General features: G+C 54.6%; 204 protein-coding genes, 7 tRNA genes, 1 pseudogene and 1 riboswitch (1 of these 213 cut by a window edge). Of the genes and pseudogenes, 70 read left to right on the top strand and 142 right to left on the bottom strand.

The window, feature by feature from the left end:
* Positions 1-2,443, top strand: the 3' portion of a protein-coding gene (locus A6U95_RS01055; RefSeq protein ID WP_065683107.1) for a glycoside hydrolase family 94 protein. Its footprint begins 6,206 nt before the window's first position; the window shows 2,443 of its 8,649 coding nt (coding positions 6,207-8,649); the start codon falls outside the window, past its left edge; the stop codon is at positions 2,441-2,443.
* A 204-nt stretch (positions 2,444-2,647) separates the two neighbouring features.
* Here the strand turns inward: A6U95_RS01055 and elaB are convergent, their stop codons facing one another.
* From elaB to A6U95_RS01035, 4 genes are all read right to left on the bottom strand, one after another.
* Positions 2,648-2,959: a stress response protein ElaB gene (elaB, locus tag A6U95_RS01050; RefSeq protein ID WP_065683106.1), complete on the bottom strand. Its 312-nt coding sequence runs from the start codon at positions 2,957-2,959 to the stop codon at positions 2,648-2,650.
* A gap of 143 nt (positions 2,960-3,102) precedes the next feature.
* Entirely contained in the window at positions 3,103-3,597 is a 495-nt protein-coding gene (locus A6U95_RS01045) for a DUF1097 domain-containing protein (protein ID WP_065683105.1), read from the bottom strand.
* A gap of 229 nt (positions 3,598-3,826) precedes the next feature.
* Positions 3,827-5,080 (bottom strand): MFS transporter, encoded by a 1,254-nt coding sequence (locus A6U95_RS01040; RefSeq protein WP_065683104.1) that lies wholly within the window; start codon positions 5,078-5,080, stop codon positions 3,827-3,829.
* A 139-nt stretch (positions 5,081-5,219) separates the two neighbouring features.
* Positions 5,220-6,083, bottom strand: a complete 864-nt coding sequence (locus A6U95_RS01035; protein WP_065683103.1) for a DMT family transporter — start codon at positions 6,081-6,083, stop codon at positions 5,220-5,222.
* A gap of 247 nt (positions 6,084-6,330) precedes the next feature.
* On the opposite strand from A6U95_RS01035, the gene A6U95_RS01030 reads away from it, so the two are divergent.
* Positions 6,331-7,197: a LysR family transcriptional regulator gene (locus A6U95_RS01030; RefSeq protein ID WP_065683102.1), complete on the top strand. Its 867-nt coding sequence runs from the start codon at positions 6,331-6,333 to the stop codon at positions 7,195-7,197.
* 56 nt (positions 7,198-7,253) lie between these two features.
* On the opposite strand, the gene nuoN is transcribed toward A6U95_RS01030, so the two are convergent.
* From nuoN to lrhA, 14 genes are all read right to left on the bottom strand, one after another.
* Positions 7,254-8,711 carry an NADH-quinone oxidoreductase subunit NuoN gene (gene nuoN / locus A6U95_RS01025; protein WP_021805986.1) on the bottom strand — a complete coding sequence of 486 codons (1,458 nt, stop codon included), beginning with the start codon at positions 8,709-8,711 and terminating at the stop codon, positions 7,254-7,256.
* Positions 8,712-8,717: 6 nt separating this feature from the next.
* Positions 8,718-10,247: an NADH-quinone oxidoreductase subunit M gene (nuoM, locus tag A6U95_RS01020; RefSeq protein WP_024485132.1), complete on the bottom strand. Its 1,530-nt coding sequence runs from the start codon at positions 10,245-10,247 to the stop codon at positions 8,718-8,720.
* Between the two features lie 98 nt (positions 10,248-10,345).
* The gene (nuoL, locus tag A6U95_RS01015) at positions 10,346-12,193 is read right to left on the bottom strand and encodes an NADH-quinone oxidoreductase subunit L (RefSeq protein WP_065683101.1); all 1,848 of its coding nucleotides are present in this window, start codon (positions 12,191-12,193) and stop codon (positions 10,346-10,348) included.
* On the bottom strand, positions 12,190-12,492 hold the full coding sequence (gene nuoK / locus A6U95_RS01010; RefSeq protein ID WP_021178516.1) for an NADH-quinone oxidoreductase subunit NuoK: 303 nt from the start codon (positions 12,490-12,492) through the stop codon (positions 12,190-12,192). Before nuoK ends, nuoL begins: the two co-directional genes overlap by 4 nt.
* Positions 12,489-13,049, bottom strand: coding sequence for an NADH-quinone oxidoreductase subunit J (gene nuoJ, locus A6U95_RS01005; RefSeq protein WP_065683100.1), 561 nt, complete (start codon positions 13,047-13,049; stop codon positions 12,489-12,491). The genes nuoK and nuoJ overlap by 4 nt, the downstream gene beginning before the upstream one ends.
* Before the next feature lie 13 nt (positions 13,050-13,062).
* A complete protein-coding gene (nuoI, locus tag A6U95_RS01000; RefSeq protein ID WP_021178518.1) occupies positions 13,063-13,605 on the bottom strand; it encodes an NADH-quinone oxidoreductase subunit NuoI in 543 nt (180 codons plus the stop codon).
* 14 nt (positions 13,606-13,619) lie between these two features.
* Positions 13,620-14,597, bottom strand: coding sequence for an NADH-quinone oxidoreductase subunit NuoH (nuoH, locus tag A6U95_RS00995; protein ID WP_021805990.1), 978 nt, complete (start codon positions 14,595-14,597; stop codon positions 13,620-13,622).
* On the bottom strand, positions 14,594-17,329 hold the full coding sequence (gene nuoG, locus A6U95_RS00990) for an NADH-quinone oxidoreductase subunit NuoG (protein WP_139102302.1): 2,736 nt from the start codon (positions 17,327-17,329) through the stop codon (positions 14,594-14,596). Before nuoG ends, nuoH begins: the two co-directional genes overlap by 4 nt.
* A gap of 99 nt (positions 17,330-17,428) precedes the next feature.
* Positions 17,429-18,781 carry an NADH-quinone oxidoreductase subunit NuoF gene (gene nuoF / locus A6U95_RS00985; RefSeq protein WP_021805992.1) on the bottom strand — a complete coding sequence of 451 codons (1,353 nt, stop codon included), beginning with the start codon at positions 18,779-18,781 and terminating at the stop codon, positions 17,429-17,431.
* Positions 18,778-19,329, bottom strand: coding sequence for an NADH-quinone oxidoreductase subunit NuoE (nuoE, locus tag A6U95_RS00980; RefSeq protein WP_021178523.1), 552 nt, complete (start codon positions 19,327-19,329; stop codon positions 18,778-18,780). The genes nuoF and nuoE overlap by 4 nt, the downstream gene beginning before the upstream one ends.
* Before the next feature lie 2 nt (positions 19,330-19,331).
* Positions 19,332-21,140 carry an NADH-quinone oxidoreductase subunit C/D gene (gene nuoC, locus A6U95_RS00975; protein WP_178380880.1) on the bottom strand — a complete coding sequence of 603 codons (1,809 nt, stop codon included), beginning with the start codon at positions 21,138-21,140 and terminating at the stop codon, positions 19,332-19,334.
* 84 nt (positions 21,141-21,224) lie between these two features.
* Positions 21,225-21,899, bottom strand: a complete 675-nt coding sequence (locus A6U95_RS00970; RefSeq protein ID WP_024529592.1) for an NADH-quinone oxidoreductase subunit B — start codon at positions 21,897-21,899, stop codon at positions 21,225-21,227.
* Positions 21,900-21,914: 15 nt separating this feature from the next.
* A complete protein-coding gene (locus A6U95_RS00965; protein ID WP_065683098.1) occupies positions 21,915-22,355 on the bottom strand; it encodes an NADH-quinone oxidoreductase subunit A in 441 nt (146 codons plus the stop codon).
* A gap of 703 nt (positions 22,356-23,058) precedes the next feature.
* Complete coding sequence (gene lrhA, locus A6U95_RS00960) at positions 23,059-23,997, bottom strand: transcriptional regulator LrhA (RefSeq protein WP_065683097.1); 939 nt, start codon at positions 23,995-23,997, stop codon at positions 23,059-23,061.
* Positions 23,998-24,834: 837 nt separating this feature from the next.
* On the opposite strand from lrhA, the gene A6U95_RS00955 reads away from it, so the two are divergent.
* Positions 24,835-26,049: a pyridoxal phosphate-dependent aminotransferase gene (locus A6U95_RS00955; RefSeq protein WP_021805995.1), complete on the top strand. Its 1,215-nt coding sequence runs from the start codon at positions 24,835-24,837 to the stop codon at positions 26,047-26,049.
* Between the two features lie 98 nt (positions 26,050-26,147).
* Positions 26,148-26,747 carry a 5'-deoxynucleotidase gene (gene yfbR, locus A6U95_RS00950; RefSeq protein WP_025122801.1) on the top strand — a complete coding sequence of 200 codons (600 nt, stop codon included), beginning with the start codon at positions 26,148-26,150 and terminating at the stop codon, positions 26,745-26,747.
* A 441-nt stretch (positions 26,748-27,188) separates the two neighbouring features.
* Here the strand turns inward: yfbR and A6U95_RS00945 are convergent, their stop codons facing one another.
* From A6U95_RS00945 to yfbV, 4 genes are all read right to left on the bottom strand, one after another.
* Positions 27,189-29,021, bottom strand: a complete 1,833-nt coding sequence (locus A6U95_RS00945; RefSeq protein WP_065683370.1) for an SLC13 family permease — start codon at positions 29,019-29,021, stop codon at positions 27,189-27,191.
* A gap of 96 nt (positions 29,022-29,117) precedes the next feature.
* Entirely contained in the window at positions 29,118-29,774 is a 657-nt protein-coding gene (locus A6U95_RS00940; RefSeq protein WP_065683096.1) for a sugar phosphatase, read from the bottom strand.
* Between the two features lie 21 nt (positions 29,775-29,795).
* Entirely contained in the window at positions 29,796-30,290 is a 495-nt protein-coding gene (locus tag A6U95_RS00935; protein ID WP_021178532.1) for a YfbU family protein, read from the bottom strand.
* Between the two features lie 189 nt (positions 30,291-30,479).
* Positions 30,480-30,935, bottom strand: coding sequence for a terminus macrodomain insulation protein YfbV (gene yfbV, locus A6U95_RS00930; protein WP_024485138.1), 456 nt, complete (start codon positions 30,933-30,935; stop codon positions 30,480-30,482).
* A 403-nt stretch (positions 30,936-31,338) separates the two neighbouring features.
* Here yfbV and ackA point away from each other — a divergent pair, with 403 nt between their 5' ends.
* A complete protein-coding gene (gene ackA / locus A6U95_RS00925) occupies positions 31,339-32,541 on the top strand; it encodes an acetate kinase (protein WP_065683095.1) in 1,203 nt (400 codons plus the stop codon).
* Between the two features lie 101 nt (positions 32,542-32,642).
* Positions 32,643-34,802 carry a phosphate acetyltransferase gene (gene pta / locus A6U95_RS00920; RefSeq protein ID WP_024529584.1) on the top strand — a complete coding sequence of 720 codons (2,160 nt, stop codon included), beginning with the start codon at positions 32,643-32,645 and terminating at the stop codon, positions 34,800-34,802.
* Positions 34,803-35,029: 227 nt separating this feature from the next.
* On the opposite strand, the gene A6U95_RS00915 is transcribed toward pta, so the two are convergent.
* From A6U95_RS00915 to A6U95_RS00895, 5 genes are all read right to left on the bottom strand, one after another.
* The gene (locus A6U95_RS00915; RefSeq protein ID WP_065683094.1) at positions 35,030-36,034 is read right to left on the bottom strand and encodes a transketolase family protein; all 1,005 of its coding nucleotides are present in this window, start codon (positions 36,032-36,034) and stop codon (positions 35,030-35,032) included.
* Entirely contained in the window at positions 36,027-36,863 is an 837-nt protein-coding gene (locus A6U95_RS00910; protein WP_065683093.1) for a transketolase, read from the bottom strand. The genes A6U95_RS00915 and A6U95_RS00910 overlap by 8 nt, the downstream gene beginning before the upstream one ends.
* Positions 36,860-38,242 (bottom strand): PTS ascorbate transporter subunit IIC, encoded by a 1,383-nt coding sequence (locus tag A6U95_RS00905; protein WP_065683092.1) that lies wholly within the window; start codon positions 38,240-38,242, stop codon positions 36,860-36,862. Before A6U95_RS00905 ends, A6U95_RS00910 begins: the two co-directional genes overlap by 4 nt.
* Before the next feature lie 23 nt (positions 38,243-38,265).
* Complete coding sequence (locus A6U95_RS00900; protein ID WP_024530682.1) at positions 38,266-38,547, bottom strand: PTS sugar transporter subunit IIB; 282 nt, start codon at positions 38,545-38,547, stop codon at positions 38,266-38,268.
* 97 nt (positions 38,548-38,644) lie between these two features.
* The gene (locus tag A6U95_RS00895) at positions 38,645-39,088 is read right to left on the bottom strand and encodes a PTS sugar transporter subunit IIA (protein ID WP_065683091.1); all 444 of its coding nucleotides are present in this window, start codon (positions 39,086-39,088) and stop codon (positions 38,645-38,647) included.
* 374 nt (positions 39,089-39,462) lie between these two features.
* Between A6U95_RS00895 and A6U95_RS00890 the strand changes: the two genes are divergently transcribed.
* Positions 39,463-40,482, top strand: a complete 1,020-nt coding sequence (locus A6U95_RS00890) for a LacI family DNA-binding transcriptional regulator (protein WP_065683090.1) — start codon at positions 39,463-39,465, stop codon at positions 40,480-40,482.
* A 57-nt stretch (positions 40,483-40,539) separates the two neighbouring features.
* Here A6U95_RS00890 and A6U95_RS00885 read toward each other — a convergent pair whose 3' ends face one another.
* The 11 genes from A6U95_RS00885 to A6U95_RS00835 form a co-directional block, all read right to left on the bottom strand.
* Complete coding sequence (locus tag A6U95_RS00885) at positions 40,540-41,232, bottom strand: oligogalacturonate-specific porin KdgM family protein (protein ID WP_065683089.1); 693 nt, start codon at positions 41,230-41,232, stop codon at positions 40,540-40,542.
* A 338-nt stretch (positions 41,233-41,570) separates the two neighbouring features.
* On the bottom strand, positions 41,571-42,860 hold the full coding sequence (locus tag A6U95_RS00880; RefSeq protein ID WP_065683088.1) for an ABC transporter substrate-binding protein: 1,290 nt from the start codon (positions 42,858-42,860) through the stop codon (positions 41,571-41,573).
* A 15-nt stretch (positions 42,861-42,875) separates the two neighbouring features.
* A complete protein-coding gene (locus A6U95_RS00875; RefSeq protein WP_024530677.1) occupies positions 42,876-44,003 on the bottom strand; it encodes an ABC transporter ATP-binding protein in 1,128 nt (375 codons plus the stop codon).
* Positions 44,004-44,016: 13 nt separating this feature from the next.
* Positions 44,017-44,931 (bottom strand): carbohydrate ABC transporter permease, encoded by a 915-nt coding sequence (locus tag A6U95_RS00870; protein WP_024485192.1) that lies wholly within the window; start codon positions 44,929-44,931, stop codon positions 44,017-44,019.
* A complete protein-coding gene (locus A6U95_RS00865) occupies positions 44,924-45,814 on the bottom strand; it encodes a sugar ABC transporter permease (protein ID WP_024530676.1) in 891 nt (296 codons plus the stop codon). The genes A6U95_RS00870 and A6U95_RS00865 overlap by 8 nt, the downstream gene beginning before the upstream one ends.
* A 677-nt stretch (positions 45,815-46,491) precedes the next feature.
* Positions 46,492-47,067 carry an NUDIX hydrolase YfcD gene (gene yfcD, locus A6U95_RS00860; RefSeq protein WP_065683087.1) on the bottom strand — a complete coding sequence of 192 codons (576 nt, stop codon included), beginning with the start codon at positions 47,065-47,067 and terminating at the stop codon, positions 46,492-46,494.
* A gap of 131 nt (positions 47,068-47,198) precedes the next feature.
* Positions 47,199-47,750, bottom strand: a complete 552-nt coding sequence (gene yfcE, locus A6U95_RS00855; RefSeq protein ID WP_065683086.1) for a phosphodiesterase — start codon at positions 47,748-47,750, stop codon at positions 47,199-47,201.
* Between the two features lie 103 nt (positions 47,751-47,853).
* A complete protein-coding gene (locus A6U95_RS00850) occupies positions 47,854-48,498 on the bottom strand; it encodes an RpiB/LacA/LacB family sugar-phosphate isomerase (protein ID WP_021178550.1) in 645 nt (214 codons plus the stop codon).
* 45 nt (positions 48,499-48,543) lie between these two features.
* Positions 48,544-49,305 (bottom strand): 2-dehydro-3-deoxy-D-gluconate 5-dehydrogenase KduD, encoded by a 762-nt coding sequence (gene kduD, locus A6U95_RS00845; protein WP_065683085.1) that lies wholly within the window; start codon positions 49,303-49,305, stop codon positions 48,544-48,546.
* Between the two features lie 284 nt (positions 49,306-49,589).
* The gene (locus A6U95_RS00840; RefSeq protein WP_083196282.1) at positions 49,590-51,653 is read right to left on the bottom strand and encodes a right-handed parallel beta-helix repeat-containing protein; all 2,064 of its coding nucleotides are present in this window, start codon (positions 51,651-51,653) and stop codon (positions 49,590-49,592) included.
* Between the two features lie 88 nt (positions 51,654-51,741).
* Positions 51,742-53,307, bottom strand: coding sequence for an MFS transporter (locus A6U95_RS00835; protein ID WP_065683084.1), 1,566 nt, complete (start codon positions 53,305-53,307; stop codon positions 51,742-51,744).
* A 431-nt stretch (positions 53,308-53,738) separates the two neighbouring features.
* Here A6U95_RS00835 and A6U95_RS00830 point away from each other — a divergent pair, with 431 nt between their 5' ends.
* From A6U95_RS00830 to A6U95_RS00820, 3 genes are all read left to right on the top strand, one after another.
* Positions 53,739-54,905, top strand: a complete 1,167-nt coding sequence (locus A6U95_RS00830; RefSeq protein ID WP_065683083.1) for an oligogalacturonate lyase family protein — start codon at positions 53,739-53,741, stop codon at positions 54,903-54,905.
* Between the two features lie 26 nt (positions 54,906-54,931).
* Entirely contained in the window at positions 54,932-55,255 is a 324-nt protein-coding gene (locus A6U95_RS00825; RefSeq protein WP_021806015.1) for a cupin domain-containing protein, read from the top strand.
* Positions 55,256-55,884: 629 nt separating this feature from the next.
* A complete protein-coding gene (locus A6U95_RS00820) occupies positions 55,885-56,496 on the top strand; it encodes a LuxR C-terminal-related transcriptional regulator (protein WP_065683082.1) in 612 nt (203 codons plus the stop codon).
* Between the two features lie 52 nt (positions 56,497-56,548).
* On the opposite strand, the gene A6U95_RS00815 is transcribed toward A6U95_RS00820, so the two are convergent.
* The 5 genes from A6U95_RS00815 to A6U95_RS30960 all read right to left on the bottom strand — a co-directional run bounded on the left by A6U95_RS00815 (position 56,549) and on the right by A6U95_RS30960 (position 61,774).
* On the bottom strand, positions 56,549-56,839 hold the full coding sequence (locus A6U95_RS00815) for a chorismate mutase (RefSeq protein WP_065683081.1): 291 nt from the start codon (positions 56,837-56,839) through the stop codon (positions 56,549-56,551).
* Between the two features lie 107 nt (positions 56,840-56,946).
* Positions 56,947-58,563 (bottom strand): Ig-like domain-containing protein, encoded by a 1,617-nt coding sequence (locus tag A6U95_RS00810; RefSeq protein ID WP_065683080.1) that lies wholly within the window; start codon positions 58,561-58,563, stop codon positions 56,947-56,949.
* A gap of 76 nt (positions 58,564-58,639) precedes the next feature.
* Complete coding sequence (locus A6U95_RS00805; RefSeq protein ID WP_226906485.1) at positions 58,640-59,338, bottom strand: ZirU family protein; 699 nt, start codon at positions 59,336-59,338, stop codon at positions 58,640-58,642.
* Positions 59,339-59,420: 82 nt separating this feature from the next.
* Positions 59,421-60,212 carry a ZirU family protein gene (locus A6U95_RS30965; RefSeq protein ID WP_241810608.1) on the bottom strand — a complete coding sequence of 264 codons (792 nt, stop codon included), beginning with the start codon at positions 60,210-60,212 and terminating at the stop codon, positions 59,421-59,423.
* A 143-nt stretch (positions 60,213-60,355) separates the two neighbouring features.
* Positions 60,356-61,774, bottom strand: coding sequence for an inverse autotransporter beta domain-containing protein (locus A6U95_RS30960; protein WP_241810602.1), 1,419 nt, complete (start codon positions 61,772-61,774; stop codon positions 60,356-60,358).
* A gap of 706 nt (positions 61,775-62,480) precedes the next feature.
* Here A6U95_RS30960 and yfcG point away from each other — a divergent pair.
* From yfcG to A6U95_RS00785, 3 genes are all read left to right on the top strand, one after another.
* The gene (yfcG, locus tag A6U95_RS00795; protein ID WP_065683079.1) at positions 62,481-63,110 is read left to right on the top strand and encodes a GSH-dependent disulfide bond oxidoreductase; all 630 of its coding nucleotides are present in this window, start codon (positions 62,481-62,483) and stop codon (positions 63,108-63,110) included.
* 157 nt (positions 63,111-63,267) lie between these two features.
* Complete coding sequence (gene folX / locus A6U95_RS00790; RefSeq protein ID WP_021178565.1) at positions 63,268-63,645, top strand: dihydroneopterin triphosphate 2'-epimerase; 378 nt, start codon at positions 63,268-63,270, stop codon at positions 63,643-63,645.
* 27 nt (positions 63,646-63,672) lie between these two features.
* Positions 63,673-64,578 (top strand): TIGR01777 family oxidoreductase, encoded by a 906-nt coding sequence (locus A6U95_RS00785; RefSeq protein ID WP_024485206.1) that lies wholly within the window; start codon positions 63,673-63,675, stop codon positions 64,576-64,578.
* Positions 64,579-64,711: 133 nt separating this feature from the next.
* On the opposite strand, the gene A6U95_RS00780 is transcribed toward A6U95_RS00785, so the two are convergent.
* The 15 genes from A6U95_RS00780 to pdxB all read right to left on the bottom strand — a co-directional run bounded on the left by A6U95_RS00780 (position 64,712) and on the right by pdxB (position 80,714).
* Entirely contained in the window at positions 64,712-65,872 is a 1,161-nt protein-coding gene (locus tag A6U95_RS00780) for a fimbrial protein (RefSeq protein ID WP_241810601.1), read from the bottom strand.
* A 1,039-nt stretch (positions 65,873-66,911) separates the two neighbouring features.
* A complete protein-coding gene (hisP, locus tag A6U95_RS00775) occupies positions 66,912-67,685 on the bottom strand; it encodes a histidine ABC transporter ATP-binding protein HisP (protein WP_065683078.1) in 774 nt (257 codons plus the stop codon).
* 16 nt (positions 67,686-67,701) lie between these two features.
* The gene (locus A6U95_RS00770; RefSeq protein ID WP_024485209.1) at positions 67,702-68,409 is read right to left on the bottom strand and encodes an ABC transporter permease; all 708 of its coding nucleotides are present in this window, start codon (positions 68,407-68,409) and stop codon (positions 67,702-67,704) included.
* Positions 68,406-69,092, bottom strand: a complete 687-nt coding sequence (locus A6U95_RS00765) for a histidine ABC transporter permease HisQ (RefSeq protein ID WP_024530663.1) — start codon at positions 69,090-69,092, stop codon at positions 68,406-68,408. The genes A6U95_RS00770 and A6U95_RS00765 overlap by 4 nt, the downstream gene beginning before the upstream one ends.
* 96 nt (positions 69,093-69,188) lie before the next feature.
* On the bottom strand, positions 69,189-69,971 hold the full coding sequence (gene hisJ, locus A6U95_RS00760) for a histidine ABC transporter substrate-binding protein HisJ (protein WP_024485210.1): 783 nt from the start codon (positions 69,969-69,971) through the stop codon (positions 69,189-69,191).
* Between the two features lie 297 nt (positions 69,972-70,268).
* Positions 70,269-70,841: a UbiX family flavin prenyltransferase gene (locus A6U95_RS00755; RefSeq protein WP_024530661.1), complete on the bottom strand. Its 573-nt coding sequence runs from the start codon at positions 70,839-70,841 to the stop codon at positions 70,269-70,271.
* 148 nt (positions 70,842-70,989) lie between these two features.
* Positions 70,990-72,507, bottom strand: a complete 1,518-nt coding sequence (purF, locus tag A6U95_RS00750) for an amidophosphoribosyltransferase (protein WP_021178572.1) — start codon at positions 72,505-72,507, stop codon at positions 70,990-70,992.
* A gap of 21 nt (positions 72,508-72,528) precedes the next feature.
* Positions 72,529-73,029, bottom strand: a complete 501-nt coding sequence (gene cvpA / locus A6U95_RS00745; protein WP_024485212.1) for a colicin V production protein — start codon at positions 73,027-73,029, stop codon at positions 72,529-72,531.
* A 580-nt stretch (positions 73,030-73,609) separates the two neighbouring features.
* Entirely contained in the window at positions 73,610-74,353 is a 744-nt protein-coding gene (gene dedD / locus A6U95_RS00740; RefSeq protein ID WP_065683077.1) for a cell division protein DedD, read from the bottom strand.
* Positions 74,354-75,619, bottom strand: a complete 1,266-nt coding sequence (folC, locus tag A6U95_RS00735; protein WP_065683076.1) for a bifunctional tetrahydrofolate synthase/dihydrofolate synthase — start codon at positions 75,617-75,619, stop codon at positions 74,354-74,356. It lies immediately after the preceding gene.
* A gap of 155 nt (positions 75,620-75,774) precedes the next feature.
* Positions 75,775-76,683 carry an acetyl-CoA carboxylase, carboxyltransferase subunit beta gene (gene accD / locus A6U95_RS00730; protein ID WP_021178576.1) on the bottom strand — a complete coding sequence of 303 codons (909 nt, stop codon included), beginning with the start codon at positions 76,681-76,683 and terminating at the stop codon, positions 75,775-75,777.
* 231 nt (positions 76,684-76,914) lie between these two features.
* On the bottom strand, positions 76,915-77,577 hold the full coding sequence (locus tag A6U95_RS00725; RefSeq protein ID WP_024485601.1) for a DedA family protein: 663 nt from the start codon (positions 77,575-77,577) through the stop codon (positions 76,915-76,917).
* Between the two features lie 80 nt (positions 77,578-77,657).
* Entirely contained in the window at positions 77,658-78,479 is an 822-nt protein-coding gene (gene truA, locus A6U95_RS00720) for a tRNA pseudouridine(38-40) synthase TruA (RefSeq protein ID WP_065683075.1), read from the bottom strand.
* Positions 78,479-79,489, bottom strand: coding sequence for an aspartate-semialdehyde dehydrogenase (locus A6U95_RS00715; protein ID WP_065683074.1), 1,011 nt, complete (start codon positions 79,487-79,489; stop codon positions 78,479-78,481). Before A6U95_RS00715 ends, truA begins: the two co-directional genes overlap by 1 nt.
* A 103-nt stretch (positions 79,490-79,592) precedes the next feature.
* Positions 79,593-80,714 carry a 4-phosphoerythronate dehydrogenase PdxB gene (pdxB, locus tag A6U95_RS00710; RefSeq protein WP_065683073.1) on the bottom strand — a complete coding sequence of 374 codons (1,122 nt, stop codon included), beginning with the start codon at positions 80,712-80,714 and terminating at the stop codon, positions 79,593-79,595.
* A gap of 214 nt (positions 80,715-80,928) precedes the next feature.
* On the opposite strand from pdxB, the gene A6U95_RS00705 reads away from it, so the two are divergent.
* Positions 80,929-81,510 carry a common pilus major fimbrillin subunit EcpA gene (locus tag A6U95_RS00705; protein WP_065683072.1) on the top strand — a complete coding sequence of 194 codons (582 nt, stop codon included), beginning with the start codon at positions 80,929-80,931 and terminating at the stop codon, positions 81,508-81,510.
* A gap of 16 nt (positions 81,511-81,526) precedes the next feature.
* On the opposite strand, the gene A6U95_RS00700 is transcribed toward A6U95_RS00705, so the two are convergent.
* Positions 81,527-82,300 carry a helix-turn-helix transcriptional regulator gene (locus A6U95_RS00700; RefSeq protein ID WP_024485605.1) on the bottom strand — a complete coding sequence of 258 codons (774 nt, stop codon included), beginning with the start codon at positions 82,298-82,300 and terminating at the stop codon, positions 81,527-81,529.
* 108 nt (positions 82,301-82,408) lie between these two features.
* On the opposite strand from A6U95_RS00700, the gene A6U95_RS00695 reads away from it, so the two are divergent.
* Positions 82,409-83,302: a DMT family transporter gene (locus tag A6U95_RS00695; RefSeq protein ID WP_065683071.1), complete on the top strand. Its 894-nt coding sequence runs from the start codon at positions 82,409-82,411 to the stop codon at positions 83,300-83,302.
* Between the two features lie 213 nt (positions 83,303-83,515).
* Here the strand turns inward: A6U95_RS00695 and A6U95_RS00690 are convergent, their stop codons facing one another.
* Together A6U95_RS00690 and tctD are read right to left on the bottom strand one after the other, a co-directional pair.
* On the bottom strand, positions 83,516-84,928 hold the full coding sequence (locus A6U95_RS00690) for a sensor histidine kinase (protein WP_024530653.1): 1,413 nt from the start codon (positions 84,926-84,928) through the stop codon (positions 83,516-83,518).
* Positions 84,915-85,589, bottom strand: coding sequence for a transcriptional regulator TctD (gene tctD, locus A6U95_RS00685; RefSeq protein ID WP_024530652.1), 675 nt, complete (start codon positions 85,587-85,589; stop codon positions 84,915-84,917). Before tctD ends, A6U95_RS00690 begins: the two co-directional genes overlap by 14 nt.
* Before the next feature lie 123 nt (positions 85,590-85,712).
* Here tctD and A6U95_RS00680 point away from each other — a divergent pair, with 123 nt between their 5' ends.
* The 3 genes from A6U95_RS00680 to A6U95_RS00670 are packed head-to-tail and all read left to right on the top strand — an operon-like array spanning position 85,713 to position 88,671.
* Complete coding sequence (locus tag A6U95_RS00680) at positions 85,713-86,693, top strand: tripartite tricarboxylate transporter substrate binding protein (RefSeq protein WP_021178586.1); 981 nt, start codon at positions 85,713-85,715, stop codon at positions 86,691-86,693.
* A 14-nt stretch (positions 86,694-86,707) separates the two neighbouring features.
* The gene (locus A6U95_RS00675) at positions 86,708-87,139 is read left to right on the top strand and encodes a tripartite tricarboxylate transporter TctB family protein (RefSeq protein WP_065683070.1); all 432 of its coding nucleotides are present in this window, start codon (positions 86,708-86,710) and stop codon (positions 87,137-87,139) included.
* A gap of 11 nt (positions 87,140-87,150) precedes the next feature.
* On the top strand, positions 87,151-88,671 hold the full coding sequence (locus A6U95_RS00670) for a tripartite tricarboxylate transporter permease (RefSeq protein ID WP_065683069.1): 1,521 nt from the start codon (positions 87,151-87,153) through the stop codon (positions 88,669-88,671).
* Positions 88,672-88,750: 79 nt separating this feature from the next.
* On the opposite strand, the gene A6U95_RS00665 is transcribed toward A6U95_RS00670, so the two are convergent.
* Complete coding sequence (locus A6U95_RS00665) at positions 88,751-89,380, bottom strand: CatB-related O-acetyltransferase (protein WP_065683068.1); 630 nt, start codon at positions 89,378-89,380, stop codon at positions 88,751-88,753.
* Between the two features lie 184 nt (positions 89,381-89,564).
* Complete coding sequence (locus A6U95_RS00660) at positions 89,565-90,551, bottom strand: DMT family transporter (RefSeq protein ID WP_065683067.1); 987 nt, start codon at positions 90,549-90,551, stop codon at positions 89,565-89,567.
* Positions 90,552-90,719: 168 nt separating this feature from the next.
* On the opposite strand from A6U95_RS00660, the gene A6U95_RS00655 reads away from it, so the two are divergent.
* A complete protein-coding gene (locus A6U95_RS00655) occupies positions 90,720-92,174 on the top strand; it encodes a PLP-dependent aminotransferase family protein (RefSeq protein ID WP_065683066.1) in 1,455 nt (484 codons plus the stop codon).
* Here the strand turns inward: A6U95_RS00655 and A6U95_RS00650 are convergent.
* Genes A6U95_RS00650 through A6U95_RS00635 form a run of 4 tightly spaced genes read right to left on the bottom strand, consistent with a single transcriptional unit; the run spans position 92,171 to position 95,831 of the window.
* On the bottom strand, positions 92,171-92,671 hold the full coding sequence (locus A6U95_RS00650) for a protein disulfide oxidoreductase (protein WP_065683065.1): 501 nt from the start codon (positions 92,669-92,671) through the stop codon (positions 92,171-92,173). The genes A6U95_RS00655 and A6U95_RS00650 overlap by 4 nt on opposite strands.
* The gene (locus tag A6U95_RS00645) at positions 92,664-93,380 is read right to left on the bottom strand and encodes a DsbA family protein (protein WP_065683064.1); all 717 of its coding nucleotides are present in this window, start codon (positions 93,378-93,380) and stop codon (positions 92,664-92,666) included. The genes A6U95_RS00650 and A6U95_RS00645 overlap by 8 nt, the downstream gene beginning before the upstream one ends.
* On the bottom strand, positions 93,380-95,413 hold the full coding sequence (locus A6U95_RS00640) for a protein-disulfide reductase DsbD domain-containing protein (protein ID WP_065683063.1): 2,034 nt from the start codon (positions 95,411-95,413) through the stop codon (positions 93,380-93,382). Before A6U95_RS00640 ends, A6U95_RS00645 begins: the two co-directional genes overlap by 1 nt.
* Before the next feature lie 49 nt (positions 95,414-95,462).
* Positions 95,463-95,831, bottom strand: a complete 369-nt coding sequence (locus tag A6U95_RS00635; RefSeq protein WP_065683062.1) for a copper resistance protein — start codon at positions 95,829-95,831, stop codon at positions 95,463-95,465.
* Between the two features lie 180 nt (positions 95,832-96,011).
* Here A6U95_RS00635 and flk point away from each other — a divergent pair, with 180 nt between their 5' ends.
* Positions 96,012-97,037, top strand: coding sequence for a flagella biosynthesis regulator Flk (gene flk / locus A6U95_RS00630; RefSeq protein WP_065683061.1), 1,026 nt, complete (start codon positions 96,012-96,014; stop codon positions 97,035-97,037).
* On the opposite strand, the gene A6U95_RS00625 is transcribed toward flk, so the two are convergent.
* Positions 97,034-97,486, bottom strand: coding sequence for a rhodanese-like domain-containing protein (locus A6U95_RS00625; RefSeq protein WP_065683060.1), 453 nt, complete (start codon positions 97,484-97,486; stop codon positions 97,034-97,036). The genes flk and A6U95_RS00625 overlap by 4 nt on opposite strands.
* A gap of 26 nt (positions 97,487-97,512) precedes the next feature.
* On the opposite strand from A6U95_RS00625, the gene A6U95_RS00620 reads away from it, so the two are divergent.
* On the top strand, positions 97,513-99,030 hold the full coding sequence (locus A6U95_RS00620) for a PLP-dependent aminotransferase family protein (protein ID WP_065683059.1): 1,518 nt from the start codon (positions 97,513-97,515) through the stop codon (positions 99,028-99,030).
* On the opposite strand, the gene A6U95_RS00615 is transcribed toward A6U95_RS00620, so the two are convergent.
* Positions 98,999-100,114 (bottom strand): SLC13 family permease, encoded by a 1,116-nt coding sequence (locus tag A6U95_RS00615; RefSeq protein WP_065683058.1) that lies wholly within the window; start codon positions 100,112-100,114, stop codon positions 98,999-99,001. The genes A6U95_RS00620 and A6U95_RS00615 overlap by 32 nt on opposite strands.
* Positions 100,115-100,259: 145 nt before the next feature.
* Between A6U95_RS00615 and apbE the strand changes: the two genes are divergently transcribed.
* The gene (apbE, locus tag A6U95_RS00610) at positions 100,260-101,291 is read left to right on the top strand and encodes an FAD:protein FMN transferase ApbE (RefSeq protein ID WP_065683057.1); all 1,032 of its coding nucleotides are present in this window, start codon (positions 100,260-100,262) and stop codon (positions 101,289-101,291) included.
* 210 nt (positions 101,292-101,501) lie between these two features.
* Here apbE and A6U95_RS00605 read toward each other — a convergent pair whose 3' ends face one another.
* From A6U95_RS00605 to fabB, 7 genes are all read right to left on the bottom strand, one after another.
* The gene (locus tag A6U95_RS00605) at positions 101,502-104,645 is read right to left on the bottom strand and encodes an efflux RND transporter permease subunit (protein ID WP_065683056.1); all 3,144 of its coding nucleotides are present in this window, start codon (positions 104,643-104,645) and stop codon (positions 101,502-101,504) included.
* Entirely contained in the window at positions 104,642-106,084 is a 1,443-nt protein-coding gene (locus tag A6U95_RS00600) for an efflux RND transporter periplasmic adaptor subunit (protein ID WP_065683055.1), read from the bottom strand. Before A6U95_RS00600 ends, A6U95_RS00605 begins: the two co-directional genes overlap by 4 nt.
* Positions 106,081-107,340: a TolC family protein gene (locus tag A6U95_RS00595; protein WP_065683054.1), complete on the bottom strand. Its 1,260-nt coding sequence runs from the start codon at positions 107,338-107,340 to the stop codon at positions 106,081-106,083. The genes A6U95_RS00600 and A6U95_RS00595 overlap by 4 nt, the downstream gene beginning before the upstream one ends.
* A 10-nt stretch (positions 107,341-107,350) precedes the next feature.
* Entirely contained in the window at positions 107,351-107,671 is a 321-nt protein-coding gene (locus A6U95_RS00590) for a copper-binding protein (RefSeq protein WP_065683053.1), read from the bottom strand.
* A 70-nt stretch (positions 107,672-107,741) separates the two neighbouring features.
* The gene (locus A6U95_RS00585) at positions 107,742-108,170 is read right to left on the bottom strand and encodes a hypothetical protein (RefSeq protein WP_065683052.1); all 429 of its coding nucleotides are present in this window, start codon (positions 108,168-108,170) and stop codon (positions 107,742-107,744) included.
* 191 nt (positions 108,171-108,361) lie between these two features.
* Entirely contained in the window at positions 108,362-109,372 is a 1,011-nt protein-coding gene (locus A6U95_RS00580) for a magnesium transporter (protein WP_065683051.1), read from the bottom strand.
* 59 nt (positions 109,373-109,431) lie between these two features.
* Positions 109,432-109,602: riboswitch (M-box (ykoK) riboswitch) on the bottom strand.
* Between the two features lie 289 nt (positions 109,603-109,891).
* Positions 109,892-111,106 carry a beta-ketoacyl-ACP synthase I gene (fabB, locus tag A6U95_RS00575; RefSeq protein ID WP_065683050.1) on the bottom strand — a complete coding sequence of 405 codons (1,215 nt, stop codon included), beginning with the start codon at positions 111,104-111,106 and terminating at the stop codon, positions 109,892-109,894.
* A gap of 170 nt (positions 111,107-111,276) precedes the next feature.
* On the opposite strand from fabB, the gene mnmC reads away from it, so the two are divergent.
* Entirely contained in the window at positions 111,277-113,298 is a 2,022-nt protein-coding gene (gene mnmC, locus A6U95_RS00570) for a bifunctional tRNA (5-methylaminomethyl-2-thiouridine)(34)-methyltransferase MnmD/FAD-dependent 5-carboxymethylaminomethyl-2-thiouridine(34) oxidoreductase MnmC (protein ID WP_065683049.1), read from the top strand.
* Between the two features lie 42 nt (positions 113,299-113,340).
* On the opposite strand, the gene A6U95_RS00565 is transcribed toward mnmC, so the two are convergent.
* From A6U95_RS00565 to prmB, 6 genes are all read right to left on the bottom strand, one after another.
* Complete coding sequence (locus tag A6U95_RS00565; protein WP_065683048.1) at positions 113,341-113,622, bottom strand: YfcL family protein; 282 nt, start codon at positions 113,620-113,622, stop codon at positions 113,341-113,343.
* A 32-nt stretch (positions 113,623-113,654) separates the two neighbouring features.
* Positions 113,655-114,200, bottom strand: coding sequence for an elongation factor P hydroxylase (locus A6U95_RS00560; protein ID WP_024529154.1), 546 nt, complete (start codon positions 114,198-114,200; stop codon positions 113,655-113,657).
* 75 nt (positions 114,201-114,275) lie between these two features.
* Entirely contained in the window at positions 114,276-115,076 is an 801-nt protein-coding gene (locus tag A6U95_RS00555) for a sulfite exporter TauE/SafE family protein (RefSeq protein WP_065683047.1), read from the bottom strand.
* Between the two features lie 103 nt (positions 115,077-115,179).
* The gene (gene mepA, locus A6U95_RS00550; RefSeq protein ID WP_021806056.1) at positions 115,180-116,007 is read right to left on the bottom strand and encodes a penicillin-insensitive murein endopeptidase; all 828 of its coding nucleotides are present in this window, start codon (positions 116,005-116,007) and stop codon (positions 115,180-115,182) included.
* A gap of 9 nt (positions 116,008-116,016) precedes the next feature.
* Positions 116,017-117,102 (bottom strand): chorismate synthase, encoded by a 1,086-nt coding sequence (aroC, locus tag A6U95_RS00545; RefSeq protein ID WP_021806057.1) that lies wholly within the window; start codon positions 117,100-117,102, stop codon positions 116,017-116,019.
* A gap of 84 nt (positions 117,103-117,186) precedes the next feature.
* Positions 117,187-118,119 carry a 50S ribosomal protein L3 N(5)-glutamine methyltransferase gene (prmB, locus tag A6U95_RS00540; RefSeq protein ID WP_024529156.1) on the bottom strand — a complete coding sequence of 311 codons (933 nt, stop codon included), beginning with the start codon at positions 118,117-118,119 and terminating at the stop codon, positions 117,187-117,189.
* Positions 118,120-118,301: 182 nt separating this feature from the next.
* Between prmB and smrB the strand changes: the two genes are divergently transcribed.
* The 3 genes from smrB to A6U95_RS00525 all read left to right on the top strand — a co-directional run bounded on the left by smrB (position 118,302) and on the right by A6U95_RS00525 (position 123,220).
* Positions 118,302-118,832, top strand: a complete 531-nt coding sequence (gene smrB, locus A6U95_RS00535) for an endonuclease SmrB (RefSeq protein WP_021806058.1) — start codon at positions 118,302-118,304, stop codon at positions 118,830-118,832.
* Between the two features lie 452 nt (positions 118,833-119,284).
* Positions 119,285-121,387, top strand: coding sequence for a filamentous hemagglutinin N-terminal domain-containing protein (locus A6U95_RS00530; protein ID WP_083196280.1), 2,103 nt, complete (start codon positions 119,285-119,287; stop codon positions 121,385-121,387).
* 171 nt (positions 121,388-121,558) lie between these two features.
* Positions 121,559-123,220, top strand: coding sequence for a ShlB/FhaC/HecB family hemolysin secretion/activation protein (locus A6U95_RS00525; protein ID WP_065683045.1), 1,662 nt, complete (start codon positions 121,559-121,561; stop codon positions 123,218-123,220).
* A 56-nt stretch (positions 123,221-123,276) separates the two neighbouring features.
* On the opposite strand, the gene sixA is transcribed toward A6U95_RS00525, so the two are convergent.
* From sixA to A6U95_RS00505, 4 genes are all read right to left on the bottom strand, one after another.
* A complete protein-coding gene (sixA, locus tag A6U95_RS00520) occupies positions 123,277-123,759 on the bottom strand; it encodes a phosphohistidine phosphatase SixA (protein WP_065683044.1) in 483 nt (160 codons plus the stop codon).
* Positions 123,760-124,164: 405 nt separating this feature from the next.
* The gene (gene fadJ / locus A6U95_RS00515) at positions 124,165-126,333 is read right to left on the bottom strand and encodes a fatty acid oxidation complex subunit alpha FadJ (RefSeq protein ID WP_065683043.1); all 2,169 of its coding nucleotides are present in this window, start codon (positions 126,331-126,333) and stop codon (positions 124,165-124,167) included.
* Positions 126,330-127,643: an acetyl-CoA C-acyltransferase FadI gene (gene fadI, locus A6U95_RS00510; protein WP_065683042.1), complete on the bottom strand. Its 1,314-nt coding sequence runs from the start codon at positions 127,641-127,643 to the stop codon at positions 126,330-126,332. The genes fadJ and fadI overlap by 4 nt, the downstream gene beginning before the upstream one ends.
* A gap of 198 nt (positions 127,644-127,841) precedes the next feature.
* Positions 127,842-128,138, bottom strand: coding sequence for a YfcZ/YiiS family protein (locus tag A6U95_RS00505; RefSeq protein WP_021806065.1), 297 nt, complete (start codon positions 128,136-128,138; stop codon positions 127,842-127,844).
* A gap of 407 nt (positions 128,139-128,545) precedes the next feature.
* Here A6U95_RS00505 and fadL point away from each other — a divergent pair, with 407 nt between their 5' ends.
* Complete coding sequence (fadL, locus tag A6U95_RS00500; protein ID WP_065683041.1) at positions 128,546-129,868, top strand: long-chain fatty acid transporter FadL; 1,323 nt, start codon at positions 128,546-128,548, stop codon at positions 129,866-129,868.
* An 80-nt stretch (positions 129,869-129,948) separates the two neighbouring features.
* Here fadL and A6U95_RS00495 read toward each other — a convergent pair whose 3' ends face one another.
* The 12 genes from A6U95_RS00495 to ccmA form a co-directional block, all read right to left on the bottom strand.
* Positions 129,949-131,736, bottom strand: coding sequence for a flotillin family protein (locus A6U95_RS00495; RefSeq protein WP_083196279.1), 1,788 nt, complete (start codon positions 131,734-131,736; stop codon positions 129,949-129,951).
* Positions 131,737-131,787: 51 nt separating this feature from the next.
* A complete protein-coding gene (locus A6U95_RS00490) occupies positions 131,788-132,414 on the bottom strand; it encodes an OB-fold-containig protein (protein ID WP_065683040.1) in 627 nt (208 codons plus the stop codon).
* Positions 132,415-132,744: 330 nt separating this feature from the next.
* Positions 132,745-133,506, bottom strand: coding sequence for a phospholipid-binding lipoprotein MlaA (gene mlaA / locus A6U95_RS00485; RefSeq protein WP_065683039.1), 762 nt, complete (start codon positions 133,504-133,506; stop codon positions 132,745-132,747).
* A 34-nt stretch (positions 133,507-133,540) separates the two neighbouring features.
* Positions 133,541-134,755 carry a c-type cytochrome biogenesis protein CcmI gene (ccmI, locus tag A6U95_RS00480; RefSeq protein WP_065683038.1) on the bottom strand — a complete coding sequence of 405 codons (1,215 nt, stop codon included), beginning with the start codon at positions 134,753-134,755 and terminating at the stop codon, positions 133,541-133,543.
* Positions 134,755-135,222, bottom strand: a complete 468-nt coding sequence (locus tag A6U95_RS00475; protein ID WP_065683037.1) for a cytochrome c-type biogenesis protein — start codon at positions 135,220-135,222, stop codon at positions 134,755-134,757. Before A6U95_RS00475 ends, ccmI begins: the two co-directional genes overlap by 1 nt.
* Positions 135,219-135,770, bottom strand: coding sequence for a DsbE family thiol:disulfide interchange protein (locus A6U95_RS00470; protein ID WP_065683036.1), 552 nt, complete (start codon positions 135,768-135,770; stop codon positions 135,219-135,221). The genes A6U95_RS00475 and A6U95_RS00470 overlap by 4 nt, the downstream gene beginning before the upstream one ends.
* Positions 135,767-137,737 (bottom strand): heme lyase CcmF/NrfE family subunit, encoded by a 1,971-nt coding sequence (locus A6U95_RS00465; protein ID WP_065683035.1) that lies wholly within the window; start codon positions 137,735-137,737, stop codon positions 135,767-135,769. Before A6U95_RS00465 ends, A6U95_RS00470 begins: the two co-directional genes overlap by 4 nt.
* The gene (ccmE, locus tag A6U95_RS00460) at positions 137,734-138,228 is read right to left on the bottom strand and encodes a cytochrome c maturation protein CcmE (RefSeq protein WP_024529171.1); all 495 of its coding nucleotides are present in this window, start codon (positions 138,226-138,228) and stop codon (positions 137,734-137,736) included. The genes A6U95_RS00465 and ccmE overlap by 4 nt, the downstream gene beginning before the upstream one ends.
* A complete protein-coding gene (gene ccmD / locus A6U95_RS00455; protein ID WP_065683034.1) occupies positions 138,225-138,476 on the bottom strand; it encodes a heme exporter protein CcmD in 252 nt (83 codons plus the stop codon). Before ccmD ends, ccmE begins: the two co-directional genes overlap by 4 nt.
* Positions 138,473-139,210: a heme ABC transporter permease gene (locus tag A6U95_RS00450; protein WP_021178631.1), complete on the bottom strand. Its 738-nt coding sequence runs from the start codon at positions 139,208-139,210 to the stop codon at positions 138,473-138,475. The genes ccmD and A6U95_RS00450 overlap by 4 nt, the downstream gene beginning before the upstream one ends.
* Before the next feature lie 116 nt (positions 139,211-139,326).
* A complete protein-coding gene (gene ccmB, locus A6U95_RS00445) occupies positions 139,327-139,986 on the bottom strand; it encodes a heme exporter protein CcmB (RefSeq protein WP_021806074.1) in 660 nt (219 codons plus the stop codon).
* Entirely contained in the window at positions 139,986-140,618 is a 633-nt protein-coding gene (gene ccmA, locus A6U95_RS00440) for a cytochrome c biogenesis heme-transporting ATPase CcmA (protein ID WP_065683366.1), read from the bottom strand. The genes ccmB and ccmA overlap by 1 nt, the downstream gene beginning before the upstream one ends.
* A 236-nt stretch (positions 140,619-140,854) precedes the next feature.
* On the opposite strand from ccmA, the gene A6U95_RS00435 reads away from it, so the two are divergent.
* From A6U95_RS00435 to A6U95_RS00415, 5 genes are all read left to right on the top strand, one after another.
* Positions 140,855-141,805: a formate/nitrite transporter family protein gene (locus tag A6U95_RS00435; RefSeq protein WP_065683033.1), complete on the top strand. Its 951-nt coding sequence runs from the start codon at positions 140,855-140,857 to the stop codon at positions 141,803-141,805.
* 145 nt (positions 141,806-141,950) lie between these two features.
* Positions 141,951-142,025: transfer RNA gene (locus A6U95_RS00430), tRNA-Arg, on the top strand.
* Between the two features lie 262 nt (positions 142,026-142,287).
* A complete protein-coding gene (locus tag A6U95_RS00425; RefSeq protein WP_065683032.1) occupies positions 142,288-142,548 on the top strand; it encodes a type II toxin-antitoxin system RelE/ParE family toxin in 261 nt (86 codons plus the stop codon).
* Between the two features lie 61 nt (positions 142,549-142,609).
* Complete coding sequence (locus tag A6U95_RS00420) at positions 142,610-142,969, top strand: helix-turn-helix transcriptional regulator (protein WP_065683031.1); 360 nt, start codon at positions 142,610-142,612, stop codon at positions 142,967-142,969.
* A gap of 208 nt (positions 142,970-143,177) precedes the next feature.
* Entirely contained in the window at positions 143,178-143,717 is a 540-nt protein-coding gene (locus A6U95_RS00415) for a DUF2058 domain-containing protein (RefSeq protein WP_065683030.1), read from the top strand.
* A 158-nt stretch (positions 143,718-143,875) separates the two neighbouring features.
* On the opposite strand, the gene A6U95_RS00410 is transcribed toward A6U95_RS00415, so the two are convergent.
* The 7 genes from A6U95_RS00410 to A6U95_RS00380 form a co-directional block, all read right to left on the bottom strand.
* Positions 143,876-144,085, bottom strand: coding sequence for a hypothetical protein (locus tag A6U95_RS00410; RefSeq protein WP_021178640.1), 210 nt, complete (start codon positions 144,083-144,085; stop codon positions 143,876-143,878).
* Between the two features lie 159 nt (positions 144,086-144,244).
* The gene (locus A6U95_RS00405; RefSeq protein WP_083196278.1) at positions 144,245-145,045 is read right to left on the bottom strand and encodes a fimbria/pilus periplasmic chaperone; all 801 of its coding nucleotides are present in this window, start codon (positions 145,043-145,045) and stop codon (positions 144,245-144,247) included.
* A 7-nt stretch (positions 145,046-145,052) separates the two neighbouring features.
* On the bottom strand, positions 145,053-146,186 hold the full coding sequence (locus A6U95_RS00400; protein WP_065683029.1) for a fimbrial protein: 1,134 nt from the start codon (positions 146,184-146,186) through the stop codon (positions 145,053-145,055).
* Complete coding sequence (locus A6U95_RS00395; RefSeq protein ID WP_065683028.1) at positions 146,177-148,729, bottom strand: fimbria/pilus outer membrane usher protein; 2,553 nt, start codon at positions 148,727-148,729, stop codon at positions 146,177-146,179. The genes A6U95_RS00400 and A6U95_RS00395 overlap by 10 nt, the downstream gene beginning before the upstream one ends.
* Positions 148,695-149,465 (bottom strand): fimbria/pilus periplasmic chaperone, encoded by a 771-nt coding sequence (locus tag A6U95_RS00390; RefSeq protein ID WP_065683027.1) that lies wholly within the window; start codon positions 149,463-149,465, stop codon positions 148,695-148,697. The genes A6U95_RS00395 and A6U95_RS00390 overlap by 35 nt, the downstream gene beginning before the upstream one ends.
* A 52-nt stretch (positions 149,466-149,517) precedes the next feature.
* Complete coding sequence (locus tag A6U95_RS00385; RefSeq protein ID WP_024529237.1) at positions 149,518-150,063, bottom strand: fimbrial protein; 546 nt, start codon at positions 150,061-150,063, stop codon at positions 149,518-149,520.
* A 463-nt stretch (positions 150,064-150,526) separates the two neighbouring features.
* Complete coding sequence (locus tag A6U95_RS00380) at positions 150,527-151,429, bottom strand: winged helix-turn-helix domain-containing protein (RefSeq protein WP_065683364.1); 903 nt, start codon at positions 151,427-151,429, stop codon at positions 150,527-150,529.
* A gap of 213 nt (positions 151,430-151,642) precedes the next feature.
* On the opposite strand from A6U95_RS00380, the gene A6U95_RS00375 reads away from it, so the two are divergent.
* The gene (locus A6U95_RS00375) at positions 151,643-152,089 is read left to right on the top strand and encodes an antitoxin HicB (RefSeq protein ID WP_065683026.1); all 447 of its coding nucleotides are present in this window, start codon (positions 151,643-151,645) and stop codon (positions 152,087-152,089) included.
* Positions 152,090-152,614: 525 nt separating this feature from the next.
* On the top strand, positions 152,615-152,689 hold the full coding sequence (gene ypdK, locus A6U95_RS30470) for a membrane protein YpdK (protein ID WP_099782600.1): 75 nt from the start codon (positions 152,615-152,617) through the stop codon (positions 152,687-152,689).
* Between the two features lie 68 nt (positions 152,690-152,757).
* On the opposite strand, the gene A6U95_RS00370 is transcribed toward ypdK, so the two are convergent.
* The 3 genes from A6U95_RS00370 to A6U95_RS00360 all read right to left on the bottom strand — a co-directional run bounded on the left by A6U95_RS00370 (position 152,758) and on the right by A6U95_RS00360 (position 155,571).
* Complete coding sequence (locus A6U95_RS00370; protein ID WP_065683025.1) at positions 152,758-153,282, bottom strand: cytochrome b; 525 nt, start codon at positions 153,280-153,282, stop codon at positions 152,758-152,760.
* 412 nt (positions 153,283-153,694) lie between these two features.
* On the bottom strand, positions 153,695-154,909 hold the full coding sequence (gene alaC / locus A6U95_RS00365) for an alanine transaminase (protein WP_065683024.1): 1,215 nt from the start codon (positions 154,907-154,909) through the stop codon (positions 153,695-153,697).
* 119 nt (positions 154,910-155,028) lie between these two features.
* Positions 155,029-155,571: a GNAT family protein gene (locus A6U95_RS00360; RefSeq protein WP_024531238.1), complete on the bottom strand. Its 543-nt coding sequence runs from the start codon at positions 155,569-155,571 to the stop codon at positions 155,029-155,031.
* A gap of 169 nt (positions 155,572-155,740) precedes the next feature.
* Between A6U95_RS00360 and A6U95_RS00355 the strand changes: the two genes are divergently transcribed.
* From A6U95_RS00355 to A6U95_RS00345, 3 genes are all read left to right on the top strand, one after another.
* Complete coding sequence (locus A6U95_RS00355; RefSeq protein ID WP_065683023.1) at positions 155,741-156,985, top strand: DUF1479 domain-containing protein; 1,245 nt, start codon at positions 155,741-155,743, stop codon at positions 156,983-156,985.
* Between the two features lie 108 nt (positions 156,986-157,093).
* Complete coding sequence (locus A6U95_RS00350) at positions 157,094-158,785, top strand: sensor histidine kinase (protein WP_065683022.1); 1,692 nt, start codon at positions 157,094-157,096, stop codon at positions 158,783-158,785.
* Positions 158,782-159,516 (top strand): LytTR family DNA-binding domain-containing protein, encoded by a 735-nt coding sequence (locus tag A6U95_RS00345; protein ID WP_024486106.1) that lies wholly within the window; start codon positions 158,782-158,784, stop codon positions 159,514-159,516. Before A6U95_RS00350 ends, A6U95_RS00345 begins: the two co-directional genes overlap by 4 nt.
* Here the strand turns inward: A6U95_RS00345 and A6U95_RS00340 are convergent, their stop codons facing one another.
* Positions 159,517-159,873 (bottom strand): DUF2502 domain-containing protein, encoded by a 357-nt coding sequence (locus A6U95_RS00340; RefSeq protein WP_065683021.1) that lies wholly within the window; start codon positions 159,871-159,873, stop codon positions 159,517-159,519.
* 384 nt (positions 159,874-160,257) lie between these two features.
* Between A6U95_RS00340 and A6U95_RS00335 the strand changes: the two genes are divergently transcribed.
* Positions 160,258-161,484 carry an OFA family MFS transporter gene (locus A6U95_RS00335; RefSeq protein ID WP_024486104.1) on the top strand — a complete coding sequence of 409 codons (1,227 nt, stop codon included), beginning with the start codon at positions 160,258-160,260 and terminating at the stop codon, positions 161,482-161,484.
* Between the two features lie 72 nt (positions 161,485-161,556).
* Here A6U95_RS00335 and glk read toward each other — a convergent pair whose 3' ends face one another.
* A complete protein-coding gene (gene glk / locus A6U95_RS00330; RefSeq protein WP_065683020.1) occupies positions 161,557-162,519 on the bottom strand; it encodes a glucokinase in 963 nt (320 codons plus the stop codon).
* Positions 162,520-162,851: 332 nt separating this feature from the next.
* Here glk and A6U95_RS00320 point away from each other — a divergent pair, with 332 nt between their 5' ends.
* Positions 162,852-164,099 (top strand): ion channel protein, encoded by a 1,248-nt coding sequence (locus tag A6U95_RS00320; protein WP_065683019.1) that lies wholly within the window; start codon positions 162,852-162,854, stop codon positions 164,097-164,099.
* Here A6U95_RS00320 and A6U95_RS00315 read toward each other — a convergent pair.
* Positions 164,096-164,788, bottom strand: a complete 693-nt coding sequence (locus tag A6U95_RS00315) for an aspartate/glutamate racemase family protein (protein ID WP_065683018.1) — start codon at positions 164,786-164,788, stop codon at positions 164,096-164,098. The two genes, A6U95_RS00320 and A6U95_RS00315, sit on opposite strands and share 4 nt — an antisense overlap.
* Before the next feature lie 69 nt (positions 164,789-164,857).
* Entirely contained in the window at positions 164,858-165,316 is a 459-nt protein-coding gene (locus A6U95_RS00310) for a multidrug/biocide efflux PACE transporter (RefSeq protein WP_065683017.1), read from the bottom strand.
* Between the two features lie 99 nt (positions 165,317-165,415).
* Here A6U95_RS00310 and A6U95_RS00305 point away from each other — a divergent pair, with 99 nt between their 5' ends.
* Positions 165,416-166,306, top strand: coding sequence for a LysR family transcriptional regulator (locus A6U95_RS00305; protein WP_024531247.1), 891 nt, complete (start codon positions 165,416-165,418; stop codon positions 166,304-166,306).
* On the opposite strand, the gene A6U95_RS00300 is transcribed toward A6U95_RS00305, so the two are convergent.
* Positions 166,282-167,943, bottom strand: a complete 1,662-nt coding sequence (locus A6U95_RS00300; protein ID WP_065683016.1) for a thiamine pyrophosphate-binding protein — start codon at positions 167,941-167,943, stop codon at positions 166,282-166,284. The two genes, A6U95_RS00305 and A6U95_RS00300, sit on opposite strands and share 25 nt — an antisense overlap.
* A 244-nt stretch (positions 167,944-168,187) precedes the next feature.
* Here A6U95_RS00300 and mgrA point away from each other — a divergent pair, with 244 nt between their 5' ends.
* On the top strand, positions 168,188-169,177 hold the full coding sequence (mgrA, locus tag A6U95_RS00295; RefSeq protein ID WP_065683015.1) for an L-glyceraldehyde 3-phosphate reductase: 990 nt from the start codon (positions 168,188-168,190) through the stop codon (positions 169,175-169,177).
* A 257-nt stretch (positions 169,178-169,434) separates the two neighbouring features.
* Positions 169,435-169,821, top strand: coding sequence for a DUF2502 domain-containing protein (locus A6U95_RS00290; RefSeq protein ID WP_065683014.1), 387 nt, complete (start codon positions 169,435-169,437; stop codon positions 169,819-169,821).
* A 122-nt stretch (positions 169,822-169,943) separates the two neighbouring features.
* Here the strand turns inward: A6U95_RS00290 and A6U95_RS00285 are convergent, their stop codons facing one another.
* Positions 169,944-171,179, bottom strand: coding sequence for an Nramp family divalent metal transporter (locus A6U95_RS00285; protein WP_065683013.1), 1,236 nt, complete (start codon positions 171,177-171,179; stop codon positions 169,944-169,946).
* Between the two features lie 378 nt (positions 171,180-171,557).
* Between A6U95_RS00285 and A6U95_RS00280 the strand changes: the two genes are divergently transcribed.
* The 5 genes from A6U95_RS00280 (at position 171,558) to A6U95_RS00260 (ending at position 177,812) form a co-directional block, all read left to right on the top strand.
* On the top strand, positions 171,558-172,745 hold the full coding sequence (locus A6U95_RS00280; RefSeq protein ID WP_021178662.1) for a NupC/NupG family nucleoside CNT transporter: 1,188 nt from the start codon (positions 171,558-171,560) through the stop codon (positions 172,743-172,745).
* Between the two features lie 187 nt (positions 172,746-172,932).
* The gene (locus A6U95_RS00275) at positions 172,933-173,700 is read left to right on the top strand and encodes an IclR family transcriptional regulator (protein WP_065683012.1); all 768 of its coding nucleotides are present in this window, start codon (positions 172,933-172,935) and stop codon (positions 173,698-173,700) included.
* A gap of 237 nt (positions 173,701-173,937) precedes the next feature.
* Positions 173,938-174,837 carry a dihydrodipicolinate synthase family protein gene (locus A6U95_RS00270; protein ID WP_065683011.1) on the top strand — a complete coding sequence of 300 codons (900 nt, stop codon included), beginning with the start codon at positions 173,938-173,940 and terminating at the stop codon, positions 174,835-174,837.
* A gap of 18 nt (positions 174,838-174,855) precedes the next feature.
* Positions 174,856-176,166: an MFS transporter gene (locus A6U95_RS00265; protein ID WP_065683010.1), complete on the top strand. Its 1,311-nt coding sequence runs from the start codon at positions 174,856-174,858 to the stop codon at positions 176,164-176,166.
* Positions 176,167-176,216: 50 nt separating this feature from the next.
* The gene (locus tag A6U95_RS00260; RefSeq protein WP_065683009.1) at positions 176,217-177,812 is read left to right on the top strand and encodes an altronate dehydratase family protein; all 1,596 of its coding nucleotides are present in this window, start codon (positions 176,217-176,219) and stop codon (positions 177,810-177,812) included.
* A 53-nt stretch (positions 177,813-177,865) separates the two neighbouring features.
* Here the strand turns inward: A6U95_RS00260 and A6U95_RS00255 are convergent.
* The 3 genes from A6U95_RS00255 to gltX all read right to left on the bottom strand — a co-directional run bounded on the left by A6U95_RS00255 (position 177,866) and on the right by gltX (position 179,715).
* Positions 177,866-177,941, bottom strand: a tRNA-Ala gene (locus A6U95_RS00255).
* 62 nt (positions 177,942-178,003) lie between these two features.
* Positions 178,004-178,079: transfer RNA gene (locus A6U95_RS00250), tRNA-Ala, on the bottom strand.
* 220 nt (positions 178,080-178,299) lie between these two features.
* Positions 178,300-179,715, bottom strand: coding sequence for a glutamate--tRNA ligase (gene gltX, locus A6U95_RS00245; protein ID WP_024527144.1), 1,416 nt, complete (start codon positions 179,713-179,715; stop codon positions 178,300-178,302).
* Between the two features lie 283 nt (positions 179,716-179,998).
* On the opposite strand from gltX, the gene A6U95_RS00240 reads away from it, so the two are divergent.
* The 4 genes from A6U95_RS00240 to A6U95_RS00225 all read left to right on the top strand — a co-directional run bounded on the left by A6U95_RS00240 (position 179,999) and on the right by A6U95_RS00225 (position 180,406).
* Positions 179,999-180,074: transfer RNA gene (locus tag A6U95_RS00240), tRNA-Val, on the top strand.
* A 33-nt stretch (positions 180,075-180,107) separates the two neighbouring features.
* Positions 180,108-180,183: transfer RNA gene (locus tag A6U95_RS00235), tRNA-Val, on the top strand.
* A 38-nt stretch (positions 180,184-180,221) separates the two neighbouring features.
* Positions 180,222-180,297, top strand: a tRNA-Val gene (locus tag A6U95_RS00230).
* A gap of 33 nt (positions 180,298-180,330) precedes the next feature.
* A tRNA-Lys gene (locus tag A6U95_RS00225) sits at positions 180,331-180,406 on the top strand.
* 596 nt (positions 180,407-181,002) lie between these two features.
* On the opposite strand, the gene dhbA is transcribed toward A6U95_RS00225, so the two are convergent.
* The 4 genes from dhbA to A6U95_RS00205 are packed head-to-tail and all read right to left on the bottom strand — an operon-like array spanning position 181,003 to position 185,466.
* Positions 181,003-181,761 (bottom strand): 2,3-dihydro-2,3-dihydroxybenzoate dehydrogenase, encoded by a 759-nt coding sequence (gene dhbA / locus A6U95_RS00220; protein WP_065683008.1) that lies wholly within the window; start codon positions 181,759-181,761, stop codon positions 181,003-181,005.
* Positions 181,761-182,615, bottom strand: coding sequence for an isochorismatase (locus tag A6U95_RS00215; protein WP_065683007.1), 855 nt, complete (start codon positions 182,613-182,615; stop codon positions 181,761-181,763). Before A6U95_RS00215 ends, dhbA begins: the two co-directional genes overlap by 1 nt.
* A 3-nt stretch (positions 182,616-182,618) precedes the next feature.
* A complete protein-coding gene (locus tag A6U95_RS00210) occupies positions 182,619-184,247 on the bottom strand; it encodes a (2,3-dihydroxybenzoyl)adenylate synthase (protein WP_065683006.1) in 1,629 nt (542 codons plus the stop codon).
* 10 nt (positions 184,248-184,257) lie between these two features.
* A complete protein-coding gene (locus tag A6U95_RS00205) occupies positions 184,258-185,466 on the bottom strand; it encodes an isochorismate synthase (RefSeq protein WP_065683005.1) in 1,209 nt (402 codons plus the stop codon).
* A gap of 194 nt (positions 185,467-185,660) precedes the next feature.
* On the opposite strand from A6U95_RS00205, the gene fepB reads away from it, so the two are divergent.
* A complete protein-coding gene (fepB, locus tag A6U95_RS00200; RefSeq protein WP_081375791.1) occupies positions 185,661-186,620 on the top strand; it encodes a Fe2+-enterobactin ABC transporter substrate-binding protein in 960 nt (319 codons plus the stop codon).
* On the opposite strand, the gene entS is transcribed toward fepB, so the two are convergent.
* Positions 186,607-187,875 carry an enterobactin transporter EntS gene (gene entS, locus A6U95_RS00195; RefSeq protein ID WP_065683003.1) on the bottom strand — a complete coding sequence of 423 codons (1,269 nt, stop codon included), beginning with the start codon at positions 187,873-187,875 and terminating at the stop codon, positions 186,607-186,609. The genes fepB and entS overlap by 14 nt on opposite strands.
* 160 nt (positions 187,876-188,035) lie before the next feature.
* On the opposite strand from entS, the gene fepD reads away from it, so the two are divergent.
* From fepD to A6U95_RS00180, 3 genes are read left to right on the top strand one after another with little or no spacing between them, the layout of a single operon-like run.
* The gene (gene fepD, locus A6U95_RS00190; protein ID WP_065683002.1) at positions 188,036-189,109 is read left to right on the top strand and encodes a Fe(3+)-siderophore ABC transporter permease; all 1,074 of its coding nucleotides are present in this window, start codon (positions 188,036-188,038) and stop codon (positions 189,107-189,109) included.
* Between the two features lies 1 nt (position 189,110).
* Positions 189,111-190,136, top strand: a complete 1,026-nt coding sequence (gene fepG / locus A6U95_RS00185; protein WP_065683001.1) for an iron-enterobactin ABC transporter permease — start codon at positions 189,111-189,113, stop codon at positions 190,134-190,136.
* On the top strand, positions 190,133-190,933 hold the full coding sequence (locus A6U95_RS00180) for an ATP-binding cassette domain-containing protein (protein WP_065683000.1): 801 nt from the start codon (positions 190,133-190,135) through the stop codon (positions 190,931-190,933). Before fepG ends, A6U95_RS00180 begins: the two co-directional genes overlap by 4 nt.
* Positions 190,934-191,085: 152 nt before the next feature.
* Here the strand turns inward: A6U95_RS00180 and A6U95_RS00175 are convergent, their stop codons facing one another.
* The 5 genes from A6U95_RS00175 to fes all read right to left on the bottom strand — a co-directional run bounded on the left by A6U95_RS00175 (position 191,086) and on the right by fes (position 198,751).
* Positions 191,086-192,513, bottom strand: coding sequence for an FKBP-type peptidyl-prolyl cis-trans isomerase N-terminal domain-containing protein (locus tag A6U95_RS00175; protein WP_065682999.1), 1,428 nt, complete (start codon positions 192,511-192,513; stop codon positions 191,086-191,088).
* Positions 192,510-192,941, bottom strand: coding sequence for a hypothetical protein (locus A6U95_RS00170; protein WP_065682998.1), 432 nt, complete (start codon positions 192,939-192,941; stop codon positions 192,510-192,512). The genes A6U95_RS00175 and A6U95_RS00170 overlap by 4 nt, the downstream gene beginning before the upstream one ends.
* 251 nt (positions 192,942-193,192) lie before the next feature.
* Positions 193,193-197,140: an enterobactin synthase subunit F gene (locus A6U95_RS00165; protein ID WP_065683363.1), complete on the bottom strand. Its 3,948-nt coding sequence runs from the start codon at positions 197,138-197,140 to the stop codon at positions 193,193-193,195.
* Positions 197,141-197,181: 41 nt separating this feature from the next.
* Positions 197,182-197,388 carry an MbtH family NRPS accessory protein gene (locus A6U95_RS00160; protein WP_065682997.1) on the bottom strand — a complete coding sequence of 69 codons (207 nt, stop codon included), beginning with the start codon at positions 197,386-197,388 and terminating at the stop codon, positions 197,182-197,184.
* A 10-nt stretch (positions 197,389-197,398) separates the two neighbouring features.
* Positions 197,399-198,751 carry an enterochelin esterase gene (fes, locus tag A6U95_RS00155; protein ID WP_074423308.1) on the bottom strand — a complete coding sequence of 451 codons (1,353 nt, stop codon included), beginning with the start codon at positions 198,749-198,751 and terminating at the stop codon, positions 197,399-197,401.
* Positions 198,752-199,058: 307 nt separating this feature from the next.
* On the opposite strand from fes, the gene A6U95_RS00150 reads away from it, so the two are divergent.
* The 3 genes from A6U95_RS00150 (at position 199,059) to A6U95_RS00140 (ending at position 202,585) form a co-directional block, all read left to right on the top strand.
* Positions 199,059-201,341, top strand: coding sequence for a TonB-dependent siderophore receptor (locus A6U95_RS00150; protein WP_065682996.1), 2,283 nt, complete (start codon positions 199,059-199,061; stop codon positions 201,339-201,341).
* Between the two features lie 194 nt (positions 201,342-201,535).
* Positions 201,536-202,084, top strand: a complete 549-nt coding sequence (locus tag A6U95_RS00145; protein ID WP_065682995.1) for a nucleotidyltransferase family protein — start codon at positions 201,536-201,538, stop codon at positions 202,082-202,084.
* A gap of 51 nt (positions 202,085-202,135) precedes the next feature.
* Positions 202,136-202,585 (top strand): FlxA-like family protein, encoded by a 450-nt coding sequence (locus A6U95_RS00140; RefSeq protein WP_065682994.1) that lies wholly within the window; start codon positions 202,136-202,138, stop codon positions 202,583-202,585.
* 37 nt (positions 202,586-202,622) lie between these two features.
* Here A6U95_RS00140 and A6U95_RS00135 read toward each other — a convergent pair whose 3' ends face one another.
* The 3 genes from A6U95_RS00135 to zipA form a co-directional block, all read right to left on the bottom strand.
* Positions 202,623-202,838: a DUF3820 family protein gene (locus A6U95_RS00135; RefSeq protein ID WP_021178683.1), complete on the bottom strand. Its 216-nt coding sequence runs from the start codon at positions 202,836-202,838 to the stop codon at positions 202,623-202,625.
* Positions 202,838-204,859, bottom strand: a complete 2,022-nt coding sequence (gene ligA, locus A6U95_RS00130; protein ID WP_065682993.1) for an NAD-dependent DNA ligase LigA — start codon at positions 204,857-204,859, stop codon at positions 202,838-202,840. Before ligA ends, A6U95_RS00135 begins: the two co-directional genes overlap by 1 nt.
* A 77-nt stretch (positions 204,860-204,936) precedes the next feature.
* Positions 204,937-205,884 carry a cell division protein ZipA gene (gene zipA, locus A6U95_RS00125; protein WP_065682992.1) on the bottom strand — a complete coding sequence of 316 codons (948 nt, stop codon included), beginning with the start codon at positions 205,882-205,884 and terminating at the stop codon, positions 204,937-204,939.
* A gap of 222 nt (positions 205,885-206,106) precedes the next feature.
* Between zipA and cysZ the strand changes: the two genes are divergently transcribed.
* From cysZ to crr, 5 genes are all read left to right on the top strand, one after another.
* Positions 206,107-206,868 carry a sulfate transporter CysZ gene (gene cysZ / locus A6U95_RS00120; protein WP_021178686.1) on the top strand — a complete coding sequence of 254 codons (762 nt, stop codon included), beginning with the start codon at positions 206,107-206,109 and terminating at the stop codon, positions 206,866-206,868.
* 156 nt (positions 206,869-207,024) lie between these two features.
* Positions 207,025-207,993, top strand: a complete 969-nt coding sequence (gene cysK / locus A6U95_RS00115) for a cysteine synthase A (protein WP_046808395.1) — start codon at positions 207,025-207,027, stop codon at positions 207,991-207,993.
* Positions 207,994-208,395: 402 nt separating this feature from the next.
* Positions 208,396-208,653: a phosphocarrier protein Hpr gene (gene ptsH, locus A6U95_RS00110; protein WP_021178688.1), complete on the top strand. Its 258-nt coding sequence runs from the start codon at positions 208,396-208,398 to the stop codon at positions 208,651-208,653.
* A gap of 46 nt (positions 208,654-208,699) precedes the next feature.
* The gene (gene ptsI, locus A6U95_RS00105) at positions 208,700-210,427 is read left to right on the top strand and encodes a phosphoenolpyruvate-protein phosphotransferase PtsI (protein WP_024484478.1); all 1,728 of its coding nucleotides are present in this window, start codon (positions 208,700-208,702) and stop codon (positions 210,425-210,427) included.
* Between the two features lie 49 nt (positions 210,428-210,476).
* Positions 210,477-210,986, top strand: a complete 510-nt coding sequence (gene crr, locus A6U95_RS00100) for a PTS glucose transporter subunit IIA (RefSeq protein WP_021807057.1) — start codon at positions 210,477-210,479, stop codon at positions 210,984-210,986.
* Between the two features lie 65 nt (positions 210,987-211,051).
* On the opposite strand, the gene pgtP is transcribed toward crr, so the two are convergent.
* A complete protein-coding gene (gene pgtP, locus A6U95_RS00095; protein ID WP_065682991.1) occupies positions 211,052-212,434 on the bottom strand; it encodes a phosphoglycerate transporter PgtP in 1,383 nt (460 codons plus the stop codon).
* Positions 212,435-212,891: 457 nt separating this feature from the next.
* Here pgtP and A6U95_RS00090 point away from each other — a divergent pair, with 457 nt between their 5' ends.
* From A6U95_RS00090 to A6U95_RS00080, 3 genes are read left to right on the top strand one after another with little or no spacing between them, the layout of a single operon-like run.
* Complete coding sequence (locus A6U95_RS00090) at positions 212,892-214,127, top strand: ABC transporter substrate-binding protein (protein ID WP_065682990.1); 1,236 nt, start codon at positions 212,892-212,894, stop codon at positions 214,125-214,127.
* Positions 214,124-216,127: an ATP-binding protein gene (locus A6U95_RS00085; protein ID WP_065682989.1), complete on the top strand. Its 2,004-nt coding sequence runs from the start codon at positions 214,124-214,126 to the stop codon at positions 216,125-216,127. The genes A6U95_RS00090 and A6U95_RS00085 overlap by 4 nt, the downstream gene beginning before the upstream one ends.
* Positions 216,121-217,365 (top strand): sigma-54 dependent transcriptional regulator, encoded by a 1,245-nt coding sequence (locus tag A6U95_RS00080; RefSeq protein WP_065682988.1) that lies wholly within the window; start codon positions 216,121-216,123, stop codon positions 217,363-217,365. The genes A6U95_RS00085 and A6U95_RS00080 overlap by 7 nt, the downstream gene beginning before the upstream one ends.
* Here A6U95_RS00080 and A6U95_RS00075 read toward each other — a convergent pair.
* The 10 genes from A6U95_RS00075 to A6U95_RS00030 form a co-directional block, all read right to left on the bottom strand.
* A complete protein-coding gene (locus A6U95_RS00075; RefSeq protein WP_065682987.1) occupies positions 217,362-218,687 on the bottom strand; it encodes an ATP-binding protein in 1,326 nt (441 codons plus the stop codon). The genes A6U95_RS00080 and A6U95_RS00075 overlap by 4 nt on opposite strands.
* Positions 218,688-218,692: 5 nt before the next feature.
* Positions 218,693-219,373: a response regulator transcription factor gene (locus A6U95_RS00070; RefSeq protein ID WP_065682986.1), complete on the bottom strand. Its 681-nt coding sequence runs from the start codon at positions 219,371-219,373 to the stop codon at positions 218,693-218,695.
* Between the two features lie 208 nt (positions 219,374-219,581).
* On the bottom strand, positions 219,582-220,463 hold the full coding sequence (gene cysM, locus A6U95_RS00065; RefSeq protein WP_065683361.1) for a cysteine synthase CysM: 882 nt from the start codon (positions 220,461-220,463) through the stop codon (positions 219,582-219,584).
* A gap of 68 nt (positions 220,464-220,531) precedes the next feature.
* Positions 220,532-221,620, bottom strand: a complete 1,089-nt coding sequence (cysA, locus tag A6U95_RS00060) for a sulfate/thiosulfate ABC transporter ATP-binding protein CysA (protein WP_021178698.1) — start codon at positions 221,618-221,620, stop codon at positions 220,532-220,534.
* Positions 221,610-222,485 (bottom strand): sulfate/thiosulfate ABC transporter permease CysW, encoded by an 876-nt coding sequence (gene cysW, locus A6U95_RS00055; RefSeq protein WP_021807067.1) that lies wholly within the window; start codon positions 222,483-222,485, stop codon positions 221,610-221,612. The genes cysA and cysW overlap by 11 nt, the downstream gene beginning before the upstream one ends.
* Positions 222,485-223,318: a sulfate/thiosulfate ABC transporter permease CysT gene (gene cysT, locus A6U95_RS00050; protein ID WP_021178700.1), complete on the bottom strand. Its 834-nt coding sequence runs from the start codon at positions 223,316-223,318 to the stop codon at positions 222,485-222,487. Before cysT ends, cysW begins: the two co-directional genes overlap by 1 nt.
* Positions 223,318-224,340: a sulfate ABC transporter substrate-binding protein gene (locus A6U95_RS00045; protein ID WP_065682985.1), complete on the bottom strand. Its 1,023-nt coding sequence runs from the start codon at positions 224,338-224,340 to the stop codon at positions 223,318-223,320. Before A6U95_RS00045 ends, cysT begins: the two co-directional genes overlap by 1 nt.
* Positions 224,341-224,623: 283 nt before the next feature.
* Positions 224,624-225,523: a Dyp-type peroxidase gene (locus tag A6U95_RS00040; protein ID WP_024484486.1), complete on the bottom strand. Its 900-nt coding sequence runs from the start codon at positions 225,521-225,523 to the stop codon at positions 224,624-224,626.
* Between the two features lie 160 nt (positions 225,524-225,683).
* Positions 225,684-226,268: an RpoE-regulated lipoprotein gene (locus A6U95_RS00035; protein WP_065682984.1), complete on the bottom strand. Its 585-nt coding sequence runs from the start codon at positions 226,266-226,268 to the stop codon at positions 225,684-225,686.
* A gap of 120 nt (positions 226,269-226,388) precedes the next feature.
* Positions 226,389-226,853 (bottom strand): DUF2919 domain-containing protein, encoded by a 465-nt coding sequence (locus tag A6U95_RS00030; RefSeq protein ID WP_024484488.1) that lies wholly within the window; start codon positions 226,851-226,853, stop codon positions 226,389-226,391.
* 158 nt (positions 226,854-227,011) lie between these two features.
* Between A6U95_RS00030 and A6U95_RS00025 the strand changes: the two genes are divergently transcribed.
* Positions 227,012-227,410, top strand: coding sequence for a YgiW/YdeI family stress tolerance OB fold protein (locus A6U95_RS00025; RefSeq protein WP_065682983.1), 399 nt, complete (start codon positions 227,012-227,014; stop codon positions 227,408-227,410).
* A 39-nt stretch (positions 227,411-227,449) separates the two neighbouring features.
* Here A6U95_RS00025 and A6U95_RS00020 read toward each other — a convergent pair whose 3' ends face one another.
* On the bottom strand, positions 227,450-227,875 hold the full coding sequence (locus A6U95_RS00020) for a GNAT family acetyltransferase (protein WP_024527108.1): 426 nt from the start codon (positions 227,873-227,875) through the stop codon (positions 227,450-227,452).
* Between the two features lie 229 nt (positions 227,876-228,104).
* Here A6U95_RS00020 and amiA point away from each other — a divergent pair.
* From amiA to A6U95_RS00005, 3 genes and pseudogenes are all read left to right on the top strand, one after another.
* Positions 228,105-228,985, top strand: a pseudogene (gene amiA / locus A6U95_RS00015) (N-acetylmuramoyl-L-alanine amidase AmiA).
* A 67-nt stretch (positions 228,986-229,052) separates the two neighbouring features.
* Positions 229,053-229,973, top strand: a complete 921-nt coding sequence (gene hemF / locus A6U95_RS00010; protein ID WP_065682982.1) for an oxygen-dependent coproporphyrinogen oxidase — start codon at positions 229,053-229,055, stop codon at positions 229,971-229,973.
* Positions 229,973-230,428 (top strand): YaiI/YqxD family protein, encoded by a 456-nt coding sequence (locus A6U95_RS00005; RefSeq protein ID WP_024527105.1) that lies wholly within the window; start codon positions 229,973-229,975, stop codon positions 230,426-230,428. Before hemF ends, A6U95_RS00005 begins: the two co-directional genes overlap by 1 nt.
* Positions 230,429-230,686 lie beyond the last annotated feature (258 nt).

The raw sequence follows: 230,686 nt of genomic DNA, 5'->3' as shown, positions 1-230,686 counted from the left end.
TTTGCCGCGTAATCTGCATTCACCGCAGTTGCCGATCATCGACAAGCTCCAGTTCTACAACGGGTTTGGCGGATTCTCGGAGGATGGCAGCGAATATGTGATCGCCATGAACGAAAGCAAGGTGACGCCGGCTCCGTGGTCAAACGTTATCGCCAACCCGATGTTCGGTTCGGTGATCTCTGAAAGCGGCCAAGCCTACACCTGGTATGAGAATGCGCATGAATACCGCCTGACGCCTTGGGATAACGATCCGGTCAGCGATCGCAGCGGCGAGGCTTTCTATCTGCGCGATGAAGAGAGTGGTCACATCTGGTCACCAACGCCGCTGCCCGCCCGTGGGCGCGGTCATTACCTGACGCGTCATGGCTTTGGTTACAGCGTATTTGAACACCGGGAAGGCGGTATCGACAGCCAGTTGACGATGCTGGTTGCCAAAGACGCCCCGGTGAAACTGTTCCTGTTGACGCTCACCAACACTTCAGGCCGGACGCGTAAGCTCTCGACCACCGGCTATGCCGAGCTAATCCTCGGTGATTTGCGCCAGAAATCGGCGATGCACGTAGTCACCCGAGTGGCCACACCGCCTGGCGGCTGTGGCATCCTCGCCACCAACCATTACACCAGCAGCGGATCGCCACGTACTGCGTTCTTCGGCGTTACCGGCGTCCATTGTTCGGTCACTGGCGATAGGCGGGAATTCATTGGCCGTAACGGTTCGTTGGCCGCTCCTGCCGTGCTTAAGCTGCGGCGGTTATCCGGCAAGACCGGTGCCGGGTTAGATCCCTGTGGCGCGGTGCAATCGGCCATCAGCATGATCGATGGCGATCAGCGCAGTTTTGTGTTTGCGCTTGGCCTGGGACAGGATGGCGACGAAGCCGAATCCCTGCTGCGCCAGTACCTCAACGAGGAGGCTTTGCAACACGAATTGCAGCAGGTCGATGCTCATTGGGACAAGATCCTCAACAAGGTGCAGATCGGTACGCCTCATCCAGCGGTTAACCTGCTGGCTAACGGCTGGTTACTGTATCAAACCCTCTCCTGCCGCATTCACGCACGCAGCGGTTATTACCAGTCCGGCGGCGCATTTGGCTTCCGCGATCAGCTCCAGGATACCTTGGCCCTGACGCATGCCTTGCCTGAGCGGATGCGTGAGCAGATCCTGCTGTGTGCTTCGCGCCAGTTTGTTGAAGGCGACGTTCAGCACTGGTGGCATCCACCACAGGGCAACGGGGTGCGCACCCGCTGCTCCGATGATTACCTGTGGTTGCCGCTGGCGATTTGCCACTACCTCGACACGACCGACGACTCATCGATCCTCGAAGAACAGGTGGGTTATCTGGAGGCCCGTATACTGGCACCGGGTGAGGAGTCTTCCTATGAACAGCCTGGCATCAGCACGAAACAGGAAAGCCTGTATCTCCACGGGGCCAGGGCGCTGAAGCATGGCCTGACCTTTGGCGAGCATGGCTTGCCGCTAATGGGGGCCGGTGACTGGAACGACGGCATGAACATGGTGGGATTGGAAGGCCGGGGTGAGAGCGTTTGGCTGGGCTTCTTCCTGTTCTATATTCTGCAACGTTACGGCAAACTGGCCACCCATCGCGGCGATCTTGAGCTGGCAGAACTGTGCCGCGAGGAAGCAGAAAAACTGCGCGCCAACCTGCACAACAACGCCTGGGATGGCGAATGGTATCGCCGTGGTTACTTCGATAGCGGAGAGCCCCTGGGTTCACACCAAGCAGCAGAATGCCGCATTGATGCCATAGCCCAGAGTTGGTCGATCCTTTCCGGTGCGGGTGACAAAGACCGCAGCGCGCAGGCAATGCAATCTCTGGATAAGCACCTGGTGGACGACCAGGCCGGCATCATCAAACTGCTGACCCCGCCCTTTGACGGTAACGGCCCGAATCCTGGCTACATCCGGGGTTACCTGCCCGGCGTGCGGGAAAACGGCGGTCAATACACTCACGGGGCGGTATGGGCGGTGATGGCGTTCGCCGAGATGGGCAATATCGAGCGCGCCTGGGAACTGATGGCGCTGATTAACCCCATCAACCACAGCCTGGATAGTACCGCAGCGGAGCGCTACAAGGTCGAACCTTATGTCGCCACGGCAGATATTTACGCGGTCGCCCCACACGTTGGGCGTGGGGGATGGAGCTGGTATACCGGCTCGGCGGGCTGGATGTATCGGTTGATCGTCGAGTCGTTGCTGGGGCTAAAACGCCACGGCAATACGCTTTCCATCCACACCCGCTTACCGGCAGATTGGCCGCCGGTCACCCTAACCTACCGTGAAGGGGAAAGCGAATATCACTTCACCCTACGCCAAGGGGAAGGGGAAACGCAGGTGATTATTGATGGTGTATTGCAACAGGAAGCGGTGATTAGCTTGGCTGATGAGGCCAAAATCTATCAGGTGGAGGTGATACTGGGGCGTTAACCTTAAGAGGCGCGGTAGCCAAGTAACTGCGTTTACTACCGCAACTCCCAAAGTTTGTGACAGGAGGGAGTCATTGCAGGTTAGCCGACCGTTGAGCGCATGAATGCGCGATTGCAAGCCCCAAGGACGGGTTTACGGCGTGTCGGTGTTTTGCATGACTCCTTCCTGTGACACTATTCGGCAGCTTCCACTGCCTTACTAGTTTTACTTACGGGCCAGCAATAGCCCAAGCACCAAACCTACCGTGGCACCAATGCCGACACTGTGCCAAGGCTTGTCACGGACATAGTCATCGGCGCGACATGCCACCTCTTTCGCCCGCACGTAATAACATTCTGAGCTATTTGCCAGACGCGACTTGATGTCTTTTAGCGCCCGCTCGGCATGGGATTTGATATCCGTATAGGCCTGATCGGCTCGATCGCCAGAGTAATCCAACACGTCTTGCAGCGTGTCACTCAGCATTCTCAGATCGTCATCCAGCGTCGTTTGGTTCTCGTCTCGGTTTTTCGCCATCTTTAAGCTCTCCGTTAGTAGTCAATTCAACGTTGCTTAGCCATCAACAACCCTTGGTCGTAGTCCCATGGTAGGACACGACCTGGATACACGCCATCGGAATGTTGATGAAAAAAGAGGCATGACAAGAAACGGACGCCCTTTCAGGCGTCGGTGGAGGCCTGTTCGGCCAGCGCTACAGAGTGGGATTTACGGCGTGCGGCCAGCCACAAGCCACTGTTTTTCATCGCGTAGCCAAACAATAGCCCGACCAGCAGTGAGGCGGTGATCAATGGCCAGTTACCGTCACCGGCGAAGGTGGCGCAGGCACCGATAAAAGTCCCGGGAACAAAACCAAGCCATTGCTGTTTAGCCTGAATGCACATCAGGAAAGCGACAACGCCGGTCAGCAGGTAGCCCAGAATGCTCCAGGCAGGCTCCAATGCGCTACCGTGAATAATGACCATCGCCCAGAACACGCCGCTCAAACAGGTCAGTGTGCTGATTGCCAGGCCCTTGAGGCCACCTTGCGGACAGGCAAAATAGGCCGTGCAGCCAAGAAAGCCCGCCCAACTGATTAGCCCAAGGCTGATGGCAACCCAGCCCCATACGCCGGAGAGAATACCGGTAGTTACCGCAATGGCAAAAATGACGTTCATAATCCTGATCCGCTAAAATTAATCCGCTTAGTTTACGCGAAACCAGACCGCCATATGTGACAAAAATCACAAATAAAATGTAATTTGATATATGAAAATCACAAAAATGAGATTTTAATCACAAAAATAGCGTGTTTTTTCATCATGCAATGCGTGAATACCTGTAGCCTCATTACTGAGTTAACGCGGTAATACCGAGCGACCACCGGCCAACAACGTTAAAAAATAATCAGGATCGGCGCGGGAAGCCCACTCGCGTAACCCATATCCCCAAACCCACACACACCATGGCGCTGAGCAGGAATAGCAGGTTAACCGCCAGTTGCAGACTGGCATGGTCGATGATACTGCCAAGCAAAATGGGCACCCAGTTGGCAACATAAGCAATCACATAGAACAGTGAGATCAGGCGTGCATGGCTGGCTTTGGGTGAAATCAGGTTAACCAGTGTCGCACTGCCGACAAAGATGGCTCCGTAAGCATAACCGGCAATGACCATCCCCGCAGCGGCCAGCCCCAGCGAATGGATCTGAATGGCTTCGGCAAATACCACCACCGCTAACGCCTGTGCCAGGCAGCCAAACATTAGCGAATGCCGCGCATTAATTTGGCGGCTCAGGATCTGGCTGACCCCGGCAATCAGCAGGTAGACCGCAATCACATAGCCGAAACTGCTGCGGTTTTGCATGCCCAACAGCGTTTCCGCCACGTTGGGGCCGATCGCCAGGATGCTGGCAGCCAGCGCCCAACAGACAAACAGCGCGCTGGCACACACGAAAAACCGGCTCCCGGTCGCGCGCAGGCCCGCGGACAAGGTATTTTCCCCTGCCCCTGCCTCTGCCCCCTCAGCCAAACTGACGCTAGCTTTGACCACCACACGCGCAGGCCAGCTCAACATAATCCCCAAAGCGGCCATCGTCGCCACCGCCATGATGATCACAAATGGCATCGAGGTGGTATGAAAACCGGTCTGCAACGCTATACCGCTAAAAACAGGCCCCAATGCCAACCCGGCAGTAAAAGACAGGGTAGCAATTAGCGCCGCCTGCTTGCCACCGTCCGCAGGGCCAAAACGGACCAACGCAATATTTGCCGCACCGGTCAACGCCCCCGTGCCTACCCCGGCCAGCAAGCGAGCCATCAGCATCAGGGAAAATGAATCGGCTAGGGCAAAAAGCAATGCTCCCAGCAATACCACCAGCAGTGCCGGGACGATCATGCTGCGTAAATCTTTCACCTTGCCAGCCAGGTTGCCCACGGCGAACAGGGAAATCAGTACACCAGCGGCATAAGCCCCGTAGATCAGGGTCAAGCTGACCGACGTCAGTGCCAGTTGCTGTTGGTACAAGGGATAAAGCGGCGTTGGCGCACTGCTGTTGAGCAGTGCCGACATCAATGCCAGTGCCAGAAATAGCACAATGGCACCAGGCGAGGAGGTCGTATTGGCTCGCGCGGTTTTATCAACGGCTACACCGTCGGACATGATTTTCTCCCTAAATACGCAGGCAAATCACCTCACCCGCAAAATATCAGGCGCTCATCATAGCGTTCAGAGCAAACCGCCAAAACCACCAACAATGCAGCACTATGATGCATTGTTGCAGGTGGCCAGAGCGGCAAAATCACACCGAAGCCGTGGCTACCTTTTTCGCAGGTGTACGGCGCAAAATGGCTAACGCTCCGGAAAGGATGATCAGCACCATGCCCGCCGCGGCGATAAACGACAGGGTCTGGGCAAAAATCAGGTAGCCGAGCAGCGTGGAGAAAATGATCGTACTGTAGGAAAGAATGCCGACGGTGACCGCATTGCCACCGCCATAGGCGCGGGTCATGGTGATCTGCCCCAGGCTGCCGAATACACCGATAGCGCAGACGTACAGCAGGCTGGTCGCATCCAACGCCGCGAAGCCGACAATCGAACTCATCACCACGCCGAACAAGGTACCGACCAGCGAGAAGTAAAACACCACACGCAGTTCAGGCTCCCCGGTACGCACCAGTTTGCCGACGTTGAAATAGGCCAGCGCCGTCAGCAATCCAGACAGCAGGCCAATCAAGGTGGCGGTATATTCCCCGTTCGGTACATCTGGACGCAACAGGATCAGGATGCCCACAAAGCCCAGCAGCACCGAGAACAGCAACCTGCCGGTCAGTTGACCTCTGGCCGTGACGAAGGTGATCACCGATTGGAAAATCGGATTGGTATAGCCCAGCGTGGTTGCGGTGGCGATAGGCAGATGGATCAGCGCATAGAAGCCGCAATACATGGCCGCATTGCCAATCGCGGCGCGCTTCATGTGCAAGCCAAGATGGCGGGTACGAAAACCGATATTTTTGATTTTTATCAGCGCCGCCACGATGGCCACGTTGATCAATGAACGGTAAAAAATAATATCGAAGAAACCGACCTTGGCCGAAGCCAGTTTGATGCAGGCCCCCATCAGCGCGAAGAACACGCTGGCAGCGACCATCCATAAAGCAACCATGATTTCCCCAGAATGCAGCCCTGCCGGGCTGCAGATAATCTCTTACGCGGCGGTTTTCACCGTTGGCAATTTGCTAGCGGCACTGACCAAGAATACCAGCATTTTTGCGCAAAATGGATTGCCTGCTACAAATAAGCTTGCTCCACAACCTCACGCAGATGCATTTACTTATCGCTTCCCAGATAATAACTGTCTCTGCCGCCGCTGGCGGTCAAAATAAATCGGATGCCACCAAGGACACTGCACAATGAATTGGGATGATGCACGCTTCTTCCTGGCGGTGGCACGCTGCGGTACGTTACGCAAGGCTGCCCATGAGCTTCACGTCGATCAAGCTACCGTTGGGCGGCGGATCACCGCTTTCGAACAGGCGTTGGGTTCAAAGCTGTTTATTCGCACGCCAAAATCCTTCTCGCTTAGCCCGCTGGGTGAAGCCATGCTGGCAGAAGTGCTGGCGATGGAAAATGCGGTTCAGGCTATCGCCCGTAAAGCCAGCAGCGGCGATCAAAGCCTGGCGGGTGAAGTGCGCATCGCCACCACCGATACCTTGGCCGAGGCCTTTGTGATCCCGGCGCTGAAACGGCTGCGCGAGAAATACCCACAGATCACCATCACGCTACTGACGGCACTCAATATCTCCGACATCTCCTATCGCGGGGCAGATCTGGCTATCCGTGGTGCTCGCCCTGAATCTGATGAACTGGTCATCAAACGTCTGGCAACTATTGAGATGGGGTTATATGCCACGCAGGACTACCTGGCTCAACACGGAACGCCGAGTAAAGGCGACCATCTGCGCGGCCACGATTTGCTGATGTTCCCACGCGACCTGGTGCCGCGCCATTGGGAAAACTTCGGCGGCGAAGCGCTAAATGAGCCAAATGTGGTGCTGCAATGCAACTCACAGCTGTTACTGCGTTCGGCAACGCGCAACGGGTTGGGCATCGGCCTGCTCTCTTGCTTCCTGGCCGATAGCGATCCCGATCTGGTGCGTATCCTCCCGGAGAATCAGGACTGGGTAGATATCTGGCTGGTGTTACATCCGGATCTGCAACACGCGGCAAGAATACGCGCGGTAGTTCAAGAACTGGAAGACTCGTTTAACAGCGTCTAACCCACAAAAAACAAGGGCCGCCATTTGGCGACCCTTGTTGTCTAGCTCGAGATTAATCAGAACATCGGCTGTGCCATCTGCACCAGCGTGATCAGCGGCTGCGGGTAGATACCCAGCAACAGCACCAACGCGGCAGAGATCAGCACCACCACACCACCGGCGGTCAACGCCCAGTTGTTTGGCGTATCACGAACCAGCGTTTCCGGCGCACTGAGGAACAGGCTGACGGTCACACGCAGGTAGTAGTACAAACCGATAGCACTACCCAGCACTACGGCACCGGTCAACCACCACAGGTGAGCACTGACGCCCATCGCAATCACGAAGAACTTACCGATAAAGCCCAGCGTCATCGGGATACCGGCCAGGGACAGCATCATCACCGTCATCACCGCTGACAGGATTGGCTTGTGCCAGAACAGGCCGCGATAGGAGAACAGCGAGTCGGCGTCCGGGCCACGGTACGGGCTGGACATCAGGCTAACCACACCGAAGGCACCCAGGCTGCTGAACAGGTAACCGGCCAGATAAACCCCGGCGGTTTCCAGCGACAGCTGGTGGGTTTGCACCGCAACCAGCGCCACCAACAGATAACCCAAGTGAGCGATCGAGGAGTAACCCAGCAGTCGCTTGATGTTGGTCTGGCTGATCGCCATCAGGTTACCGAACAGGATCGAGCAGACGGCGATGATAGACAACACCATCCGCAGCGCTTCGTTGTCTGCAGCCGGTGCGTACAGGAACAGACGCATCACAACGGCGAAGATCGCAATCTTGCTGGCGGTAGCCAGGAAGGTTGAGACCGGCGCTGGCGCCCCTTGATACACATCCGGCGTCCACAGCTGGAAAGGTACCAGGGAGAGTTTGAAGCCCAGACCGACGATCATCATGCCCATGCCTGCCAGGATCAGCGGCTGATGCATCATGTTCTCCTGCATGCTCTTGCCCAGGCCTGCCAGTGACAGATCACCGGATTCGGCATACAGCAGCGCCATGCCGAACAGCAGGAAGCTAGAGGCCGCCGCAGACAGCACCATGTACTTGATGGCCGCTTCCAGCGAACGCTTCTGGCGATAGGCGTAACCTATCAGACCAAACAGCGGCAGCGAGATCAGCTCAATACCCAGGAACAGTGAAGCCAGGTGGTTGGCGCTCGCCAGCAGAATGCCACCCATGGTAGCAATCAGCACCAGCAGGTAGAACTCTTCGCGGTTATCCGGGTAACCCACCAGCCATGGATAGGCGAAGGTACAGGTTGCCAGACTAGCCAGCACCACCAACCCGGTATAGAACATCGAGTAACCGTCAACCCGCACCAGCGGGGTGACGTCCATTGGGCCTACCTGGCCAACAAAGTAGAGTGAAAGCAGCGCCAGGTTAAGACCGATCACTGTCAGGGTGGCGTTGATAAAGTGGTCGCGTCGCCACGCAATGCACAGCATCACAACCACCACCGTCAATCCGACGATCAACAGCGGTAACAGTGCGATCAGTTGTTGAGGAGTTATTGTCATGGCGAATTACGGCCTTGTTGTTGAAATTGCTGAAACTGACGGACCAAACCAGTGTTGCACGTTGCTCATCGCCGCACTTGAGGTATCGAGGATTGGCTGAGGATAAACACCCAGCAGCACCAGCAGTACCACCAACAGCAGAATGATAAACAGTTCACGTGCGGTCATGCCCGGCAACGGTTGATCAGATTTCGGGGTGCCGTAGTAGGCACGCTGCATCATGATCAACGAGTAAACCGAAGCAAACACCAGACCGAAGGTAGAAATCACGGTGATCACTGGTACAACCTGGAAGCTGCCGAACAGGATCATGAATTCACCGACGAAGTTACCGGTACCCGGCATCCCCAGGGTTGCCACCGCGAAGAACAGCGACAGCGCAGGAAGGTACTTGATACGTCCCCACAGGCCGCCCATCTGACGCATATCGCGAGTATGCAGACGTTCGTACAACTGGCCACAGATGATGAACATACCAGCGGCAGACAAGCCGTGGGCGATCATCTGGATCACTGCGCCCTGGTAAGCCAGCTGGCTACCGGTGTAGATGGCGATCAGTACGAAGCCCATATGGGAAACGGAGGTGTAGGCAATCAGACGTTTGATATCGGTCTGCGCGAACGCCATCCAGGCACCATAGAAGATACCAATCACACCCAGCCACATGGCGATAGGGGCAAACTCGGCGGACGCGTTCGGGAACAGCGGCAGGCTGAAACGCAGCAGGCCGTAGGCCGCCGTCTTCAGCAAGATCCCCGCCAGGTCGACAGAACCCGCCGTTGGTGCCTGGCTATGCGCATCCGGCAACCAGCCGTGCAATGGCACCACCGGCATTTTCACCGCAAACGCGATGAAGAAGCCCAGCATCAACAGGTATTCAACGTTGTGCGACATCGGGGTTTTCAGCAGATCTTCATAGTTGAAGGTCCACACGCCGGTCGCATTGTAGTGCACAAATACCAGGCCCATGATCGCAATCAGCATCACCAGACCGCTGGCCTGGGTATAGATGAAGAACTTGGTTGCTGCGGTGATACGGGTTTTACCATCCGATGCTTTATGACCCCACAAGGCGATCAGGAAGTACATCGGCACCAGCATCATTTCCCAGAAGAAGAAGAACAGGAACAGGTCGATAGCCAGGAACACGCCGATCACGCCGCCCAGGATCCACAACAGGTTCAGGTGGAAGAAGCCCTGATACTTCTGGATTTCACGCCAGGAACAGAGGATCGCCAGCACGCCCAGGAAACCGGTCAGCACCACCATCAGCAGTGACAGGCCGTCCAGCGCCAGGTGAATGCTGATGCCAAAGCGCGGGATCCACGGCAACATAAACTCAGACTGCCACTGCGGCACGCCCTGCGGTTTTATCAACGAATAGCCCCCCTGCAACCACAGTTGCAGAGAAAGCGCCAACGTCAGCCCCATTGCGATCAACGCTATCCAGCGCGGCGCCTTAGTACCGAAACGCTCGCACTGCCAGCACAGCAGACCGCCGATAAAGGGGATAAGAATTAGCCAAGGTAATAGCATGGCGTTTTGTGTCCCTTATATGAATAATCTAAAAAACTTGTATCGGGCCCTTGTTCGACAAGGGCCGAACCCAAAATGCGTCTGTTTAAATTATTCAGTTAAACCAAAATCAACAGAGCCAGTACCAGCACTGCACCCACACCCATAGACGCGATATACCAGCGGATCTGACCGTTCTCACTCACCGTCAGGCCACGGTTCCCCCAGCGGGAGAACAGCGCAGGCAGATTCATCAGCGAGTTCAGCGGATCGCTTTGCAGCAGCTTGGCGATGCCCAGGTATGGCTTGACGAACACTTTGTCATACAGCCAGTCGAAGCCCCAGGCATGGAACCACCAGGTCGAGAAGAAACGACCCGGAGCGCTGTTCGCGATGCTGTTTACCAGGCGACGTTGGCCCAGCCACAGCGCAGCTGCCAGCAGGATCCCGACGATAGCGACCACGCCAGAGGCGATCTCCAACGTCAGAACGCTGCCGTGTGCCAGTTCAGTGGTTTCCGGCAGTACACCCTGCAACGGCGGCACAATCATCGCGCCGACGAAGGTGGACAGCACCATCAGAACCAACAGTGGCAGGTGGTGAGTAATACCTTTGCCCGCATGCGCTTTGATTTTCTCTTCGCCGTGGAACACGATGAAGATCATGCGGAAGGTATACAGTGAGGTCATGAACGCACCAATCAGACCGGCAATCATCAGGTTGAAGTGGCCGTTCGCCATGGCGCCCGCCAGGATTTCATCCTTACTGAAGAAGCCAGCGGTGACGATAGGCAGAGCAGACAGCGCCGCGCCCCCCACCAGGAAGCATACATAGACCAGTGGAATGCTCTTGCGCAGGCCACCCATCTTGAAGATGTTCTGCTCATGATGACAGGCCAGGATCACCGAACCAGAGGACAGGAACAGCAGCGCCTTGAAGAACGCGTGAGTCATCAGGTGGAAGATGGCCGCATCCCATGCCTGCACACCCAGCGCCAGGAACATGTAGCCAATCTGGCTCATGGTGGAATAGGCAAGCACGCGTTTGATGTCGGTCTGCACCAGCGCGGCAAAGCCCGCCAGCAGCAGCGTAACGCCACCAATGATACCGACCAGATTCAGCACTTCCGGCGTCATCAGGAACAGGCCGTGCATACGAGCAATCAGGTAGACACCTGCGGTAACCATGGTTGCCGCGTGGATCAATGCAGACACCGGGGTTGGACCCGCCATCGCATCTGCCAGCCAGGTTTGCAACGGCAGCTGAGCCGATTTACCCACTGCGCCACCCAGTAACATCAGGGTTGCCCAGGTCAATGCCGTATCGCCAACCGCCAGTTTCTGCGGTGCCAGCACCATCAGTTCACGGATGTTCAGCGTACCCAGCTCGTGGTACAGGATGAACAGCGCAATGGCCAGGAACACGTCGCCCACGCGGGTAACGATGAAGGCTTTCATGGCCGCCGCGCCGTTGGCCGGATCTTTGTAGTAGAAGCCGATCAACAGGTAGCTGCACAGGCCCACGCCTTCCCAACCCAGGTACATCAGCAGCAGGTTGTCTGCCAGTACCAATATCACCATGCTGGCGATAAACAGGTTGGTGTAAGCGAAGAAGCGGGAGTAGCCCTCTTCACCACGCATGTACCAGGAAGCATACATGTGGATCAGGAAGCCAACGCCGGTGACTACCGACAGCATGGTCAGTGACAGGCCGTCCAGCACCAGGGTAACGCCGACGTTGAAGTCGCCAACGCTCATCCAGTTCCACAGGCTTTGCTCATACAGCTGCACGCCAGCGGCCCGTTGGCCCAGGAAATCAATCGCCACATACACCGTGACCAGTGCCGCCAGGCCAATCGACCCTACGCCAACGGTAGCCGCGATGTTTTCAGACCAGCGACCACGGGAAAATGCCAACAGCAGGAACCCGATCAGCGGTAGCAGAATAGTTAAATATAATAGGTTCATCCGCGCATCTCACTGACAGTGTCAATATCCAGGGTATGCCGACGACGGTAGAGCTGTAGCAGCAACGCCAGGCCGATACTGGCCTCGGCTGCCGCCAGACTGATAGCCAGGATGTACATCACCTGCCCGTCTGTCTGGCCCCAATAGCTACCCGCCACGATAAACGCCAACGCCGCAGCGTTGATCATCACTTCCAGACTGATCAGCATAAACAGCAGGTTACGGCGTAACATCAAGCCGGTCAGCCCCAGGACGAACAGGATCGCCGCCAGGATCAGCCCATGTTGAAGAGGGATCATGCTTGGTCCTCCGATTTTCTTTTCGCCATTTCGCTGCTTGCCGGGGTATTGCTGAACACTTCACCCGGTTTGTGCTCACGACCAATGTGGAAGGCAACGACCAGGCCCGCCAACAGCAGCATTGAAGCCAGCTCAACCGCCAGCACGTAAGGACCAAACAGGCTGATCCCGACCGCTTTGGCGTCCACAATCTCACCGGTGATGCCCTGATCGGACACGCTGCGGATCGCCACAATCAGCACCACCAGCAAGATCAGTGACAGCAGACCAGGACCAATCCAGACGGCAGGCTTCAGCCAGTCGCGCTCTTGCTGCTGCACCGCGTTACCGAGGTTGAGCATCATGACCACGAACACGAACAGCACCATAATGGCACCGGCGTAGACGATGATTTCCAGAGCACCTGCAAAGTAGGCACCCAGTGAGAAAAAGACTGCCGAGATCGCCAGTAAAGAGACGATCAGATACAGCAGCGCATGCACAGGATTGGTATGCGAGATGACGCGAATGGTCGCGATAATCGCAATGAACCCTGCCAGATAAAAGGCAATTTCCATGCTTGCTGGCTCCTTAAGGCAACAGACCTTTGACGTCGATCGGTTTGGCTTCGTTTTCGGCTTCGCCTTTGGCTTTGCCGTCAATCGCCATACCGGCCATCCGGTAGAAGTTATATTCCGGATATTTACCCGGCCCCGAGATCAACAGATCTTCTTTTTCGTACACCAGATCCTGGCGCTTGAACTCACCCATTTCGAAATCCGGCGTCAGCTGGATCGCGGTGGTTGGGCAAGCCTCTTCGCACAGACCGCAGAAAATGCAGCGTGAGAAGTTGATGCGGAAAAACTCCGGATACCAACGGCCATCTTTCTGCTCTGCTTTTTGCAGGGAGATACAGCCAACCGGGCAGGCAACCGCACACAGGTTACAGGCCACGCAGCGCTCTTCACCGTCCGGATCGCGCGTCAGCACGATGCGGCCACGATAGCGCGGCGGCAGGTAAACCGGTTCTTCCGGATACATCTGGGTTTCGCGTTTGGCGAAGGCGTGCAGGCCAATCATCCAAAGGCTGCGCACCTGGGTGCCGAAACCAACCACTAACTCTTTCAATGTCATGGTTTATTCACCCCTTATTGAGCGTTGTACAAAATGACCGCGGCGGTTGCCAGCAGGTTCAGCAGCGTCAACGGCAGGCAAATCTTCCAGCCGAATGACATCACCTGGTCATAACGCGGACGCGGCAACGAAGCACGGATCAGAATGAACATCACCATGAAGAAGGCCGTTTTCAGTGCGAACCAGATGAATGGCGGCAGGAATGGACCCTGCCAACCGCCGAAGAACAACGTCACAATCAGGGCGGACACGGTCACGATACCGATGTATTCCCCCACGAAGAACAGACCGAATTTCATACCGGAATATTCAATGTGGTAACCGTCGGCCAGTTCCTGCTCGGCTTCCGGCTGGTCAAATGGGTGGCGGTGACATACCGCCACACCGGCAATCGCAAAGGTAATGAAACCAAAGAATTGCGGAATGACGTTCCAGATGTGCGCCTGTGACTCAACAATCGCCTGCATGTTGAACGAGTCGGCTTGCGCCACCACGCCCAACACGGACAGGCCGAGGAACACTTCGTAGCTCAGGGTTTGTGCCGAAGCACGCATCGCGCCTAACAGCGAGTATTTGTTGTTACTGGACCAGCCGGCGAACAGCACGGCATACACCGCCAGGCCAGCCATCATCAGGAAGAACAGAATACCGATGTTGAGATCGGCCACCGACCAGGTCGGGCTGACCGGCACGATGGCAAAGGCCAACAGCAGCGAGGTAAAGGCAATCACCGGGGCCAGCGTAAAGATCATGCGGTCGGCGAAGGTCGGAACCCAGTCTTCTTTGAAGAACATTTTGATCATGTCGGCGACCAACTGCAGCGAACCGCCCCAGCCGACACGGTTTGGTCCGTAACGGTTCTGGAACAGCCCCAGCAGACGGCGTTCGCCGAAGCTCATAAACGCCCCGCAGGTGACCACGACCAACAGGATCACCACCGCTTTCAACACGGCGATCAGGATGTCGATCACCTCAGGTGTCAACCAGCTCATAGTGCCGCCTCCCGCAGATTTTCAACCTTCGCACCCACCAGTACCGGCGGGATCCCTGGCAAGCCGAGTGGCAAACCAACCTGGCCTTGGCTCAGGGTTTCACTCAGGCGTACCGGCAAACGCAAAGTTTGACCGGCACAGCTGAACTCGACCCAGGCACCGGCATTGACACCAAGCTGCGCGGCATCGGCAACGTTGATCATCACGTAGGCCTGAGGCATACGCTGCTGGATCACTTCGGAGCGCTGTGACATTTCGTCACTGCCAAACAGGTGGTAATACGGCGCAACACGCCAGCCTTCGGCTTTAAACGCCGTAGGGATAGCGGTGAAGTAACCGAGGTTGCCCTCCCCTGCTTCGATCAGGCGGATACCCGGATCGCCATGACGCAGTTTGCCACCCACTTCGGCCTGGAACTTGTTCCATGCCTGCGGTGAGTTCCAACCTGGAGCCCAGGCAAATGGGATCTGCTGACGGTCAGCCAGCGGGCTGTTGTTCCCTTCCATCGAGAAGGCGAACATGGTGTCTTTATCCTGCGGCTGACGCGGTTCATGCACGCTGATATCGGCACGCATCGCGGTGCGGCCACTGTAGCGGTGCGGTGAACGGGCCAGTTTCTGACCACGGATGCGGAAGGTCGCATCTGGTGCAGCTTCGACAATACCTTGCAACTGCGGCAATGCGCTCACGCAGGCGGCAATCACGTCATCTAGCTGAGTCCAGTCAACCTGGCGGCTGGTGTAGGTGGAGTGCAGCGAGTGCATCCAACGCCAGCTTTCCAACATCACGCTGTAGATATTTTTCTTGGCATCATCGTAATAAGCCGGGTCGTAGACCTGGAAGAAGCGCTGTGCGCGGCCTTCCTGGCTGACCAAGGTCCCATCGCTCTCTGCAAAACTGGCCGCAGACAGGATCAGGTTGGCTTTATCCATGATGGCGGTGCGCTGGTGATCGGCAACGATCAGGTTACTGACCTTGGCCAATGCGGCATCCACTTTGGCCGCCGGGGCGTGACGATAGAGATCGTTTTCCATCACGATGGCGGTATCAGCGGCACCACTTTCCAGTTGCACCAGTGCCTCGTCCAGCGAGCCACCACCAATCATCGCCAAGCCCATGCTGTTGGCAGCGGCTGCGACGAAGGTGATACCAACATTGGCACCACGACCTTTCAACGCCTTGGCAATGTTGGCCGCAGCTTCAATGATCGCTTCACTACCCGCATTGCTGCCGGTAATGATCAATGGCTTCTGCGCACCGGCCAGGGCCTGTACGATCACATCAATTTTCTTGTTCAGGTCTTCGGCCAGATCGGTCACCGCGGGAGCGGAATCATCCAGCGCGTGGGCAATGGCAAAGCCTAAACGGGCTTGATCATCCACCGGCGCACGATAGTTCCAGGCGGCGATGTCGTCCAAGCGGGTGTTATCGACGTTAGTGACGAACAGCGGGTGTTTGGCGTGCTGCCCGATGGTTTGCACCGCCGCGATCTGCCAATCGGCAACGCGGTGTGCCGCAGCCATCGCGCGGGCTTTACCTTTCACTGCCTGACGCACCGACAGCGCGATACGAGCGCCGGTTTGGGTCAAATCTTCACCCAGTACCAACACCGCGTCGTAGCTTTCGATTTCGCGCAGGTTAGGCGTATAGACGCCGCTGTTTTTCAACACGTTGAGCATCAGGTTCAGGCGCTGTTGTTCAGCCTGATTGATGCCGGTATAGAAGTTCTCGGCGCCGACCAGTTCACGCAACGCAAAGTTGCTTTCCAGGCTGGCACGCGGTGAACCGATACCGATGGTTTTGTTGGCCTGACGCAGAATATCTGCCGCACCTTGCATCGCCTGCTCGGCGTTCAGGGTGATCCAGTCGTTGCCACGCAGTTGCTGCGGCTGACGAGGGCGATCTTTCTGGTTCACATAGCCATAACCAAAGCGGCCGCGGTCACACAGGAAATAGTGGTTTACGCTGCCGTTGTAACGGTTTTCGATACGACGCAGTTCGCCATAGCGCTCACCCGGGCTGGTGTTACAGCCGATGCTGCACTGCTGGCAGATGCTCGGGGCAAACTGCATGTCCCACTTACGGTTGTAACGCTCGGAGTGGGTTTTGTCGGTGAATACGCCGGTTGGGCACACTTCTACCAGGTTACCGGAGAACTCGCTTTCCAGCGTGCCGCTTTCCGGACGACCGAAATAGACGTTGTCGTGCGCGCCGTACACACCGAAATCGGTGCCATCTGCGTAGTCTTTGTAGTAACGCACACAACGGTAGCAGGCGATGCAGCGGTTCATCTCATGCGAGATAAATGGCCCCAGTTCCTGGTTGTTATGGGTGCGCTTACTGAAGCGATATTTACGGAAGCTGTGGCCGGTCATTACTGTCATATCTTGCAGGTGACAGTTACCGCCCTCTTCACATACCGGACAGTCGTGCGGGTGGTTGGTCATCAACCACTCGACCACGCTTTCACGGAACTGTTTGGCTTCTGCGTCATCGATGGAAATAAAGGTTCCATCGGATGCCGGTGTCATACAGGACATCACCAAACGGCCACGCGTATCGTCCGCGTTTTGGTATTGCTTTACCGCACATTGGCGGCAAGCGCCGACGCTTCCAAGCGCCGGATGCCAGCAAAAGTAAGGAATATCGAGGCCGAGGGAGAGACACGCCTGCAACAGGTTGTCGGCTCCATCTACGTCGTATTCTTTGCCGTCTACATGAATCGTAGCCATAGTCAGCATGCTTCCAAGTGGCCTGCCCATAAGGCAGGCGTTAATCAAAAATTCTGGCCGTGTTTCGGGGCGCGCTCACCGCACCCAGGCAAAGCGGGATTACCAGCGTTGCTTCAACAAGTTGTTTGGCTGAATGCCGCCAACCGCCTGGAGATTGCCCAAGTACTGTGGGGAAATCCCGGCTTCAAACTCTTCACGGAAATATTTAATCGCGCTTTGCAGTGGCTCTACGGCACCTGGCGCATGGGCGCAGAAGGTTTTACCTGGGCCTAGGGAACGGCACAGCTGCTCGAGGGTTTCGATATCCCCCGGTTGGCCTTCGCCTCTTTCCAAAGCACGCAGGATCTTCACGCTCCACGGCAAGCCGTCACGGCACGGTGTACACCAGCCACAGGACTCACGGGCAAAGAACTCTTCCAGGTTACGCACCAGGGGAACCATGCCGATTTCGTGATCCACCGCCATCGCCAGCGCCGTACCTAAACGGCTGCCCGCTTTACCGATGCTTTCGAAGTCCATTGGCAGATCCAGATGGTCGGCGGTCAGGAAATCGGTACCCGCCCCGCCCGGCTGCCAGGCTTTAAATTTCAGGCCATCGCGCATGCCACCGGCGTAATCTTCCAGAATTTCACGCGCGGTAGTGCCAAACGGCAGCTCCCAGACGCCTGGGTTTTTCACCCGGCCAGAGAAGCCCATCAGTTTGGTACCAGCGTCGTTACTCTTACCGGCGGAGATCCCTTTGTACCAGTCCACACCATGTTCGAGGATGGCAGGCACGTTACACAGGGTCTCCACGTTGTTCACGCAGGTCGGTTTGCCCCATACGCCCACGGAAGCGGGGAATGGCGGCTTGGAGCGCGGGTTGGCGCGGCGGCCTTCCAGCGAGTTGATCAGCGCCGTTTCTTCACCGCAGATGTAGCGGCCAGCGCCGGTGTGGACGAACAGCTCGAAGTCAAAGCCGCTGCCCATGATATTTTTGCCCAGCAGGCCAGCTTCGGTAGCTTCCGCAATCGCACGGCGCAGATGCACTGCGGCCTCGACGTATTCGCCACGCAGGAAGATGTAACCCCGGTAGGCTTTCAGCGCGAATGCCGAAATCAGCATGCCTTCCACCAACAGGTGCGGCAGTTGCTCCATCAGCAAACGGTCTTTATAGGTGCCCGGTTCCATTTCATCGGCGTTACACAGCAGGTAACGGATGTTCATGGATTCGTCTTTCGGCATCAGGCTCCACTTCAAACCGGTGGAGAAACCTGCACCGCCACGGCCTTTCAGCCCGGCATCTTTCACCAGGGTGACGATGTCGTCGGCGGCCATGCCTTTCAGCGCTTTTTCCGCGCCCTGGTAACCGTTCTTGCTGCGATATTCATCCAGCCATACCGGCTGTTGGTCATCGCGCAGGCGCCAGGTCAGCGGATGCATTTCGGCAGTACGTTTGATATCAATCATCATTTATACCGCTCCAACAGTTCGACCGCGTTTTCTGGCGTCAGGTGAGCATGAGTATCTTCATCGATCATCATGTTCGGGCCTTTGTCGCAGTTGCCCAGACAGCAGGTCGGCAGCAGAGTGAAACGACCGTCGAAGGTAGTCTGGCCCGGCTTGATGTTGAGTTTCTTTTCCAGCGCGGCCTGAATACCCTGGTAGCCGTTGATGTGACAAACCACGCTGTCACAGTAACGGATCACGTGGCGTCCTACTGGCTGGCGGAAAATCTGGCTGTAGAACGTGGCCACGCCTTCTACGTCGCTGGCTGGGATGCCCAGCACTTCAGCGATGGCATAAATCGCTCCATCCGGAACCCAGCCACGCTGCTTCTGCACGATCTTCAGTGCTTCAATGGAGGCGGCGCGTGGATCCTCGTAATGGTGCTTTTCGTGCTCGATCGCATCACGTTCTTCCGCGCTCAGCACAAATGCATCAGCGCCGCTCTGGGGAGCGGCTGCATTGGTGGCCTCAAGCGCATCGTGACTCACGTGAGTGTCTTTAAGATCATGCATAGTTAGCGGTCCACATCTGACATTACAAAATCGATACTACCCAGATAGACGATCAGGTCAGAGACCAGGCTGCCACGGATCACCGCAGGGATTTGCTGCAGGTGAGCATAGCTTGGCGTACGGATCCTGGTGCGATAGCTCATGGTGCTGCCGTCGCTGGTCAGGTAGTAGCTGTTGATCCCTTTCGTGGCTTCAACCATCTGGAATGATTCGTTAGCTGGCATCACCGGGCCCCAGGAAACCTGCAGGAAGTGGGTGATCAGCGTTTCAATATGCTGCAGCGTGCGCTCTTTCGGCGGCGGCGTGGTCAGCGGATGATCGGCCTTGAACGGGCCTTCCGGCATGTTGTTCAGGCACTGCTCAAGAATGCGCAGGCTCTGGCGCAGCTCTTCCACTTTCAGCATCACGCGGGTGTAGCAGTCGCTGTTGCCGTCGCCGACCGGAACTTCGAAATCGAAGTTTTCATAGCCGGAGTATGGACGCCATTTACGCACGTCAAACTCAACGCCGGTAGCACGCAGGCCAGCACCGGTCACACCCCATTCCAACGCTTCTTTCGCGTTGTAAGAAGCGACACCGACAGAACGCCCTTTCAGAATGGTGTTGTGCAGTGCGGCTTTCACATAGGAGTCTAGGCGCTTCGGCATCCAGTCCAGGAAGTCACGCAGCAGGCGATCCCAGCCACGCGGCAGGTCGTGTGCCACGCCACCAATACGGAACCAGGCCGGGTGCATACGGAAACCGGTAATCGCTTCCACCAGATCGTACACTTTCTGCCGATCGGTAAAGGCGAAGAACACCGGGGTCATGGCGCCCACGTCCTGGATAAAGGTACTGATATACAGCAGGTGACTGTTGATGCGGAACAGTTCAGACAGCATCACGCGGATGGTGTTGACACGATCCGGCACCACGATCCCGGCCAGTTTTTCCACCGCCAGTACGTAAGGCATTTCGTTTACGCAGCCGCCGAGGTATTCGATACGGTCGGTATACGGGATAAAGCTGTGCCAGGACTGGCGTTCGCCCATCTTCTCTGCGCCACGGTGGTGGTAGCCCACGTCCGGCACACAGTCAACGATGTCTTCACCGTCCAGCTGCAGAATAATACGGAATGCACCGTGTGAAGACGGGTGGTTCGGGCCGAGGTTGAGGAACATGAAGTCCTCGTTCTCGGTGCCGCGCTTCATGCCCCACTCTTCCGGCTTGAACTTCAGCGATTCCATCTCCAGATCTTCTTTCTGTTTGGTCAACACAAAGGGATCGAATTCGGTAGCACGCGCCGGGTAGTCTTTACGCAGTGGATGGCCTTCCCAGGTCTGCGGCATCATGATGCGCGTCAGGTGTGGGTGGCCGTCGAAGGTAATACCGAACATTTCCCAGGTTTCGCGCTCATACCAGTTGGCATTCGGGAAAATCTTGGTTGCTGTGGGCACGTGCAGGTCTTTTTCAGACAGCGCCACTTTCAGCATGATGTCACGGTTACGTTCGACAGAAATCAGATGGTAGAAAACAGAGAAGTCCGCGGCAGGCAAGCCTTCACGGTGGGTACGAAGACGCTCGTCCATGCCATGCAGATCGAACAGCATGACGTACGGCTTCGGTTGTTTTCTCAAAAAGGTCATCACTTCCAGCAACTGCTCAACTTTAACCCATACCACGGGCATTCCGGTACGGGTGGGCTGAACAGTAAAGGCTTCCGGCCCAAAACGGTTGCGCAGTTCGCCGATCACCGGATCATCGAGATGATCGCGGGTATGCCAAGCAGGCAGAGCTTCGTGCGTCGTTAAATCTGTCATAATTTTTTTCACCACACTAAAGGGTTATTTCGCCGCAAGTTCAACTTTTCGCTGTGTTAACCAATAGCGCACTAAGATGGACGTTAAATGAACGTCTTAAATCTCGTCAGGCGACCGAAGGTTGGTTACCGCAATACGCTCGGCGTGCTTACGTTCTTTTTCTGATGGCATATTGGCGCGGTACACGCCCTGATCGCCAACGACCCACGACAGCGGGCGACGTTCTTTGCCAATGGATTCTTGCAGCAGCAGCAGTGCCTGCATGTAAGCTTCCGGGCGCGGTGGGCAGCCTGGGATATACACGTCGACCGGCAGGAATTTATCCACGCCCTGGACGACCGAGTAGATATCGTACATGCCGCCGGAGTTGGCGCAGGCGCCCATCGAGATCACCCATTTCGGCTCCAGCATTTGCTCGTACAAGCGCTGAATAACCGGGGCCATCTTGGTAAAACAGGTGCCGGCAACGACCATAAAGTCTGCCTGGCGTGGTGAGGCACGCAATACTTCCGCACCAAAACGCGCCACGTCGTGAACGGCGGTAAACGAGGTCACCATTTCCACATAACAGCACGAAAGGCCGAAGTTATACGGCCAAAGAGAGTTTTTACGCCCCCAGTTCACCATGTCATGCAAAGCATGTTCGAGTTTACCCATGTAAACCGTACGGTGAACCTGCTGCTCAAGGGGATCGCCAACGATCTCCTGTTTTTGCAGGGGATAACGGTCGTTCTCACCGTTCGGGTCTATGCGGGTGAGCGTATAGTCCATCTTAATGCCTCGCTGTTACTGCGGATGACTGTTGCTAGCGTTCTTGATGGTACCTGGCTTGCTCAAACGCTTGGAACGCGTTGGAGTCCAATCCAATGCGCCGATACGCACCAGATAAACCAGACCAGCCAATAACACCAAAATGAAAATGGCGGCTTCGATAAAGCCTACCCAACCGCTCTCACGAATCGAGACCGACCAGGCATACAGGTATAAGGCTTCAACATCGAAAATAACGAAGAACATGGCCACCAGGTAAAACTTGGCAGACAGACGCAGGCGCGCCGTACCGACCGAGTCGATCCCTGATTCATAGGGGGTGTTTTTGGAGCGAGCCTGGGCTCTCCCACCCAAGAAGAACGCACCCAGCAGCATGAAGCCGCAGAGCCCGATAGCCATGATAAGAAATACGGCGAACGCCCAGTGATGAGCGATGACTTCAATGGTTGTTGACATACTCTATGCTTACTCATCAAAAGTGGCGTCGATCGTTCTGCTCTTGTAACTGGCAGTTAGTGCACCACATCGATTTAAGGGAAGGATAAATAACCACACAAACAAGCTGCTTTTACAGAGAGTTAGGCAGTGTTTTACTGTGGGCTTTTTACTCCTTTCTATAACCTTCTGTCAACTTTGACAAAAGTATCTACACACTAATTTACATACGAAGCATTTAATTAACATATGATGCGCTTGGCTTAGGCTAAATCGTGTCAGTTGATTGCTCAACGGAAACAGATAGATATAACCCCGCAGGCACATTTCACTTTTACTATACCATTCTCTCAGGAATTCCCTGTTGTTCCACTCACTACCTAGGGGTATTTTTTTGATCCAGGACACGTTTCAGGCAGAAATCCTCAAAAAAAGTGTGGCAGTTTAACAATTTTTGTCAATTTCAGGTAAAAAAACGTCAGCGTAAAATAGCAAAATAACCCTATCAACTCCAGGTATTTACTTGTTGTTATCACTGGATAAAAAACGAGCACCCCGAAGTTATGAGGGTATCACCTGCTAGAAACCATGTAGAAATACCCACTTAGCATCGAATTTACCCTCAAAAGGCCAAAATTCTTGTTTTCCCTCTTTTTGAGCTAAAAAAAACCTCCGCCGTGGCAGAGGTTTGTAACTTTCAATATGGCTAGCTTAGGGTAAAACGCTACTCTTCGCTATCCGCCACGCTGGAACCTTCATCGATCACCGAAGATTCGCCGCCGCCGAAGTGGTAAATCTCACTGCCGTTTTGCACGGCACTGAAGATCGCCATCGCCAGTTCATTTTCGCACTTCATGTCTTTGCACAGCGCATACTGCGTATCAGGAAGATGCGGTAAACCTTCTGCCGCGCCTAGAACTCGCAGATCTGGGCTCATCATTTCGATTGGCCGCACGGTGATCCCCAAACCTGCCCGACACGCCGCGCGCACCGCAGAAAGCGTTGAGGCCACGTAGGCAATACGCCAAGGAATGCCAGCAGCTTCAAGGTGCTTGATCGCCATCGCTCGGAACGGGCTTGGCTCATCCATCACCACCAGAGGGATCGGTTCCCCCGCCTGGTAATGGTAATCTGCCGAGCAGTACCACAACGTTGGAGACGTACGCAGAATGATGTGCGGATGCCCTTCGGTATCCACGGTGGTGATGGCCAGATCCACTTCGCCATTCTTCAGCATGTCGATCATGAACGGACTACGCTTCACCCGCACATCAATCGCCAGCTTGGGATAGACCGACGTCACGCGGTTTAGCAAGAAAGGCAAAATGGTATCGGCAGTATCATCAGAAGCACCGATAGTCAGGACGCCCTTGATATTGTTGTACATCAAGGAGGCACAGGCTTCGTCGTTGAAGCGCAGGATTTTCCTGGCGTAGCCGAGAAGCTGGATACCGTGTTCGGTTAACAACTTATTGCGCCCATGACGGGCGAACAACTCTTTGCCAACCAATTGCTCTAACCGCTGCATTTGTTGACTAACTGCGGACTGAGTACGACAAACGGCAACGGCAGCCGCCGCAAACGTATTCAAATCAGCAACAGCAACAAAGGTTCTTAGCAGATCGAGGTCGAGATTAAGTATCGGACGATTTGCACTTGTCATAGTGTTTTCTTCACTTTTTAAATTCTAATTTACAAACTACCCTGGTGTATTTCTAAGACGCAGCTGAAAAGGGCATGCGCCACTTATGACAGTACCCCACTCATTAGAAGAGGGCAAAAAAATTACTTATATTTCGTTATCTGCATCGCTTTTTATCCATGATCTATCGCAACGGCTTATTGATAGTGGTGAAAGTTACGACGAAAAGTGCTTACCCTTATAAGCATTGATAATCCTATGCGGGCAAAATCCCCCCTTTCCTCCCGGTTACCTCGATCTCTGGCCGCCAGAGACCATGACAGCATTGTTGTTTTCTGTACAAAATATTAACACCCCCCTCGTATATCCAACGACTCATCGATTAGGGAATTTAATAAATTCAAGCAGTAAGTCTTTTGATTATTAAAAGACACTGACCATTACTTAAATAAAATTTAAGTTAATTACTGAAGTGGGCCTAATGTAATTCTACTTCAACTCAGTGTGGTATTGTCAGTACAGACAAGAAACCAGATTAATCCCATATTACTATTTTTAAGCGGCTTTGGCGTTTTTCTGGCGCCTGGCATGCACATTTCTACGGTTAACTGATAAAAACCCTTTACGTGACATGCACTTCCATTGGAATATAAACCTTAAATCTGCGACACATTCAGATTTAAACACTAAAAAATAGATCAATACAGACGGTTATTATCTTAAAAAGCGATTTTTGCCGATCGTTTTCACCAAAGCAATGCATAACCCTTCAAAAGCCCGGCCTCCAGGAGTACATTGGACGGATTGCGGTGTTCCACGGTAGGAACGACCCTATCTTAGCAAAAGGCTCAACTTTCTATGTCCCCCATTGAGAAATCCAGCAAACTGGACAACGTCTGTTATGACATTCGTGGTCCGGTACTCAAAGAAGCTAAACGTCTTGAAGAAGAGGGCAATAAAGTCCTCAAGCTGAACATTGGCAACCCTGCCCCGTTCGGCTTTGATGCCCCCGATGAAATTTTGGTCGACGTGATCCGCAATCTGCCAACGGCACAAGGCTACTGCGACTCCAAAGGGCTTTACTCGGCGCGCAAGGCGATCATGCAGCACTATCAGGCACGTAACATGCGTGACGTGACCGTTGAGGATATCTACATTGGCAATGGCGTTTCTGAACTGATCGTGCAATCCATGCAAGCGCTGCTGAACATCGGTGATGAAATGCTGGTGCCTGCGCCAGACTACCCGTTGTGGACCGCCGCCGTGTCGCTTTCCAGCGGTAAGGCCGTGCACTATATGTGCGACGAAGAATCTGGCTGGTTCCCGGATCTGGACGATATTCGCAGCAAAATCACCCCACGCACCCGTGGCATCGTGATCATCAACCCTAATAACCCCACCGGCGCGGTCTACAGCAAAGAACTGCTGGAACAGATCGTCGAGATCGCCCGCCAGCATGACCTGATCATCTTTGCCGACGAAATCTACGACAAGATCCTCTACGACGAGGCAGAGCATCACTCGATCGCCGCGTTGGCGCCAGATCTGCTGACCGTCACCTTTAACGGCCTGTCCAAAACCTACCGCGTTGCCGGTTTCCGTCAGGGCTGGATGGTGCTCAACGGGCCGAAGAAGCATGCCAAAGGCTATATTGAAGGGTTGGAGATGCTGGCTTCCATGCGTCTTTGCGCCAACGTGCCAATGCAGCATGCGATCCAGACGGCACTGGGCGGTTACCAGAGCATCAGCGAATTTATTCAGCCTGGTGGCCGCCTGTATGAACAACGCGACCGTACCTGGGAGCTGCTAAATGAGATCCCTGGCGTTTCCTGCGTGAAACCTCAAGGTGCGCTCTATATGTTCCCACGCATCGACGCCAAGCGCTTTAACATCCGCGACGACCAGAAGCTGGTGCTGGATCTGCTGTTGCAAGAGAAGGTGTTACTGGTACAGGGCAGCGCGTTCAACTGGCCTTACCCAGACCACGTCCGGATCGTTACGCTGCCCCGCGTGGATGAATTGGAAATGGCGGTGGGCAAACTGGGCCGCTTCCTGGAAACCTATCACCAGTAATTTTGCCGGGCGCGGTTCGCTGCGCCCCTACAATTCCGAGGGATGTCCTTAGCTCCATGGCGTATAATGCTCTCACATGCCGTTGTAGAGAGAGCACCATGAGCCAGAGCCACTTCTTTGCCCACCTGTCCCGTTTGAAACTGATTAGCCGCTGGCCGCTGATGCGCAATGTGCGTACCGAAAACGTTTCCGAACACAGCTTGCAGGTCGCCTTTGTCGCCCATGCGCTGGCCGCGATCAAAAACCGCAAGTTTAACGGCAACCTGAATGCCGAACGCGTGGCGTTGTTGGCGATGTATCACGATGCCAGCGAAGTGCTGACCGGCGATATGCCTACTCCCATCAAGTATTACAATCCGCAGATTGCCCACGAATACAAAAAAATCGAGAAGATTGCCCAGCAAAAGCTGTTGGAGATGCTGCCGGAAGAGTTACAGAACGATTTCCGCTCTATCCTGGACGAACACCATCACAGCGAGGACGAAAAGCTGATCGTGAAGCAGGCCGATGCGCTATGCGCGTATCTGAAGTGTCTGGAGGAGCTGTCGGCGGGGAATAATGAATTCAAGCTGGCTAAGGCACGCCTGGAGAAGACGTTGCAGCTGCGTCATAGCCCTGAAATGGATTATTTTATGCAGGTATTCATCCCAAGCTTCAGCCTTTCGCTGGATGAAATCAGCAGCGACTCCCCCCTGTAAGAATAGAGCCAGGTGCTTATGCACCTGGCAATCTGAGACACCTTAGCCGCAGGTCGTACTTCCGGCATTTCCACTGTGAATTCCTGCTCCACCACCGAGCGTAAATCGATACGCTGGAAGGTTTGCGTGACCAGGAAACGGTAAATTTTATCCTGTGGGCCTTGTGAGAGAGCCACTCATGTATCTCGCACAACCGGACAGCAACAACAGAGAAGCTAAAGTAAGGGTTATAAATCCATGTTTCATTTTCATGGCAACTCCAGAAGGATCGCTAAACTAAGCTAGGGCGACACGGGTCGCCGTAAAGCCTCAACGAGCTGCTGCATGAGCCGATAAAATGCCAAAACGCTTTATGGTTTCGGTGGTTAGCTACTTCATCGTATTCTCAAAAAAAGATAAAGCGCCTTTTCTTAATCCTGATATAAAACGCAAACCGTGTGCTTAAAACGCATACAACCAAGGCACCAGGATCACGCTGACAATCATCACCAGCACGGTGAACGGCACCCCAATTTTCAGAAAATCGCCAAACTTGTAGTTCCCCGGCCCCAACACCAGCGTATTGACCGGCGATGACACCGGCGTCATAAAGGCGGCGGAGGCGGCAATCGCGATAATCATGGCAAACGGATAAGGCGAAACGCCCATTTCGCGGGCCGCGGCGATAGCGATAGGGGCCATCAACACCGCCGTGGCGGTGTTAGAGATAAACAGCCCAATGGTGGCGCACAGGACAAACAGACAGGCCAGCATGACGTGCGGCCCGGCATCACCAGCAACGTCCATCAACCCACGGACGATCAGGTCTACCCCGCCCGTTTTCTGCAACGCTTGGGCAAAGGGCATCATACCGACGATCAAAATGATGCTCGGCCAATGGATCGCTTTATAGGCACTTTCCATATCGATGCAGCGAAAGCGCCCCATCAACAGGCAAGCGATCAGCGCGGCGATCGGATTCGGGATCTCGTCGGTCAGCATCATTGCCACCATCAGCGCCAGGCAGAACAACGCGTGAGGAGCCTGGGTGATAGCCGGTGCCACTTCGTCCACTTCGGCGGGCAGGTTCAAGACGATAAAATCATGGGTTTTGGCTTGTAACTGGCGGATCGCTTTCCAATCGCCGATCACCAACAGAATGTCCCCCAGGCCCAGCGGTTCATCCACCAGCTTGCCTTGCAGGGTTTCGCCATTGCGGCGGATGCCGACTACGTTGAGATCGTAACGGCTACGGAAAGCGGCATCGCGCACGCTTTTCCCCAGCAGGGCCGACTCAGGGATTAGCGATACTTCGGCCATCCCCACGTTGCGCGACTGTTCGGAGAAATATTCCCCCCGCAGCACCATGGGCTCAAGTTGTTGCTCACTACAGAACTGACGCAGATCGATATCGCAATCCGTCATGTCGATCAGCAGTACGTCCCCTTCGCGCAGTTCCGTGCTGCCAAAGGCGCTGATCATCACCCGGCGAAAACGCTTCCAGCGCTCGATGCCGATAACGTTGGCGCTGTAACGCGCGCGCAAATGTAATTCATCCAGCGAGCGGCCAATCAGTGGCGAACCGCTACGCACCGCCAAACGACGCGCCCGGCCGGTGAGCTTATAGTCGCGGATTAAATCGCGGAAAGTCCGGCGCTCCCAGGCCGACTTGGTCTTGGTGCCGCCGCTGTCGCCGAGCCAGCGGCGCGCAACCAGCATGTATCCCACGCCCAACAGCAACACCACCAGGCCAATTGGCGTAACGCCAAAGAACCCGAAACCATTGATGCCTTCACGCACCAGTTCGCTGTTGACCACCATATTCGGCGGCGTGGCAACCAGCGTCATCATGCCGCTGATCAAACCGGCGAAGCTCAACGGCATCATCAGGCGCCCTGGGGAGATTTTCATGCGTACCGCGACGCTGAGCACCACGGGAATAAAGATGGCTACCACCCCGGTTGAGCTCATAAAGGCCCCGAGTCCAGCAACGGTAAACATCAGCAACATCATCATCTTGGTTTCACTGCTGCCCGCCACTCTCACCAGCCAGTCGCCAACCTGATAGGCCACCCCGGTGCGCACCAGCCCTTCGCCAATGACGAACAGAGCGGCAATCAAAATGACGTTCGGATCGCTGAAGCCAGCCGTTGCCTCTTGCAAGCTCAAGGTTCCACTGAGCACAAACGCGATGATCACCAACAGTGCCACCACATCCATGCGCAGCTTGTTGGTGGTAAACAGCACTATGGCTATTAACAGTAAACTCAAGACCCAAAGTAATTCGCTGTTCAAAACGGCCTCATTCTGCAGTGATCCCGGCATAAGAAATTAGCATAAAAAAACCCCGACGATGCGGGGTCTAATCAAATTGAGGTAAGAATGTGCAGATTAAGCAATAAGTTCGATGACAGCACCCTGATCGGACTTGGCGATCTTGAGCTGTTCCAAGGAGGAAAGGATCAGATCCACCTGGTCCAGTTTCGGCGTGTCTACCGGTGCATTTACCGCAATCACCTGGCAACCTGCAGCCAAACCAGAAAGGATCCCGGCAGGAGCATCTTCCACCACCACACAATCCTGCGGTGCCAACCCAAGACCTTGAGCCCCTAACAGGTAGGCGTCTGGATGCGGTTTACCCTGTTTAACACGCTCACTGGTGATAAACACCTCAGGAAGCGGCACCCCACCGGCAAGGCGGCGTGCGTTAGCCACTGGCACGGAACCCGAGGTGACGATTGCCCAAGGTATCCCCAACGCATTGATCCGCTCCAGCAAGGCCAATGCACCAGGCAGAGCGTTGACGCCGTCGGTATCCTCTGCTTCCACCTGCTCAAGCCGTGTGAACTCATGCTGTAGTTCAGCCTCGGTGGCATTCGGCATAAAGTGACGCAGCGAGGTGATCGCCTGTTTTCCGTGGATAAAGTCCAGCACCTGTTGCGGGCTGATGCCATGGCGTTCTGCCCATTGCGTCCAGGCTCGCTCTACCGCCGGTAATGAATCTACTAACGTTCCATCAAGATCGAACAGAAAACCCTTACACTCCACGGGAAACCCCTCTACGTTTAATCAGGCATTGATGATTTGCGCAATCTCGACGGCGCTCAAATGATACTGGCGTGGGCAGGATAGCCAGATACTCAGCATGCGCTGGTATTTTTCCCACATTTTGGTTTGGGCGTTAAAGCCGTGGCTACCAGAATCGAAATGAGTATACCGCCCTTCCGTGTTCACCAGGAAACGCACATAGCTCAGGTAACGCGCTTCGGTTGCTGCATCAAAGCCAAGGAATGCCAGGCGACGCGCGTCCAGCCCCTGGCGATCCTTGAGGTTCTCCCAGGAAACCTGGAGCGCATGGTGCATTTCCATGATGTTGATGATGGTGCGGCACACCTCTTCGCTCATCTCACCAAAATCACGATCCAGCTCGCGCATTTGCAAACCAAAACCGCGCTCGATGATCGTCTGCAAGCGGCGGTAGCGCTCTGCATTGTCCGGATCGAGCATGGTCATCATCTTGTATTGATTCGACAAAATCAGCCGTTGGGCGTGAGTCATTTCCATTTCATTGTCCTCAGTTCTGCAAATTAACCAGAGCATCGCATGACTTCAGTATGGCGTGGAATCACAACTAAACCTTTCTTTGATTTGAACCGGGATATTGGTCAAATGTGGGGCGTGGCCAGACATGATCAGGGCACGAATTTGCGGCATAAAGCAAGCAAGGCCGGTGAGTCCCCGGCCCAGTAGCGCTTAAAGATCGTCGAGGAAGGTTTTGTCCAACTGCTTGAAGGCACGTTTCAGCACGTCCGCCAGCGCCTGGTAGGTTGGCGTCCCTTCAACGGGGGCAATCGCCTGCCCGGCTTCCGCCAGCTTGTTACGGACCTCATGGAACCATTGCAACAAGGTTGGCGGCAACGGCGTCACGGAACGTCGGCCCAACCACCACAGCCCCTGCATCGGCAGGCTACAGGCGAACAGCGCGGTGGCAATCGCCGGGCCAAGCTGACCACCGAGCGCAATCTGCCAGGTCAGGGTAAAAATCGCCAACGGGGGCATAAAGCGAACGGCAAAGCGGGTAGCGCGCGCCACGCGGTTCTCAGGGAAAAGCGGTGCCAGCCGTTTGTCTGCTGGCCAGGTTTTCATGTAATGCTGCCCGCGCTGGAATATCTGAAACCAGCTTACGGAACCGGATGGTCTGCTCGTCATTGCGCACCTCAACTTCACGTATAAAAAATAAATTATTCTTGCAAACACACTAACAAAAAAGTTGAAGCTTTAAATTTATTTTGTGTTTGTGGCGGGCTATCGGTATCCTAAGCCGGCCATGTGCCGGTAGAAGATGACAGAAGATTTGTCAACTTTTAGCCCTATCTCCCTAATCCTGCCGTTGGCGGCCATGTGGGGCTAGGAAGCGGTAAAAATCAGGATCGCTTAAACCGCAGAGAAATCATCGGTTTTTTCATCATTGTGTCCTTTGTATCACTGACATGATGTTAATCATAAATGTCAACGGCATTATGCGCTACGCTTGTTGTCTGATTGACGTTTTATTCACCACGTGTTTTTGGGTCTTCCTTAATACCAACACGAACTATAAGTAGGTACTTCCATGTCGAGTAAGCTAGTACTGGTCCTTAACTGCGGCAGTTCTTCCCTGAAATTCGCCATCATCGATGCAGCCAACGGTGAAGAATACCTCTCTGGCCTAGCCGAGTGCTTCCATCTTCCTGAAGCCCGTATCAAATGGAAAATGGATGGCGGTAAACAAGAAGCGGCCCTGGGTGCCGGCGCAGCGCACAGCGAAGCGCTGAACTTCATTGTTAATACTATTCTGGCACAAAAACCAGAGCTTTCCGCCCAGTTGACCGCTATCGGCCACCGCATCGTGCACGGCGGCGAGAAGTTCACGGCTTCTGCCGTCATCAACGACGAAGTCCTGCAGGGTATCAAAGATTCGGTACCTTTTGCACCACTGCATAACCCGGCTCACCTGATCGGTATTGCTGAAGCGTTGAAATCCTTCCCTAATCTGGCTGATAAAAACGTTGCCGTGTTTGACACCGCGTTCCATCAGACCATGCCGGAAGAGTCCTACCTGTATGCCCTGCCGTACAGCCTGTACCGCGACCATGGCGTTCGTCGCTACGGCGCACACGGCACCAGCCACTTCTACGTGACGCAAGAAGCCGCGAAGGCGCTGAACAAGCCGGTTGACGAAGTTAACATCATCACCTGCCATCTGGGCAACGGCGGTTCCGTAACCGCAGTGCGCAACGGTAAGTGTGTTGATACCTCCATGGGTCTGACCCCGCTGGAAGGCCTGGTAATGGGTACCCGCAGTGGTGACATCGATCCAGCCATCATCTTCCACCTGCACGACGCCATGGGCATGAGCGTTGACCAGATCAACAAGATGCTGACCAAAGAGTCTGGCCTGCTGGGCCTGACCGAAGTCACCAGCGACTGCCGTTACGTTGAAGACAACTATGACACCAAGGCCGATGCCAAGCGCGCCATGGACGTCTTCTGCCACCGTCTGGCCAAGTACATCGGTGCCTATAGCGCCCTGATGGAAGGCCGTCTGGATGCCGTGATCTTCACCGGTGGTATCGGTGAGAACGCCGCGATGGTACGTGAGCTGACCCTGGACAAACTGGGCCTGCTGGGCTTTGAAATCGATCATGAACGCAACCTGGCTGCCCGCTTCGGCAAATCAGGCAACATCACCAAAGACGGCAGCCGTCCGGCACTGGTGATCCCGACCAACGAAGAATTGGTCATCGCGCAAGACGCTTCCCGTCTGACCGCTTAATGCTCTCCACACCGTCAGCCCAGGCTGGCGGTGTTGTTTTGAGCCTGTCATCTTTGTCTGCGCCCCCGTTGCAGGCAGAAAACCGTGAAGAGGACTATTCTGTGTCACGTACAATTATGTTGATCCCCACAGGCACCAGCGTCGGTCTGACCAGCGTCAGCCTGGGTGTCATCCGCTCCATGGAGCAAAAAGGCGTTCGCCTGAGCGTGTTCAAACCTATTGCCCAACCGCGTACCGGCGGCGATTCCCTCGACCAGACCACCACCATCATCCGCAGCAACTCGACCATTCCGGCGGCCGAACCCCTGCGTATGAGCTACGTTGAGGGCCTGTTGAGCTCCAACCAGCAGGACGTGCTGATGGAAGAGATCGTGGCTCGTTACCACGAAAACACCAAAGACGCAGAAGTGGTGCTGATCGAAGGCTTGGTGCCTACCCGTAAGCATCAGTTCGCCAACTCGCTGAACTACGAGATCGCCAAAACGCTGAACGCAGAGATCGTCTTTGTGCTGGCACTGGGCAACGATTCTCCAGCCCAGTTGACCGAGCGCATCGAACTGGCTCGCTCCAGCTTCGGCGGCAGCAAGAACAAAAACATTACCGGCGTGATCATTAACAAGCTGAACGCTCCGGTGGACGATCAGGGCCGTACTCGCCCAGACCTGTCCGAAATCTTTGACGATTCCACCAAGGCCAGCGTAGCCAATGTCGATCCTGCACAGCTGTTCGCCAACAGCCCGCTGCCGGTGTTGGGTTGCGTACCGTGGAGCTTCGAACTGATCGCTACCCGTGCCATTGATATGGCCCGCCACCTGAAGGCGCGAGTGATCAACGAAGGCGACATCATGACCCGCCGGGTGAAATCTGTGACCTTCTGTGCGCGCAGCATTCCGCACATGCTGGAACACTTCCGCCCAGGTTCCCTGTTAGTCACTTCTGCCGACCGTCCGGACGTGCTGGTTTCAGCCTGCCTGGCCGCGATGAACGGCGTGGAAATTGGTGCCATCCTGTTGACCGGCGGCTACGAGATCGATGCCTCCATCAACAAGCTGTGTGAGCGCGCCTTTGAAACCGGCCTGCCGGTGTTCATGGTTGACACCAACACCTGGCAGACCTCGCTGAGCCTGCAAAGCTTCAACCTCGAAGTGCCTTCAGACGACCATCAGCGTATTGAGAAAGTACAGAACTACGTGGCCAGCCACATCAACGCCGAATGGATCGAGTCCCTGACCGCCACTTCTGAGCGTTCACGTCGTCTTTCTCCACCGGCGTTCCGTTATGAGCTGACCGAACTGGCGCGCAAAGCGGGTAAACGCATCGTGCTGCCGGAAGGCGACGAGCCACGCACCGTGAAAGCGGCGGCCATCTGTGCCGAACGTGGTATCGCAGAATGTGTGCTGCTGGGTAACCCGGAAGAGATCAAACGCGTTGCCGCCGCGCAGGGCGTAGAGCTGGGTAAAGGCATTGAGATCGTCGATCCGGTTGCCGTGCGTGAACTCTATGTGCCGCGTCTGGTTGAGCTGCGCAAGAGCAAGGGCATGACCGAAGTGGTCGCGCGTGAGCAGTTGGAAGACAACGTGGTTCTCGGCACCCTGATGCTGGAGAAAGGCGAAGTTGACGGCCTGGTTTCCGGTGCCGTTCACACCACCGCCAATACCATCCGCCCACCGTTGCAGTTGATCAAAACCGCACCGGGCAGCTCCCTGGTTTCTTCCGTGTTCTTCATGCTGCTGCCTGACCAGGTTCTGGTCTACGGTGACTGCGCGATCAACCCGGATCCAACCGCTGAACAGCTGTCTGAAATCGCCATTCAGTCCGCCGATTCCGCAGCCGCATTCGGTATCGAACCACGCGTAGCGATGATCTCTTACTCTACCGGTAATTCCGGTGCAGGTAGCGACGTTGAGAAAGTGCGTGAAGCGACCCGTCTGGCACAGGAAAAACGCCCGGATCTGATCATCGATGGCCCACTGCAATATGACGCAGCGATCATGGCCGACGTGGCCAAATCCAAAGCGCCTAATTCGCCAGTGGCCGGTCAGGCGACCGTGTTCATCTTCCCGGATCTGAACACCGGTAACACCACTTATAAAGCGGTGCAGCGTTCTGCTGACCTGGTCTCTATCGGGCCAATGCTGCAAGGCATGCGCAAGCCGGTGAACGACCTGTCCCGTGGTGCTCTGGTTGACGACATCGTCTATACCGTAGCCCTGACGGCGATCCAGTCGGCTCAGGCTGATGCACAGGCAGCTAAAGCCTGATGAGACAAAGGTGCCACTACGGCACCTTTAGACTCTGGTAATACCGATAACGGCCTGGTGATCATCACCGGGCCGTTTTATTTTTGGCGTCAACAAAGAGTAAGCAATGCACCTCCTGGTGTCCCTCACTCTAACCCTCTCCCACAGAAAGAGGGGACCGATCGAGTGGATCTGAAAATTCGGTGGTTCACGTTGGATGAGGGGGCGGTCGAATTTGTTGAGATTACCTATTTACTTCCAGCAGAGCACCCGCAATCAGCTCCCTCTCCCTGTGGGAGCGCCAGCAGCTCATCCGCCGCCGCCACAATATGCGCCGCCGTCAGGCCATATTCCTGCTGCAAGAACTCCTGCGTACCCACTTGCCCATAGCGGCCTTTCACTCCCACCCGCCGCATCGGTACCGGGCACTCTTCCACCAACACCTCCGCCACCGCCGAACCAAGCCCGTTATGAATGCTGTGGTTCTCGCAGGTGACGATCCTGCCGGTTTTCGCCGCAAAGGTTTTGATGATTTCACGATCGATAGGCTTGAGCGTAAACATGTCAATCACCGCCGCGCTGATGCCACGCTGTTGCAGTTCCTGCGCCGCCTGCAACGCTTCGGCGACCATAATGCCGTTGGCGATCAGCGTAATATCGCTGCCGTCACGCAGCAGATTAGCCTTGCCAATGGTGAAACGATAGCCTGCGGGATAAATACGTGTCGCCTGCTTACGGATGGTTCGCACCCAGTAGAAGCCTTGCAACTTCACCAGTTGCTGCAAAATATCCTGGAACATGCTGGCATCGGTCACCTCCAGTACCACTGAATGCGCCAGACCACGCACGATCCCCATGTCTTCAAACGACATATGCGTACCCCCGTTATGGCAGGCGCTGACCCCGGCATCGGAAGCGATCACCTTGACGTTGTTGCGCTGATAGTCCAACGACATAAACAGCTGATCGAAACAGCGGCGGCTGGCAAAAGCGGTGAAGGTGTGGACAAATGGCACTCGTCCGGTCAGTGACAAACCGGCAGCCACGCCAATCACATTAGCCTCCATGATACCGCAGTTGATGACCCGCTCTGGGTGATCCTTATGTACGCCATCCATCGCCATCGAACTCATCAGATCGGCTTCCAGTGCGATCACCGGCGTACCGGCTTCGGCCTGTTGACGGATCACGCTGGCGTACACCTTGCGCATCTCTACGGCGTCTTTTTCCAACGGCATTTCCAGGTTAAACATAGGCGGCCTCCAGCTCGGCAATGGCCTTTTCGATTTCGCTGCGAACATCTGGCGTTAAGCGCAGATGATGTGAGTTTTTCAGGTTCTCCAGATAAGCCACCCCCTGCCCCTTGAGGCTATCGAGGATCACTACCAATGGCCGTTGCTCTCCACTGCGCTCCGGCAATACGGCATCACGGATCGCCGCAATGTCATCCCCACGAACGGTTTGCACCTCAAAACCGAAGGCGCGGAATTTACCGGCCAGATCGAAAGGTTTGATCACCTCATCCAGCGAGCCGTCCAACTGCTGTTTGTTGTAATCAATAAACAGCGTCAGATTATGCAGGTTATGGTGGGCGATAAACTGGAACGCTTCCCAGCATTGGCCTTCGTTCAATTCACCGTCCCCCAGGATGCAGAATACCCGGTTGCTGCGCTTTGCCAGTTGGTGTGAAAGCGCCATACCGGCAGCGATAGAGACCCCTTGCCCGAGCGATCCGGTGGTGGCATCCACCCCACGAGTTAGCAAGCGATCTGGGTGGCTCGGCAACCGGGTGCCATTCTGGTTGAGCGTTTGCAGCTGTTCCAACGGGAAATAGCCCTTAAGCGCCAGCACGCTATATAGCGCCGGGCCTGCATGGCCCTTCGACAGCACGAAATAATCGCGCTCAGGCCAATCCGGGTCACCCGGATCGATACGCATCACTTCGCCGTACAGCACCGCCAGCGTTTCAACCACCGACATACAGCCACCATAATGGCCAAACCCCAGCCCAGTGAGCGCCTTCAGCGTTTCCAGACGAATTGCCCCGGCCAATTGCGTCAAATCAGTCACGGTGTTGCTCATAAACTTTCCTCCTTATTTTTGGCTGGGGCATCTTTGCGTTTTCCCAGGAAGTTATGCGCGACCAGCAAGCCAAAGATCGCGACGATCGCGACCATGATCATTTCTTTGGTCAGGAAGCGCGCCATATTGCCCAACACGATCCCCACCACGCCGAAGTCCGTATCGGAGAAGGTGGTGTTGGCAAAACCCAGCGCGCCCAGTACCGGCAACAACAGCACCGGCAGGAAGGTAATCAACAGACCGTTGGCAAATGCCCCCAGCATGGCACCGCGCCGCCCGCCGGTCGCATTGCCGAACACCCCGGCGGTGGCCCCGGTGAAGAAGTGCGGCACCACGCCCGGCAGGATCAGCACCATCTTCATTTGGCCGAGCAAGAACAGACCGGCCAAGCCCCCCAGGAAACTGAACAGGAAACCAATCAACACCGCATTCGGGGCATAGGGATAAACCACTGGGCAGTCCAGCGCCGGGCGGGCATTAGGGACCAGTTTTTCCGAGAAGCCGGTAAAGGCCGGGACGATCTCGGCCAGGATCAGGCGCACCCCTTGCAGAATGATGAATACCCCGGCGGCAAAAGTGATCGCCTGAATAATCGAGTACACCAGGTAGTTCTGCCCGCCACTCAATTGGCTTTCGACGTAATCCTGGCCCGCGCAGATAGCCAGGATCAGGTAGATCACGATCATGGTCATCGAGATGGAAATCGAGCTGTCACGCAGAAAGCTGAGGTTTTTAGGTAAGTTCATCTCCTCGGTGGAACGCGAGTTTTTCCCCACCTTGGAACCGATCCAGCCGGAAAGGACATAGCCCAAGGTGCCGAAATGGCCAAAGGCAATGTCGTCGTTGCCGGTAATGCGGCGCATATAGCGCTGGGCGATCGCCGGGAAGAACGCCATCACCAAGCCCAGAGTCAGCGCTCCGGTGAACACCAGCTGTACGCCCTCAAAACCGGCCACGGTGAGGATGATGCCGATCATACAGGCCATGTAGAAGGTGTGGTGTCCGGTCAGGAAGATGTATTTCAAGCGGGTAAAGCGGGCCACGATGATGTTGGCCACCATGCCAAACGCCATGATCAGCGCAGTGGAGGCACCGTATTTCTCTAATGAGATAGAGACAATGGCTTCGTTATTGGGAATAATTCCCTGAATATTGAACGCATGCTCAAACATGCCACCTAATGGATTCAGCGAGCCGACTAATACCGTCGCCCCACCGCCCAATACAATAAAGCCCAGAATGGTTTTAACCGTACCTTTGACCACGTCAGAAAAAGATTTCTTTTGTGCCAATAAACCAATCAAGGCAATCACCCCGACCAATACCGCCGGGACCTTTAATATATCAACCACAAACCTGAGCGTTTCCTGGATAAACATATCCACCTCGCCAATGGGTTAGATTAAATAATGGAGTGGGCTGCGAAGTAAGCACGCAGCTTGGCTTCAAGCTCATTAATATCAATGATATTGCTGATCACCACCAACTGGTCGGCAGGCACGCTGGCGCTAGCGGCAATATCTTTCGCCATCACGAAGATATCTGCCGCACCCGGCGTTGCCGAGGAAAGGTCAGAGTGTTCAACCTCCGCCTCAATATTCATTTTCTTCAGCACTTTCTTGATGTTCATTTCCACCATAAAGCTGCTACCTAATCCTGAGCCACAAATAGCCATGATTTTCATTATTCTTACCTGCCAAATTTTATGTGTAGGATAGCGTCACCCGATATCTATCGGATGCTGAGTATTATCAAAGGTTGCTGGTATAACCGGTTAGAGCTTAATAATTGGCGATAACATCCTCAATTTGCCGTTTGGTTTGCGCCAGGAACAGTTTCTCCATGGCTTCGCTATCAGAAAATAATTCGGCCAGTTGCGAGATCATTTCAATGTGGCTACTGCTATCCGGAGCGGAAAGCATCACCACGATGAAGACCGGATCGTTATCTTCTGACTGAAAATGCACGCCCTGCTTTATCTTCAATAGTGAAAGACCGAGCGCTTTGGCGCCCTCCTCCGGCCTGGCATGGGGCATCGCGATACCAGGTGCCAACACGAAATAGGGCCCCAGCGCCTGATGTTGGCGAAATATGGCCGTCAGGTAATCGGCGGTGATCACTCCGCGCTGTAGCAGCGGCTGAGCACTCAGCGTGACCGCCTCCTGCCAGTCGGTAACCTGATCGCACAGTTGAATGTGGTCGGCGTTCAGCCAGTCGTTGAGCACATCTCCTCCTTATGGGTTTTCCCTTGAGCCGCCAGAGTTTCCGGCCCCTAACGGAACGAAATCTGTTGGCTATGGATCGTTTGATGGCGCGTGGCCGTCATGCAATAGCCCGGCGACGGTAAAACTTTAATCAACGTGCTGGGGTTAAACCGTGACTGAACGCACAAAGATAGCGCTACCAAAGATCAATCATCCAGATCTGTGATAGCGCTATCAAAACTATCGAGGATAAAACACGGCGGCTCAGTTTTTTTATCGATCGCCAAAGGAACGGGGTAGAATGGGCCCAGAAGCGGGAACGACGAAGCCCAGAAATGGGTTTCACCCCATGAGCTCATTTATGCGTTATGCGCGCATTTCAGTCAGGATCAGCAATGTCGATCGGTAGAAAACGACGCAGTACCGGCCGGGTTACCCTGGCCGACGTGGCCCAATTGGCAGGCGTGGGCACCATGACCGTCTCGCGGGCGCTACGCACGCCCGAACAGGTTTCAGATAAGCTGAGAGAAAAAATCGAGTCGGCGGTCAGTGAGTTGGGTTACCTCCCCAACCTGGCGGCCAGTTCGTTAGCCTCGGCGTCTTCTTATACCATCGCCATGGTGGTGCCGAGTTTTTCCGAGTCCGGCTGTGCGGATATGTTTGCCGGGTTACAGCGGGTACTGCAACCGGCGGGTTACCAGATCATGTTGGCCGAGTCCCAACATCATATCGAGCGTGAAGAAACGTTGCTGGAAACTCTGCTCTCTTACAACCTGGCTGCGGCCGTGCTGTTAAGCATTGAGCATTCTGAAAGTACCCGTCAGGCATTGACCGCAGCCAATATTCCGGTGGTGGAAATTGGGGCAATCCGCACCGACCCAATCGACATCAATATCGGCATCGATTACGTCGCCGCGATGTATCAGCTCACTCAAACCGTGATCGCCAGCGGGTATCAGAATGTTGGCCTGTTGTGCGCCAATCAGGAACAGTGGATTTTCCAACAGCATCTGCAAGGCTGGCACAAAGCGCTACTGCAAAACCACATGTCCCCCCATCGGGTAATTAATGCCGCACAACCCGCCAGCTTCAGCCTCGGCGCCCAGCAATTGCCGGAGTTTTTACTGGCCTGGCCGGAGTTGGATGCCTTGGTCTGTGCGTCTGATGAACTGGCCTGTGGCGCGCTGTATGAATGCCAGCGGCGGCGGATCAAGGTGCCGGAGCAGTTGGCTATCGTGGGGTTTGGCAACAGCGAGGTCAGCCAGGTCTGTCAGCCACCGCTGACGACCATGACCGTGCCGCATAAGGAGATTGGTATCCAGGCAGGTAAGGCATTGTTGGCACGCTTGAACGATCAGCCCTGGCAGCCCGAAGGTTCGATCCCTTCGACCCTGTGCCGTCGTAGCAGCTGTTAACGATGACGATACCGGGAACCCGTCGATAAGTCGGTATTCCCGGTATCTTAACAACGCTTACCAGCTGTAGTTTATCCCGACACGGTAGCGCGTCTGGCGGTTATCGTGTTGGCTATCTTGCTTCACGTTCCCCACCTCAACATAAGGCTTCCAGTTTTTATCCCATTTGTAAGCCAGCTTGACGTTATGTTCGTAATCGGTTTTGCCGTCGTCAAAAATAACCTTGTTGCTGCTCTTATACACGTAGTTATATTCGGCCGACCAGTCCTTGTAGAAGTTATAACCTAACCAAAAATCGCCACGGTTGGTTTTCTCATCCCCCTCTGAACCTTTTGAGGTGGTACGCTTATATTCGTAGCGATATCTGCCTGCCACATAAATGTCTTTGGTAAAGTTATACTGCGCACGCAGATAAGGGCGATAGCCGTTATTATTACTGTTGGACTCTAGCGAGAACCCAGGCTGCAGGGTGATCGCATCAAACTTATGCTGATAGCTGACGACGGCCTCGGTCCCATTACTGACCTGCTCGTGGAAAGGTTTATCAGGCGTCGAGTCTGAAGAGTCCTGACGCCATTTTGCTTCCAGAGAGAATCCCAGGCCGTTATCGAAACGATGTGATACCAGCATTCTATTTTTATGGTCGCCTTTGGCTGTATCCTGCCATTCATGGCGCAAATCAAGCGACATGGCCATTGCACTAAAGTTTGCTACTGAGGCTAACACCAGAGTCAATAATTTAAATTTCATTATTACTACCCTTATCATTAATTATAGAAAAGACATCCCCACTCTAATTAAGGGGGTTATAGTGTTATTTGAAATACTTATTACTCAAAAACGGAAATAGCGAACATATGACTTAAAACAAAATTTATCTTTTTTGATGAATAAAGATTACCCAATATAAATAGCCGTACGTAATACCGCGCCACCATAAGTCTCTGACAGATGGGTGCTATGCAGGTTAGCCGACCGTTGAGCGCATGGATGCACGATACGAGCCCCCAGGGACGGGTTCACGGCATGTCGGCGTTCTGCATAACTCCCAGCTGTATCACTATAACTAACAGCTATTTAAATAAGCCTTATCTCATTGCGCGTTTCAGAATACGGTCGCCCTGGCGCTGGAAATCTGTCGCCACTTCCTGCACCGTTTTCTTACCATAATCGATATTCTGAATGGCATCCTGGAACAGCACCACGATCTGCGGGTCGTCAAAATACGGTGAAGCGCTGATGGCATGCGGCAGTGACAACGCCAGTTTCAACCCGGAAACGGCCGGATCGCTATCCTGGATAGCTCCACTTTCGCGCAACTGGCTGACGGCCACTTTGCTTAACGGTACGCCACGTTCCAGCTTCAGCGCCTCAACGCCTTCCTTGCTGTTTAACAGGAAGTTAATCAACATTGCCGCTTCTTTTGGATGTTTGCTGCTTTTACCAATCGAGAACATTTGCGACGGTTTGAAGAACAATCCGGCATCCTTGGCTCCTGGCAGCATCGGGTATGGCCCCAGTTCAAGCTTGGCCGGTGCCTTCAGGTTGTCGGAATATTTGTTGATGGTGGAGTTCCACATATAGGTTCCGCCCCACTCCCCCGCAATCCAGGGTTTCATCTCATACATATTGCTTTTGCCGAACGAGGCATAGTATTTCGATGACGGCATGACGTGGCTATCCACCATGTCTTTATACATCTGGAAGAAATCGACCCATTGCGCTTCGCTGTAAGCAAACTTTTTCTTAGACTCGTCGATAATATCGACGTTATATTTTTGGATCATATACGAGCGCAACAAGGCAAAGGTATCCTGGTGCTCTAACACCACCGGATAGTATTTCTCGCCCAGTTTTTCGTTGAAGGTTTTACCGGCAGCGAGTAATTCATCCCAGTTATTGGGATATTGCACACCCGCGTCTTTCCAGGTGACATCGTTATAATAGAAAACGCGCGCGGTCACTGAAATCGGGATGCCGTTCAGCTTGCCGTCAATCGTGGTGGTTTGCAGCTCTTTGGGATCAAATTGGGTCAGATCCAGATACTCACTCACCTTGTTCAGGTCATAGAACCCGGTGCCGGTTTTTGAAAAGATCGGCAGCCAGTTCCAGTTGGTTTGCATCACATCCGGCTCGGTGCCCCCGGCGATTTGGGTGGTCAGGCGAGAAAGGTGACCGTCCCAGCCGGTGTATTCCGATTTCACCTTGATATTCGGGTTCTGCTTCTCGAACGCTTCAATCGCTTTCAACGTAACCTGATGGCGGCCATTGCCTCCCCACCAGGACATACGTAAGTCAACCTGTTCAGCAGCGAAGGCCTGATGGGCAAATATCGCCATGGATGAAGCTACCAGAGTACGTAAGACTATTTTTTTCATTATTGACCACTCCTGTTAAAGAGAAATATTCTTTTCTGTTTTCGCATCAAAAATGTGGCATTTATCCATATCGAATTTGAAGTAAACCGGACGATGCAGCCCATTTTTCAGGATCGGTTTGACGTCATCGGAAGGAATACGGCAGGTCAGTTCAAAATCATTCACCTTCAGGTAAACAAAGAACTCATGGCCCATATTCTCGACGCGGACCAATTCCCCTTCGGAGTGGTTGCCCTCAAACGGCGACTCTGAAATCGACACAAACTCGGGCCGCACGCCAAAGAACACGTCCTGCCCGACAAAGCTGGCGACCTTATCCTGCTGATACTGGCTGAGGGTCAAGGTGTAATTACCGACGGTAAGGCCGATTTTGCCGTCCTTCTCTACCAGCTTGCTCGGCTTGATGTTCATTTCTGGCGCCCCGATAAAGCCGGCGACAAACATGTTTTTCGGGAAGTGATACAGGTTGTCTGGCGTATCCACCTGCATGATATGGCCCAGCTTCATCACGCAGATACGGTCGCCCATGGTCATGGCTTCGGTCTGATCGTGGGTAACATAGACGGTGGTCGCCGGTTTGCCGCTCTTTTTCAGCTGCTTGTGCAAATCGGAAATACGGATACGCATCGAAGCACGCAGCTTGGCATCCAGGTTAGACAACGGTTCATCAAACAGGAACACGTCTGGTTTTTTCACAATTGCGCGGCCCACGGCCACACGCTGCGCCTGCCCACCAGAGAGTTGGCGTGGCAAACGATCCAACAGCTCTTCCAGTTCCAGGATCTTGGCGGCTTCGTTAACCTGCTCTTCAATCTGCTCTTTAGGCAGCTTGCTCAGCTTCAAACCAAACGCCAGGTTGTCTTTTACCGTCATATGCGGATACAGCGCATAGTTCTGAAACACCATGGCAATACCACGGGATTTAGGGGCCAGATTATTCACCACGCGGTCGCCAATGCGCACTTCGCCGCCGCTGATGGTTTCCAGCCCTGCCAGCATCCGCAACGTGGTCGATTTGGCACAGCCGGAAGGGCCGACAATCACCATAAACTCGCCATCGGCAATGGTCAGATTGATGCCATGTACCGCCTTATAGCCGTTGCTGTACACTTTCTGCAGATTGTTAAAAATGACTTCAGCCATGATAGATCCTCAATTAACCTTTAATTCCGCTGCTGGTAACGCCCTGCACAAAGTAGCGTTGGGCCAGGAAGAACACGATGATGGACGGCAGAATAGAGATGCTTGCCATAGCCAGGATTTCGTTCCACGGCGCACCTTCTGTCACGTCGATAGACATTTTCAACGCCAGCGCAATTGGGTACTTATCGACGCTGTAGACGTAGATCAACGGGCCAATAAAGTCATTCATCGACCACATAAACTGGAACAGGGCGACGGAGATAATCGCCGGTTTCAGGATCGGCACCACCACATACCACAGCACCTGGAACGAGTTGCAACCATCAATCTGGGCCGCCTCTTCCATATCCCGTGGCACACCGCGCAGGAACTGGATCAACATAAAGACGAAGAACCCTTGGGTCGCAAATGCCAGCGGCAAATAGAGCGGCAGGTAGCTGTCCAGCATGCCCATTTCACGGAACATGATGTATTGCGGGATCAGTAACACCGTGCTCGGCAGCAACATGGTGGTGATCAGCGTGGCAAACCAGAATTTCTTCCAGGGGATCTCAAAGCGGGCAAAACCGTAGGCCACAATGGTCGAAGAGATAATGGTTAATAACACCTTGGGGATCACAAATTTAAAGGTGTTAAGCATGTAATGACCAAAGTTATATTCCGTGCCGGTTTTCCAACCGTTAACGAAACCATCCGAGGTCGCATTGTCTGGCCACAGGCCCAGGGTAGTGAAGATCTCCTGATTGGGTTTAAACGATGCCGAGAACATCCACACCAGCGGATACAGCATCAACAATCCCACCAGCAGCAGCACGACGTAACGAATAGCGGCGCTGATTTTTTCCCGGCGCAATGTGCGCTGAACTTCACGCTCAGCGATTTCCTGCGCACTGGACATGGGTAATTGGTTCTGTTGCATATCAGCCATTTTTGCCACCCTTGTCTGCCGAGTAGAAGACCCAATACTTCGATGATTTAAAGGCGATTGAGGCGAACAGGGCCACAACCAGGAACAGGATCCACGCCAATGCGGCACCGTAGCCCATATCAAAATATTTAAAGGCGGTATCGTAGATATACAGTGAGAACAGATAGGTGTAATGGGTTGGCCCGCCCCCGGTAATCACATACGGAGCCGTAAACTCCTGGAACGCCTGCGTGGTCTGCATAATAAAGTTGAAGAAAATCACCGGCGTGATCAGCGGTACCGTGACTTTCATAAACATCTGCCACTTGGAAGCACCATCAATCATGGCCGCTTCATATTGTGACTGTGGCACGTTTTGCAGCGCCGCCAGGAAGATCACCATCGCAGAGCCAAACTGCCATACACGCAGCAACGTGACCGACATTAATGCCAGTGAAGGCTCTCCCAACCAGTTGACCGGATCCATCCCAAAGACACCGATAAAGCTGTTTAGCAGCCCGTCGATGGCAAACAACGCACGCCACAGCACGGCGATAGCCACGCTGCTGCCCAGAATAGAAGGAACGTAATAGGCCGTACGGAAAAAGCCGATGCCACGCAGTTTAAAATTAAGGACAAAAGCGATACCTAACGCAAAGGCCAATTTTAACGGGATGGTCAGAAACACATATGCAAAGGTGACGCCCATCGATTTCCAAAAAAGATGGTCTTCCATCAGCATATAACGATAGTTTTCCACCCCGTTAAACACCGGGGGATTCATCAGGTCATATTCCGTAAAACTCAGCAAGAATGATGACACAAAGGGGAACGCCGTAAATATGATCAACCCTATTATATAAGGTGATATATAGGCTAACCCCAGCATTCTGTTTTCATTCATGGTTGTTACCCATAGCCATTTAAATAGAAAAAGAAATGAAATTAGTTAAGTAAAATTTAAGTAAGGTTAAACAATAGAAATGACAAGCCCGGCAGTCTGCCCAGGTTCAGCATCCTCCCTGTCGTGATAAATCGATAAATTTTTTCAGGCGTTCGCTGGCCAATTTCAGCCAATCATCAGCGGCCAATGCTCGCATTGTCACTATGCCGTCGGGTTGCTTGCTACAGTAGGATAATTCCATTTTTCGGTCTCCCAGATGATCCTGTCATCTACCAACCAACAAACTGAAACACTATTTCAAATTATTATATCTGAAATTTTTCCAACGTCATTCAGTGGATGGCAAAAGTGTGACCAAAGTAGAAACGTTGTTTTGATTTTTTTATTTAAAAACAAAAATTATCAAAACCACGCACCGAAATAAACATAATATTATGATAAATAAGGATATTTATTCTTGATGGATTTGTAACGCCAAGGATAGCAATGTTGATGAGATCGGTTAGTCAATTGTAGGTAGATAGAATCAGCGGATTTGGGCCGAGAGGGGAAGTATGAATGCCGTCATTGATAGTTACATTTGTGATTTCAGCTGGTTGGCAAGGGGGAGGATCTAACTGGAAGGGAGAAGAATAGACGGCCTTGCTACTCTATGGGCAGCAAGGCCGTGCGTTAAATCAGGCCTCTTCTTCGCCAGAGCTGGCTCTGCTATCGCGCGGCAGCGGTTTACCGTAGTCCTGACCGTTATTACGCGTTAGCCAAAGCGATAATGCCTTCAGCGAATCGGGTGTGAACTCGTCGCAGCGGGTGGTGATCTCCTCTGGCGTCAACCAGCTCACTTCAGCTACTTCTTCTTCCTGCAGAGCAAACGGACCATTGGCCACGCAGCTAAACAACGCCCCCCAAATACGGCACTGTTCCTCTTCAAAGTAGAACAGGCCATGTTCGGCAAACGGGATCCCGGCGATACCCAGTTCTTCTTCCGCCTCACGGCGGGCAGAGTCCAACACGTTTTCCCCGCTTTGTACCACTCCCCCTGCGGTGGCATCCATCCAACCCGGGTAAAAATCTTTGGTGTCAGTGCGCCGCTGCACCAGAATTTTCCCCATGCCATCATGCACCACAATATAGGTCGCACGATGACGCAGCCGTTGGGCACGCATCTGTTGACGACTGGACTGAGCAATCACTTCGTTTTGCTCGTTGACGATATCAACCCACTCGGTATCTGCAGCCTGATCCTGTTCCGCCATCCTGTAAAACCTTCTTTTTTGGGCGCGATGCATGCCGCGCACGGGTTATGCTTCAATTATTTTTGGTATGTGCCCCTGCTCTGTCAAGCCACAACCATGGCTGCCACTTTCGAGCTATCGGGTCTATAAAATTAGTGCGTTAACGCCACCTCTGCAACAACCTTGCCGTTGTGCAACTCGAGCACGCTCAAGACGTCGTCTGCCAGTATGCCATAGCTGGCTGGAAAACCCCCTTTCGGGATGCTGACCGAGCCTGGATTAAAACAGTAGATATCCCCTTGCCTTTGTGCCTGGGGCAAATGCGTATGCCCATACACCAGCACGTCTCCGTCCGTTAAAGGCGGTAATGTGTTGGGATGATAAAGGTGCCCGTGGGTTAAAAACAATCGTCTTTTGGCTAATAGCACCTGTTGGTAAGGGGCCATCATCGGGAAGGAGAGCAGCATCTGATCGACTTCACTGTCGCAATTACCGCGAACGGCAACGATCTTGTCACTAACGTGATTCAATCGTTCGGCCACCTGCGCGGGCTGATAGTTATCTGGCAAGGCGTTGCGCGGACCGTGATTCAGTAAGTCACCCAACAGTATCAACCAATCGGCCTGGCTTTGAGCAAACAATTCGAGGATTTTGTCGGTGGCGGAGAGCGAACCATGCAGGTCCGAGGCGAACATCAGCTTCATAATCTTTCCTTTAACACGGAATATGAAACCATTTTAACGTAGCTGGGGTAGACAACAAGCGGTGGGTAAAACAGGTGGCCGATATTCGGCCACCTGAAGAACATCAGGCGCGGGCCAGCAGTTCTTTGACAAACGCCACAATCTCCGGCTTTTTACCGTTGGAGAACAGGCATTCCTGGAAGCGAGGGCCGCTAACGGCGGTCTTCACCAGCTCAGGATCGATGGCACGCAGCGTATCAAGGTAGTTGTCTTTGATCACTGCCTGCTTAACCTGATTGAGGATACCGGCGTTACGAACCTGAGGTTCCTTACGTTCCACCGGATAACCTTCACCTTTACGCCCGGTAAAGGCCTTCTCAAAGATATAGCGCACGTTCAACTCTGCACCCCAGCCAAAGCCTTTGGCAAACGGCAGGGACAGCGCATTACCGTTGTTGATCTGAGCGAACAGGAAAGCATCCGCAGGATCGATACAATAGCCGCACACTACGCCAGGATGGATGTTCAATGACATCAAGGCGCCCTGCCCGGTACCGCAGCCGGTGACCACAAAGTCGACCGCTTCGGCGTTCAACAGAATGCTGGCCATAATCCCTAAATGGATATAGGTCAGATGGTGATCCTGCTCATCGCTCATACCCACGTTGAACACCGCATCATGATTGCCAGCCGCAACCGCCTGCAATTGTTCGAGAACCAGCGCATTTTTACCCGCCTGGCTGTTTTCCATCATCAGTGCAATATTCATCTTTTGCTCTCCGCAAATAAAATCAATCGGTTATTCTTTGTCTGGTTAGCGAGCCAACCAGCCGCCATCTACCGCTACGGTGTAGCCATTGATGTAATCCGAAGCCGGTGAAGCCAGGAATACCACCGGCCCCATCAGATCTTCTGGCAGGCCCCAACGGCCAGCCGGGATGCGCTCGAGGATTTCCTCACTACGAGCCTGATCGTCGCGCAGTTGGCGAGTATTGTTCGTCGCCATATAGCCAGGAGCCAACGCGTTCACGTTGATACCGTGGCTGGCCCATTCGTTGGCCAACAGACGGGTAACACCCATGACTGCGCTCTTGGACGCGGTGTAAGACGGCACACGGATGCCCCCTTGATAAGACAGCATGGAGGCGATATTGATGATCTTGCCGCCGGTGCCTTGGGCAATAAACTGGCGGGCCACCGCCTGAGACATGAAGAACACCGTCTTGATGTTCAGGTTCATCACGTCATCCCAATCTTTTTCGCTAAACTGCAGCGCATCCTGGCGGCGAATGATGCCCGCGTTATTGACCAGAATATCAATATGGCCGAATTCGGCCACCGCACGCTCTAACAGCTCAGGCAGCACTTCCAGTTTGCTCAGGTCGGCTTTCAGGCTCAGGAAACGACGCCCCAGCGCGGTAACTTTGGCGATGGTTTCTTCCGGCTCAACCACGTTAACGCCAACGATATCACAACCCGCTTGAGCCAGCCCTATGGCCATCCCCTGCCCCAGCCCGGTGTCACAACCGGTCACAATCGCCACTTTACCCTGTAATGAAAAATTATCGAGAATCATGCTCTTGTCCTTAGTACTCAGGGCATCAGCGGCCCTTGTCAAAAGTGGGGATAGCGTTGCAATCCCGCCAGTGTCCGCAGCTTGCTGCCATACAGGGGGAGCGATATTGCCCGCCCCTGTCATCATGATGGCGCAAGTCTAACGCTTATCTATGACGCGATCAATAAAATTGAAACAATGTTTTATTTTAAATGAAAGTAATTTTTGATTGTGTGATGTGTGCCGTTTTCATCAGGGCAAAAACGACGCCGCAGGTTCATCACATGCGGCGCCCCTAAGGAGGGTTATTTCACTGCTGACAACATAAAGGCATTGTTGTCGGCGATGTTTCCCACCACCGCATCGGCATATTCTCCCGGCTTGCTGCGCAGCGAGACGTTGCCGCTGAATACACCCTGCTTATCCTGCGTGGTATATGGGCCCGGGCGGAAAATGTAGTTAAACCTCTGGTTATCAATCGCCATATTGTTGGTGACTTGCAGTGCGCCAGGGTTGAAGTTGTCGGTAAACCCATCCATGCCGTTTTCAATGGCGAGGCTGTTAGTCACCTGATGGGCCACTGGCAACCCTTCTCCCCCCAGTTTGAAACCATTATTGACATTGCGCAGCGCGACGCTGTTCTCGATGATCACCTTGCCGTTCGGGCCATCCTCGATCTTGTTAAACAGATCAAAACCGTCATCCACGTTGTCATGCGAGAAGCAGGCGACTAGCCGATTCCCCTCACCCACACGCATTTTGACGGCAAAGCCATCCGCATTGATCAGGCCCGGGTCCTTGTTGGCGTATGATTCGGAATGGGTGATCAGATTGTGGCTGGCCCACAGTGGTCGATCGGCGTTAGCCGGGGAGGAAATGACAATTCCGGTATCATCCGCATGGTGTGCCACCACCCGGTCAAGGTGGTTATGGCTGCCCGTAATACGCAGGCTTTTTTCCGTTACCGTGATGCCCTGAATATCCCAATAGCTGGCTTCCAGTTCCATCCCGTGCAGCACCACTTCATCCCCAAGCGGCCGGAGCTTTTTGGCATGCTTGGCGGTGCCACTGGCTACGGCAGGTATGACAGCCAAGGGATAATCCCCCGCCGCCAGCCAAAGCGTGCCGCCCGGCGTTAATGACTGCACGGCGGTGGCAAAATCCAGCGGGTGCTGCTGGCTGCCATCATTTTCGGCTTTGCCCTGTGGCGCAGCATACAGATTAGCGGCGTCGGCATAGCGCGCTTTGCGCACCAGCAACTTGTCACTCTGAGCGTTGCCTTTTGCCGTGGTGAAACGGTAATCCAGCGCGGTTTCCGCCTTCTTCAGCGCAACCTTCACCGCCAGCATCTCTCCGGCCTGTACCTTACGCTCTGCGGCAATGACCACGCCGTCCTGGCTTAGCGACAGAGTGCCACTCTCATTGCTGCGTAGCTGGAAGACGTAATCATCCGTGGCGGATATTGGCGCAGAACCGATCTCGATCTGCAGCGGCATCGCTTTAACCGCAAACTCTTGTGCCGCCGGAAGCTGGCTTTCGCTGAGCGTCAAGCTGGCCTGGTTGACGGTAATGCGTGCGTTACGTGATGCAAAGAAGCCCACGTAGTAACCTTGCGGATCCAGTTTGGTGACGCGGTGCGGATCGTTGGTGGTTTTACTGACCCAGTTGTCGCTGCCCAGCGGGGCGTAGGCCGCGGTAAACCCCTGATCCGTGCGAGCCAGACGCAGCCGGAAGGTTGGCGTTTTCTGCAGATCTACCTCAGGTTGATAACCCTCACGTTTGATCTCGACGCCCGCATTCCCCCAGGAATTGAGCACGCCATTGCGGGAAATCAGCGTCATTTTGACCCGCTGATGATCTTTTTTATCCTGCGTCATGATGGCATTCATCACCATGTTGGATGCCGCCGGAAACTCCTCATAACCCTGCTGGACCTTCTCCAACCTTGGTTTGCCGAGGATATCGCGGATCAGCAATCCCGCCCCCTCTTGCCCGGCGGGCAGAGCCATATTTTCCGGGCCAAACTGATCGACCGTCACCTCCGCCTCCAGAACCACATTGGCATTGGCGGGAACACGCGTGTAGTAGAAGGTCAGGCCATCATGGCTATTGCCGATTTTGCCCCCCCGGCTTTCGACGTGGAATGGCATTTTCAGCGGCCCGGCCTGCACCGGCTTGCCATTGGCTATCGTCACCTGATTGGTACCCACTTTTTCCGGCAACACGTTGGTGGCAAAGTTGACATCCGTTGACTGGCCAAAAGCGATGGCCTGCCAAACCAGTTCATTAGCGGCAGGCAGCGGTGCGGCGACACCGTTATGACACACGCTGGCCAGAGCAATTAATAACGACAGAGGTACGATCTTCATTTCCCTTTCCTTGTTTTTAATAGGTAGGGATCCTCCCGCCATGTTGGCGAGAAGATCCTGTCACTGGGTTTTGGGGAGATCAGGCCCGTTAGGCCGGTTTATACACAGGGGTAGAGACTTCAGGAGTGATATTCATCTTCTGGCAGATCTTGCTGTTGCCCCAGCACTGTTCGTAGGGCAGCCCCACCAGTTTCTCGATGACCAGGCGAACGTCGGGTTTGATATCGCCGATCTTGCCGCCAGCCTTGATGCGGGCCACTTCGTACAGCACCACCTGATGGGTCTGGCGGTTTAGCGTCATCTGGCTGCTGAAGACAATCGCCATCAGCGCCAACAAGATCACGCCAGCAAAGAACACCCAGGAGATCGCAGTAATAGCGGTTTCCGGCTGAGTGTGAGACTTGGACTGGAAGCCGTAGTAACTGAGGATCGCCCCCATGGTGAAGACGATAATCGAACGCATAATCTTGCCGGAGAAGGTCATCGCCCCAGCATAGATCCCTTCGCGACGGCGGCCGGTAAAGACTTCGTCCACGTCCGCCAGGAAGGTATACACCGTCCAGGGAATGTAATACACGCCGCCGGTGCCCAGGCCAAAGATCACGGTGATGCCGATGATGGCAGCAGTGGCAATATGCGCTGGCAGGTTAAAGAAGTGCAGCAGGGAGTAGCAACAGACCGCAAACATCACGATACCGAGCGCCCAGGAATAAGGTTTACTGAAACCTTTTTTCACGCACAGACCAATAAAGATGGCGGTCGATATCAACTGTAAGATGGCATTCAGGCTGTTCAATCCGGCCAGAATGGCGGGATCGTATTGCAGCACGAAGATCACGAAATAGGTGAATACCGAGGCAAACAGCCATTCCGCGCCGAAGCCGAACAGATACATGCCCAGATGCTTGCGAAATACCCGCAGGTAGAAGGTCGATTGCATATCCCGCGCCAATGAAGCCAACGTTTTGAGCAGCGATTTCTTATGCTTAACCTCCGCTATCGCTTCATCCTTGCGCTCCCAGGAGAACAGATACAGCACGGTGATGGCAATAAACAGGATCACGCCGTAGGTGATGCCGGTATACAGAAAAGGCTGGGCCGATTCTTTACCGTAGAGCAAAATAAACTGCCCTGGGATAAACGCCGCCAGAAAGTTGGCCATCTTGCCAAAAATCGCTTTATAACCGGTCAGCTTGGAGCGCATGGCGAAATCATCGGTCATTTCGGTCGCCAGCGTCTCGTAAGGCACCATCACCGAGGTATAAATCAGTTCGAAAATAACGTAGGTGGCGAGGTAGTACCAAAAACCAAAGCCCTCAACCCACAGCAGCGGGTAAAAGACCATCAATGGCGCACCAATCAGCAAGAAGAAACGGCGCCGACCAAAGCGCTTACCGAGCCAGGTATTGCCAAAATTATCGGTCAGATAGCCCATCACCGGGTTGCTGATAGCATCGATGACGCTCGCAACCGAGAAGATGAATGACGCCTCCAGCAGCGTCAGCCCACAGAACGTGGTGTAAAAATAGAGCAGCCAGGCACCGCTGATCGCCAGCGCGCCGCTACCCAGCAGGTTCCCCCCGCCATAAGCCAGCTGATGCCCTAGCCTGACCGTTCTTCCCTTACCCAGAGCGTTAATACCATTAGTTGTCATCGTTTCTTCTCGCAAACAAAAATAATGAACTGCAATTTCATTTTTACAGGAATAACGTTTTATACTTTTAGGCGAGTTATAATGTTGTGATGAAAGTCACATAAAAAATAAGGGGATCTCATTTAACCCGCTTTAAAACGCGGGCAGCATCTGGCCGCAGTCCCAGCATCAGGGATTGCCCATACGTTATTTTTCTATAATGGCGAGCATGCAACGGCGTCATGCTGGTTGGCTATGAGCAAAACCGCGATCTGTCATCAATCGGGCAAAGCGCAACGATTTATGCGATGCAGCTCTCATAAATCACCCGTTCGGGTTGGCCTAATCCGTCACTTTGATATCATTTTTCTAAATTTATGAAACGATGTTTTATTTAATTAAAGGATCGCCTGAACAGCGGCGGTTTATCGATAAGGTTAAGGGAGGCCATCGTGGCTAAAGGTTCAATCCACCAGTTCAATTTTCATCGTACAATCGATGCCGGTACCGGCGCACAACTCACCCGCCTGACACCGCCTGAAGTGCTGTGCCATCGCAACTACTTCTACCAGAAATGTTTCACCAACGACGGCAGTAAACTGTTGTTTGCTGGCGAATTTGACGGTAACCGCAACTACTACCTGCTGGATCTGCAATTGCAACAAGCGGTGCAGTTGACCGAAGGCCCGGGCGACAACACCTTCGGTGGTTTTTTATCCCCGGACGATCGTTTCCTGTATTACGTGAAGAATGAGCGTGAGTTGCGCCGGGTAGAACTGAGCAACGGCAATGAACAAACCGTGTATCGAGTGCCTGAAGAGTGGGTTGGCTACGGTACCTGGGTTGCCAACAGTGAATGCACCAGCCTGGTGGGCATCGAAATCGATCGCCAGGATTGGCAACCTCTGACCGACTGGAAAATTTTCCACAGCTTCTTCACCAAAAACCCGCATTGCCGCCTGCTGCGTGTCGATTTGGCCAGCGGTGAATCACGCGTGATCTATGAAGACCGCATCTGGCTGGGCCACCCAATCTATCGCCCATACCATAGCGACTGCGTCGCCTTCTGCCACGAAGGGCCGCACGATCTGGTAGATGCCCGCATGTGGCTGATTAACGAAGACGGCAGCAATATGCGCAAGGTAAAAACTCATGCCCCAGGCGAAAGCTGCACCCACGAATTCTGGGTCCCGGACGGTTCGGCCCTGATGTACGTCTCTTATTTGAAAGGCCAGCAAGAGCGCAACATCTGCCGATACGATCCACAAACCGGGAAGGACGAGATCGTGATGACCATGCCAGCCTGTTCGCACCTGATGAGCAACTACGACGGCAGCCTGTTAGTGGGTGACGGTTCGGCTACGCCGGTCGATATCAAGGATTCTCAAGGCTACACCATTGAGAACGACCCGTGGCTTTACGTGTTCGACGCCAAACAAAAACGTCAGGCACGCCTGGCCGCGCATAACAGCTCATGGCGCGTGCTGAATGGCGACCGTCAGGTAACGCATCCGCACCCATCATTTACCCCGGACAACCGGCAAGTGCTCTTCACCTCCGATTTTGAGGGTGAACCTGCGCTGTATCTAGCCCGCTTGCCGGAAGATCTCTTTGCTTGATGGCACTATTTGATTGAGGAACAACCATGTTTATCTACAAACAGGATTGTGCGTTAGAAGATTTAGGGAACGGCGTGACACGCCGCATTCTCGCCCATGGCGGCACCATGATGGCGGTGGAGGTCAACTTTAGCCAAGGTGCTGTCGGCCCGTTGCACAGCCACCCGCACGAGCAACTGACCTACGTACTTTCCGGCCGCTTCAGCTTCACCATCGATGGCGTCACCAAGGAAGTGGCTGCCGGAGATACCTTGTACAAAAAGCCTGACGTGGTGCATGGCTGCGTCTGCCTGGAGGCCGGAACCTTACTGGATACCTTCACTCCACAGCGTGAAGATTTCCTGAAGTAATCTCATGTGCTCCCGGCCAGCATGCCGGGAGCATTTGACCCCCAATAAACTGTAGCAATTCCCCCCCTCCTCTTGCATAAAATTGCCCTGTTCCACTTGCCCACACCAACAATATACCTGCCGCCAAACCGACCACAGACGAGAAATATCAATAATTCATATTCCAAACAATTAAACACTCACACATACACTCAGTGAATATATATGGGTCATTCTCAGTAATTGACCAATAAGTTAAGGATTGTTCTTATCTTTTGATTTTATTGAAATAATTGGTAACTTATCGATAAAATCAATTGTTTTTGTCATATCGATCTATTTTATTGATCATTAAAAACATCTCTGCTATCCTATGTAATATAAATTTTCAATATAAATCAATGGAATGAGTAAATATCATGGCTTACTGCGAGTATGTCGGCTATTGCCCACATTGTGATATTTCCATCGAGCTGACAGGGAACGTTCCTCCCTACGTTGAGGGGGCGGGCTGCTGCTGGATGTGCAGCAAGAAACTCATCCTGATTTTCAGAAAGTCGGCAAAAAACCGTGCACGCCATCGACAAGATTGCGGCTCATCCGCCAACGCGCGTACCAGATAGGATTATTACTGATTAGGATGATCAACTATGCCTGATATTCATATCTACACGGTGAGTAATGACCGCTATTTCTCCGCCGGCTTACACGCGCTGCTTAGGCACGGTGAAACCTTGCCCCACAATAAAATAGCGTTGCATGAATTACCCTTCGAGAAAGAGACATTTGAGGCTCACACGCTGCCGAAGCTGAAAAATAGCGCCTGTGATTTTCTGATTTTGGATTGCAGTTGCGGCTTTATTAATTATTACGGCGCCTGTTCCGCGCTCTATGCCGCCCTTGAGCAGGGCACGCTGGAGGCCAGGATCATCTTGATGTATGAAAACAGCCTGTGCCTGACCAACCCGGATATGTACAACCATTTTATCACCCTGGATAAAAATGCCTGCGTAGAGGATATCTTGCTAGCGATATCCCCTCGCCAAACGGTGCAGGATGAGTTTGATGCCGAGGAAGAGGAAGCCACGAGCCGGCAGTATCTGACCGGCCGAGAGCTGATCGTTATTAACGAAATCTACAGCGGTGTACAGCCTTATGAGATCGCCAAAAAGCTCAAGCTCAGGCTAAAAACTATCAACTGTTATAAAAACCGGGCGATGAAAAAGATTTGTAGCAAAAGGCCTCAGGATTTGCATCCCTAAATACCCGCACGCCCTTGTTGCTCCCCCCTATTCGGCAAGGGCTTGGCCGATACTATTTTTGTATCAGACTTCGGTGCTGTTCCAGCTCATAATCAATAAATGCGTTAATCATCGTACGGTAAACTTTTTCAATAATGTCTTCGGGGAGTCCAACCGCAGCGGCTTCTGCCCTGACCTTATCAATGACCCTCTGAACCCTGTCAGGGGCGCGAACAGCATCCTGATCTTTTTTGAATCCGGCGGCTGCTTTCACCAACCGGCCACGTTGGGCAATGAGTGAAACAAGTTGGGAGTCGATGCCATCTATGGCCTTTCTTACGTCTTCGATAGAAGAAAAATGCATTGACGTACTCTCAGGCTAGTTCAAAAGTACAAGCTATCATAGCTATCGATGACTGTCCTACCCTTTTAAGCTTCCTATAGGGTTATGGCTGCCTTTGCCACATTCGCCTATAGAGAGGTTGAGCAAGTCACATAGGTTACGCCGTCTAACGGGAAACTGAATAAACTACCGTTCCCCAGGTAAACATAATGCCGTTCGTTACCGGCAGCGGTAAGCTCCCTCACCCAATAGTTACCCGCAAACCAACCGTTAGAGTATCGACTCATGCTGCCCCATTCATTCCATAATCTGGCATTGGCATCCCGGTTGGCCCCGGTCTGGGCTATCGGGGTTCGGTCTGTCATCTCACTATAGCTCGGCACCGCGTAGCCACCCCCTTGGGAACTGCACCAAGCGGCAGCCTCACTGACCCCCATAAGGAAGTAGCTATTATTTCTGAACCAGCGGTTGACGGTGAATTGATAGGTTAACGTTGAGCCATTGCCTGTATGCTCGGCCGTAATGGTGACCCGATTATTAGCCGATGTAGGTTCTTGAATAAATCTCACATTACCGCTGCTATCCACGCTGGCCCAGCTCTGATCGCTACTCCAGCTATAGGAACTGTTCCCGGTAGGATCCTCGCCAACCACCAACTGAAATTCCGCACCGGTAAAGCCTGTTTTAGGGAAGCCATCATCAGCCGAGAATGAGGCGCCGTTGGCCAAGATATGTGTCATCTGCACGTCAGCAAAAAACGCAACGTTAACGGTAGCAGAAACACCATTGGCGGTGGTGGCCGTGACATCACTATTGACGGCAGTGTCACTGGTCAGGGCTATTTTAACCTCACCGTTGCTGTCCGTCACGCCACTGGTCGCCAGCAGCGTTACGCCGTTGGTCGCGGTGAAGTTAACCGTTTCACCCTCAATACTGTTGCCATGGCGGTCTTCGACATAGACCAGCACATTATTATCGTCGATGCCATTGGCCAGCGCATTGTCCTGGGTGACTTCCGCATGCACAACCTCCACCGGGCCAGCAACAAACAGCGTATTGACCGACTGAGCATCATCATCAATCCTGGCCGTTACCTGAGTGTTACCGGCGATCACATTCGTCACATAAGCCGTTGCCTCGCCCTCAATTCCCGTTTGCGCACTGGCCGAGATCGCGCCCATATTATCGGCATCGAAAAGTACCGTTGCACCCACGACAGGCGTGCCATCCAGATATTGAACGGTAGCATGTACGGTGTTCACCGACAGACCATCGGCAACCGCACCCAGGGGAGACTCGGCCCATACCAGGCTGGAAAGCATCCGCTGCCACTTGATATTGATAGGGCTAGGTAGCTGAACCGGCAGTCCTTCACTTGGAATGGTAATATCGGGGTTGGTTTGAGGGGTTACGATCACGTTCAACGCACTGCCCGCCAGGATGTTACTGAGTTCCAGAGTATAACTGGGGCTGGTTGCCCCATTAATGGCAGCACCGTCCAACGTCCACTGGTAGGTCGTTCCCTGCTCCGCATCGCCATCCACATCATTGAAGGAGGATGTCACGGTAATCACCTCCCCGGCCCGCGGCTTGACGTTGTCTACCGAGAGCGTGGTGGTCGGTGGCCGTCCGTGGACTGGCTGGGTAGATTGCTGGACAGCCTGCACCACCTGGCTCATCACGACGATCAGAACCAGTAATATCCTGAATACAAAAATCTTAAAGATATTATTGCGATGCAACATCCAGCGTATCCATCATACTGATTTGTTAAACCAACTGGCCCAGGCACGCCTGAAGCATGCCTGGGCTGACTCTTTATTATTGAGCCGCAGGGTTGCTGACTACTACCTGAACTCTCAGTCTCTGGTCTGTCCGTACAGGGGTGTAGGTGCTGCTGGTTGCCCCGCTTATGTTGCTGTAAGTATTTGTGCCCTGGCCAGTTTCAAGCTGCCACTGGTAGGTCACGCCATTACAGGTCCCCCCCGCACAGGTTGCTGTCGCAGTCAGAGTAGAGTCAACCTGTGGATAGCCACCAACGTCACCGGTCACCGTCACGCCGGTGACTGTCCCACCAGCAATAACTGTCAAGGTATTGGAGGGAACCACTAAACCCACAGCCGGATCGGTAATGGCCGGGTCGGTGTGCGGAGTCACTAACACGGTTATGGCTTTGCCCAAGTCTCCGGCAACAATGGTGTAGGTATTACTGGTCGCCCCTGCAATATCTGCACCATCTGCCTGCCATTGGTAGGTCTCCGGTATCGCCGTATCACCATCCGCATCGCTGAACGCCCCTGCGGTACCGATACTCAAGGTATCGCCGATGTCGATCAAGCCGTTGCCGCTGGCATTGTCAGAAACGATGGTGCTCTGCGTCACTACCGGGGCCCGCCCTCTTACGGTGGATGTCGGGCTGGAGGTCACCGCCGACCAGGCAGAACCGACTATCAGCATACTGAGCAACATTCCCGATAGCAGAGACACCAGCCCTCTGCGTGAGCCAATCTTGTTGTTCATTGTTTTCTTTCCTCTGCTGTACTCAAAATCAATGTTTGAATCACCTTCCAGGCCAGCCTGGAATAATGATAAAACCCCGGTCTTAATGCGATACCACTCGAATAGCCCGTTTCTGTAAGTTTGCTGTCACCGTCAATGTTTCTGAGGTTGCACCAGGAATTGCGACAAAAACCCCCGAACCTGCAGATGACTCCACTTCCCACTGATAATTCATTGGTATTCCGTTACACAAGGCAATTGAACACATTGCAACGGCCAGGAGGTTATCCCCAACGACAGGATGCCCAGTCAGCTCGGTGCCGTTGCTGTATATCAACAATTTGGCCGGTGTTTCTGGCACAAAAGAGATCTCTGTACTTGCCAGGTAGTCACCAATAGAGGCGGTAACGGTGGTGACTCCGGCATTAACATTGGCTAGCTTCACCGTCACCTGCCCCTCATTATCTGTTCTGGCCGCTGGGGACAGGACCGTCGCACCATTGTCTACCTCAAACTCCACTGCGGTAGCATCGATAGGATTGCCATGGCTATCGGTTACCCTTGCTTCCACCTTATTAACATCAACGCCATTAGCGTATGCATGATCGCTAATCACCATCAGCTCAATGGTCGCAGTACCGCGATCGGCGGTGAGCACCACGTCGTGCGACTTCATCTCCACGGCAGCACCATTGACTGTAGGAACTACGGTTACCGTGCCTGCGACTGTTCCACTCAGTTTGGCACTGTACACGCCGTTATTTTCCGTTACCGCGCTCAGAGTAACCTCGGGAATACCCGTAACCTCAAAGGCCACCGTTAACCCGTTAATCGGCTGGTGATTGATATCCTGGGCAGTAAAGTCCAACGTACTGGTCTGTAAACCATCAGCAATAATTTCTGCCGGTTCTACGCTAAAAAGGGAGTTTTCCGGGCTCAGTACCTGACTACTTGCGATTAAATTAACTTTAGCTGAAGCCAGAGAGATATCATTAATGGTTGGAGCAATAATAGCCTCTCCCTGGGAGAACCCTGCCGTTAACTGATAGGTGTAGACCCCGGTGCGGTCTCGGTAACGGCACTCAACAGCGGGTTACTGATAGGCTGAGCGGCCCCCGTATTCGGTGTAAAATGCAAATCCGCAGTCAGTTGGTCCCCCACTCCCTGAACCGGCAAATTGTTAAGGTCTTTTAAATTCAAGGTAATCATGCTTTTGGCAACGCCATCAGCAGGTATTTCGGCCGGGGAAGCCTGAATGCTGGAATTGACTATGCTGACATTTTGTTGGGTGACAACGATCTGCGTGGTACTGCGGTTTGAAGCATTACCCTGATTATCATAAGCCACGGCAGCTAACGTATAATTATTATTGCCTGCCATAAATGGGGGTAATTTTATCGAAATGCTTTGTGAGGACGTTTGTACTACCATCCCCCCGGCTGCCACTAACGATGCGCTATCCCAATCGATGCGTTCAAGCCCATATTTCGCCGTCACCTGCGCATCCACTTTGATCGTTTCAAAGGCACTTCCGGTCATTTGATCCGGCAATGCCAATTGGATTAACGTCTGTTTCTGGTACTCCAGCACTATCTGGTTATTACGCTCCACCAGATCATAACGGCTACCGGCCAGCGTACGGCTTGCTGCCACCGCAGAGGGATCAATTTGCGCCTGCCAGGATTCCCCCAGACGGTAGTTCAGTTGCATACTGATGCTGCTATCGTTACGACTACCTTTACCGGCACGGTGCTCTGCTCCGATAGTGATCAGGGGGATCGGCGTATAGGTGATCCCCGCGGTGATCGCATAGGGATTTTTCTGCCGGTCATCCTTGCCAAACAATGCCACTTCGTCACCCCGGTACTGCTCAAACATCACCTTTCCGCCCAACTGAGGATAAGCGGGCAAATAAGCCTCTGCCCGCAGATCATAGCCGTTGGCAGGGCGCTCATTGTAATCGGCAAAATCCCGGGATTGATGCCAATCGGTGAGAGCCAGATAGCTGTTAGCTGACAGCTTCAGGTAATCCGTCCAGGCTTCAACCCCAAAACCGACGCGGTTGTTCTTACCCGTCATGTCACGATCATAAAAGGCGTTAACCCCATACATCCAATTGTCTTGCACAGTTCGAACGCCTGCCCCGAGATTGACGGTGTTGCGGCTGTCTTTATTTCTCATCCCTAACTGGCTAAATAAAAGCGATTTCTTGTCATCATAAAGCGGGACCAGAAGATCTACCGAGCTCCCTTCCAGGCTAAAGTCATCATTAAGATTAAGTTGAACGCGTGCCGTACCATACGAACTCAGCCAATGCTGTGCCGAATCATTGATTTCACCCACCACCATCGAACGCGCCATACCAGCCGCTGCCAACGGGGTGTTATCATCGGCTAACAGCGTGGTCCCCTTTAACAGGCCATGTGCCAGCCTCTCATTATGTTGAGGAGGGGGCACCTCTGGGGAAGCTTCTGTTTGCTGGTTTTTTAAGCGTAATGATGCTGCAGTAGGGATATCAATTTCATCGCCGCTCCCCAGTTGATTAAACGGTTTTGAGAATGAGCGAAACTGATTAACCTTTTTTAATTCATTCAGCGTAATATGCTGTTTTTTGGCAACACTATAGACTGTTTCACCTACTGACAAGGTATATGGCTCAGTTTCATACGGCGTAACAGGCTTGGTTAGAGGAGCTGGGGCAAGCATTTTTGCTATTACTGGGGCAAAGGAAAGGCTCAACGGCAATAACAGTTGCAAGATAATATTAATCCACACAACAAGAGGTTTGAATGCCACGGAGGAAAACTCCAACGGGATATCTGTTAGAGTAGTTGGGCTTTTATTCTTTCACAAATGGGAGGAGGCATTGAACAACACTATGCTGACTTCAAGCGGAGGCACGCTCCCGTCATCAGCGGTTGTTGAACCAGTCTAGCGTGGCTAACTCTGCTGGTTAGTGCCTTCATACGCCCTCTCCATCTGCGATACTCCGCATGACCAAAGCCTGGATCGAACATCACGCTATCGTATAAGCTGTAACGGTACCCTCTACATCCGCAATAGGGCCGGATTGATAAATCCCATGCGGATGCTCGCATAGCCTCAAACGAACCAACCGATCTATGCTCATCTTATCTTGATGTTTTATAAGGAGTATTATCATATGATTGATCTGTATTACGCACCGACTCCCAATGGGCACAAAATTACCCTGCTTTTGGAGGAGGTTGGTTTACCTTATCGTATCCATCGCGTAAATATCAGTGCTGGCGATCAATTCGCACCAGCGTTTCTGGCCATTTCTCCCAACAACAAAATCCCGGCCATAGTTGATCAACAACCCGTTGACGGTGGGGCACCCATCAGCCTGTTTGAATCGGGTGAGATCCTGCTCTATCTGGCAGAGAAAACCGGCAAGCTGCTCAGCAAAGGGGTTCGCGAGCGGGCAGCAACGCTACAGTGGTTATTTTGGCAGGTCGCCGGATTTGGGCCGATGCTCGGGCAAAATCATCACTTCAACCACTATGCACCGCAGCCTGTCCCCTACGCGATAGAACGCTACCAGCAGGAAACCAAACGCCTGTATGGCGTACTGGAAACCGAGTTGCAACGGCACCCTTACCTGGGCGGCGACAACTACAGCATTGCCGATATTGCGACTTATCCCTGGGTAGTGTCTCATCCGCGCCAGCGCATCGATCTGGCGGATTATCCGGCGGTACGCAACTGGTTTGAACGCATCCGCAACCGCCCGGCAACGGAACGCGCCTACAAAGTGGCAGATCAAGCCTAACGCTGCCCTCCCCCTCTCTTGCATCGTGTCGACATCGGAGAGGGGAAACCGGTGTGATCTCCCCCGCGTTGCTCTCTTTAAGCGTCTGGCTACATTATCTTTTCTTCACTTTCCGTGTATTCTGAGTACAAACAATCAGACCTCCGGAGAATCTCTGATGCCATGCCAGCAACCCGATGCCATTATCCGTATTAAAAACCTGCGGTTACGCACCTTCATCGGTATCAAGGAAGAAGAAATCAACAACCGTCAGGACGTTCTGATCAACGTGGCGATCCACTACCCGGCAGACAAGGCGCGTAACAGCGAAGACATTAGCGACGCCCTCAACTATCGCACCATCACCAAGGCGATCATCCGCCATATAGAAGACAACCGCTTCGCGCTGTTGGAAAAATTAACTCAGGATGTGCTCGACATAGTGAAACAACATCCATGGGTAACCTATGCTGAAGTAGAGATAGATAAATTGCTGGCCCTACGTTATGCCGACTCGGTTTCCATGACCATGAGTTACCGACGGGAAACCGCTTAGCACTCACCCCTACCAGGGAGGCCGACCATGAAGATCCTGATTACCGGCGCAACCGGGTTGATCGGCAGTAGCCTGACCAGGCAACTGCTGCACCTTTCGCATGAGCTCACCCTGTTGACGCGCAACGTCGCCAAGGCACGGGATAAGTTCGGCGATCGGCTCAGCTACTGGGCTTCGCTTGATGAGCAACGTTCTCTGGACGGCTTTGATGCCGTGATCAACCTGGCGGGTGAGCCAATTGCGGACAAACGCTGGAGCAAGGCGCAGAAAGAACTGCTGTGCCGCAGCCGTTGGGATTTGACCGAACGACTAGCCACGCTGATCGCCGCCAGCAATACGCCACCTTCGGTACTGATTTCCGGCTCAGCGGTCGGTTATTACGGCGATCAGGGCCAGGCGGTGGTAACGGAAGAAGAACCCCCGCACGATGAATTTACTCACCAACTGTGCCAACGCTGGGAGGCTCTGGCCCTACGGGCGCAAAGTAGCTACACGCGCGTTTGCCTGCTGCGTACCGGCGTTGTCTTGTCGCCCAAAGGGGGAGCGCTGGCGAAAATGCTACCGCCATTCCGTATGGGCTTAGGCGGGCCGATCGGCAATGGCCGCCAGTATCTGCCCTGGATCCATATCGACGATATGGTCAATGCCATCATTTACCTGTTGGACAATCCTCCGCTGCGTGGGCCCTTCAATATGGTGGCACCTTATCCGGTGCATAATGAACAGTTCACCGCCACCCTGGCCAAGGTGCTGGATCGTCCAGCATTTTTGCGTGCGCCAGCCTTTGCCATGCGGTTACTGATGGGGGAAGCGGCGGTGTTGGTATTAGGTGGGCAACGGGCGGTGCCGAGGCGGTTGGAAGAGGCGGGATTTGTTTTCCGTTTCTTTGAGCTGGAACAGGCGCTGGATGATGTGATCAATCAGCAGGCTTGACCGAGCGTTCTTTCAGGTAGCGCAGTAAACGGGTCACAGCCGTCAAACTCTTGACGATATGTGACTTGAAAGACCACATATCGCGAGACTGATGTCGAACCTCAACCGGCTCACTACGCAGGGGCGCTGCATGTCAGTAATAGTTGACCGTAAACACCACTTTGCCATTTGCTCTGCCCGGCGTAGGGTTCACAGCGGTTTGAATATAACGGACGGCCAGAGGAATACGGATTGACGGACTACCGTCTTTCGGTAGCGTCATCGATTGTTCTGTCGCGAGGTTAAACAGCGTCGGCGTTTGGCTGCTATCTCCCCAACCTAATTGTATCCCTACGCCCGTGGCTGCCCCGGCGATCGCTGAATCGATAGCCATTATGCCATTGACGGCATCCAGCACGTCGGTGATCGGCGTCAGACGTACGCCAATACTGTTATTGGTTGAAGCTGTAACGGTACTGGAACCCGTATTGAAATTTATCATCTTCGCAGGGTTGCTCTGATTATAAAAACCGTAGAATGTCGGGCAATTGGTCAGGGCAATTGAAGCATCAACCCAAGGGGTTGTGGAATTTATCGAAGTAAAATAGTCATGTATTTCGTAAGACCCCACGGTAACAGCAACATCAGGAGTAGTGCAGGTTTGTGTCAAGACGGTCAAGTTTCCTTGAAACGTGACGTGATTGAGGCGAAGAGGTAATCCTGAAATAGGGCTGGAAAAGCGTGAATTCAATATATCATCACTGGCGGTGGGAAAACTCGTTGCTTCAATCGTGTAATTTCCTGGTATCAGCGGGCCAGTCTTGATCAGTGAAACATAGCGTGTTGCACTGCTTAATGTGGCGAAACTCCCGCCGTCACCGATCTCGATTTCCTCATCACGATATCCCGGGGTGCCCACTACTGCTGCAGAGCGATTGTTGTAGCGCGATATGGCAACACCAATCCCAGGGATATTGGTATTATACACTGCTCCGGCAAATGGCCCAGAATTTAACCCACTGAGTCCAAGAGGAGCATGAACAATACTGACCGCCCAGTTATAGTAAGCTGGGGGCTGATCGATCAAACACAACATATATGCGGGGGTATTCGTCCAGGCCCCCTGATAAATAATGGTGCCGACAGGAATATCTGCGCCGACTGAAATTACCCCAGGGTTCAGTGGCACGGTCAATGATACGGTGCTTGTGCCTTGATCAAATTCACACGATTGCACAGCCCATCCACTGTGGCTCAATGTTGTTAACAATCCCCCACCGAACAAAATAGAAATCTTTTTTATCGATAACCCCATGATATTATTTTCCCTTTTCCACTAGGTCCTACCGGCCAGAAAAGTCATTGGTGAGGTCGAGCCCATTTCTGCTTTTTAGCCGTAGGCATCAGCATCGTCCACAATGCAAGCAATCACTCACCGGTTGCCCTGCACTTGCGTAACCTAGACATTAGTTATGTCTATTCTTGCCTATTGATGGATTCTGATAAGAATTAACTTTCCATTCCATTCAACCTACGCCAACAATTAAAATCATCGATTTCATAACCGGATTAACATTCAATTTACCTTGTAATTTCAAAAAGAAACCATTATTTAATAAATTATTATATTAGGCATGGAATATTATCATTACGAGCAAGTTAGCATATCTGGTATCTGATAAGATAACCTTACTGCCTCCTTGAATACTGGATGGATAATTCTTACCAAAAGAATAAATAACAACTATCCGGCTGTCGATATCATTATATAAGTAACCACTTCAATGGCAACTCATTTAAAATGACAATACCTAAAGCTTTAAAACACAAAAACCAGAATTTAAATCCAAATTTATCAAACATTGCGACATTATAATCCAGATTTAATTGAAAATCTCTTTTTTTAAATCGTATTTACTCCGTCTAATTTGTTAGCGTGATATATTTTAAATTTAATATTTACCGACAATAAATCCAAGGAAATAAAAATAACCATTAATTTCAACACATTGAACACATGACCCTATTTGAGATTTTTCTGTGCGCGGAAGGTAAAGAAATGTCATTAACAAATCACTTGCTATTTAATGTTAGCCGATAGTTAATCGATTATATATTATTTTTAACAGACATATTTCTAAGAGAAATCTTTATATTTATCTTTAATGAGATAAATAAAATTTATTTTATAACTATTTCTCGATAAATAAAACTTGGCTATATCCACGCATCAATTCCTGACAGCCCCAGATAAATAGCACGCTAAGTATATGATTTAAAAAAGGAATACTGTTCGCATCAGACAGGAGAGATAACTATCCCCTCTCTCGGTAGAGGGGATAGAAGAGAAATCCCTACTTAAGCGCCCCAGAAAGGAACTGCTGCAAACGCGCGCTCTTAGGGTTACCAAACAACTCCGCAGGCGGCCCCTGCTCTTCAATCAGCCCCTGATGCAGGAAAATAACGTGGCTGGAGACATGGCGCGCAAACTCCATTTCGTGCGTCACTACCACCATGGTTTTCCCCTCTTCTGCCAATTTCTGCATAATGCGCAGCACTTCGCCCACCAGTTCAGGATCGAGCGCCGAAGTCGGTTCGTCGAACAGCAGCACTTCCGGCTCCATTGCCAACGCCCGGGCAATAGAAACGCGTTGCTGTTGCCCGCCGGAGAGGTGCACCGGGTATTTGATTTGCGCCCGAGCATCAATGCCGACCTTATCCAGATAGCGCACCGCCCGTTCGCGCGCCTCGGCTTTGCTCAGCCCCAATACCTGGATTGGCGCCTCCATCACGTTCTCCAACACCGTCATGTGGCTCCACAGGTTGAAATGCTGGAACACCATGGTCAGGCGGGTACGCAGGAGCTGCAGCTGTTTCTTGTCAAAGACTCTAAGTTGGCCATCCTTGTCGCGCACCATGCGAATATTTTCATTATTCAGGCTGATGGTGCCTTCGCTGGGCTTTTCCAGGAAGTTGATGCAACGCAGAAAGGTACTTTTACCGGAGCCGGAAGAACCGATAATGCTAATCACATCGCCCGCATTGGCCGCCAGGGAGACCCCTTTCAGTACTTCATGGTCACCATAACGCTTGTGCAGTTCGGTGACGGCTAATTTTTGTTCAGGCATGGTGGATCCCCGTCATTCATCGATGAGTTACGTGTGCCATCCAGCGTTTTTCTGCCCTGCGGAACAGGCTGATCAACGTATAGGAGATAATCAGATACAGCACGGCCGCAATGCCAAAGGCATAAAACGGCTGGTAGGTCGCCGCGTTGATATCGCGGGCCACCTTCAACAGGTCCGGTACCGTGGCGGTAAAGGCCAGTGCGGTCGAATGCAGCATCAGAATAACTTCATTGCTGTACGCCGGTAGTGCCGAGCGCAGCGCCGAAGGCAAAATAATGCAGCGATACAGTTTAAAGCTGGAAAACCCATAGGCCCTGGCCGCTTCAATTTCCCCATGCGGCACCGAACGAATGGCCCCAGCGAAAATCTCGGTGGTATAGGCACAGGTATTCAGCGTTAGTGCCAAAATGGTGCAGTTTAATCCGCTGCGGAAAAACGCATTGAGCAGTTCGGTACCCCGCACGATTTCCAGGCTGTACATACCGGAATAAAACACCAACAGTTGTACGTACAGCGGCGTACCGCGGAAAACATAGGTGTACAGCCACACCGGGTAGCGAACCCAACGGGTGGAAGAAACCCGAGCTACCGCCATCGGGATAGCCAGCAGCCCGCCCATGACCACCGAGGAGATCAGCAGCCACAGGGTCACCGCCACACCGGTATAGCGATAGCCATCGGTCCACAGCAGTTGCTGCCAATACTGATGCAGGATATCGATCATAGTTCGGCCCTTTTGACGCCCAGTGAATAACGCCGCTCAAGCCACAGCAACACGCCGTTGGAAATCGTGGTGAACAACAGATACACCAAGCCTGCGACAATGGCATAGAAGAAAGGCTGATAGGTGCCCTTTCCTGCCAGCTGCGTGGCCTTTACCAGATCGTTGAGTCCAAGAATGGAGACCAAGGCCGTCGCCTTGAGGATCACCTGCCAGTTATTGCCGATGCCGGGTAACGCAAAGCGCATCATGGCCGGAAACAGAATGCGACGGAAAATCTGCGCGTTGGAAAAACCGAAGGCGGTAGCCGCCTCGATCTGACCACGAGGCACCGCCAGGTAGGCTCCCCGGAAGGTTTCGGTAAAATAGGCTCCGTAGATAAAGCCCAGGGTAATAATGCCCGCCCCCAGCGGATCGATATCAATCTGTGAGAAGCCAAAAAACTCCGTCACGCTGTTGAGGGCAATTTGCAGACCGTAGAAGATCAACAGCATCAACACCAGGTCCGGCACACCACGGATCAAGGTGGTGTAGGCACCAAAGATCGTGGAAATAACAGGGTTTTGCGAAAGTTTACCGCCAGCGCCGATCAAACCAATCACCACCGCCAGCAATACGGAGCTGAGGGCCAGCTCCAGCGTCACCAGAGCCCCCTCAAATATCAGTTGGGAGTAACCTTGTAGCATTTACGTCACCCTGTCGTCATTGAGCACGTCATGACACTCCAGCCAGAACAGGCCCGGAAAACCGGGCCTGTTGTCATAGAGAGTACCCGACAGGAATTAGCCGCCGTAAACGTCAAAGTCGAAGTATTTTTTCGCGAACTTATCGTAGGTGCCGTCTTTGCGCATTTCGGCAAAGGCTTTGTCCAGTGCCGCTTTCAGCTCGGTTTCATCCTTGCGCAGGCCCATACCGGTGCCGACACCAAAGAATTTATCGTCCTTCACCGACTCACCGGCAAACTCGTACTCTTTGCCTGGAGGCTGCTTCAGGAACCCTTCGCTCGCGGCAACTTCATCCTGAAATGCTGCGTCAATACGCCCGGAAGCCAGATCCGCATACACCAGATCCTGATTCTGGTAAGGCACCACGGTCACGCCTTTTGGCTGCCAGTTGGCGTTAGCAAAAGCTTCCTGGGTGGTACCCTGCAATACGCCGATGCTTTTGCCCTTCAGCGCATCGACGGTTGGCAGGATCTTGGAGCCTTTTGGTGCGATCAGGCGTGAGTTGGCCGCAAACAGCTTGTCGGTAAAGGCAATTTCCTGCTGGCGTTTTTCGGTAATGGACAGAGAAGAGATGATAGCGTCGATTTTCTTCGCTTTCAGGGAGGGGATCAGCGCATCAAAATCGCTTTCCACAAAAATACACTTGGTATTGATGCGTTTGCACAGCTCGGTGGCCAGATCGATATCGAAGCCAACCAGTTGACCCTGCGCATTTTTCGACTCAAACGGCGCATAGGTGGGATCGGTACCGATTTTCAGCGTGGAAGGTAATGCGGCGAATGCACTGCTAACCGCGCTCAAAGCCAAAACTAAAGGGAGAACTTTAACAAGCTTTTTCATAATTACCCTCAAATGGATATTTTTGCCGATGCCACTACGGGCATTACTTTCATCACACACAGGATCTGCAGTAATCATGCCACTTTGTCATTAGCGAGCGTGGGGAACGGCCACGCTCTGTTCAAAGCTCTTCCCAGAGGCAACGAACGACAAAATGAACGGCAAACTCGGGCTTCGCCATGGTTAACCTACAAGTTACTGAAACAGAGTGCATGGGGAAGCAGGATCATTATGATGCATCAATCGCACTAAATCAGTGCGATGTTGCACAAATGTATAAATTTGAGGGTGAATTAGTTAATTAACGCCTTGCCAACGCGTGAAGAGATCTTGCGGCAGTTCGATGTCAAACTGGTCGATAACCCGATTAACGGTCTGATCGATAATATCATCAACGGTTTGCGGACGATGGTAGAAGGCCGGTACCGGCGGCATAATCACCGCCCCCATCTCCGCTGCCTGGGTCATCAGCCGCAGATGGCCCAGGTGCAACGGCGTTTCACGCACGCAGAGCACCAATGGTCGACGCTCTTTGAGCACCACATCGGCGGCGCGAGTCAGCAGCCCATCGCTGTAACTGTTGACGATGCCAGATAACGTTTTGATTGAGCATGGCAAAATCACCATCCCCATGGTTTTGAACGATCCGGAGGAAATGCTGGCGGCAATATCACGCGCATCGTGCACCACATCGGCCAAGGCCTGAACGTCACGCAGGCTCAGAGAGGTCTCCAACGCCAGCGTCTGGCGTGCCGCGTTGCTCATTACCAGGTGGGTTTCCACCTCTTCTACACCACGCAGCACCTGCAATAAGCGCACGCCGTAGATAGCGCCGCTGGCGCCGGAAATACCGATAATGAGTCTTTTCATCAAGCTGGCCTTTGTCGGGAAATATGCCGTAAGGATAGCCGAATAGGGGCAGGTTTGGCAGCAAACCTTCGTAGATTCAAGGTGGGAATAAAACAATGCACCGTAACCAACGCTACGGTGCACCATTTTGGTGAGCTACGCGGGCGCGTTAGCCCTCGTTATGCATTTCCAGATTTTCTGCTTCCGTCTGGCCGCGCAACGCTTTGGCATCGTCATTACGCAGCGTTTCCAGATATTCCAGATAGCTCTGGTCAACGTCTTTGGTCACGTAGATGCCGTTAAACACCGAGCATTCGAACTGGGCAATGTCCGGGTTCTCTTCGCGTACAGCGGCGATCAGGTCATCCAGATCCTGGAAAATCAGGCCGTCGGCACCAATAATCTGGCGGATTTCGTCCACTTCACGGCCATGGGCAATCAGCTCCGTCGCGCTCGGCATATCAATACCGTACACGTTAGGGAAGCGGATCTCCGGGGCGGCGGAGGCCAGATAAACCCGTTTGGCCCCGGCGTCACGCGCCATCTCCACGATCTGCTCTGAAGTGGTACCACGCACGATGGAGTCATCAACCAGCAGCACGTTCTTATCGCGGAATTCGGCACGATTGGCGTTCAGCTTGCGGCGTACCGACTTACGGCGAGCCTGCTGGCCCGGCATGATGAAGGTGCGGCCAACATAGCGATTCTTGACGAAGCCCTGGCGATACGGCTTATCCAGAATACGGGCAATCTCCAGCGCGATATCGCAAGAGGTTTCCGGGATCGGGATCACCACGTCGATATCCAGATCTTCCCATTCGCGCGCAATCTTCTCACCCAATTTCTGCCCCATACGCACACGGGCGCTGTAGACGGAGATCTTGTCCATAAAGGAGTCAGGACGGGCAAAATAGACATACTCGAACAGGCAAGGGTTGGTTTTTGGGTTCTCAGCGCACTGGCGAGTGAACAGCTGGCCTTTTTCGGTGATATACACCGCTTCGCCCGGCGCTACGTCGCGCAGGAAGTCGAAGCCCAAGGTATCCAGCGCCACGCTCTCAGAAGCCACCATGTACTCACAGCGGCCATCTTCCAGCTCACGTTTGCCGATCACCAGTGGGCGAATGCCGTTGGGATCGCGGAACGCCACCAGACCGTGGCCAATGATCATGGCCACGCAGGCATAAGCGCCACGCAGTTGCTGATGCATCGCGGCAACGGCGGTAAAAATGTTGTCGGACTCCAGTGGATAATGCGGGAAACGGTCAAGCTCGGTGGCCAGCACGTTCAGCAGGATCTCGGAATCGGAAGTGGTGTTGACATGACGACGGCCACGTTCAAACAGCTGTTGTCGCAGTTCGTGGGCGTTGGTCAGGTTGCCGTTGTGTGCCAGCGTAATGCCGAACGGCGAGTTGACATAGAAAGGTTGAGCTTCTGAAGCGCTGGAGCTGCCAGCCGTTGGGTAACGTACATGGCCAATGCCCATGTTGCCCTGCAGGCGCAGCATATGGCGGGCTTCAAATACATCTTTCACCAGACCATTTGCCTTGCGCAGGCGGAACCCATTATGGGCATCAATAGTGACGATGCCAGCGGCATCCTGTCCACGATGCTGGAGCACCATCAATGCATCATAAATCGACTGGTTTACCGGCATAAAACCGGCGATACCGACAATACCGCACATGTTGTCTTTTCCTCTAAGCCGCTACCGCCCCGGTAATTGGGTTGGTAAGAAACTCGACGTGCTTTGCAGATAGTCAAAGAACCATCTGATGATGTAACTGAACTGGGGGATCAACTGTGACTGTTTCCAGTCCGCACTTTGCGACAGGGTGGTAAAGGTATCCAGGAAGAACAGTATCGCTGCCACGATCAACACGCCGCGCAGTGCGCCGAAACACACGCCCAGCACCCGATCGGTGCCCGATAATCCGGTTTTCTCTACCAGTGACCCAATCACATAGTTAACGATAGCGCCCACAATCAGCGTTGCAATAAACAAAATGGCAATCGCAATGCCGTTACGTACCAGCTCATCTTCAAAACGGGTGAAGTAGGCTGCAAGGTATGGGTAGAAATGGCTGGCAACAAAGAACGCACATCCCCATGTCACAAGTGACAATGCTTCGCGAACAAAACCTCGGATCAGGCTCACCAGAGCCGAAAATCCAATCAACGCTATAATGACGTAATCAATCCAGACCATGAACTATTCCAATGATGAATCGCCCCTGCATCCAATCGCGGCGAATTCTAACAGAAAAAGAAAACGTTTGCGTAGCGGATTTCCCACCACGCAACAAATAAAAAACGGCGATGTTACCCTATCGATTTCAAGCTGCAGCCAGGCGACAAGCTATCTCATCCTCAGGAGCTTACGCTTGGTAAGTGACTGGGGTGAGATAGCGCAGGTAACAACGCTGCAGCTTGAAAGACAACGGGTATTAAAATTGCTAATCGCCGCGCCTACTTAGGTCATGAGGCCTGTGAAAGGCACATTTTTAGTGGTGATTTGGCAATCCTCCTCCTTGAGCACAGTGGCCCCTCACCCTCCCCCTCTCCCACAGGGAGAGGGGATCGTCCGAGTCGCGGTTAGCTGCTGTGACACTACTCAGTTCCCTCTTGATATTTAACAAGGGTATAGGAAAAACTACTGGCTTATACCCTATGGATTTCGAGTTGCAGCTAGGCGACAAGCTACCTCATCCCCAGGAGCTTACTTTAGTAAGTGACTGGGGTGAGATAGCGCAGGTAACAACGCTGCAGCTTGAAAGACGACGGGTATATCAACGCGCGCTATACGCCTTCACCTGCCCGCTTAACCCACTGATCCCATTCAGCTCCGCCAGCGAAGCCTGCAGTTTCTGCTTCGAGGCATCTGGGCCAACGTAGATGCGGGTAATTTCCCCCTGCACCGGCGTGGAGGGCACGGTATAAGCCCGGTGCCCAGACAGGCGCAGCGAAGCGACGATCTCATTGACCTTGGCAGCATTCTTCAACGCCCCCAACTGCACCACATATGCCTGACCAGCCGGTGCCTTTTCTTCAACCGCAGGTTTGGTTTCAGGCTTCGGCTCTGGTTTCACTTCCGGTTTTGGCTCTACCTTTGGCGGTGTTGGCACCGGCTTAGGTTTCACTTCCACTGGCTTCACCTCTACCGGTTTAGGTTCCACAGGCTTAGGTTTCGTTGGCTGAACCGGTTTGGTTTCGATAGGTGGCGGAGCAACAACCGCAGACTGCTGTGGTTGAGTCGTTTGATTAGCCGCCTGCTGGGCGGAAGCCTCGGCGGCGGCCTGCTGCTGCTCAACCAAAGCACCAGCCCCCTCCGGTGGAACCGAAGGTAGCGCCTGATTGGCCGGTGGGATCACGTCGATTTCATGAGCATCCCCCGGTTTGGGCACCAACGGGATCGCCGCAAACTCATCCTCATAATGCTTTTTTTTGCCGTCAAGTAACCCCGGCAGGACAATCACCCCCAGGGCAACCAAAATCACGGTTCCAACCAGTCGATTCTGAAATTTACTTGCCACTCACACTCCCCGCCTCTCGTCTAACGCCGCCATCACGTGGGCAACAGTGTGGAAAGACCCACAGACGATCACAATATCCTGAATATCCGCGTCCTGCATAGCCTGACGCCAGGCAGTTTCGACATCGGCAAACTTGCGTGGTTCCGTTAAATACTGTGCCAGCAGCTCAACGCTGGCTCCGCGTGGGCCTTCCAGCGGCGCACAATACCACTCGTCCACCTGCTCGCTCAGGCAGGCCAGCGTACCGGCAATATCCTTGTCCGACAGCATCCCCACCACCGCGCGTACTACACCGCCATTGCGGGGAAGCTTCGCCAGTCGCCCAGCCAGATAGGCCGCAGCATGAGGGTTGTGGGCAACGTCCAGGATCAACTGCGGGTTCTGCTGCACGGTCTGAAAACGCCCTGGCAAAGCGGCCTGCTGTAGACCGGCAAAAATCGCCTTCTCGTCGATTTCCAGCGCCGAATAGTGCAGCGCAGCCAATGCCGTCGCCGCGTTCGCCAAGGGGACGTTAGGCATAGGGAGGTCGGTCAGGCGTGTGCCGCCCCCTTCCCATTGCCAGCGTTCGCCCTGTTCGCTGAACGACCAGGCTTCATCACGGCGGTACAGTTGAGCGTTGAGATCTTCCGCTACCTGCTGGATGCTATGTGGCATATCCGGCTCACCGACCACGGCGGGCTTGCCGCCACGGAATATCCCCGCCTTCTCGCGGCCGATGCTTTCACGATCGTGGCCTAGCCAGTCGGTGTGATCCAACGCAATGCTGGTCACCACGGCGACGCTTGGCTCAACGATATTGGTCGCGTCCAGACGCCCACCCAGGCCTACTTCCAGGATCACTACGTCGAGCCTGGCCTGTTTAAACAGCTGTAGCGCCGAAAGGGTGCCAAATTCGAAATAGGTCAGCGAGGTTTCCCCCCTGCCAGCTTCAATCGCGGCAAAAGAGCGGCTGTGTTCAGCCTCACTCAGCTCTTCACCCTGTATGCGCACCCGTTCAGTATAACGCACCAGATGCGGTGAACTGTAAACCCCGACCCGCAGCCCGGCAGCCAGCAAAATGGCCTCTAACGTGCGGCAGGTGGTGCCTTTGCCGTTAGTACCGGCAACGGTAAATACAGTAGGAGCAGGAGTGAGAAGGTCAAGGTGCGCCGCAACGTGTTGCACACGCTCCAGGCCGAGTTCGATCGCCTGGCTATGCAGACGTTCCAGATAGTAAAGCCACGAGCTCAATGGCGACGTGGCTTGGGGAATTTGGTGGTTTTGCATGAGTCCCATCACTGACTTTGGGTTCATAAATCCGTAAGACGCATCGCCCTGACGACGTCAAAAGCGATGCTCTTCGTTTCCCGCCGCAACTTAGCCACAAAATGGCGGCGGAACCCGGCGCAGGCTTGTACCTATACCGGGTCTTTGTCTGCTCTTCAGGCGTCGGCCTGATTTTCCTGAGCGATGACCGGCGCCGCCTCATCGAAATGCGGCTGCGGCTGGTTAGTCAGCTTGGAAAGAATGCTGGCCAGGGTCTGACGCATCACCGGACGGCGCACGATCATGTCGATGGCGCCCTTTTCAATCAGGAACTCGCTGCGCTGGAAGCCCGGCGGCAGTTTTTCACGTACGGTTTGTTCGATAACCCGTGGGCCGGCAAAGCCGATCAGCGCTTTTGGCTCGGCAATGTTGATATCGCCCAGCATCGCCAGGCTGGCGGATACGCCACCCATGGTTGGATCGGTCAGTACCGAAATATACGGCAGGCCACGCTCTTGCAGCTTGGCCAACGCGGCGCTGGTTTTCGCCATCTGCATCAGCGACATCAGCGCTTCCTGCATACGCGCACCGCCACTGGCAGAGAAGCACACCAGCGGGCAGTTATCTTCCAACGCCTGCTCAACCGCACGCACAAAGCGCGCACCGACCACGGAAGACATCGAACCACCGATAAAGGCGAATTCGAAGGAGGCCGCGACGATCGGCATGCCATACAGCGTGCCCTTCATCACCACCAGCGCGTCTTTCTCGCCGGTTGCTTTCTGTGCGGCAACCAGACGATCTTTGTACTTTTTGGAATCCTTGAACTTCAGAACGTCTTTCGGCTCCAGTTCGCTGCCCAGTTCCACTTCACTGCCTTCATCCAGCAAGGTATGCAGACGCATACGGGCTGACATGCGCATGTGGTGGTCGCACTTGGGGCAGACCTCAAGGTTACGCTCCAGTTCGGCACGGTAAAGAACCTGACCACAGCTATCGCATTTGGTCCAGACCCCTTCAGGAATGCTCACCTTACGGGTTTGCGTAACATTGCTTTTGTTGAGAATTCGTTCAATCCAGCTCATCGATGACCTTTCTGTTTGAACCTGGCAGACCCTAGTCCGCTGTTCATGCCTTAACAATCCTCCCGCAACACACCCAATGCAAAAATGCCGAGCTCAGCGCAACAGCTGCGCTACCAAGGCATTGGCTTCAGGGTCGTTCGCGGGAACAGACCATAAATGTCGCTCATTAAACCATATCGGCCCGATTGTGTGGACAAAAAACTGGTCGAACCGACGGGTTAAGCGGTGTTTTTACTGTTTTTGTTGGCGGGCAGCCGCACGTTTATGGCGCCAGATTTCAATAATGCCCGGCAGAATTGAAACCAGGATGATGCCAACAATCAACAACTTCAAGTTTTCCTGCACGATCGGCAAGTCGCCAAACAGGTAGCCAGCATAAGTGAACAGCAGCACCCAAAGTAGCGCACCAATCACGTTATAGGCAGCAAAGTGGCGATAGGACATATGCCCCATACCGGCCACGAACGGCGCAAAGGTGCGCACGATCGGCACAAATCGCGCCAGAATAATGGTTTTTCCGCCGTGTTTCTCGTAGAACTGGTGGGTTTTATCCAGATAGCTACGACGGAAAATTTTCGAGTTCGGGTTGCTGAACAGCTTTTCGCCGAACAGCCGACCAATAGTGTAGTTGACGGCATCGCCAATCACCGCCGCAATCACCATCAACGCCACCATGGTATGCACGTTGAGATCGTTGGAAGGCAACGCGGCCAGCGCACCGGCGACAAACAGCAGAGAATCCCCCGGCAGGAACGGCGTAACCACCAGCCCGGTTTCACAAAACAGGATCAGGAACAGAATACCGTAAACCCACATACCGTATTGCGCGACCAGTTCTGCCAGGTGCACATCAATATGCAAAATAAAATCAATCAGAAACTTGATGATGTCCATAAACACTCTCAATTGACCGGGTGTCTCTCTCACCCGGCGTTGGCACCAGTAAATAACGTATTAATCTGCCAGCCTGCCAGTTAATCGTCGGCTAAAAACAGCGGCCCCATCGGTGGCCGGGGTAAGGCAAACGACTCTGGATAATCAACCGCGACCAGATACAGGCCTTCAGCCCGTGCGGTGGCAGCTGCCAGGCTGCGATCTTTGAGCGCCAACAGCTCGCCCATCCAGCTTTCATCCTGATTGCCACAACCAATCTCCATCAGGCTGCCAACAATGTTGCGCACCATATGATGGACAAAGGCGTTGGCCTTTATATCTACCACGATATATTCGCCATAGCGCGAAACCTTAACGTGTTTTACGTTTCGCCACGGCGTACGTGACTGGCATTGCACCGCCCGGAATGAGGTAAAGTCGTTTTCCCCCAACAAAGCCTGCGCGGCACGATGCATGCGATCGGCGTCCAGCGGATGATAAAAGTGCGTCACCCCCTGCTGCAAAACCGCCGGGCGATAGCGGTGATTATAAATAATGTAGCGATAACGCCGCGCGGTGGCGCTGAAGCGGGCATGAAAATCGCTGCTGACCTCTTTGACCCAGCGTACCGCGATATCCGGCGGCAAATGGCTATTCACCCCCATCGTCCAGGCGGCGTCTTTACGCTGTGCGGCGGTTTCGAAATGCACCACCTGACCGGTGGCATGCACTCCGGCATCGGTTCGCCCGGCGCAGAATACGCCAATCGGCGCATCCGCCACCTTGCTTAACGCTTTTTCGAGACAAGCCTGGACGCTGGTAACCTCTTGCTGACGCTGCCAGCCGTAATAACGGCTGCCGTCATACTCAATCCCCAGCGCAATTTTCAGCATTGGCTGGGTTGGCAACTCCACCTCGGACATCAGTACATCTGCTCCTGCAACAGCCGTTCAGCGGTTTCGATCGCCATCAACGCGCCGCCAAAGCGCACGTTATCGGCCACCGACCAGAACTGCAGCATCTCGGGGATACCATAATCATTGCGCAGACAGCCAATGCTCAGCATATCGCTGCCGGAGGCTTCGGTAACCTGAGTTGGATAATCGTCTTCTTCGCTCAGTTGGATATCTTCAGCTTGCTCCAGCTCGTGGCGAGCTTCTTCTGCCGCGATTGGGCGCAGCGCTTCCAGATGCACCACTTGTGCGTGGCCGTAGAAGACCGGCGACTGAACGCAGCTCACCGAAATCGGCAGCCCTTCATCCTGCAACACTTTACGCACCTGATCGACGATCAGACGCTCTTCGCGCACGCTGCCCTGCTCATCGGTCATCAATGGCAGCAGGTTAAACGCCAACTGCTTGGCAAACACGCCCGGCTCTGCGGGGATACCGTTCAGCAGACGCGCGCTCTGACCGGCCAGATCGTCCACCGCGACCTTACCGCGTGCCGATACCGACATCATGGTGGTGACGTGCAAGCGAGAAAGCCCGGCCTGCTCAGTCAGCGGCTTAATCGCCGTCAACAGTTGGCTCACCATGCTGTCGGCCACCGCCACGATATTGCGGTTGCGGTAATCCGCCAGCACCTGCGGGTTAACGCCAGGCACCACCAACGGCACGTCCGGCTCCAAGGCAAAATAGCCGCTGGTGTCGATCACCAGGCAGCCCATGTTGCCCGCATCATCAGCGTAACGGGCCGCAGCTTCGCTACCGGCAACAAAAAACGCCAGTTGCGCCTGCGACCAGTCGAATTCTTCTACGTTTTCCACTAGCAAGGATTTGCCGTTGAAACGCACCGTCGCACCAGCACTGCGCTCGCTGGCTAAAGGAAAGAGTTCACCCACCGGGAACTGGCGTTCCTGTAGCAATTCCAGCAACGCTTCACCTACTGCGCCAGTGGCACCGAGCACAGCGATATTCCAGCCGTCAGACATTGGGTTTCTCCAGAGTATTTGATTCAAATGCAAACGGGCGATGCAGTCACCGCCCGATAAACTTTACCGCCAATTGCCTTAAGGCAACCTTATGCTCGCCCTGTTACAGAACGCCGAAGCCCAGTTTGTGCAGCAGTTCCGCACTGGCGCTGTCATTACACTGCACCCGCAGTGAAGACCACTCTCGGCGTTCCTGATAATGCTTGCGTAGTCGATCGAACTCACCCGGCAGCCCGGCAACTTGCCGCAGCGGCGCATCATCGCGGCGCACATCATACACCAAGTGCATCAATCGTTTTAACTTGCCTTCGTCCAGCGGCCCATTGAGACGGATTTCGCTGAACTCTGGCACCGGCAGCAGCGAGGCCAGCTCAATAGCTTGCGGCTGCCCAAGATGCTGAGCAAAGGCTTCAAACACCTGCGTGGTGCCGCGCGCTTTACCTTCCAGCGTGTAACCGGCGATATGGGCGGTACCGATATCCACCCGATCCAGCAACGGCACGCTGAGATCCGGCTCCGGCTCCCACACGTCCAGTACCGTACTCAATCGCTTACCCCGCTCTAACACGTTAAGCAACGCGGCATTATGTACCACGGCACCCCGGCAGGCGTTGATCAGAATGCGATCGTCGGGCAAAGCATCCAGCAGATCCGCGTTGGCCAGATGCAGCGATTTATACGGGCCAGTCTTGTTCAACGGGGTATGGAACGTCAGCACGTCGGCCTCTGCCACCAGCTTTTCCAACGGCCAGAATTCGCCGCTGTCCCCACGATCGGCGCGTGGTGGATCGCACAACAGAGTACGCACGCCCAAGGCTTTCAGGCGAGCATCCAACCGAGAGCCAACGTTACCCACCCCCACGATCCCAACGGTTTTATCGCGCAAAGAGAAGCCATCGCGCTCCGCCAACAGCATTAATGACGAAAGCACATACTCCACCACCGCAATGGCATTACAACCAGGGGCAGCCGAGAAACCAATCCCTGCCTGCTGCAACCACGCCTCGTCCACATGGTCGGTCCCCGCCGTCGCGGTGCCAACAAAACCGATCTTGGTGCCAGCCAACAGCTCCTGATTCACTTTGGTCACCGAGCGAACCATCAAGGCGTCGGCTCCGGCCAGCGCATCGGTTGGGATCGGGCGGCCAGGCACGGCCTGTACTTCCCCCAAGCGGCTAAATAGATCCACCGCATAGGGCATATTTTCATCAACCAGTATCTTCACGTCACTCTCCGACGGGTATAGGTAAGCAGTAACTACAAAATAGTGTGCCACCGAATGGCTTGGAAACCCAAGCTTGTTATGCCCGGTGAAATAACGATGTTTTTCTTCTAAGCTTTATTGAGTTCTTTCCGATAATTATCACGCAAGGAGGCGAACCCTCGCGTTAGCGACCGGCTAACGGGCAGAAACAAATCGAAAATCAAGGGCGTTAACCATGAAAAAAGCGACACTTGTTCTGGCGATCGTTGCAACACTCACAGCCGTTGGTAGTGCCCAGGCTGAAAACGTGACTTCACAAGCATTGGCCACCTGGCCTGCGATAGCGGTGAAAGACTCCGCCAGCCAATTGGTCGTTACGCCCATTGGCAGCCTTTATTTCCAATATGCTGAGGGCGTCAAGCGCTTCAACAGCCAGCAAGGCGCGTTCGACGTGGCTCTCGAAGGCGAAGGAACCGCGATTAAACTGACCGCCAAACTGGTTTCCAATACCCTGACTCAGTTAGGCACTTCCGGTTCTACCCTGGAAGTGGGGGTTAAACACCACGGCGCTGCGATAACAAAAACCGCTCAAACCATCCTGATTGATACTTCTGCCGGTAGGTCAGGCGGTAACCTGAGTAAACTTGCCAACGCCGACAAGCAGCCTGGCCGCCAGGGTGCTCAAGACCACTTCGATTTCACTATCATCGGCGCGACGGCTGATGGCACGACCCCAGTGACCGACTTCAGCACCTTGCCAGCGGGTACCTGGAGTGGTGATGTGAACGTTCGGTTCGACGTAACCTGGGCCAGTTGATGTCGTGTTGGGATTGTCATGCCCGGCGGAAACGTTCTGGCGTGGTGCCGGCGATCTGCTGGAACATCACAATAAACGCGGAAGCCGAGCTGTAGCCCACATCCAGCGCCACATCCTGCACGGTTTTCCCCTGTTCGAGCAGTGAGAGCGCATGTAAAAAGCGCAGGCGCTGCCGCCACTCGCTAAACGACATGCCCAGTTCCTGCTGGCAACGGCGCGAAAGCGTCCGTTCAGTGGTATACACCTTGCTGGCCCACACCGCCAATGAGGTGTTATCCGCCGGGCAACGTTCCAACGCCTGTAACACTGGCCCCAAAAACTTGTCTTGCGAGGTCGGCAGATAGGTCTGTTGGACCGGGGAAATCCGCAGTTGGTCGATCAGCACCCGGCAAAGACGCAGATCCTCCTCGCTAGTGGGCTCCAGCATTTTGCGCCCCAGACAATCTTCAACAATGGCGCTGAACACCGGCGAGACGTTGATCAAACAGGCCTCTTCTGGCAATCCGGCGCACAAGGATTTGGCGATATTGATGGTGCGGAACAGTACCGGTTTGCGGTTATGGCTGGAATGTTCCATCCCCGGCGGCAACCAGACGGCAAACTCCGGCGGGGCCAAAAAGCGCTGCCCGGCAATATTCAGTGCGATCACCCCGGTTTTGACGCAAATCAGCTGCCCCCAGTCGTGGCTGTGCGGCAGATATTCAGTATCTGCATTGGTTTCTTCGCAGCGGAAAAACAGCGTGCGCGGAGCAGCAACGTCTGCGGTGGGATAATTACGGGTTTCGGCCATGATGAAGTTGTCTTGATTTCGCGAAATGCTGTCTGATTTTGACTATATATAATAAACCGGACACGGGTAGACTAGCCAGCATGTTATTCGTTGTTGAGAATTATTATCATGAACGTGCTCTTTCCCCTGCTGGCGGTGCTGATCTGGTCGATTAACGCCGTAGTCAGTAAAGTATCGGCAACCGCCATCGATCCGGCGGCCATCTCCTTCTATCGCTGGGCATTGGCGCTGATCGTGCTCACCCCTTTCGTGCTACCAGGAGCGATCCGCAATTGGCCAGCCATTCGCGCCAACTGGTGGAAACTAATGATCCTAGGCCTGCTGGGGATGGTGCTCTATCAAAGCCTGGCCTATTACGCCGCACATAGCGTCAGCGCGCTATTTATGGGCATCCTCAACTCCCTGATCCCACTGCTGACTGTGTTAATCGGCATCTTTGTCCTACGCGTTGCCCCCACCGTGGGTATCGCACTGGGTAGCATCCTGTCTCTGGGCGGGCTGGTGTGGCTGGTTAGCGCGGGGCAACCGGGTCTGCTGCTGCAACACGGCATCGGCAAAGGCGAGCTGATGATGTTCGCCGCTTCGGCCTCCTACGCCCTATACGGCGTGTTGACCAAACGCTGGGCGATCCCATTACCCAACTGGCAGTCGCTGTATGTGCAGATTGTGTTTGGCGTGGTACTGCTGTTGCCGAACTTCCTGATGGCACAGGATGTACAGCTTACCAGCCAGAACATCCCACTGGTGCTGTTTGCCGGTATCCCTGCTTCGATTGCCGCGCCGTTCCTGTGGATCCAAGGGGTGATGCGCCTGGGAGCGAATAAGGCGTCGATCTTTATGAACCTGGCACCGGTGTTCACCGCGATAATTGCGGTTCTGTTCCTGCATGAACAGTTGCATAGCTACCATCTGATTGGTGGCGGTGTCGCTCTGCTGGGGGTGATCCTGTCACAGCGCCTGCGCACGCCGTTAGGGCGTAGAAAAAGCAACGTAACACCGTAATCACCGGCCCCTCACCTTAACCCTCTCCCACAGGAGGACCGATCGAGTTCGCTTGAAAGTGCTGTGATCAATCATGGGCATTAGTTGACTCATCTGGGATGGAGGGGCGCTCAAATTTTGCTGAGATGATCTTCTTTCTCCCAACAGAATAAGGGCTAACAGCTCCCTCTCCCTGTGGGAGAGGGTTGGGGTGAGGGGGAAATACGCCCCCTTTCACCCCAACAGCTTAAAGCGTATCCGAACCAACAGACCGCCTAGCGCGTCAGAACTCAGCAGTTCCGGGCGGGTGCCGTGATAAGCGGTAATATCTTTAACCAATGCCAGTCCCAACCCAGCCCCAGGCTGATCGCCTACGTTATCCAAACGACGAAACGGTTGCAGCGCAGCGACCGTCTGATCCTGAGCAATGCCTGGCCCGCTGTCTTCTATCTCTAACAGTCCCTGCCCATCCACCATCAATAAACGGGCGGTCACAATCCCCTTGGCTGGCGTGTATTTCAGTGCGTTATCCAACAGGTTGGCGCAAAGCTCCGCCAACAGCAACGCCTCACCGCCCACCCAACACACTCCCGCTCCTTCGTAGCCAAGATCGATCTGCTTGCTGCGGGCCTGCGGCAGCCGCGAAAAACAGGCGTCACGTAACACCTGCGCTAGATTAACCGGCAGCAACTTACGCTCGGCCTGATGCTCGTGCGCCTTCAGCCGCGAGAGGTATAGCAAGCGATCGGTCAACGCGACGGTACTGTCCAGAGTGGCGCTCATCCCTTCCAGACTCTCACGCCATTGCTCGGGCCGTTCGCTGGCCAATGCCACTCCTACCTGGGTTTTCAAAACCGTGAGCGGCGTACGTAGCTGGTGGGAGGCATCGGCACTAAAACGTTCCTGACGCGCCACCATCAATCGCAGCCGCTCAATATAACGGTTGAATGCCAACAGCAGCGGCTGCATTTCCGACCAGGGCAACACCATCGGCAAAGGCGTCAGCTCCCCCGGTTCGCGCCGCAGCATCATGCTGGACAGCTTGCGCAACGGTTGCAGCAGCTTTTTCAACAGGATGTAAGCCAGAATGAGCGTCAATACCACCACTGTCCCCTGGCTGAGCAGCGCCGCCAGCAACATCTGCCGTGCCAGATAGCGCCGCGACTCCAGCGTTTCCGCCACCAGAATGGTCGCCATCCCCATAACCCCGCCCTCATTCACCGGCTGGAACAGCGCCGCCACGCGGATTGGCTGTCCGCGATAGTGCGCATCGTAAAAATGCACCAGAGCCGGATAGAGGTTGGAACGAGGAATATAGGGCGGCATCTTGGGCAAATCGTTATAGCCCGAAATATTCCGCCCCTCGGGGGATATCACCTGATAGTACAGCCGGTCGTTCATATTGCGCTCGAAGCTGTCCAGCACCACATAGGGCACATCCACCTCCAGGCGCTGATTGCGCACCACCAGCCTCTCCGCCACCGTGCGGGCCGACGCCAATAAGGTACGATCGTAGGCCAGCGTCGCCGCACTCATCGCGCTGAAATAGTGGGTGTAGATTGAGATCCCACCCAATGCCAGCAACGGCAAACCAAAGAACAGCAGCAACTGATAGAACAACGAACGCGGTGCTTTAAACCACCTCATCGCACAGCTCCAGGCTGTAGCCCAGACCCCGCAACGTCACGATCGCCACGTTGCTCCCCTGGAGTTTTTTACGTACGCGATGAACGTAAAGTTCGATGCTTTCGGGATTAGCTTCGTCAGAGAGCGTAAACACCTGCTCAAACAGTTGCTGCTTGGCGACCGGACGGCCACGGCGATGCATCAAGGTGGTCAGCACCGCCAGCTCACGGGGAGTTAACGACAGGGGTTTTTCTGCCAGCAAGAAGTAGCCCTCGTCGTGATAGGTCAGCAAACCGTATTGCAACGCCTGTTGCGTCACACCAACGCTGCGGCGCAGCAATGCCCGGATGCGAGCCTCTAATTCATCCAGTTCAAAGGGCTTGGTGAGGTAGTCGTCAGCCCCAAGATTCAGCCCTTTAACCCGATCGGCCACCTCGGTACGGGCCGTCAATAGCAATACTGGCAGAGTCTGCCCACGCTTACGCAGCCGCGCCAACAGATCCAGGCCATTGAGCCGGGGCAGTGCGACATCCAGTACCACCAACGCATAGCTCTCGTGCAATAACAGATGGTCTGCCGCCACGCCGTCTATCGCCACATCCACCGCAAACCCAAGGCCGGTAAGGGCTTTCTGCAACCAATGAGCCAGTTCGGGGTGATCTTCCACTAACAAGAGACGCATATCACATCCTGTAAACTTTCCCGGTCGCTGAAAGGTAAATGAAAGGTTTATGTTTTAACAATTTGGCAACCCCGTGTCAGCGGGGATTCTCACAAACTGAAACAAAACCGATGGGGAAACGTCATGAAAACAATAATTACCCGTACGCTTACCGCCACTGTTCTGCTGTTCGCGGCCAACCAGGCGTTCGCCGTGGAAGCGCCAAAACGCACCGAATGTATCGCCCCAGCCAAACCCGGCGGAGGCTTCGATCTCACCTGCAAACTGATTCAGGTCTCCTTGCAAGAAACCAAGGCTATCGATAAGCCGATGCGCGTCACCTATATGCCCGGCGGCGTGGGAGCCGTTGCCTATAACGCCATCGTTGCCCAGAGGCCAGCCGAATTTGGCACCGTGGTAGCGTTCTCTGGCGGTTCCCTGCTGAACCTGTCACAAGGCAAGTTTGGCCGCTACAACGTGGATGATGTTAAGTGGCTGGCGGCAGTGGGTACCGATTACGGCATGATCGCCGTACGTGCCGATTCGCCTTACAAGACGCTGAAAGACTTGATGACAGCCTTCCAAAAAGACCCGAACAGCGTGGTATTTGGTGCTGGAGCCTCCATTGGCAGCCAGGACTGGATGAAAACCGCCCTGCTGGCCCGTGAAGTTGGCGTAGATCCCCACAAGATGCGCTATGTGGCGTTTGAAGGGGGCGGCGAGCCGGTGACCGCGCTGCTGGGTAATCACATTCAGGCGGTCTCCGGCGATTTGAGCGAGATGGTGCCTTACCTGAAGGGAGATAAGCTTCGTGTGCTGGCGGTGTATGCCGAAGAGCGCCTGCCGGGAGAGCTGGCAAACGTCCCTACAGCCAAGGAGCAGGGGTTCAATCTGGTGTGGCCGATCATCCGCGGTTTCTACCTTGGTCCAAAGGTCAGCGAGGCCGAGTATCAATGGTGGATCGACACCTTCAAAACCATGACAGCAACCGAGGAGTTCAAACAACAGCGCGATCTACGCGGCCTGTTTGAATTCAACCTGACCGGCAAAGAATTGGATACCTACGTGAAAAATCAGGTTACCCAGTATCGTGAACAGGCCAAAGCGTTCGGGCTGGCCAAATAACCGGGGGGATTGGCATGAGCGATCGTATTTTTGCTGCTCTGTGGCTACTGCTGTGCGGCGGCGGCCTGTTTCTCGGTTGGGGCATCCAGAGCGAATACAGCTACGAACCTTTGGGGCCACGCCCCTTCCCTTTGGCCATCCTGAGCCTGATGGCCCTGTGTGCCGCCTTGCTGCTGTTGCGTCGGCCACAGTTAGTCGAGTGGCCACATAAAAACGTGCTGCAACGCCTGCTGGTGCTGGTAATCACACTGGTGCTGTACGCCTGGGGATTCGAGTGGCTCGGTTTCCCACTGGCAACGGCTCTGCTGACTTTCAGCATTGGCCTGCTGTTCCAGGCCAGCATCAAAGCCGCGTTGATTTCAGGTGCCGTAATGGGCGTTTCTCTGTTCTACGCCTTTGATTATTTACTGGATGTCACACTGCCACTCGGCGTTTGGCTGAGCTAACGGGAGCGATAATGGAAACCTGGATGTATTTATCACAAGGGTTCGAAGTGGCGTTGCTGCCCCAGAACCTGATGATTGCCCTGATCGGCTGCTTCGTGGGCACCATCGTCGGACTGTTGCCGGGCCTTGGCCCGATCAACGGCGTGGCGATCCTCTTACCACTGGCTTTCGCTTTGAAGCTGCCCGCCGAATCGGCCTTGATCCTGCTGGCCACCGTGTATATCGGCTGTGAATACGGGGGGAGGATCTCTTCGATCCTGCTCAACGTCCCGGGGGATGCTGCCGCAATCATGACCGCGCTGGATGGCTACCCTATGGCCCAACAGGGCCGTGCAGGAGTTGCCCTGTCGATCTCCGCTGTCAGCTCTTTCACCGGCTCGCTGGTCGCCATTATCGGCATTATTCTGTTCGCCCCGATGCTGGCCCGCTGGTCGCTGGCGTTTGGCCCGGCGGAATACTTTGCCCTGATGGTCTTTGCCATTGCCTGCCTTGGCAGCATGATGAGCCAGAATCCGTTGAAATCCCTGCTGGCGGCACTGATTGGTCTGGGGCTGGCCACTGTGGGGGTGGATGCCAATACCGGCGTATATCGTTTCACTTTCGACAGCGTGCACCTCTCCGACGGCATTCAGTTTATTGTGGTGGTGATCGGGCTGTTCTCGGTCAGCGAGATTTTGCTGATGCTGGAAAGCACCAGCACGGGCCAGAAGCTGATCCGCAAAACCGGCCGTATGCTGTTTAACCGTAAAGAGGCCGCCGAGTGCGTTGGCCCTACCCTGAGATCCTCCTTTGTCGGTTTCTTCGTCGGTATTCTGCCCGGTGCCGGAGCGACCATTGCCAGTGCGCTAACCTATATGACCGAGAAACGCATCAGCGGTAACAGTGAGTCATTCGGTAAAGGGGATATTCGTGGCGTCGCCGCGCCGGAGGCCGCCAATAACGCTTCCGCCTGCGGTTCGTTTATCCCGATGCTGACCCTGGGCGTACCGGGCTCAGGCACTACGGCGGTCATGATGGGCGCACTGACGCTGTATAACATCACCCCTGGCCCGGCAATGTTCACCGAACAGCCGGATATCGTTTGGGGGCTGATCGCCGCGCTGCTGATCGCCAACGTCATGCTGTTGATCATGAACATCCCGTTGATTGGCCTGTTCACCCGTATGCTGACCGTGCCTCTGTGGTTCCTGGTACCGGCGATCGCCGCCGTTTCCGCCGTTGGGGTCTATGCGGTGCACAGCACCACCTTCGATTTACTGCTAATGGTGGGGCTAGGCGTGTTTGGCTATATCCTGCGCAAAATGCACTTCCCGATGTCGCCGCTGATCCTGGGATTTGTGCTGGGGGAAATGCTGGAGCAAAACCTGCGCCGGGCGTTGTCTATTAGCAATGGGAACTTTGACATTCTGTGGAGCAGTGCCATCGCCCAATGCCTGTTGGTGCTGGCCGTCGTGGTGTTGGTGTTACCCCCACTGCTGCGCAAACTCCGCAAGCACCGCCGTATCACTGGGGAAGCGACGGAAGTCGAGTAACGCAAAAAGGGCGCTGCACATGCAGCGCCCCGATGTTGTGAGCCGGTTGAAAATCGGGCGGGTTAAACCGCCCGACTTATTATTGGCGTATAACCTCAACAGCTTGCTCCAACGCCGTAATATCATCGCTGGCCAACAAAGGCTGGATGTTGGCGAACGCCTCGGCGGGCAAATCGTAAATCTGCAACGCGAGTAAACGCTCGATTGTCTCCGCAGAGAACCGCCGTTTAATCATCCGGGCCGGATTACCGCCAACGATAGCGTAGGGCTCGACATCCGCAGTCACCACGCTACCGGCGGCAACTATCGCCCCTTCGCCAATCGTCACACCAGGCATCAGCATGGCCCGCATCCCGATCCAGCAGCCATCGCCAAGGCTGGTATCACCTTTAGGCAAATAAGACGCCTGGATGGTTTCCATAAAGGGATACAGGCTCAGCCAATCAATACGATGGGTATGATTGCCGCCCATCAGGATCACCGCTTCGGCACCAATACAGACATAATCGCCAATGTGCAGCCTGTCTAGTTGCCCCAGGGGCTCCCACTGCTGGCTGACCGCATCGCCATGCAAATAGCGCACCACGGAACGTTCAAAGCTGTCATCCCAGCAATGGCTGTAATAACTGTGGGTTCCCTTGATCAGGATATTGGGGTTGGTTACCGTCTGGTGGAGTAATTCTACTTGTGACCAGTGTTTCTCAGTCATGGCTTCTTCTCTTAATTTATTGCAAGAGCCACGGAACGTAATGTCAGTGGCAGCGTTTTCCGTTCATAAAACACTGCCCAATCAAGCGATAAGCGCTCGTTTTAACCTTGGATTAATGATCATTTTCTGTTTGCACCCTGTTGTTTCGCGGTCAATGGTAACAAACTGGCGCAGAAAACCAAGCCTACTTGGCTTTTCTGAGCATCAACACCCCGCCCATCACCAACGCGCTCCCCAGTAGCTGCAACTGGTTCATGTTTTCCCCCAACAGGAAATAGGCAATGACCGCGGTAAATACCAGCTCCAGCGACAGGATCAGGTTAGCCACCGCCAGCGGCAGGGTTTTCAGGCTGATATTATACAGGCCAAACCCCAGCAGCGTTGGCCCGGCGGCCAGCGTGAGCAGCAACAGCCAGCCGCTCCACTGAATGCCTTGAACGCCTTGGGACAGAAACCACAGGTCCCCCGCCATACCTTGAAATGCCGCCAAGGGGAAAAACGTCAGCAAGGTGTTGAACAACCACTGGTACACGGCGGAAAAACCGAATACGTACAGGATGGTATTCCACACCGGGTAGCGCCGCTCGCTGGCGATACGCCCGCCGAGGGTATACAAGGTATAACCAATGCCGGACAGCATGCCGACCATCAGCCCCAACAGATCAAACCGGCTGTTGCCCATGCTGTCGCCGTTGCTGACCAGGAAGCAGCCGCCCAGGCTGACCACAATCACCAACAACTCGCGCAGGCTGAGGCGTTCGTTGTACATCATCCAGCCCAGGAATACGGTAAAACCGACCGAGCAGTAGGTCAAAATAGTCGCCACCGAGGCACCATTGAGCGCTACCGACAACGTCCATAAGCTGTTAAACAGCGCCAACAGCAAACCGTAGCCAGCGTAGAACGACACCTGCTCACGGCGCAGATAGGCCCATTGCGGTTTGAACAGCAGCAATAACGGTAACAACACCAGGGCCACCAGGGCCGCACGCCAGAAGGCCAGCACAAACGTCGGTAGATGGTAATACTCGGTCAGCGCGCGGATGATGATGGCGGTGAAGGCCAGCAGCATTGCACTGATTATGGCGATCACGTAACCCTGGTTGGTTCCCCGCAGGATCCCACCACTGACCACAACTGGTTCTGCTACAACACCCGACGGTAACGACATAACACCCTCAAAATTCCACCGCTTAATCATCTGGTGCAGATTTTAACGCGGCCAGATTTTGCCACCATAGCCACTTTGCCACGATGTTATGCAGGCCACTTTTATCGGTGCCAAGCCTTGTTACTATGGGATATAGTGAAAATAGACTTATATGACCGGGCCAATTTCATGCATATTCCACTGGATCGTCAGCAGGATATTCCGCTGTATCTTCAGATCGAAGAAGCGCTGCGTCGCGCCATTCTTGGCGGCACCTTTGCCGATGGCGATAAATTGCCGTCAACGCGCAGCCTGGCCGCCGAGCTTTCGGTCAGCCGCCTGACGGTGGAAAGTGCCTACGCCGAACTGACGGCCAAAGGATTGTTACAACAGCGGCGTGGCAGCGGTGCCTATGTCCGCCACCTGCAACCGGCCCCCATGCAGCAACGGCCAGCATCCAGCGAGCTATTCCCTGCGGATCGTTTCACCACCACGACATCGCGTCTGGACGGTTATCCAGATATTCCTTTGCCGGAGCACATCGTCAACTTTGCCGCAGGCGTCGGTAGCCCCAAGGTGTTCCCGCTTGAGGCGTTTCGCAAGATCCTGCTGTCGATCCTCAGCCGTCATGCAGAAGAGGCCTTCAGCTATGGCGATTATTGTGGTTACTATCCGCTGCGTGACACGCTGAGCCGGATCCTGACCGCGCAAGGTATCCCCACCCGGGCCGAACAGGTGCTGATCACCAACGGCTCGCAACACGCCATCAGCCTGATTTTCCAGACGCTATTACGCCCAGGGGATACGGTGATTGTCGAGGAACCTACCTATGCAGAAGCTCTGGGATTGCTGCGCCTGCATCAGATCAACATTGTCCCAGTGCCCAGCGATCGTCATGGCATGTGCGTTGAGCAATTACCGGAACTGATCGCCCGGCATCAGCCCAAAATGATCTACACCATCCCCAATTTCAATAACCCCACCGGGCGCTGTATGAGCGAAGCCCGCCGCAGCCGCTTGCTGGCGTTGGCCCAGCAGGCCGGGATAGTGATCCTGGAAGACGATTTTGTTGGCGATCTACGTTACAACGGTAAAAGCCTGCCGTCACTGCGCGCCATGGCTCCCGCTGGCACGGTGATTTATGTCAGTACCTTCTCCAAAATGCTGCTGCCCAGTATGCGCATCGGTTATCTGGTGGCGGACAGCGAACAGTATCTGCAATTCTCGCGGCTCAAGCACGTCGACAGCTTTACCAGCTCTAACCTGATCCAGCGCGCACTGGACGCCTTTGTCACCGTTGGCAGCTACGACAAGCAGTTGCGCCGGGCGGGAAGGATATACCGCCAGCACCGTGATGCTATGGTGGCTGCATTAAGCGAGCACCTGCCACCGGGCTGTCGGTTTGAAATTCCAGCGGGAGGGCTGTTTATCTGGCTGGAACTGCCACCTGCCGTAAGCACCACAACGTTGATGCCAATAGCCTGGCAACAGGGGGTCACCTTTGCCCGTGGCGAATGCTTTTATGTTGAGGAACAGCACGGCGCACATGGCCTGCGATTGAATTTTGCCGCCAATACGCCGGAGCTGATTACCGAAGGGATCGCCCGGCTTTGCCGGGCGATTGTTGAGGTTATGGGGAATTAAACGCTGGCCCACCAGAGCCGCAGTTTCATACCCCAATAGCTGGTCCAGCCGGTGGTGCTCTGCACTACCTTGCCTTGAGAGATCACCACGATGGTCGGCGTTACGCCAATCTGCCACTGCGCCGATAGCTTGCCCTGCTCATCGTTAACCACCGGCAGTTGCAACTTTTTAGCCGCCAACCACTGTTCAACCTGCTGGTCATTGCCCGAACGCAACGCCACGGTCATCACGTTACCGCCGTTTGCCACCAGCTTGGCCACGTAAGGCGTGGTAAAGCGGCAAACCCCGCACCAACTGGCCCAGAAATAGACCAACAAAGGTTTATCCTGGCTGAGTTGCGCCAATGACACCGGCTCTCCGTCCAAGGTTTCCAACATGTGTTGGTCAAAGGTCAAGGGAGCCTGCGGGGCCCGCCACCAGTCCATGGCGAACGTCACGCCCAGCACGAGCAACAGCAAAATCAGCAGTTCGCGCGTCCAGCGCCGCAACCTAGCCATTTTTTACCTTCGCCAATTGCTGCTTCACTAACGCTTCCAGATCCTCATAAGACACCGCGCCCGGCAGCATCTGATCGCCAATCAGGGTGGCAGGCGTTCCCTGCACGCCAAACTGTTCCGCCAACTGCATATTGGTGCGCAGCGAGGTCATACTCTGCTCGCTGGGGGCAACCGGCTTAACGCCAGTTTTCTCTTGCGCTGCGGCGATGCTGGCATTGTCATGAAAGCCTTTTTTCGCCATCAGGCGCTGATGCAACGACCAGAACTGTTCAGGATGCTGCTCCCAAGCCGTCAACGCCACTCGTGATGAGGCGATCGAGCTTTCCCCTTTGAACGGCAGCAGTTTCACCACCAGCGCCACATCGGGATATTTGTTGACGATCTTCTCCAACATCGGATCAAACTGCTTACAGTACGGGCAGTTGTAATCGGTGAAAGCCACCAGCGTCAGCTTGGCATTCTTGGGCCCCAATCTTGGGCTGGCAGGATCGTCGAACAGGATTTTGCTATTTTGCTCAATCGCCTGGCCGAGTTGCTGGCCGTTGGTTTGCTGCTGCCAGGCGTTAACCGCTTCCGCCAGAATATCCGGGTTAGAGACCAGCGTTTCGCGGATCAGCTCTTTGATCCGCACTTCCTGCTCGGCGGTGAAAGGTGCCGCAGCCCAGACCGGGGTGACAATCAGCAGCAGTAACATCAGGAACTTGTTCATTATTGGTTTCCTTTGGCAGTAGACAGGGCTTGCAGAACGGCTTCGCGGGTGAGCAGCGGTGACAGCACTTCGCCGTCTGGCGAGCCGGGGCCATAGATTTGGTTAAAGGGAACGGCAACGCTGCCGCGCTGTTGCAGGAAGGTCGAGATGCTTTCAGACGGGCGGCTCCAATCACCGCGCAACGCCACCACATCCTCGGCGCTGAGTGCTTTTTGCACCTCGTCGCGCAGCAATACGTTGTATTTATTAGCCTTGCAGGTTACGCACCAGTCGGCAGTCACGTCGACAAACACCCGCTTGTTGTCGGCCAACGCCTGCACAATCGCCTGCTCAGAAAGCGGTTGCCAGGCGATGTTGTCGTGTAACGGCTGTCGCCATTGGCTGGCCGTCAACGATCCCACCAGCAATGCCAAACCGCCTACCACCAGGACGCTTGCCGCCGCGATCCCCGCTGACCGGGCACCTAACCGTTGCCACACCGCCAGCAATAAACCGAGCAGCAAGATGGCACCGACAATCAGAGTCGGTCTCACGCCGATATGGTTGGTCATCAGGCTAAGCAGCCAGAGCGAAGACACCAGCATCAGTAGACCTAGTACCAGCCTCATCCCATTCATCCAGCGGCCAGGGCGCGGCAGGCGTAACGCCAAGGTAGGCCATGCGGCAATCAGCAACCAGGGCAGGCTCATACCAATTCCCAAAGCCACAAACATACCCCAAAGCACCGGCAACGGGGCCGCCAATGCAAAGGCGACTGCCGTTCCCAGGAAAGGTGCCGAGCAAGGCGTTGCCAGCAGCGTGGCAAACGCTCCTTGCCAGAAATGACCGCTCAAGCCACGCCCGTTATGAGTGGCCAGCTTGGTATTCAACGAGGAAGAGAGTTGCAGGTGGAACAGGCCGAACAAATTGGCGCTGAACAGCAGCGTCACCAGCACCATAAAACCGATAAACCACGGGTTTTGGAATTGGATCCCCCAGCCCAGCGCGTGATTGCTCAGGCGCAGCAGCGTCATCAACAAGGCCAGCGCCATGAAGGACACCACGATCCCCAAGGAAGAGGCCAGAAATTGCCAACGCACGCTACGCCGATCGCGCTGTTCAACCTGCAAGATGGAGCCTAGCTTCATCCCCAGTACCGGCAGCACACAAGGCATCAGGTTAAGAATGAAACCGCCCGCTAACGCCATCAACACCGCTTGCCACAAGGGGAAAGCTGCGGTGGAGGGTAAAACAAGCGGCCCGCCAATGGTCAGCGTAGCCTCCTGAGCGATCCCACCATCGCTGATAACCAGCCGCAACTGTTTACCGCGCAGATCCGGAGCTGCATCTCCCCAACCATCACTTACGGGAACTCGCGCTTGCAGGCTCTCGCCATCACTGCTGACCGTTGGCTTGCCCAAATCGGTCTCCGCCACCGTATCAAAGAACAGCTCAGGCTGCTGCCAACCCGCAGTGCGTTCAGCGCTAATCTGCAACTCACCGTTGCGATAACCGGCACGCAGGCTGTCCACCAGCCCGCTGGCAATCGGCACCTGCCCCATCGCCTGAGCAAAGTCGTGATTGAACTTTGGATCAGCCGGAGCGGTGAGATCCAGTTTGAACGGATAATCGGTCAAGATGCAGACATTGCTGCAGGTGGATAAGGTAAGCCTTCCCGCCAGTTGCTGTGGCACAGCCCCCTTTAACACGATGGGCAGAGTTACCTGCTGCTGATAGCCCTGCGTCGAGATCCCTGCCACGTCAAAGCGCTGCGGCGTTGGCCAGAACCAGGTTGCCGGTGGTGGGTTGCCCTGCCAGGTGATTGCTGGCGCAATGCCCCCTTCCCCTGGTGAGCGCCAGTAGGTTTTCCATCCTTTTTCTAGCTCGACAGCAAGCAGCACACGGGTTTCATCCCCGTTGCTGGTGTCGGCACGCAGCCTGACTTGCGCATGATCGTTCTGCGGGCTTTGCAGCCAGCCGCTATCCGCTGCCTGTGTCGCAGGTAGCCAAAGCACTAACAGGCAAGCCAACGCCAGCCTGATGATATTCCACATAGTTGTTCTCCATAAATAAATTAGTCACTCGGTTTGGCGAGGGATTAACTCATTCACGGAACACGCATAATCGCAGATGGACCCTGAGGGTGGTGGGGGAAATAACGCGTACGGGAGGGTACGGCAGGCGTGGAGCGATGATAGGAGCCAGCAGGACCAGCAACATCCCCAGGCCAAACAGCACGTTTTCAAACATCACCGGTGCAGAGGCCAACAACGACTTGGCACTCAGCTCACAGGGAGTCGTGGTGGTGGCCTCTTCATCACCGCTGGCCGAGGATTGGCTAACGCTGACAGTGGGCAGGCCGAGGGCCAGTTGCAAGGTATGCAAGCCCGCCATGCGCTGGGTGAGGCACGTCAGTACCACCAGGCAAGCCAGGGTTAAAAAACATTTTGCAATCCGCTGCCGATTTATCATCACGCCCTCAATGCCGTATCTGCGCCTATCTTAGCGGCGCAAATAGGATAAGCAACGATTGGCCTGTAAAGAAATGTCTGGCGGCGGTATTGATGGCACGAAATTACAGGTATCATAAGCGATTAAGCCTGTGCTTTTCGCCGGGTATGTCGACTTTATACACTGCGAAGGACTGGTGATATGCAACCATTAAGTGGACCTGGCGCTCCTGGCGCAGCCGATCACCCTCCGACCGCAGGCAAAAAACCCCCTGCCGACGATCAACCGCTCTCCCCGGCCCAACGCACCCAGTTGGAAAAACTGATCGTCAAGATCATGGCCCTCAGCCCGGCCAAATCCGCCGAGATCTGGGCCACGCTGCGTCATGAATTAGGGGCGGACAACCACAGCGAACTGTTGGCGCGCCATTTCCAACCGGCAGAGCAGCTACTGCAAAACCGCCTTGCCGTGGCACAACAGAGCCATGCCAGCCGCCAACTGCTGCAACAGCTCACCGAACTGTTGCCACAAGGCAATAACCGCCAGGCGGTCAGCGACTTTATCCGCCAGCAGTTTGGGCATACGGTGTTAAGCCAGTTGAGCCACCCACAGCTCCAGCAAGTGTTGAATCTGCTGCAAACCGGCGAACTGACAATCCCTCACCCGCAACAAACGGCCACCAGCGATCGTTCGCTGCTGCCTGCGGAACATCAGCACTTGCAGCTGCAGGTCACCAAGCTCAGCGCGGCCACCGGTGAGACAACGGCCAAACTCTGGCAGGCACTGTTCGATCTGGTCGGGGTAAAAATCAACGATCCGTTGCCCGCACGCCACTTCCAACTGCTCAGTCAGTTCATGCAGGTGAAATTGGCGCTCAGCCCACAAACGGCGCCGACGCTGCAAAACCTGCTGGCGGTATTGAAACAGCCAGCAGACCAGCAGGAGCAGCAACAGCTCAATGACTATTGCCAGAGCCGCTTTAACGGCAACCTGAATACGCCGTTGACCCACGCGCAGCTAAACGACGTGATCCAGCAGTTGTTTACCCGCCGTCTGGACAAGGCTGGCCACGCTCCGTCGTTACACAGTGACGTTCAACAGCCGCAACCATTGCTTAACCCGCTAATCGCCGCCCTGCCGCAGCCTTTACAGTCGGTGTTCAGTAAGCCTTTGGCGCTGGTTGTCGGCGTTATCGTATTGGCATTGGTCGTTTGGGCGCTGTTTTAACAGCCGCACTCCGGCGCTTTATCCCGCCCCTGCATTGTCCCCTGCTCAACACCGATGGCCACCGGATGGCCATCGCGTAGCCAGAAATCCAGCCCGCCAATCAGCTCTTTGACCCGAAAACCGAGCTTGGCCAACTTGTATGCCCCCTGGGTGGAACCGTTACAGCCGATACCGTCGCAGTAGGTGACATAGACCTTGTCACGATCGAGAGATGAGGTGCTGCTTTCATCCATTAAGCGGTGGGGAAAGCTCAGCGCTCCAGGAATATGCCCGGCGGAGTAAAGCACGCTGGCACGGGTATCGATCACCACAATCTCGCTGACGCCATTGCGCAAATCTTCCGCCACATCCGCCGAGTCGGCGTAAAAGCTGAGCTTAGCCGCCAGATAATCCAGGCTTTGTGCTACCGCTGTCGGGGGAAAAGCCAATACCAGTGAAGAGACGTTCATAGTGCAACTCCAGTGCCTTAAGGTTGATGACAATAGTGCCTGATTTTGGTCTTATGGTTGAGACCCATTTTTCCAAGGTAATAAGACCGATTATGTCTCAGGTATTGCTGACGCTATTTCAACAGGCGGATAACGCTAAGGGCACGCTACGTGAGCGAGTGTGTAATACGCTACGCACGGCGATCCATAGCGGCACGTTAAGCGCGGGCCAGCGGCTACCTTCCTCGCGGGTTCTGGCGGCCGATCTGGGCGTCTCACGGGTTACCGCCGAAGCCGCCTATGCGCAGCTGGAAGCCGAGGGATATCTACATCGTCGGGTGGGCCAAGGCACCTCTGTCGCTATCCAGATCGCCAAGCCTGCGCCAATACGCAAATCCAGCGGCCAACTGCGGCTTTCACAGCGCGGTTTGGCGATTGTGCAAACCGGGGGCTGCCGCGATCCACAGCAGCCACTGCCGTTTGCTGCCGGTTCACCGGATCTGCGCGCCTTCCCACTGAAGCTGTGGCAACAGCTCACGGCCCAACGGTTAAGGCTACAAGGGGAAAAACTGCTGCGTTATGGCGATCCCCATGGCTACTTGCCGCTGCGTGAAGCCATTGCCGGTTACGTCAGCCAAACCCGCGGCGTGAACTGCGACGCGGAACAGGTGATCGTACTGACCAGTTCCCAACAGGCATTGCAGTTGATTGCCACCTTGCTGATCGATAACGGAGATGTGGTGTGGGTCGAGGAGCCTGGTTACAACGGGGCCAAGAACGCATTTACCAGCGCGGGAGCTAATTTGGTACCGGTGGCAGTGGATGAGGCAGGGCTGCAGCCAGACGGTTCGTTACCTCCCCCTCGCCTGATCTATCTGACGCCTTCGCATCAGTACCCCACCGGCGTGGCACTCAGCCTGGAACGGCGATTGGCCCTATTGGAACAGGCGCGGCAATCGCAAAGTTGGATTATTGAGGATGACTACGACAGCGAGTTTCACTATGACGGCCAACCAATGCCCGCCATGCAGGGTCTGGATCGCCACGGCACGGTGCTGTATGTCGGCACTTTCTCCAAAGCGCTGTTCCCTTCGCTACGGCTAGCCTATCTGATTGTGCCCCCCGCGCTGGTGACGGCGTTTACCACCGCACGTTCGGTCTATGACGGCCATTGCGCTCAGTTGGCGCAGGCCGTCACGGCAGAGTTTATTCTGCAAGGGCATTTTGCTGCCCACATCCGCTACATGCGCCAACTCTATCGCAGCCGCCGTGATTGGCTACTGACGCAGTTAGCACAGCACCTGGGGCATTTTGCCACGCCACAGCACGCGGGCGGCGGGCTACAGCTCGGCGTTTGGCTACCGAGGGGCCAAGAGGCAGAACTGACCCGACAGGCGCAACAGCTAGGCGTCATTACCCCCGGCCTGTCCACGCAGTATCAGAACGCCAGCTCCAGACGCGACGGCTGGTTATTGGGGTTCTCTGCCCTCACACCAGGGGAGATAACCTTGGCCGTGGAACGGTTGCGGCGAATTAACCCAGTAACAGCCAACCTACCAGAGTAGCCCAAGCCAGGAAGGGGATCGAATAGTAATGGAACCGCAACCAGATCTGGCGTTCCCCCGCCATCCGCAGGGCGATCAGGTTCGCCAGAGATCCGATCGCCAGGCCAAATCCCCCGGCGTTTACCGCATAGGCCACCAAGGCGCTGGACGGCACATAGTTCAGCAACAAAATGGTCGCCGGAACGTTGCTGATCACTTGGGATAAGGCGATCCCCAACGCATACACGCTGCCATCCGCCAGCGAGGCAATCTGGTCAAACTGCGGCTGCAGTGCTGGCAGTTGGGTCAGCAAGCCAATATTGATAAACATGGCGAGAAATACGAAGATCAGGCTCCAGTCGATCTGCAGCAGCACCTGGCGAGCCAACAGCAGAAAACCGGCAAACACCAGTAACATGCCATACAACGGCACGTCCAAATCCAGGCAGATCAGAAAGGCCACATATAGCGCAACACTGGCCAGTAACAGGCGCATTTGATAAGGATAGGGTTGGGTGTTCGGGGCCTTAACAATTTTCCGCGCCGGGAAACTGAACCAGGTGACCACCAGCAGGCTCAGCATCATGATAATGCCGAAAGGTGCCATGCGCCCGATAAACTCCATAAAGGTCAGCGAAGACTTGCTCCACAGCAAAATATTTTGCGGATTGCCAATCGGCGTCAGCAACGACCCGGCGTTAACCGCCAGTGCCTGGAAGATGATCAGGCGGCTTATCGGCAGTGAAGAGAGCTTTTTCAGCGTAATGGTCAACGGGATCACGATAAACAGCGCCACATCGTTGGTGAGAAACGACGACAGCACCGCAGCGGCACACACCAGAAACAGTGCCAGTGAGCGTTCACTTTGCAGGGTGTTCACGATCTGGCGGCCGATAAAATCGAAATAGCCGCTAACCTCAACGCCTTTGGTCAGCAGCATCAACCCCAGCAGGGTCATAATGGTGCGCCAATCGATAAAGCCAGAGAGTGCCCTCAGCGGCTGTGGCCCAATGGCGTACAGCAGCATCCCCATCAGCAGCAACGCATGCAGGAAGCGGTCATGCAAAAATGGCCTCAACAAACTGGTCACCGCATTTGAACTCATGGATTTACTCTTATTTTTCAAGCGAAGACTGGAAAACGACGTTAGCCGAAGCTCTTGAATTACGCCAGTAAAAAAGCACGTTGCCCTTTCCATTTATCGTATTTTGTTTTATACCCGTCGTCTTTCCCTGCTTTTAGGATTTTCTATGGCCAATTCCATTGCCAAAAGGCTGCTGCTCAGCGTGGCGCTGATGCTGCTAGCCGCCTGTAACGATGCCAACACCCGTCCCCAGATCGACATCGAAGGCAAAACCATGGGGACGTTCTATAGCGTCAAGGTCAGCGGCACTGTCACCGAGAGCAAACAACAATTGCAGCAGGAGATCGATGCGCTGCTGGAACAAGCCAACGACGATATTTCCACTTACCGCCCCGATTCGGTGTTATCCCGCTTCAACCAGAACACCACTGCCGAGCCGCAGCCCATCCCCCGTGGAATGGCCGATATCATCCTCACCGCTCAGCGCATTGGCCGTGATACCGGGGGCGCGATGGATATCACCGTCGGCCCGTTGGTTAACCTGTGGGGTTTCGGCCCAGATAAACGGGCCGTCAAAGTCCCCAGCCAGCAGCAGATTGATGCAGCCCGCCAGCATATTGGCCTACAGCATCTGAAATTACTCAGCGACAGCCGGGGTGAATGGCTACAAAAAGATCTGCCGGAAATGTATGTCGATCTCTCTACGCTGGGCGAAGGTTACGGGGTGGATCAGTTGGTCCAGTTAATGGCGCGCAAAGGCATCACCAACTATCTGGTCTCGGTGGGCGGAGCCGTTTCATCACGCGGCGTGAATGGCCAGAACAAGCCTTGGAGGGTGGCAATCCAAAAGCCCACCGACCGGGAAAATGCGGTACAGGCGCTGGTGGATTTGCAAGGCTACGGCATCAGCACTGCGGGGAGTTACCGCAACTATTTCGAGCAGGACGGTCAGCGCTATTCCCATGTGATCGATCCCGTCACCGGGCAGCCTATCACCCATAAGCTGGTTTCCGTCACGGTGATTGCCCCTACGGCGTTGGAAGCCGATGGTTGGGATACCGGGTTGATGGTGCTGGGCACGGAAAAAGCACTGAAACTGGCCGAAGAGAAAGGACTGGCGGTGTATCTGATCAGCAAAACCGATGACGGTTTCAGCGCGGTGATGACGCCGCAGTTTAAGGCTTTTTTGGTGCAGTAAAGAGTTTTGGCTCACGTGTTGTCCCCTCCCCCTAACCCTCTCCCACAGGGAGAGGGAACCGTTCGAGTTCGCTATTCGTTACAGCAACTTACCTGACCATGGCACTAAATCAACTGCCTTTTACCCAGCTAACAGATTGATCACGGCACCTTGCCACAACACCGTGCCAGCTCCCTCTCCCTGTGGGAGAGGGTTAGGGTGAGGGGCCGATTACTCCACTTTCTCACCAGGTTTTTCATCCTTGCGGTGCAGCAGCGAATACACCGCCGGGATCACCAGCATCGATAGCAATGGCGCACTCACCATACCGCCAATCATCGGTGCGGCAATCCGCTGCATCACCTCTGAGCCAGCACCGCCGCCCCACATAATCGGTAGTAAACCAGCCATAATGGTCGCCACCGTCATTACCTTCGGCCTGACGCGCAACACCGCCCCTTCGCTAATCGCCGCCATCAGTTGCTGATGACTCAACGGCTGGCCGGGCTGACGATGTTTCGCCAACGCCTGATTAAGGTACAGCACCATAATCACACCAAACTCCGCCGCCACCCCGGCAAGCGCAATAAAGCCCACCGCCCCCGCCACCGACAGGTTGTAATCGAGCAGATACAGCAGCCAGACCCCACCTATCAGCGCAAACGGCAGCGTCGCCATGATCAGCAGCGCGTCGCTCACGCTGTTGAAGGTGACAAACAGCAGCACAAAGATGATCGCCAGCGTTACCGGCAGCACAATCTTCAACTGAGCGCTGGCGCGTTCCAGATACTCAAACTGCCCGGACCAACTGAGGGAAACCCCGGCTGGCAGCTTCACCTGCTGTGCCACCACCTGCTGCATCTCTTCCACCGCCGATTTCAAATCGCGCCCGCGCAGATCGACATAGATCCAATCGGAAAGCCGGGCATTCTCGCTTTTCAGCATTGGTGGCCCCTCGGTGATGCGAATATCCGCCAGTTCTGCCAAAGGTACTTGCCCACCGGTCGCCGTCACCACCGGCAATTCACGCAGCTTTTGCAGCGAATCACGGATCTCCCTTGGGTAACGGACGTTGATCGGATAACGTGCGCGACCTTCAATGGTTTCAGCGATGTTTTCCCCACCCACCAGCGTAGCAACCACCGATTGCAGCTCTTTCACCGAAACGCCGTAACGCGCCGCACGCTGGCGATCGATATCGATATCCACATAGCGCCCTCCAGCCAGGCGTTCCGCCAGCGCGGAAGTCACACCAGGAACCTGCTTCACCACCTGCTCAATCTGGCTGGCCGCCTGCTCAATATCGGCAATATTGCTGCCGTTGACCTTGATGCCTACCGGGCTTTTGATGCCGGTCGCCAGCATATCCAGACGGTTACGGATCGGCGGCACCCAGACGTTGGCAATGCCGGGCACCTTGACCACGCTGTCCAGTTCAGCCACCAGCTTGTCCATCGTCATACCGGGCCACCACTGGTCGCGGGGCTTAAAGCGAATGGTGGTTTCCAACATGGTTAGTGGAGCCGGATCGGTTGCCGTCTCCGCCCGCCCGGCCTTGCCAAAGACCGTGTCCACTTCCGGCACGGTTTTGATCAACCTGTCGGTCAATTGCAGCAGCCGTGCCGCCTCACGGGCCGATATCCCCGGCAGGGTCGAAGGCATATACAGCAGATCCCCTTCGTCCAATGGTGGCATAAACTCGCTGCCCAGGCGGCTGAGTGGGAATAAGGTTAGCACCAACAGCAGAGCGGAAATCCCCAGGGTGGTTTTAGGCCGCGCCAGCACCGCCGCCAGCAACGGCTGATACATGCGGATCAAGGCGCGATTGATCGGATTGGCATGTTCGTCCGGAATGCGGCCCCGGATAAAATAGCCCATCAGCACCGGTACCAGCGTGATACCCAGTCCGGCGGATACCGCCATTGCATAGGTTTTGGTGAACGCCAATGGCGCAAACATCCGCCCTTCCTGCGCCTGTAGCGAAAACACCGGGATAAACGACAGGGTGATGATCAACAGACTACAGAACAGCGCCGGGCCAACCTCCACCGCCGCCTGCTCTGAGATGTGCCAGTAATCTTTTGAGGTGGGCTGCTGGCCGGGATGGCGTTGCCGCCACTGCTCCAGCACTTTGTGCATGTTTTCGATCATCACAATCGCCGCATCCACCATCGCGCCGATGGCAATGGCGATCCCCCCCAGCGACATGATGTTGGCATTAACGCCCTGGTAATGCATCACCACAAAGGCACCCAGGATCCCCAGCGGCAGAGTCACCATCGCCACCAGTGCCGAACGGAAGTGGGACAGGAATAAAGCGCACACCACCGCGACCACCAGGAACTCTTCCAACAGCTTGAATGACAGCGTATCGATCGCGTTTTCGATCAGTTGCGATCGATCATAAACCGGCACGATCTCCACGCCCGGCGGCAGGGTGTGCTGAAGCTGTTGCAGCTTGGCCTTCAGCGCATTAATGGTTTCCAGCGCATTCTTACCATAGCGCATCACCACAATACCGCCCGCCACTTCACCTTCACCGTTGAGTTCTGCCACGCCACGGCGGATTTCCGGCCCCTCACGTAATTCTGCCACTTGTGACAACAGGATCGGCACACCGTCACGGGCGGTGATCACCACGTTATTAAAGTCGGCCAGTTTTTTCAGGTAGCCGGAAGTGCGTACCATATACTCAGCCTCCCCCATCTCCAGCAGCGCGCCGCCGCCTTCCTGGTTGGCATCCTGAATGGCGCTCACCACCTGCTGATGGGTAATATTCAGCGCCCGCATACTTTGCGGATTTAATATCACCTGATATTGCCGCACCATGCCGCCAACGCTGGCCACTTCCGCGACGTTAGGCACGGTTTTCAGTTCGAACTTGAGCGTCCAGTCCTGCAAAGCACGCAGATCTGCCAGGCTGTGTTTACCGGTACGATCGACCAGCGCATACTCATAAACCCAACCAACGCCGGTAGCATCCGGCCCCAGCGCCACTTTGACCTGCGGCGGCAACGAGGACTGCACCTGGCTGAGTGACTCCAACACCCGCGAACGCGCCCAGTAAGGATCGGTACCGTCTTCAAACAGAATGTAGACGTAGGCATCGCCGAACATCGAGAAGCCCCGCACCGTGCTGGCTCCTGGCACCGTCAGCATGGTGGTGGTCAGCGGGTAGGTCACCTGATCTTCAATCACCTGCGGCGCTTTGCCCGGATAGGTCGCCCGGACGATCACCTGCACGTCAGAGAGATCGGGCAGCGCATCCAGCGGTGCCTTCTGCAACGCCCATACGCCCCACCCGGCCAGCAGTATCGAAGCCAGTAATACCAACAGGCGATTGCGTATCGACCAGCGGATCACGGAGGCGATCATTGGTGGCCCCCTTGCGGCATGATCTGGCTAATGTGCGAGCCGTTTTCATCCACGCTAAAGTGGAACATCACCTTGCTGCCGATACCAATCCCGGTGGGTAAGCCACCCGCAGGCAGGGTGAAATCCATGGTCATCGCGGGCCATTGCAACTCTGCGACCGGATCGTGCGACAGCGTGACGGTATCATTATCCACCGCCTCTACCACACCTAGCGTCTGATACTGTTTTACCCCCTCCTGCGCGGCCATTTGTGGCAAGGCGCTGCGCATGCTGGCTTCGGAATCAATCAGGAACTGGCCCGAGGTGACCACCTGTTGCCCAGCTTGCAGACCCTGTTTAATTTCTACCCAGCCGTCCTGTGCCAGGCCGGCGACCACGTCAACCGGAGCAAAGTGGCCGTTCCCTTCCGCCACCAGCACCCGGTTGCGATCGCCACTGCCGATCAGCGCCTCCTGCGGGATAGCCAGCACTGGCTTGGCTCCGGCGTTTTGGGCCAGTTGCACCTGCAAATACATGCCCGGTTTCAGGCGCTGTTGGGGATTTTTCAGCACGATACGCGCTTTAAAGGTACGGGTAAGCGGATCGACGTTAGGCAGCAGCTCGCTAACCTCCCCGGTAAAGCGTTCACCCGGCCAACTGGCGGAACTGGCTGCCACTGCATCGCCAACCTGTAACAGCCCGGCCTGCGCCTGCGGGTAATCAATCACCATCCACACCGGATCGAGACTGGCCAGCTCAAACAGTCCCTGTGTCGCGGTGACCTGCATCCCTTCCCGTGCGTCCAGCTTGTTGATAAACCCACTCTCCGGGGCGGTAATAGTAATGCGGGTCTGAGGTTGGCCACTGCGTTCAACCTGGCGAATGATGGCTTCAGGCATAAACTGCAATGCCAGACGCTGGCGGGCGGCAGAGGTCAGTGCGCTATCGCCCAGTTTGCGGATCGCCAGGTATTCCTGCTGTGCAGCACTCCAATCCGGGATCCATAGCTGTGCTAACGCTTGCCCTTTTTTTACCTGCTGCTGGCTGGCACGCACATAGAGTTTGTCTATCAGCCCGTTGGCCCGGGCGGCAATGACCTGAACGCCGCGCTCATCGGTGGCAACGCTGCCATAGGCATCAAGCTGCAAATTCAATTCACGCAGTTGTGCTGCCGTTGTACGGACGCCCAGATTCTGCTGCTGGCGGGCGCTGATAGTGACACCACGATCATCCTGCTGCTCATCGGCATAGCGCGGCACCAGTTCCATATCCATAAACGGCGATTTGCCCGGCTTATCAAAACGCTGGCCTGGCACCATCGGATCGTACCAGTACAGCACCTGCCGTTCGGCACCGCCGCTGGCGGGTTGCGCCGCGGTTTTTTCCCCGGCAAGCCAATAGCCGCCCATAGCACCGCCCAATAGGGCGGCTAACAGCGTCAGGCTAAAACGCATTTTCATGACTTTGCCTCCTGCACGGTGAGATAACGGATGGCGGCCCACAGCTGAGCCAATTCACGCGCGGCCTTACCGGCGCTAAGACGGCTGTCGAGCAAGGCCCGGCGCGCCTCCAACACCGAGGAGAGATCGCTTTTGCCACTGCGGTATTGCGCCAGTTGCAGTGCCACACGCTGTTGCTGCAGCGGGATCGCCTGCTGTTGCTGACGCTGCCATTGCGCCTGCGCGGCCTGATACTGCGCCAGCAGGGTATCTAGCTGGGCCTGATGATCGCGGATCAATAATGTCAGTTGGTCGTTGGCTTCCATCGAGCGGGAAACGTCAGCGGCATAGTCCTTATCCTGACGCTGTGAGCGGAACAGGGGCAGATCGACGGTAAACATCACACCCGCCATATCCTCATAGCCATCGGCCCGTTTGCCATACGACACCTCTATCCCAACGTCCGGAATGGCGGCCACCTCGGACTGTGCCGATCGAGCCTTGGCCACATCGGCCTCACGGCTCGCCTGCACTACCTCCGGGTGCTGTTTGATCGCTTGTCTTAACAGGTTGCTCTCGGCGGGCAGGCGCTCGAAGCGTGGCAACGGGCCACCGATCCCCTCAACCTGCTGCCCGGTCAACTGGGTCAAGCGCGCCTGGGCGATGGTGACGTCACGCTGCGCCTCACTAAGCCGATCCTGCATCGCCAACAGCGTCAAACGAGCATCGATAACGTTAGCGGCGGGCGAACTGCCACTGGCTACTCCGGCATGTTGCGCGGCGATCTGACGCTCACTCTCCTTGAGCAAGGCCGTAGCATCCTTCAGCGTCTGCTGGCTCAACGCCAACTCCAACCAGGCTTGTGCCGTCTGCTGCTGCAAGCGGGCGCGGATCGTCGCACTGCTGGCTTCGGTTTTATTGGCCTCGGCCCGTAGGGTGTCCGCCTTACGTTGGCGTTTGGTGCTGCTGACATAATCCTGCATGATGCCAACCCGCTCCATGGTCATCCCGTCACGGGTCAAGCGCCGGGCGCTACTGCCTTGTACCGGCACGTTTTCAATGCCGAATTTCAGCTTGGGATCGGGCAGTTCCATCGCCGAATCCGCCATGTTTTGCAACGCATTCACCTGATGCTGGTTGGCCGAAAGCTCGGCGGAATAGCGCTCCGCCGCCGCCAACGATTGCTCCAACGTCAGGCCGGTTGCCTGCGCACTCGCCGTCCAACAGGCGAGCAGCAGCCAGCCCACCCGCAATGGGTGAGAAAGTAGTCTGGACATGGTGCCCCCGTTAGTCTTGGCTGGCGCTGATGGCGGTCAGCTGATAGCCGCCGTCAACCTGACGGAAGCTGAACTCCACCGCAGTCCCGGCAACCAAGGCAGGCAACGGCGGTTGGGGCTGAAGGAAATTCATGGTCATCGGCGGCCAGTTCAAGGCAGGGATGGCAGGATGGGCGAGCGACACTTTCTGCTCACCCCAGGCCTTAACGGTCCCTTTAGAGTGATAGACGGCGGCGTCTTGGCTGGCATGTTGGTGATGTTGCATCTCCGCGGCGGAGACAAATGAAGAGAACATCAGAGAGATGAAAACGGCAGTGATCAGATTACGCATAACGATAGCTCCATAAAATAGACAAAAACAACTCAGGTCGCCGTGCTGGACGGCAAAGCGGTTGGTTTGGCTATTCACGGAAGCGGCAGAAGACGATCTCTGCCGGTGGGCCTGCTATCGGAGGGGTTTGCCAATCGAGGCGTAAGAACTGTGCCTGGGGCTGAGGAGCGGCAACCAACAGCTCACTGCTGGCAGGTATTACTGCCGCCAGGGCAAGATTACCGTGGTCTTGCTGGGCCGAATCTGGAACGCAGTGCTTTTCACACACCGGCCCTTCAGCCTGCATCATCTCATTTGCTAGCGGATCGGCGGCCTGCATATGCATCGTATGCTGCGCGGCTGGCGCAACGGTGGTGAGTTGCAGGTCACAGTGATGGCTGGCGATCGCCAGTTGGCTGTTGAGCAGTAGCCAGCAGACGGCCAATAGCCATGCTGCGGCCCGCTTCTTGGCGAAGCGCAACCGATGCATAGATATTGAGATGGACGCCAAAGCCGACATGCAAAAATTCCAGATGAAGAAACTGCGCTGAGTATATCGGCAGAAAACCGCCGCAGGAACGGAATTTACACCCGCTGACAAAGCCAACTCGGAACAATCCTGCAAACTGGAAATGCTTTGATTTCAGTCAACTACGCATCTTAAAAATCCCGCTAATCATAGCAAAAAACCGGCTTTCGCCGGTTTGCATATTAATTTAGCCCTAAGGTCCACTGGGCTATTTTGAAGTAGATGATCAAGCCGGTGCCGTCTATCAGCGTGGTGATAAACGGGGCGGAGACTACGGCAGGATCCACACCGAAGCGTTTCAGTGCCATTGGGATCACGGAAGAGACAATCGCGGCCCACAGCGTAATACAAACCAGGGTCAAGCTCACGATGAGCGTAATCTCATAGCCGATCCCCATCATCCAACCACGGAACGCGCCAGCACAGGCCAACGTTAACGCGATCATGATCGAGGTCGTCATTTCCTTGCGTAGCACGCGCCCCACATCGCGCATGCGGACCTCTCCCAAGGCCATAGCCCGCACAATGGTGGAGGTGATTTGCGTGCCGCTGTTACCACCTGTACCCACCAATAGTGGGATAAAGAAGGCCAGGGCAATCGCCGCTTCCAATGACTCTTCAAAATGCTGAATAACCGTGCTGGTATAAGCCTCGGCGACGAACAGCAACAGCAGCCACACGCTACGTTTTTTCCACAGTTCGAAGGAGGTCATTTCAAGGTAAGGCTTATCCAGCGGCAGGCTTGCCCCTTGCATATGGGCATCCTCGGTGTTTTCATCCTCGATAATTTGGGCTATTTCGCGCTCGGTTAAGCAGCCAACCAAACGGCCATTATCGACCACCGCCACAATATCTAAATTATTATTGTCCACCAGTTTAGCGATATGTTCACGTTCGTCCGTGGGTTTTACATGGAAGAAGGTGGTCTCCATCATATCCTTGATACGCTCGCCATTATGTTCTTCCTGCAATAAGCGTTTAACAGAAAGTACACCCACCAGTTTGGTGCCGTCTTCAATAAAGATTTGTGCGGGAATATCATCGTTGGACAGTTGATTAACGAATATTTTCCTGGCTTCGCCAACGTAAAGATCTTGATGCAGAACAAAGACTTTTTTGTTCATATAACGCGCGATGGCGTCGTCTTCAAAGTTGGCGTTTTGGTAAAGGTCTTGCAATACAACATGTGACATTCTAGATACTCCCGATTGAAAGATGGAGTCTCATAGAGGCGACAAGACAGGACAGCGAAAGCCGATCCCCACGTCTTGGGTTTAGCACTATACAACGTATCCCCAGGGGGAAGTTACCTTAGCAATGCCTTGATTCGGCTAATGCTTGTTTTACCCTTGGTGGCCTCTCTCGATGCCATTAGAGCGGTAACTTGTGTTCGTATAGGAGCCTCGCCATAACGAGATCGTAAAGCTAGATAAAGCGTGGGCATTATGACTGGTTTGGTTATTCGTATCGGGAAAAGGGGTATTTTGTTGAGGTGTTATTTATTATTCGGGCCAAAAAATAACCGGATTAATTTATTATCCTTTCAGGCTACGGCTAAATTAAACGAAAAACCACCCGCTGTTTAAGTTATCTGCTGTCATTTTTTTGATCTGCGAAATCTTAATTCGTACTGATGTAGGGTATAGCTTTAAAAACGCAAAAAAAATCGGGCACTTATTACGGTGCCCGATTGATAATATGATGCCCTGCGCTTACTTCTGCAGTTTACGCATTACCAGCGTGGCGTTGGTGCCGCCGAAACCGAAGCTGTTGGACATGACCGTGGTCAGCTCACGCTTGGTTGGCTCGGTCACGATGTTCATGCCAGCCGCCTTCTCATCGAGGTTATCGATGTTGATGCTTGGCGCAATGAAGCCGTGCTCGACCATCAGCAGGCTATAAATCGCTTCCTGCACGCCCGCCGCACCCAGTGAGTGGCCGGTCATGGCTTTGGTTGAAGAAATAGCCGGGGTGTTATCGCCAAAGACTTCACGGATCGCGCCCAGTTCTTTCACGTCGCCGACCGGCGTAGAGGTGCCGTGTACGTTCATGTAGTCGATTGGGGTGTCTACGCCCTGCATTGCCATCTTCATGCAACGCACCGCGCCTTCACCCGATGGAGCCACCATGTCGGCACCGTCTGAAGTGGCACCGTAACCGATGATTTCCGCATAGATATGTGCGCCGCGAGCCAGAGCATGTTCCAACTCCTCAACCACGACCATGCCGCCGCCGCCTGCGATAACGAAACCGTCACGCGCTGCGTCATAGGTACGGGAAGCTTTTTCTGGCGTGTCGTTATAGCTGGTAGACAGCGCGCCCATAGCGTCGAATTCGCAGGCCATTTCCCAGCACAGCTCTTCACCACCGCCAGCAAAGACGACGTCTTGTTTACCCAGTTGGATCAGCTCAACGGCGTGGCCGATACAGTGTGCTGAAGTTGCGCAGGCAGAGCTGATGGAGTAGTTCACGCCGCGAATTTTGAATGGGGTTGCCAGGCAGGCAGAAACGCCTGATGCCATCGCCTTGGTCACCATGTATGGGCCAACGCCACGCAGGCCTTTGGCGCGCATACCGTCAGAACCCGCCACCTGGTTACGTGGAGAACCACCACCGGAACCGACCACCAGACCGGTGCGATCGTTGGAAACCTGATCGGCTGCCAGGCCGGAATCTTGAATCGCTTGTTCCATGGAGAGATAGGCGTAAACCGACGCGTCGCTCATAAAGCGCATCACTTTACGGTCAATCAGACCGGTAGTGTCGAGTTTAACATCACCCCATACGTGACTACGCATGCCGAAATCTTTCAGCTCCTGAGAGAAGGTGATCCCAGAGCGGCCTTCCTGCAGACTTGCCAGGACCTCCTGCTGGTTGTTACCAATGCTGGAGACGATTCCCAAGCCAGTAATCACTGCACGTTTCATTCAAGTACCTCTTCCACAATTTACATTCGGGATTTTGCATCGCACTTTAGCGTACAGATGTACGCCGAACAAGTCCGATCAGAATAATTTTGCATTATCTTTACCCAGTTTGCACCTCGAGGCTACCCCCGTTAAAATCGCTTTATCCCTTGAATTACGAGCAACCTACCGTGAGCAATGCCCCCATCCAAACCGCAGCGTTAAGCTGGAATGAACAAGGTACACCTGTTTCGAAACAGTTTGATGACGTCTATTTTTCCAACCAGGATGGGCTGGAGGAAACCCGCTACGTCTTTCTGGGGGGCAACCGGTTGCCACAACGCTTCAGCGATCACCCACGCTCATTGTTTATTGTGGCAGAAACCGGCTTCGGTACCGGGCTGAATTTTCTGACTCTGTGGCAGGCCTTTGCCCATTTTCGGCAAGAGACACCAGCAGCAAGTTTGCAGCGCCTGCATTTTATCAGCTTTGAGAAATACCCGCTGCAGTTGGACGATCTGGCGGCAGCCCATGCCCAATGGCCAGAACTGGCCCCCTTTGCCGATGAACTTCGAGCCCAGTGGCCTTTGCCGCTGCCAGGGTGCCACCGCCTGCTGCTTGCCGAAGGGCAGATCACGCTCGATTTATGGTTCGGTGACGTCAATACCCTGTTGCCACACTTTGACGCCAGTATGAACGATCAAATTGACGCCTGGTTCCTGGATGGCTTTGCGCCGTCCAAAAACCCTGATATGTGGAGCGAACCGCTGTTTGCCACCATGGCGCGTTTTGCCCGCCCAGGCAGCAGCTTTGCCACCTTCACTGCCGCAGGGTTTGTCCGCCGTGGATTGCAGCAGGCCGGGTTTGAGGTCAGCAAACGCAAAGGCTTTGGCCAGAAACGCGAGATGCTCACCGGCCAGCTCCCCGCCGACACCCCGGCAAGCGTCAATCCAAGCCCGTGGTTCCTGCGCCCGGCAGCGGAGAATACCGACGATGTCGCCATTATTGGCGGCGGCGTAGCCAGTGCGCTCACCGCATTGGCCTTATTGCGCCGTGGGGCCAGGGTTACCTTGTATTGCGCCGATGCGCAGCCCGCAGAGGGAGCATCCGGCAATCGCCAAGGGGCGCTGTACCCATTGCTGAATGGCCGGGGCGATGCGTTGGAAAACTTCTTCTCCGCCGCCTTCCCCTTTGCCCGCCGCCTGTATGACGCCCTGCTGCAACAGCAGGTTGAGTTCGATCACCAGTGGTGTGGCGTCAGCCAATTGGCCTATGACGAGAAAAGCGCGGGGAAGATCGCCAAGATCCTGGCCGTTGCCTGGCCGCATACTCTGGCACAACAGGCCGATCGCGCTACGCTTAGCGCCCTGTGTGGGATCGATACGGGGTTTGGTGGCATTCACTATTCGCTCGGGGGCTGGCTGTGCCCTGCTGACCTGACACGTGCCGCGATTGCCCTGGCCCAACGGCAGGGATTGGTTTGCCACTATCTGCATACGCTTTCCGATCTGAACCGCAATGATGAGGGTTGGCAGCTGCATTTTGCTGGGGGTGAAACTCACCAACATGCGACGGTGATCCTGGCTAACGGGCACCAACTCACCACTCTGGCACCTAGCGCCGCACTACCGGCATATGCGGTGCGCGGCCAGGTTTCACATATTCCCACTACGCCAATCTTAAGTGAGCTAAAACAGGTACTGTGTTACGACGGTTATCTGACGCCGGTGAATCCTGACAATCAGCAGCACTGCATTGGTGCCAGCTACCAGCGCGGTGAATCAAACACTGAATATAGCCAGGCAGAGCAAGAAGAGAACCGCGATCGCCTGCTGCGCTGTCTGCCAGAACAGAACTGGACGCAAGAGGTGGATATCAGTGGCCAGCAAGCACGCTGTGGCGTACGCAGCGCTACGCGAGACCATATGCCGATGGTCGGTGCCGTGCCAGACTATCAAACCACTCTGGCGCTGTATGGCGATTTACAGCTGCAACGCCAGCGCGGTGAAGCAATTGCCGATGCGCCAATGTACCCAGGGTTGTTTATGATCGGAGCCTTAGGCTCACGCGGCCTGTGCTCGGCGCCGTTGGCCGCGGAGATTTTAGCGGCTCAGCTGTTTGGCGAACCCTTACCGGGGGATAGCGAGATGTTGGCAGCGTTAAACCCAAACCGCATGTGGGTCAGGAAGCTACTGAAGGGACGCGAGGTATAGTTCATTTGAGGGGCCAGCGTAATGCTGTCCCCTTTAAAGCAATTACTCAGTCGGCAACGCTGTCTGATACAGGTTTTCCCACATGCCCAGCACCAGTATCTGATCCGGCGGGGAAAGCTCCCCGGCCTTGATGGCCTTGTCCAGGCTGTTCTGCACCCGCACCTTGAGCTGCTCGGCGCTGTGTTCGGCATGTTCTTCCGATTCCGCCACCGCCAAAGTCAGATGACCGCGCAGGTAGCCACCGGCAAACAGTTCATCATCGCTGGCGTGCTCTACCATGTCATCAATCAGCGCCAGAATGCGCGCTTCAAATTCTGCGATCATCAAATTTCCTCGTTAACAAACAGACTCTGGCCTCAGAGATCTTCCGGGTAGGGAAAATGCTCGGCCGCCAGCGGAGGCGTATTGTAAAACGATTGCAGCGCCTGAATAAAGCGCGCAGGTCGTGTGGGTATTCCCCGTTCCAGCAATTCCAGCACTCGGGTACGGACTTTACGCTGAAAACCGATGCGATCCGGCTCGCAATCTCCACTGAGATTGTCGCAGCTGACGTTGAACGGGAAACCGGCCGCCACGCAGAACATCCACTCCAGCGCCTGCGGATTAATCTCGACCGCCTCGAATTCACTCTGCGTCTGGGCATCGCGCCCATCCGGGCAATACCAGTAACCGAAGTCCACCAGCTTGCGGCGTTCTGCTCCGGCGATGCACCAATGGGAGATTTCATGCATGCCGCTGGCATAGTAGCCGTGTGCAAAGACGATGCGATTATAAGGCAGCTCATCATCGGCAGGCAGATAGATAGGCTCATCGTCGCCTTTGACCAGGCGGGTATTGAACTCATCGCTAAAACACTGATTAAAGATTTCAATCAGTTGCGGATACTGGTGTGTGTTTGGCATAAAAAACTCAAATAACCACAAAATTAAGGAGGCCATTATAGCCGATATCTCTCAGTTTGCCGCCCCTTTGAAATGTTAAAAATGCAACGCCAACCACTGCTGGATTTCCGCACCGTGATTGTCGTACAGCAGTTTGCAGCTCATGATCAGAGACACTATCACGATCATCGGCCGGATCAGCTTCTGGCCCTTGGTCAGCACCATGTGCGCCCCAAGACGGGCTCCGAACACCTGCCCTACCAGCATCACCAGACCAATGCTCCAGATCACTTGCCCGCCGATAATAAACAGCACCAGGCTGCCCAGATTGGAGGTGAAGTTCAGCACCTTGGCATGGGCGGTCGCCTTGGCCAGGTTAAAACCGCACAGCGTCACATAGGCCAAAGCATAGAACGAACCGGCTCCCGGCCCGAAGAAACCGTCGTAGAACCCTACGCAGCCCCCAGCTACCAGGCCAAAGGGTAACGCCCCCAGCCGACGCTGGCGATCGTTTTCCCCCAACCGTGGCGTCAGCAAGAAATAGACGCCGATACCGATCACCAACAGCGGTAGCATCTGGCGCAGTATATCGGCACGCATGTGCTGCACCAGGATCGCGCCGATCACTGATCCCACCAGCGTCAGGAAGATGGTCAGCTTCTGGGTATTAAGATCGACAGCGCGACGGCGGACAAAGTACAGGCTGGCGGAAAACGATCCCCCAACCGACTGCAATTTATTGGTCGCCAGTGCCTGCGTTGGCGGTACGCCAACGGCCAGCAGAGCCGGTACGGTCAACAGCCCACCACCACCGGCGATCGAATCGATAAATCCGGCGAACATTGCTACCAAAAACAGAATCCCGAGCAATTCGGGACCTAATACCAGCCCATCCATAAGTCGTCTGCCTGCAAAAGTGGAGCCACTTTGTTTGCCGCACACACTACGCCTTAAAACCCAAAAAATAAACGCCCCATTCGAGGCGTTTTTTTCCAGGCTATCAGCGGTTGGCGAAGTGGCTATCCAGCAGCGCCTGACAGGTTGGCGGCAGCGGTGGTGGCTCCTTCTTGACCGGATTGGCATTCGGCTGATGCGGTTTGAACCAGCTGGCCAACTCGGCACCACAGCCATCGCCCACCGGCGGCGCATCCTGATCCAGACACTCCAGGCTACCCGCCGGGCAACGCAAGCGTACGTGCATATGCGCACGATGCCCAAACCAAGGCCGAACCTTATGCAACCAACCGCGATCGGCACCGGCATCCTGGCAAAGACGCTGTTTGATCGCCGGGTTAACGAAGATCCGCGTCACTTCGCTGTCCTGCGCCGCCATCTTGATCAAGGATTCGATTTGCGGCTGCCACTGGCGATCCACTACTTGCTTACCGTCGCCAGAGACCAGATCGATCGGCTGCGGTTTCAACAGTTGCTGAGCGCTCCAACGTTGGCGCGGCAACTGCAACCAGATGTCCACGTCCAAACCGGATTGGTGGCTGGCATGGCCGCTGCTGAAGCGCCCACCGGCCGGCATTGCCATATCGCCGATCAACACCGTGCCCAGTGCTTTCTGGTTGGCCTGGCTGCTCAGGCGCTGAATAAACGCCAGCAGGTCAGGATGGCCGAAGTAACGCCGCTGGTCGGTACGCATCACCTGATAATCCGGTGAGTTAAGCGGCAACGGATGCGCCCCGATGATACAACCATTGGCGAAACCGCCAACGGCCTGTGCAGTACCACTGACCGGGTGGTCAATCTTTTGCCATGGCGTTAACGCCAAGGCAGAGCTGGAAGCGATCAACGCAGCGAAGCCCAGCAGCCATTTTTTCATCGTAGTCCCTTACCAGCGTGGTACGTCGGAAATCACATCACCGTTTTGCGCACGCTGGCGCAGCAGATGATCCATCAGCACGATAGCCATCATCGCTTCGGCGATCGGCACCGCACGGATCCCGACGCACGGATCGTGGCGGCCACGGGTGACCATTTCCACCGCTTCACCCTGACGGTTGATCGTACGGCCCGGCACCATGATGCTGGAGGTCGGCTTCAGCGCCAGATGGGCAATCACCGGCTGACCGCTGCTGATACCACCAAGAATGCCGCCAGCGTGGTTGCTCTGGAAACCTTCAGGGGTGATTTCATCGCGGTTTTCGCTGCCACGCTTGGTGACCACGGCAAAACCGTCGCCGATTTCCACGCCTTTGACCGCATTGATGCTCATCAGCGCATGCGCCAAGTCGGCATCCAGACGATCGAACACCGGCTCGCCCAGCCCTACCGGGACGTTTTCCGCCACTACGGTCACTTTGGCACCGATGGAGTCACCCTCTTTTTTCAGCGCGCGCATCAGTTCGTCCAGGGCTTCCAGCTTGTCCGGATCCGGGCAGAAGAACGGGTTCTGTTCAACCTGATCCCAATCTTTCAGCTCGCAGCTCACATCGCCAATCTGCGCCAGATAGCCGCGCACCTGTACGCCAAACTTCTGCGCCAGATATTTTTTGGCGATGGCACCGGCGGCAACGCGCATCGCGGTTTCACGCGCCGAAGAACGGCCACCGCCGCGATAATCACGCACGCCGTACTTCTGTTCGTAGGTGTAATCGGCATGACCAGGGCGGAACACATCTTTGATCGCGCCGTAGTCTTGCGAGCGCTGATCGGTGTTTTCGATCATCAGACCGATGCTGGTGCCAGTGGTGACGCCTTCAAAAACCCCGGAGAGGATACGCACCTGATCCGGCTCGCGGCGCTGGGTGGTATAGCGCGAAGTGCCGGGGCGGCGACGATCGAGATCGTGCTGCAAATCAGCTTCTGTCAGCGGAATACCTGGCGGCACACCGTCTACGATACATCCCAGCGCCACACCGTGAGATTCACCAAATGTGGTGACGCGGAAAAACTGCCCAATACTGTTCCCTGCCATCACGGCTCCTTACCGTTGGTTGTCATCCCGTTCGCGTGCAAACGGGGCATACAGGCCCGCACTATGGCGAGCCCAGGTTGTTGGTTAGCTGCGGTAGAGGCTGAAATGATCTTTGCAGTCAATCAGCTGCTGTTTCGTCAGCATGAAGACGCCGTCCCCGCCGTTATCAAACTCCAGCCAGGTGAACGGAATATCCGGATATTGTTCCATCAGATGTACCATGCTGTTGCCCACTTCACAAATCAGCACGCCGTCATCGCTCAGGAAGTCTGGCGCACAGGCCAGAATGCGGCGCACCAGTTTCAGGCCGTCGCTGCCAGCAGCCAGGCCCAGTTCCGGCTCAAAGCGGAACTCTTGCGGCAGATCGGACATATCTTCCGCATCGACATACGGCGGGTTGGTGACGATCAGATCGTATTGGATCGCAGGGACGTCACGGAACAGATCGGAGCGGATCGGGATCACCTGATGTTCCACGCCGTGCGCCTGAATATTACGCTCGGTCACGGCCAGCACGTCGGTAGAGATATCTACCGCATCCACTTCCGCTTCCGGGAAGGCATAGCCACAGGCGATAGCGATACAGCCACTGCCGGTGCACATATCCAGGATATGGCGTGGCGGATGGGGGATCAGCGCGCTGAAACGATCGTTGATCAGCTCACCAATCGGTGAACGCGGTACCAGCACGCGCTCATCGACATAGAACTCCAGGTCGCAGAACCAGGCTTTATTGGTCAGGTAAGCAACCGGGATGCGCTCGTTGACACGGCGGATCACTCGCTCAACGATGCGGTGACGCTCGCTGGAGGTCAAACGCGCAGTGCGCATATCTTCAGGAATATCCAACGGCAGGAACAGGCTGGGCAAGACCAATTGCACGGCTTCGTCCCACGGGTTATCGGTTCCGTGGCCATAGTAGATATTGGCGGCGTTGAAACGGCTTACGGCCCAGCGCAGCATATCCTGAATGGTGTGCAGTTCATTCACTGCTTCTTCGACGAAAATTTTGTCCAATTTGCCCTCCGGCAGGCACGATGATTCATGATTTAGCCCCGTAGTTTGCCATGAAGCCTGCGACAAATCAGCAGCAATAGCAGCGTAGCAGCATTCTGGTTGGCATTCAGTGCCAGTTTTGCGTCGACAGAAACCTTCGAGCAGGTAAACTAGCGCGATAAATGATAGGCGACGAGCGAATAATGAAGAATAAGCCCCCTCTGAGCAAAGATGAATTATTGCTCTTTAGAGAGTCGGTAGCTGGAGCAAAGAAGCTGCCGCAGGACACCATCGTCCACCCAAAACCTAAAATGAAAACCAAACAGATCGCGCCGCAGCGCCTGTTGCAAGAGCAGGTGGATGCCAGCTTTTACTTTTCCGATGAGTTTCAGCCGCAGTTGGAAGATGAAGGCCCAACGCGCTATGTGCGTCCCGGCTACAGCCACTATGAGTTGAAGAAACTGCGCCGCGGGGATTACGTGCCGGATCTGTTCCTGGATTTGCATGGCTTGACACAGATGCAGGCCAAGCAGGAACTCGGGGCGATGATCGCCGCCTGCAAGCGTGAGCACGTGCATTGTGCCTGCGTGATGCACGGCCACGGCAAACACATCCTCAAGCAGCAAACGCCGCTTTGGTTGGCGCAACATCCGGACGTGCTGGCGTTCCACCAGGCCCCCAAAGAATGGGGGGGTAACGCAGCAATACTGCTGTTGATCGAACTAGCAGAATAGCGATATAAAATGGCACTTAGCAGTGCCAAATAATCCGCAGTGACGGTTCCAAGCAGGGGGCCATGAGTTGAGAACGATCTTGACGAAATAGCCCCTACCCATCCTGGCAAAAACTTAAGCTTTCTGCCCAATACCACACCCCCTTAAATACACCAAACGCTTTTAATCTTGAATTTCAAATAAAACATTTGTTTTAAATATACTTAAAACAAAAATCATTGATGTGATTTAAAATTCACGAGAAAGATCCTGTATTAACGCCAAAAAGTAGACAGGGGAAATATTGTCAGTAGAATGCGCATTTTGTTAAACGCAGATAAAGCGTATACATTGTCATCCGCAGTTAATAGCTACTACGAATAGCCACATGGCAAATATAGCAACTTGAGCTAATCAAATAATAGCATATACCTCCTGCACAACTTGGGGATGTTCCCTCATGGTTGACAGAAATGAAGTCGGTTGCAAAACCTTTTTCCACCAGTTCGGCTACCCATATTGATAGCCTTTGCATTTCAAATATTATAGGAAATAATATTATGACCCTAAAAAACAAACAGAAACCGTTTTTTGCCAAACTTTCGCCAATTTGTTTCTTTAGCCTGCTGGCCTTACAAGGAGTAACCGTTGCCCAAGCCGCTATCGTTTCCGCCCCAGGTGGCCCATCGCTCGGTGCCAGCTCCATCAAGGGTGGTACGGTTATCGACATTAATAAGCCCGGCAGAGGGGGCGTATCTCACAATATCTATAACCAGTTTGACGTAGACCGTGGTGGAGTGGTGCTAAATAACAGCGCACAAAATTCAACGACCCAGGTGGCGGGTGCCATTAACGGCAACAATAATTTAGCCAACGGTGCCGCCAACGTTATCCTCAATGAAGTCAACTCCGCTAAAGCCAGCCAACTCAACGGTCTGATTGAGGTCGCAGGCCAAAATGCACAGGTTATTATTGCCAACCCATCGGGGATTACCTGCAACGGCTGCGGTTTTATCAACGCCAATCGTGCGACCTTGACCACGGGCAAGACCTCGGTGGCTAATGGCCGCGTCCTCGATTACGTTGTCAACAAAGGTAAAATTACCATTACTGGCGATGGCTTGCAGAGTTCCAGCGCCAACTATACCGATTTAATTGCCCACACCGTTGCCATTAACGCTGACGTGCAGGCCCAGGATCTACGGGTCACTTATGGCCAAAACCGCGTTAATGTCGACAACACCAAAGCCACCCTGCTCTCTGCTGCTCGTCAGTCTGGCATAGGCCTTGACGTTTCCAACCTGGGCGGCATGTACGCCAACAAAATTACGCTGATCGGTACCGGGAATGGCGTGGGCGTGAACAACGCTGGCACCCTCGCCGCTTCCGTTGGCGATGTGACCATGAACATGAATGGTTCACTCACCAATAAGGGGACTATTTCTGCCCAAAAGGATATCAGGGTGGTATTAACCCCTAGTAACAACAATACATACGTAATAAACAGCCCAGGTGGTTATCTTGAAGCTGGCAGTGATATTGACATCAAAAGCTCTTACGTGAGAAACATCAAGGGGACCATGGTGGCCGATGGCAATATCAACATCGACAGTTCCGCCGCCTTATCTTCAAATGTAGGGGTCGATAATGATAGTGGTGAACTCAGCGCTGGAAAGGGTATCACAATTAACACCAAAGGAGCCTCAATCAAGAACAGCAGCGGTATCATCAGTGCCGTGGACGATGTCACCCTGGACGCCAAGTATGGTGTGAATAACTACGTGGGTAGAATTGTATCAGATGTTGGTGGCGTGACTGTTAATACCGCTAACACTCTCTTCAACGACAGAGGGATTATTGAGGCCAACTGCTGCGTAACTCTGAATGCCTACAAGATAAGCAGTCAATATGGCCTCATCCAAACCAAGGATGACGTAGTTATTAACGTATCCTCAGAGCTGAATAACACCCAGGGTGAAATTCTGGCAGAAGGCAACATCGCTATAAAAGCGTCAGAGATTAAAAATAACTCAGGTAAAATCATGGCTCAGGAAGCCTTGAATATCGAAGCCGCCCGGCTGGTTAATAGTGCTTATCACAATCCAACCCAAGAATACGGTATATTCAGCGGTGGTGACATGAGCCTAAACTTGAGCTCATCACTCAATAATGAGTATGGTGTCATCGCTTCTCAGGGTGATATCACCATTACCCCTAACTATCTCATAGCCAATAAGCATGGGCATATTGGGAGCGATAAAAACATCACGCTGACTGCGGCCAGCATTGGCAATCACAATGGCAATATGATTGCTGGCGAAAATCTGGTGGTTAATGCCTCACGTTTAGATAACGGCTCATCGGCCAGCACCGCTGGAAACATTGAGGCCGGTGATACTTTAGAGATCAACATGAAGCGCGGCCCACTTTCCGGTGGTCAGCAGGTCGATGGCAGCTTCTATAATCAAGGGACCTTGGCTGGCAAAAACAAGATAAAGATCGATACGGACGGGAAATTCGGCAATTACGGCAAAATGATTTCGGACAACACTGTAGAAATCCATACCAAGTACTAATCCAGAGCCAATACTGAGGCGATAAATACCCCTATCACGTCTATTAGCCTCGCGAGATAGGTAATAACAAGCTGATAGCCATGTTATCAATGGCTATCAGCTGTTTTTCACTCCTGCCTATCTTCACACTGCAACCGATTAAAGAAAAATCATATTAATAAGGAAGTTAACATGCGTTTTCGCTCTCCCAATGCTTGGCTATTGCTTATTCTCACTCCACTGGTTCAGGCAGCGGAAAATGGCCAATTTATTGAGCAGCAAATGAGCCACCAGCAGGAACAGGAAAAAGCACGCTATAACCAATTGGAAACCGTAGGAAAAGACGTGCGCTCCGCTGGTAACGTTGGACTAAGCACCCACATTGACTTTCCCGAAGAACAACCCTGCTTTACCATTCAACAGGTTGAACTGAATAAGGACGACAAGATCCCTCATTGGATACCCTTGCGCAAACTGACAGAACAGGCACAAGGCCGCTGTTTGGGGATCCAGGGGGTGAAAACACTCGCGACTGCCTTACAAAATGGCCTGATTGGACATGGCTATATCACTACCAGGGTAATGATCCCACAGCAAAATTTGACGCAAGGGCTTCTCACTCTGGATATCCTGCCAGGCACCATTGGCAACGTCAGGCTAACCGATGACAGCGATAAGTACGTCAACTTGCACACCACATTTCCTGGCAGCCAAGGGGATCTGCTGGATCTGCGTGCGATTGAGCAGGGGTTGGAAAACATGCAACGCATTCCTGATGTTGTTGCCAACATTTCACTCCACCCAGGCAGTAAGGCGGGTGAATCCGACCTGGAAATAACGCGTGAACAACCCTCATTCTGGCGTTTGGGCGGTTGGCTGGATGACTCAGGCAGTAAACAAACCGGCCGCTATCAAAGCGGTATGGCTTTATATATTGATAACCCGACCTCGATGAACGATCTGTTCTACGTTTCTGCCGGTCGTGATTTGCAGTTCCAATCGAGCCGTCATTCTAATAATGGCTCGTTGTACTACTCGGTGCCCTACGGCTTCTGGTCATTGGACTTATATGCTGGCCGCAGCGAATATGTACAAAATATCCATGGCATCTATACCGATTTTTCCTACCGCGGCAAGTATCGCAACCTTAGCTTAAAAGTTAATCGCCTGTTGTATCGTAACGCGAGCCAAAAAAACACGCTCAGCTTTCAAGTCCTCAAGCGTAACTCGCATTTTTATCTGAACGATACGGAGCTGCAGTTACAACAGCGTAATATGGCCAACTGGAGCATTGAGTTCAATCACCGCCACTACGTCGGCCAGTCCATTGTCGATGCCATGTTGAGCTATCAGCGTGATACCGCCTGGTTTGGTGCCGAAAGACCGGTGGACAGCGCTCCGTCAAGCCGTATCGTCAACCTGGATATCAGCACCTATACGCCATTTACCGTGCAAGATCTCTCAATGAGTTATCAATCCCGCTTTCGCCAGCAATACAGTCCGGATCGCCTGACCACTCAGGATCAATTCAGTATCGGTAACCGCTGGACCGTACGTGGTTTTGACGGTGAAATGAATATGATGGCCAACAAGGGCTACTCCCTGCGCAATGACCTGAACCTGAACCTGCCAAAACTGGGGCAGCAATTATACCTGGGTATGGATTATGGCCGGGTGAAAGGAGACGGTAGTCACGACTTTGCCGATGGCCACCTGCTTGGTAGCGTTGCCGGTGTTCGAGGAAAGGTAAAAGCGGTCGGTTATGACGCCTTCGTTGGGGTGCCGCTCTCCAAGCCTGATAATTTCACCACCAGCCCGGTCAACCTCGGCTTTACGTTACAGTGGCAATTTTGAAGACGTTAATGACAAAGGGCGATGTTTATCATCGCCCTTTGATGGTGAGAACAAGCTCAGACCTTGGCCATCACCTGTGACGGGCTGACCTGCCATTCAAACTTGCCGACGCTGCCATCCTCAGACAGCTCGACATTAGCAATGGCGGAAGTCGCAAACATTGGCGGGCATTCTCCAGGGCACAGCTCGGCCACCAGATAACCCACCAGCGGTAGATGGGAAACCACTAACACCGCACCGATGCCCTCTTTTGCCAGCGCCTGTAAATAACAGCTCACCAGCCCAGCGTCGCCCCCAGGAGTCAGCTCCGGCAGCACTTCTTCACCTTCCGGCAGCGTTAACGCTTCGCGTACCGTTTCCAGCGTCTGCTCGGCCCGCAAATAGGGGCTGACCAGCACTCGTTCAATATCCACAGACTTGGTATTCAACCAGGCCGCCATCTGACGTGACTCATCACGGCCACAAACGGTAAGAGGCCTTACCGAATCGCTGGCTGCATCGAGTGCCGCCTCTCCGTGACGCATAATCAAAACTTGCATATTGCACCGCTGTTGTTGACAAAATAACGCTATACAGAAACGCCGAGCGTGCTGTATCGCCGAGTTGCACTCAAGAACACAGGCCTGCTTCAAACGATAACGCGCCGTCTCTCTATGGCGGCCGGGCATTTTGCCTGAAAGTTCGCGTAAAGAAAACGCTGTTTTTTACAACATTTGCGCCCTTACACAAATTCATCGCTGACATAACAACCAATTCAACGGGTTAAATTTTAACCTTGTTGCTATGAAATTTTGGTAGCGCTGAGTGAGCCACCCACCAAAACGCTACGTTACCCCTCCCCAATCTCCCTGTACAGCTTCCGGGATTGCCCTAATTGCAAGGAGTGATGGCGATCACAGTGCGGCCCTGATCAAACTGTAGCGCAAACCGGGCCGCCATGCTGGTTAACTGCCTTGCGGATAGAAGCGTTCCCCCTGCTCAGCCATGCGCTGCAGGCGTTCACAAGGAGCAAAATATTCACCGTACTGCTGTTGCAGATAACGCAGGGTTTTTACCACTTTCTCCGCGCCTAGCTCATCCATATAGCGGAACGGGCCGCCAAGGAACGGCGGGAAACCAATGCCAAACACCGCGCCGATATCACCGTCGCGTGCGCTGCGGACCACGCCCTCATCCAGGCAACGCGCCGCCTCGTTGAGCATCATCATCACACACCGTTGGGCGATCACCGCATGTTGAATATGCGCCTTGGCGGTGATACCCAGCAGTGGATAGATGCTGCTGTCTGCGCTCTTGTGCTTCTGGCGTGACCTACTACCCTCAGCCGGGTACAGATAAAAACCACGGCCATTTTTGCGCCCTTTGCGGCCATCCTTCAGCACCGCGTCGAACGCCGCTGGAGCCGCAAAGCGTGGCCCCAGTTCCGCCGTCAGGATCGGGATAATCTTGGTGCCGACATCGATACCCACTTCATCCAACAGCATGATGGGGCCCACCGGGAAACCAAAATCGACCAAAGCCTTATCCACCGATTCGATCGGTTCGCCTTCCAGCAGGCAACGCGCCGCCTCATTAATATAAGGGGCGAGAATACGGTTCACGTAAAAACCAGCGCGATCGGCGACCACGATCGCCGTTTTCCCCTGCTTGTGGGCCAGGGCAACGGTAGTGGCAATGGTTTGTTCGCTGGTAGTGGCATGTGGGATCACTTCGACCAACGGCATTTTATCCACCGGGCTAAAGTAGTGCAGACCAATAACCTGCTGCGGCCTGGCCGCCTGCGCCGCGATTTGGCCTATCGGCAATGATGAGGTGTTGGAGGCAAATACAGTATGCGGCGCGGCATACTGTTCAATATCGGCCACCATCTGCTGCTTGAGCGCGATATCTTCAAATACCGCCTCTACCACGATGTCGACCCGCTCAAAACCGCTGTAATCGGTGCTACCTGAAATCAGCATCATCTGTTTCTGACGCTCTGCCGGACGCATGCGTTTGCTGCGTACCCGCTTGCCCAACAGATCCCAAGTGTATTTCAACGCATGGTTGATCCCCTGCTCATTCACGTCTTTAATGCGCACCGGTAGCCCACCACGAGTCGCCGTGACGCAGGCGATACCGCCGCCCATCAAACCACCGCCAAGTACACCGACGCGCTGTAATTCATGGGGCTGAGCATCCCCGCCGCGCTCTTTTTTCAACGCCGTAGAGGCAAAAAACAGGCTGCGTAATGCGGCAGACTGTGGCGACATCGCCAGCTCACCAAAGGCACGCGCTTCCGCTTCATAGCCGCTGGCACTGCCCTGATCCAGACCGGTGCGCACCACCTTAATAATACGCTCCGCTGCCGGGTAGTTACCGTGAGTTTTCTCCAGGGTCTTCTTGCGCACGATGCTGAACAGCAGGCTTCTGCCCAACGGACCGTTGAGCAGGCGTTCCTGCCACGGTAACGCACGGCGCGATTTCCACCCCTGTTTTACACGCTCGATAGCGGTTTGCAGCAGAATGGATTGCGGTACGGCCTCATCCACCAGGCCCATACGCAGCGCCTGACGCGCGCGAACGTGTCTGCCCGTCAGCATCATATCCAACGCTTTGCTGGCACCAATCAGGCGGGGTAAGCGCTGGGTGCCACCAGAGCCAGGCAGCAAACCCAACTGGACTTCCGGCAGGCCGAGCGCCGTTTTGTCATCCAGCGAGCAGACGCGGCTATGGCAGGCCAAAGCCAACTCCAGCCCGCCCCCAAGGCAAGCACCATGAATGGCGGCAACCACCGGCACCGGGAACGCGGCAATCTGTGCCAGCGTGCTCTGCCCCTTCTTCGCCAGCGTTTGTGCCTCTTGGGCCGTATGGCACGCGGCGATCATGGTGATATCTGCACCGGCAATAAAGGAATCTGGCTTGCCGGACAGGATCACCAAGCCTTCCAAGGTGGCAAGCTGCTGTGCCTTGAGCAGCACGTCGTTGATCTGCTCAACAAACTCCGCCTTCAGCGTATTGACCTTCTCCCCCGGCACATCGATGGTGATCACGCCAATATTGTCCGGGCGCAAGGTCAGATGAAATGCCGAAGGCTTGGCACGCTGTTCGTGCAATGCGTTTTCGAAACTCATTTGTCCACCTCCACGATCATCGCCGCACCTAATCCCCCAGCCGCACAAGCGGTGGCCAGCCCCAGACCGCCACCGCGCCGTTTAAGCTCGTGCAGCGTCTGGGTGATCATGCGTGCGCCAGTAGCGGCAAACGGGTGGCCGTAAGCGATGGAGCCGCCCAACACGTTGAATTTTTCCATATCCACCTCACCGATCGCCTGCTCACGCCCCAGCTTCTGTTGGGCAAACTCGGTGCTGGCGAACATTTTCAGGTTGGCCAGCGTTTGCGCCGCAAAAGCTTCGTGCATATCGATCAGGGTCAGGTCAGCCAGGGTAATACCGGCACGATCCAGCGCCAACGGGGTGGCATAGGAAGGACCGAGCAACATATCCTCCCAGACATCAATGGCGGCAAAGGCGAAGCTGCAAAGGTAGCCTAGAGGCTCCAGGCCAAGTTCTTTCGCACGGGACTCGCTCATCATCAGCACCGCTGCCGCACCATCGGTCAGTGGCGTACTGTTGGCGGCAGTGACGGTACCGTGGCGGCGATCGAATGCCGGTTTCAAACGGGCATAAGACTCCAGGCTGGAATCTTTGCGGACGTTGTTATCTTCGGCCAGCGGGGTTTTATACGGCGGCACGTAGGCGGTCATCACTTCATCGCGCAACAGCCCCTGCTCCCAGGCTTTGGCGGCCAGTTGATGCGAGCGGTGTGCCAAGGCATCCTGCTGCTCGCGAGTAATGCCGTGGGTTTTCGCCATTTGCTCGGCGGTATCCCCCATGCGCAGGCCGGTAGAGTATTCCGCCACGGCGGGCGGTACCGGCATCAGATCGCGGAACTTAAGTTTACTGAACAGTTTCAAACGCTGCGATAACGTGCGGGCCTTGTTGACGTCCACCAGCGTGCGGGCAAGCGCCTTGCTAACACCAATCGGCAGCACGGAGGAAGAATCCGCCCCACCGGCAATGCCAACACTGATGCTGCCAGCCATGATACTTTCCGCCACGTTGGCAATCGCCTGGAAGCTGGTGGCACAGGCACGTGAAACGCTATAGGCATCGGTGTGCACACTCATGCCGGTGCCAAGCACAATTTCCCGCGCAATGTTAGGCGCTTCAGGCATTTGCACCACCTGGCCAAATACCAGTTGCTCAATCAGGGCGGGATCGATGCCGCTACGCGCCAGCAGCTCGCTCACCGCAGTCTTGCCAAGATCGACCGCAGGTATACCGTGATAAGCGGTAGCCTGCTTGGCGAAAGGGGTACGCAGCCCTTGAACAATGGCGATACGGTCGCCGAGACGGGTAACCAGCGGCAATGCCTTACTCATAAACGCTCCTGAAGAGAGGCCGTCAACACAACGGACAAAAAGAGGTCTGACCTGATGAGGTCATTGTTAACCAAATGTTTACATTTGGCAAACCGGCAGAAGTGAAAACTGAGAGCGGGAGCAACTTTCTGGTAGGGGGTAAAGCGGTGCGGATACCAGCAGGGGCGGATATTACGCCCCTACGGGATCGGGTCGGGATTAACGCAGGCCGAGCTGGAAGATCATGGTTTCTGCCTGGCAGGAGAAGGTGAAATCCACATCCAATTGCACGCCGCCGTCAACCGGTTTAATGCTACTGCTGATGTCACAAGGATCGGACTCCACGCCGCGCGCCTTTTCAGTCAGTGCTGCCAGCGTTTGCTCTGCATCTTGCTGATTGGCAAACACTCGGCTGTAGGAAGCGGTGCAATCGGTGTTATCCATCACGGTTCCGACATCGACACAGCAGCAGGCCGCAGTTTCCTGAGCGTTACATTTATTGATTGCATCTGACATAGTTGAAATCTCCTCACGGGCCGCAGTTACGCTCGCCCAAATAGCCATTTATGATCTGGCGCAAATAAACAAAATTCTGTGTTCATTTTACTCCTCGGGCTTGCCAATCACTAGCCTTACTTTTTGTAAGCATTTTAAGTGACGGAAATCACATAACTAAATCGCCCTGCGGTAAAAAAACATAAGAGTTTTGTTATGTGCAGGTCATTTTTTGTTATGTGGATCTCTTTTCTGATATCAATTTGGAAATATTTCAAAAACAAACTTGCAACATCTTAACAGGTCGGACCTATAATTCAGCCACTGGTCTGATTTGTCAGATTGATAACGGACCCTACAATCGCGCGCTCCATGTTACTTTGTGTAACATTGTTTAAATAATAAACACATAAAATGAGGTTTTGGTCATGAGCCAGAAAAACCTATTCACTAAATCAGCTCTCGCAGCTGCAGTGGCAATTATTTCTTCGAACGTGTATGCCGCAGGATTCCAGCTGAACGAATTTTCGGCGGCTGGTTTAGGGCGAGCCTATTCTGGCGAAGGCGCAATGGCGGATACCGCTGCCTCGGCAAGTCGTAACCCGGCAACCATGATGATGTTTGACCGCCCTTCTCTCACTGCGGGCGCCGTTTTTATTGACCCAGACGTTAACATTACCGGCACCTCACCTTCAGGCCGCAGCCTGGATGCGAAGAACATTGCCCCGACCGCCTGGGTACCCAACCTGCACTACATTCAACCGCTGAATGACCAATGGGCCGTCGGCGCTTCCGTGACCAGTAACTATGGCCTGGCTACCGAATACAACGAAGGCTACACCGCTGGCTCCGTCGGCGGGACTACAGACCTGACCACCGCCAATATCAACCTGAGCGCCGCTTACCGTCTGAACCAACACTTCAGCTTCGGTCTGGGCTTTGATGCGGTGTATGCCAAAGCCAAAATCGATCGCTACGCCGGTGATTTACCGCTGTTGATCGCAGGTTCAGGACAACTGCCTCCGGCGCTGGCTGGCCAGGTAGCTCAAATCCCTGCTGATACCCAGATTTCTCATCTGGAAGGCAATAAATGGGGCTATGGCTGGAACGCAGGCGTGCTGTATGAAGTGGATGAAAACAACCGCTACGGCTTTACCTACCGTTCTGAAGTGAAAATCGACTTTGACGGTGACTACAGAAGCAGCCTGCCTTCAGCCTTTAATCCTCTGCTCGGAAAACTCGGCCTGCCAATGGGAACAGACGGCAACAACGTCCCAGGTTCTCTGACCCTGAATCTGCCAGAAATGTGGGAAGTTTCCGGGTATAACAAAGTGGCACCGCAGTGGGCGATCCACTACAGCATGGCCTACACCAGCTGGAGCCAGTTCCAGGAGCTGAAAGCGACCGACAGCAACGGCAACACCCTGTTCCAGAAGCATGAAGGCTTCCGTGACGCTTACCGTATCGCGCTGGGTACTACCTACTTCTACGACGATAACTGGACCTTCCGTGGCGGTATCGCCTTCGACGATAGCCCGGTCCCAGCACAAAACCGCTCTATTTCGATTCCGGATCAGGATCGCGCCTGGATCAGCGCCGGTACCACTTACGCGTTCAATAAAGACGCTTCTGTCGACGTCGGTGTGTCCTACATGCACGGCCAGAAAGTCACCATCAAAGAAGGCCCATACACCTTCGAATCGAAGGGTTCAGCCTGGTTGTACGGTGCTGGCTTCAACTACCGTTTCTAATCTGTTTTCCTAAACAGAAACGTAAAAACGGCGGGATTACCCCGCCGTTTTCTATTGTGTTAACCCCATCCAGCCTTAACTCAGGAAAGGTTTACCGCCGTGATACTGTGCTCCGTTGACGGTGCATACGACTCCGGTTTTTGTTCCGCAATCTCTTCCTGCACGACAACAGCGTCAGGCTCCGCCAACGGAGCAAGTGGCTGTGCCTGCGGTAAAGCAGCGGTCAACGCCTGCAATGAACCGCCGCTGATACCGATTTCCTGTAGCAGGGAATCGATAACCGGGGCGTGCGTGCGATAGGCAAGAGCGGCAGACATCGCCTGCTCGGCCAAGTTGCCGCCACCGACCGAAGCCGCCGTCGCACCTGCGGCACCGCCAGAACGGTTCAACCCATCAACCTGGAGGATCTTGATGCTGTCGATGGCCTTCATCGGCTCAACGGACTTCTCGATGATCGCTGGCAGTGCCTGCAGCAGCGCCAGTTTGAACTTCAGGCTGGTCTGATCGCTGGAAAGCATGTTGACCGCTTCGTTCAACGCGCGCTGGGTTTCCGCCTCTGCCAAGCCTTTCTTACGCGCGGCCTCAGCCAGTTCGATGATGGCAGCGGCCTGCAGTTCAGCGGCCTCTTTCTCCGCACGGGCTTTCAGCGTCAGTTGCATCGCTTCGGTTTCCGCCCCTTGACGGGCTTCGATCAGAGCGACCTGTTTGGCACGATCGGCTTCAGCGGTTTGGCGCGTGGTTTCCACGTTTTGCTCCGCTTTCACCGCTTCGGTCAACGCGTCATTGGCGCGCGCCTGAGCCTGGGACTGCTGCTCAGACTTGGCAGCAATGGCGATGGCCTTATCCTGTTCGGCGATTTCCGTCACTTTTTTCTGCTCGATGGCGGCCATTTCGGTGACTTTATTCTGCTCGATCTCTTTAACACGGATTTCACGGTCGGCCTCTACCTTACGGGTCCGTACCGCCTGCTCACGCTCGATTTCCGCCTCCTGAATCTGGCGCTCGGCGGAGATACGGCTCTGTTCGGCCTCGCGGCGGCGTTCCGCTTCAAAGGTGGCGATCCGGGAGCTTTGCTCTGCGCTGCGGGTCTTGACCTGCTGCTCCTGCTCAAGCGACATGAAGGCTTCCTGCTGCTCGATCTCCAGCTTGCGTGACATGGCATCGCGGTTTTTCTCGCGTACTGCGACCTCCACGTCTTGCTCAACTTCGTTACGCTCGCGGCGACGGCGTTCGGTTTCCTGCGTCAGCTTGGTCAGACCTTCGGCATCGAAGGCGTTGTTAGGGTCGAAATACTCTTTCGAGGTCTGGTTAAAGTTGGTCAGCGACACGCTTTCCAGCTCCAGGCCGTTTTTCGCCAGATCTTCAGATACCGTGCTCTGCACGCCTTGCACGAAGTTTTCGCGCGTATCTTGCAGATCTTGCATGGTCATCTGAGCTGCGGTGGAGCGTAAGGCGTCGACAAACTTGTCTTCCACCAGTTGGCGCAGATCTTCCGGTGACAGCGTACGCTGGCCCAAAGTCTGTGCTGCGGTGGAGATCCCTTCAATGGTCGGTTGCACGCGGACAAAAAATGCCACTACCACGTCCACACGCATTCTGTCCTTGGTGATCAGGCTGTCGTGCATGGCACGGCTGACCTCCAGCTTCAGGGTCTTCATGTTGATTTCAACAATCTCATGAAACACCGGCAGGGAGATGGCACCACCGCTCAGCACGACCTTGAGACCGCCCAGACCGGTACGTACCAACGACTGTTCCGCCGAGGCACGGCGATACAGGCGTGAAAAAATCAGTCCAATAATCAGGAGGACAACAAAGATGCCACCCGCAATCGAACCCCAAAACGTAAGACCATCACTAATTATCACTAGGGCTACCTCTCCATCAGTATTATCAAAATAATTCCGTTAAAACCGCGTTCACAGCAGATCCGGCCAAGGATTGGCACTGCCGCTGAAGCGGGACCCGGAGATGCGCGCCGTCACCAACACCTTGGCTCCACGCACAAAGGCGACGTCCGCCTCATCCGGTTCGATCAAAATGTAATGGGTACGCCCGTGCTCATCCGTCAACCTGGCTTCTGCCGGGGAGCCAGCCGTGGCCGTTGCGCCGGTCATAATTGCCATGCGGCCGATAAAGCTGTCCGTGGAAACGGCGCTGCTTTCGTCACGTGGCAAGTAGCGAGCAATGCCGCGGCCACACCAGCGCACGCTGAATACAGCGACAATAAAGGCAACGATCACCGCCAGCCACACCGGTAGTTCACCGCCTGCCAACCATTGCAGTATCAGGCCACTCAGTGAAAAACCGCCGAGAAACAGCACGATGATGACCAGCAGCGGCAAGCGCCCGATATGCAGCCAGCTCAGACCCTGGGCGAAAACGTTCTCACCCAGAGTAATATCCGGATGGGAGTCTATAGCCGCGTCGAAATGGCTGGAAAGGGAAGCACCGAGAAACACCGCCAGCGTTTCCAGCACGCCGATAAACAGCAGCAGGAGCAGGGCGATCAAGAAAGGGGCATTACCTGAAGAAAGTAGGTCCATATTGGCGTTCTCCGTGCGCATCAAAGCGAAAATATCGCGGCAACAGAAAACAGGCAGGAAAGAGGGTACAAAACGCGGTAAAAGGTGATGCTGCAATCCGCTATAAACGCTCCTTGTTCCACACAAGCCGGTTCCCAAGCCACGGGCTCTGCCTTCCATGTAACCAGCGGCAGTCGCCTGGCGCAGATTTTAGCATTTACTGCCCCGCCATCCCAGAAAATCATCAATAAAAATGATTATCATTTACATAAATAAAAAAGGATCCCTAGACTTCCGGGATCCTTTTTCAAACGCTATTCACCACAGGATAAGTTGAAAAAAACCTAATCCTTAGTTGGCAGAGTCGATCTCGTCCAGATCGCCCTGGATAGCCTTGGCATTCGGATTTTCCTGCGGCTTGAGCACCCCGCCATTCGCCAGGAAGTCATGCCGTTGGAAATAGGCGTCACGCACCATCACATAAGGATCGGAAGAGTTGCGCAGCAACCCATCGGAATCCAGCAATTGAGCACGGGTTTCAACCCCTTCCACTACCCATTTACCCGCCGACATCCAGAAGGTGAGATAACTCAGCACCGGATAAACGCTATCTGCCCAGTCGCCACCGTCTTCACGGATAGTGAAGCTGCCATAGACCGGTAAGTGGACATACGGGCCGTAACCTACGCCGTAGTTCCCCAAGGTGCCACCGAAGCGGCGTGGTTCTTCACGCGCCAGTTTCGGGTTAGCCATACTGGCCACGTCGATCAACCCGCCCATCCCCAACAGGGTGTTGAGGAAGAAACGGTTAAAGTGCTTCATGCCCTGATAAGGGTTACCACGCAGAAATTCGTTCACCATGCTGGCTGGCTCTTCCAGGTTGGAAGTAAAGTTGCTCAAGCCATTACGCGCAGGCGTCGGGACGTAATCGCGCCATACCACCGCGACCGGGCGCAGCACGTAGGGATCCATCACGTTATAGTTGAAGTTAAACATCGCCCGGTTAAACCCTTCAAGAGGGTCGGAACGCCCTTGCGGATCGTCACCAGGCGAGCTGGCACAGCCTACCAATAACACCGTTGCGAAAGCCAGCCCAGTCAGGCGAAAGTTCATATTTATCTCCATGAAAACCCTTGGATTCTTTTTATCAGGGAACCTGTTTATCAATCTGAACGCTGACCTGCTCCTTGCCGCTATAGGCTTGCAGCGTACTATCGCCAAACCAGTCGCCCGCCTGCGGCGTTGCCAGACCATCCTGTGACAGCCTGACATGCACCTTCACCTTCTGCTGAGCCGAAAGCAGACGCTCAGGCATCATGGCGTTGCTGTCATCCAATGTGAATGATAGCGGGAAACGACTAAGTGGCAATTGCTTGACCGCTACCGGCACCGGGTTGGTTCCGTCGGTAACCGAAACGATCAGCGTTCCTTGTTGTGGTAATGTTTTTGCCGCCTCTGGCGACAGCGTGACAGTGACGGAGAGTTTAACAGTTTCTGCGCCCACCTGAACTTTTGCTTGCTCAATGCTGCGCTTTATCACTGCAACACGCTGGTCATCGGCTGGTAACAGTTTCAACATTACCTGCCAGGCACCGATCGCCTGTTGGTAATCGCCCTGTTCAAAGGAGTTGAACGCCAGCAGGCTCAGTACGCGCACGTTGGTGTGATCTTCTGCCACCATGGTGCGCAGCATCGCGGTGGCCTGCTTGTTGTCTTCCGGATCGCCAGAGCGCGTCAGCACTTCGGCATAGCCCAGGCGCACGTCCATATTGCTCGGATCCAGGCTGTAAGCATGAGCAAAGGCCTGGGTCGCGGTGGTGGCATTATTCAACGCCATCCCGACACGGCCAAGCATCATCCAGTCGTTCAGATTCCTGTCATCGTCCTGCAATGAGGTGCGTAAACCCAAGCCAAGACGGGCGATCTCCTCCATGCTCAGCGGTTGGGCACGCTCATTGGCCACCCGCGCACGCAGTTCCGGCATTTGGGATTCTACCTGATGCCAGGCCGTAACCTGAGCCAAACCGCCAGTTTTCAGATAAAAGCCAACCGATACCACCACCAGCACCATCACGCCAGGCACTAAAGCCCAACGATTGATAGGCCGTGCAGGCTGTTCATCCGGTTGCCCAGGAATATCGTTCAGCAAGTTCTGTTGCAGCTCTTTGACCAGTTCAGGGCGTTCCGTAACCACCCCTTGATCTTCATCTTGCGCCAGCTCGTCAAGGCGATCCTGGTAGAACGCCTTGTTGAACGTATCGCGGCTGGCCGCCGTACTTTCTTTGCCTTGGCGCATCGCAGGCACGACCAGCAACGCGCTCGCACCGACCAACAGCACTATAATTATCAGCCAAAAAGCCATTAGGGTTTCTTCCTGTCAGTCTCTTTCAACAACGCCGCAAGACGCTGCTGCTCCTGCTCGGAGAATTCCTCGTTGACTACGCCCACCCGACGTTGACGGGTCCGCAGAATCACCACCGCCCCACCAATCAGCACAAACAGCAGCGGCCCGACCCACAAGATCAAGGTTGCTGGCGTCACCGGGGGTTCATAGGTCACAAAATTACCGTAGCGCGCCACCATATAGTCGATGACCTGCTGCTTGTCTTGCCCCTGCATCATCAGCTCATACACCTTGGTGCGCATATCTGCCGCGATGATGGCGTTGGAATCGGCAATGCTGTTGTTCTGGCATTTAGGGCAGCGCAGTTGTTCTGTCAACTCGCGGTATTGCTGCTCCTGCTCCACCGAATTGAATTTGTAGGTGTCAATGGCCGCAGCGGCACTCCAGCTCAGCAATGCCGCCACCAGTAAGGTTATCAGCCTCATGCGTCGCCCCCATATTTACGGTACAGCGGTAACACTTCCTGCTGCCAGACACGCTCGTTCATGTCCCCGGCGTGGCGATAGCGGATTATGCCTTCACCGTCGATCAGGAAGGTCTCCGGTGCGCCATACACGCCGAGATCCAGCCCCAGCATGCCGTCGCCGTCGTACAGGCTCAGCGCATAAGGGTTACCCAACTGATTGAGCCACGCCACCGCCTTCTGGCGATCGTCTTTATAGTTTAGCCCCACTACGCGGATGCCTTTGGCCGCCAGAGTATTCAGATACTCGTGCTCCGCCCGGCAAGTAGGGCACCAGGTCGCCCACACGTTCAGCAATATCGGTTTGCCAGTGCGCAGCACCGCCTGATCGAAGGTTTTACCCGGATGATCCAAGGATTCAAGCTTGAAGGTCGGCACCGGTTTACCAATCAGCGCAGACTCCAGCATGGTGGGATCTTCCCCACCGGCGTTACGCGTCAGCTGTACCAACAAGGCCACCACTAACAGCAGGAACAGGATTAACGGAATAAATAACAGTTTGCGGTTCATGCCTGCTCCCCTTGTTTGGCTTCACGTTTGAGTTTTTTGCTCATGCGATAGCGCGGATCGAGAATACACAACACGCCGCCAAGCGCCATAAACACCCCACCGAACCAGATCCAGCGGACAAAAGGTTTGTAGTAAAGCCGCACGGCCCAGGAGCCATCGTCTAACTCTTCACCTAACGCGGCGTACAGATCGCGCGTCAGGCCACCGTCGATGGCGGCCTCCGTCATCATGCTGCGCGCCACGCTGTAGTAGCGTTTTTCCGCATGCAGGGTGGCTTCGGCCTTACCGTTGCGGGTGACATCGATAATCCCGACGCCGCCGGTGTAGTTTGAACCGCGGATATCGTGAACGTCGCGGAAGATGAAGCGATAGTCGTGAATTTCCACGCTATCACCGGCCTTCATACGGACATCACGCTCAACGCTGTAGTTTTGGCTGAAAGCGATCCCGATCACCGTGACCGCCACGCCAAGATGGCCTAACACCATGCCCCAATGGCTACGGGAAAGGTGCCTGAGCCCCTGCCAGAAACCGTGGCGATGGGTGGCTCGCTCATGCAGCTCCATCAGGGTCAGCAAAATCACCCAGATGGCCATGATCAGTCCGACCACCGTCATGCCGACAATACTGTCTTGCAGCAGCCAAGGCAGCAGAATTGACAACACCAGCGTGATCACCAGCGCCACACCCAGGCGACGCCAGAGCTTGGTGGGTTCGTCACGACGCCAGCGCACCAACGGCCCGATGCCCAGCAACAGCGCCAGCGGTGCCATCAGCCAGGTAAACATGGTGTTGAAGAAGGGCTCGCCGATGGAAATACTGCCCAACCCCAACTGTTTATGCACCAACGGCAACAAGGTCCCCAACAACACCACCAGCATGGCGGCGATCAGCAAGACGTTATTGCCCAGCAGGAAGGTTTCCCGCGAGAAGGTTTCATGCTGCACCCGGCTACGCACCTGCCCGCCCTTCACGGCATACAGCAACAGCGAGCCGCCAATCACGATCACCAAATAAGCGAGGATAAACATCCCACGCGCCGGATCGGAGGCAAAGGAGTGAACGGAAACCAGCACGCCGGAACGCACCAGGAAGGTGCCCAACAGACACAGGGAGAAGGCCGTGATCGCCAGCAGCACCGTCCAAGCTTTGAAAGTCCCGCGCTTTTCGGTGACCGCCAGCGAGTGCATCAAGGCCGTACCGGCCAGCCATGGCATAAAGGAAGCGTTTTCTACCGGGTCCCAGAACCACCAGCCGCCCCAGCCCAGCTCATAGTAAGCCCACGCTGACCCCAACACGATGCCCATGGTCAGGAAGACCCAGGCCGCCGTAGTCCACGGACGCGACCAACGAGCCCAGGCCGTATCGAGCCGCCCGGCCATCAGTGAGGCAATCGCGAAGGCAAAGGCCACCGAGAAACCCACGTAGCCCATATACAGCAACGGCGGGTGGAAGATCAGCCCGATATCCTGCAACAGCGGGTTAAGGTCACCCCCGTCGATCGGGAAACTCGGCAAGGTGCGGGTAAACGGGTTGGAGGTCATAATGATGAACAGCAAGAACCCGGCGGTGATCATCCCCATCACCGATAACACACGCGCCACGGCATCCTGCGGCATCGCACGGCTGCACATGGCAACCGCCAGTGACCAGCAACTCAGCAACAACACCCACAACAGCAGGGAACCTTCGTGCGCTCCCCACGTTGCCGCAATGCGGTAATACACCGGTAGCTTGGTGTTGGAGTTGGCTGCTACATAGGAGACGGTAAAGTCATTGGTAATAAACGCATACACCAGGCAGGCAAATGCCAGGGCGATAGCGATAAACATGCCATAGGTTAACGGGCGGGCTACCGCCATCATGCGCGTATCCTGACGCGCCGCTCCCCATTGCGGATAAATGCTCAGCAGCAACGAAATCGCCAACGCCAGGCACAGCAGAAAACTTCCAAGTTCCGGCATCATGACTTGTTGCCCCCGTCCGGCGAATTGCTATAGGTAGCGGCCGGGCTTTTATGATTCTCTTTCATGGCATCCGCGACTTCTGGTGGCGTATATTTTTCATCGTGTTTGGCCAATACTTCGCGCGCATTGACCACGTTACCTTCCCCCAGCACGCCTTGTGCCACTACGCCCTGCCCCTCACGGAACAGATCCGGCAAAATCCCGTTGTAGGTTACTTCGATGGCCCCGCGGGCGTCATATACCTTGAAGCTCACCTGCAGGCTTTGCTGATCGCGTTTGACCGAGCCAGGCATCACCATGCCACCGATACGCAGGCGCTGGCCCACCTCCGGCTTTTCATGCTTTTCGCCCTTGCCTTGCAGGATCTCGCTCGGGGTGTAGAACAGGTCGATATTGGAGCGCAAGGCATACAGCATCAGCGTGGCGGTAAGCGCGACGCCAATCAGTACGACAATGACCAGATAGAGGCGGCTTTTACGACGTGGATTCACTGTGATTTCTCCCGCGAGTTAACAGACTGCGGTGTGGCCGCTGCTTGCTTTGACTGTTGTGACTGGCGGATACGCCGTTCACGTGACGCTTGGCGGCTGACTTCGGCCAGTAGCTGCTTGCGCTGCCACAGGGTGTGGACCAATAGCCCCAGCAGGGAAAGCAGGGTTGCGGCCACGGCCAACCAAACGTAAAACGCGTAGCCGCCCATGGCGAAAAACGCCTGCCAGGAACTGAATGCAGCATTCATGACTGACGCTCCTTGTTAACCAACTCGGCGACCCAAGGGCGCTGACGTTCCTGGAAAAGGATCAGGTTGCGCAAGCGCATCAAGGTCAGCGTAATAAAGAACAACAGGTAACCGAAGATCGCCCAACGCAGCGGGTAACGCATGCTTGGCGCAATGCTCTGCTGCATATTGGTTGAGCCCTGGTGGAGGGTATTCCACCATTCGACCGAGAAGTGAATAATCGGAATGTTGATCACCCCCACCAGCACCAGAATACCGGCGGCTCGCCCGGCCAGGCGGCGATCGTCGAAAGCGTTATACAGCGCAATGATACCCATATAAAGGAACAGCAATACCAGCTCTGAGGTCAGGCGTGCGTCCCACACCCACCAGGTGCCCCACATCGGTTTACCCCAGGCAGATCCGGTGACCAATGCAATAAAGGTGAACACCGCGCCGACCGGAGCCATGGCCGCGACCACGGTATCGGACATTTTCATCTGCCAGACCAGGCCGATAAACGCCGCTATCGCCATCGAGCCATAAATGCCCATCGACCAGATGGCCGCCGGAACATGAATGTACATGATACGGAAGCTGTCACCCTGTTGATAATCTTTAGGTGCGAAACCGAAGCCCCACACCCAGCCGACCAGCAGACAGATGGCGCCCGCTATCCCCAACCAGGGGACAAAGCGGCCACAGACATGGTACAGCCGTTCCGGCTTGGCAAATTGATGTAACCATTTCCACATTGTCGTCATTGCTCACGGTAAGAAATCATTCGGTAGCCGCTCCCTGATGGCAGAACGGCGAAAGTCTTGCGCACGGAAAAGCTCTTAGAGGCATTCATCCGCGATTAAATTTCCAGCTAGTGTACGCTTACACGCAACGCAGCTGCGGTGGCAAAAGGCGCCAGCGTGATGCTGCCCGCCAGCATCGCACCCAGGATGGCCAGGTAACCGTCAATCGGCATCCCCATCGAGGCGGCATCTATCGCCGCGGTAGCGAAAATCAGTACCGGAATATACAGCGGCAACACCAGCAAACTCAGCAGCACGCCGCCTTTGCGTAGCCCCACCGTCAACGCCACACCGATAGCACCAATCAGGCTCAACGTTGGGGTGCCCAGCAGCAGAGTCAGCGCCATCGCCATCCAGGTATTCACATCCAGCGACAGCAGCAGCGCCACCAGCGGCGACAGGATCAACAACGGCAACCCAGTCACAACCCAGTGAGCACACACTTTGCCTAACACCGTCATTGGCAGCTGCGTTGGCAATAACAATAACTGTTCCAATGAGCCATCCAGGTAGTCATCACGGAACAATCGCTCCAGTGAAAGCAACGAGGCTAACAGCGCCGCTACCCAGATAATCCCCGGCGCAATACGCGCCAGCAATTGCGGTTCTGGCCCAACGCCCAGCGGAAACAGCGTGATCACGATCAGGAAGAACCACAGCGGGTTGACGATCTCGGAGCCTTTACGAAAGGCAATTTTCAGTTCCCGCCGCAGTATGATAAAGAACATCAGGCGATCTCCGCGCTGGTCTGTGTCAGGCGAATTTTCCTTACCGCCTGCCGTGTTCCGGTTAAATCTTGATGCGTCGTTAGCAGCACCATACCGCCCTGTTGTGCATGTTGCTCAAACAGCGCGGTCAGCTCCAACACGCCCTGCTTGTCTATGGCCGTCAAAGGTTCATCCAGGATCCACAGAGGGCATTTGCTGAGCCAGAGCCGTGCCAGCGCCACCCGCCGCTGCTGCCCGGCGGAAAGCTGCGCCACCGGTAAATCCTCGTACCCCACCAAGCCTACCTGCTCCAACGCCTGCCAGATGGCCTGACGATCGGATGCCTGGCTAACGGCCTGGTAAAACTGCAAATTCTCAAACGGGGTCAGCATGGATTTAATCCCCGGCTGATGCCCCAGAAACAGCAGATCCAGATGATATTGCTCACGCCGATGACGCGTATTTTCGCCCTGCCACAGCACTTCACCCGCGTCTGGCTGCGCCAACCCGGCCAAAATGCGCAGCAAGCTGGTTTTGCCAGCCCCATTAGGGCCTTCCACCTGAATAATGTCCCCCGGACTCACCAAAAAACTCAACCTGTCAAACAGAGTACGTTCATCTCGTACACAACTAAGATTTCTGGCTTCCAGCATGGAGGACTCATATTTTTCTTTGGGATAGCGAATCATAGCATAAGCCACAGTGCGCTCGAAGCCCGCAGCCTGGCTTGGATGTACTCCATTAGAGGTAATATTGCGCATCAGATCAAAATTGCGTAGAAAAAAACAGCAACGTTAAAATTTCGTTACTTTTTAATCATTTTCCCGGCGCACTTTCCTTCGCCTCATCAGCAACTACGCTTAGTTATCAGCCAATAGGAGAATGACCATTGAGCGTAAAACCAGATCGTCAAGCCAACAGCGATAAAAGCAGCGTCAAGGTCGAAAGCGAAGAGCACGATCGGGGCAAATCCACCATTGAGGTCGATGAGCAAAAACTGCCCTCGCGCGCCGCTGCCGTACATGAACAAATCCGCATGGAGGGGGAAAAAGAACTGGAGCGTGACTGGCTGGCGCTATTGCTGTCAGCCTTGGCGGCTGGCTTGTCGATGGGGGCTTCCCTGGCAGCAAAAGGGATTTTTCACGCACGGCTACCGGACGACCCAAGCCGGTTTTTTATCGAGAACATCGGCTATACCTTCGGTTTTATCATAGTCATCATGGCTCGCCAGCAGTTGTTTACTGAAAACACCGTCACTGCGGTGTTGCCCATCATGCATAAACCGACGCCTAAAAACTTCGTCATTCTGTTCCGCCTATGGGGGATAGTGCTGTTGGGGAATCTGCTCGGCACCGGCCTGGCCGCGCTGGCGTTTATCTATATGCCTATTTTTGATGAGAATACCCGTGCGGCCTTCACCAGCTTGTCACAGGAAATCATGCATAACACCCCGGGAGAGATGTTTGCCAACGGCATCCTGGCGGGTTGGATCATCGCCACGATGGTGTGGATGTTCCCTTCGGCCAGAGCCGCCAAGATCTGGGTGATCGTGCTGATGACCTACCTGGTGGCGATTTGCGATCTTACCCATATCGTGGTTGGTTCCGTCGAGATCCTGTACCTGGTGTTTAGCGGCGCACTCCCCTGGCAGGAATTCTTCTACCCGTTCGCCATCCCGACGTTGGCGGGCAATATCATCGGCGGCAGCTTTATCTTCGCCCTGATCAGCCATGCGCAGATCCGCAACGATATGAGTGACAAGGCCAAGGCCGAACGGCTAAAGGCTCAACGGGAGAATCAACCCAGGAAGGAACACACGGATAAATCAGACCGCGAATAAAACTTCTCCAACCCGTTCGCGGCACATTAAAAGGTGGATAATCGGGAAAATGGGGCATAACGGGAGAAAACCGATTATATTTCAGGCAATCAGACCAATAGCCCCTTAAACCCAAGCGCAAAAATAGGTATACTGCGCCCGCCGTGTCCCCTTAGTTAAATGGATATAACGAGCCCCTCCTAAGGGCTAGTTGCAGGTTCGATTCCTGCAGGGGACACCATGTTGATGCCAACAAATCTCCCCCACACGAACAAAGCTCAGTCACAGTACAACCAAAAGACAAACATACTGTCTGCTCATAGATTCGGCAATCCGTTATCCAGCATGCAATACCATCTCATCATCCCGACCAACGTTCCCTTCTTGCGAAGCACATCGCAAAGTATCGTATTTAAATCGCATTTTTGTTGAGATAACCGCAATTAAATCTTATTATCTAATCGACCAGTTAGGATAGCGCTCCTTAACAAAATGAGGAAATGATGGTTACGGTTCAATGGACGAAGAAAGCACTCAAGCAGTTGCTGTCAATCGACACCAGGTACCGCAAAGCCATCAGTGAGAAGGTTAACCAACTTGAAAATCTTCCCGCCGTAAAGCTCGACATCAGGAAGCTCCACGCAACTGATAACCAGTTCCGGCTTAGGGTTGGAGACTATAGGGTAATCTTCGAAATCACTGACGGTGAACCGGTCATCTATGAGATTGCAGCAGTTAAGCGTAGGTCATCGAAAACGTACTAAGGCGGGAAAACCCGCCCTTTCCTCATGTAGCTATCTAAAGTAAAAACAGGAGTAACCGAAAATGGCAGTGCAAATTATCCGCAACGATAAAGGCGAACCACAGTATGCCGTGGTGCCCTACAGCGAATATGAAAAACTTATTAACGCAAAAAATGATTGGGAAGATGTGCCCTACACTGCCTCAAAATCCGATGATGTGACCGTGCCTAACGCGATCGTCAAGATCATGATTGACCAGGAAGTTTCTCTTCTGGCGGCCTGGCGGGTCTATCGGGACCTGTCTCAATATGATGTGGCCGAAAAACTCGGCACAACCCAATCCACCGTTTCACAATGGGAGGCATCAGGCCGTCCTCAGAAGCGTACCCGTGAAAAACTAGCGGCGCTGTATGATTGCTCCCCCGAGCAGTTGATCCCCTAATCTTGCTCAGTGTAGGGATGCGGCAATGCTCGACCCTTTAGATAAACAATGGGTTAACTCAGGCCGAACATATTCGGCCCTTACAAATCAGCACCCATGCTGGCGCTGAGGACAGGGTATAATGTGTGACCGGCGCCCGCTACCTAGCACAACCTCATACGTTAAGGGTATAATCCAAGGCATTATTTAATCGGTTTCGGAAACGAACATGGCAAAGCTAACATTACAAGAGCAGCTGCTTAAAGCTGGATTGGTCAACAGTAAAAAACTGGCGAAAGTGGAAAGAACGGCGAAAAAATCGCGGGTTCAGGCTCGTGAGGCAAGAGAGGCCGTGGAAGAAAACAAAAAAGCACAGATTGAACGTGATAAGCAGTTGAATGAGCAGCAAAAACAGGCCGCTTTAGCTAAAGAGTATAAAGCGCAGGTAAAGCAGCTCATTGAAATGAATCGGATCGTTATTTCACATGGTGATATTGGTTATAACTTCACAGATAACAATTTAATTAAAAAAATATATGTGGATAAAACAACCCAATCTCAATTGATTAGTGGCCGCCTTGCTATTGCTCGGTTGATTACCGATAAGAACCCTGATGGCGAATACGCGATTATACCCGCGATCGTGGCCGATAAAATTGCGCAGCGTGATGCGAGCAGTATTGTATTAAATGCCGAACTAAGCAAAGAGGCTAAAGATGAAGAAGATCCGTATGCCGATTTTGTCGTGCCTGACGATCTGATGTGGTAAACAAACTGTCCAGAGGCTTACCGCGCCAGCCCACAAGCAACAACGCCCCTTGAGCTCAACCGCAGGGGCATTACGACCTACCTTTTCATCCTGCTAAGTAAATCACGCAAAATCGTATTTACATGAAAAAGCCCCGAAAACGGGGCCTTGGGGTGAATTCAAGCTGGCTGGCTCTGCTTTTTGTAGATAGAACGGTAATGATTGAGCCGTTCGAAGAAGTTATCGCTCTGTTCACGCGACATATTACCCGCCACGCCGTTAGCATCGACTTCACGTCCCTGAAACTCCAAGAATGCCACCGTAGAAGCGAGAAAATCCATGTTGCTGGTGTTTTTGGCATAGACATAGCACTTTTCCAAAGTTTCCATGCTCTCCTCCTCAACGTTTTACAGTAAAGTTGACGTGCCACAAGCAGGATGACAATCGCTCGTTAAATGTGCTGCACCTCTAAGAATACTCGCAAAAGCTAAAAAATATACGCCATACGTGCTGTGTGATTAAAAAACGAGCAAGGATCGCAAAAATACCTAGCGCGGCAAGGGCGACTGCGCAGCTTGCAAGACTTGGTCTGCCGTCACCACAGAGCCAAAATCGTCAAGCACCGAGTAAAACACCTTCATGCCAGCATTCACCGGGCCTTTAGCCGCCGTTAAGGCAAAATCAGCCTGCCCTTTTGGGCTTACCATACCGTTTTCCGGCACCAAGATAGCGACTGCCTGCTGCTTATCGCGGCCCACCGTCATTTCTAGTAATGTCTGGTGAAAAGGCGTGGGGTTGCTGACCACCAACACGGGGTTGCCACCCTGTTTTGCCAGGCTAAAGCGCAGTTGCTCCTGAACATTAGTCGTGTTCACTGTCTGCAATGACCGTGGCCGGTAGAATAATTTGATCCGGGTTCTGAACGCCATCTGCATCTGGCTGGCCGTATTGCTGGCCACTTTCGGCGGGATCTCCAACACGTTAAGCCAAAACACCGACTCACGATCGCTCGGCAGCGTGTGTTCTGCCCCGGTAAACAACACTCTCAGACGCTGTGCCCGCTTCCCGTCCAGGCGCAAGATTGGCGGCGCTACGGTAAACGGCGTGGCGATTTTCTCCGGTTCCGCCTCACTATCACCATTGTCCACCCAGACTTGCAGCAACACCGCAGAGCGACCCTCGTTGGTCACGCGCAGCGTCGCTTCCTTATCCTTGCCGTTGACAATCAGGCGCGTGGCTCCCAGATATATCTCGGCGTGGCTCAGTGGGATAAAAAAGGCCATCACCGTAATCAATAGCCAACGGCCAAGCCTGCGATATTGTGGCGTGAAACCATACATAGCTGCCATTCTCACCCTACTTGTAATTGAGCGTAAAAGTGATTGCGGTGTTGGCCGTACCTGCGGTTACCGTATTACCCACCTGGAACAAGCCGGCCTGCATAGGAACCCGATAGTTGGCCTTGGCCGAACTATCATAGTTATCCAGTAGATAAATAGTGCCAAACGTCACCGGAAGGTTGTTGCCACGCAGTAACTGGATCCCGACACCACCAGCGCTTGAGGTGGCATTCGGTGCCACTACGCCATTGGCGGCATCCAGCACCTGGGTCGTGGCTGCAAAGCTGTAACCAATGCTGGCCAAGCCAGCCGGGCATTGGTTGAACGCCAGCTCAAAGGCTTTACGCCCAGCCACCGAACCCACGCCGTTGAACTGACCGACGCTGGCCTCCGGCAGATCGACATTCACATTCGGTGTGGTGCAAGTGCCGCCACTAGCGATCGTTCCGCCGCTTTTGAACTGAGCAATCATGTAAGTGAGATCGCCGGGCGCAGCAATGCCGTTATACGTCTGCAAATGCCGCAGATAAATTGGATCGAACAGGGGAATTGCGCCAGCGGTCAGGCCGGTGGTTGTTTTCACAAACCGCACCTGGGCATCAACGCCCAGATAGAAACGGTTACCGCTGTAGTTGACGGTAATGGACTCAGGATGGGTCTGCTGCCCGGCAGTGCTGACGGTCAGCGGCTGCCAGTTGGTCGTTTTACCATTCAGGGTATAACGCCAACGGACGATATACCCCAGGCCGGCTTTTACCGTGGTGTTATACAGCATGTAAGTTTGCCCATCGACCACGATGGTATTGCGCGTGGTATAAGGCGGGTAACCCTGAACGCTAAACTGCACCGGCTGCTGGTAGGCGCTATTGGGGGTGCAGTTCCAGGCGGTGGAGTTGTAAGAGTTGATCCAAGGCCCCAGCACATCCCCCACGGCGCTGTCTTTGCCAATCTCAATGGTGGCCGTATCGAAAAACTGATAATAACCACTGTTACGCGCGCAGCTGATTGCAAGCCCTTCGGCACTGGCCGCTCCGCCGTAGCCAAAAATCAGCAATAAGCCAAGAAGCAAGCGCTTACCCCGCAGCCGGAATCCCGCACCAAGCCACAGCGTGAAAAAACGGGTCAAAATCAGTGGTTGCTTCATTGGCATATTACCTCCAGGCGGCGATAGTCCGATTCATCCCCAGGCGATACGGCGGGCAACTGATAGTTAAACCGGCAACGTTCTCCGGCCCCTTCCCCCCATTTCACCTCTAACTGGCCTTTAGGGTTGCTGACCCGCAGTAAGCCTTCACCAACCTGACCGATGTACCCCACGCTGCGCTGTTGTTCGTCGGACACGTTTGCGCCAAAGGGCAACGGATTACCAGCAACGTCTCGGGCCGTCACCAGGATCAAGTAGCCGCTTTCGGTCTCATAACGTAACAGCCCGACGGCACCGGCGGTAGGCGCGATCTTCTGGCTGGTGTATTTCAGCTCCACATCACTGGAAAGCCCTTTCGGATCCAACTCCACGGTATTCTGGCGGTAAGGGCTGAGGTAAGGGACCACCGCCTTCCCGCTGTTATCCAGGCGCAGACCGCTGTAGTTGGTGATCCTGGCCCCCTTGGCGTTTTCTGCCTCGACGATCGCCGACGTTTCCCCCAGCATCGGTGTAAACACCACTCCACCGCTATAAGCAACCAGGCCACCGGACATATTGGCACCATATTGTTGATAACCTTGGCCTGCGGAAACGCTGCCCCCAACGAAGGCATAAGGCGCGGCCCATGAGCCGTTGACGCCGCCGCTAACGCTGTTGCTACCATTTTTAGCATAGTCGTAGTTGGTAAAGGCGCTGTAGTTATACTGCCGGTCCTCTCCCAGGCTACCGGAAAGCGAGTTCTGCAACCCCTGGCGATCCTTTTGCTGGGTATAGCTGCTGGTCAGGTTAGGCGCACGCGAGCTGGAGCCCAATGGGATCGACAGGGTCAGCATGGCTTTATTATCCCAGTTTCCGGTTGCCAGGTTGCGTGTCCGTGCGAAGTTAACCCCATAATTCAGCTTGTTATAGTGATTGTTGTAGCTAAGCTGATATTCGCGGTCAGTCTGGTCATGATCCCAATAATCCTGCACGTTGGCATTCAACGCGACCGTCCCAAAACCCTCCGGCAACGACTGGCTGGCGTTGATCTGGAAACGATTACGTCGTTTCCAACTGTTATAGTCAGCAAAGCCGCTATCGTTACTGTCGCGATCGCGCAGCAACATGGCGTCATCCACGTTGTAATACCCAGAGCTGGAATAGCGGTAGCTGGCCAGCGTGATGTTGGTATCCACCACCGGCAAAATTTTCGCATAGGTGAGCCGTACGCTCTGCCCCTGCTCGTTAGGACGGTTATCAAACTGCGTTTGTGCCTGGGTAATATCCGCCGAGAGCGCACCAAAATCGGTATTGAATGCCAGACCGCCCGAGGCGGCCGCATAGCCATCGGCACCGATCACGCCGGTATAACCCGTCAGCAGGTTAGTGAAACCATGCCTCAAGGTGCCCACCGCAATGGCAGGTTCCTCGCTCACCGAATTATTGCGATATTTCCCCGCCATCAGTGAATAGTGGGTTACACCTGGCCGCAGCAGTTCGGCTATCGAAGCATAGGTGACGGTAAAGCTGCGTTCGGTGCCGTCGGCTTCGGTCACCGTGACCAGCAGATCGCCGCCGCTGCCGGTAGGATACAGATCGTCAATAACAAACGGCCCCGGCGGTACCGTGGTTTCATAAATCTGGCTGCCACGCTGGCTTACACGCACCAGCGCATTGGTATTGGCGATACCACGCACTACCGGGGCAAAGCCACGTTGGGAATCGCTGTACATACGATCGTCCGAGCTGATCTGAGCGCCAATGAACCCAATGCTGTCAAAGACTTGGCCGTCGGTAGTCGATTGTCCCAGCACCATCCGGCTACGCCAGCCAACCAAAGGCCGCTCAAGATAGGTTTCATTGCTTTGATAGCGAAAACCCTCGTCATCATTCCAATTGGCCGACGCCCGGTAACGCAAACGCCACACGTCCCAGTTCAATCCGCCACGCAACCCCAAAAACTGGGTGGTTTGAGCAGATGAGTCGGAATGATCAGCACGGTAGGCGTTGTAGTCATATTGCAGGGTAGCCGCCGTGATGCCGTTATCCCACAGCTCAGGGCTGACATAACCACGGGCTTCATGCTGCAGCAAAGACTGCGGTGCACGCACATCCAACCGTTGGCCACCGCTATCAAAATTGCCCTCCACGCCAGGCACCAGTTCACCCAGCGCAATACACTGTTCCCCTTGCTGCAAGCGTGACAACACCGCCTTGTCCAGTTTATCCAAGGCAATGTCGAACAGGCTTAACAGTTTCAGATCGTAGCAAGGCTGAGCGATGCTGCTTTGCGGCGAAGCCAGGGAAAAGTTGACGTCCTGCCGCCCTTTCCATTGGTCGTTAAGATAGAGATCGATGCGGTGAATGCCGGGAGCAACCGGGTTACCGCTGGAGAACTGGCTGACATCGACGGACGAACGCAGAAAAGACTCGTTGAACTCAATAGCCTCGGTTTCATCCGCATAAGCCAACGCCAAGGGAACCAGTAAAATGGCTCCCGCAATGTAAATCTGGTTGAGAAAAGAGGGTCGCCAATCAAGACTTACCACTGCCCGCCAACGTCCGCTCATTTTTGTTATCCCCACCGAAATCATCAATCAGGCTGTAAAACGCTTTTAAGCCTGCTGACGGTGCCGATTTCATTCCTTGAATTTTCATCACCAACTCGCCAAAGGGGGCCACCATCCTTTCCTGCGTTTTCCCCAGATCGCCCAGCACTGGCGCGCCTTTGGCGCTGCGAATCTCAATCTGGCGGAAAGTAAGGTAATAAGGCGATGGGTTCTTGGCGACGATTTCGTAACCCGCAGCCCCTTTGCGTAAGCTCAGATCCAGTTTTTCGTAAGCCTGAGCCGGGGTCATTGGCAGGTTATCCGGCCGATAGAACAGTTTGATGCGGGTACGGAAAGAGAACTGCATCAGGTTGTCGCCCGCGGCTATTTTTTGGGAAGCCTTGGGTGGTATTTCCAACACATTAAGCCAGAACAGAGATTCACGGTTACCCGGCAATCCTCCGCCGGTACGTGCAATGCGCAACGCCTGCCCTTTGCCCGGATCGATACGGGCGACCGGTGGCGTCAGGGTAAAAGGCACCTTGACGGTGTCAGGTTTGGATTTGACATCACCGTTATCGATCCAGGACTGGATCAACACCGGGCTGGTCCCTTGGTTACGCAGTTGGGTAATCGCTTCACCGCTGTTTTCGTTATAAATAATGCGGGTGGCGTTGATGATCACACCAGCATCAGCGGCAACTGTCCATGTCAGCGCCAAGCCAAGGGCGGAAACGGTAAATAGAGTTCTTAACATGGCGCTGTCCTCTGAAAGGGATGAGGTTGCCCCCATCCCACGGCTGGATGTCTTACAGGTAGATGATGGTGTAATCCACCTGGGTATTAACCGTACCTGGCGTGACCGTCCCGTTCGCATAGTATTGCGCGTAATAATTCATTACGCCGCCACCGGAGCTGATATCAACGGCCAAATCGCCTTGGCTATGTGCATTACCCGCCATGATGCTGCCCAGATTGGCGTTCAACAGCTGAACCTGAACGTTGGTCGCCGTACCCGATGCCGAGTTGTTCAGGCGACCGGTGCTCTGTTCAACATAAGCACCTGCTTCAAAGAAGGTGCTGGCAGTATTAAGTGTAGCCCCCGCACAGTTGGTCAGTGCGATACTGAAAGGTGTTGCCCCTGCTGTTGCCCCAACGGCTGGCAGCGCAGAGATGGAAATAGTCGGCAAAGTGACCGTGGCGTCTTTAGACTGGTTGTTAACCGAAATATCGCAGGTAGTGTCAGTAATGGTACCGTTGATGGTAATGGTGCCATCGGCTGCCAGGGCTGAGCCTGCAAAAGTCATACCGATAACAGCGGCCAGCAGGGTAGTTTTGGTGTTGTAAAATTTCATAATGATCCTAATCCGTTACAAGATAACTGTAGTTAACCAAGCACATTGCCGATTGGTGCGCCCGAGAATCTTTACTGTCATCGGTCCGTTATTTACCATCCTGCCGTACTTGTTTGTTTCCACCGTTCTGCGATTACTCCGCAGGTTCCGTGGTGAGCGTCACCAGTCAGTTACTTAAGAAAAATCCTAACCACCCGTTGACGAGAAAAATCTTAACCCACAGTCGGCACAAAAGAATCATTAACTATTAACTTGGAATTATTTAGGTTTAAAATCTAAATTTAATATTTTTTACAGCCTATTTAATGCACAAAACTCTGCATGATCTCTTGGTTAAGCACAAAAAACTTGTTTGTTTTATGTTCAAAACATACAAAATTTAAACAATTTGGTGGGGAATCACCCACCCCACCCAAAAACAAGACTACTGTTGCGATGATCAGGCCTATTCTTTTACTTAGCCTTACTGTAACAACGGCAAACTGTCGTTCTCTAGCCCTGAGCAAAACTCTATTTTGTGCTCACGTACGATGGTGCAGCGAACAAAAAACAGGCGGTTCACGCCAGAAATAAAAGAGCGAACCTGGTTGCTACGTACCACCAGTAGATATTCATCTGCCCGGCATTCGGCTTTTCGTTGCTCCACATAGGACAACATGTCCTTATTGAGGCTGGAACTGGGGACACCAGACTGCGTGGATGTCGACATAAATACCTTGCAACTCCCAGCCTTGCCAAGAAATACCTCCTGTCTGGCAAGCGAATTGGTGGCGTACATCGTAGATGCGATCCCCAGTACAAAAATCAAACCAGCAACCGTAGCGATCAGGCCCCAACCAAGACGTTTTTTGTTAGCTGGAGTGGCAATCTCTACGCTTGTCGGCAGATCGGGCTCACCCTCCCCCCCGGAAGCTGGAGCAACATCATCGTCAGTCTCAGCTTCGGCTTCCAGCCCCCTCTCGACTGGCAAATAGGCCTCATCACCCACTGTCTGTGCAGGGACTAACGGGGTAAAATGCCCATCGTCTTCCTGGCTGATTTCAACCTGGATCTCGCGGCGCAACATAAACCCTATCTTCGGCACGGTAACAATCACTTCATCATCGATCCCCATCACCTTAAGCACCCGGCGCAACTTGCTCACGCATTGATTAAGGTTGTTATTGCTGGAGATCATGCCGTAGTCGTCCCACACCTTTTTGAAAATCACCTCCCGTTCCACGGGTTTGCCATAGTTGGCGATCAGTAATAGCAAAAGACGTTTAGCAGGATTGGAAATAGAAGTGGGCTCGTCGGAAAAGTCGCTTGGACCCAACGTTCCGCTATCACCATCAAACAGCACACGATCGTTAAATCTGTATTTCATGTTAATCCGGACCATCATTGGGCTTATAGGATAATTCTGGCATAAGTTCCTAATAAAACATCAGTCACCGTTCAAAAAAGATACGGTGCAACAGTGCTCTCAGCTTGACGGCCTAAGCAGTGATTTTCCTCGCGCTTTAAGAACGCCAATCTCTGGCATTGTTGTCGCCAACCGGTCACAATGCGGCTCACTTCCCCCCAAGCAGGAAATATGATGCCTTGCCACTATCCCGCCCAATACGCCTTCGATAGCGAAAGCGATGCCTGGCAAATTACCCTACGCGATTTCCCCGAGCAGCAGGCAGCCTGCTACAAACGTGAGGACGTCGAGCTGGAGGCCCAGGAAAGCCTGCTGACGGCTATCGCCATTGAAATGGAAGAAGGGCGCCCGGTGCCTGCGGCCTCCGCATTGCAAAGCGGTGACATTGCCCTGCATTTGCCAGTGCTGGTGAAATTAAAGCTGGAACTGCATAACCACATGTTGAGCAGCAACACCTCAAAAGCGCTGCTGGCCCGCCAGATGGGGTTTAACGGCGCACAGATCGATCGGTTGCTGGATGTGGCCTATGCCTCGAAGGTTGAGGCCCTTGAGCAAGCCCTGTTTCTTCTAGGCTACGAAGTGCATACCACGGTAGTGGCGATCCGCCAGCCCTCAGAATAAATAGTTTGCCCAGAGAGTAAATTTTTACCGTTTTGCGCCGATAGGGTTATTAAACAACCACCGATTGCAAAGTGAAGGCTAAAAATGGAACTCAACCGTCGTCATGTCTGGGCCGCTATCCTGCTTTCTTGTCTGGTCTTCTGGGCTATCCTGATCGCTAGCGTCAGTGCTGTGGCCTGATGCCTTGTAACAAACTGTTACTTCAGGCATTTATCAACCACCACACCGCATAGGGGTGCTGTATTCTGTGCCCGTGTTAACTCCTTGACAGGGTAAAAAACCGGCAAAAAGTGTGATCAAAAACACAGTATTGAAATGGGTAGGATTTTGGGAGTACATTAGCGCCGATCCTGTTGTGATTCCTGGTTAACCTCAAGGAACTTGAATCGCAACGACCGGTAAATCGTAGCTCAGGACGTTGTTCCTTCTGATTGAAGAACCCGCCACCCGCTGCTGATTTGCCACAAAATACTCAGACAACAATCGGGATCGTTGGTTTGCGAGGACTCCACAAGGAGTTGTTACGTGAAATACTTTTTGATGGGCGTTTCATTCATGCTGGTTGCATGGGTAGGAACCTTCATGCTGATGGTTGCTTAACCGCAATCTCACCAGGTATATAGATAAAGGGGCGCTTATGCGCCCCTTTGTTGTTTCTGCACCGCGAGCTATTTGCCGGGCATCATCCGGCGCATGGTGTCATCACCCCGCACATAGTGATGATAAATCGCGGCCAAGGCATGGATGCCGATGATGAAATACCCCGTGTTTGCCAAGGTTTCGTGCACCATTTTCAGCGTGCGGCGTATGCCCGCATCGGGCGTGACCCACTGTGGCACCTGCCAGCCCAGCAGCATCCACTGTTTGCCATCATAGGCCAACGTCAAGAAGCCCAATATCGGTAACGATAAAAACAGCAGATACAGCACCCAATGGAGAATTTTCGCCCCTAGCGCCTGTAAACCCGGCAAAGCCGGAGTGATCGGCGGCGTCGGATGCCGGTGGCGTAGCCCAAGGCGGATAAACATCAGCACAAACACCGACAGGCCAAAGTTAAAGTGCAGATCCTTCACCAATGCCGCGCTTTCATCCGGCACTGAGTCCTTCAGAAGTATGGCGCTGTAAGTCAGGATCACCATCACCAGCGTCAGCCAGTGTAGGAGGATTTGTGATTTTGCAAAGCGAACGCTCATAGAGACTCCGACTAATACGGTATTAGCAGAGCATAGCGGATAACAACTGAAGAGAACCTTAAGCCGAAGAAAAATCAGGATTGTGGGCACTTAACACGCCCCTCACCCTAACCCTCTCCCACAGGGAGAGGGAACCGTTCGGGCGTGTTCGAAATTGTGGTGACTTACCTTAGATGAGAGACAATCGAGCTTGCTGAGATTATCGCTTTACTTCCAAACTGCCAGCTCCCACAGGGAACCGTTCGGGCGTGTTTGAAATTGTAGTGACTTACCTTGGATGAGAGGCAATCGAGCTTGCTGAGATTATCGCTTTACTTCCAAACGAGCAGGGACTGCCAGCACCCTCTCCCTGTGGGAGAGGGTTGGGGTGAGGGGTAACAGCGAACGCCGAGTCTCAAGCAACAACGCGATGCTATTTGGTCGCAGGCTTGATTAACCCATCGGCACGGAACATCGCCTTGATACCACGCACCGCCTGGCGGATACGATCCTGGTTTTCAATCAAGGCAAAACGCACATGGGTATCACCGTAATCGCCAAAGCCGATCCCTGGAGATACACACACTTTAGCCTCCGCCAACAGACGCTTGGCGAACTCCAGCGACCCCAGATGCGCATAAGGCTCAGGAATTTTTGCCCACACATACATCGAGGCTTTCGGGTTCTCTACCATCCAGCCGGCTTCGTGCAGCCCTTTCACCAGCACGTTACGGCGCTGGCGATACTGCTCGGCAATGTCCAACACACACTGCTGATCGCCTTCCAGTGCGGCAATAGCGGCCACCTGCAACGGCGTAAAGGTGCCGTAGTCGTGGTAGCTTTTAATGCGTGCCAATGCGCTAACCAGCTCAGAGTTACCCACCATAAAGCCAATCCGCCAGCCGGCCATATTATAGCTTTTCGACAGGGTGAAGAATTCTACCGCAATGTCTTTGGCTCCTGGTACCTGCATGATCGAAGGCGCTTTCCAGCCGTCATAGACGATATCGGCGTAGGCCAGATCGTGGATCACCAGCACGTCATACTGCTTCGCCAGCGCCACTACCCGCTCAAAGAAATCCAGTTCTACACACTGCGCCGTCGGGTTGGACGGGAAGCCCAGGATCATCATTTTTGGCCGCGGAATGGTTTCACGAATGGCGCGCTCCAGCTCACCAAAGAAATCCACGCCGTCCACCAGCGGCACGGAACGCACCTGCGCACCGGCGATCACCGCGCCATAAATATGGATCGGGTAACTTGGATTCGGCACCAGCACCGTATCCCCGTGATCGAGCGTTGCCAACATCAGATGCGCCAGCCCCTCTTTCGAGCCGATGGTCACAATGGCTTCGCTCTCAGGATCAATATCGACCTGATAGCGTTCTTGGTACCAGTGCGAAATAGCACGGCGTAGGCGCGGAATACCGCGTGAGGTTGAGTAGCCATGCGTATCGTCACGCTGGGCTACGGTGCAGAGTTTCTCTACGATATGCGGCGGCGTCGGGCCGTCCGGGTTACCCATGCTGAAATCGATAATATCTTCCCCGCGACGGCGCGCGGCCATCTTCAGTTCAGAGGTGATATTAAATACATAAGGGGGCAGGCGTTCGATGCGCGTGAAACGGCGCGGGTTGTTATCAGACATAGCTACCTCGAAGAGACGTTAGCGCCCGGACCATCCGAGCGACGCTGGCCACAGAATGGCCGAACATCGAACATAACTCAGCCTTGTCAGGCTGTCGAGCCCCCCGCATAACAATTTTTTTACCGTTTGGCAGCCGCAAACTCCGTCGCCAGCAACCCCAACCGCCAGTCATTACACCACCGGTCCGCCAGGCGGAAATTGTCACGCAACGTCCCTTCCAGTTGAAAACCGCAGCTCTCCAACAGACCCCGTGAGGCTAAATTCCCCTCTGTCACCGTGGCATACACTTTGTGAAACCCGCAGGCATTGAAGGCAAAGTCCAAGATCACGGGCAGCGACTCTTTGCCATAACCTTTCCCTTGCCCTTCCGGCAGGCTGCCAAAACCCACTTCGGCCTGCTGGCAAGGGGACCACTCAGGGCGAAACCCGGTCATTCCCACCGCTTGACCGCTGTTTTTTTCTCTCATCACCAGACACAACCAGCGATCGCAATGCTTATCCCATGCGGGCAAGCGTGCTTCGAAACGTTCACGGATCTCGTGTTCCGGCAGCGGATCGGCAATGTAACGGATCACCTGGGGATCCTGGAACAGACGTAGGAATAACGGCCAGTCATCTGCCGTTAGTGATGTCAGCAGCAAGCGCGGTGTTTCCAATTTCATCAGGTAAATCTCCGAAAAACGAAAAAGAGGAAGTTACGAATGAAAGATATCCCTTTATTTTCCCCTATTAAACCCAGATAATCATTAACCAGGTTACCACAAAACAGCAACTTTATAACGCTACCCTACCACCACCATCCTCGCCCACCGGCGGGCCAAGGAGAACACCATGGCTTCATTACTCATCGATGATATTCCTGCCGCAATAAAAAGCGTCAAGCAGCAGTTACGCCAGGCTTTACCCAACTATCGCGAAGTCTTCCTGGAACTGGAAGGCAATATTCGCCAGCAGGTGGAGCAAATCCGTCAGGAACTGGCCAACGGCCAAGACCCGGTGCCGCAGGTGGACGCCGAAGATATCCTGCAACAACGCGTTACCGAACAACAAATTGCCCTGATTAAACAGCGCGGCGTGTGCGCTATTCGGGGCGTATTCCCACGCAGCAAAGCCGAGGCCTGGAACCAGGAGATCGGCGATTATCTCGAACGCAATAATTTCGTCGAGCGGCTAAAAAATGCCGCCGAAGATAACTACTTTGGCAAACTGGCTGCCAGTAAGCCACAGATCTATGGCATTTACTGGTCAAAGCCTCAGGTCGAGGCTCGTCAAGATCAGCGCATGCATGCGGTGCAGGTGTTCCTCAACAGCCTGTGGGCAACCGAAAGCAACGGTAAACAGCACTTTGACCCAACGCGTGTTGCTACCTATGCCGACCGTACCCGCCGCCGCCCACCAAACTCCTCTTCGTTGGGCCTTTCCCCGCATGTGGATAGCGGCACCATCGAACGCTGGCTGGATGAGAATTTCCGCTATGTCTATCGTCACGTGTTCTCCGGCAACTGGCAGCAATACGATCCCTTTGCCGCCGATGGCCGCACCGAAGTGCGCGAGATCGCCTCACCGGCAGTTTGTTCCATGTTCCGCACCTTCCAGGGCTGGACAGCACTGACACCGCAACGCACCCACGCCGGAACGCTGAACGTGGTACCGATCGCCAACGCCATGGCCTATATCCTGCTGCGTGCCCTGCAAGATGATGTGGCGGATGACGATCTGTGCGGTGCCGCCCCGGGCCGGGCGCTATCTATCTCGGAACAATGGCATCCCCTTTTATTAAGTGGGTTATCCCCTATTCCCGATCTAGAGCCGGGAGATACGGTATTCTGGCACTGTGACGTGATCCATTCGGTAGAAAACGAGCATAACGGCGAGTTCGACAGCAACGTGATGTACATCGCCGCCGCGCCGGGCTGCGAGAAGAACGATGCCTATCTGCAACGGCAGTTGCCCAGCTTCCTGTCCGGCAAAAGCCCGGTGGATTTTGCTGCGGATGATTTCGAAGTGGATTTCATTGGCCGCGCCACCGTTGAGCTGCTGACGCCGCTAGGCAAGGCGCAATTGGGTATCAAATAGCCCTGATGAGCGCGGTGTGCTCCGGCCACCGCGGTCATTGCCTCGCTGTGATATACTGTGGTCTCCCGTTCGTCGCAGTGAGCCGCCGTTGTGCACCCTGTTTTTGAAATGTTGTTAGCGGTCTTCGATCGTGCCGCCCTGATGTTGATCTGCCTGTTTTTCCTCACCCGCACCCGGCTGTTTCGCCAGCTGTTGCAAAAGGAAGATCATACTCCGCTGGAACTGGCCGCAGTCACGGCCATCTTCTCTCTGTTCGCCCTGTTCAGTACCTATTCTGGCATCAACGTCGAAGGCTCTCTGGTTAACGTGCGTGTGATTGCCATTATGGCCGGGGGGATCCTGTTTGGCCCCTGGGTCGGCATCATTACCGGCATTATCGCCGGATTGCACCGCTATCTGATCGATATCGACGGTATCACCTCGGTTCCCTGCCTGATCACCAGCATTATTGCCGGGATCGGCGCTGGTTATATCAACCTGAAAGTGAAGAAAGGCCAGCGCTGGCGTGCCGGGATCTTGGGAGGCATGCTGTGCGAATCACTCACCATGCTGCTGATCGTTGCCTGGGCCAAACCCACCGAACTCGGGCTGGATATCGTGTCTAAAATTGCCCTGCCGATGATCCTCGGCACGGTGTGTATCGGCCTGATCGTGCTGCTGGTGCAAAGCGTCGAAGACGAAAAAGAGGTGATTGCGGCGCGGCAGGCCAAGCTGGCGCTGGATATCGCCCGTAAAACGCTGCCCTATTTCCGTAATATCAATAGCGAATCGCTGACTACCATTTGCGAAATTATCCGCCACGATATCAATGCTGATGCGGTCGCCATCACCGATACCCAACATGTGCTGGCCTACGTTGGCGTGGGAGCAGAGCACTACCCACTCGGGCGCGCAGGGCTGAGCAGAGTCACGCTGGAAAGCATCCAGCAGGGCAAAATCATCATCAAAAACAACCTCGAGAACCAGACCGCACCGCAGATCCATTCCCAACTGGTGATCCCGCTGTGGGAAAAGGGTGAGGTGACCGGGGCGCTGAAAATTTACTACTGCCATGCCCATCAGATCACCAATACGCTGAAGGTGATGGCGGTTGGTCTGTCGCAGATTATCTCCACCCAGATGGAAGTCTCGCGCATCGAGCATCTGCGCCAAATGGCGGACAAGGCCGAAATGCGCGCGCTACAAAGCAAAATCAATCCGCATTTCCTGTTTAATGCGCTAAACGCTATCTCGTCGTCAATCCGGCTAAATCAGGATACCGCCCGCCAGTTAATCATCAACCTATCACGTTACCTGCGCTACAACCTGGAACTGAACGACGAACTGATCGATATCCGTAAGGAACTGCATCAGATCCAGGACTATATCGCCATCGAGCAGGCGCGCTTCGGCAGTAAGCTGACGGTGATTTATGACATCGATGATGATATTGCCGTGCGCATCCCCAGCCTACTGATCCAGCCACTGGTGGAAAATGCCATCGTGCACGGTATTCAACCCTGTAAAGGGAAAGGCGTGGTGGTGATCGCGGTGAAAGATCGGGGCGATCGCGTCCAGATTTCGGTGAAAGATACTGGCAACGGCATCGATCCACGGGTGATCGAGCGCGTGGCGCGCAATGAAATGCCAGGCCACAATATCGGCCTGCTTAACGTACACCACCGTGTTTCCCTGCTGTACGGCGAAGGATTGCGCATACGGCGGCTGGAGCCGGGAACGGAAATCGCCTTCTATGTCACCAAAAACGGTAATAAACTGCAGAGCGAAAACAGCCCACAACCTGCCGGGGAACAACTATGAAAGCCATCATTGTTGAAGATGAGTTTCTCGCCCAGCAAGAGCTGACTTATCTGATTAATAAACACAGCAATATCACCATCGAAGCCACCTTTGAAGACGGCTTGGACGTGCTGAAATACCTGCAAACTCATCAGGTCGATGCCATTTTCCTCGATATCAATATTCCGTCGTTAGACGGAGTTTTGCTGGCGCAGAACATCAGCAAGTTTGCGCATCGTCCGTCGATCGTGTTTATCACCGCCTATAAAGAGCATGCGGTGGAGGCGTTTGAGATCGAGGCGTTCGACTACATCCTCAAGCCGTATCATGAAGCGCGTATCATCACCATGCTGCAAAAGCTGGAGGCATTGCATAACCGACCGGCGCAGACGCCGGAGCCTAGCGCACCGGCGAACCGTACCAACCACAGCATTAACCTGATCAAAGACGAGCGCATCATCGTCACGGACATCAACGACATCTACTACGCCGCCGCCGATGAGAAAGTCACTCGGGTATATACCCGGCGCGAAGAGTTTGTGATGCCGATGAATATCACCGAGTTTTACCAACGGCTACCGGAAGAGTTTTTCTTCCGCTGCCACCGTTCGTATTGCGTCAATCTATCCAAGATCCGGGAAATCGTTCCGTGGTTTAACAACACCTATATTCTGCGGCTGAGCGATCTGGATTTTGAAGTCCCGGTCAGCCGCAGCAAGGTCAAGGCGTTCCGCCAACTGATGCGCCTGTAATTACCAACGCGGGCCTCGGGGACCGCGCTCTCGCTGATAATAACCCGGCGGTGGCGGAGGTGGCATCCGATGATAACGCGGCCCATCCCGCCATTGACGTGGTGGTGGCCCGTAGTAGATCACCCGTGGCGGCGGGCCATAGTGTTCACGTGGGCCATAATATTCGCGTGGACGATGTTGGTACCACCAGCGTGGTTCACGCCAGCGATAACCATCCCAGTAATGGCCACGGTCATCACGATCGCCAATATGCACCGACATTCCAGGCACGTTGATGCCGACAGAAATATCCGCATGGCTCACCGCAGGCAGTGACAGCGGCAGCAACGCAGCCAATAACAACAGCACTTTTTTCATTGGGTAACTCCCAGAGAACAGAACCTGTCCATTTCCCCATCACAGTAGTTCCGCTCCGGTACGTTCTCCATAGGACGAAAGCCCAATTACGCCTTTCAGACATATCCTTCACAATTACCACACAGTCTGCCACGGCGGTTTGGCCATCTTTCTGACATATCTTTGATGTAGATCACGCCCGGCAGGCCGCATTCCAGCGGCTTTTTGGCCCTTATTCGGCAACTCATGCAGCGATAACGGCATTTCATTCCTCGGCAGCGGCAGTTCATTCCCGATCCGCCATGGGCAACGATCGCCCCCTTTATAATAAGCCCATACCGCAGGGCTCTGGTTGCCTTGCTAATTTTGCCAATAGGCAACGCCAATACAGGAAGGAGACCGGCCATGAACAGCAAACCGGCAAATCGCAGCTTAATCGTTCTCGGCACCATCATCTGCCAGATGGGCCTCGGCACTATCTATACCTGGAGCCTGTTCAACCAGCCGCTGGTAGACAAGTTCCACTGGGGCCTCGGCGATGTCGCTACCACCTTCTCGATCACCAGTTTCTTCCTGGCCTTCGCAACGCTGTTCGCCGGCAAACTTCAAGAACGTTTCGGTATCCGTAATCTGACGCTGGTCTCCGGTGTGCTGGTCGGCCTGGGGTTGATTGCCAGCGCCCACGTGCAATCGCTGGATATGATTTATCTGTTAGCGGGCGTGGTGGTGGGTTTTGCGGTGGGTATCGCTTACATCTCTACGCTATCCAACCTGATCAAATGGTTCCCAGACAACAAGGGGCTGATTTCCGGCATCTCCGTCGGGGCGTTCGGTAGTGGCAGCCTGTTGTTCAAATACGTTAACGCCGCCCTGATTAGCGGTGCCGGTGTCTCTGCCGCCTTCTTCTACTGGGGCGTGATCGTGATGGCGCTGATTGTGCTGGGCTCCATGCTGCTCAAAGAACCGGTGCAGGTTAACCAACAGGCTAACCACGGCACGCTGGGCAACGATTACACCGTGCGCCAGATGCTGGCCAGCAAAGAGGCCTACATGCTGTTCGTGATTTTCTTCGCAGCCTGTATGAGTGGCCTGTATCTGATTGGTATCGTTAAAGACATGGGCGTACAGCTGGCTGGAATGGATTTGGCCACCGCCGCCAACACCGTTTCCGCCGTGGCAATCTTCAATACCGCAGGCCGCATCATTCTGGGCACCCTGTCCGATAAAGTAGGCCGTATGCGCGTCATCAGCTTCACCATGCTGGTCACTATTCTGGCGATTGCCGCACTGAGCTTCGTGACGCTGAGCCATACGTTGTTCTTTATCTGCGTCGGTGCGGTCGCTTTCTGCTTCGGTGGCAACATTACCGTCTTCCCGGCGATTGTCGGTGACTTCTTCGGCCTGAAAAACCACAGCAAAAACTACGGCATCATTTATCAGGGCTTTGGTCTAGGCGCGCTGGCAGGGTCGTTTGTTGCCAACCACTTCGGCGGCTTCCACGCGACCTTTATGGTAATGGGTGTGCTGTCGGTCATTTCACTGCTGATCACCCTGTTTATCAAAGCGCCGAAAGCGGTTGAGCAGGAAGAAGAGTCTCACGCAGAGCCGGTATTGGCTAAGGCCAACGGCTAATCAACCCGTCGTCTTTGGTCGGCAAAAAAAGGGGCGCTGCCAAACGGGTAGCGCCCCTTTTTTATTGGCTGATTACAGGTGTATCCCCAGTGTCTGGCGTAGATGGGCACCGGCTCCCAGCAGCCCCGGTTGGGAATGGGTGATCATAAAGACTGGAATTTCACGTACATAGTCTTTAAAGCGGCCCTTGTCTTCAAAGGCGGCGCGGAACCCGGAGGCCTTGAAGAACTCCATAAAGCGCGGCACGATGCCCCCGGCAATATACACCCCGCCAAACGTCCCCAGGTTCAACGCCAGGTTGCCGCCAAACCGCCCCATAATCACGCAAAACAGTGACAGAGCACGGCGACAATCGGTACAGTTGTCCGCCAGCGCACGCTCGGTGATGTCTTTTGGCTCCAGCTTCTCGGGTAGCCGCTTGTCTGCCTTAACGATGGCACGGTACAGATTCACCAGCCCAGGGCCAGACAGCACACGCTCCGCAGAGACGTGCCCTACTTCGCCACGCAGTACCTCGAGGATGATGTCCTCTTCTTCGCTGTTCGGTGCAAAATCTACGTGGCCGCCCTCACCCGGCAGGCTCACCCAGCGGCGGTTAACATGCACCAGATGCGCTACCCCCAGGCCAGTACCCGCACCGTAAACGGCAATCGGTTTATCTTTTTGCGCTTTGCCACCGCCAAACTGCAACACGTCATCTTCGGACAGCATCGGGATAGCCATCGAAACCGCGGTAAAATCGTTAATTACTTCCAGGTGCTTTAAGCCCAGGCTCTCTTTCATCGCTTTGATGGAGAAGGCCCAGGTGTGATTGGTCATGGCGACCCAATCCTCCGTTACCGGGCAGGCGATGGCAATACAGGCGTCCTGAACCTCCAGTTGCAGCTCGGCCAGGTATTGGCGGATCACCGCTTCCAGGCTATCGAACTCCAGACCAGAATAGGTTTTCGCCTGGGCGATCTCGCCTGTCTCGACAGTGCACAGCGCCAGGCGGGCATTGGTGCCGCCAACATCACCTACGAGGGCATAGGTCATCGGTGTTTCTCCCTAAAATGAATAATACGAAATTGGGTACACTGTAAAATCACGCCGCCCAAACAACAATCGGCATTCTGCGGCCCGCTGCGCAATAGCGATCTCGATCACAAAAATCGTTTCAGCCAGCACAGTTTTCACCGATTTATACCGGCGGTTACAGATTGGCGCAAAAAACGTGAGATGAATGCGATGGCGTGCGGCTACCATTAGCGAAATCGCTCCGTTGGAGCTATATACTATGCAAAACATTTCTCTGGGGCCTGGCGATTCTGCTGGCTTTACTCTCTGTTTTCCCTGCCAATCAGGGACGTAACAACAAGGGATCCCGCATGCTGCATCCGCGTGCCAATGCTATGTTGGCCTTCGCCCTGCCCGCGATCGTTATCGGTTCTGCCTCCAGCCTGATCCTCATCTTGCTGATGGAAAGTGCCAGCGTGCTACAGAATTTGCTGTGGGCTCGCCTCCCGGAGCTGCTCAATATCGATAGCCATTCCCCCTGGTGGACCATCGGTATTCTCACGCTGACCGGTATAGCCATTGGGTTGATCATACGTTTCGTACCGGGCCATGCCGGGCCAGATCCGGCTACCGAATCACTGATCGGCATGCCTTTGCCGCTATCCGCCGTGCCGGGGTTGGCGTTAGCTTTGATGATCGGCCTAGCAGGCGGCGTCAGTTTGGGGCCGGAAAACCCGATCACCGCCATCAATATTGCCCTGGTGGTCGCACTCGGGGCCAGACTATTACCCAAAGTGCCCAAGATGGACTGGATCATCCTCGCCGCCGCGGGCACGATTGGCGCGATGTTTGGTACACCGGTTGCCGCCGCCCTGATTTTCTCGCAAACGCTGGGGGGGAATAGCGAAGTCCCTCTGTGGGATCGGCTGTTTGCCCCGCTGATGGCCGCTGCCGCAGGGGCCGTCACTACCCAGATGTTCTTTACCCCGAACTTTGCCCTACAGCTTGATGCTTACGATGTGACCCGGCTACGCGATATCTTCAGCGGATCGGTGGTCGCGCTGATTGCTATTGCCCTGGGGATGGTGGCGATCTGGTGCTTCCCACGCATGCACCACATGTTCCATTCGCTGAAAAATCCGGTATTGATGCTCGGGCTAGGTGGTCTGTTGCTGGGGATCCTTGGGGTGATTGGCGGAGATGTCACCCTGTTCAAAGGGTTGGATGAGATGAAACTGTTGGTGGTCGACGGCAGTTTCACCACCAGCCAATTGTTGGTGATCACCCTGACCAAGCTGGCCGCCCTGGTGGTAGCTGCCGCCAGTGGCTTCCGCGGCGGGCGTATTTTCCCGGCGGTATTTATCGGTGTCGCACTGGGGTTGATGTTGCATCAACATGTCCCGGCGGTTCCGGCAGCAATCACCGTCTCCTGTGCCATTATGGGGTTGGTGCTGGTGGTGACTCGCGACGGCTGGCTGAGCCTGTTTATGGCCGTGGCGGTAGTGCCAGAGCTGCACCTGTTACCGATACTCTGTATTGTGATGTTGCCCGCGTGGCTGGTGCTGGCGGGCAAACCTTTGATGCTGGTAGTAAAAAACCAGCCTCCGCATAAAGACTAGGCCAGAGCATACTCAGCAGCGGCGTGCGCATGAATGGCCGTAGTGTCGAACACCGGCACCGCGGCATCTTGTGCGCCAACCAACAGGCCGATCTCGGTGCAGCCAAAGATGATCCCCTCGGCGCCCTGCTGTTCCAGCTTGGCAATAATCCGGCGATATTCATCGCGTGAGGTATCAACGATCTTGCCCAGGCACAGCTCTTCATAAATGATGCGGTGTACGATATCGCGATCGGCAGCATCCGGCGTGACCACTTCGATAGCAAATTTATCCTGCAAACGCCCACGGTAAAAATCCTGCTCCATGGTAAAGCGCGTACCGAGTAAGCCGATACGGTGAATATTTTGCTGCCGTACCTGCAATGCCGTGGCATCGGCAATATGGATCAGTGGCAGACCGCTGGCCTGTTCCACCGCATCCGCCACCTTATGCATAGTGTTGGTACAGATCACGATGGCTTCGGCACCGGCAGCACGCAGCGAAGCGGCGGCCCCTGCGAGCAAACGACCAGCGCCTTCCCAATCACCTTGGTGTTGCAGGCGTTCCACCTCATGAAAATCCACGCTGTAGAGCACGATTTTGGCTGAATGCAGGCCACCAAGCCGCTGTTTCACCTGCTCGTTGATCATTCGGTAATAGGGGATGGTGGATTCCCAACTCATCCCGCCCAATAATCCCAACACTTTCATTCGGTTCTCCTTGGTTTTGACTCACTATCAACCAGACATTACCCGAGAACGACCTGACTGACGAAGCAATTATTTGCTGCGCGAACTGCTAACCCGAGCCTGACGCGGCTCGAACCAACGCTGGCGCAGGGTATCGTAGAGCCAGTTGTACGCCATGGTATAGGGCAGGAAGAACAGGAAGAAACCAATCTCCAACACAAAGGCCTGCCACAACGAAATATTGAGCATAAACGCGGCTATCGGCAGACCAATCAGCACAAACCCGGCTTCAAAGCCAAAGGCGTGGCCAATACGCACTTTCAGCGTTCTGACCACTCGACTCACCGGCCACAGCCGATCAAAGATCGAGTTATAAACGATGTTCCACAGCATGGCGACGGTAGATAACATGATCGCCAGCGCCCCTACCTGCGCCATCGAGCGGTTAAGCAGCCATGAACCCAAAGGGGCACAGATCATCACGGCGATAGCTTCGAACCCCACGGCGTGAACGATACGTTCAACCAACGACTTGTTTTGCAACTGCATACTTCACCTGCTTTATGAACATTATTGAAAAAGTCAGGTGATTATCATCGTTTTTTTGCGTAGATTAAAAATAGGTTCCATCGATAAAGTAGATACATCATGCGCTATTCCCCAGAAGCCCTACTGGCCTTTGTTGAGGCCGCCGCGTTAGGCTCGTTTTCTGCTGCCGCACGTAGGCTGCGCAAAAGCCAATCCACCATCAGCACCGCCATTGCCAATCTGGAGGCAGATCTTGGGCTAACGCTATTCGATCGCCAGGCCCGCCAACCAGTATTGACAGAGGCCGGCCGCAAGGTGCTGGGCCACGTGCAGGAAATTCTCGCGGCCAGCGAACGGCTCGATGCGCTGAGCATCCGCTTGGGGGACAATATCGAACCACGGCTGACCATCGTTTTTTCCGATACCTATCAACCCAATCATCACGATAACCTGCTGAAACATTTCGAGCGGCGTTATCAGGATATTGAGCTGGAGTGTATGATCGCCGAAGGGGAGGATGTGCTGGATCTGCTACAGACTGGCCGCGCTCACCTGGGAATGCTGGCGGTTCAACCCACCTATCCCCCCGAGATTGCCGTCTCCAGACTGCCAGAACAGACTGAAATGGGGCTATTTGTCGCTCATGACCATCCGCTGACCCGTCTCCCGGCCCTGACGCAGGCCCACCTTGCCAGCAGCCGCCAACTTTACCTGAACACCTATACCAGCAACAACGCGACTAAACCGCGCGGGCGAACCTGGTCGGCGCCCAGTTATCTGATGCTGTTGGAGATGGCGGAACAAGGGGCAGGTTGGGCGATATTGCCGCACTGGCTGGTCAAACAGTACGGGCAGCAACGTCTGACAGAGCTGAAAATGCGTGGCTGGCCGCAAACTATCTCGGTCGACGCCGTATGGTCCAAGCTTACCCCGCCGGGGCCGGCGGGGCTGTGGTTATTGGATCGCCTGCTGGAAAATGCCAACGATCAAGCCGCCGCATTACGCGATTGAATGGCCCGTGACACGCTATCGAGCAGTTCGGGAAAATCCATTTTCGGCAGCACCACCTCGATAAACGCCAGTTGCTCGCAACCACCGACCTCTCCAAGCGCCGCACGCAACTGCTCAGGCTCGGTGACGCGCAGGCACTTCATCTGATGATCGAGCGATAAAGCCTGCGGTAACCACGTCCAGTTCCATTGCGCGATATCGTTATAGCGCTGTTCCGGCCCATGGATGGCTCGCTCGATAGTGTAACCGTCATTATTCAGCAGCAAGATCACCGGCTTTTGCCCATCGCGCAACATACTCCCCAACTCCTGCACGGTAAGCTGAGCGGCCCCATCGCCAATCAGCAACACCACCCGACGATGAGGCTCGGCAGTCTGCGCGCCAAACGCCGCCGGTAAGGTATAGCCGATCGACCCCCATAAGGACTGTACGATAAACCGGCAACCCTGCGGCAGCGTCAACGACGCCGCGCCAAAACAGGCGGTGCCCTGCTCCGCAATCAGGATATCTCCCGGCAGCAAGAAGTCTTGGATCTGCTGCCAGAAACCATGTTGATCCAGACCGCTGGCACTGGAACCTGGCAACGCTGGCCGTTTGATCGACGGCAACGTCCATTGGCTGGCTAACGATAACGTCAGTTGGTGTAAGGCCTTCACAGCGTCCCGCATCGGGACCTGGCTGAATACCTGCTGCCCAACCCTTGCCTCGAACGGCTGAATATCTATGCATTTATCCACGGGCAGGTTATGACTAAAACCGGCGGTGATGGCGTCGGTGAAACGCAACCCGACGTTAATCACCACATCGGCCCCCTCAATCTGCTGCTTGACTTGCGGATCGCTCGCGGCTGCGGCATAGGTTCCGGTGAAGCAGGCATGGGTTTCATCCAACACGCTTTTGCCTAACAGCAATGTGGAATGGGGAATATTGACCTCATTCATCCATTGTTCCAGCACCGGTTCGGCACCAAAGCGTTCTGCCAGGAAATCGGCCAGCAGAGAAACCTTCTGCGCTGCCTGCAGTTTTTCTCGTGCGGCGGCGATAAATGCCTGTAAGGAAACGTCGGACAGATTGGGCTGGCGTAACACTAAAGGTGCCGGGCGCGAAGCCAACGGAGCTTCAGCAACGTCACTTGGCAACAGCAGGTACACCGGGCGGCGCTCATAAAGTGCGGTGGTCAACAGGCGATCGATTTCCGCTTCCGCATTGCTGGCCGTCAGGCTGGCCTGGGCGATGGTGACCTCTTTCGCCATGCGGGCAAAATGACCGAAATCTCCATCCCCCAACGAATGGTGCAACAAATCCCCGGCACGCTGGGCTCGCAAAGCCGGGGCGCCAACAATGTGGATCACCGGCAGGTATTCGGCATAGCTACCGGCAATGCCGTTTATCGCACTTAATTCACCCACGCCAAAGGTGGTCAGCAGTGCCGCAGCTGGCTTGCAGCGGGCATAACCATCGGCAGCATAGGCGGCATTTAGCTCGTTGGCGCAGCCGACCCAGGTTATCTGCTGATGATCAATAACGTGATCGAGAAACTGCAGGTTGTAATCTCCCGGTACGCCGAAAAAGTGGCGAATGCCAATCTGGGCTAACCGATCGAGAAGGTAATCTGCCACCGTATAGCTCTTGCTCATGATCATCACCTAGGTAACGGGAGAATGGTTAGTATTAAGTATTAAAGATGCTGCCGAATTTTCGAACTTTATCGGCAAGAAGCACTGGAAACCTCACTTTACATCTGCGCACTAATGGCATGCAGTTGAGATCATCCATAAGCAATTTGAATAAATGGCGGACAATTAGCGTGATCTGGCACTCTGACAACCCAGATGTAAGCGCATACACTGAATATCATTTCCCGCCGTCGATGAGGATTTTATGGTTTATCAAGCTGAGCCTGCCCGCTACCAGAATATGGAATATCGCCGCTGTGGCCGCAGCGGGCTGCAACTGCCAGCCGTTTCACTCGGTATGTGGCACAACTTTGGTGATAGCTCGCTGTATGACAATGCGCGCAGTCTGGTACATCGTGCCTTCGATCTTGGCATTACCCACTTCGATCTGGCCAATAACTACGGGCCACCGCCGGGTTCTGCCGAGGAGAATTTCGGCCGCATTTTGCATCAGGATCTCCAGCCTTATCGCGATGAGCTGATTATCTCTTCCAAGGCGGGCTACACCATGTGGCCTGGCCCCTATGGTGACTGGGGATCAAAGAAATACCTGGTCGCCAGCCTGAACCAGAGCCTGCAACGCATGCGGCTCGACTATGTGGATATCTTCTACCATCACCGCCCTGACCCAGATACGCCGCTGGAAGAAACCATGGCGGCGCTGGATTTGATAGTCCGCCAGGGGAAAGCGCTGTATGTCGGGTTATCGAATTACCCGGCCGAACGGGCGCGGCAGGCATTTGCCATACTGCAACAGCTTGGTACTCCTTGCGTGATCCACCAGCCGAAGTACTCGATGTTTGAACGCTGGGTCGAACCCGAGTTGCTGGATACGCTGGAAGAGCATGGCGTGGGGTCTATCGCCTTCTCACCACTGGCCGGAGGCATGCTGACCGATCGCTATCTGCAAGGCATTCCGCCTGATTCCCGCGCAGCCAGCGGCAGCCGCTCGCTCACTCCCGAGCAGATTACCGAAGCGAAACTGCAAAAGGTTCGCCAACTGAACGCGCTGGCAGAACAGCGTGGCCAAAAGCTTTCGCAGATGGCGCTGGCCTGGGTATTGCGTAACGATCGGGTCACTTCCGTTTTGATCGGTGCTAGCAAAGTCAGCCAGATTGAAGATGCGGTCGGTATGCTGGCCAACCGTAAGTTCAGCGCAGAAGAGATCGCCAAGATTGAGCAGATCCTGATGTAATCGCTTACAAACCGCCGGTAGGTTATCGGCGGTTTTTTCACCTTTCCTCTCAGATAACTCCCAATCCCCGGTATTCCCCATGGCTTTCAGAATTTCCCCAAAGGCGCGGTCGCTCCACGGCGATAGCATCCCTCGGATAAATACCTCATGGATTTTACGCATCGCGTTAAAGAACGAGGGATAACAACCGTTTTGCATGGCCAAAACCTATACCGATGAACGTGCTTCATTATCGGTACCCGGCCAAGGGAGCTTAAATGTTCAAACCTCTGTTTACCGCTGCCATTCTGGTGGCGCTTTTCATGCCCACCGCCCATGCTAGCAGCATCAATATTGATTTGCTGCCGGGGGTCTCACTGCAGATTGGTGACCAGGACAAACGGGGCAATTACTGGGACGGTTACGACTGGCGTGATCGCGATTGGTGGCATGGTCATCAGGGGCGTGATTTAGGGGAGCGCAACCGCCGGGGCTACTATTGGGATGGCTATCGCTGGCGTGACCGCGATTACTGGCACAAAAATTATTACTATCATGATGGCCGCTACCGCAAGGCCGATAAATACTATTACAAAAAGTATAAAAAACAGCATCATAAGAACAAGCATCATCACAAAAACCATCATCACGATCATGATGATTGACCCATCACCCCACCCCCTCCCTAGGAGAGGGAGCCGATCGGCATCAGGTACAGAAGTCAGTCTGTAGCACGTTCATCCCCTCGCCATGAGTGAGGGTTAGGGTTAGGGCGAGAGGAACTACCCTAAATCAGGTTGCTGAGCAGCAAATAACCGTTGAGCCCAACCACAACCAACACAATCAGCTTACCGAGATTCTGAATCAGACGACCGTTGACCATATCCCCCATCAGTTCACGGTTGCCGGTAAACGCCAGCAGCGGCACCAACGCCAGGGCGATACCAAAGCTCAGCAGTACCTGGCTCAAAACCAGAATACGCGTCGCATCCATCCCCATCATGATGACAATAAACGATGGCATCATGGTGACCACCCGCCGCACCCAGATAGGAATATAGAAACGGACAAAGCCCTGCATCACCACCTGCCCCGCCAAGGTCCCTACCACCGTAGAAGAGAGACCTGCGGCAACCAGGCTCAGGCCAAAAATGGTGGCCGCCGCATTGCCGAGCAGCGGCTGCAACGTCAGGTAGGCTTGGTCAAGATCGGTAATGCCGCTGTGGCCGTTGAAATGGAATGCGGCAGCGGCGGTGGCCATCATCGCCAGGTTAACAAAACCGGCAATGGTCATGGCGATCGCCACGTCCAGCTTGGTGGCTGAATAACGTTCTGCTTTAGAGTCTTTACCGGCGGTCTGCGTCAGAGAAGAGTGCAAATAAATCACATGCGGCATGATGGTTGCCCCTAACACCCCTGCAGCAAGAAACACCGCGTCACCATTCGGCAAATCAGGGATCGCCATCCCTCTAAGCAACCCACTCAGCTGCGGCTGAGAAAATACCAGTTCCACGATATAGGCCATTGCCACAAACAGCAGCAGGCCGCCTATCACCAGCTCCAGTGGCTTTTGCCCGCGTTTTTGCAGCATCAGGATCAGGAAGGTGGCAATGCCGGTGAGGACAGCCCCCTGCAACAGCGTTACCCCCAGCAGCAGTTTGAAACCGATCGCGGCACCGATAAACTCAGCCAAGTCAGTGGCCATCGCGATAATCTCCGCCTGCACCCAATAGGCCCAGACGGCCGGGCGCGGGAAGCGATCGCGGATATGTTCGGCAAGGTTTTTACCGGTAGCGATGCCGAGTTTGGCAGACAGCAGTTGGATCAGCATCGCCATGACGTTGGCCCATACCACCACCCACAGCAGCGTGTAGCCAAAAGAAGCGCCAGCTTGAATATTAGTGGCAAAATTACCGGGGTCGATATAGCCGATGGCGGCGATAAAGGCAGGCCCCATCAGAGAAAGTTTGATCTTTCTGGACGGGCGGCTGGAGGAATTGTTAACCGCGCGACTGTTCAGCATAGCGAAAACCCTTACTAATTTAGCTCACCTTCATCTTTACCCAAGTGATAATGATTATCAAGTGCATTTGCAGCGATAATGGTTATCTCTGCGATAGCCAAAAACGAAGGTTTTATCGAACAGATCGCATGAAATCCTAGCGTTTCCATCTACTCTAGATCACAGGGTTCAGAGCAGATCACGCTTGATAATAAAAGTAGCACAAAAATGCCACGTACACGCATCTTTATTAACATCTTGATCTTTGGTGCTTTGCCGTCATAGATTAGGACTATCTCCACTATGATTTTCCATATTTGCTATGAATGTCTCGTTTTTAAACTTGGCGTTACATAAAATGACAACCGAAATTCAGCCTGCCTCAAATTTGGAGCAAACATGTCCCATATTGCGCACTTTGCGTTAGCGTTGGTGGTGGTTGCGATCCTGGCCCTGTTAGTGTGCCGCGATCGTAAAAACATCCGCATCCGCTATGTTATTCAGTTGTTGGTTATTGAAGTGTTACTGGCCTATTTCTTCCTGAACTCGGAAGCAGGTTTAGGCTTTGTAAAAGGCTTTGCAGCAATGTTCGACAAGTTGCTCGGGTTTGCGGGGCAAGGGACTGATTTTGTGTTCGGCGGGATGGGTGATAAAGGTCTGGCCTTCTTCTTCCTGAAGGTGCTGTGCCCAATCGTGTTCATCTCTGCCCTGATCGGTATTCTGCAATACATCAAAGTGCTGCCGTTTATCATCCGCATCATCGGGACCGTGCTGTCTAAAGTGAACGGTATGGGCAAACTGGAATCCTTCAACGCCGTAAGTTCGTTGATTCTGGGCCAATCTGAGAACTTCATTGCTTATAAAGATGTGCTGGGCAAGATGTCAGAAAAACGTATGTACACCATGGCTGCTACCGCGATGTCGACAGTTTCCATGTCCATCGTTGGTGCGTACATGACCATGCTGGATGCCAAGTATGTAGTGGCGGCGCTGGTACTGAACATGTTCAGCACCTTTATCGTCCTCTCACTGGTCAACCCTTATGACACCAGTAAAGAAGAAGAGCTGCACCTCGGCAATCTGCACGAAGGCCAAAGCTTCTTTGAAATGCTGGGTGAATACATTCTGGCAGGCTTCAAGGTGGCGATTATCGTTGCCGCGATGCTGATTGGCTTTATCGCCCTGATTGCCGCGCTTAACGGCCTGTTCAGCGCCATCTTCGGCCTGAGCTTCCAGGAAATCCTGGGCTATTTCTTCTATCCATTTGCCTGGGTCCTTGGCGTGCCTAAGCACGAAGCGTTGCAGGTTGGCAGCATCATGGCCACCAAGCTGGTTTCCAACGAATTCGTCGCCATGATGGAACTGCAGAAAATCGGTGCTGAGCTGTCCCCACGCAGCATGGGTATTCTGTCCGTGTTCCTGGTGTCCTTCGCCAACTTCTCTTCTATCGGTATCGTAGCCGGTGCGATTAAAGGGTTGAACGAACATCAAGGCAACGTGGTTTCACGCTTCGGCCTGAAGCTGGTTTACGGCTCAACTCTGGTTAGCCTGCTGTCAGCGGCCATCACAGGCCTGGTTCTGGGCTAACAGCTTTAGAATCGACAAGTTCTAGTCTTAAGACGCCCGATGAAGTTTATCGGGCGTTTTTTATTGGAAGACTCTCCGCCTTGACGCGTGTGGCTCATATAAAAATACTGGAATTTCATTGATATATGCTGTGTAATGGGTTTTGCCCGATTGCTGTTGATGATCCTGATAACTTCCTGAGATAAAAATGGATACATTGCATAAACCTACCGAGCGCGTCTTGCTGATACTGGAAACTCTGGCGAACGAAGAGGGAATGACTCTCTCCGCGTTAGCGACTAAAACCGGTATTTCCAAAGGGACGATATTCCCAATCCTAAAATCTCTCCTATCGCGCAAGTATATCAATCATAACGGAAAAACCGGGTTATATACGCTGGGTGTTTCCTGCGCAGTCTTGGCCAGTGCCACCTTCGAAAAGGAGTATTGGCTCAGGATGATCAACGCAGAAATGCGCAACGTAGTGATTGAATGCAATGAAGTTTGTCAGATGGGGGTGCTGGATGGAGCCCATGTGCTTTACATCGATAAAATTCAGGGTGAGCAGACCGTTCAACTGGTCTCTAAAATAGGTACCAGGCTGCCAGCCATTTTTTCCGCGCTAGGGAAGGCAATGCTATCCCAATGCACGGATGAAGAGATTATGGCGCTTTATCCGAATGGATTTTCCCCTGTAACTTCACGCAGCGTACAGAGCTCGCAGAAATTACGTGAGCAACTCAATGAAGTCGCTGCCAAAGGCTATGCTATGGACGACAGAGAAATTAACGAAGATACGGTGTGTTTTGCCGTACCGCTGTTGCAAAAAGGGCGAATATTGGCGGCTATCAGCGTCTCGCTACCTTACTTTAGAGCCACTCAGGAAAAGAATGAGCAGGTTTTAGCGTCCCTACTCTTGGCACGGAAAAAAATAGAAAATACCTTGGACAAATTACCTGAGATAAGCAACTTCTGAGTTATCCCGAGCGATCTCCTCATCAAAAGCGTCATGAAACTTGTGATGCTGCACACAATATAAGCATTTAAACATCCATAAAATCGCCATACCTTCGCTTAAAACAAGATTATCCAATTGATTTTTAATACAAAAATAACAAACCCTGATTAATTGACTTCTCTTTAGTCACATGCTTTTCTATATCTCATTCGTTAATCAGAACAATGTTTGTATATACGAACAAGTGGGAGACATATGAAAAGCAGCTACCTTACCCCTGTAGTTACGGTGTTTGACGATCTTGGACGGCTTGATCCTGAGCAGAACCTACGTCTGTACGATTACATCAAAGGCTATGTATCTGGGTTTGTTGTGATGGGCAGCACCGGCGAATTTTTCTCGTTGAATATGAAGCTCTCTAAACAGCTCATTCAGTTAGCATCGGAGTTTGAGCGTGGCTGCATGAAAGCTTACGCCGGAGCGAGCAGAATGGATATTGCTGAAGCCGTAGAGCTTGCCAATTACGCCGAGGAGTGTGGCCTAGACGGCGTAATGATCATCAGCCCCTATTACTTCCGGCTTTCTGATGAAAGTATTTACGCCTTTTACAGTGAGATAGCCCGTCAGACAACGGCTAAGATATTCATTTATAATTTCCCCGATCGCACCGGATACTCGGTAACTCCTGAGGTTTGCCTAAGATTGGCCGACCGTTATCCCAATATTGTGGGCCTTAAGGATACGGTCCCAGATACCGCACACACTGCTCAGGTTATCAATAAAGTCAAGGCAGAGATCCCTCATTTTGAAGTCTATGCTGGCTATGATAATAACTTTGCCCACAATGTGTTATCAGGTGGTAACGGGTGTATTGGCGGACTTTCCAATATCTGCCCGGAGGTTTTCCAAGCCTGGATGGCCGCATTTGAGCACAACGACCTCGAATCGGTGGCCATGTATCAAAGAAAAGTCGATGGCTTGATGGATATTTATAACGTCAACGATCCCTTCATTGCGACCTTCAAGAAAACGCTGCAACTCCGTGGCGTTATTGACTCGGTATATTGCACTCGCCCATTCAATGGACTGCAAGACAAACAGACGGAAGAAGTTTTGAAAATCCTATCCCGAGCCAATATTAGCCTACAACGTTAATCCCATTACGGAGGATTTATGAATACGCTTGCTGCTTATGATAATCCTGAACTGAACTCTGCGATTAAAAAGTCGTGGAAACGCTTAGTTCCATTAATGTTTATTCTGTATTTTATTGCATTTCTTGATCGGGTAAACGTGGGGTTTGCCAAGGAGGCGATGCAGGTGGATATCGGCCTGTCAAACTCCGCATTTGCTCTAGGGGCTGGCATATTCTTTGCAGCCTATGCCCTGTTTGGTATTCCCGCCAACCTGATCCTGAATAAGATTGGGGCGCAAAAATGGTTAAGCATCACGACTGCATTCTGGGGCGTGCTTTCTGCGCTGACGGGCCTGGTTCAAACTGAAACACAGTTTATCGTTTTGCGTTTTTTATTGGGCCTGGGGGAAGCGGGTTTCTATCCCGGCATCTTATTACTGGCTTCTATTTACTTCCCTAATAAGGTGAGAGCTTCGGTTGTAGGTATTTTTGTGCTTGGCGTTCCTCTAGCTCTGACGCTAGGTTCTCCTCTCTCTGGTGCCTTGTTGGAAATGCACGGTTTCCTGGGAAAACCGGGTTGGTTCTGGATGTTCTTTATTGAGGGGCTGCCGGCATTATTCATGGGGATCTTTGCCTGGTTTTATCTGGATGACTCACCGGCAAAAGCACGCTTTCTCACCGCCAGCGAAAAGAAAGCCCTCATGGATCAATTGACTCTGGAGCAACAGCAAACCGAAACCAGCAACGTGAGAACGGCGCTTAAAAGTATCAAAGTGTGGCATCTGGCACTGATCTACGGCACGATCCAAATTAGTGTCTACGGCCTGATGTTCTTCTTGCCTTCACAAGTGGCTACGTTGATGGGGTCTACCTTAGGGTTTAAGGAGTCGCTGGTTGCGGCCATTCCCTGGGCCTGTTCAGCAGTAGGTGTTTATTATATTCCACGCCTTTCAGACAAAATGCCTACCCGACGTGTCAGTATTTCAGTCGGCTGTATGGTGGCTGCAGCCATTGGTTTAGCGGTGTCCGCCTATGCGGGGCCGGTCCTGGCGATAGCCGCATTATCTCTTTCAGCCATTGGTTTCCTCTCGGTGCAACCCATTTTCTGGACCTTCCCACCGCAGATCGTATCGGGCTCAGCATTGGCTGCCTGTATCGGTTTTTGTACCACCATGGGGGCCTTCTGCAGCTTCCTGGCACCATTGATCCGCGTCGAAGTGGATAAATGGTTTAACAGCGATACAGCGGGGCTGTTGGCATTGTCGTTAATCACGGTGTGTTGTGCGTTATTGATCGCCGGTCTGGCAAAAAGAAAAAACATTGACGCGGTTGCACTGCAACACCATTAACCCCTGATTAATTACCCATAAACGGTCACCAAATAACGAAGGATAATCGAATGCAGACCATCTTGAAAATTGACCCTACAGATAATCTTATTGTTGCCCTGAAGGATTTAAAAAAAGGCCAGCGGGTAAATTGGGATCATCAAGAATATATTTTAAACAGCGATGTTAAAGCCAAGCATAAATTTGCGACTCAAGACGTTGCCGTAGGTGACCTCGTTTCCCTGTATGGCGTCCCGGTCGGCAAAGCTACTAAGCCAATTGCAAAAGGGGAGGCTGTTACTACCGACAATATCAGCCATTATGCAGCACCGGTCACTCTGGAGGATGAAACGACATACCATTTCGAAAACCCAGATATTTCAGCCTGGCAGAACCTCACGTTTCGCGGCATCGTGCGTGACGATGGTCGGGTCGGTACGGCGAATTATTGGTTGGTGATACCGCTGGTATTTTGTGAAAACCGCAACGTTCAAAAAGTCACTGATGCAATGAATGAAGCATTAGGCTACAGCAATAATAACCTGAAGAACTTTGCCCATCAGATTGCTTCTGGTAGCGCTCATTCTCCGGAAGTTTCGCGGCCATTCCCCCATTTGGACGGAGTCAGATGTATTACCGTGACCTCTGGTTGTGGCGGTGCCACCTCAGACAGTATGACCATGTGCGAGGTATTGGCTGCCTATGCAGATCACCCTAATGTAATGGGGGTGACCGTGTTTGCATTAGGCTGTGAAAAGGCACGGATTGTCGATTTTCAGCAGGCACTTAAGCAGCGCAATCCGGCGTTCAGCAAACCCACTATCTACTTCAAGCAGCAAGAATGGAGCAGCGAAGAGAAAATGATGCAGGATGCGTTAACCTCTACCTACCATCTCATCCGGGATGCGCCAATAGTGGAACGGATGGATGTTCCACTCTCCAGCCTGAAGATCGGTGTTAAATGTGGGGCCTCTGACGGTTTCTCAGGGATAAGTGCCAACCCGGCCATGGGAGTGGTATCCGACCGGTTGATTGCCCTCGGTGGAGCTTCAGGGTTGGCAGAATTCCCGGAATTGTGCGGTGCAGAAGGCGATATTGTCAGACGCTGCGTCAGTCTGCCGCTGAAAGAGAAATTTCTTTCATTGATGCAACGCTACGAGGCCGTGGCCAACTTCTTTGATACGTCGATTGCGGATAACCCCAGTCCTGGCAATATTACCGATGGCTTGATCACGGATGCGATTAAATCTGCGGGAGCGGCCAAGAAAGGAGGCCGGGCACCGATCAGTGCGGTATGTGATTATGCAGAGCCCATGCCGGATGTTGGGCTTTCACTGGTCTGCACTCCCGGGAACGATGTCGATGCGGTTACCGGGCTCGTAGCCGCAGGATGTAACGTCGTAATTTTCTCCACTGGGCTCGGAACGCCTACCGGTAACCCGATTGTGCCAGTATTAAAAATCTCGACCAATTCAGCGATTGCAGCAAGGATGCCTGACATCATTGATTATGACTGTGGCGGCGTTATTGAAGGTCAGTCATTATCTTCGATTGCCGATGGCCTTTTTACCAAGGTTATCGAAGCCGCCAGCGGCACCTACAAGGTGAAGGCCGAACGGTTGGAACAGTATGATTTTATGTTGTGGAAACGTTCACTGGATCTCTAGCCGAGCTTCTGTGAACAGCAAAAAGCCGACCCAAGGGTCGGCTTTTTAAATGGTGGTGGAGCTAGACGGGATCGAACCGTCGACCTCTTGCATGCCATGCAAGCGCTCTCCCAGCTGAGCTATAGCCCCACAAAAGTGGTACGCATTAACCGTGCGTTACGGTATTCTCCAACCTTCCTGAGATAAAAGGTTGGTGGAGCTAGACGGGATCGAACCGTCGACCTCTTGCATGCCATGCAAGCGCTCTCCCAGCTGAGCTATAGCCCCAATCCACAATCACGAAATCCTGTGAACGGGGCGCATGATATGAAACCCCAGAAACCCTGTCAACGGCTAAATTGAATTCCTCGATCAAGCGCTGAAAAAGCCGCCAAATCAGCGCGTTTAATACTAAAAAACCGCCGCTTTGGGCACAAAATAAACCGGCAAGAAAAAAGCCCCACGAATCACTTCGCAGGGCTTTGTCGGTTTAGCTGGCAACTAACGGTCAGGCTTGCGCTTCACGCTCGGCAATATAAGCCAACGCCTGATCAATACGCTTGAGGGAGCGAGCCTGGCCGATAGCATGTACGGTAACGTCCATGCCCGGTGACTGGCCAGCGCCAGTGACCGCGACACGCAATGGCATCCCTACTTTGCCCATACCCACGCCCAGTTCGTCTGCGGTGCCCTGAATGGCGTCGTGCACGTTCTCTGGCGTCCAGTTGGTAATAGCGGCCAGTTTAGCGCGCACGGCCTCCAGCGGCTGGCGTGCGACCGGACGCAGGTGTTTCTTCGCCGCATCGGCGTCAAACTCGCTGAAGTCCTGGTAGAAGTAATGGCAAGACTCCGCCATCTCCTTGAGGGTTTTACAACGCTCGCCCAGCAGTTTGACCAGATCTTTCAGTTCCGGACCGTTGCGGGTTTCAATCCCCTGCTGCTCAACATGCCATGCCAGATACACCGCCACTTCTTCCGCTGGCATATGGTTAATGTAGTGATGGTTTAACCACTGCAGCTTTTCGGTGTTGAAGGCGCTGGCGGATTTGTTGATCGCATCCAGGGTAAAGAACTCTTTCATCTCGTCGATAGAGAAAATTTCCTGATCGCCATGGGACCAACCCAGACGCACCAGATAGTTCAACAATGCCTGCGGCAGGTAGCCGTCATCACGGTATTGCATCACGCCAACGGCACCGTGGCGTTTAGACAGTTTTTTACCGTCATCACCCAGGATCATCGACACGTGAGCATATTCAGGCACCGGAGCGCCCAGCGCTTTCAGGATGTTAATTTGGCGCGGGGTGTTGTTGATATGGTCTTCACCACGGATCACATGGGTGATTTCCATATCCCAGTCATCGATCACTACGCAGAAGTTATAGGTTGGCGCACCGTCGGTACGGCGAATGATCAGATCGTCCAGCTCCTGGTTGCTGAACTCGATCGGGCCACGGATTTTATCGTCGAAGATGACCGAGCCTTCCTGCGGGTTACGGAAACGCACAACGTGTGGCTCGTCATCTGTGTGGCTGCACTGGCTATCGCGGCAATGGCCGTCATAGCGTGGCTTCTCGCCGTTTTCCATTTGCTTCTCGCGCAGCGCTTCCAGGCGTTCTTTCGAGCAATAGCATTTATAGGCCGTTCCCTGTTGCAGCATTTCATCAATCACCGCGTTGTAGCGATCGAAACGCTTGGTCTGGAAGTACGGACCCTCATCCCAATCCAGGTTCAACCAGTTCATGCCATCCATAATTGCGTCGATAGCCTCCTGGGTTGAACGTTCGAGATCGGTATCTTCGATACGCAATACAAACTCACCGCCGAAATGGCGGCTGAACAACCAGGAATAGAGCGCAGTACGGGCGCCGCCGACGTGCAGATAGCCGGTCGGGCTTGGGGCGAAACGGGTTTTGATTTTCATTGGGTTCACTGCCTTATTACGCAACGCGTGTCAGCGGAGTGCCGACGATTGCTCGGAATGTAAAATAGTGGGCGACATTCTACCACTCCATGCTAATTCCTCAACGCCGACACGCTATCGGCCGCTACGCTTTGCGGCCCACTACGCATGATACTGTGCAAAGAATCGTCCTGGTCGGCGATAAATATCGCATCCTGTCTAAATTTGCGGCGAACGATTGAAATCATTTTAAAAACCGTTGACTCACTTTCAACTATCCCTATAATGCGACTCCAACAAGACGGGGTGATTAGCTCAGTTGGTAGAGCATCTCCTTTACACGGAGGGGGTCGGCGGTTCGAGCCCGTCATCACCCACCATCTTGTTAACGCAGTAAGAAATGAGAACAATGAGGGTGATTAGCTCAGTTGGTAGAGCATCTCCTTTACACGGAGGGGGTCGGCGGTTCGAGCCCGTCATCACCCACCATCATTCTCTCATTTGGTAGTATCTGGAAGTCCTGAAGTGGGTGATTAGCTCAGTTGGTAGAGCATCTCCTTTACACGGAGGGGGTCGGCGGTTCGAGCCCGTCATCACCCACCATTTCAGTTTCAGACAGCAGTAAACCACATTCGTGGGTCGTTAGCTCAGTTGGTAGAGCAGTTGACTTTTAATCAATTGGTCGCAGGTTCGAATCCTGCACGACCCACCATCATTTAGAAAAAGGCGCCTTTAGGCGCCTTTTTCGCATATGCGCGCCACACTATCGTACCGTCACCCTCACCACATACGCAAAGAAGGGTCGTGTGGGTGAGGACCTGCGTTCAGGTTCGAGTCTCGCTTGCGAGACAACGGCGGCGGCCGGTCATCCTGCCAGACCCACCACCATTTAGAAAAAGGCGCCTTTAGGCGCCTTTTTCGCATATGCGCGCCACACAAGAGTACCGTCTCCCTCAGCACATACGCAAAGAAGGGGCGTGTGGGTGAGAACCTGCGTTCAGGTTCGAGTCTCGCTTGCGAGACAACGGCAGCGGCCGGTCATCCTGCCAGACCCACCGTACAGGTGCCTAATGTTCGCCCCCTACTTCTTTTGACCTACCCGGCAACCGCCTCCTCAGCCAACGGTGATATCTCCCTCACCCTAACCCTCTCCCCAAGGAGAGGGAACAGTCTGTGCCACCGGTTATTCCGCCATTAACCTAGCCGCCGCAAAGAAATAAATATTTTAAAGGCAATTAGTTACTAACCATCAACAACAAAAAGGGAGCCCAACTCGGCTCCCTACGGTTTTAACGCATTGGCAATAACTCAAGCCGCCAACGTCGCCCCACCATCGATCACAATATCCTGCATCGTGATATGGCTAGCCCGATCAGATGCCAGGAACAGAATCGCATCGGCAATCTCCTGCGGTTGGGCAATCTTGCCCAATGGGATACCCAACTTAAACTGGTCGGGGAACCCCTTGATCATATTGCTTTCGCCGTGTTCGTCCTGCCACATCCCGCGTAGCATCGGGGTATTGGTCGAACCGGGGGAAACCAGGTTACTGCGCACGCCATAAGGTGCCATTTCCAGCCCTACGGTTTGACACAGGCTGCGCATAGCGGCCTTGGAGGCGCAGTAAGCCGCCATGCCAACACGTGGTACATGGGCCGCGTTAGAAGCAATGCTCACGATGGCCCCCTGCTTCTGGCGGCGGAACACCGGCAAGGTATGACGGAACAGGTTAAAGGCACCACCCGCGTTCACCGCCATGCAGGCCAGCCAGTCCGCATTACTGGTTTCATCGGTCAGCCCCATGCGCAGAACGCCAGCCCCATTGACCAGCACGTCCAACCGTTCATGTTCCGCCAATAAACGCTGGCAAACGCTATCTACCATAGCGGCATCAGTGATATCCAGCACCTCGGTGCGGAACGGATAGTCCAGATCGCCAAAATGCAGATCGAAGCCGATAACCTCGGCCCCACTCTGTGCAAATGCCAATGCGGTTTGATAACCAATCCCCGCCCCGGCACCGGTCACCCAAACGCGTTTACCGCTAAACTCCTGTTCTCTAGCCATCAGGATCTCCTCTCGGAAAGCAACGCCCACCAGCTATCGATCGTGGGTGATTTGGCCAGCGCGATAAAATCGATATCTTCACGAATTTTACGCCAGCGGGTTGCCAACTCCATGATACGTACCGAGTCCAGACCGTAATCGATCAGGTTTTCATCATTGCCGATCTCTTCGCTATCTTCATCAAGCAACGGGATAATCTGCTGGCGCAGCGCATCGATGCTGGCAATACCGGGTAACAGATCTGCGGTGGTCACCACGCGGCCACAGCGCCCGGCGGTGTAACGCAGGGCCATCAGGTGTTCCTCACGGGAGAAGTCCGCCAGGCCGTCGGCCACCATAAACGGTTTGATGTTACGCATAAAGGCGTCGATAGCCGTGGTCATGCAGCCAATGTGCGCGTAGACGCCGCAGATAATCAGTTGGTCGCGCCCGCTTTCTTGCAGGATCTCTTGCAATGGCGAACGGTGGAACGCGCTGTAACGCCATTTAACCAGCACCGTATCGTCAGCATCCGGTGCCAATTCGCTGACCACCGCCTGCTGCTCAGGGTGCTTGTTCAGCCCCGGTCCCCACATATCATTCAGCAAGGCACGGTCTTCATCACTTTGCTGATTAGGCTGCGCGGTATAAAACACCGGGATACCCTGCTGCTTGCAGTAGCGACGCAGAGCGGCGATGTTCTCGACCACCTGTTTGATCAACGGGCTATCTTCGCCCCAGAAATTAAGGAAATATTGCTGCATGTCGTGGATCAGCAATGCCGCGCGCTGTGGCTCGAAGGCCCAGTTAACCTTGTTAACCGGCAGCTCGCTCGGCGTTGGCAACGCATAATCGTTAAGTTTAGGGATCGCCATGACTTATTCTCCTTTGGCCTGAGCCAGTTGTTGCGTTTCCAGGCGTTCACGCAGCAGTTTTTTATCGACTTTGCCGACCGGGGTTAACGGTAGTGACTCCACCTGAATAAAGCGGTCGGGCAATTTAAATTCGGCCACGCCCTGCTCACGCAGATGGCGGCGCAGCACCACGGGTTTGACTGCCTCGTGCGCGATGACGAAGGCACAGCTTTTTTCACCCATCAGATCGTCCGGCATCGACACCAGCGCGGCGTTAATCACCGCCGTGTGGCGCAATAAGAGGTTTTCAATTTCTTCTGCGGCAATCTTTTCGCCCCCCCGGTTGATTTGGTCTTTCTGCCGCCCTTGTACCTGCACATAACCGTCCGCCGTCAGGCTGATCAAATCGCCGGAACAGTAGAAACCGTTCTCGTCAAAGGCTTCGGCATTATGCTCAGGGCTTTGGTAATAACCGCGGAAGGTGTATGGCCCACGCGTCATCAGGCGGCCCGTTTCCCCTACCGGTAGCGGATTACCTTGTTCATCTGCCACCCACAGCTCGTCGTCCGGGCACATTGGCGTGCCTTGGGTGGTGAGAATGTGTTGGTCGTCGTCATCCAGCAATGTGTAGTTCACCAGCCCTTCGGCCATGCCAAACACCTGCTGCAACTGGCAGCCGATCTCGTTGCGTATGCGGGCCGCCAGGGTTTCCCCCAATTTGGCTCCGCCAACCTGCAGCAGCGCCAGGCTGGCTAACGGCTGATTGCTGCCCCACTCTTCGATCGCCTGTAGCCACAGGGTAACGGCAGGCGGCACCAGCGCGGTGACCGTGATCTGATGCTGTTCGATCAGTTTGAAACATTGTGCAGCCGCGGGATCGCTGGCAAATACCACCAGCCCGGCACCGTAAAACACCCCCAACACGCCCGGAGAACTCATTGGGTAGTTGTGGGCCACCGGCAACGCACATAGATAGCGGGTAGCACTGTCAAAGCGGCAAATCTCCACGCTGCGGCAGATGCTGTAGTAATAATCGTTATGAGTGCGCGGGATCAGCTTCGGCGTACCGGTGCTGCCACCGGAAAGCTGGAAAAACGCCACCCGATCGGCGGCCGTTGGCGTCGGTTCAAAAGCACCGAGTTCCTCTTCCAGCCAAGCGGCCAACGCCTGTTCACCTTCGGCCTGATTACGCAGCCCAACCACCCGTAGCGAAGGATGCTGTTCTCTGAACGTATCCAGGAACTGATCCTGAGCGAACAGGGCGTGATCGCGATCGGCAATCAGCAGCGCAGGCTTGATTTGGCTGGCATAGGCGTTCAGTTCGCTACGTTGATGGCTGAACAGGGCATTCACCGGCACCACGCCGATTTTTAACAGAGCAAAGAACACCACATAGAATTCAACCACGTTGCCAAGTTGAACCAACGCGGTATCGCCCGATTGCAGTCCGCGTCTTAACAAGGCGGCACCTAGACGGTCGGAAAGCTGTTCCAGTTGGCGGTAGCTTAAGCTGCGTTGTGGGTCGATCATGGCAACGGCGTCATTGTTGGCCTGACGGGACAAAATGTCGGTCAATGGCCGATCGATCCAATAGCCGCGTTCGCGGTAACGGCGCGCGAACTCTTCAGGCCAGGGGGTAAAAGCAATAGTCATGGAGGACTCTCTATCCTTGATTAAGACCGAACGCACGCAGAATGGTGCTGAGTTTGGTGCCAGTTTCGTGCCATTCGGACTGCGGGGAAGAGTCCTGCACGATGCCCGCACCGGCAAACAGGCGTACCTGATTACCCTTGACGGTGCCGCAACGGATGGTGACGACCCATTCTCCGTTGCCCTCGGCGTCACACCAGCCGACGATGCCGCCAAACAGCTGCCGGTCAAACGGCTCAAGCTGTTCGATGAGATCGCGCGCTGCCACCGTTGGAGTACCGCATAATGCTGGCGTCGGGTGCAGCAGACAGGCCAGCGACAGAGCATTCTCTGCCCGATCGGCCACTTCACCGTCGATTGGCGTCGAAAGATGCCACAACGTGGTGGTACTGAGCAGTTCGGGGGTTGCGGGAATATGCAAATGACTGCAACGCCCAGCCAAGACCTGACGCATGCCTTCGGTCACGATCTGGTGCTCATAACGGTCTTTGCCTGAAACCAACAACTGTTCGCTGACGGCCCGATCCCGCTGCGGATCGCTTTCGCGCCGCGCCGAACCCGCCAGCGGATTGGAATGGAACTGGTCGCCAAATTTACGCAGCAGCAGCTCCGGGCTGGCTCCCACCAATGCCCCCTCTGCCAGCGGCACGTGAAAATGGAAGCCGTGCGGATTCTGGGCAATGATGCGTGCCATCAACGCTGCGTGGTCTACCGGCTTGCTGGTTTCAATGTCCAACAGGCGGGCGAGTACCACCTTATCCAATCGATCACCGCTAGTTGCCTGTACGGCATCGCTAACCATCTGCATAAACTGCGGCTGCGCTGGCAATTCAGTTTGGCGGACAATGTCAGGGATCGATCCGGCAGCAGGCGCCAAACTGGCCTGCAGGGCTTCACGATCGAACCATTGTGTCTGTTGTGGGATAAACAGTGACGAGGGTTGACGAGTATCGAAAGGGATTGCGCCGCACAGCAGCGGATCCTTGATGCCTGCCTTGCGGGCTTGCGCAAAAGCCTGCTGTATCGCCTGCTGGAATTGACCCTGCAGGTCATCGCCATCAACCGCTGGCAAGGTGATGCGGGCAAAGCATCCCTGGGTGCTCAGACTGCGAAAAGGCGAGGTAAAAAAGAAACCTGAAGTCGGGGATATTGTGGCGACCTGTGCCAGATCTACACCCTGTTGCAGGTCCTTTTGCGCAGCGCCCTTAACGGCTACGTCCATAGGTACTTCCTCTTGTTTCATTAACAATAACCAATATAATAATGATTATCATTTGTATTGCATCCGCGATAAAGTACCTGCCAGAACTTACCATGTCAATAAACGTAACCTCTTCTGCTAACCCACATTAACAGTTAAACTTGGCGGTTTCTGACCAATGAATGATAATCATTCGAATTAAAAGGATGTCACCGATGTCAATTCCCCTACGGCTCAGCCTGGCGCTGTTTGGCCTGCTGGCATTGAGCGTAGCCCAGGCCGAGACTCAAGCCTGGCCGCGCAGTATCGAAACCTCGCACGGCGTTATCACCCTTAACCACCCCCCACAGCGCATCGTTTCCACCAGCGTGACGGTTACCGGGACACTGCTGGCGATAGACGCTCCGGTGATCGCCAGCGGAGCCACCAGCCCAAACAATAGGCTGTCGGATCGGCAGGGCTTTTTCCACCAGTGGGGAGAGATTGCGGCCAAACGTGGAGTGAAGCGGCTATATATTGGTGAACCCAACGCCGAGGCGATCGCCGGTGAGGCACCTGACCTGATTGTAATGTCCGCTACCGGAGCCGATTCTGCGGTGCGCCTGTACGATCAACTGTCGGCCATCGCTCCGGTACTGGTGGTGAACTACGACGATAAAAGCTGGCAGGAACTGGCCAACATCCTCGGCGTAGCGACCGGCCATGAAGCACAAGCGGAGAAGATCGTCAGCGAGTTTGATCGCCGTGAGAAAACGCTGAAACAGCAGATGACATTGCCACCACAGCCCATAACGGCACTGGTGTTTCGCAGCGATGGCAAGAATGCCAACCTGTGGACCGCCGACTCATCACAAGGGCAACTGCTGCAACAGCTAGGCTTTACCCTGGCCACCTTGCCGCCCAAACTCAACGCCAGCACCAGCCAAGGGGCGCGGAAAGACATCGTCCAACTCGGCGGTGAAAACCTGGCAGAAGGCTTGAATGGCCAAACGCTGCTGTTATTCGCCAATGACGAAAGCGACGTGCAGCGGCTGATGAGCAACAGTTTCCTGGCCCATCTGCCCGCGGTGGAGAACAAGCGGGTTTATGCCCTGGGGAACGACACCTTCCGGCTGGATTATTACAGCGCCAGCAACTTGCTGACGCGTCTGGAAAAGCTGTTTATTTCTCCGTAGTCGCAGTGGCGGGTTGGAGTTTATCGCTCTGCCCGCCCATGCTCACGTTGCGCAGGCCACGCATGGCAAACGCCAGCACCACAGCCAGCAGCGCCGCACCGAAACCGAAGCTGGTCGAACTCATCGCTGGCAGCATAAATGCCCCCATCGCGCCGAGCAGCAAAGCACCAAGCGCATCCCCTACTACGTTCTGCGCAGTCCACAGGCCGTTAATCCGGCCCAGAAACGCGTCCGGCGTCAGGTTCTGTATCAGGCCATATTGCAGCAGCGAGTTCAGTGCGCTGAGGTAGCCAAACACCACCAGGCACAACAACGCCATGCCGTACCAAGGCATCAGGCCAAACAGCCCCACGGCCACGAAAGCCGCTATCGCCGTTATCAACATCATCCAGCCTGGCCGTGCCATCTGAGCCACCCGGCCACTGGTAAATGCGCCAATCGCCGCCCCTAATGGCACCGCCGCATACATGATCCCCAAACTCTGGGTGGTAACCTGCCACATGCCCGAGATAGCTGGATATAACACGCGCACCGTACTGGCCATGGTCATCAACGCACCAATCAGCGCTACCATGCCAATCACCTTGTTCTGGAACAGGAAGGTGAAGCCGCCGATCAATGCCCGCAGCGGGTGTTCACGGGGCTGCGGCGGAGGTGGTAACTGGGGCAGTTTTAATAGCGGGATCAGAGTGATCAACGTCCCCAAGGCCGCCAGTGCATAGTTCCAACTGATACCCGCCCCGGCGATCACCAGCCCGCCGATAGCGGGAGACAGGATCGACCCAAAGCGCACGGTCAGCATGCTGATGGCCCCGGCCTGTACGATATTCTCACGGCCAACGATGGCCGGTGTCGCCGCCAGCAACGCCGTCACGCCTACCGCACCAAAAAATCCGTCCCACACCGCGAGAAGATAAATGGCCGTCAATGAAGGTGCAGGCAACGCAGCATTGAGGCACAGCCCCAGAAAACCCACACCGCAGGTTGAGCGCGCAAACAGGATCAGGCGACGGCGTTCATAACGATCGGCCAACACGCCCCCCATCAGTAAACCGGCAAACATTCCGCTGCCCGCCAGGGTCACCGACAACCCGACCAACAAGGTTGAGCCGGTTAACGCCTGGATCTGCACCGGAATGGCGATCGCCATCAGGCCCAATGCCAGGATCGAAATAAAACGGGCGCAGAATACGGCACGAAAAGCGGGGTTGGTCCTAAGCAGGCTAAAATCGAGCAAAATAGAGGGTTTATTCATTTTGTTATCACCACAACTTATATCCTTGATCTTCCACAAACAACGACACGATATTCGATAGGCTCAGCGCTAGTGCTGGTCAGGCTGCCATGCTACCATAGATAAATACAATCAATAATGATAATAGATATCATTGATATTCAGTTAACAATGGGCTGTCATGTTCCGGCTTACACCTAATTGCTCTCCTCCGCTTCCTGACCGCAGGGGCATTCTGTTTCTGGGGTTATCCCACTCCTTCTGGCAGCGCCTGTTTGGCCTGCTGTGCGCCTTTGCCGTGCTGCTGTTGGTAATGATGCTCAGCCTATCGCTAGGGGCTAAATCCATTCCTTTCAGTAACGTCGTTGCCGCTCTGAGTGGCCAATGCAATGGCGCAGACTGCGTCATCATTACTGAAGCACGTCTGCCACGCACGCTGATCGGCGTATTAGCTGGCATCGCGCTTGGGCTGGCTGGCGCACTGATGCAAACCCTCACCCGCAACCCGCTGGCAGACCCTGGTATCTTGGGGGTTAACTCCGGGGCCGGTTTCGCCGTGGTGTTGGGCATTACCTTCTTTGGTGCGGCCAATGTCAGCCAATATCTTTGGTTCGCCTTTGCCGGTGCGCTGTTTGCCTCGCTGTTGGTGGCGCTGGTAGGCGCAATGGGCGGCAGCCGCGTTAATCCTGTGCGCCTGACGCTGGCCGGGGTGGCGCTGGCCGCTGTGCTGGAAGGGATGACCACCGGCATCGCTCTGCTCAATCCTCTGGTGTTCGATCAGCTGCGTTTTTGGCAGGCTGGCACACTGGACATTCAGAATATGGCGGTGGTACGTGCCGTAGCATTGCCAATCCTGCTGGGCACGCTGATCACCCTGTGGCTTAGCAAGGCGTTGAACAGCTTGAGCATGGGGAGTGAGCTTGCAGCGGCGCTCGGCACCGGAATTATTCGCACCCAACTGCTTGGCCTGTTGGCTATTACGCTGCTGTGTGGCGGAGCTACCGCCGCCGTTGGCCCTATCGCCTTTGTCGGGCTGATGATGCCCCACATTGCCCGGCGGCTGGCGGGGTCAGAACTCAACTGGATGCTGCCCTGGACGCTGGTTTTAACGCCAATCCTGCTACTGAGCGCTGATTTACTGGGGCGCTTTCTGGTCGCGGGGGAACTGCGGGTCTCCATCGTACTTTCCCTGATCGGCGCGCCGATGTTGATTATGTTGGTGCGCCAGCGCCGTATGTTCCGGCGGGGAGGATAAGATGAGCCTGTTGGTTTCCCGCCAGATCCTCGCCAAAAAGCCGTTTCGGCTGGCGCGTCCTTTAGCAACTGCCCTGCTGTTGTTATTCGCCTGCCTTGCGCTGGCGGTTTATGCCCTCGGTTCTGGTACCTTGCAGCTCAGCGCTGCGCAGGTGATCGACGCGTTACGCGGAGAAGGCCCGGCCAATCTTGCGGTGATCGTCACCCAGTGGCGTTTGCCACGTGTGGCCATGGCTTTACTGTTGGGGGCAGCGCTCGGCCTCAGCGGTGCGATTTTCCAGTCACTATTGCGTAACCCGCTCGGCAGCCCTGACGTGATTGGTTTCAATACGGGAGCCTATAGCGGCGTACTGGTCGCCATCGTGCTGTTTAACAGCAGCGTTATCGGCATTACCTCTGGGGCGTTGGCGGGTGGCCTGCTTACCGCCGGGGTGGTTTATCTGTTGGCCTGGAGCAACGGGGTAGAAACCTTCCGCCTGATTATTGTCGGGATTGCCGTTCGTGCCCTGCTGCTGGCCGCCAATACCTGGATGATCATCAGCGCCTCATTGGAAGCGTCCATGACAGCTGGGCTATGGTATGCCGGATCCCTCAACGGCATCACCTGGGCGAAAAGCCTGCCGGTGCTGGCGGTGCTGCTGCTGGCGTTACTGGTATTGCTGACGTTGACAAGGCGTATGCGGTTGCTGGAAATGGGGGATGACACCGCCTGCGCACTCGGCGTTGGGGTTGAACGCTCCCGGCTGTTGTTGTTGTTGGTCGGCGTGATACTAACCGCTGCCGCCACCGCCGTGGCCGGGCCGATTTCCTTTATTGCCCTGGTCGCCCCGCAAATTGCCCGCCGCCTGTGCGCCAACCAGCATGTCTTACTGCTCACCGCGCTGACCGGTGCCCTATTATTGCTGGCGGCCGATGTGGCAGCGCAGCGCCTGTTTATGCCTTATCAGTTGCCGGTCGGCGTCTTGACCGTCAGCATAGGTGGCATCTATCTGATTTGGTTACTTATCCGTGAGTCACGAAAAAAATGAATGCTGAAACCCCGTTAACCGCACCGCTGCGTGCCGAAAACCTGACGCTGAGCTACGACAAGAAAATCGTCGCACGCGATCTTTCAGTGTCTATTCCTCACGGCGAACTGACGGTCATTATCGGGCCAAACGCCTGTGGTAAATCCACGCTGCTGCGCACCCTCAGCCGCCTGATGCAACCGCAGGAGGGTTCAGTATGGCTGAACGGCCGACAAATCCGCGAATATCCCACCAAGGAAGTCGCACGCCAACTGGGCCTGTTACCGCAAAGCTCAATTGCCCCAGGTGATATCACGGTGTTCGATCTGGTTGCCCGTGGCCGCTACCCTCATCAGAGCCTGTTCAGCCGCTGGCGCGAAGAAGATCAGCAGGCAGTGGAACAGGCCATGCGCTCAACCGGCGTGGCACAGTTGGCCGATCAACCCGTCGATACCCTTTCCGGTGGCCAACGCCAGCGGGTGTGGATCGCCATGGTGTTGGCCCAGCAAACACCGCTGCTGCTGCTGGATGAACCGACCACCTGGCTGGACATCACTCACCAAATCGATCTGTTGGAGCTGTTGCGCCAGTTGAACCGGGTGAATCATTATACGCTGGTAGTGGTGCTGCACGATCTCAACCATGCCTGCCGCTATGCCACCCATCTGATCGCCATGCGCGACGGCAAAGTAGTGGCCGAGGGCGCGCCAAAAGACATTGTTACGCCGGAATTGATCGAGGAGGTTTACGGGTTGAAGTGCGTGATCATCGACGATCCGGTTTCGCATACGCCGCTGGTGGTGCCATTGGGGAAATAGCGGCCAGCAAACTCACGATGAAAATCAGGCCATCGGCCGATAGCCGATGGCTCTACTGACAGATCCTCACCGTGAGCGCGAGAGGCCTCTAACTAACTTTGGCCGTCCAAGGTTGAAAAGCCTTTACGCAGACAGCCACAGCCGTGCTCCATTTACTTGGCAGGCGCGACATCCAATACCGTTACGTTATAGACCATGGTCGATCCCGGTAAGATATCAGGGGGCAGACCTTTATCGCCGTAAGCCAAGCTTGGCGGGACAACCATCGTGATACTGCCGTGATTTTGCAGCTTCGAGATCGCCGTTCTGAATATCGGTGGATAGCTGCTCAGTAACTGGGTGACCGAAGTGCCTGCCGCCTGCATATCCTTGACGACTTTACCGTTGATCAGGCTCTCTTTGACCGCCACGCTGATCATGTTATTTGCGCCAATAGCCCCCTTTCCGGTCTTATCGATCCGGTAAAAGTAGCCTAAAGCCTCTTTTTTCACCTGTTTTTGCTTGGCAAACTGCTCGATGTAACGTGCGCCTGCCTTTTCGGTGTCCAACTTTTGCTGCTGTGCATTACGTTGTACCAACTTTTCACTGGCATCCAACGCCTTGTCGATCTGCTCAGGTTGCAGCTTGAGTTTGCCCGCGAAGGTATCTTGCACCCCCGCCAGCGCCAGACGGCTGTCCACTTCAACCCCCTGAGCCGCCCGCTGTTTGAGCAAGGCCAACATGTCTTCTGCCAGGGAACTGCCGATGGCATAATCACGGATCTCAAGCTCTGACTTCGGCTCTATGATTTCTCGTGGCTGTGTAGCCAACTGTTGCTGCAGCCGGCTGTTTTCCGCCTGTTGCTGTTCGTTGGCGACTTTCAGCATCGTCAGTTGGTTGTGCAGGCTTTCATCCAGCGCAAGCTGCAAGATGGGTTTAGCTTCAGTTTTCGTCGATAACTCGGCTAATGCCTTTTTCGCTTGCTCGGCCTGTTGACGGCTGTCGTTCAACTCTGCCTGCAACGCCTTGTTTTCCTCGCTATTATCGGTGTGTGCTTTGGCCAGGGCAGCCAACTGCTTCTGCAACGCCGAGCTCTGTTGGCGGCTTTGGTCCAGCGCCTGCTGTAGCCTACCGTTTTCGTTGGAGTTCTCACCTTTCGCCGTCGCCGCAGCCACCATATCCTGCTGCATCTGCTCCGTCGCCTGCAGATTCTCCTGCAGGGTCTTTTTCAACTGGCTAACCTCGGCGCGAGCATCTGCATCCTGCTGTGCTGCCTGACGCAGTTGCTGCAGCTCTTGGTCACGTTGAGCAAGGGCAGCATTTAACTGTTTGATTTGCGCTTGCAGGGGCGCTGACTCGCGGGTCTTGGTATTGGTATTGGTGGAGGGTTTACTCACTTTCCTTTCTGCGGGAGGGCTGATCTCATTCAGTTGTGAAGGGCTCAGCAACAACAACGCCGGAGCCTCACTCTCTTGGCTAGTGATCGCTTCCAAGGCCTGGATGGTGCTGGCCCTGTCATCCTTGAGTTGCTCAGCACCCAATGCGCATCCCACTGGCAACGTCAGGCTCAAGGCTAAACCATACTTTAACCCCAACTTCATTTCACGCTCTCCATTTTGCGGATCAGTCCGTTAAGCAAGTCCTGCCCGATCTGTGCACACAGCTGATTGGTTTTATATTTATACAGTGCGTCTACCGTATTTTTGGTCAATGCATTCACATCACCGCGTACCCCGCTGTAAAACGAGGCGTTGGCCAGCAGGCTGTCAAAATTGGCCTTCCTGACTGCATAGGTCCGAGGACTAACGGTTTGCAACGCGGCAAGATCGCTCTGACACCTGCTTATAGGCGTCGGTTCTGGCGGGGATGGCGGAGTTTCAACGACAACAGGCGTAGGCTCCGCAGTTGGTGTGACAAACGAGGTGACCGGGCGTTCATTCGCGCAGCCAGCCATCAGCAGGACATTGCCGATGATCAGACAGGCAAGCAGTGGCTGCCGGTATCCACGGGTTTTCTGAAGCTGTTTCAAATTTTATTCCTTCCTGACTGGATAATGTCCGTCACCGCTGCCCGTGCGCACGCGGATCGCCTCCATTGGCGGGCAATATTGCTATTGCCCGGTTGGGATGATAAGACAGGTCATACTTGGTGGCAACAGCAACAGGGCAAGTGCCGCGTTAGATCTCCTGCCACTTATCGCAGACACTCCGCCAGGAAATGTTTTTCAGCGAGAACGGCTCACTGTCGTTTTTAACCTGCTGTTTGCACATGGCATTACAGTTACAATGCCCGCAACACCCGGTTTAACAAGGGGCCCAACACCTTGAACGAAGCCGGTGAAACGATATCCACATGCGCACAATCCAGCTCAAACACCTGCAACGCATCGACATATTCCGCCCAGGTCTGCTGCACATCCATGCCTGCTTGCAAGGTGCGCTTGGCCACGAATAGCGTCGCCTGCCCCTGGAAATGCGCCGTATGGGTGTGTGACAACAACCTGACCGAATCCGCGTAGTTGGCTTCGATATTGTCAAACATCGCGACCCGCGCCTCGCCCAACGCCGGATCGAGCGTATCTTCTGATACCGCCAGGAACTGCTCACGCTCGCGCTGCACTTCTTTAAGCACGTTGTCGTCCAGCATCACATCCCAGTTCTGGGTTTCCGGCGGATAGGTATCCAGCAAGCCAAGGAAAGCAACCTCCTCCCCACGCGCCTGCAAACGAGCTGCGATACCTTGAGCCAACGTTCCCCCCAGGGAATAACCGATAAAGTGATACGGGCCGTGTGGCTGTACCTGTAATACCGTGGCCAGATGCGCATCGCAGACCTGATCCATATCCTCACCCAGCGCCAATGGGCCATCCGGGCGTGGAGACTGGATACCCACCAACGACCAATGCTGATCGATATAACGCGGCAGCACACTGAACTGCCAGGAGAAACCTGAAGCCGGGTGCAGGCAGAACAGCGTTGGACCCTCGGTAACGCGCAGCGGCAGCACGCTGTCAAAACCGCACTGGTCGGCCTCTTCCTGCGTTCGTTCTTCCGCCAGTAGCTGAGCCAGTTGTTCCACTTTCGAAGCGACCATCACCTGGCCAACCGACACCGCTTTACCCAGATCGCGCCGCAACTCGGCGGCCAGGCGCATCGCCAGCAATGAATGCCCACCCAGGGCAAAGAAATCGTCATCGGCAAATACCTGCTCGCGCTGAAGCAAACGAGCGAAAACGGCAGCAATCTCGCTTTCCAACCCGGGTTGCGGCTCACGCCCGGCCTTTCCACCCCCTGTTTGCGGCTGTGGCAAGGCTTTGCGATCGAGCTTGCCGTTAGCACTCAGCGGCAACTCAGCCATTTCAACCAGGGCGATCGGCACCATATGTGGCGGTAAGCGATCGGCTAGCGCGGCACGTAGGGCTTCGCTATCCAGTTGTACGCCGGGCTGTGGGACCAGGTAACCCACCAGTTGCCGGGCATCACCGCCCATCGTATCGACAACCGTGCCCTTCAATACCAAGGCATGAGCCACCGCCTGACGTACGCCCGGCAATGACAGCAAGGCGTGGTCGATCTCACTGAGTTCTATCCGCTGGCCGCGAATTTTCAGCTGATCGTCACTGCGCCCCAGATATTCTACCGCGCCGTCTGGCAGCCAACGGGCAACATCACCGGTACGATACATCCGGCCACCGTTGCCCTGCGGATCGGCGACAAAGCGGCTAGCGGTAAGATCCGGCCTGGCCAGATAACCATGAGCCAGTTGCACGCCGGTCAGATAAAGATCGCCTGCTACACCCGGCGGCACTGGGCGTAAGCGCGCGTCAAGAATGCGTAAACCGGTATTCCACACTGGCAGACCAATAGGGACGTTAGCGCCGGTGACAACAGCGAGGGCGTCACCAAAGGCCGGATGCCAGGTCACATCCACCGCCGCCTCGGTCGGGCCGTAAAGGTTATGCAACGGCACCTGAGTGCGGCTCTGCCACAAGCGGCACAACTCTGCCGGTAATGCTTCACCGCTACAGAACACCTGACGCAGTGGCTGGCAATGGGCGATGGCGGTTGTGCTGTCCAGCGCACCGACGAATGCCGCCAGCATCGAAGGAACAAAGTGCATGGTAGTGACTTTATGCCGATCGATCAGCGTTTGCAGTTGTTGAGGATCGCGGTGCGCCTCCGGCGGTGCCATCACTAACTGCGCGCCCACTATCAATGGCCAGAAGAATTCCCACACCGAGACGTCAAAGCTGCACGGCGTTTTTTGCAGCACCACATCATCTGCCGCCAGCGGGTACTGGTGCTGCATCCACAGTAAACGGTTAACGATGGCCTGATGCCCAACCAGCACGCCCTTTGGCCGCCCGGTTGAGCCGGATGTGAAGATGATATAGGCCGGATGATGCGGCGTCGGGCCTTGGATCGCACGCGGTGCAGCGGCGGTGGCTACCAGTGGCGCATCGTATAACAGCACTTCCCCTTGCCCCACAAAACGCGCCTGTTGGGAGGCATCGGTGATAATCAGACGTGGGGCTGCGTCTTCCAGCATCATGCTGAGGCGCTCATCTGGATAGCCGGTATCCAGTGGCAAATAGGCCGCTCCCGCTCCCACAATCGCCATTAACGCCAGCGACAGGAAGACAGAACGCGGCAATGCCACGGCCACGATGTCGCCCGGTTGCACACCCTGATCCACCAAACGCTGGGCCAGAGCGATTACCTGTTCGCGAGTTTCGCGGTAGTTAAACCGGTAGTGCTCATCTGCCAGCGCCGGGGCATTCGGGGTTTTATTCGCCTGCTCGGCCAGCAGACCACTGAGAGTCTGGGCTGCCACCGGATAAGCGGTGTCGTTCACCTTGGCCAGCAGCGCGTGATCTTTTTCACTCAGCAAATCGGCTTCGCTCACCGGCAATGTCGGTTGGGCCGCAAACTGCCGTAGCAGCAGCGGCAAGCGCTGTAAGTGCTCCGTCAATTCGGCCAACTGATAACGCTCGGCATTGGCCAATAGCTCAATCTTCAGTGTGCCAGCTTCGTCGATAAACAAGGCGATTTCCAAATCACGCACCGGACCAGAAGCCAGATCGTGAGTGATCCCTTTGATACCAGCAAAATCGAGCTGGTAGTCGAACATCTTGAAGTTGAAGACGGTGCCATACAGCGGCTGGCTGTCGCCAATACGCCCCAGATCGCGCTGTACCTGTTCGGCATCATAGCGCTGATGGCGGCGGGCAAACTTCAGTTCACGGCTGATTTGCGCGGCGATCTCGGCAAGCGTAGCCTGCGGCGCGACGTGCATCTCCACCGGCAGCACGTTAATCACTGGCCCGGTGGCACAAAGCGCAGCCGAACCCATGCGGCGCATAAAAATAAACCCGGCGCTGTAGCGGGTTTGGCCTGTCAGACGAGCCACCCACACGGCCACCAGCGCCATCGCCATATCGGCAGCGCTGAGCTGTTGTTGCTGGCCTACGCTGACCAGTGGTGCAAGATCCTGCGCGGCACAGAACTGTGCCAAGCGGTGAATACGCGTCGAGGGTGCCTGCCCGGCCAACGGTTGCGGGCATAGGGTGGCTGGCGTGGGCAACTGCCGTGCCTTGTTCAACCAAAAATCGGCATCACGCTGATAACCAGGGGATTGCTGGTATTGCTGATATTCCGCCACCACATCGCTAAAAGGCGTGAACGGCGTCGGTTCAGGCTGCTCGTGATGACATAGGCGGGTATAAATATTGGCGATACGGCGAGCAATAGCGGTAAAGCTGAAGCCATCGACCACCAGATGATGGTATCGCTGATACCAAAACCAGCGATCGTCGGCCAGACGCATCAGGATATGGCGATACAGCGGTTTGCCACTGCTCACTCGTAATTCGGCACCAAGGTCGATCTGCATCAATGCATGGGCCGCCGCCTCTGCATCCGCAGAGTCGCTTAAATCAATCCATTCCGGCGCTGCCAACGGCATCGTGGCGTCGTAATACTGCATTGGCACACCATCACGCTCGACGAAACGCAGCCGTAAGGTATCCACTTCAGCCAGACCCAGTGAGATCGCCTGTAGCAGATGGTCTTTGTCCAACGGGCCATTCAGCTCGATATAGTGGGCGACCGCATAAGCATTGCCGTACGGTGAAATTTGATCGGCAACCCAAATACCGGGTTGCGCGGCCACCAATGGCAACTCAACGGTCACCTGTTGCCCGGTGGGTAAAATAGAGGTTTCTGACACGACGTTCGCTCCTGTTGTCGGTTCTTGCTGCTGCGTCTCCATCACGCCTTACGCAGTGATGCGGGCCGCATATCCTGCCAATTCTGTTCTAGCCAGTTGACGCAGTGCTCCCGGGATGCCGGGCCAAAAACGCTGACCCAACCGGCCGGTATGACGCTGAAATCCGGCCACAGGCTGTAAAGCAGTTCTTCATTACGCAGGACGTAGCAAATTTGCTGCTCGTCATCGAACGGGTTTAAGGTTTCCATTACTTGCTCCTTAAGCGTGAAGAGGGTTGGCGGACGGCTTCAATTCGGCACGGCGGTTAGCCAACTCCGACCAATGCGCCTGCAGACCATCGAGTAAGCCACCACGCCAACACAGCGCATCGTGCCCGCCCTCTACCAGCCGATATTGCACCTGATGCCCGGTTTCACTTAGCAGGGCCGCCATACGGTCATTCACCCGGTGGACCAGCTTTTCATGTGCCCCGGCCTCTAAAAATACCTTCAGCTTGCCGCGCGCACCCAACTGCCCGTCTTCTACCTGGCGGATCAACCAGCAGGCATCCTCGGGCACGGTGGGCAATTGCAACATATCGCGGCGTGGCCACCAGAAAGAGCCCGACTGGCTGATGGTGGCACCAAAATATTCCGGCCAGCGCAGGCCAGCATAGAGCGCCCCCAAGCCACCAAAGCTCTGCCCTGCAACTACGGTGTTGGCAGCCTCACGGCTGTGCGGTGCCCAGTCGGCCAATTGCGGTAATAACTCTTCCTGTAGGGCCAACCAAAATTCATCGTTGCAGGTCAGTTCCCGTGCGCGGTGTTGCTGGTCGATCACATCGATCAGCAGGTAGACCGCCTCTGGCAGTTGGCCAGTACGCGTCAGTTGCATCAGCGGATCCCAGACAGGCATCTGATTGGCCCAGAATTGGCCATCCAGCAAAATAGCCAATGGCCGCGCCGCCGGGTTACTTTCACCGGTGGAGTAGATCCAGACGTGGCGGGAGGTTCCCAATCGCTGGCTATGCCAGGTATGCCGATGCAGTTTGGCTGGAGGTGCAGGCGTACAGCGGCCGCTGGTTACTGCATAGTTGTCAAAGTCCCGCCAGGCCGGTTGTTGGGGAGCCTGTGGCATATGCAGGCCGGAAAGCGTGTGCCCCCCGACGCCAGGCCAGGCGCGGTAAGGATTAAGCAGATCGTGAGTTGCGTTGGCAAACACCTGGTGCCACCAGTGGCGAATAGAAAGCATGTTGGCGTGGGAATTGTCCCCCTGCGGTTCGAACGGACGATCCTCCATGCAGGGGATAAAACAGTAGCTGCCGCGCCAGTCGCCTTGCAGCTCGGTTTGCCAATACCAGACGTCCGACCCAGTGAGGCGTTGCAGGCTCTGAGGAGGAGAAGCTTGATGATGATCGGTGAGGCAATTGATATGGATCCAGACTCGTTGATAAGCCGAGGTCAGTTCACCGCCCTGAGGGTCGCGCCACAAGAACGTCACCTTCCATCGCCCATTATCCTGCGGTTCCACCAAGGGGGTGCCACGCCGTGCGATATCCAGCCACCAACCGTGGCTCCCTGCATACTTGCTCGCCAATAACGTACTGCTTGCTGGTTGTTGTTCAGTTTTCAAAACGCCCACTCATTGTGTTGTTGGCAAGGCACGCCGTGCGACTCACCGGTTCCCAAATGCCAAACGGCATAAGGAATACTATTGATAATTATTTGCATTTGCAATAGTGTATAGAGGCTCGAAATAGAGCGGGCATTCTTCAACAGGGATGGATGCCGAATTATTGAGCGGGATCTTGCTGCCAGTCAGCCTGGCCTCTGGGTTTCGTTACTATTTTCGACTACACAATAAAACTACAACAAACCGTTCCGTTACCGGTTGTCACACAGCGCCGCATCAGGAAAGGTTGTTAGGTAGGAACCTCAAAATGAATCGGAAGTTATCTCGTTATTCTTTAGCCACACTCATCGGGTTAGGATTGGGCACGTCTGCATTTTCCGTTACGGTCAATGCCGAGCAAACGGCCACCCCCTCAGACAGCGCCGCGCTGGCTGAGAAAAGCAAAAAAGAATCCGCCTCTGAAGATGTCATCGTCGTCACCGCCGCCAAACAAAACCTTCAAGCTCCCGGCGTTTCCACCATCACTGCCGAAGAAATCAAAAGACGCCCTCCCGCTCGTGATATCAATGAGCTGATCCGTACCATGCCGGGGGTCAACCTGACCGGTAACTCCACCAGCGGCCAGCGGGGCAACAACCGCCAACTCGATATTCGTGGTATGGGGCCAGAAAATACCCTGATCCTGATCGACGGCAAACCGGCCAGCAGCCGTAACTCGGTGCGCCAAGGCTGGCGCGGTGAGCGTGATACCCGTGGCGATACCGCCTGGGTGCCGCCAGAGATGATCGAGCGTATCGAAGTGCTGCGTGGCCCAGCGGCTGCCCGCTACGGTAACGGCGCGGCAGGTGGCGTGGTCAACATCATCACCAAAAAAGCTGGCCAGGACCTGCACGGTACACTAAACGGTTATTTCAACGTACCGCAGCATAAGGATGAAGGCGCCACCAAGCGTACCGATTTCAGCCTTTCCGGCCCGTTAAGCGATCAGTTGAGCTTCCGTCTGTTCGGTGGCTACAGCAAAACGCAGGCCGACGCCTGGGATATCAACCAGGGGCATCAGTCCGAACGTACCGGCACCTATGCCAATACTCTGCCTGCCGGTCGTGAAGGGGTGGTCGACAAAAATATCGATGCCTTGCTGAGCTGGGAATTCGCCCACCTGCAGACCTTGGATTTCCAATATGCCTATGGCCGCCAGGGTAACCTGTACGCCGGGGATACCCAGAACACCAACACCAATGCACTGGTGCAGAGCAACTACGGTAAAGAAACCAACCGAATCTACCGTGAAACTTATGCACTTAACTACCGCGGAGCCTGGGATAACGGTGTTAGCACCAACAATTACGCTCAATTTGAGCGCACGCGCAATACCCGTTTAGCCGAAGGGTTGGCCGGGGGCACCGAAGGGATCTTTGCCAACGACAGCTACAACACTATCCGGCTGGACAACTTCCTGGCCCACAGTGAAGTCAGCATTCCGTTCGATATGTGGGTGCCGCAAACCGCTACGCTGGGTACCGAGTGGAACCAGCAGAAGATGAAAGATCCTTCTTCAAATACCCAATCGCTGACCGAAGGTGGCCTCATTCCAGGCCTCGATGCCACCAACCGCAGCCCGTATTCTTCGGCCAGAATCTTCTCGCTGTTTGCCGAAAACAACGCCGAGCTGACAGACACCACCATGCTGACCCCGGGCCTGCGTTTCGATCATCATTCCGAAGCCGGTAATAACTGGAGCCCGTCGCTTAATCTGTCACAAGAAATGGGGGATATGTTCACCCTGAAAATGGGGATCGCCCGTGCCTACAAAGCACCTAACCTGTTCCAGAGCAACGGCAACTATGTGCTTTATAGCCGTGGGCAAGGCTGTGCCGCCAGCGGCGGGGCCTGCTACCTGATCGGTAACGACGACCTCAAAGCGGAGAACAGCATCAACAAAGAGATCGGCCTGGAATTCCACCATGAAGATTGGTTGGCTGGCATCACCTACTTCCGCAACGATTACCGCAACAAGATCGAAGCCGGTTATGCTCCGACGGGCACCACCAGCAACGGAAAAACCGATCTCTATCGCTGGGAAAACGTGCCGAAAGCGGTAATTCAGGGTCTGGAAGGTACCTTAAATATCCCGGTTAGCGAAACGGTAGCCTGGAACAACAACGCTACCTACATGATTGAAAACAAGAATAAGACTACCGGTGATTACCTGTCGATTATTCCTGAGTTCACCATCAACTCTACCCTGAGTTGGCAAGCCACGCAGGATCTGTCGCTGCAAAGCACCATGACCTGGTATGGCCGTCAGAAGCCGAAAAAGTACAACTACAAGGGTGAGCCGGTGACAGGCTCAGAGAAACGTGAGGTAAGCCCTTATACTGTATTTGGTCTGAGCAGCACCTATGCGGTGACCAAGAACGTTAGCGTAACCGGTGGGATTGACAACCTGTTCGATAAACGTCAGTTCCGCGCAGGTAACGCGCAGACCACGGGTAACGCCGTCACCAATTCCTATATGTACGGTGCCGGAGCGGCAACCTTTAACGAACCGGGTCGGACTTACTTTATGAGCCTGAACACCCAGTTCTGATCATGGCTTTGACCTAACCTCAACCGGCTTGATCTCGGGCGCAGCATGCAGCGCCCCTACAAATTGGAGCCGGTGGGTTTATCAGCAATCTCAGCGCGGCTTATGCCGCGCTTTTTTTTGCCATTATCGCCATCACGTTGCCGCCCGTTTCGGGTTACAGTAGCGGAAACAAACGAGCATTGATGGCACTATTGATGGTACTACAGCAACAAATTATTGATTGGTTAAGCCAAGACAGCGAACGTATGCAGGTATTAGCCACCGCCCGGCGGCTCGGGCTGAACGATTGGTGCCTGGGTGCGGGCTTCGTGCGTAATCTGGTGTGGGACCGGCTGCATGGTTTTACAGCCAACACGCCACTTAACGATATCGATGTGATCCATTTCGACTCGCGCCATAGCGATGCCGAGCGCGACCAGATGCTGGAATCGCGCCTGTTGGAATGGTCGGCACAACCCTGGTCGGTAAAGAATCAGGCGCGTATGCACCTGCGTAGTCACCGCGCGCCCTATCGCGACAGCGAAGACGCCATCAGTTATTGGACGGAGATCGAAACCGCCGTGGGTGCCAGATTGCAGGCCGACGGCAGCATCCAGCTCGTCGCCCCTTTTGGCCTACAGGCGCTGTTCAACCACAGCATCACCTTCAACCCCAAGAGCAACAACCTGGCCGCTTTCGAACAGCGCGTAGTGGAGAAACAGTGGCTCAAACTCTGGCCACAGCTAAAGCTGACGCCAAGGTAAAGTTTTGCCGCGATTTGCCGATACCTCTGACAAGCTACCTGGGAGGATCGCATGTCGACCAACATTACCATGATTGTGCCCATCAAGAACCCGATTGCCGGAGTCCGCGAGGTGTTCACCGCCACGGGTAAAGGCGGGGCTGCACTGATGTCGGCACCGGTTAACAATGCCCCTGAAGGGGAGAAAGCCAAGAAAACCGATAATGATGCGCCAGTGACCCCAAAAGATAGCAGCGCGGCGTCACGTATTGCAGCGCTGTATAAGCAGATCCAGAACCTGCAGCAAAAGCTGATCGAACTGAAAGACTCGGGTGGCGACACTCAAGAGATCGAACAGCAAAAACAGCTGATCATGAGCCAGATTGAAATGCTCCAGGCTGAGATCGCGCGCATTCAGAAACAAGAAATGGAAAAACAGCAGCAAGAGCAGATGGCCAAGGCCATGAGCGGTGATGGCGTCAACCGCCCGACCGACGCCAACGCCGTGGACGTTTATATCTAGACGATAAAGGGCGCAACATGGCGTTACGCCCATCGACTCAGCTTTTTTTCAGGGGTTTGATCAGGTGATCCAACCCTTCAATTTTAATCGCCAACGTCATTTCCATCAGCATTCCCAGCCTGCCGTTGGGGAATTCGCCCTTACGGGCGAACCACAGCAGATACTCTTCCGGCAGGTCGATCAGCACCCTGCCCTGGTATTTGCCAAAAGGCATCACGGTGTTGGCGATTTCAATCAGGTTCTCTTTTTCCATCAGGCCCCCAGCAGGCGGATCATCTCCGCCTCGTCGATCACCTCGATCCCCAGTTCCTGTGCCTTGACCAGCTTGGAGCCGGCGGCCTCACCGGCGATCACCAGATCGGTTTTCTTGGATACGCTGCCGCTGACCTTGGCCCCCAGCGCCGTCAGCCGATCTTTGGCTTCATCGCGGGAAAGCTGGCTGAGAGAACCGGTCAGCACCACGGTTTTACCGGCAAACGGGCTGTCGATCTCTTCGGCAACTACTACCACCGGCGCTGGCCAGTTAATGCCGATTTCCGGGCTGATCAGCTCGGCGATCACCTGTTGGTTATGGGCTTCAGCAAAGAAGTTCACCACGTGGCTGGCCACCACCTCGCCCACATCCGGTACCTGTTTTAACGCGTCCAGATCCGCCTCTCGCAGCTTCTCCAACGAGCCAAAATGCGCCGCCAGACCGGCTGCCGTGGCCTCTCCTACCTCACGAATACCCAACGCATACAGGAAGCGCGCAAAGGTGGTCTGTTTGGCGGTGGTCAAGGCATTGACCAGATTCTGCGCCGATTTTGGCCCCATGCGATCCAGCCCGTTGAGAATACCGGCGGAAAGACGGAACAGGTCGGCTGGCGTTTTAACATATTCTTTATCGACCAGTTGTTCGATGATTTTATCGCCCATGCCGTCAACGTCCATCGCCCGGCGGGAAACGAAGTGCTTCAGCGCCTCTTTACGCTGGGCACCGCAGATCAGCCCGCCAGTACAGCGCGCAATGGCTTCACCTTCCACTCGTTCCACATCGGAACCGCACACCGGGCAATGCAGTGGAAATACCACTTCACGCGCGTCCTGCGGGCGGCGATCTTCGATCACCCCGACCACTTTCGGGATCACATCCCCGGCGCGGCGTACGATCACCGTGTCGCCGATGCGCAGGCCAAGGCGTTCGATTTCATCGGCATTATGCAGCGTGGCATTGCTGACTATCACCCCGGCCACCAATACTGGCTCAAGGCGTGCGACCGGCGTAATCGCACCGGTACGCCCGACCTGGAACTCTACTTCCCGCACCACGGTGATCTGCTCTTGAGCCGGGAATTTGAACGCCGTTGCCCAACGCGGTGCGCGAGCAACAAAGCCCAGAGATTCTTGCAGATCGATATCGTCGATCTTCACCACCACGCCATCGATATCAAAGCCAAGATTGATACGGTCCTGCTCTACCTGGCGGTAAAACGCCAGCACCTCATCGCTACCGGTGCAGAGCTTAACGCGATCGCTCACCGGCAAGCCCCAGGCTTTGAACTGCATCAGGCGTTGCCAATGGCTGCGTGGCAATTCGCCTCCTTCCAGCAGGCCAACGCCGTAGCAGAAGAAGGTCAGTGGGCGCTTGGCCGTGATACGCGGATCAAGCTGACGCAGCGAGCCCGCCGCCGCATTACGCGGGTTGGCGAAGATTTTACCGTCTTTGCGGCGCGCCTCTTCGTTCATCTGCTCAAAGCCGGCATGCGGCATAAAGACTTCGCCACGCACTTCTACCCGGCGCGGAATATTGTCGCCGGTCAGGCGTAGCGGGATGGCGCGGATAGTGCGCACATTAGAGGTGATATTTTCCCCGGTGGTGCCATCACCACGCGTGGAGGCACGCACCAGCTCGCCATCTTCATACAACAGGCTGACGGCTAGCCCGTCCAGCTTCAGCTCACAGCAGAAGGTCAGCGGCTCGCTGCTTTTCAGGCGATCCTGCACACGCTTGTAAAACGCCAGATAGCTCTCTTCATCAAAGACGTTGTCCAACGACAGCATCGGCACTTCATGGCGCACCTGATCAAACGCCGCCAAGGGAGCGGCCCCGACGCGCTGAGTCGGCGAATCGGCGGTGATCAGCTCAGGATGGGCCTCTTCCAGCTCACGCAGCTCACGCATCAGGCGATCGTATTCCGCATCCGGGATCTCCGGCGCATCGAGTACGTGATACTGATATTCGTGATGGCGCAATGAGGTGCGTAGTTGATTGATTGTTTCGTTAATCGATGCCATGGCTCACCATCAAAGATAAAAAACCCCCGGCTGGCGGGGGTTCTGGATTACGGATTATGCAGTGCACTGGCAACCGGTCAGGCGTTGTTTTCCAACACTTCGCGGATGCGTGCTTTGTAGGTTTCCAGCTTTTGCGGGGTCATCATGCGGCGCTCGTCGTCGAGCACCACGCCACCCACATCGTCGGCAATACGTTGTGCCGATTGCAGCATCAGCTTGAAGTTCTGATTGGCGTCGCCGTAAGACGGCACCATCATAAACATTGATACGCCCGGCGTGGAGAAATCGGACATCATTTCCGGATCGAATGACCCAGGCTTGACCATATTGGCCAGGCTGAACAGCACGGGACCACTGCCTGCCGGGCTGATATGGCGATGGAAGATACCCATTTCACCAAATTGGAAGCCCGCCTGCAGTACGCTCTGCAGCAACACTTCCCCCCCGATCACACCGCCTTGATGGGCTGCAACGTGCAGCACCAATACGGTTTCCTGCAGTTTTGCCGGTTTCAACGGTTCGGGCGCAGGCTGCGATTCACGCACAGGCTCTGCATGATGGAAAGCAGGCTCTGGCGCAGGAGTGGTAGCCGGAGGCTTATCGTCAACGCGCGGCTCACGACGCACAACAGGTTGCTGCGGCTCTTCGTCCTCATCCTGGGCATAGTTATCCAGCAGGATGTCATCATAATCCGGCCGCTGGGAGAGCGGCGCGGGCTGGGCTGGCCGAGACGCAGGTTGAGCTGGCCTTGGTGCAATCACCGGCTCTTCGCGTGCGACATCGATATGGCCCATTGATGGCTCATCCTCAACTTCAGCGCGAGTGGCACGGATACGTACCTCTCCCACGCTTTCGGCAGGATCATCAAGTGGAGTAGGTTCACGCTCGTTTTTCGAGCGTTTGGCTGGGCGATCGCGAAAAAGGGACGAGCGTTCCTTACGGCTGGTCCAAAGACCATGTAATAACAACGCTATTATGGCGATCGCGCCAACAACGATTAATATCAGACGCAAATCCTGCATCATTGCTATCTCTGTTGTTCCAAGACATTGCCACCGCGGCAAACATTCACTCTTTAACTCTATTTGCCCACAGGCACAAGTGCAAGTCCGTGCTGAACTTTATGCCAATAAAGATGATTATTCGGCATTTTTTTGCTGTTTTTTCAGCCAGTGCGGCTCTAGCCAGTGGAAAATCAACTCTATATGATAGCTTAGCCTGTTTAGCCAAAGAGAAAATCTTAAGATATGTCCTATGTGCCTCCCCCTGTTGGATCCACCAACGGCTTCCATTATTTTGCCCAAGGATGGCGTCTGATTTCGCGCCCGGGTATTAAACGCTATGTCGTCCTACCGTTGCTGGTGAACGTGCTGCTGATGGGCTCTGCCTTCTGGTGGCTGTTCAGCCAACTGGGCGACTGGATCCCGAGCATGATGAGCCATGTGCCAAGCTGGCTACAGTGGCTAAGTTATTTACTCTGGCCGATGGCGGTCATTTCCGTGCTGTTGGTGTTCAGTTACCTGTTCAGCACCATCACCAACCTGATCGCCGCCCCGTTTTGCGGACTGTTGGCAGAACAGCTCGAAGGCAGCCTGACCGGCAAACCGTTGCCGGATACCGGTATGCTCGGCGTGGTCAAAGATCTGCCGCGCATCATGTCCCGTGAATGGCGCAAGCTGATGTATTACCTGCCGCGCGCGCTGGGCCTGCTGTTGCTCTACTTTATACCGGGCATTGGCCAAACGTTGGCACCGGTGCTGTGGTTCCTGTTCAGCGCCTGGATGTTGGCCATTCAATACTGCGATTATCCGTTTGATAACCACAAGGTCAGCTTCGCCGAGATGCGCCAGGCGTTGCGCCAGCACAAAACCGATAACCTGCAGTTTGGCGCGTTGGTCAGCCTGTTCACCATGATCCCCATCCTCAATCTGGTGATCCTGCCGGTGGCGGTTTGCGGTGCCACGGCGATGTGGGTAGACCGTTATCGTGCACAATTTGTTCGTCACTAACGGCTTTATTTGAGGGCGCTTCTTGCGCCCTTGCTATTGTGATTAAAACTTATTCTCTAATAACATATCGATATACCAATTCTTTACTTCCCTGCCGAGACCGTTAGCGTATGCTTTCGATGTTCCCTACATTTCATAGAGTTATAAGGACGGGCCATGAGCAAGATTTACCAAGACAACTCATTAACAATCGGCCATACGCCGCTGGTTCGTCTGAACCGTATCGGCAACGGACGCATTCTCGCCAAGGTTGAATCTCGCAACCCGAGCTTCAGCGTCAAATGCCGCATCGGTGCCAATATGATTTGGGATGCCGAAAAACGCGGCATTCTGAGCGCAGGCAAAGAGCTGGTGGAGCCAACCAGCGGCAACACCGGTATCGCCCTGGCGTTTGTCGCCGCGGCGCGGGGTTACAAGCTCACGCTGACCATGCCGGAAACCATGAGCATCGAACGTCGTAAGCTGCTCAAGGCGCTGGGTGCCAATCTGGTGCTGACCGAAGGTGCCAAAGGCATGAAAGGGGCGATCGCCAAGGCCGAAGAGATTGTGGCCACCGATCCGAACCGCTACATCCTGCTGCAACAGTTCAGCAACCCGGCCAACCCGGAAATCCACGAACAAACCACCGGCCCGGAAATCTGGGAAGATACCGATGGCGAAGTCGATGTCTTTATCGCGGGCGTCGGCACTGGCGGTACACTGACCGGCGTCAGCCGCTTTATCAAGAACACCAAGGGCAAGGCTATCACCACAGTGGCGGTTGAACCAACCGACTCACCGGTCATCAGCCAAGCGTTGGCAGGCCAAGAAATCAAACCTGGTCCGCATAAAATCCAGGGCATCGGTGCCGGTTTCATTCCTGGCAACCTGGATCTGAACCTGGTTGACCGCGTCGAGCAGATCACCAACGACGAAGCCATCAGCATGGCACGCCGCCTGATGGAAGAAGAAGGCATCCTGGCCGGGATTTCTTCCGGTGCCGCCGTGGCGGCCGCCGTCAAACTTTCCGAAGAAGCCGACTTTACCGACAAGACAATTGTGGTTATTCTGCCTTCTTCAGGTGAGCGCTACTTGAGCACCGCTTTGTTTGCCGATCTGTTCACCGAGCAGGAACTGCAGCAATAGCGCAAACAGTGCACAAATAGCTAAAAAAGCACCTATTCAGGTGCTTTTTTTGTGGACTGGATCAAAGTTTACACCACTCAACGATTGATTTTCGCCGCTGGCTTTAGTATTTAACCGGTCAATTATTTCGATGCGAAAAATTAATCACCTTCCTGCCATTGTTTGAGCTGAATCGATTTACTCATTTGTCGCTCCAGCGAAAAACACGGCATAATGGGGAGCTGATTGAAACAACGCCAGATGCTCGGATTTTTTGATCTGAAATGCTTAAAGCGTCGTTTTATGTTGCATCAACGCTCGCCCCTGTACCATAGTCAGGCGCTAACCAGACAAGCTAAAATCACGCCGTTAGGCTAAACTTTAGCTCCACAACCTTAAATCCGATAAGTTGGGGAAACATCAATGTTCCAGCAAGAAGTGACTATCACCGCTCCGAATGGTCTGCACACTCGCCCTGCCGCTCAGTTCGTAAAAGAAGCCAAAGGCTTCGCGTCTGACATCACCGTGACTTCCAACGGCAAGAGCGCTAGCGCCAAAAGTCTGTTCAAGCTGCAAACTCTGGGCCTGACCCAAGGAACAGTAGTCACCATCGAAGCCGTTGGTGAAGACGAGCAGAAAGCCGTTGAGCACTTGGTAAAACTGATGGCAGAGCTTGAGTAATCGGCCCGTCTTTTTAGTTAACACCAGTCAAGAGTAAGGTAGGGTTATGATTTCAGGCATTTTAGTATCACCGGGTATCGCTTTTGGTAAGGCTCTCTTGCTGAAGGAAGATGAAATTGTCATCAACCGGAAAAAAATCTCTGCAGACCATGTAGAGCAGGAAATCTCACGTTTTCTGGCAGGCCGCGCCAAAGCGTCTGAACAGCTGGAAGTAATCAAAACCAAGGCAGGCGAGACCTTCGGCGAAGAAAAAGAAGCGATCTTCGAAGGCCACATCATGCTGTTGGAAGACGAAGAGCTTGAGCAGGAAATCATAGCCCTCATCAAAGACGATCTGGCGTCTGCCGATGCGGCAGCCTACACCGTGATCGAAGGCCAGGCGAAAGCGCTGGAAGAATTAGACGACGAATACCTGAAAGAGCGTGCGGCAGACGTGCGTGATATCGGTAAGCGTCTGCTGCAAAACATCCTGGGCCTGGCGATTGTCGATCTGACCGCCATTCAAGATGAGGTGATCCTGGTCGCGAAGGACCTGACACCGTCAGAAACCGCACAGCTGAACCTGGACAAAGTGCTGGGCTTCATCACCGATCTGGGTGGCCGTACTTCCCACACCTCGATCATGGCTCGCTCCCTGGAACTGCCCGCTATCGTTGGCACCAGCGACGTGACCACCCAGGTAAAAAACGGCGATTACCTGATCCTGGATGCGGTTAACAACAAGATTTACGTCAACCCGACGACCGAGGTGATTGAACAGCTGAAAGCGGTTCATACCCAATACGTCACCGAGAAAAACGATCTGGCCAAGCTGAAAGACCTGCCGGCGATCACGCTGGACGGGCATCAGGTTGAAGTCTGTGCCAACATCGGTACCGTGCGCGACGTCGCCGGTGCAGAGCGCAATGGCGCTGAAGGTGTCGGCCTGTATCGTACCGAATTCCTGTTCATGGACCGCGACTCACTGCCAACCGAAGACGAGCAGTTCTCGGCTTACAAGGCCGTTGCGGAAGCCATGGGCTCACAGGCAGTCATCGTCCGTACTATGGACATCGGCGGCGATAAAGACCTGCCGTACATGAACCTGCCAAAAGAAGAGAACCCGTTCCTGGGCTGGCGCGCGATCCGTATCGCGATGGACCGCCGGGAAATCCTGCACGCTCAGCTGCGCGCCATTCTGCGTGCCTCTGCTTTCGGCAAACTGCGCATCATGTTCCCGATGATCATCTCGGTGGAAGAAGTGCGCGATCTGAAGGGCGAGCTGGAAACGCTGAAAGCGCAGCTGCGTGAAGAAGGCAAAGCCTTTGACGAGAGCATTGAAGTGGGCGTGATGGTGGAAACACCTGCCGCGGCAGTGATTGCTCGCCACCTGGCGAAAGAAGTCGACTTCTTTAGTATTGGGACAAACGATTTAACCCAGTATACTCTGGCAGTAGATCGCGGCAACGAGCTGATTTCTCATCTCTATAACCCGATGTCCCCATCAGTGCTTGGCCTGATCAAACAGGTTATTGATGCATCTCACGCAGAAGGCAAGTGGACCGGTATGTGCGGCGAGCTGGCTGGCGATGAGCGTGCTACACTGTTGCTTTTGGGCATGGGGCTGGATGAGTTCAGCATGAGTGCGATTGCAATCCCGCGCATCAAGAAAATTATTCGTAATACCAATTTCGAAGATGTGAAGGCATTGGCAGCGCAGGCCTTGGAACAACCAACGGCACAGGATTTGATGAACTGCGTCAATAAGTTCATCGAAGAAAAAACGCTCTGCTAAAATTCCACGACACTGGAACGCCGCCCAATTTAATGCTTAGGAGAAGATCATGGGTTTGTTCGATAAACTGAAGTCTCTGGTTTCTGATGACAAGAAAGACATGGGCACTATCGAGATCGTCGCTCCACTTTCTGGCGAGATCGTCAATATCGAAGATGTACCGGACGTCGTATTCGCCGAGAAGATCGTTGGCGATGGCATTGCTATCAAACCTGCTGGCAACAAAATGGTTGCTCCGGTTGACGGCACTATCGGTAAAATTTTCGAAACCAACCATGCGTTCTCTATCGAATCTGATAGCGGCATTGAGCTGTTCGTGCACTTTGGTATCGACACCGTTGAACTGAAAGGCGAAGGCTTCAAACGCATCGCGGAAGAAGGCCAGCGCGTCAAGAAAGGCGATGTGATTATCGAGTTCAATCTGGCCCTGCTGGAAGAGAAAGCCAAGTCTACCCTGACTCCGGTGGTTATCTCCAACATGGACGAGATCAAAGAGCTGATCAAACTGTCCGGCAGCGTCACCGTTGGCGAGACTCCGATCATCCGCATCAAGAAGTAATCGCGGTTCGATCGTAAAAATGGCGCCTTCATCGGCGCCATTTTTTTATCCAGGATTTCTAAGCCCTACTGCGCGACCAGTGGCTCCGCTTGTAGCTCCTGTTGCTGTCTTTCACGCTCCAAGGCCAATACGCCACGATGTGACAGATAGCAGAACAGGATGCAGCACACCACGCCGCCCATCAGCAGATAAAAGCCTCCATGCCATCCCATGTTATCAACCATTACCCCAAACAGGCTGGTACCCAGCGTGGCGCCAAAGATATAGCTCATAAAGCCTCGCAGGCCAACGGCGGAGCCGACAGCAAAGCTGGGAACGATCTCCATCGTCTGTACCGAAGCCAGGAACTGTGGCACATAGATCAGGCAACCGACGATCGCGGCAAAGATGGTGACCATCAACAGCGAGTCACTCTTCCAGTAACCAATCAGGCAGATAAAAATCATCACCATGCAGATCATCGCCAGCGGCATACGGCGTCCCTTGAACAGCTTATCCGACAGCCACCCAGCCAACAATGTGGACGGGATCGCCGCCCATTCAAAGAACAAAAACGCGATGCTCATCTGCTCTTTGGAGAAATGTTTTTCGGTGAGCAGGTAGATCGGCAACCAGCTGATCATGCCAAAGCGCACCATGTAGACAAATACGTCCACCAGCGACACATACCAGGCATTTTTATTGCGCAGAACATAGGTACAGAAGATCTGGAAGGCGCTCATATTTTCCGGTGCCTGCTCCTGCACACCGGTTTTCACCCTGATGGTTTCTTCCGGCATCATTTGTTCCAGGGCAGGCAGACCTTCACTGCGCGGGGAGCCTTTACCCAGCCACAGCACCACCAAAGCAAACAGCACTGCCACGCCCGCAGGGACGATATAGCTGGCGCTCTGCCAGTGTTCACTGCCCAACACCGCAAAAGCCACGCCAACAATGGGGGCCACCACCCCACCGCCGATATTGTGGGATATATTCCAAAATGCGCCAACGCGGCCGCGCTCACGGCGTGGGAACCAGTTGGCGATGGTAATGAACGAAGGGCCTACGCCCATCCCCTGGAACAGGCCGTTAAACACCACCAATGCGGCAAAGATCCAGAAGGCGGTGCTGAACCCCAAACCGACGTTGACGATGGCACACAGCACCAGGCCACAGGCCATAAACACTTTGGGATTGGCCTTATCGGCCAGGCTGCTCATCACTCCTTTGCTGATGCCGTAGGCAATCAGCATGCAACTGCTCAACATGCCGATCTGCGTCGCACTCAGATCCAGATGCTCTTTCAGGTAGGGCGTCGAAAGGGTGAAGTTGTTACGCACGATGTAATAGGCCAGGTAGCCCAAAAAGACGCTCAGTAACGCCTGCATGCGATAACGCTGGTAGGTTGCCTGCACCTGTTCTGGCGGAACACGCTTTGCCGCCGCGCTAGGTTTTAATAATGAAAACATGTTATTCCCCTGTGAGGTTTATCTGTACTGGCTCAATGCGCCTGCTATTTATTAATAACGCTCGCAGCGGATGGTGTAATTAATTCATTAATAAGACAAGCCCCGTAATATGTGTCAAAATTGACTCAAACCCAGAACAAATAAGCCCAGTTTTGACCCATCAATTAACATTACCATTATTAACCAAAAGCCAGTTCGCTCACCTCCCCGCGCCAGAGCGCCACAGCACTGCGGTTGCACAGCAAGTCAGCCCACAATTGGCGATGTTTTTGAAGGTGTTAACAGTATTGATGGTCTATCAATGGTAATATCCTGGCTTCATCAACGCTATAACCCCGGCTAAATCCTATTGGTTCACGAAAATATTTTTGTCCCAAATGTTTTTCGGGTTATTTTTATCGTCATTGCGATTTTATGAATAAGATCACAAACGATGAGGTCGAGGGAGAGTTTTATTATGCGTACAACGCTCATTTTTACGGCAATGGCCTGCTGGCTGTTATCCAGTGTCGCCGGGGCCAAAAGAAATGAACTGGTGATGGCCACCACCTTTTCACCAGAGGCAACCGCCTACCTCATCAGCCGTTGGCAAGGCCAGCCTCAGTCGGTGGTCATCCGCACGCTGAACCGCACCAGCACTTCCCTGGAACAACTGCTCGACAGCACCGGCAGCGACAACGTCGATCTGGTACTGACCTCTTCCCCCATGCTGCTCCAGCACCTGCAACAGCATCAGCGCCTGGCAAACTATGAAGGTGCTCCGCAACAATCACAATGGCTGGTACCCGAGCCTATCCGCAATACCGCCGTGGCGGTGGCCATTTCGGGTTTTGGCCTGCTAATCAACCGCTCCAATCTGGCAGAGAAACGGCTGCCGTTGCCAAACGATTGGGACGATCTAACCGATGCCCGCTACCAGGGGGCCCTGCTGATGAGCAGCCCTTCCCGCTCGGATACCAGCCACCTGATGGTGGAATCTCTGTTGCAACAGCGGGGGTGGCAATCTGGCTGGCAAACGATGCTATCGGCGGCCGGTAACCTGATCACCATCTCTTCACGCAGCTTTGGCGTGGCGGATAAAGTCAAAAGCGGCCTGGGTTCCGTTGGGCCGATTATCGATAACTACGCTAATCTACTGCTCGACGATCCGCATCTGGCCTTCCATTATTTCCCTCAGGCCGCGGCCTCCCCCACCTATATTGCCGTAACGAGCAATAGCCATTATCCCGCTGAGGCCCGGCGCTTTATACAGTTTCTGCTCAGCCCGCAGGGGCAGCGGGTCCTGGCCGATACCAGCACGGGAAAATACCCGGTGGTTCCGCTGCCAGCAGATAACCCACGCTTCGCGCAGCAACAAAAGCTGTTACAGCGGCCGCCGCTGAATTACTCCCTGGTTTTGCAACGTCAGCGCCTGGTGCAAAAGCTGTTTGATACGGCCATCAGCTTCCGCCTGTCTCAGCTCAAGGACGCCTGGAAAGCGTTGCATGGCGCTGAAAGCCGCCTCAAACGGCCTTTGCCGGAGATCCGCGCCTTGTTGACCGCCATTCCTGTCACCCAGGCCCAAAGCGAAGATCCTCAGTACCTCAAACAGTTTGCGGCACGTAGCGAGAGCGAGCAGCAGGTCATGGAATGGCAGCTGTTCTTTCAGCAGCAGCAGAGAAAGGCCATCAAGGCGCTGGAAGAGTTAAAATGAGCCGTTTATTGCCGCGCTTCTTCAAACGCCTGACTATCAGCGCCTGCCTGCGGGGAGCCTTTCTCACCGGCGCGCTGCTGACGCTTACCGTCAGCGGGGTCAGCCTATACTCCTGGCATGAGCAAAGCTCGCAGGTCCGCTATGCGCTGGATGATTACTTTCCACGCATCCAATCTTCGTTCGTGATCGAAAGCAATCTGAACACGCTGGTCGATCAGCTCAACGAGTTTTTGCAAGCCGCCAATACCAATGCCCGCCTGCAGTTAAGAAATCAGATCGTCGGTCATTTGGAGCAAATCGAGCAGGCCAGCATGCAGTTGGATAACCCTGAACGTCAGCAAATTCAGGCGACGCTGGCAGAAAGCCGCCAGCTGTTGGGCCGATTGGACAACGCGCTGTACAACATGTTTATCGCCAGGGAAAAGGTCAATGAGATCGCCGCACGCATCAGTTGGTTACATGATGACTTCACCACCGAGCTGAATTCGCTGGTACAGGATTTCAGTTGGCAACAGGGGGCTTTGCTCGATCAGATGGAGACAGGCTCTGGCAAGGCGCTCCCCCGCTTGCAGGCCAGTTTGCGCGAGGTACAGAGCGAGCAGCAGCAGGTCTATGCCCTCGCACGCATCGAGAACCAGATCGCCGATGCCCTGCGCGATCGCCTCAACGAGCTGCAATCCGGCGGTGAAGAGCCCATTTCGGTTGCCGAGCATGTGCGTTACCTCGCCTATCTGCAAAAAACGGCGAACGAAAATATGCAGGGGTTACAGGATCATCCCAGCACCATCACGCTGCGGCAAACCATCGACGAACTACTGGAGACTGGCATTGCCGATAACAGTATGCCCGCGGCGATGAAAAACTATCATCAGGCGCAACAGGCACTTACGCTGGCCACTCAGGCCAAGGAGGCCACGCTTGCCCGCTTTCGCACGCAGTTGGAATCGCAACTGAGCAACAGCCACCAGCAGATGCAGACCTTTAACCACCGCCTGGAGCAGATCATCCGCGTCAGCGGCAGGCTAATTGTGATCGCCACCCTGCTGGCGATGTTATTGGTGTATTTGCTCAATCACTACTTTATCCGTTCCCGCCTGGTCAAGCGTTTTACCCAGCTGAACCAGGTGGTGGTGCGTATCGGCCTCGGGGAAACCAACGCGGCGATCCCGGTTTACGGTGGCGATGAACTGGGCCGCATCGCACGTCTGTTGCGGCGCACCCTAGGCCAGTTGAACCAGCAAAAATCCCGGCTGGAGCAGGAAATTACCGAGCGCAAGGGCATTGAGCTGCATTTGCGTGCCACGCAGGATGAGCTGGTACAGGCCGCCAAACTGGCCGTGGTTGGGCAGACCATGACCACTCTGGCTCATGAAATCAACCAACCGCTGAACGCCCTATCGATGTACCTGTTTACCGCTCGCCATGCGGTGGAGAAACAACAGCCAGAGGCGGCCACGTTGGCCCTGAGCAAGGCCGACGGTCTGATTGGCCGCATGGATGCCATCATCCGCATGCTGCGGCAATTTACCCGGCGAACAGAGCAGGATAGCCCCTCTCAGCCCGTTGATTTGCGCCTGTCATTAATCGCCGCCTGGGAGTTGCTGACTCTTCGCCACCAACCGCTGCACGGGGAACTGCGGCTACCGGAAGGTGCGCCAAACGTGTTAGGTGATGAGGTGCGCATTCAGCAGGTGTTGGTCAATCTGATGAGCAACGCGCTGGATGCCTGCCAGGAGCGGCCACTATTGCAGATAAGCTGGCAACGCCAGGCGTCCAGCTGGCAGATCATGCTGTGGGATAATGGGCCTGGCTGGCCGCTGGCGCGGGCTGAATCGTTACTCAAACCTTTCACCACCAGCAAATCGGTGGGCTTGGGGATTGGCCTGTCCATCTCGCTTTCGCTGATGCAGCAAATGGGCGGTAGCCTGCATCTGGCCTCTACGCTGACGCAAAACGCCTGCGTCGTTTTACAGTTTCAACCGGTGGATCAACCATGTTAAGCCAACAAGCGCAAATTCTGTTAATCGACGACGATGCCGACGTCCTTGATGCCTATACCATGCTGCTCAGCCAGGCAGGCTATCAGGTTCAGGCCTGTAGTAACCCGCTTAAGGCACAGGAAATGCTCGGTGAGGAGTGGCCAGGGATCGTTATCAGCGATGTCTGTATGCCTGGCTGTTCCGGGATTGAGCTGATGGCGCTACTGCTCGCTCACGATGCCTGTTTGCCGGTATTGTTGATCACTGGCCATGGCGATGTGCCGATGGCGGTTGAAGCAGTGAAAAAAGGGGCATGGGACTTTCTGCAAAAACCGGTCAACCCGGCCCAGCTACTCGAACAGGTCGCCACCGCGCTGGCCCAGAGACGTTCTTACATTGCCCGTCGTCGTTGGCAGCAAGAACAGCTGCAGAGCAATCTGATTGGCCGTAGTGAGTGGGTAAAGCAGCTACGGGTGCGTTTGCAGCAGGTGGCCGAAACCGATTTGGCGGTTTACCTGCAAGGGGAGTTAGGGGTCGGCAGGACGTTGGCAGCCCGTTATTTACACCGCATGAGCCATCGCAGCGAACAGCCGTTGATCGTGGGTGAATTGACGCCGGGGGGGGAGGCACCGTTAGAACAATGGATTGAGCAGGTAAGCGGCGGGACGCTGATTTTACGCCACCTCGAACACTTGTCTATCACCCAGCAGGCGCGGCTGATCCAGCTCCAAGGGCAAGACCCACTGCCCTTCCGGCTGATCGGCATTGGGACTTCACCGTTGGTGGAACTGGCCGCCGGGCATACCCTCCTGCCCGATTTCTATTACTGCTTTGCCATGACCCAAATCGCCTGCCTGCCGCTTTCTCTGCGCCCCGACGATATAGAGCCGTTATTCCGCCACTACCTGGAACAGGCCTGCCTGCGCCTTAACCATCCGTTGCCGGATCTGCCAGCCGAGTTGATTAAGCGTTTGGTCAAAAGGGTATGGCCAAATAACGTGCGCGAGCTGGCCAATGCCGCAGAGCTGTTTGCCGTCGGGGTGATGCCACTGGCAGAGACCGCCAATCCGCTGTTGCACGGATCCGATCCCGCTCCGCTGGATCAGCGTATCGAAGACTATGAGCGCCAGATCATTACCGAGGCGTTGAACCTGCATCAGGGGCGGATTAATGAGGTGTCCGAGTATTTACAGATCCCGCGTAAAAAGCTCTACCTGCGGATGAAAAAGTACGATCTGGACAAGCAGCATTATCGTTAAATTGGCCAGCGCGGTACCCGCAGCGTGATCACCAAACCACCCTGTTCGCCATTGTGTGCCTCAACCTGCCCACCATGGGCCAGCACCACTTTGCGCGTGATCGCCAAACCCAGGCCATAGCCCTTGCCAGACATCGCCGATTTTACCCGGACGAAAGGATCAAAGATGCTGGACAGCTTCGACTCTTCCACGCCCGGCCCCTGATCGCTAACCTGGATCTGGAACAGTTGGTCGATACGCGTCAGCACCACGGTCACCCGCTGGCCATGGCTGGAAAAGCGCAGGGCATTGCGCACAATGTTCTCAACCGCCCGGCGCATCAGTTCGGCATTACCTTTTACGGTGTATTCCTCGTCGGAACTGGCCTGCAACACGATCTCTACACCGGGTATTTGCGCCTCGTAGCGCGCATCGTTAACCACCGCCTCCACCAGCCCAAAGAGATCGAAATACTCTTCATCATCCGACAGGCCGTTGTTCTCGGTACGTGACAGCGCCAGCAGTTCGCCAATCATCTTGTCTAGCCGCCCGGCTTCGTGCTCGATACGCTGCAACGAGTTCTCCACGTTCTCCGGATTTTGCCGCCCCAGGCCGATGGCTAGCTGCAAGCGGGCCAATGGCGAACGCAACTCATGGGAAACATCATGCAGCAATTGTTCACGGGCGCTGACCAGCACCTCCAGCCGCTCCGCCATGCTGTCAAAGTCACGAGCCACCTCAGAAAGCTCGTCATGCCGCCGCCGCATCGCCGGGAACAACCGCACCGCCAGATCGCCCTGCGCTACCCGTTCAAAACCGGCGCGCAGTTGACGCATTGGGCGCGTAAGGTTCCAGGCCAGCATAGCGCTAAACAGCAAGCCCCCCAGCCCACCGACCCACACCATTGGCTCCGGAATGTTCAGCAGGCGCCAGCGCTTGGGTGGCCGATATTCGGCACGCAGTCCTTCCAGATCGTAGCTCAAGAGGTAGCTCTGGTTATCCGCACCTGTTACCCATTCCACCATCATTTTCGCTGGCCGGTTGGTATGTGGGTTTTGGCCTGGCTCATCATCCGATGGCTTTAAGGCCGGCGTTACGCTTAAGAAACGGCGTTCGGTTTCAGGCCATTTGGCAACCATTGCATTCAGCGCGGGCATCCCACTGCTGCGCAACACCGAGGCCGCAGAGGTCAGTTGCAGATTAGCGATACGCCAGGTCATGCTGTTTTCCGGGACTTCATGGCGATTACCATAAAAGGTAAACGTCACCCACAGCGCCTGGGTCATGATGATAAACGTTAGCCAGAAACCGAGCAGTATTTTCCAGAACAGTCTTCCACGCATCGGCATTACCTGATGCGGTAACCGATACTGCGCACGGTTTCAATGCTCAATCGGTTATCGGTTAGCGCGCCCAGCTTCTGGCGGATATTGCTGATATGCACGTCCACGCTGCGATCGTAAGCCTCGCGTGGCCGCCCCAGACCTTTCTCTGACAGTTCATCCTTCGACACGACTCGTTCAGGCGAACGCAACAGTAACTCCAGCAAGTTGAACTCTGAGGCGGTGAGATCGAATACCTTCCCCTGCCAGGCACTGCTGCGGGTGGATGGGTTGAGCGTCAATTCGTTAAAGCTGAGGACTGAAACTTTATCCACCGCTTCCGGCTGCTCTTCAAACCGGCGCAGCACTGCACGCAGGCGTGCCACCAGTTCGCGTGGGTAACAAGGTTTGGGCACATAGTCGTCGGCGCCCATCTCCAGCCCGATCACCCGGTCGATATTGTCACCCTTGGCCGTCAGCATGATGATCGGCAAGCGGCTCTTTTTGCGAACCTCGCGCAGCACGTCGATCCCGCTCATGTCCGGCAGCATGATGTCGAGGATCATTGCGGTATAATCGCCAGAAAGCGCCCCATCCACTCCGGCCTTGCCAGTCAGCACCAGGGACGCGTTGAATCCTTCAGCCGTCAGGTATTCGCTCAGCATGGTGCCAAGTTCCAGATCGTCATCGACCAATAAAATTTTCATGCCCATTCCTCCGCTGATTTACCGCCATTTTCGCGTCTATTGTCGCTGTACGCAGCCGGTTTTACCTAATCCTTACACATTGACATTCTCCCGACACAAATGAAAGACGGGGTTTATGGCTCAGGGGATACTCGATCTTGAGGGGATAAAGGGCAGAGGTTGGGGAATAGGTAGAGAGTCTCGCTCCTCCCTACCGATTATCGCTCAGCTAGGAAAATACGCCGGTAGACAGGTAGCGGTCACCGCGATCGCAGACAATGGCGACAATGACGCTGCCAGGGTTGGCCGCAGCAACGCGCAACGCCCCAGCTACGGCTCCACCAGAGCTGACACCGCAGAAAATACCTTCCCGCTGCGCCAGTTGGCGCATGGTTTGTTCGGCTTCGCTTTGTGCCATATCCAACACCTGATCCACCAGCTCCGGGCGGAAAATACCCGGCAGGTAGGCCGGTGCCCAACGGCGGATACCCGGGATGCTGCTGCCTTCAGCAGGCTGTAAGCCGATGATATTCACCTGCGGATTTTGGCTTTTCAGGTAGCCGCCAACGCCGGTAATGGTGCCGGTAGTGCCCATGCTGGAAACGAAATGAGTGATACGACCGGCGGTCTGCTGCCAGATTTCCGGGCCGGTAGTGGTGAAATGCGCGTAGGGGTTATCCAGATTGTTGAACTGATCCAACACCTTGCCCAGCCCCTGCTGCTGCATCTCCAGCGCCAGGTCACGCGCCCCCTCCATCCCCTGCTCACGGCTGACCAGGATCAGTTCGGCACCATAAGCTCGCATCGCTGCCTGGCGTTCCATGCTCATGTTTTCCGGCATCAGCAGCTTCAGCGTGTAACCTTTCATTGCACAGATCATCGCCAGCGCGATGCCGGTATTGCCACTGGTGGCCTCGATCAGCGTATCGCCCGGCTGGATTTCACCGCGCAGTTCCGCCTGCTGGATCATCCCCAGCGCGGCCCGATCCTTGACCGACCCCGCCGGATTGTTGCCCTCCAGCTTGAGCCAGATTTCACTGTCCAGCCCTTCGGCCAGTCGTTGTAGTTTTACTAACGGTGTATTACCGATGCATTGTTCCAGCGTGGTCACAATCATTGCCTGCGTATAATGTAAAAAGGCAACCCTGGGTTGCCTTAAATGGGAATGGTTAGAAATTATCAGGCGCTTTTCGCTAACGCAACCGGTTGTAACAGTTGTTCACCGGCGTAAAGGCGGGCATTCAGGCTGCCAACGTAGTAACGGTCCCCGCGCGCCGGTGCAGCATGGCCTTCCGACATAATCACGCTGATAGGCTCCTGATGCCAACCAATCGGCTGCACGGTCAACTGCCAGAAGTGGCCACGCGGGCTGACTTCCAACACCTGTACCGGTAAAGGACAACGGGCGCTGCAATCGGTGCCAATCTCCATTTCCCACGGGCGCAGGAACAGATCGACGCTGCCTTGGTGCATTGGCTGGAACGACAGCGGCCATTGGTGAGCGCCCACAAACAGCTGTGAACCACGGATTTCACCGTTCAGGCGGTTAACTTCGCCCATAAACTCCAGCACGAAGCGGGTCGCGGGTTCACGCATGATCTCGGTCGGTGAACCTACCTGCTCGATATTCCCCTGGCTCATCACCACGATGCGATCGGCGACTTCCATCGCTTCTTCCTGATCGTGAGTCACGAACACGCTGGTGAACTTCAGTTCTTCATGCAGTTGACGTAGCCAGCGGCGCAGTTCTTTACGCACCTGGGCATCCAGCGCACCAAACGGCTCGTCCAGCAGCAGGATCTGGGGCTCCACCGCCAGCGCGCGCGCCAAGGCGACACGTTGCTTCTGGCCGCCGGAAAGCTGTGAAGGGTAGCGGTTAGCCAGATGACCCAACTGCACCATCTCCAGCAACTGCTCCACTTTCTGTTTGATCGCCGCCGCATTCGGACGCTCACGGCGTGGCAGGACGCTCAGGCCAAAAGCGATATTGTCGAAAACCGTCATATGACGGAACAGCGCGTAGTGTTGGAACACGAAGCCGACGCGACGATCACGCGCATGCACGCGGCTGACGTCGGTGCCGTGGAAACCCAGCTTACCGCTGCTCTGGCTTTCCAGCCCGGCGATAATACGCAGCAAGGTGGTCTTGCCCGAACCAGATGGGCCTAACAGCGCCACCATCTCACCGGAAGGAATATCGAGCGAGATATCGTTCAATACCTTGGTACGGCCAAAAGACTTGTTGATACCGTTAATCTCAATGCTCATGATTTTCCTCCCGCTCAAGACGCGCATCCTGACGCGCCAGGCGCCATTGCAGTCCGCTTTTCAGAAATAGGGTGACTATCGCCATCAGGGTCAACAGTGCCGCAGCGGTAAATGCCCCGGCGGTGTTGTAATCCTGATGCAGTAATTCCACTTGCAGTGGCAAGGTATAGGTTTCGCCACGGATAGAGCCGGACACCACCGATACTGCGCCAAACTCGCCAATCGCGCGGGCGTTGGTCAGCACCACGCCATACAGCAATGCCCAACGGATGTTCGGTAAGGTGACGCGGCGGAACATCTGCCAACCTGAAGCGCCCAACAGCACCGCGGCCTCGTCTTCCTGGCTGCCCTGGCTCATCATCAGCGGCACCAGTTCACGGACCACAAACGGGCAGGTCACGAATATTGTCACCAGCACCATGCCCGGCCAAGCGAACATCAGTTGAATGTCATGGGCATCCAGCCAGCCGCCGATCGGGCCGTTGGTGCCGTAAAACAGCAGATACAGCAGCCCCGCCACCACCGGCGACACCGCAAACGGCATGTCGAACAACGTCAGCAGCAGTTGGCGGCCAGGGAAGGTAAAGCGCGTCACCAGCCAGGCCAGCAAAGTACCGAACACCAGGTTGACCGGCACGGTGATCAGCGCCACCAGCACCGTCAACCAAATGGCGTGCAGCATGTCCGGGTCCGAAAGGTTATGCCACACGGCACCCACGCCGGAGGAAAATGCCTCGATAAAGATCATCACCATCGGCACGACCAACAGCAGGATGGAGAACAGCGCGCCAATGGCAATCAGCGTCCATTTCCCCCAATTTACACGTGGGCGCTCTGCGCCGTTCAGGGCGGTAACATCAGCCATCAGTGCCCTCCAATTCGGCGGCCAAAGCGGCTCTGTAGGGTGTTAATGGCGAACAGCAGCAGCAGTGACGCCGCCAGGATCACCGAGGCAATCGCACTAGCGGCCGGGTAATCGAACTCCTGTAAGCGCACAAAAATCATCAATGAGGTCACTTCGGTTTTCCAGGCAATGTTGCCAGCGATAAATATCACCGCACCAAATTCCCCCAGGCTGCGGGTAAACGACAACGCCGTCCCGGCGAGCAGCGCTGGAGCAACCTCTGGCAACACCACGCGGCGGAAACTCTGCCAGCGGGTAGCCCCGAGCGTTTCGGCGGCCTCTTCATATTCAGGCCCCAACTCTTCCAGTACCGGTTGCACCGTGCGCACCACGAAAGGAATGCTGGTAAAGGCCATCGCCACCGCAATCCCCAACCAGGTGAAGGAAACCTTGATATCAAAATGAGCCAGCCATTGGCCGTACCAACCGGTGGTAGAAAACAGCCCCGCCAGGGTCAGGCCAGCCACCGCTGTAGGCAATGCAAACGGCAAATCCATCAGGCCATCCAGCAAGGAACGGCCAGGGAACTGGTAACGGGTGAGGATCCAGGCCATCAGCATGCCAAACACCGCGTTGAAAACGCTGGCGACTCCGGCCGCCAGCAGCGTCACCTTATAAGCAGCCACGACCTGCGGATTGGTGATCACCTCCCAATACTGTGCCAGGCTCATTTGCGCCAGCTGCATCACCAGTGCGCTGAGCGGCAACAGCAAAATCAGGCAGGTGAAAAGCAGGCTGCTTCCCAGACTGAGAGTAAACCCAGGCAGTACCCGCTTACTGGCCATCGAAAACATTACTTATGCCCTGCCGCTAACAGTTGGTCCAATTCTCCGCCCGTCGCAAAGTGGGCACTCATCACCTGCGGCCAGCCGCCGAACTGATCCTCAACGCTGAACAGCTTGGTCTCAGGGAATTGGCTCTTGGCCGCCGCCATTACCTGCGGGTCATTGACGCGATAATAGAAGCTGGTGATCAGTTTCTGGGCCGCCGGACTATAGAGATAGTTCAGGTACTCTTTGGCCACCTGCTCGGTGCCGTTTTTCTCGACGTTTTTGTCCACCCAGGCCACCGGGAACTCCGCCAGAATATCGACCGGCGGCACGATCACTTCATACTTGTCTGCGCCGTACTGCTTGCGGATATTGTTCACTTCGGATTCAAAGCTGATCAGCACGTCGCCCAGGCCACGTTCGACAAAGGTCGTCGTTGCGCCACGGCCACCGGTATCAAACACCACCACGTTTTTCAGCAAACGGGTCATGAACTCACGGGTTTTGGCCTGATCGTTGCCATCAGCTTGGCTGGCAGCGCCCCAGGCGGCCAGATAGGTATAGCGGCCATTTCCGGAGGTTTTCGGATTTGGGAATACCAGCTTCACGTCATCACGCACCAGATCGCTCCAGGTGTGGATACCTTTCGGGTTGTCCTTGCGCACCAGGAACGCCATGGTGGAATAGAATGGAGAGCTGTTGTTCGGCAGGCGTTGCTGCCAATCTGCCGGGATCAGTTGGCCGCGATCGTGCAGGATTTGCACGTCACTGACCTGGTTATAGGTGACCACATCGGCACGCAGACCCTGCAAGATCGCCAACGCCTGTTTGGAAGAACCTGCGTGGGACTGTTTGATGGTCAGTTTGTCGTTCGGATGCTGCTGATCCCACTGCTTTTCAAAGCCAGGGTTCAGCGCGGCAAACAGTTCGCGGGAGACGTCATAGGAGCTGTTGAGCAATTCTGCCGCCGAAACCGTACCGCTGGCTAACAATGCCGCCACCAGCCACCCTTTCAACAGCGTATTTTTAACCCGGGAATGTTTCATTCTGCACCTTATCACTGAGTCTTACCGCCGGGCTGATGCCCTGATATTGACCAGTGTATTTATAACTTGATGCAGACCTGTAACGCTTTTATATACCGTTTAGTGATTTTCAAGCATCAAACGCTATAAGGCAGGAGGGGAGCGGTTCACCGCAGAGGGAGGGAAAGCCCGGAGCCAGAGGAACTGGCCCAGAGAATGACAATGTTGATGAATTTATTGTAGGGGCGCCGCTTGCTGCGCCCGTTTAACAGCGTGCTATACCCCTACATAAAAGCCAATTACATCAAAGCGACATCAGGCGCGTCAGCGAAGGTGCGAAGTAGTAGCTCCCGGTCACCGCGCGGCTGAAACGCAGCATCGCGTCGTGTTTGCCGTCCAGCTCACCGAACATGCTTAACAGCTGCTGTTCGATGTTGTGCAGGCGCGCGCAATAGGCGATGAAATACAGGCCATGTTTGCCGCTGGCGGTGCCATAAGGCAGGCTCTGGCGCAAAATTTTCAGCCCTTTGCCGTCTTCTTTCAGATCGACACGGCTGACGTGCGAGGTATCTGGCCGTTGATCCGGCGGCAGTTCTTCACTGTCTTGTTTGGTACGGCCAATGATCTGTTCCTGCTGTTCGGTAGTGAAACGCTGCCACTGGCGCAGGTTGTGCTCGTAACGCTGTACCAGCACGTAGCTGCCACCTTCGTCTTCTTCGCCAGCGCCAATCACCGCGACTTCCGGGCGTTGTTCGCCCTGCGGATTTTCGGTACCGTCGATAAAGCCGCTCAGATCGCGCTCTTCTACCCAGCGGAAACCGTGCGTTTCTTCTTCAATACGAATGGTGTTACCAAACGCGGCCAGGGCGGCCTGCGCCAGGGTGAAGTTAACGTCATGACGCAGCGATTGAATATGGATCAGCATATCGCGTTGGGTGGCCGGTGCCAGCCCCTTGCCCAGCGGCGCGAAAGGCTTCAGCTCTTTGGCCCCCTGGCCATTGGAAAGGTCATGCCAAACGTCGGAGCCAAAAGCGATAACCGCACCTAAGTGGGCATCTGGAAACTGTTGCTGCAACTCGCCGAGCACCTGACAAAACTGTTTGCAACCTTGGCGCAGATCGACGAATTCGCCCTGTACCATAGCTTCCATAAAAATACCAAAACGGCAGTGTTCCAGCAGGATGCCGCTCTGAACCTGTGTCATGTTGATTTCCTCAAGACCTGAATCGGGTAACAGGTTGCCCTGTTATAAACGCGCAATATCATAACGCACAGCAGGCTGATTGCCTTGCCCGAACGCAAAGAAAATAGGGATTTAACGCCAAACGAGGCAGGCACACCGTAAGGTGCGCCCGCAATGAGAATTATTGTGCTTTGGCATGCCAGACGATCTTACTCACCGTCCAGCTCTGCAGAGTATCGTCCGGTGGGATCAAATCCTGTGGGCCAGCCCATTTACCACTGAAGATATAGCTGACATTGCGGCTTTGCTGCGCCACGCACTCGACCTTGCCAACATCCTCGCCTTCGGCAGGTTTACAGGCACCATAGGCCTTGCTGAACAGTTCGCTAAACGGCGTACCCAGCTTGCTGCCCCATTCGGTGGCGATCTTGGCGTCCATCACGTCAACGCGCTGCACGTGGCCCTTAGGCTCCCCGGTGATCACCAGCTTCACGTCATCGCCGTCCAATGCCTGGAAGTAGGAAACGATCTGCCCTTGGTTGGTCGCCATCCCGCCACGAATGCGGTAGTTGTTATTCAGCCCCTTGCCAATCGCCGCTTCCGTCATGGGGGTACCGGCCCCCACATCACCGACGCCTTTAGCGCTAACCTCTACGCTGCCGCCAAACCAGTTGAACGGCGACAGGCTGGACCAGGAGAAGTTTGACATGGTCGAACAACCGGTCAACATCAGCGGTAACCCTAACAACAGTGGGCGAATATTCATTCATAGCTCCTTAACATCAAAGACATCGGCGATATGCAGCCTCTCATAACCACTGTGGCTGCGCCATCAATTGCCAGGTTGGAGTGCGTAAATTGGGAAAAGTGCCGCAACTTTTAACAATTAACCCGCCTCATCCTGCGGGATAAAACAGGCTTTCAAGCGCCGATTCATTAACAGATACCCCATCGCCAGCACATCCAACAGCGCCAGCAGGAGATCCAGCGGAGGTTCATTGCTGTCTTGCTGCCACAGGCTGTAAAGCGAGCCGAGCAGCGCTGCCGCCAGCGAAACTATCAGTACCCAACGCCAACTACGCCACAGACGTGGCCAATGCTGGCGGCGGCCAGCAATCAAAAAGGCCAGCGCCGCAGGCAGCCCAAGCGCAATACCGTACCAAAAGCGCTGAGTATCTGGATAGAACAGTTGTAACAAGCCAGCACCCTGATCGCGTGAGGTGCCCGCCATCACAAACAGTAGCCAAGTACGAGCCTGTAAGATCAGTACGCCCCAAAACCACAGCGGCAACCGTAACATACCGTGCTGATCGTAATCGTCCGGTGAAAACCGGTGTGTTGACGCCTTCAAATACTTTTCCTTGCCGATGTTATGATTACCCTTGCAAATGGCGACGGTGGCCACCATTTTCAATCTCCAGCTTAAGAAGCTCTTAAGATCCTTATGGTTTAATCAGGTTATGTCCCGCTAACGGGAAATCATTCAGACCACTGATAAGGAAGATCCAGATGAAAAAGATCGCTTTACTCACACTCATCGCATTATGCAGCGCACCGGTTCTCGCTCAACAGGGCGGGTTCCTCGACCCCAACGCGACACCGGCTCAAACGCAAACCAGCCCGCAAGGTGGTTTCTCCGGCCCTAGCGCCACACTGACCACGGTAGATAAGGTCAAATCAATGAGCGATGATACCTGGGTGATGTTGCAGGGCAATATCGAACAGCGCGTGGGTGATGACACCTACACCTTCCGCGACGCCACCGGCACGCTGACGGTAGAGATCGACAGAAAGCGCTGGAACAGTCAGACCATCACCCCAAAAGACAAGGTACAGTTGGAAGGGAAAGTGGATAAGGACTGGAACAACGTGGAAGTCGATGTGAAAAACATCAAAAAACTGCCTTAAACCAGGGCTTGGGGGCGGTGGCAACCACCGCCCTGACGATCAATACTCTTGATCTTCGATCAGGCGTTTCCCCAGACTGGTGATCGCCTGAATTTCGTAGCCGAGCTTTTCATACATTTCGATCACGGTGTCGTTGTCTTCACGCACCATCAGCTGAATTTTCGGACAGCCGCGCGCAATCAGCTTTTTCTCCAGCCGATTAATCAACGCATTGGCAATGCCGCGCCCGCGATAGTCTGGGTGAACGCCCAGGTAATACGCCGAACCCCGGTGGCCGTCGTAACCGCCCATCACCGAGCCAACCACCTCCCCCCCCACTTCCGCCACCAAAAACAGATCCGGATCGTGGTTCAGTTTGCGTTCAATATCCATCTCGGGATCGTTCCATGGCCGTAACAGGTCACAACGCTCCCACAGGGTGATGACTTCTTCAAAGTCGTCTTGCCGAAATACGCGAATTTCCATCGTTGCTCGCTACTGTTAATTAACTTATTTAATACCCTATGGATTTCAAGCTGCAGCGTGAAAGACGACGGGTATATCTGATTATTACGTAATTATTGACTGATACCTGCCGTCTTTCAAGCCGCAGCGTTTTGCCAGGTAATAAATGGCAATAGTTATCAAGTCGATTAATGAGGATCAATACGCTATAACGTCGCGAAATAGATTGATCGAGTTGGAGCCGCGCGTGATGAAAAAACAGAGCAAAACCTACCTCAATTTCAGCCCTCTCACCGCTTCATCGACTCGACGCCAACTGCTGCTTTCCGGCCTGGCTCTGGCCCTGCTCGGGGGCAAAACCTCAGCCTCCCAGGCCAATATGCTGCAACCAAAACCGCACAGCAAACCGCTCCCCAAGGCTACGGGGAGCAAAAGAGTGGTGATGATCGATCCCGGCCACGGCGGTATCGACTCCGGTGCCGTGGGCCATGAAGGCTCACAGGAAAAACACGTGGTGCTGGAAATTGCCAACCACGTGCGGCGTTTTTTGCATGAGCACGAGCACGTTGATGCCCGCCTGACCCGGGAGGAGGATGAATTTATCCCGCTGTTCCAGCGCGTGGAGATCGCCCACCAGCACCAGGCCGACCTGTTTATCTCGATCCATGCCGATGGATTTACCAGCCCGGATGCCGCCGGAGCTTCGGTGTTTGCCCTTTCCAACCGCGGAGCCAGCAGCGCGATGGCGCGCTATCTCTCCAATAAGGAAAACGCCGCCGATGACGTAGCGGGGGCAAATACAAAGATCAGGATAACTATCTACAGCAGGTGTTGTTCGATCTGGTGCAAACCGACACCATCAACAACAGCCTGACCCTGGGCCGTCACGTGCTGGGCCAGATCCGCCCGGTTCACCGCCTGCACAGTGAAAGCACCGAACAGGCGGCGTTTGCCGTATTAAAGTCCCCTTCTATTCCTTCGGTGCTGGTAGAAACCTCGTTTATCACCAACCCCGGTGAAGAGCGCCTGTTAGGCACCACCGCCTTTCGCGAAAAAATTGCCCGCGCCATTGCCGACGGTGTGATCAATTTCTTCCAATATTACGACGTTCACCAACGTAAGCCGCGCTAGGCCTGCAAAATACGGGCCGAGAAGGTATACTTGCCGCCCTGTCCAGTTACCCATTGCGAAAACCCGTATGAGTTTACCCACCATTGCCGCAGTAAAATCCTTCCTGCTGGCGTTGCAAGACAAGATTTGTGAGCAGTTGGCCCAGGCCGATGGCGGCGCCGGTTTTAAGGAAGATCGCTGGACGCGTGAAGAAGGCGGCGGTGGCCGTAGCCGGGTGCTGACTAACGGTGCGGTATTCGAACAGGCCGGAGTAAACTTTTCCCACGTATCCGGTGCCACGCTGCCCGCCTCTGCTACCGCGCATCGTCCAGAGCTGGCCGGGCGCAGCTTTCAGGCGATGGGCGTATCGCTGGTGATCCATCCGCTCAGCCCGTATATACCTACCAGCCATGCCAACGTGCGCTTCTTTATCGCTGAAAAACCGGGCGAAGAGCCGGTTTGGTGGTTTGGCGGTGGCTTTGACCTAACGCCCTTCTATGGCTTTACCGAGGACGCCGTTCACTGGCACCGCACCGCACAACAACTCTGCGCTCCCTTCGGCGACGATGTGTACCCAAAATACAAGAAGTGGTGCGATGACTACTTCTTTATCAAACACCGTAATGAAGCCCGCGGCATCGGCGGCCTATTCTTTGACGATCTGAATACCCCGGATTTCGAAAGCTGTTTCGCGTTTACCCGGGCGGTAGGTGAAGGTTTCCTGGAGGCCTATCTCCCGATCGTGGAAAGACGTAAAGCACTGCCTTGGGGCGACAACGAACGCCAGTTTCAGCTCTATCGCCGTGGCCGCTATGTCGAGTTTAATCTGGTGTGGGATCGCGGTACGCTGTTCGGCCTGCAAACTGGGGGCCGCACCGAATCGATCCTGATGTCGATGCCGCCTTTGGTGCGTTGGGAATATAACTTCCAGCCTGCAACCGACAGCCCGGAAGCCGCGCTATACCGTGACTTTCTGCCAGTGCGCGACTGGCTACAGGAGCAACAATAATGCAGATTTGGGTCGATGCCGACGCCTGTCCAAACGTGATCAAAGAAGTGCTGTTCCGTGCCGCAGATCGCGCGGCGATGCCTGTCACCCTGGTGGCTAATCAGCCTTTGCGCACGCCCCCTTCGAAATTTATCCGCACCTTGCAGGTTGCTGCAGGATTTGACGTGGCGGATAACGAAATCGTGCGCCGCTGTGAAAAAGGCGATCTGGTGATCACCGCGGATATCCCGCTGGCCGCCGAAGTGATAGAAAAAGGCGCTATCGCCCTGAATCCTCGCGGTGAGCGTTATACGCCAGACACCATTCGTGAACGCCTGAACATGCGTGATTTTATGGATACCCTGCGCTCCAGCGGGATCCAGACCGGGGGGCCGAATACCCTCAACCAGCGCGATAGACAGCAGTTTGCCAATGAGTTGGACAAGTGGCTGCAGCAGGCGAAACGGGCCAATTAGCACCGAGATTACCCCTCTCCCAGGGAGAGGGAATCGAACGTGCCACCAATTGACTTCTATATCTGAATTCAACCTTGTATTGGCTGAGGTATGAAACGCGCCACATTCTACTCCTGCACCCGAACGCTGCTCCGGAACAGCCCCCTCTCCCTGTGGGAGTGTACAGACCGGGGACATGGTAGACAGGTGTTCAAGGACATGGTGAACACTTTTTAACATCCTTTACCCATGATGATCGACCTATTTCTCAGGTCGATC

It is taken from the genome of Serratia sp. 14-2641 (assembly GCF_001692375.1).
GTDB lineage: Bacteria > Pseudomonadota > Gammaproteobacteria > Enterobacterales > Enterobacteriaceae > Chania > Chania fonticola_C.
The sequence above is the reverse complement of the archived record's forward strand: the minus strand, read 5'-3'. Positions and strand labels throughout refer to the sequence as shown.

What these genes read in the sequence shown, in the direction of transcription:
- A6U95_RS00690 (WP_024530653.1), bottom strand. Translation starts at nt 84,928, where the DNA reads ATGAGGTGGTTTAAAGCACCGCGTTCGTTGTTCTATCAGTTGCTGCTG.
- A6U95_RS00005 (WP_024527105.1), top strand. Translation starts at nt 229,973, where the DNA reads ATGCAGATTTGGGTCGATGCCGACGCCTGTCCAAACGTGATCAAAGAA.
- A6U95_RS00380 (WP_065683364.1), bottom strand. Translation starts at nt 151,429, where the DNA reads ATGAAATACAGATTTAACGATCGTGTGCTGTTTGATGGTGATAGCGGA.
- A6U95_RS00270 (WP_065683011.1), top strand. Translation starts at nt 173,938, where the DNA reads ATGAAAAGCAGCTACCTTACCCCTGTAGTTACGGTGTTTGACGATCTT.
- cvpA (WP_024485212.1), bottom strand. Translation starts at nt 73,029, where the DNA reads ATGGTCTGGATTGATTACGTCATTATAGCGTTGATTGGATTTTCGGCT.
- A6U95_RS00395 (WP_065683028.1), bottom strand. Translation starts at nt 148,729, where the DNA reads ATGAGCGGACGTTGGCGGGCAGTGGTAAGTCTTGATTGGCGACCCTCT.
- A6U95_RS00635 (WP_065683062.1), bottom strand. Translation starts at nt 95,831, where the DNA reads ATGATAAATCGGCAGCGGATTGCAAAATGTTTTTTAACCCTGGCTTGC.
- A6U95_RS00080 (WP_065682988.1), top strand. Translation starts at nt 216,121, where the DNA reads ATGTTAAGCCAACAAGCGCAAATTCTGTTAATCGACGACGATGCCGAC.
- A6U95_RS00175 (WP_065682999.1), bottom strand. Translation starts at nt 192,513, where the DNA reads ATGAAGTTGGGGTTAAAGTATGGTTTAGCCTTGAGCCTGACGTTGCCA.
- A6U95_RS00640 (WP_065683063.1), bottom strand. Translation starts at nt 95,413, where the DNA reads ATGTGGAATATCATCAGGCTGGCGTTGGCTTGCCTGTTAGTGCTTTGG.
- lrhA (WP_065683097.1), bottom strand. Translation starts at nt 23,997, where the DNA reads ATGACAAGTGCAAATCGTCCGATACTTAATCTCGACCTCGATCTGCTA.
- A6U95_RS00355 (WP_065683023.1), top strand. Translation starts at nt 155,741, where the DNA reads ATGGCTTCATTACTCATCGATGATATTCCTGCCGCAATAAAAAGCGTC.
- A6U95_RS00280 (WP_021178662.1), top strand. Translation starts at nt 171,558, where the DNA reads ATGTCCCATATTGCGCACTTTGCGTTAGCGTTGGTGGTGGTTGCGATC.
- A6U95_RS00260 (WP_065683009.1), top strand. Translation starts at nt 176,217, where the DNA reads ATGCAGACCATCTTGAAAATTGACCCTACAGATAATCTTATTGTTGCC.
- entS (WP_065683003.1), bottom strand. Translation starts at nt 187,875, where the DNA reads ATGAATAAACCCTCTATTTTGCTCGATTTTAGCCTGCTTAGGACCAAC.
- alaC (WP_065683024.1), bottom strand. Translation starts at nt 154,909, where the DNA reads ATGTCTGATAACAACCCGCGCCGTTTCACGCGCATCGAACGCCTGCCC.
- A6U95_RS01035 (WP_065683103.1), bottom strand. Translation starts at nt 6,083, where the DNA reads ATGGTTGCTTTATGGATGGTCGCTGCCAGCGTGTTCTTCGCGCTGATG.
- A6U95_RS00620 (WP_065683059.1), top strand. Translation starts at nt 97,513, where the DNA reads ATGACAATAGTGCCTGATTTTGGTCTTATGGTTGAGACCCATTTTTCC.
- yfcE (WP_065683086.1), bottom strand. Translation starts at nt 47,750, where the DNA reads ATGAAGCTGATGTTCGCCTCGGACCTGCATGGTTCGCTCTCCGCCACC.
- A6U95_RS00530 (WP_083196280.1), top strand. Translation starts at nt 119,285, where the DNA reads ATGAAGTCGGTTGCAAAACCTTTTTCCACCAGTTCGGCTACCCATATT.
- nuoN (WP_021805986.1), bottom strand. Translation starts at nt 8,711, where the DNA reads ATGACAATAACTCCTCAACAACTGATCGCACTGTTACCGCTGTTGATC.
- A6U95_RS00770 (WP_024485209.1), bottom strand. Translation starts at nt 68,409, where the DNA reads ATGATCGATATCCTGCATCAGTATTGGCAGCAACTGCTGTGGACCGAT.
- zipA (WP_065682992.1), bottom strand. Translation starts at nt 205,884, where the DNA reads ATGATGCAGGATTTGCGTCTGATATTAATCGTTGTTGGCGCGATCGCC.
- A6U95_RS00780 (WP_241810601.1), bottom strand. Translation starts at nt 65,872, where the DNA reads ATGGGGTTATCGATAAAAAAGATTTCTATTTTGTTCGGTGGGGGATTG.
- ligA (WP_065682993.1), bottom strand. Translation starts at nt 204,859, where the DNA reads ATGGCATCGATTAACGAAACAATCAATCAACTACGCACCTCATTGCGC.
- aroC (WP_021806057.1), bottom strand. Translation starts at nt 117,102, where the DNA reads ATGGCAGGGAACAGTATTGGGCAGTTTTTCCGCGTCACCACATTTGGT.
- cysA (WP_021178698.1), bottom strand. Translation starts at nt 221,620, where the DNA reads ATGAGCATTGAGATTAACGGTATCAACAAGTCTTTTGGCCGTACCAAG.
- folX (WP_021178565.1), top strand. Translation starts at nt 63,268, where the DNA reads ATGCCATGCCAGCAACCCGATGCCATTATCCGTATTAAAAACCTGCGG.
- pgtP (WP_065682991.1), bottom strand. Translation starts at nt 212,434, where the DNA reads ATGTTTTCATTATTAAAACCTAGCGCGGCGGCAAAGCGTGTTCCGCCA.
- dhbA (WP_065683008.1), bottom strand. Translation starts at nt 181,761, where the DNA reads ATGGCTAGAGAACAGGAGTTTAGCGGTAAACGCGTTTGGGTGACCGGT.
- apbE (WP_065683057.1), top strand. Translation starts at nt 100,260, where the DNA reads ATGGCCAATTCCATTGCCAAAAGGCTGCTGCTCAGCGTGGCGCTGATG.
- A6U95_RS00715 (WP_065683074.1), bottom strand. Translation starts at nt 79,489, where the DNA reads ATGTCTGACGGCTGGAATATCGCTGTGCTCGGTGCCACTGGCGCAGTA.
- yfcG (WP_065683079.1), top strand. Translation starts at nt 62,481, where the DNA reads ATGATTGATCTGTATTACGCACCGACTCCCAATGGGCACAAAATTACC.
- A6U95_RS00615 (WP_065683058.1), bottom strand. Translation starts at nt 100,114, where the DNA reads ATGAGTTCAAATGCGGTGACCAGTTTGTTGAGGCCATTTTTGCATGAC.
- A6U95_RS00890 (WP_065683090.1), top strand. Translation starts at nt 39,463, where the DNA reads ATGTCGATCGGTAGAAAACGACGCAGTACCGGCCGGGTTACCCTGGCC.
- fadI (WP_065683042.1), bottom strand. Translation starts at nt 127,643, where the DNA reads ATGAGTAAGGCATTGCCGCTGGTTACCCGTCTCGGCGACCGTATCGCC.
- A6U95_RS00870 (WP_024485192.1), bottom strand. Translation starts at nt 44,931, where the DNA reads ATGGCTGATATGCAACAGAACCAATTACCCATGTCCAGTGCGCAGGAA.
- A6U95_RS00265 (WP_065683010.1), top strand. Translation starts at nt 174,856, where the DNA reads ATGAATACGCTTGCTGCTTATGATAATCCTGAACTGAACTCTGCGATT.
- A6U95_RS00335 (WP_024486104.1), top strand. Translation starts at nt 160,258, where the DNA reads ATGAACAGCAAACCGGCAAATCGCAGCTTAATCGTTCTCGGCACCATC.
- A6U95_RS00315 (WP_065683018.1), bottom strand. Translation starts at nt 164,788, where the DNA reads ATGAAAGTGTTGGGATTATTGGGCGGGATGAGTTGGGAATCCACCATC.
- A6U95_RS00670 (WP_065683069.1), top strand. Translation starts at nt 87,151, where the DNA reads ATGGAAACCTGGATGTATTTATCACAAGGGTTCGAAGTGGCGTTGCTG.
- A6U95_RS00695 (WP_065683071.1), top strand. Translation starts at nt 82,409, where the DNA reads ATGAACGTGCTCTTTCCCCTGCTGGCGGTGCTGATCTGGTCGATTAAC.
- mgrA (WP_065683015.1), top strand. Translation starts at nt 168,188, where the DNA reads ATGGTTTATCAAGCTGAGCCTGCCCGCTACCAGAATATGGAATATCGC.
- A6U95_RS00850 (WP_021178550.1), bottom strand. Translation starts at nt 48,498, where the DNA reads ATGAATATTGCACTGATGATGGAAAACAGCCAGGCGGGTAAAAATGCG.
- A6U95_RS00205 (WP_065683005.1), bottom strand. Translation starts at nt 185,466, where the DNA reads ATGGACGTAGCCGTTAAGGGCGCTGCGCAAAAGGACCTGCAACAGGGT.
- crr (WP_021807057.1), top strand. Translation starts at nt 210,477, where the DNA reads ATGGGTTTGTTCGATAAACTGAAGTCTCTGGTTTCTGATGACAAGAAA.
- A6U95_RS00410 (WP_021178640.1), bottom strand. Translation starts at nt 144,085, where the DNA reads ATGGAAACTTTGGAAAAGTGCTATGTCTATGCCAAAAACACCAGCAAC.
- ccmD (WP_065683034.1), bottom strand. Translation starts at nt 138,476, where the DNA reads ATGAATGCTGCATTCAGTTCCTGGCAGGCGTTTTTCGCCATGGGCGGC.
- A6U95_RS00590 (WP_065683053.1), bottom strand. Translation starts at nt 107,671, where the DNA reads ATGCGTAATCTGATCACTGCCGTTTTCATCTCTCTGATGTTCTCTTCA.
- A6U95_RS00840 (WP_083196282.1), bottom strand. Translation starts at nt 51,653, where the DNA reads ATGAAGATCGTACCTCTGTCGTTATTAATTGCTCTGGCCAGCGTGTGT.
- A6U95_RS00375 (WP_065683026.1), top strand. Translation starts at nt 151,643, where the DNA reads ATGCCTTGCCACTATCCCGCCCAATACGCCTTCGATAGCGAAAGCGAT.
- A6U95_RS00555 (WP_065683047.1), bottom strand. Translation starts at nt 115,076, where the DNA reads ATGGATGGGCTGGTATTAGGTCCCGAATTGCTCGGGATTCTGTTTTTG.
- fadJ (WP_065683043.1), bottom strand. Translation starts at nt 126,333, where the DNA reads ATGAGTTTCGAAAACGCATTGCACGAACAGCGTGCCAAGCCTTCGGCA.
- A6U95_RS00490 (WP_065683040.1), bottom strand. Translation starts at nt 132,414, where the DNA reads ATGGACCTACTTTCTTCAGGTAATGCCCCTTTCTTGATCGCCCTGCTC.
- A6U95_RS00145 (WP_065682995.1), top strand. Translation starts at nt 201,536, where the DNA reads ATGGTACTACAGCAACAAATTATTGATTGGTTAAGCCAAGACAGCGAA.
- A6U95_RS00525 (WP_065683045.1), top strand. Translation starts at nt 121,559, where the DNA reads ATGCGTTTTCGCTCTCCCAATGCTTGGCTATTGCTTATTCTCACTCCA.
- nuoK (WP_021178516.1), bottom strand. Translation starts at nt 12,492, where the DNA reads ATGATCCCTCTTCAACATGGGCTGATCCTGGCGGCGATCCTGTTCGTC.
- A6U95_RS00160 (WP_065682997.1), bottom strand. Translation starts at nt 197,388, where the DNA reads ATGGAAACCTTAAACCCGTTCGATGACGAGCAGCAAATTTGCTACGTC.
- A6U95_RS00645 (WP_065683064.1), bottom strand. Translation starts at nt 93,380, where the DNA reads ATGAACAAGTTCCTGATGTTACTGCTGCTGATTGTCACCCCGGTCTGG.
- purF (WP_021178572.1), bottom strand. Translation starts at nt 72,507, where the DNA reads ATGTGCGGTATTGTCGGTATCGCCGGTTTTATGCCGGTAAACCAGTCG.
- A6U95_RS00020 (WP_024527108.1), bottom strand. Translation starts at nt 227,875, where the DNA reads ATGGAAATTCGCGTATTTCGGCAAGACGACTTTGAAGAAGTCATCACC.
- A6U95_RS00310 (WP_065683017.1), bottom strand. Translation starts at nt 165,316, where the DNA reads ATGCAGTTGCAAAACAAGTCGTTGGTTGAACGTATCGTTCACGCCGTG.
- A6U95_RS00705 (WP_065683072.1), top strand. Translation starts at nt 80,929, where the DNA reads ATGAAAAAAGCGACACTTGTTCTGGCGATCGTTGCAACACTCACAGCC.
- ackA (WP_065683095.1), top strand. Translation starts at nt 31,339, where the DNA reads ATGTCGAGTAAGCTAGTACTGGTCCTTAACTGCGGCAGTTCTTCCCTG.
- ccmI (WP_065683038.1), bottom strand. Translation starts at nt 134,755, where the DNA reads ATGGCTTTTTGGCTGATAATTATAGTGCTGTTGGTCGGTGCGAGCGCG.
- glk (WP_065683020.1), bottom strand. Translation starts at nt 162,519, where the DNA reads ATGACCTATGCCCTCGTAGGTGATGTTGGCGGCACCAATGCCCGCCTG.
- A6U95_RS00970 (WP_024529592.1), bottom strand. Translation starts at nt 21,899, where the DNA reads ATGGACTATACGCTCACCCGCATAGACCCGAACGGTGAGAACGACCGT.
- A6U95_RS00275 (WP_065683012.1), top strand. Translation starts at nt 172,933, where the DNA reads ATGGATACATTGCATAAACCTACCGAGCGCGTCTTGCTGATACTGGAA.
- A6U95_RS00900 (WP_024530682.1), bottom strand. Translation starts at nt 38,547, where the DNA reads ATGAAAATCATGGCTATTTGTGGCTCAGGATTAGGTAGCAGCTTTATG.
- A6U95_RS00090 (WP_065682990.1), top strand. Translation starts at nt 212,892, where the DNA reads ATGCGTACAACGCTCATTTTTACGGCAATGGCCTGCTGGCTGTTATCC.
- A6U95_RS00625 (WP_065683060.1), bottom strand. Translation starts at nt 97,486, where the DNA reads ATGAACGTCTCTTCACTGGTATTGGCTTTTCCCCCGACAGCGGTAGCA.
- A6U95_RS00595 (WP_065683054.1), bottom strand. Translation starts at nt 107,340, where the DNA reads ATGTCCAGACTACTTTCTCACCCATTGCGGGTGGGCTGGCTGCTGCTC.
- sixA (WP_065683044.1), bottom strand. Translation starts at nt 123,759, where the DNA reads ATGCAAGTTTTGATTATGCGTCACGGAGAGGCGGCACTCGATGCAGCC.
- A6U95_RS00835 (WP_065683084.1), bottom strand. Translation starts at nt 53,307, where the DNA reads ATGACAACTAATGGTATTAACGCTCTGGGTAAGGGAAGAACGGTCAGG.
- A6U95_RS00465 (WP_065683035.1), bottom strand. Translation starts at nt 137,737, where the DNA reads ATGATGCCGGAACTTGGAAGTTTTCTGCTGTGCCTGGCGTTGGCGATT.
- A6U95_RS00180 (WP_065683000.1), top strand. Translation starts at nt 190,133, where the DNA reads ATGAATGCTGAAACCCCGTTAACCGCACCGCTGCGTGCCGAAAACCTG.
- smrB (WP_021806058.1), top strand. Translation starts at nt 118,302, where the DNA reads ATGAAGAATAAGCCCCCTCTGAGCAAAGATGAATTATTGCTCTTTAGA.
- A6U95_RS00385 (WP_024529237.1), bottom strand. Translation starts at nt 150,063, where the DNA reads ATGAAATTTTACAACACCAAAACTACCCTGCTGGCCGCTGTTATCGGT.
- fepD (WP_065683002.1), top strand. Translation starts at nt 188,036, where the DNA reads ATGTTCCGGCTTACACCTAATTGCTCTCCTCCGCTTCCTGACCGCAGG.
- cysT (WP_021178700.1), bottom strand. Translation starts at nt 223,318, where the DNA reads ATGTTTTCGATGGCCAGTAAGCGGGTACTGCCTGGGTTTACTCTCAGT.
- A6U95_RS00875 (WP_024530677.1), bottom strand. Translation starts at nt 44,003, where the DNA reads ATGGCTGAAGTCATTTTTAACAATCTGCAGAAAGTGTACAGCAACGGC.
- A6U95_RS00040 (WP_024484486.1), bottom strand. Translation starts at nt 225,523, where the DNA reads ATGACACAGGTTCAGAGCGGCATCCTGCTGGAACACTGCCGTTTTGGT.
- A6U95_RS00285 (WP_065683013.1), bottom strand. Translation starts at nt 171,179, where the DNA reads ATGCTGAACAGTCGCGCGGTTAACAATTCCTCCAGCCGCCCGTCCAGA.
- A6U95_RS00905 (WP_065683092.1), bottom strand. Translation starts at nt 38,242, where the DNA reads ATGTTTATCCAGGAAACGCTCAGGTTTGTGGTTGATATATTAAAGGTC.
- A6U95_RS00880 (WP_065683088.1), bottom strand. Translation starts at nt 42,860, where the DNA reads ATGAAAAAAATAGTCTTACGTACTCTGGTAGCTTCATCCATGGCGATA.
- yfbR (WP_025122801.1), top strand. Translation starts at nt 26,148, where the DNA reads ATGAGCCAGAGCCACTTCTTTGCCCACCTGTCCCGTTTGAAACTGATT.
- A6U95_RS00025 (WP_065682983.1), top strand. Translation starts at nt 227,012, where the DNA reads ATGAAAAAGATCGCTTTACTCACACTCATCGCATTATGCAGCGCACCG.
- A6U95_RS00885 (WP_065683089.1), bottom strand. Translation starts at nt 41,232, where the DNA reads ATGAAATTTAAATTATTGACTCTGGTGTTAGCCTCAGTAGCAAACTTT.
- tctD (WP_024530652.1), bottom strand. Translation starts at nt 85,589, where the DNA reads ATGCGTCTCTTGTTAGTGGAAGATCACCCCGAACTGGCTCATTGGTTG.
- A6U95_RS00675 (WP_065683070.1), top strand. Translation starts at nt 86,708, where the DNA reads ATGAGCGATCGTATTTTTGCTGCTCTGTGGCTACTGCTGTGCGGCGGC.
- A6U95_RS00915 (WP_065683094.1), bottom strand. Translation starts at nt 36,034, where the DNA reads ATGTTTAACCTGGAAATGCCGTTGGAAAAAGACGCCGTAGAGATGCGC.
- A6U95_RS00665 (WP_065683068.1), bottom strand. Translation starts at nt 89,380, where the DNA reads ATGACTGAGAAACACTGGTCACAAGTAGAATTACTCCACCAGACGGTA.
- A6U95_RS00415 (WP_065683030.1), top strand. Translation starts at nt 143,178, where the DNA reads ATGGCAAAGCTAACATTACAAGAGCAGCTGCTTAAAGCTGGATTGGTC.
- fepG (WP_065683001.1), top strand. Translation starts at nt 189,111, where the DNA reads ATGAGCCTGTTGGTTTCCCGCCAGATCCTCGCCAAAAAGCCGTTTCGG.
- A6U95_RS00045 (WP_065682985.1), bottom strand. Translation starts at nt 224,340, where the DNA reads ATGAAACATTCCCGGGTTAAAAATACGCTGTTGAAAGGGTGGCTGGTG.
- mlaA (WP_065683039.1), bottom strand. Translation starts at nt 133,506, where the DNA reads ATGAACTTTCGCCTGACTGGGCTGGCTTTCGCAACGGTGTTATTGGTA.
- nuoE (WP_021178523.1), bottom strand. Translation starts at nt 19,329, where the DNA reads ATGCATGATCTTAAAGACACTCACGTGAGTCACGATGCGCTTGAGGCC.
- yfbV (WP_024485138.1), bottom strand. Translation starts at nt 30,935, where the DNA reads ATGACGAGCAGACCATCCGGTTCCGTAAGCTGGTTTCAGATATTCCAG.
- cysK (WP_046808395.1), top strand. Translation starts at nt 207,025, where the DNA reads ATGAGCAAGATTTACCAAGACAACTCATTAACAATCGGCCATACGCCG.
- A6U95_RS00450 (WP_021178631.1), bottom strand. Translation starts at nt 139,210, where the DNA reads ATGTGGAAATGGTTACATCAATTTGCCAAGCCGGAACGGCTGTACCAT.
- nuoF (WP_021805992.1), bottom strand. Translation starts at nt 18,781, where the DNA reads ATGATGATTGATATCAAACGTACTGCCGAAATGCATCCGCTGACCTGG.
- A6U95_RS00805 (WP_226906485.1), bottom strand. Translation starts at nt 59,338, where the DNA reads ATGAACAACAAGATTGGCTCACGCAGAGGGCTGGTGTCTCTGCTATCG.
- mepA (WP_021806056.1), bottom strand. Translation starts at nt 116,007, where the DNA reads ATGAAAAAATGGCTGCTGGGCTTCGCTGCGTTGATCGCTTCCAGCTCT.
- A6U95_RS00650 (WP_065683065.1), bottom strand. Translation starts at nt 92,671, where the DNA reads ATGGCTAGGTTGCGGCGCTGGACGCGCGAACTGCTGATTTTGCTGTTG.
- nuoM (WP_024485132.1), bottom strand. Translation starts at nt 10,247, where the DNA reads ATGCTATTACCTTGGCTAATTCTTATCCCCTTTATCGGCGGTCTGCTG.
- A6U95_RS00655 (WP_065683066.1), top strand. Translation starts at nt 90,720, where the DNA reads ATGCATATTCCACTGGATCGTCAGCAGGATATTCCGCTGTATCTTCAG.
- nuoI (WP_021178518.1), bottom strand. Translation starts at nt 13,605, where the DNA reads ATGACATTGAAAGAGTTAGTGGTTGGTTTCGGCACCCAGGTGCGCAGC.
- A6U95_RS00420 (WP_065683031.1), top strand. Translation starts at nt 142,610, where the DNA reads ATGGCAGTGCAAATTATCCGCAACGATAAAGGCGAACCACAGTATGCC.
- A6U95_RS00725 (WP_024485601.1), bottom strand. Translation starts at nt 77,577, where the DNA reads ATGGACATCATCAAGTTTCTGATTGATTTTATTTTGCATATTGATGTG.
- A6U95_RS00475 (WP_065683037.1), bottom strand. Translation starts at nt 135,222, where the DNA reads ATGAGGCTGATAACCTTACTGGTGGCGGCATTGCTGAGCTGGAGTGCC.
- A6U95_RS00810 (WP_065683080.1), bottom strand. Translation starts at nt 58,563, where the DNA reads ATGTTGCATCGCAATAATATCTTTAAGATTTTTGTATTCAGGATATTA.
- A6U95_RS00820 (WP_065683082.1), top strand. Translation starts at nt 55,885, where the DNA reads ATGCCTGATATTCATATCTACACGGTGAGTAATGACCGCTATTTCTCC.
- A6U95_RS00140 (WP_065682994.1), top strand. Translation starts at nt 202,136, where the DNA reads ATGTCGACCAACATTACCATGATTGTGCCCATCAAGAACCCGATTGCC.
- A6U95_RS00150 (WP_065682996.1), top strand. Translation starts at nt 199,059, where the DNA reads ATGAATCGGAAGTTATCTCGTTATTCTTTAGCCACACTCATCGGGTTA.
- A6U95_RS00400 (WP_065683029.1), bottom strand. Translation starts at nt 146,186, where the DNA reads ATGCCAATGAAGCAACCACTGATTTTGACCCGTTTTTTCACGCTGTGG.
- A6U95_RS00815 (WP_065683081.1), bottom strand. Translation starts at nt 56,839, where the DNA reads ATGCATTTTTCTTCTATCGAAGACGTAAGAAAGGCCATAGATGGCATC.
- nuoG (WP_139102302.1), bottom strand. Translation starts at nt 17,329, where the DNA reads ATGGCTACGATTCATGTAGACGGCAAAGAATACGACGTAGATGGAGCC.
- hisJ (WP_024485210.1), bottom strand. Translation starts at nt 69,971, where the DNA reads ATGAAAAAGCTTGTTAAAGTTCTCCCTTTAGTTTTGGCTTTGAGCGCG.
- A6U95_RS00215 (WP_065683007.1), bottom strand. Translation starts at nt 182,615, where the DNA reads ATGGCGATCCCTAAACTTAACGATTATGCGTTGCCAACGCCGAGCGAG.
- hemF (WP_065682982.1), top strand. Translation starts at nt 229,053, where the DNA reads ATGAGTTTACCCACCATTGCCGCAGTAAAATCCTTCCTGCTGGCGTTG.
- A6U95_RS00210 (WP_065683006.1), bottom strand. Translation starts at nt 184,247, where the DNA reads ATGACTATTGCTTTTACCCCCTGGCCTGAAGAGTTCGCGCGCCGTTAC.
- A6U95_RS00390 (WP_065683027.1), bottom strand. Translation starts at nt 149,465, where the DNA reads ATGTTAAGAACTCTATTTACCGTTTCCGCCCTTGGCTTGGCGCTGACA.
- A6U95_RS00560 (WP_024529154.1), bottom strand. Translation starts at nt 114,200, where the DNA reads ATGCCAAACACACACCAGTATCCGCAACTGATTGAAATCTTTAATCAG.
- A6U95_RS00505 (WP_021806065.1), bottom strand. Translation starts at nt 128,138, where the DNA reads ATGTCAGATGCAATCAATAAATGTAACGCTCAGGAAACTGCGGCCTGC.
- A6U95_RS00605 (WP_065683056.1), bottom strand. Translation starts at nt 104,645, where the DNA reads ATGATCGCCTCCGTGATCCGCTGGTCGATACGCAATCGCCTGTTGGTA.
- nuoH (WP_021805990.1), bottom strand. Translation starts at nt 14,597, where the DNA reads ATGAGCTGGTTGACACCTGAGGTGATCGACATCCTGATCGCCGTGTTG.
- A6U95_RS00765 (WP_024530663.1), bottom strand. Translation starts at nt 69,092, where the DNA reads ATGCTACAAGGTTACTCCCAACTGATATTTGAGGGGGCTCTGGTGACG.
- A6U95_RS00825 (WP_021806015.1), top strand. Translation starts at nt 54,932, where the DNA reads ATGTTTATCTACAAACAGGATTGTGCGTTAGAAGATTTAGGGAACGGC.
- nuoJ (WP_065683100.1), bottom strand. Translation starts at nt 13,049, where the DNA reads ATGGAAATTGCCTTTTATCTGGCAGGGTTCATTGCGATTATCGCGACC.
- A6U95_RS00305 (WP_024531247.1), top strand. Translation starts at nt 165,416, where the DNA reads ATGCGCTATTCCCCAGAAGCCCTACTGGCCTTTGTTGAGGCCGCCGCG.
- A6U95_RS00370 (WP_065683025.1), bottom strand. Translation starts at nt 153,282, where the DNA reads ATGAGCGTTCGCTTTGCAAAATCACAAATCCTCCTACACTGGCTGACG.
- ptsI (WP_024484478.1), top strand. Translation starts at nt 208,700, where the DNA reads ATGATTTCAGGCATTTTAGTATCACCGGGTATCGCTTTTGGTAAGGCT.
- folC (WP_065683076.1), bottom strand. Translation starts at nt 75,619, where the DNA reads ATGCAAAACCACCAAATTCCCCAAGCCACGTCGCCATTGAGCTCGTGG.
- A6U95_RS01040 (WP_065683104.1), bottom strand. Translation starts at nt 5,080, where the DNA reads ATGTCCGACGGTGTAGCCGTTGATAAAACCGCGCGAGCCAATACGACC.
- A6U95_RS00345 (WP_024486106.1), top strand. Translation starts at nt 158,782, where the DNA reads ATGAAAGCCATCATTGTTGAAGATGAGTTTCTCGCCCAGCAAGAGCTG.
- A6U95_RS00565 (WP_065683048.1), bottom strand. Translation starts at nt 113,622, where the DNA reads ATGATCGCAGAATTTGAAGCGCGCATTCTGGCGCTGATTGATGACATG.
- flk (WP_065683061.1), top strand. Translation starts at nt 96,012, where the DNA reads ATGCAACCATTAAGTGGACCTGGCGCTCCTGGCGCAGCCGATCACCCT.
- A6U95_RS00085 (WP_065682989.1), top strand. Translation starts at nt 214,124, where the DNA reads ATGAGCCGTTTATTGCCGCGCTTCTTCAAACGCCTGACTATCAGCGCC.
- A6U95_RS00320 (WP_065683019.1), top strand. Translation starts at nt 162,852, where the DNA reads ATGCTGCATCCGCGTGCCAATGCTATGTTGGCCTTCGCCCTGCCCGCG.
- A6U95_RS00660 (WP_065683067.1), bottom strand. Translation starts at nt 90,551, where the DNA reads ATGTCGTTACCGTCGGGTGTTGTAGCAGAACCAGTTGTGGTCAGTGGT.
- gltX (WP_024527144.1), bottom strand. Translation starts at nt 179,715, where the DNA reads ATGAAAATCAAAACCCGTTTCGCCCCAAGCCCGACCGGCTATCTGCAC.
- A6U95_RS00350 (WP_065683022.1), top strand. Translation starts at nt 157,094, where the DNA reads ATGTTGTTAGCGGTCTTCGATCGTGCCGCCCTGATGTTGATCTGCCTG.
- A6U95_RS00955 (WP_021805995.1), top strand. Translation starts at nt 24,835, where the DNA reads ATGTCCCCCATTGAGAAATCCAGCAAACTGGACAACGTCTGTTATGAC.
- accD (WP_021178576.1), bottom strand. Translation starts at nt 76,683, where the DNA reads ATGAGCTGGATTGAACGAATTCTCAACAAAAGCAATGTTACGCAAACC.
- A6U95_RS00965 (WP_065683098.1), bottom strand. Translation starts at nt 22,355, where the DNA reads ATGTCAACAACCATTGAAGTCATCGCTCATCACTGGGCGTTCGCCGTA.
- A6U95_RS00135 (WP_021178683.1), bottom strand. Translation starts at nt 202,838, where the DNA reads ATGGAAAAAGAGAACCTGATTGAAATCGCCAACACCGTGATGCCTTTT.
- A6U95_RS01030 (WP_065683102.1), top strand. Translation starts at nt 6,331, where the DNA reads ATGAATTGGGATGATGCACGCTTCTTCCTGGCGGTGGCACGCTGCGGT.
- A6U95_RS00070 (WP_065682986.1), bottom strand. Translation starts at nt 219,373, where the DNA reads ATGAAAATTTTATTGGTCGATGACGATCTGGAACTTGGCACCATGCTG.
- A6U95_RS00290 (WP_065683014.1), top strand. Translation starts at nt 169,435, where the DNA reads ATGTTCAAACCTCTGTTTACCGCTGCCATTCTGGTGGCGCTTTTCATG.
- elaB (WP_065683106.1), bottom strand. Translation starts at nt 2,959, where the DNA reads ATGGCGAAAAACCGAGACGAGAACCAAACGACGCTGGATGACGATCTG.
- truA (WP_065683075.1), bottom strand. Translation starts at nt 78,479, where the DNA reads ATGTCCGAGGTGGAGTTGCCAACCCAGCCAATGCTGAAAATTGCGCTG.
- A6U95_RS00360 (WP_024531238.1), bottom strand. Translation starts at nt 155,571, where the DNA reads ATGAAATTGGAAACACCGCGCTTGCTGCTGACATCACTAACGGCAGAT.
- A6U95_RS00600 (WP_065683055.1), bottom strand. Translation starts at nt 106,084, where the DNA reads ATGAAAATGCGTTTTAGCCTGACGCTGTTAGCCGCCCTATTGGGCGGT.
- A6U95_RS00035 (WP_065682984.1), bottom strand. Translation starts at nt 226,268, where the DNA reads ATGAATATTCGCCCACTGTTGTTAGGGTTACCGCTGATGTTGACCGGT.
- A6U95_RS00470 (WP_065683036.1), bottom strand. Translation starts at nt 135,770, where the DNA reads ATGAACCGCAAACTGTTATTTATTCCGTTAATCCTGTTCCTGCTGTTA.
- A6U95_RS00585 (WP_065683052.1), bottom strand. Translation starts at nt 108,170, where the DNA reads ATGTCGGCTTTGGCGTCCATCTCAATATCTATGCATCGGTTGCGCTTC.
- A6U95_RS00580 (WP_065683051.1), bottom strand. Translation starts at nt 109,372, where the DNA reads ATGTCACATGTTGTATTGCAAGACCTTTACCAAAACGCCAACTTTGAA.
- A6U95_RS00075 (WP_065682987.1), bottom strand. Translation starts at nt 218,687, where the DNA reads ATGCGTGGAAGACTGTTCTGGAAAATACTGCTCGGTTTCTGGCTAACG.
- A6U95_RS01045 (WP_065683105.1), bottom strand. Translation starts at nt 3,597, where the DNA reads ATGAACGTCATTTTTGCCATTGCGGTAACTACCGGTATTCTCTCCGGC.
- cysW (WP_021807067.1), bottom strand. Translation starts at nt 222,485, where the DNA reads ATGGCTGATGTTACCGCCCTGAACGGCGCAGAGCGCCCACGTGTAAAT.
- fepB (WP_081375791.1), top strand. Translation starts at nt 185,661, where the DNA reads ATGTCAATTCCCCTACGGCTCAGCCTGGCGCTGTTTGGCCTGCTGGCA.
- fabB (WP_065683050.1), bottom strand. Translation starts at nt 111,106, where the DNA reads ATGAAACGTGCAGTGATTACTGGCTTGGGAATCGTCTCCAGCATTGGT.
- A6U95_RS00700 (WP_024485605.1), bottom strand. Translation starts at nt 82,300, where the DNA reads ATGGCCGAAACCCGTAATTATCCCACCGCAGACGTTGCTGCTCCGCGC.
- kduD (WP_065683085.1), bottom strand. Translation starts at nt 49,305, where the DNA reads ATGATTCTCGATAATTTTTCATTACAGGGTAAAGTGGCGATTGTGACC.
- ptsH (WP_021178688.1), top strand. Translation starts at nt 208,396, where the DNA reads ATGTTCCAGCAAGAAGTGACTATCACCGCTCCGAATGGTCTGCACACT.
- A6U95_RS00755 (WP_024530661.1), bottom strand. Translation starts at nt 70,841, where the DNA reads ATGAAAAGACTCATTATCGGTATTTCCGGCGCCAGCGGCGCTATCTAC.
- A6U95_RS00405 (WP_083196278.1), bottom strand. Translation starts at nt 145,045, where the DNA reads ATGGCAGCTATGTATGGTTTCACGCCACAATATCGCAGGCTTGGCCGT.
- hisP (WP_065683078.1), bottom strand. Translation starts at nt 67,685, where the DNA reads ATGCCTGAACAAAAATTAGCCGTCACCGAACTGCACAAGCGTTATGGT.
- fadL (WP_065683041.1), top strand. Translation starts at nt 128,546, where the DNA reads ATGAGCCAGAAAAACCTATTCACTAAATCAGCTCTCGCAGCTGCAGTG.
- A6U95_RS00865 (WP_024530676.1), bottom strand. Translation starts at nt 45,814, where the DNA reads ATGAATGAAAACAGAATGCTGGGGTTAGCCTATATATCACCTTATATA.
- yfcD (WP_065683087.1), bottom strand. Translation starts at nt 47,067, where the DNA reads ATGGCGGAACAGGATCAGGCTGCAGATACCGAGTGGGTTGATATCGTC.
- A6U95_RS00425 (WP_065683032.1), top strand. Translation starts at nt 142,288, where the DNA reads ATGGTTACGGTTCAATGGACGAAGAAAGCACTCAAGCAGTTGCTGTCA.
- cysZ (WP_021178686.1), top strand. Translation starts at nt 206,107, where the DNA reads ATGTCCTATGTGCCTCCCCCTGTTGGATCCACCAACGGCTTCCATTAT.
- A6U95_RS00910 (WP_065683093.1), bottom strand. Translation starts at nt 36,863, where the DNA reads ATGAGCAACACCGTGACTGATTTGACGCAATTGGCCGGGGCAATTCGT.
- A6U95_RS00785 (WP_024485206.1), top strand. Translation starts at nt 63,673, where the DNA reads ATGAAGATCCTGATTACCGGCGCAACCGGGTTGATCGGCAGTAGCCTG.
- A6U95_RS00935 (WP_021178532.1), bottom strand. Translation starts at nt 30,290, where the DNA reads ATGGAAATGACTCACGCCCAACGGCTGATTTTGTCGAATCAATACAAG.
- ccmB (WP_021806074.1), bottom strand. Translation starts at nt 139,986, where the DNA reads ATGTTCTTTATCATACTGCGGCGGGAACTGAAAATTGCCTTTCGTAAA.
- ccmA (WP_065683366.1), bottom strand. Translation starts at nt 140,618, where the DNA reads ATGCTGGAAGCCAGAAATCTTAGTTGTGTACGAGATGAACGTACTCTG.
- A6U95_RS00300 (WP_065683016.1), bottom strand. Translation starts at nt 167,943, where the DNA reads ATGAGCAAGAGCTATACGGTGGCAGATTACCTTCTCGATCGGTTAGCC.
- nuoL (WP_065683101.1), bottom strand. Translation starts at nt 12,193, where the DNA reads ATGAACCTATTATATTTAACTATTCTGCTACCGCTGATCGGGTTCCTG.
- A6U95_RS00680 (WP_021178586.1), top strand. Translation starts at nt 85,713, where the DNA reads ATGAAAACAATAATTACCCGTACGCTTACCGCCACTGTTCTGCTGTTC.
- A6U95_RS00340 (WP_065683021.1), bottom strand. Translation starts at nt 159,873, where the DNA reads ATGAAAAAAGTGCTGTTGTTATTGGCTGCGTTGCTGCCGCTGTCACTG.